This window comes from uncultured Roseobacter sp. (assembly GCF_947495275.1).
Taxonomy (GTDB): Bacteria; Pseudomonadota; Alphaproteobacteria; order Rhodobacterales; family Rhodobacteraceae; genus Roseobacter.
Window position 1 is genome coordinate 56345 of sequence record NZ_CANLYL010000005.1, and the last position, 211827, is coordinate 268171.

The 211827-nt window shown below is 58.0% G+C and carries 201 protein-coding genes and 3 tRNA genes (1 of these 204 running past the window's edge); 117 read left to right on the forward strand and 87 right to left on the reverse strand.

Annotated elements, in window-relative coordinates:
• A protein-coding gene (locus Q0802_RS11280) for an FAD-dependent monooxygenase (protein WP_298917975.1) crosses the window boundary here: on the forward strand, nt 1–770 show its 3' portion. Its footprint begins 379 nt before the window's first position; the window shows 770 of its 1149 coding nt (coding positions 380–1149); its start codon lies off the left edge, out of view; the stop codon is at nt 768–770.
• A gap of 85 nt (nt 771–855) precedes the next feature.
• Here Q0802_RS11280 and Q0802_RS11285 read toward each other — a convergent pair whose 3' ends face one another.
• Together Q0802_RS11285 and rocF are read right to left on the reverse strand one after the other, a co-directional pair.
• Entirely contained in the window at nt 856–1911 is a 1056-nt protein-coding gene (locus tag Q0802_RS11285) for an ornithine cyclodeaminase (RefSeq protein WP_298917977.1), read from the reverse strand.
• 1 nt (nt 1912) lies between these two features.
• Nucleotides 1913–2833, reverse strand: a complete 921-nt coding sequence (rocF, locus tag Q0802_RS11290; protein WP_298917979.1) for an arginase — start codon at nt 2831–2833, stop codon at nt 1913–1915.
• Between the two features lie 111 nt (nt 2834–2944).
• On the opposite strand from rocF, the gene Q0802_RS11295 reads away from it, so the two are divergent.
• Entirely contained in the window at nt 2945–3370 is a 426-nt protein-coding gene (locus Q0802_RS11295) for an Lrp/AsnC family transcriptional regulator (RefSeq protein ID WP_298917981.1), read from the forward strand.
• Here the strand turns inward: Q0802_RS11295 and Q0802_RS11300 are convergent.
• Nucleotides 3348–3830, reverse strand: coding sequence for a disulfide bond formation protein B (locus Q0802_RS11300; RefSeq protein ID WP_298917983.1), 483 nt, complete (start codon nt 3828–3830; stop codon nt 3348–3350). The genes Q0802_RS11295 and Q0802_RS11300 overlap by 23 nt on opposite strands.
• The gene (locus Q0802_RS11305; protein WP_298917985.1) at nt 3827–4405 is read right to left on the reverse strand and encodes a YqaA family protein; all 579 of its coding nucleotides are present in this window, start codon (nt 4403–4405) and stop codon (nt 3827–3829) included. The genes Q0802_RS11300 and Q0802_RS11305 overlap by 4 nt, the downstream gene beginning before the upstream one ends.
• Nucleotides 4406–4533: 128 nt before the next feature.
• Here Q0802_RS11305 and Q0802_RS11310 point away from each other — a divergent pair.
• Nucleotides 4534–4617: transfer RNA gene (locus Q0802_RS11310), tRNA-Leu, on the forward strand.
• Between the two features lie 40 nt (nt 4618–4657).
• Here the strand turns inward: Q0802_RS11310 and Q0802_RS11315 are convergent.
• Together Q0802_RS11315 and Q0802_RS11320 are read right to left on the reverse strand one after the other, a co-directional pair.
• Entirely contained in the window at nt 4658–5278 is a 621-nt protein-coding gene (locus Q0802_RS11315) for a nucleotidyltransferase family protein (RefSeq protein ID WP_298917987.1), read from the reverse strand.
• A gap of 52 nt (nt 5279–5330) precedes the next feature.
• Nucleotides 5331–7748: an FAD-dependent oxidoreductase gene (locus Q0802_RS11320; protein ID WP_298917988.1), complete on the reverse strand. Its 2418-nt coding sequence runs from the start codon at nt 7746–7748 to the stop codon at nt 5331–5333.
• A gap of 247 nt (nt 7749–7995) precedes the next feature.
• Here Q0802_RS11320 and Q0802_RS11325 point away from each other — a divergent pair, with 247 nt between their 5' ends.
• Nucleotides 7996–10416, forward strand: a complete 2421-nt coding sequence (locus tag Q0802_RS11325) for an FAD-dependent oxidoreductase (RefSeq protein WP_298917990.1) — start codon at nt 7996–7998, stop codon at nt 10414–10416.
• Here Q0802_RS11325 and Q0802_RS11330 read toward each other — a convergent pair.
• Together Q0802_RS11330 and Q0802_RS11335 are read right to left on the reverse strand one after the other, a co-directional pair.
• Nucleotides 10405–11985 (reverse strand): ATP-binding protein, encoded by a 1581-nt coding sequence (locus tag Q0802_RS11330; RefSeq protein WP_298917992.1) that lies wholly within the window; start codon nt 11983–11985, stop codon nt 10405–10407. The genes Q0802_RS11325 and Q0802_RS11330 overlap by 12 nt on opposite strands.
• Before the next feature lie 131 nt (nt 11986–12116).
• A complete protein-coding gene (locus tag Q0802_RS11335) occupies nt 12117–13424 on the reverse strand; it encodes an HlyC/CorC family transporter (protein WP_298917994.1) in 1308 nt (435 codons plus the stop codon).
• 74 nt (nt 13425–13498) lie between these two features.
• On the opposite strand from Q0802_RS11335, the gene Q0802_RS11340 reads away from it, so the two are divergent.
• Nucleotides 13499–14314, forward strand: a complete 816-nt coding sequence (locus Q0802_RS11340; RefSeq protein ID WP_298917996.1) for a metallophosphoesterase family protein — start codon at nt 13499–13501, stop codon at nt 14312–14314.
• On the opposite strand, the gene Q0802_RS11345 is transcribed toward Q0802_RS11340, so the two are convergent.
• The 3 genes from Q0802_RS11345 to Q0802_RS11355 are packed head-to-tail and all read right to left on the reverse strand — an operon-like array spanning nt 14251 to nt 16902.
• A complete protein-coding gene (locus Q0802_RS11345; protein WP_298917998.1) occupies nt 14251–15219 on the reverse strand; it encodes a site-specific tyrosine recombinase XerD in 969 nt (322 codons plus the stop codon). The genes Q0802_RS11340 and Q0802_RS11345 overlap by 64 nt on opposite strands.
• On the reverse strand, nt 15219–16763 hold the full coding sequence (locus Q0802_RS11350) for a hypothetical protein (RefSeq protein WP_298917999.1): 1545 nt from the start codon (nt 16761–16763) through the stop codon (nt 15219–15221). The genes Q0802_RS11345 and Q0802_RS11350 overlap by 1 nt, the downstream gene beginning before the upstream one ends.
• The gene (locus Q0802_RS11355) at nt 16753–16902 is read right to left on the reverse strand and encodes a hypothetical protein (protein ID WP_298918001.1); all 150 of its coding nucleotides are present in this window, start codon (nt 16900–16902) and stop codon (nt 16753–16755) included. Before Q0802_RS11355 ends, Q0802_RS11350 begins: the two co-directional genes overlap by 11 nt.
• Before the next feature lie 83 nt (nt 16903–16985).
• On the opposite strand from Q0802_RS11355, the gene Q0802_RS11360 reads away from it, so the two are divergent.
• Nucleotides 16986–17579 (forward strand): shikimate kinase, encoded by a 594-nt coding sequence (locus Q0802_RS11360; protein ID WP_298918003.1) that lies wholly within the window; start codon nt 16986–16988, stop codon nt 17577–17579.
• On the forward strand, nt 17572–18687 hold the full coding sequence (aroB, locus tag Q0802_RS11365; protein ID WP_298918005.1) for a 3-dehydroquinate synthase: 1116 nt from the start codon (nt 17572–17574) through the stop codon (nt 18685–18687). Before Q0802_RS11360 ends, aroB begins: the two co-directional genes overlap by 8 nt.
• Here aroB and Q0802_RS11370 read toward each other — a convergent pair.
• Nucleotides 18684–19127: a GNAT family N-acetyltransferase gene (locus Q0802_RS11370; protein WP_298918007.1), complete on the reverse strand. Its 444-nt coding sequence runs from the start codon at nt 19125–19127 to the stop codon at nt 18684–18686. The genes aroB and Q0802_RS11370 overlap by 4 nt on opposite strands.
• Nucleotides 19111–19605 (reverse strand): single-stranded DNA-binding protein, encoded by a 495-nt coding sequence (gene ssb / locus Q0802_RS11375; protein ID WP_298918010.1) that lies wholly within the window; start codon nt 19603–19605, stop codon nt 19111–19113. The genes Q0802_RS11370 and ssb overlap by 17 nt, the downstream gene beginning before the upstream one ends.
• 247 nt (nt 19606–19852) lie before the next feature.
• Here ssb and Q0802_RS11380 point away from each other — a divergent pair, with 247 nt between their 5' ends.
• From Q0802_RS11380 to Q0802_RS11390, 3 genes are all read left to right on the forward strand, one after another.
• Nucleotides 19853–20404, forward strand: coding sequence for a lytic transglycosylase domain-containing protein (locus Q0802_RS11380; RefSeq protein ID WP_298918455.1), 552 nt, complete (start codon nt 19853–19855; stop codon nt 20402–20404).
• A 144-nt stretch (nt 20405–20548) separates the two neighbouring features.
• Nucleotides 20549–20962, forward strand: a complete 414-nt coding sequence (locus tag Q0802_RS11385) for a hypothetical protein (RefSeq protein WP_298918012.1) — start codon at nt 20549–20551, stop codon at nt 20960–20962.
• Nucleotides 20963–21221: 259 nt separating this feature from the next.
• Complete coding sequence (locus Q0802_RS11390) at nt 21222–21707, forward strand: hypothetical protein (protein WP_298918014.1); 486 nt, start codon at nt 21222–21224, stop codon at nt 21705–21707.
• Between the two features lie 95 nt (nt 21708–21802).
• On the opposite strand, the gene Q0802_RS11395 is transcribed toward Q0802_RS11390, so the two are convergent.
• From Q0802_RS11395 to miaA, 5 genes are all read right to left on the reverse strand, one after another.
• Complete coding sequence (locus tag Q0802_RS11395; protein ID WP_298918017.1) at nt 21803–23893, reverse strand: ABC transporter ATP-binding protein; 2091 nt, start codon at nt 23891–23893, stop codon at nt 21803–21805.
• A gap of 96 nt (nt 23894–23989) precedes the next feature.
• Nucleotides 23990–25207, reverse strand: a complete 1218-nt coding sequence (locus Q0802_RS11400; protein ID WP_298918020.1) for an ABC transporter permease — start codon at nt 25205–25207, stop codon at nt 23990–23992.
• A 12-nt stretch (nt 25208–25219) separates the two neighbouring features.
• Complete coding sequence (locus Q0802_RS11405) at nt 25220–26260, reverse strand: ABC transporter permease (RefSeq protein WP_298918022.1); 1041 nt, start codon at nt 26258–26260, stop codon at nt 25220–25222.
• Nucleotides 26261–26465: 205 nt separating this feature from the next.
• Nucleotides 26466–27272, reverse strand: a complete 807-nt coding sequence (locus Q0802_RS11410; protein ID WP_298918025.1) for an AraC family transcriptional regulator — start codon at nt 27270–27272, stop codon at nt 26466–26468.
• Between the two features lie 88 nt (nt 27273–27360).
• The gene (miaA, locus tag Q0802_RS11415; protein WP_298918028.1) at nt 27361–28260 is read right to left on the reverse strand and encodes a tRNA (adenosine(37)-N6)-dimethylallyltransferase MiaA; all 900 of its coding nucleotides are present in this window, start codon (nt 28258–28260) and stop codon (nt 27361–27363) included.
• A gap of 107 nt (nt 28261–28367) precedes the next feature.
• On the opposite strand from miaA, the gene pyrH reads away from it, so the two are divergent.
• From pyrH to lpxB, 13 genes are all read left to right on the forward strand, one after another.
• Nucleotides 28368–29096, forward strand: coding sequence for a UMP kinase (pyrH, locus tag Q0802_RS11420; protein ID WP_298918031.1), 729 nt, complete (start codon nt 28368–28370; stop codon nt 29094–29096).
• A 126-nt stretch (nt 29097–29222) separates the two neighbouring features.
• Nucleotides 29223–29786, forward strand: coding sequence for a ribosome recycling factor (gene frr, locus Q0802_RS11425; protein ID WP_298918034.1), 564 nt, complete (start codon nt 29223–29225; stop codon nt 29784–29786).
• Between the two features lie 169 nt (nt 29787–29955).
• The gene (locus tag Q0802_RS11430; protein ID WP_298918037.1) at nt 29956–30696 is read left to right on the forward strand and encodes an isoprenyl transferase; all 741 of its coding nucleotides are present in this window, start codon (nt 29956–29958) and stop codon (nt 30694–30696) included.
• A gap of 7 nt (nt 30697–30703) precedes the next feature.
• Nucleotides 30704–31498, forward strand: a complete 795-nt coding sequence (locus tag Q0802_RS11435; RefSeq protein ID WP_298918040.1) for a phosphatidate cytidylyltransferase — start codon at nt 30704–30706, stop codon at nt 31496–31498.
• A gap of 3 nt (nt 31499–31501) precedes the next feature.
• Complete coding sequence (gene dxr, locus Q0802_RS11440; RefSeq protein ID WP_298918043.1) at nt 31502–32674, forward strand: 1-deoxy-D-xylulose-5-phosphate reductoisomerase; 1173 nt, start codon at nt 31502–31504, stop codon at nt 32672–32674.
• A 3-nt stretch (nt 32675–32677) separates the two neighbouring features.
• Entirely contained in the window at nt 32678–34030 is a 1353-nt protein-coding gene (gene rseP, locus Q0802_RS11445) for an RIP metalloprotease RseP (protein WP_298918046.1), read from the forward strand.
• A 106-nt stretch (nt 34031–34136) separates the two neighbouring features.
• Nucleotides 34137–34268, forward strand: a complete 132-nt coding sequence (locus tag Q0802_RS11450; protein ID WP_298918049.1) for a hypothetical protein — start codon at nt 34137–34139, stop codon at nt 34266–34268.
• 154 nt (nt 34269–34422) lie between these two features.
• Nucleotides 34423–36780 (forward strand): outer membrane protein assembly factor BamA, encoded by a 2358-nt coding sequence (gene bamA, locus Q0802_RS11455; RefSeq protein ID WP_298918050.1) that lies wholly within the window; start codon nt 34423–34425, stop codon nt 36778–36780.
• A gap of 5 nt (nt 36781–36785) precedes the next feature.
• A complete protein-coding gene (locus Q0802_RS11460) occupies nt 36786–37346 on the forward strand; it encodes an OmpH family outer membrane protein (RefSeq protein ID WP_298918052.1) in 561 nt (186 codons plus the stop codon).
• A 76-nt stretch (nt 37347–37422) separates the two neighbouring features.
• On the forward strand, nt 37423–37881 hold the full coding sequence (gene fabZ, locus Q0802_RS11465) for a 3-hydroxyacyl-ACP dehydratase FabZ (RefSeq protein WP_298918054.1): 459 nt from the start codon (nt 37423–37425) through the stop codon (nt 37879–37881).
• 6 nt (nt 37882–37887) lie between these two features.
• Nucleotides 37888–38670, forward strand: a complete 783-nt coding sequence (lpxA, locus tag Q0802_RS11470; RefSeq protein WP_298918056.1) for an acyl-ACP--UDP-N-acetylglucosamine O-acyltransferase — start codon at nt 37888–37890, stop codon at nt 38668–38670.
• Nucleotides 38670–39461, forward strand: a complete 792-nt coding sequence (gene lpxI, locus Q0802_RS11475) for a UDP-2,3-diacylglucosamine diphosphatase LpxI (protein ID WP_298918059.1) — start codon at nt 38670–38672, stop codon at nt 39459–39461. Before lpxA ends, lpxI begins: the two co-directional genes overlap by 1 nt.
• A complete protein-coding gene (gene lpxB, locus Q0802_RS11480; RefSeq protein ID WP_298918062.1) occupies nt 39461–40612 on the forward strand; it encodes a lipid-A-disaccharide synthase in 1152 nt (383 codons plus the stop codon). Before lpxI ends, lpxB begins: the two co-directional genes overlap by 1 nt.
• Before the next feature lie 87 nt (nt 40613–40699).
• On the opposite strand, the gene mnmA is transcribed toward lpxB, so the two are convergent.
• Complete coding sequence (gene mnmA / locus Q0802_RS11485) at nt 40700–41842, reverse strand: tRNA 2-thiouridine(34) synthase MnmA (protein ID WP_298918065.1); 1143 nt, start codon at nt 41840–41842, stop codon at nt 40700–40702.
• A 124-nt stretch (nt 41843–41966) separates the two neighbouring features.
• Between mnmA and Q0802_RS11490 the strand changes: the two genes are divergently transcribed.
• From Q0802_RS11490 to Q0802_RS11510, 5 genes are all read left to right on the forward strand, one after another.
• Nucleotides 41967–42245 carry a DUF1153 domain-containing protein gene (locus Q0802_RS11490; protein WP_298918068.1) on the forward strand — a complete coding sequence of 93 codons (279 nt, stop codon included), beginning with the start codon at nt 41967–41969 and terminating at the stop codon, nt 42243–42245.
• Between the two features lie 98 nt (nt 42246–42343).
• Entirely contained in the window at nt 42344–43063 is a 720-nt protein-coding gene (ctrA, locus tag Q0802_RS11495; RefSeq protein WP_298918071.1) for a response regulator transcription factor CtrA, read from the forward strand.
• A 123-nt stretch (nt 43064–43186) separates the two neighbouring features.
• Nucleotides 43187–45307, forward strand: a complete 2121-nt coding sequence (ligA, locus tag Q0802_RS11500; protein ID WP_298918074.1) for an NAD-dependent DNA ligase LigA — start codon at nt 43187–43189, stop codon at nt 45305–45307.
• Complete coding sequence (gene recG, locus Q0802_RS11505) at nt 45304–47394, forward strand: ATP-dependent DNA helicase RecG (protein WP_298918077.1); 2091 nt, start codon at nt 45304–45306, stop codon at nt 47392–47394. The genes ligA and recG overlap by 4 nt, the downstream gene beginning before the upstream one ends.
• Before the next feature lie 96 nt (nt 47395–47490).
• Nucleotides 47491–47619: a hypothetical protein gene (locus Q0802_RS11510; protein ID WP_298918484.1), complete on the forward strand. Its 129-nt coding sequence runs from the start codon at nt 47491–47493 to the stop codon at nt 47617–47619.
• Nucleotides 47620–47830: 211 nt separating this feature from the next.
• Here the strand turns inward: Q0802_RS11510 and Q0802_RS11515 are convergent, their stop codons facing one another.
• Together Q0802_RS11515 and Q0802_RS11520 are read right to left on the reverse strand one after the other, a co-directional pair.
• Nucleotides 47831–49225, reverse strand: coding sequence for a methyl-accepting chemotaxis protein (locus Q0802_RS11515; RefSeq protein ID WP_298918080.1), 1395 nt, complete (start codon nt 49223–49225; stop codon nt 47831–47833).
• Between the two features lie 70 nt (nt 49226–49295).
• A complete protein-coding gene (locus Q0802_RS11520; RefSeq protein ID WP_298918083.1) occupies nt 49296–49748 on the reverse strand; it encodes an iron-sulfur cluster assembly scaffold protein in 453 nt (150 codons plus the stop codon).
• A 77-nt stretch (nt 49749–49825) separates the two neighbouring features.
• Here Q0802_RS11520 and hisI point away from each other — a divergent pair, with 77 nt between their 5' ends.
• Nucleotides 49826–50197 (forward strand): phosphoribosyl-AMP cyclohydrolase, encoded by a 372-nt coding sequence (hisI, locus tag Q0802_RS11525; protein WP_298918086.1) that lies wholly within the window; start codon nt 49826–49828, stop codon nt 50195–50197.
• An 11-nt stretch (nt 50198–50208) separates the two neighbouring features.
• Here hisI and gluQRS read toward each other — a convergent pair whose 3' ends face one another.
• From gluQRS to trmFO, 3 genes are read right to left on the reverse strand one after another with little or no spacing between them, the layout of a single operon-like run.
• The gene (gene gluQRS, locus Q0802_RS11530) at nt 50209–51123 is read right to left on the reverse strand and encodes a tRNA glutamyl-Q(34) synthetase GluQRS (RefSeq protein WP_298918089.1); all 915 of its coding nucleotides are present in this window, start codon (nt 51121–51123) and stop codon (nt 50209–50211) included.
• Entirely contained in the window at nt 51120–51734 is a 615-nt protein-coding gene (locus tag Q0802_RS11535; protein WP_298918092.1) for a methyltransferase domain-containing protein, read from the reverse strand. Before Q0802_RS11535 ends, gluQRS begins: the two co-directional genes overlap by 4 nt.
• Before the next feature lie 22 nt (nt 51735–51756).
• Nucleotides 51757–53112 carry a methylenetetrahydrofolate--tRNA-(uracil(54)-C(5))-methyltransferase (FADH(2)-oxidizing) TrmFO gene (trmFO, locus tag Q0802_RS11540; protein ID WP_298918095.1) on the reverse strand — a complete coding sequence of 452 codons (1356 nt, stop codon included), beginning with the start codon at nt 53110–53112 and terminating at the stop codon, nt 51757–51759.
• A 362-nt stretch (nt 53113–53474) separates the two neighbouring features.
• Here trmFO and Q0802_RS11545 point away from each other — a divergent pair, with 362 nt between their 5' ends.
• Complete coding sequence (locus Q0802_RS11545; RefSeq protein ID WP_298918098.1) at nt 53475–53900, forward strand: PaaI family thioesterase; 426 nt, start codon at nt 53475–53477, stop codon at nt 53898–53900.
• A gap of 21 nt (nt 53901–53921) precedes the next feature.
• Here the strand turns inward: Q0802_RS11545 and Q0802_RS11550 are convergent, their stop codons facing one another.
• Together Q0802_RS11550 and Q0802_RS11555 are read right to left on the reverse strand one after the other, a co-directional pair.
• The gene (locus Q0802_RS11550) at nt 53922–54239 is read right to left on the reverse strand and encodes a muconolactone Delta-isomerase family protein (RefSeq protein ID WP_298918101.1); all 318 of its coding nucleotides are present in this window, start codon (nt 54237–54239) and stop codon (nt 53922–53924) included.
• Between the two features lie 3 nt (nt 54240–54242).
• On the reverse strand, nt 54243–55319 hold the full coding sequence (locus Q0802_RS11555) for an L-dopachrome tautomerase-related protein (RefSeq protein WP_298918105.1): 1077 nt from the start codon (nt 55317–55319) through the stop codon (nt 54243–54245).
• 103 nt (nt 55320–55422) lie between these two features.
• Here Q0802_RS11555 and Q0802_RS11560 point away from each other — a divergent pair, with 103 nt between their 5' ends.
• Entirely contained in the window at nt 55423–56283 is an 861-nt protein-coding gene (locus Q0802_RS11560; protein WP_298918108.1) for a LysR family transcriptional regulator, read from the forward strand.
• Nucleotides 56284–56369: 86 nt separating this feature from the next.
• Here Q0802_RS11560 and Q0802_RS11565 read toward each other — a convergent pair whose 3' ends face one another.
• Nucleotides 56370–56603, reverse strand: coding sequence for a DUF1127 domain-containing protein (locus tag Q0802_RS11565; protein ID WP_298918111.1), 234 nt, complete (start codon nt 56601–56603; stop codon nt 56370–56372).
• 93 nt (nt 56604–56696) lie between these two features.
• Here Q0802_RS11565 and Q0802_RS11570 point away from each other — a divergent pair, with 93 nt between their 5' ends.
• The 4 genes from Q0802_RS11570 (at nt 56697) to Q0802_RS11585 (ending at nt 60550) form a co-directional block, all read left to right on the forward strand.
• Nucleotides 56697–58112 (forward strand): PLP-dependent aminotransferase family protein, encoded by a 1416-nt coding sequence (locus Q0802_RS11570; protein WP_298918114.1) that lies wholly within the window; start codon nt 56697–56699, stop codon nt 58110–58112.
• A 223-nt stretch (nt 58113–58335) separates the two neighbouring features.
• Nucleotides 58336–58797 (forward strand): 50S ribosomal protein L13, encoded by a 462-nt coding sequence (gene rplM / locus Q0802_RS11575; protein WP_298918117.1) that lies wholly within the window; start codon nt 58336–58338, stop codon nt 58795–58797.
• A gap of 2 nt (nt 58798–58799) precedes the next feature.
• Nucleotides 58800–59288, forward strand: a complete 489-nt coding sequence (gene rpsI / locus Q0802_RS11580) for a 30S ribosomal protein S9 (protein WP_298918119.1) — start codon at nt 58800–58802, stop codon at nt 59286–59288.
• A 227-nt stretch (nt 59289–59515) separates the two neighbouring features.
• Complete coding sequence (locus tag Q0802_RS11585) at nt 59516–60550, forward strand: Hint domain-containing protein (protein WP_298918122.1); 1035 nt, start codon at nt 59516–59518, stop codon at nt 60548–60550.
• 10 nt (nt 60551–60560) lie between these two features.
• On the opposite strand, the gene Q0802_RS11590 is transcribed toward Q0802_RS11585, so the two are convergent.
• The 9 genes from Q0802_RS11590 to guaA form a co-directional block, all read right to left on the reverse strand.
• Nucleotides 60561–61178 (reverse strand): TetR/AcrR family transcriptional regulator, encoded by a 618-nt coding sequence (locus Q0802_RS11590; protein ID WP_298918125.1) that lies wholly within the window; start codon nt 61176–61178, stop codon nt 60561–60563.
• The gene (ppk2, locus tag Q0802_RS11595; protein ID WP_298918127.1) at nt 61171–62040 is read right to left on the reverse strand and encodes a polyphosphate kinase 2; all 870 of its coding nucleotides are present in this window, start codon (nt 62038–62040) and stop codon (nt 61171–61173) included. Before ppk2 ends, Q0802_RS11590 begins: the two co-directional genes overlap by 8 nt.
• Before the next feature lie 50 nt (nt 62041–62090).
• Nucleotides 62091–63053, reverse strand: coding sequence for an alpha/beta hydrolase (locus tag Q0802_RS11600; RefSeq protein ID WP_298918130.1), 963 nt, complete (start codon nt 63051–63053; stop codon nt 62091–62093).
• Between the two features lie 4 nt (nt 63054–63057).
• Nucleotides 63058–63975, reverse strand: a complete 918-nt coding sequence (gene metA, locus Q0802_RS11605; RefSeq protein ID WP_298918133.1) for a homoserine O-succinyltransferase — start codon at nt 63973–63975, stop codon at nt 63058–63060.
• 90 nt (nt 63976–64065) lie between these two features.
• Nucleotides 64066–64914 (reverse strand): ATPase, encoded by an 849-nt coding sequence (locus tag Q0802_RS11610; protein ID WP_298918136.1) that lies wholly within the window; start codon nt 64912–64914, stop codon nt 64066–64068.
• Nucleotides 64915–64980: 66 nt separating this feature from the next.
• The gene (locus Q0802_RS11615) at nt 64981–65907 is read right to left on the reverse strand and encodes a DMT family transporter (RefSeq protein WP_298918141.1); all 927 of its coding nucleotides are present in this window, start codon (nt 65905–65907) and stop codon (nt 64981–64983) included.
• A gap of 100 nt (nt 65908–66007) precedes the next feature.
• Entirely contained in the window at nt 66008–67126 is a 1119-nt protein-coding gene (locus Q0802_RS11620; RefSeq protein ID WP_298918143.1) for a hypothetical protein, read from the reverse strand.
• A 133-nt stretch (nt 67127–67259) separates the two neighbouring features.
• Entirely contained in the window at nt 67260–68123 is an 864-nt protein-coding gene (locus Q0802_RS11625) for a DMT family transporter (RefSeq protein WP_298918146.1), read from the reverse strand.
• 46 nt (nt 68124–68169) lie between these two features.
• A complete protein-coding gene (guaA, locus tag Q0802_RS11630; protein WP_298918149.1) occupies nt 68170–69732 on the reverse strand; it encodes a glutamine-hydrolyzing GMP synthase in 1563 nt (520 codons plus the stop codon).
• A gap of 185 nt (nt 69733–69917) precedes the next feature.
• Between guaA and Q0802_RS11635 the strand changes: the two genes are divergently transcribed.
• The gene (locus tag Q0802_RS11635; protein ID WP_298918152.1) at nt 69918–71459 is read left to right on the forward strand and encodes a trimethylamine methyltransferase family protein; all 1542 of its coding nucleotides are present in this window, start codon (nt 69918–69920) and stop codon (nt 71457–71459) included.
• Nucleotides 71460–71467: 8 nt separating this feature from the next.
• Here the strand turns inward: Q0802_RS11635 and Q0802_RS11640 are convergent, their stop codons facing one another.
• Nucleotides 71468–71758 carry a DUF6477 family protein gene (locus tag Q0802_RS11640; protein WP_298918155.1) on the reverse strand — a complete coding sequence of 97 codons (291 nt, stop codon included), beginning with the start codon at nt 71756–71758 and terminating at the stop codon, nt 71468–71470.
• Between the two features lie 353 nt (nt 71759–72111).
• Between Q0802_RS11640 and Q0802_RS11645 the strand changes: the two genes are divergently transcribed.
• The 3 genes from Q0802_RS11645 (at nt 72112) to Q0802_RS11655 (ending at nt 74751) form a co-directional block, all read left to right on the forward strand.
• The gene (locus Q0802_RS11645; RefSeq protein ID WP_298918458.1) at nt 72112–73290 is read left to right on the forward strand and encodes a DUF6456 domain-containing protein; all 1179 of its coding nucleotides are present in this window, start codon (nt 72112–72114) and stop codon (nt 73288–73290) included.
• 205 nt (nt 73291–73495) lie between these two features.
• On the forward strand, nt 73496–74455 hold the full coding sequence (gene lipA, locus Q0802_RS11650) for a lipoyl synthase (RefSeq protein ID WP_298918158.1): 960 nt from the start codon (nt 73496–73498) through the stop codon (nt 74453–74455).
• A gap of 110 nt (nt 74456–74565) precedes the next feature.
• Nucleotides 74566–74751, forward strand: coding sequence for a hypothetical protein (locus Q0802_RS11655; protein WP_298918161.1), 186 nt, complete (start codon nt 74566–74568; stop codon nt 74749–74751).
• Between the two features lie 16 nt (nt 74752–74767).
• On the opposite strand, the gene Q0802_RS11660 is transcribed toward Q0802_RS11655, so the two are convergent.
• The 3 genes from Q0802_RS11660 to hpt form a co-directional block, all read right to left on the reverse strand.
• Nucleotides 74768–75658 (reverse strand): cytochrome c, encoded by an 891-nt coding sequence (locus tag Q0802_RS11660; RefSeq protein WP_298918164.1) that lies wholly within the window; start codon nt 75656–75658, stop codon nt 74768–74770.
• 9 nt (nt 75659–75667) lie between these two features.
• On the reverse strand, nt 75668–76150 hold the full coding sequence (locus Q0802_RS11665) for a cytochrome c (RefSeq protein WP_298918166.1): 483 nt from the start codon (nt 76148–76150) through the stop codon (nt 75668–75670).
• A 157-nt stretch (nt 76151–76307) separates the two neighbouring features.
• Nucleotides 76308–76853: a hypoxanthine phosphoribosyltransferase gene (gene hpt, locus Q0802_RS11670; protein ID WP_298918168.1), complete on the reverse strand. Its 546-nt coding sequence runs from the start codon at nt 76851–76853 to the stop codon at nt 76308–76310.
• A gap of 69 nt (nt 76854–76922) precedes the next feature.
• On the opposite strand from hpt, the gene Q0802_RS11675 reads away from it, so the two are divergent.
• Together Q0802_RS11675 and Q0802_RS11680 are read left to right on the forward strand one after the other, a co-directional pair.
• Nucleotides 76923–77378, forward strand: a complete 456-nt coding sequence (locus Q0802_RS11675) for a type II toxin-antitoxin system RatA family toxin (protein WP_298918171.1) — start codon at nt 76923–76925, stop codon at nt 77376–77378.
• Between the two features lie 28 nt (nt 77379–77406).
• On the forward strand, nt 77407–78699 hold the full coding sequence (locus Q0802_RS11680; protein ID WP_298918174.1) for an MmgE/PrpD family protein: 1293 nt from the start codon (nt 77407–77409) through the stop codon (nt 78697–78699).
• Here the strand turns inward: Q0802_RS11680 and Q0802_RS11685 are convergent.
• Genes Q0802_RS11685 through ispD form a run of 4 tightly spaced genes read right to left on the reverse strand, consistent with a single transcriptional unit; the run spans nt 78688 to nt 80777 of the window.
• Nucleotides 78688–79152, reverse strand: coding sequence for a CinA family protein (locus Q0802_RS11685; RefSeq protein ID WP_298918177.1), 465 nt, complete (start codon nt 79150–79152; stop codon nt 78688–78690). The genes Q0802_RS11680 and Q0802_RS11685 overlap by 12 nt on opposite strands.
• Nucleotides 79149–79646 carry a phosphatidylglycerophosphatase A gene (locus Q0802_RS11690; protein WP_298918179.1) on the reverse strand — a complete coding sequence of 166 codons (498 nt, stop codon included), beginning with the start codon at nt 79644–79646 and terminating at the stop codon, nt 79149–79151. The genes Q0802_RS11685 and Q0802_RS11690 overlap by 4 nt, the downstream gene beginning before the upstream one ends.
• On the reverse strand, nt 79643–80122 hold the full coding sequence (ispF, locus tag Q0802_RS11695; RefSeq protein ID WP_298918182.1) for a 2-C-methyl-D-erythritol 2,4-cyclodiphosphate synthase: 480 nt from the start codon (nt 80120–80122) through the stop codon (nt 79643–79645). Before ispF ends, Q0802_RS11690 begins: the two co-directional genes overlap by 4 nt.
• Nucleotides 80103–80777: a 2-C-methyl-D-erythritol 4-phosphate cytidylyltransferase gene (ispD, locus tag Q0802_RS11700; RefSeq protein WP_298918184.1), complete on the reverse strand. Its 675-nt coding sequence runs from the start codon at nt 80775–80777 to the stop codon at nt 80103–80105. The genes ispF and ispD overlap by 20 nt, the downstream gene beginning before the upstream one ends.
• Nucleotides 80778–80955: 178 nt before the next feature.
• Here ispD and dusB point away from each other — a divergent pair, with 178 nt between their 5' ends.
• The 5 genes from dusB to Q0802_RS11725 all read left to right on the forward strand — a co-directional run bounded on the left by dusB (nt 80956) and on the right by Q0802_RS11725 (nt 88155).
• Nucleotides 80956–81939, forward strand: coding sequence for a tRNA dihydrouridine synthase DusB (gene dusB / locus Q0802_RS11705; RefSeq protein WP_298918186.1), 984 nt, complete (start codon nt 80956–80958; stop codon nt 81937–81939).
• Nucleotides 81936–83003 (forward strand): ATP-binding protein, encoded by a 1068-nt coding sequence (locus Q0802_RS11710; RefSeq protein WP_298918189.1) that lies wholly within the window; start codon nt 81936–81938, stop codon nt 83001–83003. The genes dusB and Q0802_RS11710 overlap by 4 nt, the downstream gene beginning before the upstream one ends.
• 23 nt (nt 83004–83026) lie before the next feature.
• Complete coding sequence (locus Q0802_RS11715) at nt 83027–84391, forward strand: sigma-54 dependent transcriptional regulator (protein WP_298918191.1); 1365 nt, start codon at nt 83027–83029, stop codon at nt 84389–84391.
• A gap of 101 nt (nt 84392–84492) precedes the next feature.
• A complete protein-coding gene (locus Q0802_RS11720; RefSeq protein ID WP_298918194.1) occupies nt 84493–86739 on the forward strand; it encodes a PAS domain-containing sensor histidine kinase in 2247 nt (748 codons plus the stop codon).
• A gap of 3 nt (nt 86740–86742) precedes the next feature.
• Nucleotides 86743–88155 (forward strand): sigma-54 dependent transcriptional regulator, encoded by a 1413-nt coding sequence (locus Q0802_RS11725; protein ID WP_298918197.1) that lies wholly within the window; start codon nt 86743–86745, stop codon nt 88153–88155.
• 4 nt (nt 88156–88159) lie between these two features.
• Here the strand turns inward: Q0802_RS11725 and Q0802_RS11730 are convergent, their stop codons facing one another.
• Together Q0802_RS11730 and Q0802_RS11735 are read right to left on the reverse strand one after the other, a co-directional pair.
• Entirely contained in the window at nt 88160–89155 is a 996-nt protein-coding gene (locus Q0802_RS11730; RefSeq protein ID WP_366523318.1) for a nuclear transport factor 2 family protein, read from the reverse strand.
• Between the two features lie 84 nt (nt 89156–89239).
• Complete coding sequence (locus Q0802_RS11735; protein WP_298918202.1) at nt 89240–89722, reverse strand: hypothetical protein; 483 nt, start codon at nt 89720–89722, stop codon at nt 89240–89242.
• Nucleotides 89723–89825: 103 nt separating this feature from the next.
• On the opposite strand from Q0802_RS11735, the gene trkA reads away from it, so the two are divergent.
• From trkA to hflX, 4 genes are all read left to right on the forward strand, one after another.
• Nucleotides 89826–91202 (forward strand): Trk system potassium transporter TrkA, encoded by a 1377-nt coding sequence (gene trkA / locus Q0802_RS11740; protein ID WP_298918205.1) that lies wholly within the window; start codon nt 89826–89828, stop codon nt 91200–91202.
• A 3-nt stretch (nt 91203–91205) separates the two neighbouring features.
• Entirely contained in the window at nt 91206–92759 is a 1554-nt protein-coding gene (locus tag Q0802_RS11745) for a potassium transporter TrkG (protein ID WP_298918208.1), read from the forward strand.
• Between the two features lie 129 nt (nt 92760–92888).
• Nucleotides 92889–93128: an RNA chaperone Hfq gene (gene hfq, locus Q0802_RS11750; protein WP_007119530.1), complete on the forward strand. Its 240-nt coding sequence runs from the start codon at nt 92889–92891 to the stop codon at nt 93126–93128.
• A complete protein-coding gene (hflX, locus tag Q0802_RS11755; RefSeq protein ID WP_298918211.1) occupies nt 93125–94423 on the forward strand; it encodes a GTPase HflX in 1299 nt (432 codons plus the stop codon). The genes hfq and hflX overlap by 4 nt, the downstream gene beginning before the upstream one ends.
• Nucleotides 94424–94426: 3 nt before the next feature.
• On the opposite strand, the gene Q0802_RS11760 is transcribed toward hflX, so the two are convergent.
• Together Q0802_RS11760 and Q0802_RS11765 are read right to left on the reverse strand one after the other, a co-directional pair.
• The gene (locus Q0802_RS11760) at nt 94427–94990 is read right to left on the reverse strand and encodes a pseudouridine synthase (RefSeq protein WP_298918214.1); all 564 of its coding nucleotides are present in this window, start codon (nt 94988–94990) and stop codon (nt 94427–94429) included.
• A 7-nt stretch (nt 94991–94997) separates the two neighbouring features.
• Nucleotides 94998–97463, reverse strand: a complete 2466-nt coding sequence (locus tag Q0802_RS11765) for a penicillin acylase family protein (protein ID WP_298918217.1) — start codon at nt 97461–97463, stop codon at nt 94998–95000.
• Nucleotides 97464–97565: 102 nt separating this feature from the next.
• On the opposite strand from Q0802_RS11765, the gene Q0802_RS11770 reads away from it, so the two are divergent.
• Entirely contained in the window at nt 97566–98438 is an 873-nt protein-coding gene (locus Q0802_RS11770; protein WP_298918219.1) for an NAD(P)-dependent oxidoreductase, read from the forward strand.
• Between the two features lie 51 nt (nt 98439–98489).
• On the opposite strand, the gene Q0802_RS11775 is transcribed toward Q0802_RS11770, so the two are convergent.
• Complete coding sequence (locus Q0802_RS11775; protein ID WP_298918222.1) at nt 98490–99056, reverse strand: YSC84-related protein; 567 nt, start codon at nt 99054–99056, stop codon at nt 98490–98492.
• 105 nt (nt 99057–99161) lie between these two features.
• Nucleotides 99162–100166: a porphobilinogen synthase gene (hemB, locus tag Q0802_RS11780; protein WP_298918224.1), complete on the reverse strand. Its 1005-nt coding sequence runs from the start codon at nt 100164–100166 to the stop codon at nt 99162–99164.
• 123 nt (nt 100167–100289) lie between these two features.
• Here hemB and Q0802_RS11785 point away from each other — a divergent pair, with 123 nt between their 5' ends.
• Together Q0802_RS11785 and mfd are read left to right on the forward strand one after the other, a co-directional pair.
• Nucleotides 100290–100817, forward strand: coding sequence for a component of SufBCD complex (locus Q0802_RS11785; RefSeq protein WP_298918227.1), 528 nt, complete (start codon nt 100290–100292; stop codon nt 100815–100817).
• Nucleotides 100818–100851: 34 nt separating this feature from the next.
• Complete coding sequence (gene mfd, locus Q0802_RS11790) at nt 100852–104316, forward strand: transcription-repair coupling factor (RefSeq protein WP_298918229.1); 3465 nt, start codon at nt 100852–100854, stop codon at nt 104314–104316.
• Here the strand turns inward: mfd and Q0802_RS11795 are convergent, their stop codons facing one another.
• The 3 genes from Q0802_RS11795 to Q0802_RS11805 all read right to left on the reverse strand — a co-directional run bounded on the left by Q0802_RS11795 (nt 104317) and on the right by Q0802_RS11805 (nt 107809).
• The gene (locus Q0802_RS11795; RefSeq protein ID WP_298918461.1) at nt 104317–105510 is read right to left on the reverse strand and encodes a multidrug effflux MFS transporter; all 1194 of its coding nucleotides are present in this window, start codon (nt 105508–105510) and stop codon (nt 104317–104319) included.
• Nucleotides 105511–105657: 147 nt separating this feature from the next.
• A complete protein-coding gene (locus Q0802_RS11800) occupies nt 105658–106299 on the reverse strand; it encodes a DsbA family oxidoreductase (RefSeq protein ID WP_298918232.1) in 642 nt (213 codons plus the stop codon).
• Nucleotides 106292–107809, reverse strand: coding sequence for a class I adenylate-forming enzyme family protein (locus Q0802_RS11805; RefSeq protein ID WP_298918234.1), 1518 nt, complete (start codon nt 107807–107809; stop codon nt 106292–106294). The genes Q0802_RS11800 and Q0802_RS11805 overlap by 8 nt, the downstream gene beginning before the upstream one ends.
• Before the next feature lie 64 nt (nt 107810–107873).
• Here Q0802_RS11805 and Q0802_RS11810 point away from each other — a divergent pair, with 64 nt between their 5' ends.
• Nucleotides 107874–108494 carry an XRE family transcriptional regulator gene (locus Q0802_RS11810; protein ID WP_298918237.1) on the forward strand — a complete coding sequence of 207 codons (621 nt, stop codon included), beginning with the start codon at nt 107874–107876 and terminating at the stop codon, nt 108492–108494.
• 15 nt (nt 108495–108509) lie between these two features.
• On the opposite strand, the gene Q0802_RS11815 is transcribed toward Q0802_RS11810, so the two are convergent.
• On the reverse strand, nt 108510–110225 hold the full coding sequence (locus tag Q0802_RS11815) for an extracellular solute-binding protein (RefSeq protein WP_298918464.1): 1716 nt from the start codon (nt 110223–110225) through the stop codon (nt 108510–108512).
• A gap of 443 nt (nt 110226–110668) precedes the next feature.
• Here Q0802_RS11815 and Q0802_RS11820 point away from each other — a divergent pair, with 443 nt between their 5' ends.
• Nucleotides 110669–111454 carry a 3-hydroxybutyrate dehydrogenase gene (locus Q0802_RS11820; protein WP_298918242.1) on the forward strand — a complete coding sequence of 262 codons (786 nt, stop codon included), beginning with the start codon at nt 110669–110671 and terminating at the stop codon, nt 111452–111454.
• Between the two features lie 55 nt (nt 111455–111509).
• Complete coding sequence (locus Q0802_RS11825; RefSeq protein WP_298918245.1) at nt 111510–112550, forward strand: patatin-like phospholipase family protein; 1041 nt, start codon at nt 111510–111512, stop codon at nt 112548–112550.
• A gap of 2 nt (nt 112551–112552) precedes the next feature.
• Here Q0802_RS11825 and Q0802_RS11830 read toward each other — a convergent pair whose 3' ends face one another.
• The 4 genes from Q0802_RS11830 to Q0802_RS11845 all read right to left on the reverse strand — a co-directional run bounded on the left by Q0802_RS11830 (nt 112553) and on the right by Q0802_RS11845 (nt 116028).
• Nucleotides 112553–113275 (reverse strand): DUF502 domain-containing protein, encoded by a 723-nt coding sequence (locus Q0802_RS11830; RefSeq protein WP_298918250.1) that lies wholly within the window; start codon nt 113273–113275, stop codon nt 112553–112555.
• A gap of 75 nt (nt 113276–113350) precedes the next feature.
• Entirely contained in the window at nt 113351–114283 is a 933-nt protein-coding gene (locus Q0802_RS11835) for a pseudouridine-5'-phosphate glycosidase (RefSeq protein WP_298918253.1), read from the reverse strand.
• The gene (locus Q0802_RS11840; protein ID WP_298918256.1) at nt 114280–115173 is read right to left on the reverse strand and encodes a PfkB family carbohydrate kinase; all 894 of its coding nucleotides are present in this window, start codon (nt 115171–115173) and stop codon (nt 114280–114282) included. Before Q0802_RS11840 ends, Q0802_RS11835 begins: the two co-directional genes overlap by 4 nt.
• Nucleotides 115174–115221: 48 nt before the next feature.
• A complete protein-coding gene (locus Q0802_RS11845; RefSeq protein WP_298918257.1) occupies nt 115222–116028 on the reverse strand; it encodes a DUF4198 domain-containing protein in 807 nt (268 codons plus the stop codon).
• A 1-nt stretch (nt 116029) separates the two neighbouring features.
• Here Q0802_RS11845 and Q0802_RS11850 point away from each other — a divergent pair, with 1 nt between their 5' ends.
• Nucleotides 116030–117175: a HupE/UreJ family protein gene (locus tag Q0802_RS11850; protein WP_298918258.1), complete on the forward strand. Its 1146-nt coding sequence runs from the start codon at nt 116030–116032 to the stop codon at nt 117173–117175.
• Between the two features lie 4 nt (nt 117176–117179).
• On the opposite strand, the gene Q0802_RS11855 is transcribed toward Q0802_RS11850, so the two are convergent.
• Nucleotides 117180–117800, reverse strand: coding sequence for a thiamine phosphate synthase (locus tag Q0802_RS11855; protein WP_298918259.1), 621 nt, complete (start codon nt 117798–117800; stop codon nt 117180–117182).
• 143 nt (nt 117801–117943) lie between these two features.
• Between Q0802_RS11855 and Q0802_RS11860 the strand changes: the two genes are divergently transcribed.
• From Q0802_RS11860 to Q0802_RS11875, 4 genes are all read left to right on the forward strand, one after another.
• The gene (locus Q0802_RS11860) at nt 117944–118699 is read left to right on the forward strand and encodes an RNA methyltransferase (protein WP_298918260.1); all 756 of its coding nucleotides are present in this window, start codon (nt 117944–117946) and stop codon (nt 118697–118699) included.
• Nucleotides 118700–118762: 63 nt separating this feature from the next.
• Nucleotides 118763–119917: a heme A synthase gene (gene ctaA / locus Q0802_RS11865; RefSeq protein WP_298918261.1), complete on the forward strand. Its 1155-nt coding sequence runs from the start codon at nt 118763–118765 to the stop codon at nt 119915–119917.
• Complete coding sequence (locus Q0802_RS11870) at nt 119914–121389, forward strand: carboxypeptidase M32 (RefSeq protein ID WP_298918262.1); 1476 nt, start codon at nt 119914–119916, stop codon at nt 121387–121389. The genes ctaA and Q0802_RS11870 overlap by 4 nt, the downstream gene beginning before the upstream one ends.
• A gap of 199 nt (nt 121390–121588) precedes the next feature.
• Nucleotides 121589–122845, forward strand: a complete 1257-nt coding sequence (locus Q0802_RS11875) for a DUF2254 domain-containing protein (RefSeq protein WP_298918263.1) — start codon at nt 121589–121591, stop codon at nt 122843–122845.
• A gap of 267 nt (nt 122846–123112) precedes the next feature.
• Here the strand turns inward: Q0802_RS11875 and gyrA are convergent, their stop codons facing one another.
• On the reverse strand, nt 123113–125821 hold the full coding sequence (gene gyrA, locus Q0802_RS11880) for a DNA gyrase subunit A (RefSeq protein ID WP_298918467.1): 2709 nt from the start codon (nt 125819–125821) through the stop codon (nt 123113–123115).
• A 230-nt stretch (nt 125822–126051) separates the two neighbouring features.
• On the opposite strand from gyrA, the gene Q0802_RS11885 reads away from it, so the two are divergent.
• Entirely contained in the window at nt 126052–126321 is a 270-nt protein-coding gene (locus tag Q0802_RS11885) for an usg protein (RefSeq protein ID WP_298918264.1), read from the forward strand.
• Between the two features lie 9 nt (nt 126322–126330).
• Here the strand turns inward: Q0802_RS11885 and Q0802_RS11890 are convergent, their stop codons facing one another.
• On the reverse strand, nt 126331–127278 hold the full coding sequence (locus Q0802_RS11890; protein ID WP_298918265.1) for a radical SAM protein: 948 nt from the start codon (nt 127276–127278) through the stop codon (nt 126331–126333).
• A 173-nt stretch (nt 127279–127451) separates the two neighbouring features.
• Between Q0802_RS11890 and zwf the strand changes: the two genes are divergently transcribed.
• From zwf to pgi, 3 genes are read left to right on the forward strand one after another with little or no spacing between them, the layout of a single operon-like run.
• Complete coding sequence (gene zwf / locus Q0802_RS11895; RefSeq protein WP_298918266.1) at nt 127452–128921, forward strand: glucose-6-phosphate dehydrogenase; 1470 nt, start codon at nt 127452–127454, stop codon at nt 128919–128921.
• On the forward strand, nt 128918–129589 hold the full coding sequence (gene pgl / locus Q0802_RS11900) for a 6-phosphogluconolactonase (protein ID WP_298918267.1): 672 nt from the start codon (nt 128918–128920) through the stop codon (nt 129587–129589). The genes zwf and pgl overlap by 4 nt, the downstream gene beginning before the upstream one ends.
• Nucleotides 129586–131178, forward strand: coding sequence for a glucose-6-phosphate isomerase (gene pgi, locus Q0802_RS11905; RefSeq protein ID WP_298918470.1), 1593 nt, complete (start codon nt 129586–129588; stop codon nt 131176–131178). The genes pgl and pgi overlap by 4 nt, the downstream gene beginning before the upstream one ends.
• A gap of 41 nt (nt 131179–131219) precedes the next feature.
• Here the strand turns inward: pgi and Q0802_RS11910 are convergent, their stop codons facing one another.
• Nucleotides 131220–131702, reverse strand: coding sequence for an acyl-CoA thioesterase (locus tag Q0802_RS11910; RefSeq protein ID WP_298918268.1), 483 nt, complete (start codon nt 131700–131702; stop codon nt 131220–131222).
• Between the two features lie 125 nt (nt 131703–131827).
• On the opposite strand from Q0802_RS11910, the gene Q0802_RS11915 reads away from it, so the two are divergent.
• Entirely contained in the window at nt 131828–133447 is a 1620-nt protein-coding gene (locus Q0802_RS11915) for a long-chain fatty acid--CoA ligase (RefSeq protein WP_298918269.1), read from the forward strand.
• A gap of 118 nt (nt 133448–133565) precedes the next feature.
• Nucleotides 133566–134009 carry a hypothetical protein gene (locus tag Q0802_RS11920; protein WP_298918270.1) on the forward strand — a complete coding sequence of 148 codons (444 nt, stop codon included), beginning with the start codon at nt 133566–133568 and terminating at the stop codon, nt 134007–134009.
• A 17-nt stretch (nt 134010–134026) separates the two neighbouring features.
• Here the strand turns inward: Q0802_RS11920 and Q0802_RS11925 are convergent.
• From Q0802_RS11925 to speB, 4 genes are all read right to left on the reverse strand, one after another.
• Nucleotides 134027–134100, reverse strand: a tRNA-Gly gene (locus Q0802_RS11925).
• Between the two features lie 45 nt (nt 134101–134145).
• On the reverse strand, nt 134146–134997 hold the full coding sequence (locus Q0802_RS11930) for a class I SAM-dependent methyltransferase (RefSeq protein WP_298918271.1): 852 nt from the start codon (nt 134995–134997) through the stop codon (nt 134146–134148).
• Nucleotides 134994–137045, reverse strand: a complete 2052-nt coding sequence (locus Q0802_RS11935; protein WP_298918273.1) for an ASKHA domain-containing protein — start codon at nt 137043–137045, stop codon at nt 134994–134996. Before Q0802_RS11935 ends, Q0802_RS11930 begins: the two co-directional genes overlap by 4 nt.
• A gap of 106 nt (nt 137046–137151) precedes the next feature.
• Complete coding sequence (gene speB / locus Q0802_RS11940) at nt 137152–138123, reverse strand: agmatinase (protein ID WP_298918275.1); 972 nt, start codon at nt 138121–138123, stop codon at nt 137152–137154.
• 158 nt (nt 138124–138281) lie between these two features.
• Here speB and guaB point away from each other — a divergent pair, with 158 nt between their 5' ends.
• The 3 genes from guaB (at nt 138282) to Q0802_RS11955 (ending at nt 143866) form a co-directional block, all read left to right on the forward strand.
• Nucleotides 138282–139730 carry an IMP dehydrogenase gene (gene guaB, locus Q0802_RS11945; protein ID WP_298918473.1) on the forward strand — a complete coding sequence of 483 codons (1449 nt, stop codon included), beginning with the start codon at nt 138282–138284 and terminating at the stop codon, nt 139728–139730.
• A gap of 197 nt (nt 139731–139927) precedes the next feature.
• Nucleotides 139928–141097, forward strand: coding sequence for an RsmB/NOP family class I SAM-dependent RNA methyltransferase (locus tag Q0802_RS11950; RefSeq protein ID WP_298918277.1), 1170 nt, complete (start codon nt 139928–139930; stop codon nt 141095–141097).
• A 552-nt stretch (nt 141098–141649) separates the two neighbouring features.
• Nucleotides 141650–143866, forward strand: a complete 2217-nt coding sequence (locus Q0802_RS11955) for a PAS domain-containing hybrid sensor histidine kinase/response regulator (RefSeq protein ID WP_298918476.1) — start codon at nt 141650–141652, stop codon at nt 143864–143866.
• On the opposite strand, the gene Q0802_RS11960 is transcribed toward Q0802_RS11955, so the two are convergent.
• Nucleotides 143858–144469: a gamma-glutamyl kinase gene (locus Q0802_RS11960; protein ID WP_298918279.1), complete on the reverse strand. Its 612-nt coding sequence runs from the start codon at nt 144467–144469 to the stop codon at nt 143858–143860. The two genes, Q0802_RS11955 and Q0802_RS11960, sit on opposite strands and share 9 nt — an antisense overlap.
• 193 nt (nt 144470–144662) lie before the next feature.
• On the opposite strand from Q0802_RS11960, the gene recA reads away from it, so the two are divergent.
• The 3 genes from recA (at nt 144663) to Q0802_RS11975 (ending at nt 148835) form a co-directional block, all read left to right on the forward strand.
• Nucleotides 144663–145742 carry a recombinase RecA gene (gene recA / locus Q0802_RS11965; protein WP_298918281.1) on the forward strand — a complete coding sequence of 360 codons (1080 nt, stop codon included), beginning with the start codon at nt 144663–144665 and terminating at the stop codon, nt 145740–145742.
• Nucleotides 145743–145885: 143 nt separating this feature from the next.
• Entirely contained in the window at nt 145886–148543 is a 2658-nt protein-coding gene (gene alaS / locus Q0802_RS11970) for an alanine--tRNA ligase (protein WP_298918283.1), read from the forward strand.
• 4 nt (nt 148544–148547) lie between these two features.
• Nucleotides 148548–148835 (forward strand): DUF1330 domain-containing protein, encoded by a 288-nt coding sequence (locus Q0802_RS11975; protein WP_298918285.1) that lies wholly within the window; start codon nt 148548–148550, stop codon nt 148833–148835.
• A gap of 41 nt (nt 148836–148876) precedes the next feature.
• On the opposite strand, the gene typA is transcribed toward Q0802_RS11975, so the two are convergent.
• The 3 genes from typA to Q0802_RS11990 all read right to left on the reverse strand — a co-directional run bounded on the left by typA (nt 148877) and on the right by Q0802_RS11990 (nt 151612).
• Nucleotides 148877–150694, reverse strand: coding sequence for a translational GTPase TypA (gene typA / locus Q0802_RS11980; RefSeq protein WP_298918287.1), 1818 nt, complete (start codon nt 150692–150694; stop codon nt 148877–148879).
• A gap of 108 nt (nt 150695–150802) precedes the next feature.
• Nucleotides 150803–151138, reverse strand: a complete 336-nt coding sequence (locus tag Q0802_RS11985; RefSeq protein ID WP_298918289.1) for an SMR family transporter — start codon at nt 151136–151138, stop codon at nt 150803–150805.
• A 15-nt stretch (nt 151139–151153) separates the two neighbouring features.
• Nucleotides 151154–151612, reverse strand: coding sequence for an Lrp/AsnC family transcriptional regulator (locus tag Q0802_RS11990; RefSeq protein WP_298918291.1), 459 nt, complete (start codon nt 151610–151612; stop codon nt 151154–151156).
• A gap of 110 nt (nt 151613–151722) precedes the next feature.
• Between Q0802_RS11990 and Q0802_RS11995 the strand changes: the two genes are divergently transcribed.
• Together Q0802_RS11995 and Q0802_RS12000 are read left to right on the forward strand one after the other, a co-directional pair.
• Complete coding sequence (locus tag Q0802_RS11995) at nt 151723–151929, forward strand: DUF6356 family protein (RefSeq protein WP_298918293.1); 207 nt, start codon at nt 151723–151725, stop codon at nt 151927–151929.
• Nucleotides 151929–152726: a class II glutamine amidotransferase gene (locus tag Q0802_RS12000; protein ID WP_298918295.1), complete on the forward strand. Its 798-nt coding sequence runs from the start codon at nt 151929–151931 to the stop codon at nt 152724–152726. The genes Q0802_RS11995 and Q0802_RS12000 overlap by 1 nt, the downstream gene beginning before the upstream one ends.
• A 51-nt stretch (nt 152727–152777) precedes the next feature.
• On the opposite strand, the gene Q0802_RS12005 is transcribed toward Q0802_RS12000, so the two are convergent.
• The 4 genes from Q0802_RS12005 to Q0802_RS12020 all read right to left on the reverse strand — a co-directional run bounded on the left by Q0802_RS12005 (nt 152778) and on the right by Q0802_RS12020 (nt 155574).
• Nucleotides 152778–153992, reverse strand: a complete 1215-nt coding sequence (locus Q0802_RS12005; RefSeq protein ID WP_298918297.1) for an NADP-dependent isocitrate dehydrogenase — start codon at nt 153990–153992, stop codon at nt 152778–152780.
• A gap of 112 nt (nt 153993–154104) precedes the next feature.
• Complete coding sequence (locus Q0802_RS12010) at nt 154105–154680, reverse strand: HD family hydrolase (protein ID WP_298918299.1); 576 nt, start codon at nt 154678–154680, stop codon at nt 154105–154107.
• Complete coding sequence (locus Q0802_RS12015) at nt 154677–154916, reverse strand: hypothetical protein (protein WP_298918302.1); 240 nt, start codon at nt 154914–154916, stop codon at nt 154677–154679. Before Q0802_RS12015 ends, Q0802_RS12010 begins: the two co-directional genes overlap by 4 nt.
• A gap of 4 nt (nt 154917–154920) precedes the next feature.
• Nucleotides 154921–155574, reverse strand: a complete 654-nt coding sequence (locus Q0802_RS12020) for an alpha/beta hydrolase (protein WP_298918304.1) — start codon at nt 155572–155574, stop codon at nt 154921–154923.
• Nucleotides 155575–155755: 181 nt separating this feature from the next.
• On the opposite strand from Q0802_RS12020, the gene Q0802_RS12025 reads away from it, so the two are divergent.
• From Q0802_RS12025 to Q0802_RS12070, 10 genes are all read left to right on the forward strand, one after another.
• Nucleotides 155756–156229: an Rrf2 family transcriptional regulator gene (locus Q0802_RS12025; RefSeq protein WP_298918306.1), complete on the forward strand. Its 474-nt coding sequence runs from the start codon at nt 155756–155758 to the stop codon at nt 156227–156229.
• Nucleotides 156230–156268: 39 nt separating this feature from the next.
• Entirely contained in the window at nt 156269–157399 is a 1131-nt protein-coding gene (locus Q0802_RS12030; RefSeq protein ID WP_298918308.1) for a cysteine desulfurase family protein, read from the forward strand.
• A 15-nt stretch (nt 157400–157414) separates the two neighbouring features.
• Nucleotides 157415–158953, forward strand: a complete 1539-nt coding sequence (sufB, locus tag Q0802_RS12035) for a Fe-S cluster assembly protein SufB (RefSeq protein ID WP_298918311.1) — start codon at nt 157415–157417, stop codon at nt 158951–158953.
• Between the two features lie 244 nt (nt 158954–159197).
• Entirely contained in the window at nt 159198–159512 is a 315-nt protein-coding gene (locus Q0802_RS12040; protein ID WP_298918314.1) for a YbjQ family protein, read from the forward strand.
• Between the two features lie 68 nt (nt 159513–159580).
• Complete coding sequence (sufC, locus tag Q0802_RS12045) at nt 159581–160336, forward strand: Fe-S cluster assembly ATPase SufC (protein ID WP_298918317.1); 756 nt, start codon at nt 159581–159583, stop codon at nt 160334–160336.
• The gene (gene sufD / locus Q0802_RS12050) at nt 160336–161616 is read left to right on the forward strand and encodes a Fe-S cluster assembly protein SufD (protein ID WP_298918319.1); all 1281 of its coding nucleotides are present in this window, start codon (nt 160336–160338) and stop codon (nt 161614–161616) included. Before sufC ends, sufD begins: the two co-directional genes overlap by 1 nt.
• Entirely contained in the window at nt 161616–162101 is a 486-nt protein-coding gene (locus tag Q0802_RS12055; protein ID WP_298918322.1) for a YIP1 family protein, read from the forward strand. The genes sufD and Q0802_RS12055 overlap by 1 nt, the downstream gene beginning before the upstream one ends.
• Nucleotides 162098–162691 (forward strand): YIP1 family protein, encoded by a 594-nt coding sequence (locus tag Q0802_RS12060; protein ID WP_298918325.1) that lies wholly within the window; start codon nt 162098–162100, stop codon nt 162689–162691. Before Q0802_RS12055 ends, Q0802_RS12060 begins: the two co-directional genes overlap by 4 nt.
• Complete coding sequence (locus Q0802_RS12065) at nt 162684–163904, forward strand: cysteine desulfurase (protein ID WP_298918328.1); 1221 nt, start codon at nt 162684–162686, stop codon at nt 163902–163904. The genes Q0802_RS12060 and Q0802_RS12065 overlap by 8 nt, the downstream gene beginning before the upstream one ends.
• Nucleotides 163905–163931: 27 nt before the next feature.
• Entirely contained in the window at nt 163932–164411 is a 480-nt protein-coding gene (locus Q0802_RS12070) for a hypothetical protein (RefSeq protein WP_298918331.1), read from the forward strand.
• Nucleotides 164412–164452: 41 nt separating this feature from the next.
• On the opposite strand, the gene Q0802_RS12075 is transcribed toward Q0802_RS12070, so the two are convergent.
• A tRNA-Arg gene (locus Q0802_RS12075) sits at nt 164453–164529 on the reverse strand.
• A 176-nt stretch (nt 164530–164705) separates the two neighbouring features.
• A complete protein-coding gene (locus tag Q0802_RS12080; protein WP_298918334.1) occupies nt 164706–165671 on the reverse strand; it encodes a radical SAM protein in 966 nt (321 codons plus the stop codon).
• A gap of 254 nt (nt 165672–165925) precedes the next feature.
• On the opposite strand from Q0802_RS12080, the gene Q0802_RS12085 reads away from it, so the two are divergent.
• From Q0802_RS12085 to Q0802_RS12105, 5 genes are all read left to right on the forward strand, one after another.
• Nucleotides 165926–167605 carry a hypothetical protein gene (locus Q0802_RS12085; RefSeq protein ID WP_298918337.1) on the forward strand — a complete coding sequence of 560 codons (1680 nt, stop codon included), beginning with the start codon at nt 165926–165928 and terminating at the stop codon, nt 167603–167605.
• Nucleotides 167606–167721: 116 nt separating this feature from the next.
• The gene (locus Q0802_RS12090) at nt 167722–167994 is read left to right on the forward strand and encodes a hypothetical protein (protein WP_298918340.1); all 273 of its coding nucleotides are present in this window, start codon (nt 167722–167724) and stop codon (nt 167992–167994) included.
• A gap of 22 nt (nt 167995–168016) precedes the next feature.
• Complete coding sequence (locus tag Q0802_RS12095) at nt 168017–169072, forward strand: hypothetical protein (RefSeq protein ID WP_298918342.1); 1056 nt, start codon at nt 168017–168019, stop codon at nt 169070–169072.
• Nucleotides 169069–171132 carry a glycosyltransferase gene (locus Q0802_RS12100; protein ID WP_298918345.1) on the forward strand — a complete coding sequence of 688 codons (2064 nt, stop codon included), beginning with the start codon at nt 169069–169071 and terminating at the stop codon, nt 171130–171132. Before Q0802_RS12095 ends, Q0802_RS12100 begins: the two co-directional genes overlap by 4 nt.
• On the forward strand, nt 171129–171563 hold the full coding sequence (locus Q0802_RS12105) for a hypothetical protein (RefSeq protein WP_298918348.1): 435 nt from the start codon (nt 171129–171131) through the stop codon (nt 171561–171563). The genes Q0802_RS12100 and Q0802_RS12105 overlap by 4 nt, the downstream gene beginning before the upstream one ends.
• Nucleotides 171564–171799: 236 nt before the next feature.
• Here Q0802_RS12105 and Q0802_RS12110 read toward each other — a convergent pair whose 3' ends face one another.
• Nucleotides 171800–172369, reverse strand: a complete 570-nt coding sequence (locus tag Q0802_RS12110; protein ID WP_298918351.1) for a DUF882 domain-containing protein — start codon at nt 172367–172369, stop codon at nt 171800–171802.
• Between the two features lie 311 nt (nt 172370–172680).
• Here Q0802_RS12110 and Q0802_RS12115 point away from each other — a divergent pair, with 311 nt between their 5' ends.
• Genes Q0802_RS12115 through Q0802_RS12130 form a run of 4 tightly spaced genes read left to right on the forward strand, consistent with a single transcriptional unit; the run spans nt 172681 to nt 176932 of the window.
• Entirely contained in the window at nt 172681–174294 is a 1614-nt protein-coding gene (locus Q0802_RS12115) for a L,D-transpeptidase family protein (RefSeq protein ID WP_298918354.1), read from the forward strand.
• Between the two features lie 31 nt (nt 174295–174325).
• Nucleotides 174326–175426, forward strand: a complete 1101-nt coding sequence (lpxD, locus tag Q0802_RS12120; protein WP_298918357.1) for a UDP-3-O-(3-hydroxymyristoyl)glucosamine N-acyltransferase — start codon at nt 174326–174328, stop codon at nt 175424–175426.
• Between the two features lie 33 nt (nt 175427–175459).
• On the forward strand, nt 175460–175717 hold the full coding sequence (locus Q0802_RS12125) for an acyl carrier protein (RefSeq protein ID WP_298918359.1): 258 nt from the start codon (nt 175460–175462) through the stop codon (nt 175715–175717).
• Nucleotides 175718–175723: 6 nt separating this feature from the next.
• Nucleotides 175724–176932, forward strand: a complete 1209-nt coding sequence (locus Q0802_RS12130; RefSeq protein WP_298918362.1) for a beta-ketoacyl-[acyl-carrier-protein] synthase family protein — start codon at nt 175724–175726, stop codon at nt 176930–176932.
• 52 nt (nt 176933–176984) lie between these two features.
• On the opposite strand, the gene Q0802_RS12135 is transcribed toward Q0802_RS12130, so the two are convergent.
• Complete coding sequence (locus tag Q0802_RS12135) at nt 176985–177608, reverse strand: invasion associated locus B family protein (protein ID WP_298918365.1); 624 nt, start codon at nt 177606–177608, stop codon at nt 176985–176987.
• A gap of 422 nt (nt 177609–178030) precedes the next feature.
• Here Q0802_RS12135 and Q0802_RS12140 point away from each other — a divergent pair, with 422 nt between their 5' ends.
• Nucleotides 178031–179578, forward strand: coding sequence for a helicase HerA-like domain-containing protein (locus tag Q0802_RS12140; protein ID WP_298918367.1), 1548 nt, complete (start codon nt 178031–178033; stop codon nt 179576–179578).
• Nucleotides 179579–179599: 21 nt separating this feature from the next.
• Here Q0802_RS12140 and Q0802_RS12145 read toward each other — a convergent pair whose 3' ends face one another.
• The 5 genes from Q0802_RS12145 to Q0802_RS12165 form a co-directional block, all read right to left on the reverse strand.
• Nucleotides 179600–180904, reverse strand: a complete 1305-nt coding sequence (locus Q0802_RS12145) for a branched-chain amino acid ABC transporter permease (protein WP_298918372.1) — start codon at nt 180902–180904, stop codon at nt 179600–179602.
• Nucleotides 180901–181911 carry a branched-chain amino acid ABC transporter permease gene (locus Q0802_RS12150; RefSeq protein WP_298918479.1) on the reverse strand — a complete coding sequence of 337 codons (1011 nt, stop codon included), beginning with the start codon at nt 181909–181911 and terminating at the stop codon, nt 180901–180903. The genes Q0802_RS12145 and Q0802_RS12150 overlap by 4 nt, the downstream gene beginning before the upstream one ends.
• Before the next feature lie 421 nt (nt 181912–182332).
• Complete coding sequence (locus Q0802_RS12155; RefSeq protein ID WP_298918375.1) at nt 182333–183157, reverse strand: ABC transporter ATP-binding protein; 825 nt, start codon at nt 183155–183157, stop codon at nt 182333–182335.
• Nucleotides 183154–183936 (reverse strand): ABC transporter ATP-binding protein, encoded by a 783-nt coding sequence (locus tag Q0802_RS12160; protein ID WP_298918378.1) that lies wholly within the window; start codon nt 183934–183936, stop codon nt 183154–183156. Before Q0802_RS12160 ends, Q0802_RS12155 begins: the two co-directional genes overlap by 4 nt.
• Before the next feature lie 94 nt (nt 183937–184030).
• Complete coding sequence (locus Q0802_RS12165) at nt 184031–185221, reverse strand: ABC transporter substrate-binding protein (RefSeq protein WP_298918381.1); 1191 nt, start codon at nt 185219–185221, stop codon at nt 184031–184033.
• Nucleotides 185222–185435: 214 nt separating this feature from the next.
• Between Q0802_RS12165 and Q0802_RS12170 the strand changes: the two genes are divergently transcribed.
• Entirely contained in the window at nt 185436–186476 is a 1041-nt protein-coding gene (locus Q0802_RS12170) for a PQQ-dependent sugar dehydrogenase (protein ID WP_298918384.1), read from the forward strand.
• 3 nt (nt 186477–186479) lie between these two features.
• On the opposite strand, the gene Q0802_RS12175 is transcribed toward Q0802_RS12170, so the two are convergent.
• A complete protein-coding gene (locus Q0802_RS12175) occupies nt 186480–187484 on the reverse strand; it encodes a GlxA family transcriptional regulator (RefSeq protein WP_298918386.1) in 1005 nt (334 codons plus the stop codon).
• Between the two features lie 192 nt (nt 187485–187676).
• On the opposite strand from Q0802_RS12175, the gene Q0802_RS12180 reads away from it, so the two are divergent.
• On the forward strand, nt 187677–189047 hold the full coding sequence (locus Q0802_RS12180; protein ID WP_298918388.1) for a class II 3-deoxy-7-phosphoheptulonate synthase: 1371 nt from the start codon (nt 187677–187679) through the stop codon (nt 189045–189047).
• Nucleotides 189048–189175: 128 nt separating this feature from the next.
• Here Q0802_RS12180 and Q0802_RS12185 read toward each other — a convergent pair whose 3' ends face one another.
• Nucleotides 189176–189862: a PAS domain-containing protein gene (locus tag Q0802_RS12185; protein WP_298918391.1), complete on the reverse strand. Its 687-nt coding sequence runs from the start codon at nt 189860–189862 to the stop codon at nt 189176–189178.
• Between the two features lie 316 nt (nt 189863–190178).
• Between Q0802_RS12185 and Q0802_RS12190 the strand changes: the two genes are divergently transcribed.
• The 11 genes from Q0802_RS12190 to phoB all read left to right on the forward strand — a co-directional run bounded on the left by Q0802_RS12190 (nt 190179) and on the right by phoB (nt 200894).
• Nucleotides 190179–191057, forward strand: coding sequence for a YicC/YloC family endoribonuclease (locus Q0802_RS12190; RefSeq protein WP_298918394.1), 879 nt, complete (start codon nt 190179–190181; stop codon nt 191055–191057).
• A 3-nt stretch (nt 191058–191060) separates the two neighbouring features.
• Nucleotides 191061–191705: a guanylate kinase gene (gmk, locus tag Q0802_RS12195; RefSeq protein ID WP_298918396.1), complete on the forward strand. Its 645-nt coding sequence runs from the start codon at nt 191061–191063 to the stop codon at nt 191703–191705.
• Nucleotides 191702–192229: a gamma carbonic anhydrase family protein gene (locus Q0802_RS12200; RefSeq protein WP_298918398.1), complete on the forward strand. Its 528-nt coding sequence runs from the start codon at nt 191702–191704 to the stop codon at nt 192227–192229. Before gmk ends, Q0802_RS12200 begins: the two co-directional genes overlap by 4 nt.
• 1 nt (nt 192230) lies before the next feature.
• Entirely contained in the window at nt 192231–193418 is a 1188-nt protein-coding gene (locus Q0802_RS12205; RefSeq protein WP_298918401.1) for an aminotransferase class I/II-fold pyridoxal phosphate-dependent enzyme, read from the forward strand.
• Between the two features lie 17 nt (nt 193419–193435).
• Nucleotides 193436–194497, forward strand: a complete 1062-nt coding sequence (locus Q0802_RS12210; protein ID WP_298918404.1) for an ATP-binding protein — start codon at nt 193436–193438, stop codon at nt 194495–194497.
• Nucleotides 194498–194714: 217 nt separating this feature from the next.
• Nucleotides 194715–195755 carry a substrate-binding domain-containing protein gene (locus Q0802_RS12215; RefSeq protein WP_298918407.1) on the forward strand — a complete coding sequence of 347 codons (1041 nt, stop codon included), beginning with the start codon at nt 194715–194717 and terminating at the stop codon, nt 195753–195755.
• Nucleotides 195756–195832: 77 nt separating this feature from the next.
• Entirely contained in the window at nt 195833–197320 is a 1488-nt protein-coding gene (pstC, locus tag Q0802_RS12220; protein ID WP_298918409.1) for a phosphate ABC transporter permease subunit PstC, read from the forward strand.
• Complete coding sequence (pstA, locus tag Q0802_RS12225) at nt 197317–198678, forward strand: phosphate ABC transporter permease PstA (protein WP_298918412.1); 1362 nt, start codon at nt 197317–197319, stop codon at nt 198676–198678. Before pstC ends, pstA begins: the two co-directional genes overlap by 4 nt.
• A gap of 12 nt (nt 198679–198690) precedes the next feature.
• The gene (pstB, locus tag Q0802_RS12230; protein WP_298918415.1) at nt 198691–199488 is read left to right on the forward strand and encodes a phosphate ABC transporter ATP-binding protein PstB; all 798 of its coding nucleotides are present in this window, start codon (nt 198691–198693) and stop codon (nt 199486–199488) included.
• A 4-nt stretch (nt 199489–199492) separates the two neighbouring features.
• Nucleotides 199493–200200 carry a phosphate signaling complex protein PhoU gene (phoU, locus tag Q0802_RS12235; protein WP_298918417.1) on the forward strand — a complete coding sequence of 236 codons (708 nt, stop codon included), beginning with the start codon at nt 199493–199495 and terminating at the stop codon, nt 200198–200200.
• Nucleotides 200201–200204: 4 nt separating this feature from the next.
• Nucleotides 200205–200894, forward strand: a complete 690-nt coding sequence (phoB, locus tag Q0802_RS12240; protein ID WP_298918419.1) for a phosphate regulon transcriptional regulator PhoB — start codon at nt 200205–200207, stop codon at nt 200892–200894.
• A gap of 9 nt (nt 200895–200903) precedes the next feature.
• Here phoB and Q0802_RS12245 read toward each other — a convergent pair whose 3' ends face one another.
• A complete protein-coding gene (locus Q0802_RS12245) occupies nt 200904–201737 on the reverse strand; it encodes a 3-keto-5-aminohexanoate cleavage protein (RefSeq protein WP_298918421.1) in 834 nt (277 codons plus the stop codon).
• A 398-nt stretch (nt 201738–202135) separates the two neighbouring features.
• Between Q0802_RS12245 and Q0802_RS12250 the strand changes: the two genes are divergently transcribed.
• The 9 genes from Q0802_RS12250 to Q0802_RS12290 all read left to right on the forward strand — a co-directional run bounded on the left by Q0802_RS12250 (nt 202136) and on the right by Q0802_RS12290 (nt 211259).
• On the forward strand, nt 202136–203497 hold the full coding sequence (locus Q0802_RS12250) for an MFS transporter (protein WP_366523320.1): 1362 nt from the start codon (nt 202136–202138) through the stop codon (nt 203495–203497).
• 36 nt (nt 203498–203533) lie between these two features.
• The gene (locus tag Q0802_RS12255; protein ID WP_298918426.1) at nt 203534–205006 is read left to right on the forward strand and encodes an NAD(P)/FAD-dependent oxidoreductase; all 1473 of its coding nucleotides are present in this window, start codon (nt 203534–203536) and stop codon (nt 205004–205006) included.
• Complete coding sequence (locus Q0802_RS12260; protein ID WP_298918429.1) at nt 205003–205479, forward strand: hypothetical protein; 477 nt, start codon at nt 205003–205005, stop codon at nt 205477–205479. Before Q0802_RS12255 ends, Q0802_RS12260 begins: the two co-directional genes overlap by 4 nt.
• On the forward strand, nt 205476–206060 hold the full coding sequence (locus Q0802_RS12265) for a peroxidase-related enzyme (RefSeq protein ID WP_298918432.1): 585 nt from the start codon (nt 205476–205478) through the stop codon (nt 206058–206060). Before Q0802_RS12260 ends, Q0802_RS12265 begins: the two co-directional genes overlap by 4 nt.
• Complete coding sequence (locus tag Q0802_RS12270; RefSeq protein ID WP_298918435.1) at nt 206057–207151, forward strand: NAD/NADP octopine/nopaline dehydrogenase family protein; 1095 nt, start codon at nt 206057–206059, stop codon at nt 207149–207151. Before Q0802_RS12265 ends, Q0802_RS12270 begins: the two co-directional genes overlap by 4 nt.
• Nucleotides 207152–207211: 60 nt before the next feature.
• Entirely contained in the window at nt 207212–208318 is a 1107-nt protein-coding gene (locus Q0802_RS12275) for an extracellular solute-binding protein (RefSeq protein WP_298918438.1), read from the forward strand.
• An 84-nt stretch (nt 208319–208402) separates the two neighbouring features.
• Nucleotides 208403–209389 (forward strand): ABC transporter permease, encoded by a 987-nt coding sequence (locus tag Q0802_RS12280; protein WP_298918441.1) that lies wholly within the window; start codon nt 208403–208405, stop codon nt 209387–209389.
• Nucleotides 209386–210177, forward strand: a complete 792-nt coding sequence (locus tag Q0802_RS12285; RefSeq protein ID WP_298918443.1) for an ABC transporter permease — start codon at nt 209386–209388, stop codon at nt 210175–210177. The genes Q0802_RS12280 and Q0802_RS12285 overlap by 4 nt, the downstream gene beginning before the upstream one ends.
• The gene (locus Q0802_RS12290; protein ID WP_298918446.1) at nt 210174–211259 is read left to right on the forward strand and encodes an ABC transporter ATP-binding protein; all 1086 of its coding nucleotides are present in this window, start codon (nt 210174–210176) and stop codon (nt 211257–211259) included. The genes Q0802_RS12285 and Q0802_RS12290 overlap by 4 nt, the downstream gene beginning before the upstream one ends.
• Nucleotides 211260–211641: 382 nt before the next feature.
• On the opposite strand, the gene Q0802_RS12295 is transcribed toward Q0802_RS12290, so the two are convergent.
• A partial coding sequence (locus tag Q0802_RS12295; RefSeq protein ID WP_298918449.1) for a hypothetical protein occupies nt 211642–211827 on the reverse strand: 186 nt, incomplete at its 5' end.

Below are 211827 nucleotides of genomic sequence, written 5' to 3' on the forward strand. Positions count from 1 at the left end.
TTGAAGATGTCATCCCCGGCGATTTGCCGGAGGTGCGATGTATCGACGGGTCTTCGGCAAGGGCGGAGGTCGTGGTCTGCGCCGATGGCATCCATTCGGTGGCGCGCGCGCGGGTATCGCCCGGTGAGAAAGCGCAGTTCACCGGTCAGGTTGCTTGGCGCGCTCTGGTTCCCGCCACCGGCGCTGCGCCCGAAGCTAGGGTGACCATGGGGCCGGGACGGCATCTGGTGAGTTACCCCATCCGCGGTGGCGCCTTTACCAATATCGTTGCTGTTCAGGAAAGGGACACCTGGGCCGATGAGGGCTGGCATCACGAGGATGATCCGAAAAATCTGCGGGCAGCTTTTGCGGATTTTGGAGGGATCGCGGCGCAGGCGCTGGCAGATGTCCGGGATGTTCGGCTCTGGGGATTGTTCCGACATCCCGTCGCCGAGACATGGATGCGCGGGAATGTTGCCCTTTTGGGCGATGCGGCGCATCCTACTTTGCCGTTTCTGGCCCAGGGTGCCAACCTTGCGTTGGAAGATGCATGGGTTCTGGCGCGATGTCTAAAGGAGGGTACGGCCCAAACAGCCTATCAGAGCTTGCGAAAAGCGCGGGTCAGCCGCGTCATCGAAGCGGCCAGCGGAAATGCGTGGAAATATCACCTGAGCGAAGGTATCACGCGCCGTTTTGCGCATCTTGGATTACGGCTGGGCAGTCAGCTGGCTCCGGGCGCGATGATCCGGCAGTTCGACTGGATCTACGGACATGATGTGACCAAGGGATAATTCCTGTTGCCAAGCGGAGCGCGGGCTGTGCCCGCGCGCGCCATTATCGAGTTTTGGGCGTGCCCAAAACCGCGCCTTTCATGCGTCAGCCCTGTGTCGACCTTTGCAACATGCCAAAGAGGTCCCGCGGGTCATCAGGATCGGCCAGCAAATCGAGCGGATGGAAAAGCCGGGTTGTTTCGATCTGGTCGCGCACATAGCGCAAGGCGCTGAAATCCTCGATGGCGAAACCCACCGAATCGAAAAGCGTTATCTGTTTATCCGAAACGCGACCGGCGGCTTGACCGGTCAACACCTGCCAGATTTCGGTCACAGAGTGATCGTCATCCAGTTGCTGAATCTCGCCTTCAATGCGGGTTTGTTCGGGGTATTCGACGAAAATATCTGAGCGATGCAGAATCGCTGGCGCCAATTCGGTCTTGCCCGGGCAATCCCCACCGATTGCGTTGATGTGAACGCCGGCCCCGACCATGTTATCTGTCAGAATGGTTGCATATTGCTTGTCGGCGGTGCAGGTCGTGATGATCTGAGCGCCCATCATCGCGTCTTCGGCGGTGGTGCAGGGTGTCACAGTCAAACCAAGACCAGACAGGTTCGCCGCGCATTTTTCGGTGGCCTGCGCATCAATGTCATAGAGCCGTATCTCCTGAACGCCACAAATGGCCTTCATCGCGAGGCTCTGAAATTCCGACTGCGCGCCATTGCCGATCATCGCCATTGTGGTGGCACCTTTAGGGGCGAGCAGGCGGGCGACGAGGGCAGACGTGGCGGCGGTGCGCATCGCCGTCAGCATTGTCATTTCCGACAAAAGCACCGGATAGCCGCTGGCCACATCGGCAAGCAGGCCGAATGCGGTGACCGTCTGCAACCCCTCCGCCGTGTTCTTGGGATGCCCGTTGACGTATTTGAATCCGTAGACTTCGCCGTCGGAGGTCGGCATCAATTCGATCACACCCTCAGCGGAATGGCTGGCGACGCGCGGTGTCTTGTCGAACAGCTGCCAGCGCTTGAAGTCGGTTTCGATGTAGTTCGCTAGGCCGCGCAGCATTTCCTCTATGCCAATGTGATGAATCAACTGCATCATGTGATCCACGGAAACGAAGGGGACAAGTGCTTTGTCGGATGGGGTCAGTGTTGTCATGTCAGTACGCTCGCGTTGGTCGGTCAAAGACACGGCGGCCAAGTGCAGATGCCGCAAGATCGACCATAACCTGCGCAGTTCGGCCGCGTTCGTCCAGAAAGGGATTGAGTTCTACAAGATCAAGTGAGGTCATCAATCCGCTATCGTGCAGCATTTCCATGACCAGATGCCCTTCGCGAATGGTCGCGCCGCCGGGGACAGTTGTGCCAACGGCGGGAGCGACCGCGGGGTCGAGAAAATCCACGTCCAAAGAGACATGCAACATGCCGTTCACCGCTGCGACACGCTCAAGGAAGGCCGAGAGCGGTTTGCCGATGCCACTTTCGTCGATTTCGCGCATGTCGACGTGCTGTATCGACGTTTGCTGAAGGGCGGCGCGTTCGGCGGAATCGACTGATCGCAGGCCGATGATCGCAATGTTGTCCTGTGGCAGCGGGTTTGCAATTTCGGGAAACCCGTCGAAATCGGACCGGCCTGTCACAAAGCCAAGCGGTGTGCCATGCAGATTGCCGCTGTCCGTGGTTGCGGGCGTATGAAAATCGCTATGGGCATCGAGCCAGAGTACAAAGAGTGGGCGGTTGATGTCATCGGCATGACGCATGGCCCCCAAAACCGTTCCGAGAGACAGCGAGTGATCGCCCCCCAGAAAGATCGGCAGCCCATCCTTCAAGCTCGCCTGTGCGGCGTCGGCGAGCGCTTTGGTCCATCCGATGGTTTCTTCGAGCGCGTGAATTTTGGCATGTCGTTGAGGTGTGAACGGGGTAGGTGCGACGTTGCCGCGATCTTCAACCTGATGCCCAAGATCTGCCAAGGCCTCTGCCAGACCCGCCGTGCGGTAGGCGTCCGGACCCATTAAACAGCCACGCCGACGTTTGCCGCTGTCGACGGGGGCACCAACAAGTATACAGGTGTGATGGGTCATCGGTCTCTCCAGAATATCAGATTTGGGTAAAAGATATCGACCGTTCCGGGATATCGACAAGCGTCCATATTGAGCGTAATGTTGATACATTTATCAATATGGACGCTAAATATGGACGAAATGGACAAAAAGCTGGTGGGCGCGCTCAGACATAATGCCCGGGCATCACTGTCAGAGCTCGCTGCAGTCCTTGGGCTGACCCGTGCGACCGTGCGAACCCGGATGGCCAGGTTGCAGGAACGGGGTGATATCCTGGGCTTCTCCGTCGTGATGAAAGAAGATGGACAGACCGATGCCGTCCGCGGATTGATGATGATTGCGATCGAGGGGCGCGGGACTGACCGGATCATTCGGCACCTTGGCGGTTTGCCGGAAATACGGAAGGTCTATTCCACAAATGGACGCTGGGACGTGATCGTTGAGATCGGTGCGGAGACCCTTGAAAAATTCGACAACGTGTTGACTTACATCCGACGGCTCGAAGGGGTGACGGCGAGCGAGACGAGCCTGCTGCTCAGCACCCGAAAATCTTCTTAGGCGCGGCGCGGCGCAGCGCCATCAGCCAGAGGATCACGAGCGCAAAGGAGATCAGCGCATTCCATCCGGCCATGCTGATCCCCAGTATCTCCCAGGCGATCTCATCGCAGCGCACAAGCGGCGCGGTGAGAATCTGATCCAGCAGTTCGTCGGCTGTTTTGCCGCCAATTGGCCCGGAACTGCAGGTCGTCGGGCCCTGCCACCATCCTTGTTCCACGCCGACGTGAAAGACACCAACGGCACCGGTGGCAAAGACCGATAGAGCCCCGAGCAGGATCAGAAGGCGGCTCTGCAATTTCAGCGCCACCAGCCCGATCAGCAGCGCGATCACATGCGGATACCGCTGCCAGATGCACATCTTGCAGGGCGCCATGCCGCCGATGTGCTGAAACGCAAAAGCGCCCAGAAGAAGGGCTGCGGAACCGGCGGTCGCCAGCATGACGAGGTGCAGTCGGGTCATAGGAACTTCAGGAGCGAGACGCCCCCAACCAGCAAGACAACAAAGAGGGTGAACATCAGGCCAAGGCGCTTTTCGATGAATTCACGGATCGGTGCGCCGAATTTCCACAACAGGAAAGCGACAATGAAAAACCGCAAACCACGCGCCAGAATCGAGGTGGCGACGAAGGTGGTCAGGTTCATGCCTGTAGCCCCGGACATGATGGTGATGACCTTGTAGGGGAACGGGGTCATGCCCGCGATCAGAACAGCCCAGAAGCCTTTGTCATTGAACCGCTCGTCAAAAATTACCTTTGCTTCGGTCTTGCCAAGAGAGGCCAGAATCGGGTCGCCGATGGTGTCCATCGCAAAAGCACCAATGGCATATCCCAGCAAACCGCCCAGCACCGAGGCAACAAGTGCCACAGCGGCGATGCGCCACGCGCGGGAGGGGCGCGCAATGATCATCGGGATCATCAGAACGTCGGGCGGGATGGGGAAAACCGAGCTTTCGATGAAACTGACAAAAGCCAGCACCCACAGCGCCTGCGGGTGATCAGCCTTGCTGAGCGTCCAATCGTAGATCTTGCGAAGCATCTGCTGTCGCTCCTGCGCTATTTCGGCTGTGGAAAACATGGCAAAGACGCAGGGTCAAGGCGGCGGATGATGATTTGGTGCAAAATCCTCTTGCCGGACGGGCAGTGACGCGGTAGATCGCTCTCGTTGCCCAAGTGGCGGAATGGTAGACGCAGGGGATTCAAAATCCCCCGCCGCGAGGCGTGCCGGTTCGAGTCCGGCCTTGGGTACCACACTGTTCTGAACAGTTCTCCGCATGTGGATCGTCCGGCGTCAAACAGGTGCTGCGGATCGCCATTTTGCCCATTCTTCGGGCGTATCTAGATCCATTCTGGCGCGGCTTCCCGGCAACGTGACGAGTTCAACCTGATCCTCAAATTCTGACACAACAGCGCGTGCGCCGTCATCTCCGGTCAAGGTGGCGATTTCGGGGAAGAGCTTTGCGGAAAAAACGATGGGGTGGCCGGGTTTTCCATCTTCGGTAGCGCCACGCCAGATCAGATTATCACTATTTAAATCAACGGCCTGAAGAACGGTATTCAAGTCATCTGGTGTCAGCTCGGGAAGGTCGGCCAGAACGAGCATCGCTGCATCGGTTTTTTCAGGAAGCGCGGCAAAGGCGGTTCTGAGACTGGCGTTCATACCTTCCGCTGCGTCCCGTACGGCGACGCGGTTGACGCCTAATCCATCCAAACATTGGTAGCGCGGATGCGGTGGTGGTGGCAAGGCAACCAGAATCGGGCCGCAAGTGACCATACAAGCCATATTCGCCTGCCGTCGCAGCAGCGGCATACCATCGACGTCTTCCAGAAGCTTGTCGGCACCACGCATACGGCGCGATTGCCCGGCTGCGAGCAGAATTATTGGTAAATCGCTGAGGGCCTGCTCGGTCATGATCTGACGTTACTCTAAACAGCCGTTCAGCAAAAGTGGGGCATTGTCGTGCTTAACTGTCTGCACCTGCCGAGCCTGGTTCGAAAAGGGGTCTCGTGATCACCTTTGCGGGGCGCATTTGGCCCAGAATCTCGATCATGACATCCGGCGCCTTCTCGACCTGATCTGCCGGAAGAAATCCGAAGGCGATAGATTTTTCGGCGTGGTGCGAATAGCCGCCGGATGTGCAGAAACCGACGACTGAACCATCGAGCCAAATGGGTTCGTACCCCTGGACGTCCGCATCTTCGGCGTCAACTTCGAAACTGACCAATCGGCGCGCGGGGCCTTCAGATTTTTCTTTTTCAGCGGCGGCGCGACCAATGAAATTTTCATTTTTGCGGAAGCTGATGAACCGGTCCAATCCGGTCTCCGCCGCCGTGTAGTCCGGCGAGAATTCCGCCATCCAGCTGCCAAAGAACCGATCCAGGCGCAGGGACATCATCGCGCGCATGCCAAAAGGCGTGATGCCATGTGGCTGCCCGACCTGCCAAAGCGTGTTCCAGAGGGCGCGCTGATCCATGGGATCGCAATAAATCTCGTATCCCAGATCGCCTGTGTAGCTGACCTGTTGCACGATACAGTTAGTCATGCCCACGACCAACTGCCTTACGTCGAGAAACCGCATGTCACCGATGTCCGCGCGGGTGGACGCCGCCAGAACGTCGCCTGCGCGTGGCCCAGCAATCTGGAACCCGGTGCGTTTGTCGGAGATATTGTCGATATGCACGCCGTCATCGAGATTTTGCAGGAACCATCGCCAGTGATAGGCTTGAGCCCCGTAAGAGGCCGTAAGTTGGAATTCCGTATCGTGGATGCAGGAAATGGTGAAATCGCCGATGAGTTTGCCTTTGTGTGACAGCATAGGCGTCAGGCTGAGACGCCCGGGGGATGGCACGCGCCCGGCCATGATGCGGTTCAGCCAGTTGCGGGCCTTTGTGCCAGTAACGCGGTATTTGCCGAAATTCTGCACTTCATTGATGCCGATACCTGACCGAACGGCTTTGACTTCGCGCGCGGTGGCTGCAAAGGCGTCTGAGCGGCGGAAAGAGGGTGTTTCATAGCGGGGCTCATCTGCTTGTGCAAAATAATTGGCCACTTCCAGTCCGTATTGCTGCCCCCAGACGGCCCCAAGCCCGGTGAAGATATCATACATTGGTGTCGTCCGGTTGGGCCGCGCGGCAGGCAATTCTTCATTGGGATAAGAGACCGAAAACCGTTTTTGGTAATTCTCGATCACTTTCGGCAATGTATAGCCCGGTGTTATCCAGTCGCCGAAACGCGCCACATCCATGGCCATGGTGTCGCGTTCGGTCTCACCTTCGATCATCCATTGCGCCAGCATCAGGCCAACCCCGCCGCCCTGGCTGAAGCCCGCCATGACGCCGCAGGCCGACCAGTAATTGCGCATGCCCGGCACCGGACCCACCAGCGGATTGCCATCCGGTGCAAAGGTGAAGGGGCCGTGGATCACGTTCTTGACGCCCGCGCGTTCCAGATCGGGGAAGCGTTTGTAGGCAAAATCAATACTGTCCTCGATCTTGTCGAAATCATTGGGCAAAAGGTCCTGACCAAATTCCCAGCTTGTGCCGCCTACGGCCCAGGGGCGGCAGGGCTGCTCATAAAATCCGATGCAAAGGCCGCGGCCTTCCTGACGCAGATAGCTTTCACCAGCCGGGTCCATCACATGGGGGTGCTCGTGACCATCTGCCATCATCTCAACGATGAGCGGGACATCCTCGGTCACCAGATACTGATGCTCCATCGGATGCAGGGGAAAGTAAATCCCGGCCATGGCGCCCACTTCGCGCGCCCAGAGACCCGCCGCATTGACCACATGTTCGGCATGGATGGTGCCCTTGTCGGTGACCACATCCCAACTGCCATCGCGGCGCTGGTTCGTTTCGCGCACCATGCAATGGGTTTCGATTGTAGCCCCGCCCATACGCGCGGCCTTGGCATAGGCATGTGTCGTCCCGGACGGATCAAGATGCCCGTCCAGCGGGTCGTAAAGCGCCCCGATGATGCCGTCGACATTTGTGACCGGCGCGATCTTTTTGATTTCCCCGGGCCCGACAATCTCCGTTTCCAGCCCCATGAAGCGATGTTTGGCGCGTTCGGCCAGCAACATATCAAACCGGTCGCGATTATCCGCGAGGGTCACGCCGCCCACGTGGTGCAGCCCGCAGGACATGCCCGTGATCTCCTCCAGCTCTTTGTAGAGCCGGATGGTATAGCCCTGAAGGGCGGCCATATTGGTGTCGCCATTGAGCGTGTGAAACCCGCCCGCTGCGTGCCAGGTGGAGCCAGAGGTCAGTTCCGAACGTTCCAACAGCATCACATCCGACCACCCCAGCTTTGTGAGGTGATAGAGAACGGAAGCGCCGACAACGCCCCCGCCAATAATGGCAACACGGGTGGTAGTTTGCATATCTGACAGCCTTATCTTGGGTGTTCTGGCCGCAGGTTAGAGCGTCTTTGCCCGTGAGATATCGTGAAACCGACATTTATTGTCGCTGGCTGTTGCCGCCGCCCGGCCCGACCAAGCGGGCGCCACCACGCGCAATTTCAGAACAGATTTGTACCCGCGCGACCGGATATGTCGTGAAAATGCAATCAACAACGATTTGCAGGGCGCAAGTTCGCCCAAGACACAACACATCTCAAGGACCGCATACATGCGCACCCATGCTCAGGCCGTTGTCATCGGAGGTGGCGTCATCGGCTGCTCCATTCTTTACCATCTGACCAAATTGGGGTGGCGCGACGTGGTGTTGCTGGAGCGCGATGAACTGACGTCCGGCTCCACATGGCATGCGGCGGCGAATATTCACGGGCTGCACGACAGCACCAACATCAGCCGCATCCAGCATTACACCATGAACCTCTACAATGGGCTGGAGGCAGAGACCGGGCAAAGCTGCGGTGTGTTTCAACCGGGGTCGCTCTATCTGGCGCAAACGGTTGAACGCGAGCATCAGTTACGTCTGCAGGCCGCCAAGGCCAAGCTATACAATATGAATTTCCATGAGGTCAGCCGGGATGAAGCCGAACGGCTGCATCCGCTGGTCAACTTCGACGGCATCCGCTGCATCATGTGGGAGCCCGATGGCGGAAACGTCGATCCCTCTGGCGTGACCAATGCCTATGCTACCGGCGCACGGCAAAACGGGGCCGAAATCATCCGCTTTTGCCCCGTGATCGGTACGGAACAACAGCCTGATGGCAGTTGGGTCGTGCGCACGCCCAAAGGCGATATCGCAACGGAATGGGTGGTCAATGCGGCGGGTCTCTGGGGGCGGGAAGTTGCGGCACTTGCGGGGATTGAACTGCCCCTGCAACCGACAGAACACCAGTATTTTGTGACCGAAACGATTGCGGAAATTGACGCATTGGACCGGCGTTTGCCCTCTGTGGCTGACAGGGACGGCGAATATTATCTGCGACAGGAAGGCAAGGGCCTGCTGGTCGGCGCTTATGAAAAGGACCTGCGGTTCTGGGCCGAGGACGGTACGCCGCAGGGCTTTGGCCACGAGCTTTTCGCCGATGATCTGGAGCGTATCGAAGACAATATGATGCGTGCGATAGACCGCGTGCCGGTCGTCGGCGAGGCCGGGATCAAGCGGGTCATCAACGGGCCGATGATCTGGTCGCCTGACAGCAATGTGCTTTTTGGTCCGGTGCCGGAGCTGTCCAATTACTTCTGCTGCAATGGCATCATTCCGGGGTTTTCCCAATCGGGGGGCATGGGGCTGCTGGCCGCTGACTGGATTGTCACGGGTGAAACCCGTTATGACATGTTTGCCTGGGATATGGCGCGTTTTGGGGACTGGGCCGACAAGGCTTTCACCAAGGCCCGCGTCGGCGACCAATACGCCAACCGCTTCAAGATACATTTCCCGAATGAAGAGCGTGATGCTGGCCGTCCGATGCGCAAGCGCCCCGCTTATGAGCCTCAGCAAAAACTGGGGGCTGTTTTTGGCCTGAACTATGGCTGGGAGCATCCCTTGTGGTATGCGGACACACCCGGCATGCGCGACACTGACGGATTTACCCGCCAGAACTGGTGGGAACCGGTCGGGCGCGAATGTCGGATGCTGCGCGACAAGGCAGGCATCATCGACATTTCGAACTTTGCCAAATACCGCTGCAAAGGTCCGGGGGCCGAAGACTGGTTGAATGCGGTCTTCGCCAACAGAATGCCTCGCTCGGTCGGACGTTCATGTCTGACGCCTCTTATTGGGAAACGCGGCGGCATTGCCGGCGATTTCACAGTGACCCGCCTGGATGAAGATGATTTCTGGGTCATCGGATCGGGCATGGCGGAGCGCTATCACAAGCGGTTTTTCAAGGCGGTGCCGCTGCCGGAGGGCACCACATTTGAAAGCCACACAGATGTCATGTGCGGGTTTAACGTCGCCGGCCCGAAGTCGCGTGACATGCTGCAACGCCTGACCAACACCTCGCTTGCGACCGAGGATTTCCCCTTCATGACCAGCCGCTGGATTGACCTCTCTGGTGTTCGCGTGCTGGCCTTACGCGTATCCTTCACCGGCGATCTTGGCTGGGAGTTGCATTGCGCGGTAGAAGATCAGGCGCGGCTTTTTGATCTGTTGATTGAAGAAGGCAGGCGCTTTGGTGCCGGTCCGGTTGGCTCACGTGCGCTGATGAGCCTGCGTGTGGAAAAAGGCTACGGCTCCTGGAGCCGTGAGTATTCTCCGGAATACTGGCCGCAGGAAGTGGGGCTCGACCGGTTGTGCAAGCTGGATAAGGATTTCCTGAACAAGCAGGCCGTTCTGGAAACCCTGGCCAAACCTGTCCGCGAAAACCTGGTGTTGTTGGCGCTCGACGCGGCGGAGACGAAGGCGTCCAACGCAGACGCCACGGGCGGTGAGCCGATCTTCAAGGACGGGCAGGGGATCGGGCGGGTAACGTCCGGTGCCTATGGTTTCAGCGTCGGCATGAGCCTTGCGCTGGCATATGTGAAGGGCGCACACCCCGGCGATGTCGTGGACGTCATGGTGCTGGGTCGGCCCCACAAGGCCACCATTCTGCATGAACCACCCTTTGATCCCAAAGGCGCGCGGTTACGTGCCTGAACCGGCCTGTGCATCAATCAACTTGATCATCTTTCCCACCGCGTTTGTCAGCGTTTTGGTGTCGACGGGTTTAACCAACTGTACGTCATTCTGGTTCACACCATTGCCGTGAATGGCCGCCTCGTTGGGGTAGCCGGACACGTAGATCACCCGCAGACCGTCGATGACAGCGCGTGCCTCTGCGGCCAGTGCGGGGCCCTGTAGGGTGCCGGGCATGACAATATCGGTCAGCAGAATGTCAGGCCGATGTCCGTTTTCGATCATCTTGAAAGCGTCGTCGCCCGATTCCGCCTGCGAAATCCGCAGCCCCATGCCGCGCAACTGGCGCACCAGCACCTTGCGGACATCCGGCTCGTCTTCGACCACCAGAATCTTGATGTCATTGCCGTCATCTTCGAAATCAAAATACTCTGGTTTATCTGCCGGGGGTGTGTCAGGCGCTCCAACGGCGGGAAAATACATCTTTACCGTGGTTCCATGCCCAGGCTCGCTATAGATGCGGATGGCACCGGAGGATTGCTTGATGAACCCGAATACCATCGACAGGCCAAGACCAGATCCCTTGCCAACCGGTTTCGTCGTGAAGAAAGGTTCAAAAACCTGTTCCGCGACATCGCGTGTCATGCCGCTGCCGTTGTCAGAAATGGCCAGCATCACATAGCGCCCTGGCTGAATATCCTCGTGGCGGGCCGAGATATATTCATCCGAAATTCGGACATTGCAGGTCTCAACGGTCAGCGTGGCCCCGTTTTCGGGCATGGAATATTGCGCGTTGTTGACGATGTTGATGATCGCGGTGTCGAGCAGGTGACGGTCGATCTCCACCAGCCAAAGGCCCGCGGCCACAACGGTTTCAATGCTTGTGGTCGAAGGCAGAACGCGCCTGAGCATTGAATCCATCTCGCGGATGGCGCGATTGATATTGGTCAGTTTCGGGTTGAGGTTCGCCTTGCGCCCGTAGGTCAGAAGCTGTTGCGTCAGGGCGGCGCCGCGTTCCACCGCGTTCATGGCGTCAGTGAGAAAAATCTCGCGTTCCTCTGAATCGAAATCCAGCTTAATGAATTCGAGGTTTCCCTGCACGACTGTCAGCAGATTGTTGAAATCATGTGCAACGCCTCCCACAAGGCGACCGATGGCATCTGTGCGCTGACTTTGAACCAGTTCTGCCTGCGCGCGCTTGGCTTCGGTGTTGTCGAACATGACGGCAAGGGACCGTTCGAAATTCCCTTCAGCATCGTATTCTGCGATCGCGGATAGAAGCACCGGCAACGGAGAGCCGTCTTTTCGCACAAAGACATATTCGACATTGGCCATACTGCCTTTGCGATAGAATTCGGGCAACACCGTTTGCAGCGCGTATTTTCTGGACTTTTCTGTCAGAAAGTCAGTCGATGGCCTGCCCACCATTTCCTCTGTCTTATAGCCAAGTTTACTGCTCCAGAAGCGGCTCACTTTCAGGAGGATGCCCTTGTCGTCTATAGAGTGCATCAGGATCGGTGCTGCTTCAAAAAGCGGCTCAAATGGATCGTCCCCGGCGTTTTGCCAGAACTGTAAAATATTGTTTGTCATAGCCCCCCGCCGGACGCGACATTGAGCAAATGCTCAAATTGCAGGCAATTAATACCCCAAAAACAGGCTGTTGGCGACAATTTTGCGCATCAGCATTCAAACTGCTGCTGTGCCATGCGGTTTTCCGCAGATCAGAGGGGGCGAATTTTCAACTCGGTGATCCGGTTGCCATCTCTTGCAACCACTTCAAATCGAAATCCGTGGAAAGAGAACACCTGTCCCGATGTCGGGATCATCTGAGCCTCATGAATAACCAAGCCGGCAACCGTATTCGCCTCGTCATCGGGCAGGTTCCAGTCGGTGGCGCGGTTGAGGTCGCGAATGGTCATCGCACCATCAACGGCAAATTGCCCGTCATCCCCGCTGGTCACCGATTGCTCCGCATCAGGGTCGAATTCATCGGTAATTTCCCCAACGATTTCTTCGAGGATGTCTTCAAGAGTGATCAACCCCTGAAGGGAGCCATATTCATCAACCACCAGGGCAAAATGTGTCCGACGGCGCAGGAACTGGCGCATCTGTTCGTCCAGTGTCGAGGTTTCGGGCACAAAATAGGGCTTCATCGCCACATCGGTGATTTTGAAGCTCTTGAGCTTGGCGGCATCCCCGTCAGGACCGCCAATGAGTTTATACATTGCGCGCAGCAGGTCCTTGGCATGGATGACCCCGATCAGGTTTTCGGGATCGTCCCGAAAAACCGGCAAACGCGTATAGTTGGATTTCAAACACTGATCGAGGATATCCTGCGGGCTGTCATCGGCATTGATCATCTCAATGCCCGAGCGGTGCAGCATGATTTCTTCTACAGTTCGGTCGTTGAGATCCAGCGCACCAAGAATACGGTCACGATCTTCCTTTTCAACCACCCCTTCGGAGTGGCCAAGTTGCAGGGCACCTGCAATTTCCTCGCGTACGGCGAGGATATTGCTGTCGGGATCAGTTGTAATGCCGAAAATCCGCAGGACACCGCGCACCAGCAGGCGCACGGCGGCCACGACCGGCGAAAACACCGTCACCACAAGCGAAATAGGGCGGGAGACCAGAGCGGCGGCTGTTTCTGAGTTGGTAATTGCATATGTCTTGGGCAGGACCTCGGCAAAGATCAAGACCAGCAGGGTCATGACAAGCGTCGCCAATGCCACGCCGCTTTCACCAAAAGCGCGGGTGAATATGGCGGTGGCAAGGGATGCCGCCAGAATGTTTACAAGGTTGTTTCCCAAAAGCACGGAGCCAATCAGCCGCTCATTGTCCTCGGTAATCTTCAACGCCCGTTCCGCGCCGCGCGACCCTTTGTCGGCCTGCGCTCTCAACTTGCCACGCGATGCGGCGGTCAGTGCTGTTTCGGACCCTGAGAAAAACCCCGACAGCACCAGCAGAAACAGGATCACGCCACAGGTGAGCCAGAAAGATTGATCAAGCGTTGCAGTCGCCGTTTCCATTTGGAATGATACCTTTGAAAGAGTTTGCCTATGTATGGGCATCGGACCTGCGTCAATCAAGGGAGGAGCGGCAGATGCACCGTGATCTGGGCATAATCAATGGTCCGGTGTTGCTGTTTGGCGGGCCCTATTCCAATCTGCACGCCTTGCAGGCGCTCATCGCGGATGCTGATCGCTTTCAGATCAGGGGCCATCACATGATCTGTACCGGGGATGTGGTAGCCTATTGCGGCGCGCCTGCGCAAACCGTGGATACCATTCGGCAGATGGGGGCTTCGGTTGTTGCGGGAAACTGCGAAAAACAGCTGGCAGAGAACGCACCTGACTGCGGTTGCGGTTTCGACGCGGACAGCGCTTGTGATCTATTGAGCCAAGGGTGGTATCCGTTTGCGAATGCACGCGTGGACCCCAAGGCGCGGCGTTGGATGGGGCATTGCCCGGATATTCTGAGTTTTCGGCATCAGGGCGCGCGGTATGCGGTGATCCATGGCGGTTGGACGGAGATCGCCCGTTTTATCTGGCCGAATAGTTCAAATGCCGTATTCGAAATGGAATGGTGCGCCATCGAAAGCAGCATAGGCGCTGTTGACCACGTGATTGCGGGCCATTGTGGGCTGGCCTTCGTGAAAGAGACACCGCAAGGGCGTTGGATCAACCCCGGTGTGATCGGAATGCCGCCCAATGACGGGCGCCAACAAACCCGATATGGCATTCTTGACGGCGGCGAGGTGCAAATCCATCGCCTCAGCTACGATGCCGAAGCCGCCGCTGCCGCGATGCGCGCGGCGGGGCTTACAGGTGGCTATGAGGCGGCGCTGCTCAGCGGTTACTGGCCGTCCGAGGATATCCTGCCGGTCTCTTTGCGGGGACCGTCCTTGGCCAATGGATGATGGTTGAGGACCAGATCGCTCAGCCGTGCTTCCAGCACATGTGTGTAGATTTCAGTCGTGGCAACATCTGCATGCCCCAAAAGGGTCTGGATCGATCGTAAATCAGCGCCATTGGCCAACAGATGTGTGGCGAAGGCATGGCGCAGCGTATGCGGTGTCACCTTCTCCGGCGAGACACCGGCGGAAACGGCGATCTCCTTGATCAGCAGATAGAACCTGTGACGGGTCAGATGGCCCGCCGCGCTGTGGGACACAAAGAGGTATTTGGAGGCTGGTTTGTTGTCGGAGCGCCGCTCGTCCTCCATCTCGTCCCGGATGCGCAGCCAGTCCCCCAGCGCTTCGCGGGCAGGCGGGGAGAGCGGCACCATGCGTTCTTTGCCCCCCTTGCCGAGGATCAGCAGCATGCGTGGATCGCCGCGCGCAGCACTGGCGGGCAGGCTGACAAGCTCGGAAACGCGCATCCCGGTTGCATATAAAACTTCCATCAAGCAGGTGTTGCGCGCCCGGTCACGCGGCGAGCGGCCATAGCTGCGTGACGCCTCCAGCAAACGGTCCACTTCAGCCTCAGAGAGGGTTTTGGGCAACCGCTTGTCGCGCCCCGGTCCCGATATCTGGATGGCCGGATTGTCTTTGCGCCACCCTTCTTCAAAGGCAAAGCGATAGAGCTGTTTAATGGCTGACAAGCGACGCGCCCGCGTCGCCCGGGACAGACCCTGCGCATCGCAATCCACCAGATAGTTTTCAACGTCGGCCTTTTCGACACCGTCAAAACCCTGCTCGCGCCGGGTGAGCCACGCGTCAAAGTCCTGCAGATCACGCCCGTAAGCCAGAAGCGTGTTCCTTGCGGCCCCCAATTCTGCGGCCTGGGCTTCCAGAAACGCGGATATCCAGTGATCCTGTGCCATTATCCAAACCGATCCAGCAGAAATATTTGCAATGCCGCTCTGCGCATGGTGTCCTCCAGACCAAGCGCGCGCAGCGTACCGAGAGCTTCGGTGAGCGCGAGAGGATCGCCTGACGCGCCGTCCTCCAACAGCACCAAGGACCGCAAGATCGCTTCACCCAGCCGGTCCGTGCGGGCCATCTCAACAAGATCGGAGCGGGCGGCACCAACCGCAAACCCGTCGATGACGGCCTGATGCAGGGGATTGCTGGCCTCAAGCCCGGCTGGATCACCAGTCGCCACGTCGCGCAGAAGTTTCGACGGGGATCGATCGGCCAGATCACCATAGTTTGGGGACAGCAACATGAGGGTTGTCGCGATGTCTGCACTGCGTCCCGTCAACGGCACCTGTGAAAGCGCCTCGGCAAACAATCCTGCAAAGGCCACTTCAAGTTCCGCCTCCTGCATGGCAGCCCATGCGCGGGGCAGCGTTTTGTTGACAGCGCCAGCTGACCGCGTGCGCAGGGCTGTGTCAAATTGCTGTACGGCTTCGACGCGGTCCCAGATGCCGCCCGATGCGGCTGGATCCCGGTCGGAATAAAGGCCAAGCAATCGGTTATCGGGTAGGGCGCCGGTTTTGGCGAGCCGTTCGGCCGCTTCCAGCTGCGCCTTCCATCCGGCAAGATCGCGCAGGTCCGCAACCGCAAAGGCGCGGGGCAGCAGGCGGGTTGGCAGGGGTTCGCCAATCGCTTCGTGCAAGCGAAATAACAGGGGTGTTATCTTGCGTGGGGGCTGCAACGGGGGAAGCCCGTCGAAGAACTCAGGATGCAGAAAGCGATCCAGCGCGGCAACTTCTGGTTTGCTCATGAAGGACAGGGCCTTGCCGGTGTCATACAGCAGCGTTGCCGTCGTCCAGTCACCCTGCCGGGCGCTGCAAAAAATCTGATAGCTCATACCGGGAGAAAGATGTGGTTGGGCGTCCAACGTTCCGCAAGCTGGGCCTTCCTGACCTGAAAGCAGAGCAAGGTCCATATAGGCGGCAAAATGGGCTGCGTCCCGCGTGACGTCGGCCTGCTCGATCAGGGCCAGTGCCGGATCAAGCGCCCCGAACCTTTGCAATGCGGACACCCGGGCCAATGTGAAGACATCTTCCTGTGCGGCGTCCTGACCGGGACCTTGGGCCTCGGTCAGCAAGGCCGTGAACAGCAGGGCCTGTGCTGCTGGCAGCCGAAGCTCGGGCAAGCTGTTCAATTGACGGCTCAGCGCCTGGGGATCGCTTCGCCGCCACAGCGTCTGCGGCAACCCGGTCACGCTCGCAGGGACCAGCCCGATGATCCTGACTGCTTCTTCGTCAAGCGGCATCACCGCCACATCCGGCGCCAGCCCGGACCGGGCAATGGGCGCGATACCCCCATCCGGCATCGCAACCGAGGTAAGTGCGGGCTGATCCGGGTTTTGCTGCACCCAGTCAATGACCGAAAGTGGTTGATCCTGCGCCGCGGCTTGCGTGATCCCAAAGCCGCAGAACACCACCGCGCCCCAATATGCACCGCGTTTAATTGGCATCAAGCGTCACAGGTACGCGGACTTCTGTTTGCGGCGCGGAAAAATCAGCGCCAAAAAAGGGTCCGACATAGGCATATCCCACCAGGCCAATACCACCCAGAATAATGAGAAAGAACAGAAGCTTAAAGATGCGCGACATGGGATTTACTGCCTTGATTGCCTGTCGATTTTTTCCAAACTTATATATGGCCTTTTCAGCAATATCACGTCATTCAGGGAAATATGAGCGAAATTCAGCAATCCGTGGCCGAAGACTCACACAAACAGCGTTACGCCTTGCGAAAAACCGTTGTGATGGTGGGGATGATGGGGGCTGGCAAGACCGCTGTGGGTCGGGCTCTGGCGCAATTGCTGGGAGCGCCCTTTCTCGATTCGGATCAGGAAATCGAGGCGGCTGCCAATATGAGCATCCCCGAGATTTTCGCACGCGATGGCGAGGCGTTCTTCCGGGCCCGCGAAAGTCAGGTTATTTCGAGGTTGATGCGGGGCAAACCGGGTGTTTTATCGACCGGCGGTGGCGCGTTTCTGTCTGATGTCAATCGCGACACGATCTCCAGGCGGGGGGTGGCGGTCTGGCTCGATGCTGATCTGGAACTCTTGTGGTCACGGGTGGCGCACCGTGACACGCGACCGCTTCTGCGTACGGCTGACCCCAAGGCCACGCTGGCAGAACTTTTTGCAAAACGTGTACCGGAATACAGCAAGGCGGATCTGCGGGTGCCCTGCGCGCCGCCGGTCTCTATCGAACTGATGTCAAAACGGGTGGCGGACGTGTTGCTTACCAGACCCGATGTGCTGGAGCGGGTTGATGCGTGAAACCGTCACCGTTGATCTGCCGGGGCGCGCCTATGAGGTGCGGATCGGGACCGGATTGCTGGCGCAGGCCGGTGTGGAGATTGAACCGCTGCTGTCACGGCCAAAAGTGGCCATTCTGACAGATGAGACGGTCGCGGCCCTGCATCTGGCCACGCTGGAGGCCGGACTGGCGCTTCAGGGGATCGAGGCGGATGCCCTTGCGTTACCGGCAGGCGAGGCGACCAAATCCTGGGGCCCGCTGGAGCGAAGCGTTGGCTGGCTACTGGAACAGAAAGTCGAGCGCGGCGATATCGTTGTGGCCTTGGGCGGCGGTGTGATTGGTGATCTGGCCGGATTTGCCGCCGCGATCCTGCGGCGTGGTGTGCGTTTTGTGCAGATACCCACATCTCTTCTGGCGCAGGTTGACAGTTCCGTTGGCGGCAAGACCGGCATCAACGCGGCACAGGGTAAAAACCTGATCGGCGCCTTTCATCAACCCTCGCTGGTTCTTGCGGATACCGATGTTCTGGACACGCTCGCGCCGCGCGATTTCCTCGCTGGATATGGCGAAGTTGTGAAATATGGCCTTCTGGGGGACGCTAGTTTTTTTGAGTGGCTGGAAACACAGGGACCCGCGCTTGCGGCAGGTGACGTGCGTGCGCGGATTGAAGCCGTGCGTCGATCGGTCCAGATGAAAGCCGATATTGTCATGCGGGACGAGACGGAGCAGGGGGATAGGGCGCTTCTGAACCTCGGTCACACCTTCGGCCATGCGCTGGAAGCCGCTACCGGGTATTCGGACCGCCTTTTGCACGGGGAGGGTGTTGCCATCGGTTGCGCGCTTGCTTTCGAGCTTTCGTCGCGAATGGGTCTGTGCTCTCAGGAAGAACCCAGTCGGGTCCGCGCGCATCTAAAGGCCATGGGCATGAAAACGGATATGGCTGACATCCCGGGCGATCTGCCTGATGCGGATGGGCTGCTGGGGCTGATGTCTCAGGACAAAAAGGTCGTACAAGGCACTTTAAGGTTCATTCTTGCGCGCGGGATCGGGCGATCATTCATCACCTCGGATGTGCCGCGCGAGGCGGTGCGGGGTGTCCTGCGGGATGCGCTCGCGAACCGGCTTTAAGAACGGCGCATCACCATGCCGAATTTGTCCTCGCAGCTGAAACCAAGGCTTTCGTAAAACCCGCGCGCGCCGCGTTTTCGTCCGGTCAGCAGCATGATCTTGTAAGCATCCTGCCGCCAGGCCTCATCCACAGCGGCCTGCATCACCCCGCGTCCGAAGCCGCGCATGCGGTAGTCTTGTGTTGTCGCAACGTTTTCGATCAAAGCATAGGGCCGCGCGTCGAAGGTCACATTTGGCAAGATGTGCAAAGTGGCCATGCTGACAATCGCGGCGTTTTCCTCGGCCCCGAAAATGGTGGTCCCGGGATGGGCCATGACCGCCGCAATCCGGTCTGCCCGGGCCGTTTTCGGCCCGGAAGTCAGCTCATTGTACAAAGCCACCAGCGCAGAAGCGTCTTTTGGCGTCAGGGCACGTATCGTGAGCTCAGAACGGGATTTCATCATCCAGATCACGCGATGGCGCCGGGCTGGAACTGCCGCTGCTGCCGCCATAGCTGTCGCCGCCACGGTCATCATAGCCCGCAGACCCGCCACCGCCGCCTCCGAAATTGCCACCGCCGCCGCCATCGCGGCCGTCAAGCATGGTCAGTTCCGAACGGTAGGGGCGCAGAACAACTTCGGTGGAATAGCGGTCCTGTCCGGATTGATCTTGCCACTTGCGCGTTTCCAGCTGGCCTTCGATGTAGACTTTGGAACCCTTGCGCAGATATTGCTCGGCGACACGGGCGAGCGGCTCGGAGAAAATCGCAACGGAATGCCACTCGGTCCGTTCTTTGCGCTCACCGGTGTTGCGGTCTTTCCAGGTCTCGGACGTCGCGATACGCAAGTTGCAGACTTTGCCGCCGTTCTGGAACGAGCGCACTTCGGGATCACGCCCCAGATTGCCGATGAGAATTACCTTGTTTACTGAGCCGGCCATCGCGTCCCCCCGTTGATTTTTTCCAATTGCTCCGATTCTGCCGTTGCCGAATCCAATTGAGCGCAATTTGACTAAACCTATACCGATAGTAGGCGGGTTATAAAATCGTTAAGCGCTCAAAATTGTCATTTGCCCGGGGGCGCTAAAGGCTGGAAAGCAGGTTCAAAATCGGTATAGTCCGCCTCAGATGGGTACGAGAGTTATTATAATGGCCCGGCTGTTGAGCCGAGGCTGTGCATTGGCGGCCATGGTGGCTGTCAGTGCACCTGCCATTGGGCAGACTGTTTCCAGCAAGAGCCGTACCAAGCTTTTTGCCTCGCAGACCCGCATTCTGGATTCGCGCGCAGCGGGCCAATACAACAACTCGGTGCGCTTGAAACCGCCAACCGTGGTCACGCCCAGCAAATGGGCGACGCCCGGTTATACAGGTAAATACAAAGGGAAATTCCTCGATCTCGCACGTGATGCCGCACGCAAACACGGGGTGCCTGAGAACCTGTTTTTGCGTCTGGTGCAGCAGGAATCCAATTGGAACCCTGTTGCAAAGTCTCACAAAGGCGCGCTTGGTCTGGCCCAATTGATGCCGGCGACCGCGCGCAAGCTGCGGGTTGATCCCTTGAATCCGGCCGAGAACCTTGAAGGTGGCGCACGTTACCTCAAAGAGCAGTATCGGACATTCGGGTCCTGGCGTCTGGCACTGGCGGCCTATAACGCGGGGCCGGGGGCCGTTAAAAAATACGGTGGGGTGCCGCCGTACCGCGAGACGCAGAACTACGTGAAGATCATTGGTGGCCAGTAACATCGCTGCCAAAAATCGCTGCCCTGACCGATGCCCAAAGCGCATGACCCTCTAACGAGTTTCACAAACCCTCCCAATGATGGCCATAGTGCCGCCTGATTTGGATAGGATTTTGGTCACACCAGTAAAGATGGGGATGTTTTGATGGCCACTGCAAATTTTCAAGCGCGTCTTGACCGTATTAACAAAGCACACCGCGGGTTCGCGCCCGCGCGCGACAAACTTCCCATTCGCTCCCTGCGATCCCAGCCGATTCCGCGCTCCGTCAAAACGGCGGGCCGCAAGCGCTTTGCGCTTTTCGACCACAGTTTGGCGATGGCGATGGGATCCATGCTGGGCTGTCTGGCGGCGGTTCTGCTGACCGGGTTAACTTCTGAGAATTCACCCTGGGGGCCGGGAACGGAATGGAACGAACTGGTATTTCTGCCAGCCCTTGGTGGTTTGGCGCTGGCACCGGTGCTGATGCTGGCCTCATTGTTTTTGGCCAGCCGCAAGCCGGGTCTGGCGCTCTTTTCGTTGAGTTACCTTACCGGTTTGGTCGTCGCCTTCTCGCTGTGATCCTCATTTCATCTGACAGGGTAGCATGGCACTCGGCGGGAATGCGCCGGGCGTGTAGTTGAGCTGTGAACGCTCATAAGCTCTTGTGTTTAAATAATTAAACTAAAACCTGTAAGTGACGATACTCTGCTTGCCGCTGGGTTGGGCGCGCGAAACCTCAAAAAAAGTCGGAACCGAAAGCGCGCTGCCTCTGTTGGGGCGGCAATGGTGATGCGCAATCTGCACATCGCCGGGTTAGTAAACGAAAGGAGCATGTCACATGTTCAACTCAGTTCGAAAAACCGCCCTTGTTGCTTCCGTCAGCCTGGCCGCCCTTATAGGTGCCCCGGCATATGCCAAAGAAGCTGTGAGCGAAATTGATGTACAGGCCGAGATCGAGGCCCCACAGGACAGCAATGCGCTTGAGCTATATCCGACAATTGCCGACGATTTGGCGCGTGAAATCCTCGAGAGAGTTAAGACCGACACCGACCCTGCCGGGCCGCTACTGACCGTGAAAATCAAACGCGTGAGCCTTGACGGCGATACCATCCTGCCTGACAGCGCTGAATTCAATGAGCTGGAAGGGTTTGTCAGCTATCAGCGGGGCAGCAAGGAAATCACCGAGGTGATCAAGCTCTCCGCATACTCGGATGAGGCCAGCGTCCCAGAGGGTTTCATTGCCGTCGCGCCAAGCGATGAAGATTTTTACAATGTCCTCATCACATCCTTCGCGGATAAAGTTGTGGACCTGCTGCCGGAATAAATTACCGGTATGTCGAAAGGCGTTCATCGCGACGCCCTTTGACCTGTTAACAAGTGACACAGGCCCCCCGGGGGCCTGTGTTTACATTGTGAAACCTATTCTGCCGCGACGCCGATTTCGATCACCGGTTCCATTTCCGCCAGTTTGTCATCGCTCAGATGACATTTGATCTGGTGATTGCCGCCTAAGGAGCGGACAGGCGGTACTTCGGTTTCGCATAAGCCACCGGGCACCTGTGACTTCCACCTGCACCGGGTCTGGAATGGACATCCGGATGGTGGGTTCATCGCTGAGGGAATGTCGCCTTCGAGGACGATATGTTTCTTTTTCACGGATGTATCGGCAATCGGAACCGCCGAGAGCAGCGCTTCGGTATAGGGGTGATAGGGCGGTGAAAATACCTGATCGGTTGTCCCCAGTTCGACCACATGACCGAGATACATCACCATCACCCGGTCGCTGAGGTAGCGCACAATTGACAGATCATGACTGATGAAAAGCAGGGTCGTCTTGTGCTCGCGCTGGATTTCCATCAGCAGATCGGTCACAGCCGCCTGCACAGAGACATCGAGTGCCGAGACCGGTTCATCCGCCACAACGATCCGCGCGTCGCCTGCAAAGGCACGCGCAATCCCGACCCGCTGTTTTTGACCACCGGATAGCTGGCGCGGCATGCGATCCGCAAATTCACGTGGCAGTTTCACCAGATCCAGCAGCCTCAGCATCCGTTGCGTGCGGTCGCGGTCAGAGTCCCCGATCCCGAATATCTCCAGCGCCCGGACAATTTGGCGCCCGACGGTCATTGACGGGTTGAGCGTGTCAAAGGGGTTCTGGAAGACCATTTGCACTTCGGAGACGGTTTTTGTGTCCCGTTCTTCGATGGGCACGTCCTGAATTTCCTTGTTGCCCAGAATGATCTTGCCTTCGGTCGCGGTCTCAAGCCCCATCAAAACCTTGGCAAAAGTGGATTTGCCGCATCCGGATTCGCCGACGATGGCGAGGGTCTCGGATTCTCGCGCCTCAAAACTGAGCGTCTCATTGGCCTTGACGACCTTCTTGTTGCCGCCGCCGAAAATCGCGTTTGCTGCAACCTCATAGTATTTCTTGAGGTTATCCATCTTCAAGACAACGTCGCCGACCTCTCCCTTGGTCTTTGTGTCCGCCAGTTCCAGCGGCGCATCCCAGTCGATCTCCTGAAATTTCACACAACGGCTTTCATGGCGCGCACCTTCGTCGACCTGATGCATCGGGATAAAACCTTGATCACAACGGCCCTCTTCGAAATAGTCGCATCTGGGGCCGAAGTTGCACCCTTTGGGTCGCTCATGGGGCAGAGGAAAATTACCCGGAATGGCCACCAGCGGGCGGGCGTTCTTATCCGCGCCTGGCAGGGGGATCGATCGGAAGAGCGCCTGCGTATAGGGGTGCTGCATCTTGTCGAACACGTCTTCGATGGAGCCGCGCTCAACCGCCTCACCGGAATACATCACGCAGATGCGGTCACAGGTTTCCAGCACCAGCCCGAGGTTGTGGGAAATGAACAGCATCGACGTGCCATATTTCTTGCCCAGGTCCTTCACCAGTTCGACAACGGCTGCCTCGACGGTTACATCGAGCGCGGTTGTGGGCTCATCAAGGATCAGCAGCGAAGGTTCCGACATCAGCGCCATGGCGATCACGATGCGCTGCTGCTGGCCGCCGGAGAGCTGGTGTGGATAGGCGCTGAGGATGCGCTTGGGATCGGGCAGCTTCACATCCGTGACAACCTGTAGCGCACGGTCGTATGCGTCTTTCTCGCTCATGCCCTGATGGATCATCGGAACTTCCATCAATTGCTTGCCGATCTTCATGGCGGGGTTCAGGGAGGCCATCGGCTCCTGATAGATCATCGCGATCTCGGAGCCGCGAATGTCGCGCAGCTCTTCGGCGCTCATTTCTCCCAGATCGCGGCCTTTGAACTTGATCGACCCGCCGACGACGCGACCGTTCTTGCCCAAATCCTGCATCACGCCCAATGCGACCGTGGACTTGCCGCAACCGGATTCGCCCACAAGCCCCACGGCCTCTCCGGGTTTCACATGAACCGAGAAGTCCATGACGGCAGGTATTTCGCGCAGGCGGGTGAAGAACGAAATCGAGAGCTTGTCGATTTCAAGGATTGGACCATCGTAATCCGTCTTAGGCATTCTGTTCTCCTTCAGGAGGGCCGATCAGTCGCGGAAGCTTCTTTTGGCCAAAAATTCGAAGGAAAGCCCGGAGCAGCGCCCCGGGCTTCCCTGTCATCAGTCGCGCAGTGATTCCTCGCGCAGCCCGTCTGCCAGAAGGTTCAGTCCCAGAACCATTGTCAAAAGAGCGACAGCAGGGACAACAGCCGGATGGACAAAGGCCCGCAAAAGCTGCCTGCCTGAGTTGATCGTTGTTCCCCAATCCGGACTTTCCGACGCCAGCCCCAATCCAAAGAAACCCAAGGTCCCCAGAAGGATGGTCGTATAGCCGATGCGCAGGCAAAAATCGACGATCAGTGGGCCGCGCGCGTTGGGCAGGATTTCCCACAGCATGATGTACCATGGTCCTTCGCCGCGGGTTTGCGCGGCGGCCACATAGTCCCGTGTCTTGATGTCCAATGCCAACCCGCGCACGATCCGGAACACGGTGGGCGAGTTCACGAAAACCACCGAGACAAAGACCACAAGAATGCCGGGATCAATGTCAAAGAGATCGACAAATCCGGGCAGCCCGTAGATCTTGTAGGTCGGCGTTGCAACAACGGCCCCGTTGGTCGACACCAGTGACAGGTAGAGCCATCCCAATCCGCCCACGACCCCGATCAGCAGCGGTGTGCGCATCTTTGGCTGGGTATGGTAACGCGAATTCAGCAGGATCGTCGCAAAGACCAGCGGGAAGACAAAGAGAAACAGCGCCATGTAGTTGGGAATGCCGGTCAGGACGATTTCCGGTGTGACGAGCAGATAGAACAGCAAGATCACCGGGAAAGCCAAAATGAGGTTTGCCAGGAACGACAGAAGCGTGTCCAGGCGGCCTCCATAATATCCGGCGGGCAGGCCCAAAGTGATGCCAACCATGAAGGCAAAGAGGGTGGCCAGTGGCGCGATCTGCACGACGATCCATGCGCCTTTTATCACACGGCTGAAGACATCGCGCGCCAGGTTATCCCCGCCCAGCAGGAAATAGGCATATTGGCCTTCATCGGGGCTGCGCAGCGCGGTTCCGGGAGGTTTGTTCTTCATCCCGGAAATCTGGCTGAGCGGATCATGGGTGACGATCATGTCAAGCGGCCCGCCCAGCACCCCGGCAAAGACCCAGAACATGACGAGCCCAAAGCCGATCATGCCGATGGTGCTGTCAAAGAGCTTGCCGTAAAGCCCCAGTTTGCGTTTGAAGGTGATCGACAGGGTGAAGACGACGATCAATGCGATCCAGACGGGCATCAACTGCATAAAGATGCGGAAGAAGATGGCGCCCCAGGTAAGTGGTTCCATGGTCTTGCTCCTTTACGCGATGCGAATGCGTGGGTTGAGGTAAACGTAGCCGATGTCGGATATCAGCTGTGTCACCAGCACCACGATGACCGAGACTACCGAGACCGCCAGCAGCAGCTCGATGTCATTGTTCCCGGCGGCCTGAACCAGCACCCACCCGAAACCCTTGTAGTTGAAGAGCGTCTCCACGATCACGACGCCGTTCAGCAACCAGGGGAATTGCAGCATGATCACCGTGAAAGGCGCGATCAGCGCATTTCGGAGCGCATGTTTCAAGACAATGTTGCTGAAGGAAACGCCTTTCAGTCTGGCCGTCCTGATGTACTGCGCGGTCATCACCTCGGTCATGGAGGCCCGCGTCATGCGCGCGATATAGCCCATGCCATAGAGCGCGATGGTCACTACGGGCAGTGTAAAATTCGCGAAAGTTGCGTCGTCCATGGCGGAGGTGGCGGAGCCATTGAATATTTTCCAACCGGCCGAGGACGCAAAGACCGCGATGAAGATAACGCCAGAGACATATTCCGGTGTTGCCGTCGAGGCGATGGAAAAGGTCGAAAGCGACCTGTCGAGCTTTGAGCCTTCGCGCATGCCCGCCAGAACACCGATCAGCAGCGCCATGGGCACCATCAGCAACATCACAAAGAACATGAGCTTGCCGGTCAGCCCCAATCGTTCGGCGACAATGCCGCCCACTTCGTTCTTGAAGACCGTCGAGAACCCCCAGTCGCCTTGCAGCACGCCGCAAAAGCTCGGACGTTCTTCCTGAGGGGTATCAATGGCAAAGCATTTGCCAGTCACAACCCCGTCTTCTTCGAACGTCCAGCCGGGCAAAACTCCCAGCCATTGTCCGAATTTCACCGGCATCGGCTGCAGATACCCGTTTTTGCCCAGATAGCTTTCCACAGCCTCGTCAGACATGCGAAAATTTCCCTGGGTCTTGGCGAGTTTTTCCAGGTTTGGATAGAGGTTCGTCAGCCAGAAGACGACGAACGTCAGGCAAAGCGCCGTCAATATCATGACGCCCAGACGTCTGAGTATGAATAGTCCCATTGGTGCCCCTGTTGTCAGGCTATGGCGCGTTTTTCGCACCGTTTTCGACGCCCGCTAAGGCGTTCAGGTTATTTTGTGGTCCCATGAGGCATGACTTTGGGGGCCGCGTCAATGTAATCCAGCGCCTAAAAATTGCACGTTTGCGACATCGTGTTGGTCGCAAAACGACCTATGGGTGAAGATGTGGGGATGTCGGCAGAATTGGTCAGGCGACTTGGGATAAACTTGCCGAGGCTTTGCGCAAGGCCGTCGGTGTGGCGTTTGTGTGATGTTGCATGAAACGGGTGAAATAGGCTGCACTGCCAAAGCCGAGGTGGCGGGCGATGTCCTGAGCGGGCACCTTGGTTGTCACCAGCAAACTGCGTGCTTCGTAAAGAATGCGCTCGGTCAAGAGATCCGCTGCCGTCTTGCCGGTTGCGGCTTTGCAAGCGCGGGTAAGATGTGTGGCGGTCACTCCCAGAGCCTGGGCATGATCCGCCATGGTCAGTGTATCTGCGAAATGCGCCGTGACACGGGCGCAATAGGCGGCGCTTAATCTGGCCGCGGCGTTGCGACGGGCGGGCGCGTGTTCTTCGCGCCCCAACTGCCGCTGCACCCAGACAGAAATCAACGTGCCGTAGGCATCCATGGATCGCGCCACCAGAGCGCGCGCGGCCGATTGTTCGCGACCCGCCGCCTCCAGCAGGGTTGTCAGTTCGTTCATCGCCGCGGCATCACGTATTCTCAAAAGCCGCGGCATCTCCGGCATGGTCACATCCGTTCCATCAGGAATGACTAGGGCTTGCCCGATCCCTTGTTTGCCCAGATCCAGCGCGAAAAGCTCCCGAGCCGGCACAATAATCGCGTTATGCGTGCCGATCCCGTGGCGTTTGCCATGCAGCAGCAGGCGTCCCTGGCCTCTGGTGATCCAGATGATCAAATGTTCCGGCCGGTCGTGTGCGAGCGTCAAACGCCATTCCTGACCTTGCGATAACTGTGCCAGAGTCAGAATTTTCAGAGTGTTTTGCACCATGTAACTTCTCCGCGAAGTATCATCGTCAAGCTCGCCTCAGGGTATTTTATTGGGATTTCAGCAAGATGTCAGGGCGCATTAAAGGGTGTCAGCGTGCTTTCGCCGAGGAGAGTTTCTGCCAGTCACCCATCTTGGACCGAAACCAGGTGCGTTGTCTTTTAGCGAATTGGCGGGTGGCAATCACCGCGCGGTCACGGGCTTCTTCCAGCGTGGTCCGGCCTGCCAGATGGTCGATCAATTCAGGCACGCCGATGGCCCGGTGCGCAGGGCGCGAAGGATCATAGGTGGGCAGCACTTTACTCACTTCTTCCAATGCACCTTCCGCCATCATGAGATCAAAGCGTTTCTCAATACGCGCATTCAACCAGTCTTTTGATACATCAAAAACAATTGCCTGGGCCTGATCCAGCGGCAGGGCGGGCGGTTTTGTCGTTGCCTGCCAATCTGCCAGACCCCGACCGGTCGCGCGCAGAACCTCCCAGGCTCTTTGAACCCGTGCGCGATTGGCTGTGTCGATGGTGCCCTTCGTGGCGGCATCGAGATCGGCCAACAGATGTGGGAGGGGGAGGGCATCCGCCTCAGTGCGCACGTGATGCGGAGTTGCGGGAATATCCGCCAACCCGCGCGTCAGCGCAGAGAAATAAAGACCGGTGCCGCCCACGACTATGGGTCGGGTATCGCCTTTGAGCAGCGGTATGACCTCGCGCAGCCAATGCCCGGTGGAATATGACTGTTCCGCATCAATGTGCCCGTAAAGCGCATGCGGGGCCAGGGCCTCTTCGGCGGCGGAAGGCCGGGCAGAGATTACACGCCAGCAGCGATAGACCTGGCTGGCATCGGCGTTCACGATCACGCCACCCTGTTGCGCGGCGATTTCCAAGGCCAGCGCCGATTTCCCCGATGCAGTAGGCCCGGCGATCAGTACCGGGCGTTCCGGTGACAGCCCTGCGATCAGCGATTTTGAGGAGGTGATGACAGCTTGCGCCATTTTCTGAATGATCGCCTCTGGGGTGCATTGAACTTTGGATGCTTTTCCGACATTTTGCGCGCAAACAAAACCCGCAAACAAACCCCCGGGTCTCAGGAGCATTCGCCATGACATCAATCGAGCCTCAGGCCACCTTCAAACGGGTCATGCTGAAAATCTCCGGCGAGGCGCTGATGGGCGATCAGGGATTTGGCCTTAACCCGCCCACGGTGGAGCGGATTGCCCGCGAGGTCCAATCGGTTCATGAGCTTGGGGTGGAGATTTGCATGGTGATCGGCGGTGGCAATATTTTCCGCGGATTGCAGGGCTCCGCACAGGGGATGGAACGCACGACGGCGGACTACATGGGGATGCTCGCTACGGTCATGAACGCGCTGGCGATGCAATCCGCGCTGGAAGGGTTGGGCATTCACACCAGGGTTATATCCGCGATCACCATGAACGAAGTGGCTGAACCCTACATCCGCCGCCGCGCCGTGCGCCACCTTGAAAAGAAACGGGTCTGCATTTTTGCCGCCGGTACGGGAAATCCATATTTCACGACCGATACCGCGGCGACCCTGCGTGCCAATGAAATGTCGTGTGAGGCGATCTTCAAGGGCACCAAGGTTGATGGGGTTTATGACAAGGATCCTGCAAAACACGCGGATGCAAAGCGGTACGAAACAGTCAGCTATGACGATGTGCTGGCCAAGCGGCTGGGGGTGATGGATGCCTCCGCCATCGCGCTGGCGCGCGACAATAACCTGCCGATCATTGTCTTCTCGCTGGATGAGCCCGGTGGTTTTCGCGGCATTCTGGCGGGCGAGGGCACCTATACGCGGGTGCAGGGGTAGCACCAAAACGGTTGTTTCGTTGCAAATGCAACTCCTTCTGGCCTTTCGCCGCAAACCTGATTTATACACGACATCAACAACAACGCGCAGAACTCTGCGCCCGTAAACTTGTGGCAGGACGATACTATGTCTGATGATTTTATGCTCGATACCGATGACCTTGAGCGGCGAATGGATGGGGCAATGGCCAATCTGCGGACCGAATTCGCGTCCTTGCGGACGGGCCGGGCGTCGGCGTCGATGCTGGAGCCGGTGATGGTTGATGCCTATGGATCGATGACACCGATTAATCAGGTCGGCACCGTGAACGTTCCGGAATCGCGGATGGTCACGATCAACGTGTGGGACAAAGGTCTGGTCAGTAAAGTTGAAAAGGCCATTCGAGAAAGTGGGCTGGGGATCAATCCTCAACTCAACGGCACCATTATCATGTTGCCTATTCCTGAATTGAACGAGGAGCGTCGGCGGGAATTGACCAAGGTGGCCGGGCAATACGCCGAGCACGCCCGTGTTTCCATCCGTAATGTGCGCCGCGATGGTATGGATCAGATCAAGAAAGCCAAGGCTGACGGGATGTCCGAGGACGACCAGAAGCTTTGGGAGAGCGAGGTTCAGGATATTACGGACCGTCATATCAAGTCGATCGACGATTTGCTCGAAACGAAACAAGGCGAGATCATGCAGGTTTGACCCTGTGGATGACCGGATTGCCAGAGATTTGGGCGCTTTGGTCACCCTATGGTAACGGCTCTGCCAATATTGATTGATTGCCCAAGGCGTCAGGACCGGCGCAGGAATTGACCTTTGAAAGCCCGAAATGGCAGAGGCCCGGGCCCGTCATCGGTATAAGGAGAACGATATGGCGGGAGCGCCGCAGCCCCAAATGAACATGGTGCCGGGATGCCCTCGCCACGTGGCCATCATCATGGATGGGAACGGCCGTTGGGCAACGCAAAGAGGCCGACCTCGGCTTTTTGGTCACCATGCCGGGGCGCGGCGCGTGCGCGAAATCGTCGAAAGCTGCCCTGAAATCGGCGTCGATTACCTGACGATTTTTGCATTTTCGACGGAAAACTGGAAACGCACGCAGGTAGAAGTTGCAGGGCTGATGAACCTCTTTCGCAGGTACATCATCAAGGAAACCAAAGTGTTGCGGGAATCAGGTGTGCGGGTGCGCTTCATCGGGGACCGGGTGCGTCTTGATGACAAACTGATCCATCTGATGAACGAGTTGGAAGCGGCCACCGAGCACAACAACCAGGTACACCTGACCATTGCGCTGAATTACGGCGGGCGCGATGAAGTGGCGCGCGCCACCAAGCGATTGGCTGCAGATGTCGCAGCGGGACGGTTGCGTCCCGAAGATGTCGATGAAGAAACGCTGCCGCGATATCTCGATACACATGTTTTGCCGGATCCCGATCTGGTGATCCGCACCAGCGGAGAGGCACGTATTTCGAACTTCCTTTTGTGGCAGTCGGCCTATTCGGAATATGAATTCATCGATACGCTCTGGCCCGATTTTACCCGCGAGGAATTCACCCGGCTTTGCACGGCCTACGGTGGGCGCGAACGTCGGTTTGGCGGCGTTTTGCGGTGACGCGCTCATGAGCATCAACAGCGAAAAATGGTCTGATCTCGCGACCCGCATGGGGTCGGGGGCGGCTATGGTCGTTTTGGGTCTGTGGGGTGTTTGGGTCGGAGGTCATGTTTTCCACGTCATGGTGGCCGCGATTTGCGGGCTGATGGTTTGGGAACTTGCGGCGATGATCCGTGCGCCACGAAATGTTGCGTTGCAACTGGGCGGGCTGGCTGGCGCAGCGGCACTTTTGGCGATCTATCTGCCACCCGGCTTTGCTTTGCCTATTCTGCTGGCGTCAGCCTTGGTGGGTTTCGGCCAGCTCAAGGCGTTTCGCACGATCTACATGGTATTCACCGTGATGGTGCTGCTGGCAGGCTACGGCATGATGTCGGTTCGCGATGATATGGGTTTCAACTGGATGCTCTGGCTGGTGTTGGTTGTCGTCGCGACCGACGTGGTTGGATATTTCGCCGGACGTCTGATCGGGGGCCCCAAGTTCTGGCCCCGTGTCAGCCCAAAGAAGACCTGGGCCGGGACGGGATTTGGCTGGATTGGCGCCGCAGCGGTGGGCGCTGCTTTCATGGCCAACACCGGCACCGGCGCGCAGCTGATCGGGGTTTCCATTGCCGTCTCCATGGCCAGCCAGATGGGCGATATCGCCGAAAGCGCGATCAAAAGGCGGGTCGGGGTCAAGGACAGCTCCAACCTCATTCCCGGTCACGGCGGATTGCTGGACCGATTTGATGGCATGCTGGGCGCGTCGGTGTTCCTGCTGATCATTGGCGGGCCGATTTTCGGGTCGCCTCTGGCGCTGAGGTAAAGGATGCGCCGGGTCAACATCTTCGGGGCCACGGGGTCGGTCGGCCAGAACACCATTGATCTGATTTCACGCGCTCCTGAGGATTATGATGTGGTGGCGCTGACCGGTGCCAGCAACATCCGTCAGCTTGCAGCGGATGCCAAACACCTCCGGGCCGATATCGCCATCACAGCGCTTGACCATTTATTGCCCGACCTGCGGGAAGCTTTGCAGGGATCAGACGTGGTCGCGGCTGCGGGTGCGAATGCCATTCAGGAGGCAGCAACACGACCTGTTGATTGGACGATGTCCGCAATCGTTGGTGCCGCGGGGTTGGCACCCGGTCTTGCCGCGCTGCAACAGGGCGGTACCCTGGCGCTTGCCAACAAGGAATCGCTGGTTTGTGCAGGTGCGCTGATGTTGGAAACCGCGAAGGCGCATCAAGCCCGGTTGCTGCCGGTCGACAGTGAGCATTCGGCGGTTTTTCAGGCGCTTGTGGGCGAAGATATTGCGACTGTCGAGCGCATCATCATTACCGCCAGCGGCGGGGCTTTTCGGGACTGGCCCATTGAAGATTTGCCCATGGCGACGTTGGATCAGGCGTCCAGCCATCCCAATTGGGATATGGGTCAGCGGATCACGATTGATTCGGCGTCTATGTTTAACAAAGCGATGGAACTCATTGAAACAAAGGAATACTTTGGCACCTCATCTGAGCAAATCGAGGTTCTGATCCATCCGGAATCGCTGATCCATGCGATGGTGGGATTCACCGACGGTGCCTTGATGGCCCATGTCGGGCCACCCGATATGCGTCACGCGATCGGCTACGCGTTGCATTGGCCGGAACGGCGTCATCTTCCCGTGGACCGGCTGAATCTTGCCAGAATAGCGCAGCTGAGCTTTCGCGCCCCTTGTGAGACGCGCTGGCCCGCCCTGCGCCTGGCCCGGGAGGTCATGGAAACCGGTAAATTGGCAGGTGCGGTGTTCAATGCGGCCAAAGAGACAGCGCTCGACGCCTTCATTGCAGGGCAGATCGGATTTACGCAGATGGCCGAGGTCGTCGAGGACGTTCTGGACACGATGACGACGGCCTCTGGTCATATTGATGCCACCATGACCCTTGATAACGTCGCAGAAGTGGACCATGTGGCACGTCAGACGGCCACACGGGCCCTTCAGAAAAGAGCAGGTTGACCTTTGGATATATTCGCGTTGATCCCGCAGTTTGGCGGGCTGATCTGGACAATCGCCGCTTTTGTGCTGGCGCTTTCCGTGATTGTCGCGATCCATGAATATGGCCATTACATTGTCGGGCGTTGGTCCGGGATCCATGCGGATGTGTTTTCTTTGGGGTTTGGCCCGGTTTTGTGGTCGCGCATGGACAAGCGCGGCACACTCTGGCAGGTGGCGGCTTTGCCCTTCGGCGGCTTTGTGAAGTTTGCCGGTGACGCGAACGCGGCGTCTGGCAAAGACGAGGCTGCGATGGCCGAAGCCGAGGCCGATCCGGAGAGATTGCGCGCAACGATGCATGGCGCACCGCTTTGGGCCCGTGCGGCCACCGTTGCTGCGGGACCGGTGTTCAATTTTGTTCTGTCCATCATTGTGTTCGCCCTCGTTTTGATGTCGAGCGGCGTGTCACGCGATCCACTGACGGTCGGTGAACTGCGGCCTTTGCCGGTCACCGACCGTGGATTGCAGATCGGCGATGAACTGTTGGCTATTGAAGGCGCGCGCATTCCCAGCACCGAAGATTCGGTGGCCTATGCAGATTTCATCGACGCGGTTCCTGAAAAAGCCCGGCTTGATTACACCGTGCGCCGGAATGGCGATGAAAGAACTGTCTCCGGGGTCTATTTGTTGCCGCCCTATGTTTCAGCCGTCAGCCCGCAGAGTGCGGCCATGGGGGCCGGGTTGGAAGCAGGCGATGTGATTGTCGCCGTCGACGGCGCGCCGATATTTGCTTTTAATCAGCTAAAAACCGCTGTTGAAGGCGGCGAGGGTGCGACACTGGCTTTGCGTGTCTGGCGGGATGGGGAAGAGTTGGACGTTTCGCTGACGCCCAAACGCGTGGATGAACCCAGGCCGGAAGGCGGCTTCGCGACACAATGGCGTATCGGCATTGCCGGTGGGCTTGCTTTTGACGCAGCGACCGAGACTCCGGGCTTCGGAGAGGCGGTTTGGGGAGGCGTGCGCCAGACGGGGCGGATCATTGAAGGGTCGCTGTCCGGACTGGGTCACATGATCACTGGCGCGATCAGCACCTGTAATCTGAGCGGGCCCATCGGGATTGCGCAAACTTCGGGGGCCATGGCAAGTCAGGGGGCGCAATCCTTTATCTGGTTCATCGCTGTTCTGAGCACCGCTGTCGGGCTGCTTAATCTTTTTCCGGTGCCCGCTTTGGATGGGGGCCATCTGGTTTTCTACGCATATGAGGCCGTATCCGGTAAACCGCCGAGCGACAGGGCCTTGCGCGTATTGATGACCGCGGGGTTGGCAATGGTGTTGACCCTGATGGTTTTCGCCCTGGGCAATGATCTCTTTTGCCCCTGAAGCAGGCACACTGCTTCCGTGTGAATTGCCCTGATTGTGACACAATTGGACAAATTGGTGCCTCATTCCCTTTGTAAACGTATTTCTGTAAAGACGGAGAAACGCAATGCAAGCGATACATAACGGATACCGTGGCCTTAGCCTGCTGATGGATCTCAACTGGGATCGCGGGCTCTATTTTGCGACAATTGCTCTGGCGCTTGGTGCTGGCGCTTGGATTGGCACCGTTTACGGCTGATCGGGGCCCCTGATGGCCGGTTTCCCAAACCCCGGCAAAACCCTGGCGTTTGCGCTCATATAGTTGTCTTGCAGATTTGGCACACATGGTTTTGACAACACCTGCCAATATCGGTACTCAGTTAAGCATAATTTTCTGAGGATCGGGGCAGGTGATGAATCGGGGCATTTCGGGCGTTCGCTCGTCAAAGCGCGAGCTTTCCACAATAATCAAGACAGGTCTGCGGGCAGCTGGATTTTGTCTGGTTTTATCAGCGGCTTGGGTCGCGCCGACACATCCGGTCATGGCGCAGCAGTTTACGCTTTCCACGATCAATATCGAGGGCAATGCGCGGGTTGGGGATGCCGCCATTCTGACCCGTGCAGGAATCGCGCGGGGTCAGACCCTCAGCGCGGGCGAGTTGAACGCAGCGTTCCAGCGATTGATTGATTCCGGTTTGTTCGAGACCGTGAATTTCGATCCACAGGGAAATACGTTGCGGATCACGGTTGTCGAATTTCCGACGATCAACCGGATCAGTTTTGAAGGCAACCAACGGCTAGATGATGATGCACTTGCCGCTGCGATCAATTCCAATGAACGCCGTGTCTTCAACCCTGCCGAAGCCGAGCGGGATGCGGGTGCGATTGCCGATGCCTATGCCAACGAAGGTCGTCTGGCGGCCAAGGTCACTCCAACGATCATTCGGCGTTCTGACAACCGTGTCGATCTGGTTTTCGAGATTTTCGAAGGCGACAATATCGAGATCGAACGCATCAGCTTTGTTGGCAACCGGGCGTATTCTGACCGCCGTCTGCGCCGGGTGCTGGAGAGCAAGCAAGCCGGGCTGTTCCGTGCGCTGGTGCGCAGGGACACGCTGGTGGCCGACCGCGTTGAATTCGACAAACAGGTTCTGCGGGATTTCTACCTCTCGCGGGGCTATATCGATTTTCGCACCAATTCGACCAACGCGCAGCTGACCGAAGAACGCGATGGTTATTTTCTGGTTTTCAATGTCCAGGAAGGGCAGCGGTTCAAATTTGGTGAAATCACGGTTTCCAGCGACGTGCCGGGTGTTGAGGCCGAGCGCTATCAGGAAATTGCGAAGATCAGACCGGGTGTGGTCTATTCGCCGACACTGGTTGAAAACGATATTGCACGGATGGAACGCCAGGCGCTGCGCGATGGCGTCGACTTTCTGCGCGTGGAGCCCCGGGTTACGCGGGACGACCGCAACCTGGCTTTGAACATCGAATACGTGCTGTCTCGGGGGCCGCGGGTTTTCGTGGAACGCATCGATATCGAGGGCAACACAACCACGCTGGATCAGGTGATCCGCAGGCAGTTCACAAGCGTCGAGGGCGATCCGTTCAACCCACGCGAAATCCGGGAATCGGCGGAGCGTATCCGGGCTTTGGGGTATTTTGAAACGGCCGAGGTCAATGCGCGTGAAGGCTCCTCGCCCGATCAGGTGGTGATTGACGTGGATGTCGAAGAGGCCCCAACCGGGTCGTTCAGTTTCGGCGCATCTTTCTCGAACAATGATGGTATCGGTTTTGCGATCCGTTTTGCCGAGGAGAATTTCCTTGGACGGGGGCAACAGCTGGCCCTGAGCGTGCAAACGGCGGAAGAATCGCGTCGCTACGGCATCAATTTCGTGGAACCGGCTTTCCTGGGGCGCGATCTGGCTTTCGGTTTGCGTCTTGATATCGCGCAGACAGATAGTTCCTTCACAACCTACGACACGGATCGCTTCCTGTTGCAGCCCTCGTTGACCTTCCCGGTCGGCGATAATTCCCGGCTGCAAATCCGCTACACGGCTGAGAATTCGGAAATGCAGGCGCGTGAAACGCCCGCCAATGGTGTTGTGATCGGCAATGAGATCGCGGTGGGTGAACAGTTCAGCAGCGCCATCGGATATGAATTCACCTATGACACCCGGTTCAGCGGATTGGACCCCAATTCCGGCATTCTGTTCCAGTTTTCTCAGGATCTCGCGGGGCTGGGCGGGGACAGCGAATATCTCAAGACAACCGCAAGGCTGGCTGGTGAGACAAAGGTCTTCGGCGAAGAAATCACCCTGCGCGCCTCGCTGGAAGGCGGGGCACTGGCCTGGCAGGGCGGTACCAACCGTGCGGTCGACCGGTTCCTTCTGGATACCAATATCATCCGCGGGTTTGAGCCGGGTGGGATCGGGCCGCGTGATCTGTCGGTCAGCAATGAGGACCCGCTTGGGGGTAACCTCTATGTAGCCGCGCGGTTCGAAGCGGAGTTCCCACTGGGATTGCCGGAAGAATACGGCATCACCGGGGGCATCTTCTATGATGTCGGTAACCTCTGGGATCTCAGCGACGTAAATACCGCCGGCGGCACGATTGTCGGCGAAGGCGGGTCATTCCGTCATGTCATCGGATTTGCCATCCTCTGGAACACGCCGGTTGGCCCCTTGCGCTTCAACTTCACCGACGCGATCAAGAAAGAGGAGTTTGACCGCGATCAGACCTTTGAATTGACGCTGAGCACGACGTTCTGAAGCTCATGCAGCGCCTTGCCTCTTTCCTGATGGTCCTGGCAAGTGCCTGGATGATACTGGGAGCAGGCGATGCGCAGGCCCAACGAATGGGGCCGATACAAAGCCCGATCCTCACCATTGATTCTGATCGTTTGTTTACAGAAAGCGACTACGGCAAGAACACGGTGCGGGATTTCGAGGCGCGTGGCGCCGAACTGGCCGCCGAGAACCGACGTATTGAAGAAGAACTATCCACCGAAGAAAAGGCCCTGACCGATCAGCGCCCGGCCATGGCACCAGCGGATTTCCGCAAGCTTGCGGATGCCTTTGATGAAAAGGTGCAGACAACCCGGCGGGCGCAGGACAGCAAGAACCGCGATCTCAATCAGGCGCTAGAAGAGCGCCGCGTGGTGTTTCTGAATGCCGCAGCTCCGGTGCTTGAACAGTTGATGAGAGAAGCCGGTGCGGCTGTGGTGATGGAGCGTCGGTCCGTTTTTCTCAGTTCGAATGCAATTGATATCACTCAGGAAGCCATTGAGCGGCTCAATGAGGTTCTGGGGAATGGCGCGGATGCCCCGCGCGAGTGAATTTGCGGCGCTTGCCCCTGAGAGGGTGAATTGCTAGGCATGAGGTCAAGCCCTTGAGGACAAAAGGACACCTGACATGACCAGCCCGCAAACCAGCGCCGATATCCAGCTTATCCAACGTATTCTGCCGCACAGGTATCCGTTTCTGCTGGTGGATAAGGTCGTGGATATTGAAGGCACCGCCTCGGCCAGAGGCATCAAGAATGTCACAATGAATGAGCCGCATTTTCAGGGGCATTTCCCGGGTTTGCCGATCATGCCGGGTGTGACGATCATCGAAGCTATGGCGCAGACAGCAGCGGTTATGGTTGGCGTGACCATGGACATGGCTGACAAGGATATGAAGGTCTATTTCATGGCCATCGACAAAGCCAAGTTTCGTCGCAAGGTCGGCCCGGGCGATGTGCTCGAAATGAATATCAGCACCCTGCGCGGCAAACCGGGTGCCAAGGTCTGGCGTTTTGGCGGCGTGGCGTCGGTTGAAGGCGAGATGGCGGCAGAGTGCGAATTCACTGCCATGATGGATCTGGAATAGCCCCGCATGAGCAATGTTCACCCAAGTGCCGTTATAGAGGACGGGGCGCAGATTGATCCCGCTGCAAAGGTTGGTCCGTTCTGCGTCGTGGGACCGCAGGTCTCTTTGGCTGCTGGCGTTCATCTCAAGAGCCATGTTGTTGTGACCGGGCGCACGCAGGTTGGCCAAGACACGGTGATTTTTCCCTTCTCGGTGATCGGGGAAATTCCGCAGGATTTGAAATTCAAGGGCGAAGCGACGCAGCTTGTTATCGGCAAGCGGAACCGCATTCGTGAGCATGTGACGATGAATTCCGGCACCGAAGGGGGTGGCGGTGTGACGCGCATCGGCGATGACGGTCTGTTCATGGCCGGATGCCATATCGCCCATGACGCTGTTATTGGCGACCGTTGCATCATTGTAAATTCGGTCGCCATTGCCGGGCATTGCATTCTGGAGGACGACGTGATCGTCGGGGGCCTTTCGGGCGTGCACCAATTTGTGCGTATTGGCCGGGGCGCGATTATTGGTGCCGTCACCATGGTCACGAATGATGTCATTCCCTACGGGCTGGTGCAGGCGCCGCGGGGCGAATTGGACGGGCTCAATCTGGTGGGCCTGAAGCGGCGCGGTGTTTCGCGCAGTGATATTACGGCCCTCAGGGCAGCCTTTCAGATGCTCGCGCAGGGTGAAGGTACTTTTCATGATCGCGCCCGTCGGTTGCGTGATGAAACCTCCAGCGACTATGTCCGGGAGATTGTCGATTTCATCGTCGCCGACAGCGACCGCCATTTCCTGACGCCGCGCTGATGTTGGCCTTGATCACAGGGCGCGGCGGTTTGCCTGCGCGTGTTGCTGCCTCGCAAGAGACACCACCTTTGGTGTGCGTGATGGATGGGTTTGATCCCGACGATCTGGCAGCGGATTTGCGATTTCGCCTGGAGCAACTGGGGACATTGCTGGCGCAACTCTCCGAACGTGGTGTGAGCGAGGTCTGCTTTTGCGGGGCAATTGAGCGACCGCATTTTGACCCGGCTGCATTGGATGCTGCCACAGCACCTTTGGTGCCTGCGTTGGTCGGGGCGATATCCTCTGGCGATGACGGCGCTTTGCGTGCGGTCATGGGGATATTCGAAACCAGCGGTTTCCAGGTTCGGGCGGCCCATGAGCTGGCACCGGATATCCTGATAGATGAAGGTCTGCACAGTGCTGCCGCGCCAGATGAACAGATGCAGTCCGATGCTGATCGGGGGACCAGTGTTCTGGCCGCACTGGCGCCGCTTGATGTGGGGCAAAGTTGCGTCGTGGGTGCTGGGCAGGTTTGGGGAATCGAAACAATCGGTGGCACTGATCACATGCTGCGCGGCCTGCCTGAAAAGGCAGCGCACGCGCAGGCGATCATGATCAAGACGCGCAAAGCGGGTCAGGATCAGCGTGTAGACATGCCTACTGTCGGCCCCACGACGATAACCGCCCTGGCCGAAGCCGGGCTGGCTGGCCTCGTGGTAGAAGCGGGGGGTGTCATCTTGTTGGAACCCGAAGCCACACGGGCCGCGGCAGATGCCGCTGGCTTGGTGTTTTGGGCCCGCCCGGCGGTCTGATGCGGATTTTCATCATTGCCGGAGAACCCTCTGGCGACAAGTTGGGCGGCGCTTTGATGGCGGGCCTGAAATCGCTTCGGGACGACATTACCTTTGACGGAATTGGCGGGCCGGACATGCAGGCCGAGGGGCTGATCAGCCGTTTTCCCATGTCAGAGTTGAGCGTCATGGGGATTGCCGAGATCTTGCCCAAGTATCGCGCTTTGATGGCGCGGATCAACGAGACCGCCGCCGCCGTGGTCGAGACGCAACCCGATCTTCTTATTACAATTGATAGCCCGGATTTCTCGCTACGTGTCGCGCGCCGCGTCAAGGCATCAAGTTCCGTGCGCACCGTGCATTATGTCGCCCCCACCGTCTGGGCCTGGCGACCCCGGCGCGCGGAGAAAATGGCGAAAGTCATTGATCACGTGCTGGCGCTTTTTCCGTTTGAGCCGCCGTTGATGACCGTCGGTGGCATGACCTGTGACTTCGTGGGTCACCCGGTGGTCGCCGAACCGCTGGCCACAGCAGAGCAAGCGCAGGGTTTTCGAGCGTCGCATGGCATTGGGACTGCCCCGGTTTTACTGGTGTTACCCGGCTCACGGCGCGGCGAAGTGGCACGGCTTGCGGAAATTTTTGGTCAATCCATTGCGCCTGTGCTGGCCGAGGTCCCGGAGCTCAAGGTGGTTGTGCCGGCAGCGGCCCCTGTGGCGGATTTGGTGCTGGAACAGGTCGCAGGCTGGCCTGTTGCGCCGATCGTGCTTGACCCGCGCGGCATGACCCTTGAGGCTGCCGCGGAGCTGAAGCGCGCCGCGTTCAAAGCTGCAGATGTGGCGCTGGCCGCCTCCGGTACGGTGTCTCTGGAGCTTGCTGCGGCGCGGACGCCGATGGTCATCGCCTATAATATGAACTGGCTGACCTTCCGGTTGATCCGGGCGATGGCGCTTGTCGATACGGTGACTCTGGTTAATCTGGTGTCAGAGACCCGCGTTGTTCCGGAGTTTCTGGGCCCGGATTGCCAACCGCACGCCATTGGTCAGGCGCTGCTGGATGTATTGGTAGCGCCTGCAGCACAGCAGGAGGCGATGGCTTTGACAATGGAACGCCTGGGTGAAGGCGAGGAGGCGCCGGGATTGCGCGCGGCGCGTTCGGTTCTGGCGCGCGTTTAGCGGCACTGTTGTCAAAAGGACAGGCTGCGCCTGACACGATATTTGAGACCCTTTCGGGTCGATCCCCGCGGGAATTTACGCGCCTGGCTATCCCTTGTGGATCCAGCCGCCGCCGAAAATACGGCTGCTTTGCGGGTCATAAAAGACGCAGGCCTGTCCGGGAGAGACGCCTTCCTCGGGTGTGATCAGTTCCACCGTGGCTTCGGTATCGTTCAGAGGTCGTATGATCGCATCGGTTGGCGGACGGGTTGAGCGCACCTTGACCGCGACATGCCATTCGGGTTGGGACATCAGGGGCTCGTGGCCCAGCCAGTTGATCTCGCGCACCGGAACTGTCCGTGTGGCAAGCATTTCTTTCGGACCGACCATCACAGATTTGCTTTCCGGGTTCAGCCTGACCACGTAAAGAGGATCGGCCAGCCCGCCAATACCGAGACCCCGCCGCTGACCGATGGTGTAGTTGATGACCCCGTCATGACGCCCCAGCACTCGGCCATCTGCGTGGACAATGTCGCCGGGGTCTGCAGCTTCCGGGCGCAGTTTGCGGATCACAGACGCGTAGTCCCCATTCGGGACAAAGCAGATATCCTGGCTATCGGGTTTGTCCGCGACACTTAGCCCGTATTTCGAAGCAAGCGCGCGCGTATCTGCCTTGGAGGCAAGATGGCCAAGCGGAAAGCGCAGGAAATCAAGCTGTTCTTGAGTTGTGGAAAACAGAAAATAGCTTTGATCACGCGCCGCATCCGCCGCCGAATGCAATTCCGGACCGTGTTGCCCGACCATTCGTTGAATATAGTGGCCCGTAGCCATGCAATCTGCTTCAAGATCCTTGGCGGTTTCGAGGAGGTCCTTGAATTTCACACGTTCGTTGCAGCGGATACAGGGAACCGGCGTTGCGCCGCCCAGATAACTGTCTGCGAATTCGTCGATCACCGCGTCTTTGAAGATGTTCTCATAGTCCAGCACGTAATGCGGAAATCCCATCTTTTCCGCGACGCGGCGCGCATCATGGATGTCCAGACCGGCGCAGCATGCGCCTTTTTTCGCCAATGCAGCCCCGTGATCGTAAAGTTGAAGTGTCACCCCCACGACATCGTAACCTTCTTCGGCTAACATTGCCGCAACAACGGAACTATCCACGCCGCCGGACATGGCAACAACAACCCGTGTTTCGCACGGCGGCTTGGTAAATCCAAGCGAGTTCAGCGGGTGTGTTTGATCAAGTGGCATGGGGCTTCTCCGGGCGTTCTGAGAAAATATAGGAAAATCCTAATTACTCTCAAGAGCGGGCTTCATGGGTCTTTAATGCGATGACGTCAAGATGCCTCCAACTGAGTAAAAACGGGTATGAGTGATGTATCTAAAGAAAGTTGATGGGCCCCGATCGGTGACGTTAGCCGATGGCAGCGTGATGACGCAAGCCGATCTTCCGCCTGCGAATACAAGGCGTTGGGTGGCCTCACGCAAAGCTTCGGTGGTGCGGGGCGTGGCTTATGGGCTTATTTCGCAAAGCGATGCCCTGAAAAGATACCAGATCAGCGAAGATGAATTTCATGAATGGGTCAAGGCGGTGTCTGAGCATGGGGAAGATGCTCTGAAAGCCACAGCACTACAAAAATATAGACAACCTTAAGTTGTTACGCTAAGTTTCTTGCAGACGGTAACGTGTGGTTAACCTTTTTTGTTCACGGTTAATTCCGAGATAAACGTTCACCCGATGCGGAGAAAATCATGCGCGTACTGCTAGTGGAAGACGACCCCACGACCTCAAAAAGCATCGAACTGATGCTGACCCATGCAAATCTGAATGTCTATGCGACTGATCTGGGCGAGGAAGGTATCGATCTTGCCAAGCTGTACGATTACGATCTCATTCTTCTGGATCTCGATTTACCGGATATGAATGGGCATGAAGTGCTACGGCAGCTGCGGTTGTCGCGGATCGAGACACCTATTCTGATCCTTTCCGGGGCGGACGATACCGAGAACAAGATCAAGGGCTTCGGCTTTGGCGCAGACGATTATCTGACAAAGCCTTTCCACCGCGAAGAACTGGTCGCGCGCATCCATGCAATTATCCGCAGATCAAAAGGGCATTCGCAATCGGTCATTGATACAGGTCTGATTTCGGTCAACCTGGATGCCAAGACGGTGAGTGCCGACAATAAAGCCGTTCATTTGACGGGCAAAGAATATCAGATGCTCGAACTTCTTTCACTACGCAAAGGCACCACTCTGACCAAGGAGATGTTCCTGAACCACCTCTATGGCGGCATGGACGAGCCTGAGTTGAAGATTATCGACGTATTCATCTGCAAGCTGCGGAAAAAGCTGAGCAATGCAACCGGTGGCGAAAATTATATCGAGACAGTATGGGGCCGGGGCTACGTGTTGCGTGATCCGGAGCCCAATCAAGTGGACGATCCGCAGCGTCTCGCTGTCGGAGCCTGATAGTCACTCGTGGGTCTGGCGCAGGGGGCTGCGCCGGACCGCTTCCGCTTGACATCTTTATCATCTGGACCTGGCCTTTCGCTAAGCATATCTAAATGATGTGTGGCATTGAAAGGTCGGGTTTTGACAGTTCTCACAGATGTTGACGGTTTGGATGAGGCGGCGGCCGCGGCAGAATTGGCCGATCTGGCAGCTGCATTGGGGCAAGCAAATCACGCGTATCACACAAACGACAGCCCCGACATCACCGATGCTGAATATGACGCCCTCAAGAGGCGCAATGCCGCCATCGAGGCCCGGTTCCCGCATCTAAAGAGAGAAGACAGCCCGTCTGAAAAAGTTGGCGCCCCTGTTGCCGAGGGGTTCGGCAAGGTCACCCATGCGGTGGCTATGCTCTCTCTGTCAAACGCCTTTGACGATACAGATATCAACGAATTTGACGGACGTGTCCGAAAGTACCTGGGGTTGGGATCGGATGTGGCCGTTAACTATACGGCAGAGCCGAAAATTGATGGATTGTCGTTGTCGCTACGTTACGAAAAAGGGAGCCTGGTACAGGCCGCCACACGCGGCGATGGGGCTGTGGGCGAGAATGTCACGGCGAATGCGCTTACCATCGCGGATGTACCTGCCAAATTGGAGCAAGCACCGGAGCTTTTGGAGGTGCGCGGCGAAGTCTATATGTCTCACGCCGATTTTGAAGCATTGAACCGCCGCCAACTTGAAGCTGGTGCAAAAACATTTGCAAATCCACGCAACGCAGCAGCGGGATCGTTGCGGCAGTTGGATTCAGACATCACAAAATCTCGCCCGCTGCGCTTTTTTGCCTATGCATGGGGAGCTTTATCCGACCCTCTGGCGGATACTCAGATGGGCGCGATCGAACGGCTGCGCGCTCTTGGATTCTCGACCAACCCCCTGACCAGCCTTTGCGCAGGCCCCGCGGAACTTGTCGCGCATTATCGCACCATAGAAGAACAGCGCGCTACTTTGGGTTACGACATTGATGGCGTGGTCTACAAGGTGGACGATCTGGCATTGCAGGAACGGCTCGGGTTTCGTTCCACGACACCGAGGTGGGCCATTGCCCATAAGTTCCCGGCAGAACTGGCCTGGACACGACTGGAATCCATCGACATTCAGGTGGGCCGGACCGGCGCACTGTCACCGGTCGCGCGCCTGATGCCCGTGACAGTTGGCGGCGTCACGGTTTCCAACGCCACGCTGCACAATGAAGACTACATTGCGGGCAGGGACAGCAAGGGCCAGACCATTCGGGACGGCAAGGACATTCGCGTAGGCGACTGGGTGCAGGTTTATCGCGCCGGCGATGTCATCCCCAAGGTTGCGGATGTTGATCTCAAAAAAAGGCCATCCGATGCGGCGCCCTACGTGTTCCCTGAAACTTGCCCTGAATGCGACAGTCTGGCCGTTCGCGAGCCAGGTGATGCTGTTAGAAGGTGTACGGGCGGGCTTATTTGCCCTGCGCAGGCCGTTGAGAAATTGAAACATTTCGTCTCACGCGCGGCCTTTGATATCGAGGGGTTGGGGGCCAAGCAAGTTGAACAATTCTATGCGGACACGTGGATAAAGGAACCTGCCGATATTTTCTTCCTGCGCCAGCGGTTCGGTTCTGGTCTCCAGCAACTTAAAAACCGGGAAGGCTGGGGGGAGAAATCGGCCAACAATCTGTTTGATGCCATTGATGAAAAGCGGACGATTTCGCTGTCGCGCCTGATCTTTTCGTTGGGGATTCGGCATGTGGGTGAAGCTGCCTCCAACATGATCGCGCGGCACTATGGTTCTTGGGAGCGTTTTGATGCTGCCATGCAATCGGTTGGCGAAAGCGGCAGCTCCGCATGGGAGGATCTCATCGGTATTGACGGTGTCGGTGACGTCATGGCGCAGTCTCTTACGCAAACATTTACGCAGCAGGCGGAACGCGCGTCAATTGATCGCCTGGTCGCCGAGCTTTCCATTCAACCCGTTGAAAGACCGACAACGGCGGGTAGTCCGGTGGCTGGCAAAACTGTTGTCTTCACGGGGACGCTCGAAAAAATGACGCGGGCTGAGGCCAAGGCGCGCGCCGAACGTCTGGGCGCAAAGGTATCTGGATCAGTTTCGTCCAAAACTGACCTCGTGATCGCCGGGCCGGGTGCTGGATCGAAGGCAAAAAAAGCCGCAGAGCTAGGTATTGACGTGATAGATGAGGATAGCTGGCTTGCCTTGATAGCGCCAAAATGAGCGGGCGGCCGGAAATTCTCTTTCCCTTGTTTGCCGGTTTGCAGACGCTCGAAGGGATCGGTCCAAAGACCGCGCAAAATATGCGGGCTCTGGGTGTTGAAGCGCCGCGCGACCTGCTTTTTACGCTTCCTCAATCCGGCATTGACCGGCGTCGGCGCGACAGTATCGAGGGCGCCATTCTGCCGGGTGTAATAACCGTGTTGGTTACCATTGGCCATCATCACCCTCCCAGAACCAAGGGTGGCGCCTACCGGATTCAGGTCGCCGATCAGCAGGCAACGTTCCAACTGGTTTTTTTCCATGCACGCGGCGATTATTGGCAAAGAACATTGCCGGAAGGCAGTCGCCGTCTGGTTTCGGGAAAGATCGAAGTGTTTGATGGGATCGCACAGATGGTGCACCCCGATCACATCGCGACCGAAGAAGACGCTGCATCGATACCCGATTTTGAGCCAGTATATCCGCTGACCGCAGGGGTGACGCAAAAGGTGATGTACAAGGCGACCGAGAAGTCACTTGCCTTGGTGCCCGCTTTTCCGGAGTGGATTGATCCCGCGCAATTGTCTCGGGCCGGATGGCCGGATTTTACACGCGCAGTAGCTGCCGCGCACAGACCCGCGCGCCAGGATGATTTGCTGATAACGGCGCCAGCCCGCGAAAGATTGGCCTATGATGAACTCATGGCCCATCAACTGACGCTCGCGCTGGCGCGGGCAAGGGCCCGTCGCAAACCGGGACGTGAGACAAGGGGTGATGCTCACTTGCAATCGCGCGTCCTCGCGGCGTTGCCGTATCGTCCAACGAGCGCTCAAGAGCGGGTTATTTCGGAGATCAACGACGATATGGCCTCTGAGGCGCGTATGAATCGTCTGCTGCAGGGGGATGTTGGCGCGGGCAAAACCCTGGTCGCCTTCATGGCCATGTTGCGCGCGGTTGAGGCCGGCGGGCAGGGGGTGTTGATGGCGCCCACCGAAATACTGGCCCGACAACATCATGAAAGCCTGCAACCGCTGGCAGAACAGGCAGGTATTGTTCTGGAGGTCCTAACGGGGCGAGATAAGGGCAAGGAGCGAGAGGTCAAGCTCAAGGCCCTGGCGCAGGGGGATGTGCAAATCCTTGTCGGCACCCATGCGGTTTTTCAGGCCGATGTTGCGTTTTGTGACCTTAGACTGGCAATCGTGGATGAACAGCACCGCTTCGGCGTACGCCAACGGTTGGAGCTGGGCCGCAAGGGACAGGCGGTGGATGTTTTGGTGATGACGGCCACCCCCATCCCACGGTCTTTGTCGCTTGCCCAATACGGCGATATGGATGTCTCGATTCTCGACGAGAAACCGCCCGGTCGGAAACCGATCCAAACCGCGCTCATCAGCACCGAACGTATGGACGAAATTGTTGAAAGGCTCCGTGCCGCAATCTCGTCCGGGCGGCAATGTTATTGGGTTTGTCCTCTGGTCGAAGAGAGCGAGGTCGTGGATCTGACAGCGGCTGAAGCCCGTTTCAAACACCTTCGCGCGACTTTGGGAGAGGATATCGTCAGTCTCGTGCATGGGCAGATGCCCGTTGCGGAGAAAGACGCAGCGATGGCGCGTTTTCAAGCGGGCGAGAGCAAGGTCCTTGTCGCAACGACGGTCATCGAGGTCGGTGTCAACGTCCCCAATGCCACCATCATGGTCATTGAGCGCGCGGAAACATTCGGGTTGGCGCAGCTTCACCAGTTACGTGGGCGGGTGGGGCGCGGCGACGCGGCGTCTACCTGCCTTTTGGTCTATCAGCAGCCACTGTCTGAAAATGGACGACGACGTTTGGAGGTATTGCGTGAAACGGAAGATGGTTTTGCCATCTCTGAAACGGATTTGCGCATGCGCGGCGCCGGTGACTTGATCGGGACGGCGCAGTCGGGTGTGCCGCGTTTCAAGGTGGCCGATCTGGAACGTCAGGCTGGCCTCATGGCCATTGCCCAAAGTGATGCGCGCCTTTTACTGAACGAGGATCCGACGCTAGAGACGGAACGGGGTAGGGCTGCACGCTTGCTCCTGTGGTTGATGCGACAAGAAGAAGCGATCCGTTTGATTTCAGTTGGTTAGCTCCGTAATCCAATTTTGTTCGCAAATGTTCTAATTAAGTTCTTTACAGAGGGTTAAAAAAATGAGAACAAAGGGGCAACAAACGCGGAGGATCACATGTCATTGTTTCTGCAGATCAAAGCGATCGCATCTCGGTCACAACAGACGTTGCTTCAGGATGTTGCTGGTGCAATGGCCCTGTTCGTGATGCTGGTCGTCGGGCTGCATCTTCCGTCGTTTGTCTGATTTCTGCCTGCGATCTCGCGCCGGCGCTTTGCACCAGTATTCTCCCCAATCTGGTCGTTAAGACGAACTCTGCCTGTTCTGGTCTTTTCAGGGTTCAGCCCTGCCGCAAAGCCTCGGGTCCCACGTGAGAGACGCTATACCTGACGCCGCCGTTCTTTCCAGAACGTGCGGCGTTTTTTTTCACGATACCAACGGTGGCTTGTGCAAAGGGTCAGAAAGTATACGCAAGCCGCAGCCCGCCCCAGTGTTTGCCTTGAACAAAGATGGGTGCCGAGAGGTCCTTCATCATTTTGAAATCACCACCGCCCATATCCCGGCGATAGACCTGCAATAGGAAAGGTTCGGTACTGCGCCCCGCCTTCAAGCCGACGCGGTCGTCGAAAATGCGCCTGTTTCGACAATTGGCCATGTTCCAGGTCGGATCGTCGCTCTGTGGATGGGAAAATTTGCGGTTGTGCGTGGGCAGATATCCATTCGTATCAACAGCGGCGCAGAACACCACCTTGGGATCCATTTCCAGAACCGATTCCTGAAGCGGTGGCAATATCTTGTCAAAAACTCTGGTGGATTCGGTCAGAAACTGTTCGGGATTGCTGCCGGGAATGGGTTGGTAAGTTTGATCAAACAGCCGCGATAGCGTGATCTCTCCCGTCTCTACGGCAACTTCAAGCTGCCGCGTCAATTCACGTGCCGCGCCCTGAACGCGCTGGATGAACGGGGTGTCGACAGAGCTGCCACCCAATAATGCGGTCGACTGGACAATGGTTTCGGAGGTGTCGATGAGACACAGGATGCGTTGATGCGTCGTCTCGATCCCGGTTGTGGTGCTTTTGACGGCACGTTCGATCCCGGCAAGCGCCGGTGTAAAATCGTCCATTGCGATCTGTACGCGTTCGGCTTGCTCGGAAATTCGCTTTGCCTGTTTATCGGCCGATGTGATCGACGCCTCCATCCGGGTCAAGGCCGTATCGGTCCCCCCGGCGTTCTCTAGAACATCCGCAGCCTGGGTCGCGATATCTGTTGCCTCTTTGCCCAAATCGGTGATCCAGGCGGTCAGTCGCTCGATGTTGTTGGAAATCTCCACCGCGGCGTCGCGCGTTTTCTGCGACAACTCATTGATGGCATCAGCCACGATCGCAAAACCGCGTCCGGCGTCTCCCGCGCGAGCGGCCTCTATTTTTGCGTTGATCGCCAGTGTGTTAACTTGCGTAGCGATACCCGCAATTTGCTGATTGTTGGATTTTACGTCGCGCAACGTATCACTTACCGTTTCGGTTCGATCTGACAGATTCTGAACCCATCCGGCAACGTTGCGCGTCTTTTCTCCGGTCGTGCGCATCAATGCCGCGGAGGCTTCCACATCACGCGCCGTTTCACCGGTGTTCTGCGCCATGGTCTCCACGGCATTTCTGACGTCGGAGTTTGCCTGACCCATTTCGCTGGCGCGTTCGTCCAGAACCTTCAGGCTCTTGCGCTGCTCCCTTGCATGCTCTTCCACCAGATCAAGGAATCCTGCGATGTCCACGATCTCATACCCAAGGGCGGCCGCAGCTTTGGTTAGTCGGTCCGTGTGAACATCTTCCGTCAACTGTGGCTGAACAGTCATAACGCCCCGCGATAACAATCACCCCGACAATTGCCACGAATTTACTTAAAAATAGCTAATCTTTGGGGAATCAGGCGCAGTCCGCCTGAAGCGCCTGGGTCATGGCTTCGCAGGTCGCTTCGATGCTCAGCATGATGGAGGCGTGGCGGTTCTTGTAATCGCGCGCAGGCTCCAGAACCTCAAACCCTTCGAACGGGGCGGCGGGCAGGGGGCCGTTCTCCTTGAGCATGGCGCGCAATGCTTCCCGCGCAGTCTCCAGCTCTGACAGGTCGCGCCCGATAACCGCACCACCGGTGACGGCGGCGGCTGCCTGACCCAGGGCGCAGGCTTTCACATCCTGGGCAAACGCGCTGACTTTTCCGTTTTCGATGCTCAAATCGATCGTAACAGCCGACCCACAGAGCGGTGAGCGTTTCTTGACCGTCGCCATGGGCGTATCCAAACGGCCCAAATGCGGAATCTCCGCAGCCAACGCCAGAATACGGCCGGAGTAGAGTTTGATGAGGTCGTTGTCACCGGACATGAGGGGCCTTATGGGTTAGGCAAAAGTGTTAACACCTACATAATTGTTGACGCGAAATATGCAAAAGGGTTTTCGCAATGGCTCACGAGACTGTTTCCTTTGATCCGGGCACTTTGACCTACAATGAGGCGGGGCTTGTCCCGGCCATTGCGCAGGATGTGGCAAGTGGCGAGGTGCTGATGTTGGCCTGGATGAACGCCGAGAGCCTTGCGCGCACCCTGGAGACGCGTCGCGTGACCTATTGGAGCCGGTCACGGCAAGCGTTTTGGGTCAAGGGCGAAACCAGCGGCAATGTGCAGGAACTTGTCTCGCTACGGGTTGATTGTGATCGCGATTGCGTTTTGATGCAGGTGAAACAATCGGGGCCTGCCTGCCATACCGGTCGCCGAAGCTGTTTTTACACCGGCGTGGAAACCGGTGATGAAGTGGAACTTATGCGCCCCATGTAATGCAGGCGGGGTCAGGCAGCTGTGATCAGAGGTAAATTCACCATGCGCCTGATATCCTGCGGCGTGGCTCCTTCAGCGCGATATTTAGTCAGCGCGCGGGCGTCATCGCGTTTGGCCAGGCGTTTGCCTGCGTCATCGCGGATCAGTTCGTGATGATGGTAGCGCGGTGTCGGAAGCTTAAGAAGGCTCTGTAAAACCACGTGAATTTCTGTGGCCTCAAACAGATCCCGCCCGCGCACCACATCCGTTATGCCCTGTGCGGTATCGTCCAGAACGACCGACAGATGGTAAGACGTGCCCATATCGCGGCGCGCCAGCACGATGTCACCGATATTCCGGGCGATTTCAGCCGCGAAAAGAGCGATTTCGCCGCGTTGCCCGGTCGGACCTGTGCCGGTTTCCGCGAAACCGAGCCGCATCTGGCCGTCAGGTTGTGACGCTGCCAACGATGACACAGCCCCATCGACTGCCAAGCGCAATGTCCGGTCGCGCGGACGCTCTGTTGACGCGGAATACCGGAAACGGTTTTTCGAACGGCATGTTCCGGGGTAGATCAGCCCATCCGGTCCGGTCGGCAAGGCCCCTTCCTGCGGCGCGCTCAACGCTTCGGTGATGTCACGCCGACTGCAATCGCAGGGATAGAGCAGCCCGCGCGCCCACAACGCGTCCAGCGCATCGGCGTAGACGTCCATCCGGTCCGACTGGCGCATCACCGGTTGCGGCCAGTGCAGCCCCAGCCAGGTCAGATCGTCATGGATTTGCGCCTCCCACTCGGGGCGGGCGCGTGTGCGGTCAATATCTTCGATGCGCAGTAGGAATGTGCCGCCTTCGCGCTGCGCCATATCCCAGGCCAGCATCGCCGAATAAGCGTGACCAAGGTGCAGTGGCCCCGTTGGCGATGGGGCAAACCGGGTCGTGAATGTCACGCCTTTTCAAGCACGTAGACGTTTGAGCCAAGGTCAATGCCGGGCAGGTGAGGACCATGTTCGCGCAGCAAAAGCCGCGCCGCACCGCAATCCAACCATTCGTTGATGCGCGCTTCATTGGTCTTGTCTTCGAGCGCATGATCATTGAGCGACAGCACCAACAGGCCATCTCGTTTCAGCGCATGCAACAGGGTATCCAGCACCGATATCGGGGCGGCACCCGCACCAATAACGCCAATGGCAGCGATTGCGGCATAGGTGCCGGGTTTGAAGGCGAGAGGCGCGTCCGCATCAATCACCGTGAGATCGCGGTAGAGACGTTTTGCTTCCGCCTGCGCCAACATCTCTTCGGAAAGGTCCATGCCGTCGATTGTCTCAAACCCGGCCAGTTTCAATGCAAGCCCGGACAGGCCGGTACCGCAGCCGAAATCCAAAATTGGCGCAGTCTGATCCTTGGCGAATTTTGCCAGGGCTTCTGCGCATCGGGACGGGGTGATATAGCCGTTTTCGGCCACTTCAGCGTCGTAGCTGTCTGACCAGTCATCATAAAGGGCGCGTGTTTGTGCCGCATCGCGGGCGTCGTAAACTTTGTTCAGATATCCTTGGGTCATGCTGCAAGGATACCCTGATCCGTCAGGCGGCGTCCAGTGCAGCATTCCCCAGCCAGTTTTGCCAATCCAACTTGGCCCGGTCGGTATAGGCCTTGTAGCGGTCCTTGCGGCCCCGACGGCCCCCTTTGAGCCCCTCGACCGGTGGAAACAGTCCGAAATTGACATTCATGGGCTGGAAGGTCTTGGCCTCCGCCCCGCCGGCAATATGGGTGATCAGCGCGCCCGTGGCGGTGGTGTCGGGCGGGGTATCAAGATGTGTTCCCAACATCTCATGCGCGGCCAGCCTCCCGGCCAATAGCCCCATGGCAGCGGATTCAACATATCCTTCGACCCCGGTGATCTGACCGGCAAACCGGATGTTGGGCCGCGACCGCAACCGCATCTGCCCGTCCAGCAGCGTCGGTGAATTGAGAAACGTGTTGCGGTGGATGCCGCCCAAACGGGCGAAACTGGCTTGTTCCAGCCCGGGAATGCGTTTGAAAACATCCGTTTGCGCGCCGTATTTCATCTTGGTCTGAAAGCCCACCATATTGTAGAGCGTGCCCAGTTTGTTATCCCGGCGCAATTGCACGACCGCATAGGGCTTCTCGTCAGGGGTATGCGGGTTTGTCAGCCCCACGGGTTTCATCGGGCCAAACCGCAGCGTTTCGCGACCGCGCTCCGCCATCACTTCAATGGGCAGACAGCCATCAAAATAACCTGCGGTTTCGCCTTCGTGGAACTCCGTCTTGTCGGCGGCCAGCAGCGCGTCGATGAAAGCCTCGTACTGGTCTTTGTCCATCGGGCAGTTGAGGTATGCGGTGCGTTCTTCTTCGGTGTCACCCTTGTCATAACGCGACTGCATCCAGGCCTTGGACATGTCGATGCTGTCAAAATAGACGATGGGGGCAATGGCGTCGAAAAACGCCAGCGCTTCGGCCCCGGTCTCCTGCGCAATGGCCTGTCCCAGCGCACCGGAGGTCAGCGGGCCTGTGGCAATGATCCACTGTCCGTCGCCCGGTAATGCAGTGATTTCGCCATAATCCACGCGGATGTTCGGATGCGCCAGCAAGGCATCCGTGACCGATTGCGCGAAAGGGTCGCGGTCCACCGCCAGCGCCCCACCTGCGGGCAGACGGTGCCGGTCCGCCGTTTGCATGATCAACCCGTTGGCCTGACGCATTTCCCAATGCAGCAACCCCACGGCGTTTTGCTCACTGTCGTCCGAGCGGAAGGAATTGGAACAGACCATTTCCCCCAAAAGCCCGGTCTGATGCGCGAAGGTGCCAACCTGCGGGCGCATTTCGTGCAGAACGACGTTGATGCCCATATGTGCGGCCTGCCAGGCAGCTTCCGATCCGGCCATGCCGCCGCCAACGATATGAAGTTCTTGTGTCATGGGCTGTCATCTATGCCAGCGCGCGGGGTCGCACAACCAAAAGCCATGAAATTCGCGGGCAAACTGATTTTTTGGAAGAGGCGTTTTTGGGGTCGCCGCTGCGGGAATGTCGGACCAGCGAGAGACTGGCTTGGAGGGACCTTCCGCTGGCAGCGACCCAAAAATCATCAAGGCGTTTCACCCGTGCCCCGTCTTTGCCATGTTCCTGCCCAAATTGAAATACCGCAGGTAGAAACTCTTCATACCAGAATTGGAAACAATCCAGTGATGCGCATAGAAATGTTCGAACAGCGCGCGCGGTCGCTTGCTCTTGACCAGTAAATCGCCCAACTCTGTGAAAACGCAGCAAGAAGGGGCAGGGAATGGGCATCAAAATGACCGCGGCGGAGCTCAACGCCTTTCTCGATCAGGTTTTTGAGCAGGTGGCCGATGATTTCCTGGTGGAACATGTGGCCCCGGATGAACTGACCGTGCGGTTGCTGGTCAGTGACAAGCACATTCGCCCCGGCGGCACCATTTCGGGCCCGTCGATGTTTTCGCTCGCCGATGTCGGGGCCTATCTGATGACGCTGGCGGTGATCGGCCCGCAGGAACTGGCCGTAACCACCAATTGTTCCATTGATTTCATGCGCAAACCGGCCGCAGGCGTTGATCTGATTGCTCGCGTCCGGTTGCTGAAACTGGGCAGGCAGCTTTCGGTCAGCGATGTGCTGATCTATTCCGAAGGCCAGGGCAAACCCGTGGCCCGTGCCAGCCTGACCTATGCGATCCCGCCGCGTTCCGCATAGAACGCGGCGGCTTGCAGGGTGTCAGGCGCGGCCCAGCCGTTCCCGAACGTCTGCGGCGAAATCCTCGTAGCGGCGCAGGGATTTGACATCAACCTGTACGTGATGCCCCATCCTTTGCATGATCGGCAGATCAAACAGGATGCGGTCGAGGTCATCGGGACTGGCCACATCGACAATGGCCAGCACCTTGCGCTCCCCCACCACTTTCCACAGGTCTTTCACAACCCCGGCGGATTTGGCCCCCAAAGCGGCCTCCGCCTCTTCGGCCCAGACCCCAAGCAGGCCCTGCTGTTGCATGCTGGCGTCATATTCAACGGTGAAATCCAGACGGTAGAGCATCTGTCACCTCCCGCTGATGGCCGACCCGAGGGCGGGAAAACGCATGATGCTAAACTCGCCCTTGGTCGCATCCGCGCCGCCGTTCAGTACCGGAGAGCGGTGCAATTCGTTGATGGTGACATAAACATAGCCGTCCACGCCCATGGCGAACCCGTCCGGCCAGGACATGTTGTCCTGTTGGTAGAGGATCTTGTAGCTGCCGTCGGCCTGCGTGACCCCCACGGCGTCATCGGTGATCGAGGTGATGTAGACATTGCCCGCCGCATCCACGGTCGAGCCGTCAGAGATCGGCTTGTCACCATAGCGCTCGACCCGCGCGGCCAGGTCCGCATCCGACAAGGAGGTATCGAGCAGATCGGTGGTGCGCACCCGGTACATCGCGCTGGCCGTCATCGGGGCGAAATAGACCCATGTGTTGGTCGGATCAATCGTGATCGGATTTGCGCCGATCTTTGCGGGCGCGCCGCCAAGGGTCACCACATTGCCGTCAATCACCATCTCGGTGTCTTCCGGCACGGTGAAGGCGGAGGCCTCCAGTACCCGGCGGGCGCGACCCGTTTCCAGATCCAGAACGATCAGCGCCGTGGTTTCGGCATTGGCCGTGTCGGTGATGTAGATCGCGCCATGTTCGCGGTCCACGGCCAGATCGTTGAGAAAGCTTGTCTCACGCGTTGCCGGTTGACCCAGATAGTAGATACGGTGGAGCTTTTCGGTCCGCGTGTTCCAGCCGATAATGCGCCCGGTCTGACCGGCACCCTGTCCGTCCAGCATCCACAATATGCCATCGCGGTCCGCGCGCAGCCCCAGAACGCCGTTCAGCCCCGGGCCGTCCTCGACAGGTCTGTTCGCCCAATCGGCATTTGGATAGGGCGCGGTGCTGCCATCCGGCAGGACTTCGACAACGCGCAAATCATGGCCGTAAAATTCATGCACGCTCATGAACATGCGCCCATCCGGTCCAATGGCCAGATTGCCCGGCGGGGTGCCTGCGTCAAATGTGGCAAAGGTTTCAATTTCGGCAACGGCTGTGGTGCCGAGCGCTGTGCAGAGCAGGGCTGCGGCGAAAAGTGACTTGGACATATATACCTCCCTCAAGTCGTCAAAACGGTGTGAGCCCCCTTTATCATTCGGGATTTATGCGGATAATCCGGTCAATCCTGAAACCATCGTTAGAAAAATTCGAATGTACGCCATTGAAGACCTGCAAACCTTTATTCAGATCGCCGGGCGCGGCGGCATCACCGCTGCGGCGCGCGCGCAGGGCATTTCGCCCGCCACAGTCAGTCACCGGCTGGCCAAGCTGGAAAAACATCTGGGCGTGACCCTGTTTCATCGCAGCAGCCGCACGGTGTCGCTGAGCGTTGAGGGGCGGGCCTTTCATGACCGGGTGGAACGTATTCTGGATGATCTGGCCAATGCCGAAATGGACATCGGCAGCCATGGCGGCGCGCTCAGAGGGCATCTGCGCGTGACCATGGCCCCGTGGATTCTGGCGCGTTTCATATTGCCCCATCTGCACAGCCTGCGCGCGCGGCACCCAGAACTCTCCTTCGAATTCCTCGCCGTGGACCGCTATGTCAACCTTGTGGAGGAACGGCAGGATTGTGCGATCAGGGTTGGTGTGTTGTCTGACAGCAGTTTCATTTCCAAAAAGCTCACCGACAACCATCGGATCTTATGTGCGGCACCATCTTATCTTGAACGCCACAGCGAGCCCACATCGGTCCATGCGCTTGTCGATCATCACTGCATTTGTTTGCCCTGGCAGACCGATTGGGGGTTGGGAGGGCACATGCCGCGCAATCAGGTGATGGTTTCCAATTCTGACAGCTTGACAGATGCCGCCGCCCACGGCCTGGGCATTGTTGTGAAATCACGTCTGGCTGTCATGCGGGAGCTGGAAGCGGGAGAACTTGTTGAAATTCTGCCTGGCAGCCTGCCTGCGGCCCACGCGCCGATTTCGTCGCTGCGCGCCCCCAACCTGAAGGATTCTCGAAAGGTGGATGCGTTTGTGACCTTTGTATCGCGGTGCTTTGGCCGCTAGGGAGGCGTTCGCAGAGGTTTGGGAGTAAAAAAACGGCCGGGATTAACCCGGCCGTGAGGAAGAGGTCTGGAGCGTACCGGGGAACGTTACGCGCGCCAGAACACCTTGGCAGCCTCAATGCGAGCCTGCCGCGGTGTCACACCCACGTCATCCAGCTGCCAAAGCGTCAGCTGTTGCAGCGCACGTCTCGTGCGGCGCCGTGTGGCCCATTTGGACACGCAGACAGCAAACTCAACCGCGACGATGGCCAGGGTTGGCATCGACTTGACCTCATTCAGATAGGCCATTGTTTCGGGCGAAGGTGTCAGAGCGTGTGCCATGGGAATCTCCTAAATTGTATTGACACAATATAGCATGATAGCTATGCTTTATTGATACGATTAGTAGTACAAAGATGCTAGGAAAATATTGTAATGGGTACAATTTGGCACCCCGAACTGAATTCCGGTGATGGGCCTAAGTACAAAGCGGTCGTCGCTTCCATTCGTAATGGCATTGAGACCGGTACATTGAAGGTGGGAGACAAGCTGCCACCGGTCCGCGAATTGGCCTGGCAGCTCAATATCACGCCCGGAACCGTGGCGCGGGCCTATACAATTCTTACGGATGAGGGGGCGCTTCAGGCTGAGGTTGGACGGGGTACTTTTGTTGCGCGTCCATCCAAGACAGAGATTTCTGACGCGCCGCTCGAAGTCGACGTGATCCCGCATAATGCCGAGGAAGACGGCGATGTCTATAATATCAACCTGTTCTCTCCACATCTTCCTTGCGTTGGTCAGGATAAGCTGGTGCGTCATCTCATGACCAAGGTGGCGCAGGACCCGCCTTCCGGCGTGATGCATTACCCCAGCCGCGATAGCGCCCGTGCGACCCGGCAAGCGGTTGTGAGGTGGTTGGAAGGCACGCCACTTGGTCCATTACGGGAAAAGGACGTTGTTTTATGTCACGGCGGGCAGAACGGGATATCGCTGATCCTGCAGTCCATTCTTGAAGGCCGCAAACCCACGGTGCTGATCGAGGAACTGGCCTATCCGGGCTTTCGCCGCGCCGCGGAGATGTTGCGTGCCGATGTCGTGCCGGTGGCGATGGACGAAGACGGTATCCTGCCCGACGCGCTTGAAGCCGCGGCCAAGGCGCATGACGTTCAGGTCCTGTGCACTTCGCCCGAAGTTCATAACCCGACCGGGGGTTTCACGCCCGTTGCGCGACGCGAGGAGATCGCGCGGGTGGCGCGCCGACATGATTTCCAGATCGTTGAGGATGATTGCTACCGGATGGGGGTCAACCGGGCACCGTCCTACCGGATGCTGGCACCGGGGCGGGGCTGGTATGTTTCTTCTATCGCCAAGACCATCACACCGTCGCTGCGCTTTGGCTTTGCGATCGCGCCGGAAGGGAAATCCACGGTTTTACGGCGCACTGCTGAGCACGGGTTCTTTGGTCTGGCGACGCCCCTCAGTGACATCTGTGCGGACCTATTGGTGCACCCACAGATTGACGACCTCACCGAAGAGACGCGCAAGGCCTTCAACCGCTACGTTCAAAGCGCCGTCAATATCCTTGGAGGGTACGATCTGAGGTGGCGACCGGATGTTCCGTTCTTATGGTTGCGTTTGCCTCTGGGGTGGCGGGCAGGGGCTTTTTGTCAGGCGGCGGAGGCTGAGGGGGTCAAGATCCGCTCTTCGGAGGAATTTGTATGCCGCGAGGCCCGCGCGCCCCATGCGGTGCGCATGGCCGTGAATGCAGGTGTGTCTCTGAAGAGCTTTGAAGCGGCGATGATGCGGCTGCGCGGGCTTCTCGACAGCGCGCCTGAGCAGATCAACGTTTAAGCTGCAGGTGGTCGACCTGACATGATGCAGAGCGATATGGGGGTGTGGATTCCCACCGAAGTCATTGGGGTATTATTATACCTATATTATAATGCGCTGTTTTTCAACAATTATAAGGCGCACATTCGCCTTGACGTGCCCTTTGCGTGCTTTATAACGCCCCAATCGAATTCGGGTGCGCGTGATGTTATCCGCACCCTTCACCTCAAACGGGGAACCGTCCATGAAAACCTTTTCTGCAACACCCGCAGATATCGACAAGAAATGGATCCTGATCGACGCCGAGGGCGTTGTTCTGGGCCGTCTTGCCTCGATCATCGCGCAACGTCTGCGCGGCAAACACAAAGCTTCCTTCACGCCGCACATGGATATGGGCGACAACGTCATTGTCATCAACGCGGATAAGATCCAGCTCACCGGCAAGAAGCGTGAAGAGCATCACTACTGGCACACAGGCCATCCCGGTGGCATCAAATCCCGCACCAAAGAGCAGATCCTGACAGGTGCGCATCCGGAGCGTATTGTGACACTTGCCGTCAAGCGCATGCTGCCCGGCAACCGCCTGAGCCGTCAGATCATGACCAACCTGCGGGTCTATGCAGGCGGCGATCACCCACATGAGGCGCAAAGCCCCGAAGTTCTGGATGTCAAATCCATGAACAGCAAAAATACCCGGAGTGCATGAGCATGGCTGAAGAAATCAACACACTTGAAGATCTGGCCGAAGTTGCTGGCATCGAAGCCACTCCCGAAGTCGTCGAAACGCCGCGTGAGCCGGTACGCGACGATCTGGGGCGGTCTTATGCAACCGGCAAGCGCAAAGACGCGATTGCCCGCGTCTGGATCAAACCCGGTTCTGGCAAAGTGACCGTTAATGGCAAAGAGCAGAACATCTACTTCGCACGCCCTGTGTTGCAGATGATCCTGGCCCAGCCTTTCTCGGTTTCCGGAACAGAAGGTCAGTTTGATGTGGTTGCCACGGTCAAGGGCGGTGGATTGTCCGGTCAGGCCGGTGCGGTCAAGCACGGCATCTCCAAGGCGCTGCAACTTTACGACCCGTCCCTGCGTGGTGCGCTGAAGGCTGCTGGTTTCCTGACCCGCGACAGCCGCGTCGTTGAGCGCAAGAAATACGGTAAAGCCAAAGCGCGTAAGAGCTTCCAGTTCTCCAAGCGCTAAGCTATCACCTTACGTTTTCAAAAGGCCGTTCCTTGGGAGCGGCCTTTTTCGTGCAACAGATAGAGATAAGTTGCGGCGCGTTAACCCCTCACCTGTCTCAGAGGGGTATGCCTGCGTAAAAGGCGTGAATTTCAGCGGGAATCCGCATATCATTCGCCAAAGGGACGTAATCGGGGTCTTTTTCCCCTTTATTTTGGTACGGTTGGCAGGAATTACTCGGTAGTTATATGGTCCTCAGAACATTCATAGCCTTTGACAATGCAAGTCTGATCGTCACTTCGAGCGCCAATGGTGGGCTCGTGGGTAACGGCATAATCAACAATTCCGACACGCCCAATGGCACCGTGTTTGAGTATTCGAGCACATTCGGCACAGAAATCGAACTGGACGATACAGGTGGCGGGGCGGGCAGGTTCAATGACGACCAGCCCAACAATCACATTATTACGGACGGTGGCGGGATCGTTGCCAATGGCACCCCGGTTGAATCAGAGAGCCTGATTATCCTGAGGGCGCTGGATGGCAACGGGAATCCGACCGGTCCGAACATCCAGCTCAATGTTTTCTCTCAAAACGGGGACTTCAGCGATATCTGGGGTTTTGCGACCACCGATCTGCTCCAGGATGGCACATCTTATGTAAAAATCGGCGGCTCGAATTTCGGGACGTCCAATTACAATAATTTTGTAACCTGTTTCGCAGCCGGAACGATGATTGGCACGTCGCAAGGCGAGGTGCGCGTTGAAGACATTGTGCCGGGGCAACTGATCTGGACCCGAGACAACGGTGAAATTCCGGTGCAATGGGTCGGCAGCACCGAGGTGGCCGGGCAGGACGCTTTTGCGCCGGTGGTGTTCGAAGCGGGCGCGATCGGCAATGACCGTCCGCTGACGGTTTCACAACAGCACCGCATCTGGGTCGAAAACCCGATGGCGGAGTTGCTATTCGGCAAGTCCGAGGTCCTTGTCGCGGCAAAGCATCTATGTGGTTTGCCCGGAGTTGCCGTTCAGCCCCAGGACCAGGTGAGCTACACGCATTTCATGTTCGACAGCCATCAGATTGTTCGATCAAACGGGGCGCTGACCGAGAGCTTTTTCCTTGCTGAGAATGCGGTTCGGACATTGGAAGCGGGACCACAGGCAGAACTCCGCGCCCTGTTCGCCGCCGCCGATACCGGAGGATTTGATCGATTTGGGGATACGGCTACAATCACCCTGACGGCACGTGAGGTGGAGGCTTTGAAACCTTACCTGTCTGCCTGACGGATCCCGGTCATTCGTCTGCCGATATCAAGCCCAACCCTCGCAGGTAAATCCCGATCCCGGTTTCTAGTAAATCATCTGCCGGGAACGGAGAGGCACGGCCAGGAGAATTCCGGGCAAAAAGCTCTACAACACCGTGGCTCAGCGCCCAGATATGGGCGGAAAACATCGAGGCAGGAGGGCGCTTGTCTTCGGGAATATGCTGGCTGAGGTCAGTTGCCGCCCGCTCCAAAACACCACTGGCGCGGTTCGCTGCTGCCGCCAGTTCGGGCGTCCGGTTCACTGAGATACCGCTTTCAAACATCGCGATATAATGGCCGGGATATTTGCGCGCGAAGGCCAGATAGGCCCGTCCTGTTGCGGAAAATGCCGCCAAAGCAGAGGGTTGGCCTTTTTCATAGGCGTATTCCATAAGATCGGCAAAAATCTCGTAGCCTTGCAACGCCGCTTCGGCAATCAGATCTTCGCGACCTTCAAAATGTCGATAGACGGCAGCCGGGGTAACTCCGGCTTGTTTGGCCGCCTCTGACAAGGTGAACCCCATCGGACCTTTGGCTTCGATCAATTGCAAAGCCGCTTCGATCAGCGCCTGCCGCAGATTGCCATGGTGATAGCCGCGTTTAGGCATGCCAGATGTCCGGTCCGCCACAAATTGACGGGTCGATCGGACCAATCGCCTTGGCATCCTTGCGCGCGTAATCGAGACCATGCAGCACCGTTCGGATCGCGTTCAGGCGCGCGCGCCGCTTGTCGTCCGACCGCACGACTGTCCAGGGGGCCACGTCACTTTGGCTGCGGGTCAAGGTTTCGCCGATGGCGTCCGAATAGCGATCCCAGCGGTTGAGCCCTTCAACATCAATCCAGCTCAGCTTCCATTGTTTGAGGGGGTCACTTTCGCGTTTCAGCATCCGCCGCAGCTGTTCAGCGCGTCCGACATTGAGCCAGAACTTGAAGAGATGAATACCTTCGTCGGCGATCATGCGTTCAAAGGGGAGCACCTGGGAGAAAAACTGCTCCCGCTGCTCTGGCGTGCAGAACTCGAACACGGATTCAACGACACCCCGATTGTACCAACTGCGATCAAAGAAGACCATCTCGCCAGCGGCGGGCAGATGCGACACATAGCGCTGAAAATACCATTGTGTGGCTTCGGTTTCGGTTGGTTTGGAAAGGGCAACGATGCGGGCACCTCTTGGATTAAGATTGGTGCGGAACCGACTGATTGTGCCCCCTTTTCCGGCACCATCGCGACCTTCGAACACAATCGCGATACGGGCGCCGCTCTCCTTGGACCAGGCTTGCAGTTTAACCAGTTCGATTTGCAGCGCATCGAGCTCTTTTTCGTAGAGCTTTCGCGACATCCGCGTCTCATGGGGATAGTCGCCCGTCAGGATGTCATCCTTATCCGCCTTTTCAATGGCTTGCCGAACGTCCGCTGGCGCGCCGGATTTGAAAAAAGTGCTAATGGCGCCGTCGAATGGCAGGTCCATGAAGGCCTCCGGGTAAGTGCTGTTGCAGTCAATATGGGATGTTAAGGGGCTTAACGCAAACCGGCTTTGACGGCGGCCCGGTCGATCGCATCCGTCACTTCCCCGGGGGCGGCATGATGCGGCATGTGCCCAACGCCTTCCAATCTGATCAGGTTTGCGTCCGGCAGTAAGGCCGCCAATGGTTCGGAATGAATGTGCAGGGGCACGATGGTGTCATCTGTCCCGTGAAGGATTTCAACCGGCAGGTTAAGACCCGAATAACGTTGAGACATATCAACCACATAGGGGCGCAGACTGTTGACCTGCTGGGCATTTGCGCGCTGGGTGCTGCGGCGCAGTGTCATTTCAGGTCCGAAATGGTCCAGATACCCGTCAGGGATGGGTTGGGGTTGGAAGATGGCTTTGACAGCTGTTTCCACCGCCGCTCTGGGCGCGAAGGCGGTGATCAGCGGAATGGCCAACGCGCCTCCGGGCTTTGAGGCATTGACCTGATAGAAAAGCCCCAGATCCCCGGGCCATGGATTTGAGGCTGCCCCCAGCAAGACAAGGGCTGCGGTTTCATCCGGACGCTCCAGCGCCCAGGCGAGTGCTACCGCACCGCCGTAGGAATGCCCAACGACAACGGGCTTTGAGACCCCGACCTGATCAGCGGCAGCCTGCATTAGTTTTGCCTGCAAAGAGGGCGGCTCTGCATAGTTATTCCAGGCCCCGCCATGCTCCGGCGCGGGCCTTTCGCTCCATCCCAATCCTGGACGGTCAAAGGATATGACGCGGTAGCGATCGCTCAAGCGTCCGACCAGATCAAAGGTGAAGTCGCGCAGCGAACCGCTGGCACCATGGATCAATACCACATCCGGCCCGCTGCCTTCGATCCGCACATGTATCGACGTCCCGTCGACATCGACAACCTGGCCGGATGGCGGATAGGCAGCTTCCGCCGCTGTTTCACGCGTTGTCGCCCGCCATTGAACAAGCGCCACCACTCCCAAAATCAGCGCAAGGCTCAGGACCATTCGCTTACGTCCCAATGCGATTCATCTCGAAGGGGGTGCATTGGTAAATCTCGTTGATCCAGTTGCCGTAAAGCAGATGGGCGTGGCTGCGCCACCGATTGAGCGGGGTCTGCGCTGGATCGTCACCCGGATAGTAATTCATCGGTACGTTGATCGGCGTGCCTGCATCCACATCGCGATCATATTCCTGTTTCAGCGTATCGCGATCATATTCAAAGTGATTGAAGATATAAAGCGCACGGTGGCTTGCATCTTCCACCAGACAAGGGCCGACCTGATCGCTACCCAGAAGCGTTTTCAGGCTCCCAGCCTTGTCGATTTCGTCCTGGCGCATCTCTGTCCAGCGCGAAACAGGGATCACGCAATCGTCTGAAAAACCACGCAAATAGGGAGATGCGGGCGCCAGATTACGATGCCGGAAACAGCCAAAGGCCTTGGCCTCCAGCATATGTTTATCGACGCCGTGAAAATGGTTGATCATGGCCATGCCACCCCAGCACACGCCAAAAGTGGATTGCACATTGGTCTGGGTCCAATCCATGATCTGGCGGAGTTCGTCCCAATAGGTGACCTGCTCGAAGGGCAGGTGTTCGATGGGCGCACCGGTGATGATCAGCCCGTCGAATTTCTCGTCTTTGACCTCCTGAAAGGTCCTGTAGAAGCTGGCCATATGGGCGGCTGCGGTATTTTTTGTCCGGTGCTCGGACATCCGGATCAGGCTCAACTCGATCTGCAAAGGTGTCGCGCCGATCAGACGGGCAAACTGATTTTCGGTCTGTATCTTTTTCGGCATCAGGTTCAGTAACCCGATGCGCAGCGGTCGAATATCCTGACGGGCCGCCTGAACCTCGTCAACCACCATCACCCCTTCGCGCGTCAGCACGTCGTAGGCCGGTAGGTCGGAAGGTATCTTGATAGGCATCAGTCTTCTTTCGATAAGGTGTCAAATGAGGGAGATAGCCTCTCGCAACGGGTGCCTCAAGGGGGACGACCTCACAGGTCAGTGTACGGGTTACAGGCAACCGGCAATGAGGTCTTCGAAATCCTGCGGCGATTTGAGGGCGGCGACCTGATCTGCAGTGACTGTTACACCCCAGCGCGACATGGCCTCGTAGCGGGGTTGTCGATGAGCGAGCGCTCGGGCATAGGTGAAACGAATGAAATCATCCGGATCAACATCACCTTCCAGGCATTTGTTTTCCTGTAGGTATTCATCCCATACCTTGGCCAGAAACGCAGGTTGATACGCCATCGGTTTGGGCGCGCGGTCAAATCGGCGGATAAGTTCCTGCGTATGGGCCTCGTCGCCTTTGATCCAGATCAGCAGGCAGTTGCGGGCCAGATCCTGCATCAAGGCGTCCTGATCATCAGCGGCCTCAACCCATTCGCATATGGAACCGCCTGAATCACAGATGAAATGCGGATATCCGTACAGCGCTTCGGCGCGTTCCGAGAAATGCGCGGTATCGTAGAGTGCCGAAATCTCTGCCTGCCGGAATTGCGCCTGCCTGCGTATGTATTCCTGCATGGGCAGGCCGCCGCGATCTTTGGCACCGGGTTTGCCGAGATAGGTGGCGACCGGCGCCAGATTGTCGAAGGTGATGTTGGACCCGATGTAGATACTGTCACTCATCAGCAAATCGCGCAGAAACGGGACTTTCATCGCCTCTGCCTTGGCGTTGTCGGCGATGAATTCGCCCATGTAGCGGGTGCCGATCCGGTAGTCGATGGAATAGTGAAACCAATCGCCGGAGGCGCGAAGCAGGTTTGACATATGTGTCTTGCCCAGACCCGACATACCGTAGACCAGGACGGATTTGCGGGGGGCTGCCCGCCAGTCGGCCGCAGAAGAATATAACATGGGGTCGCGTCCCTGTGAATCGAATGGCGTTCCCCTTGTCCTAGCCGTGGCCAAAGGGGGGGTCAATCAATCCGCAGCAACGGCTTTGCGTTTGCGGAACCTCTGCCACAGGCGTCCATCCAGAATGATCAGGCCGGCGGCCAGCAGCGCAAAGCCCGCGTAGGCATTCGGATTTAGCTGCTCATCAAGGACCAACGCCCCAAGGATGATCGCGACCGGCGCAATTAGGAGCGTTACCAGCATCAGATTGCCGCTGCCCGCAAGGCCCAGAATGTAATAATAAAGCAGATAGGCCCCCGCTGTCGCGATCAGGGCATAATAGGCGACCGCAAGAATAGTGACGGGTTGCAGGTCAAACGAGATGGGGCCATCGACGATCAGGGCCAAAGGCACGGTGAAAATCGAAGAGCCGGTCAGCATGCCAGCCGCCGCAACCTGCGGCGCAAGCCCTGCGAGGGTTTTGCGCGCCCAGACACCGGCCAACGCATAAGAGACTGTGCCCCCCAGAATGGCCAGTTGCGCAATCGACCGCAGATCGAAGTTACGTAGATTTTCCAGACCGATCGCGGTCATCACACCCAAGAAACCCAACCCCACACCGATCATTTTGCGCGGCGAGAGCTTTTCGTCGGCAAAAAACAGGGCCGCAACCAAAACGCCGAAGACCGCGGTTGCGGCGTTCAAAATGGATGTCAGCCCGGTTTCGATATGGAGCTGTCCCCAGGCCATCAGGCTGAAGGGCACGGCGTTGTTCAGCAGACCCATGATCACAAATGCGCCCCAGACATGAAGACCTCTGGGCAGCGGCAGTCGCAAGCTCAAGACCACGGCCCACAGAGCGATCATGGCCCAGAAAGTACGATGGGCAACGGAGGTCAAAGGCGCGATCTCATTCAACGCTACCCGGATGGACAGGAATGAAGCGCCCCAGATCAAAGCCAGCAGAACCAGTGCGGCCCATGCTTTGCCGGTCAGTGTTTTTTGCGGTGTCATGCGGGGAGCCTAGTAGGCGGTTCTCGGGTGAACCACCCGAAACATGCGCAAAGAAAAAGCGCCCGCAAAAATGCGGGCGCCAACTAAACAGGTTCAGACATCAGAACCGGTAACCAACCTTGACGCCAATGGCGATCGCGTCGTTGTCATTGAAGTTCGCAGCTGGCGTGCCGCTGACACCGGTTGTTGTATCACCGATCCGGATATAACGGATACCGGTTGTGATCTCGTAATTGCCCTGCGAATAGATCGCGGCCAGCGAGATGCTCTCCTGTCCGTCAGCAGGTCCGAGGTTGGTAAAGAGATTGCGGGTGTTTTCCTCGTATCCGATAGACGCCGCCACGGACCAGTTGTCGTTCAGGCGCCGCCCGATCCCCAGCGTATAGGTGATCACATCTTCCTGGTAGCTGAGCAGCGACGATCCACCGGTCACGGTTTGATAGAGCGAAGGATCGAGCGCAAAATCGGACCAGTCCACCCAACGCACGCCGCCGAAAAGCAACGTATCGGCTGCCACACCGGTCTGGAATTCCAGATTGAGAGATTGCGGCGTTTCGAATTCCGTCGATGTGGAAAGCGATCCGACACCTACGACATTTTCGACCGTATCAACACTATGTGAGATTTCTGAACTATAGGTCAGCGAGACACGCAGCGCGATTTCCGGTCTTTCATAGGCGACACCGGCGACATAGCCGAGGCCATAATGTACATCCGCTTCGGCAGTATAGAGCAGTGGTGGGCCGACCGGTCGGATGAAGTTCACGGTCGCGTTGGCTTCGACAGATTGCAGACGCAGCCCGCCAAAGACCGAAAAACCTGAATCGTCTTTATAGCGCAGCAACCCCGTAAGAGCCCGGCTGGTAAACTCTGCGTCTGATGTGGAGGCGAAGTATCCGGTTCCCGCTGGGTAATCGACATCCGCTCCGAAAGGCTCGTCTAGGATCAGCGCGTAGGAAAATCTGTCATTGATATCAGCTTTATACGCCGCGCCAAATCGGAAGTAGCTCGGTGCGATATCGCCCGATCCCGTGCCATTTGCAAAGGGCGCACGCGCTTCACCGCTCAGATCCGGTGTCACACTGACGGCGCTGAACTCCAGATAGCGGCCTTCTTCGAAAAGCACATCAATCGACTGGCCCGACCGGTCGATACCACCTGCATGTGCGGCACCGGCCGCCAGACAAAGAGTTGTTACACTTGTTATATACGACTTCATGAAGCTCCTCCCCGGAACGTAAGCCTTGTATGGATTTGCATTTTTGCTTTGAAAGGCTGGGGCAATTAATCACGCAAAACCCCTGCGTCAATCAATGACGCTAGGGAAGATTGCGTTGTGACCTCACGTAAAATCAAGTTTTTGTTTGGGTCTCGGACCAAATATTCAAATAGTTGCCGGTAAAAATCACCAGGGCCCCCACAAAAACCCAAAGATCCAGTGGCTCTGCGTAAAGCAGCATGCCGACAACAGCGATCACCGGCAGGCGGACAAAATCGATGGGCACGACGACAGTTGCAGGCGCAATGGCCAGTGCATTGGTCAGGCAAAAGTGAGCGACAAGACCCGCTGCACCGACAAGAATGACCAAAGGCAAGGCCGCGGCGGATGGGATCGCGATGTCACCGTCATATCCGGCTGCAATGACACCAAAAACCAGTTGCAAGGTTGTGAGGTAGAATAAGATACAGGTGATGCCCTGGGTGCGGGTCAAACGTTTGGTGAGCATGATGGTGAGGGCAAAGAATATTGCGCATGACGCGGCGGTGATAATGCCTGAATTGAGCCCGGCCATGTCGGGCCGCGCCACGATCAGGATGCCGATAAACCCCATGATCCCCGCAAGGGCGCGCATCAGTGTCAGGCGCTCGCCCAAAATGAGAGGTGACAGCAGGATGACCCAAAGCGGCGTGGTGAATTCCAGGGCGATCACCTGTGCCAGCGGGATGACGGTGACCGCATAAAACCAAAGATTCTGTCCGGTGAAATGGGCAAGGTTACGGATGATCTGAACCCGCATATTGCGTATGTTGATCTCGCGCCAAGTGCCAAAGGCGCCGGCCAGCGAGACCACGATCAGCACGCCAAACAGGCTGCGGTACATCATGATCTCGAATGTATCGAGTTCAGAGGACAGCTCCCGCCCGCCCACCGCCATGGAAGAGAAGGACACGATGGCCCCGATCATCCACAAGGCGGCTTTCAGCGTCGGGCTCATAGGGGTCTTCAATTCAGATCTGAGGCATCGCGCGCGCCGGGAAAGCTCACTCCCACTCGATTGTGCCCGGTGGTTTGGAGGTAATGTCGTAGGTGACCCGGTTGATCCCCGGCACTTCATTGATGATGCGGGTGGCCGTTTCGCCGAGGAACTCATGGCTGAACGGGTAGTAATCCGCCGTCATCCCATCGACGGAGGTCACGGCACGCAGGGCGCAGGCAAAATCATAGGTGCGCCCGTCGCCCATGACCCCGACCGTGCGTACCGGCAGGATCGCAACGAAGGCCTGCCAGATGTCATCATAAAGCCCGTGTTTGCGTATCTGGTCGATGTAGACCGCGTCGGCCTCGCGCAGGATGTCGAGTTTTTCGCGGGTGATCTCGCCGGGGCAGCGAATCGCAAGTCCGGGGCCGGGGAAGGGGTGACGCCCGATAAAGCTGTCCGGCAGGCCCAATTCGCGCCCCAGCGCACGGACCTCATCCTTGAAAAGTTCGCGCAGCGGTTCGACCAGTTGCATGTTCATGCGTTCCGGCAGGCCGCCGACGTTGTGGTGTGATTTGATGGTGACCGACGGCCCCCCAGAAAAACTGACCGATTCGATGACATCGGGATAAAGCGTGCCCTGCGCCAGAAAATCCGCGCCGCCGATTTCCTTGGCGTGTTTCTCGAACACCTCGATGAACAGACCACCGATGATCTTGCGTTTGGTTTCGGGATCGCTGACGCCGTCGAGCTTGCCCAGGAACAGATCGGATTCGTCGGCGTGGATCAGGGGCAGGTTGTAATGCTCGCGGAACATGCCCACCACCTGCGCGCTTTCATCTTTGCGCATCAGCCCGTGATCGACGTAGACACAGGTCAACTGATCGCCGATGGCTTCGTGGATCAGCACGGCGGCAACGGAAGAATCCACACCGCCGGAAAGCGCGCAGATCACGCGGCCCGTTCCCACCTGATCACGGATGCGCTGGATCGCCTCTTCGCGGTAGGCGCCCATGGTCCAATCGCCTTTGAACCCAGCAAGTCGTACGAAGTTCTCGTAGAGTTTTGAGCCATTTGGCGTGTGGTGGACTTCGGGGTGGAACTGTACCGCATAAAAATCGCGCGCCGTGTCGCCGGTGATCGCAAAGGGCGCGTTGGGCGAGGTGCCGTAGACTTCGAAACCGGGCGCGATTTCGCTGACGTGATCGCCGTGGCTCATCCAGACCTGTTCGCGCTCCGCCTCGAACCAACCTTCCAGCAAGGCGAGCTTGCGCGCTTCTGGCGTGACATAAGCGCGGCCGAATTCGGCGGTGCCGTGGCCGCGTTCCACCTTGCCACCAAGACACTGCATCATGACCTGTTGGCCGTAACAGATGCCCAGAATCGGAACGCCCAGATCAAAGACACCTTTGGGCGGCATCGGAGCACCTTCGGCAAAAACCGATGATGGCCCCCCCGAGAAGATCACGGCCTTTGGTTTGAATTCCTCCAAAAACGCATCGGATACGGAGTTGAACGGATGGATTTCGCAATAGACATTCAGCTCCCGCAGGCGGCGCGCGATCAACTGCGTTACCTGGCTGCCGAAGTCGATGATGAGAAGGCGGTCATGATCTTGAGTGCTCATGGGTGCTGATTAGGCTTGGGAAGGCAAAGTGGCAAGAGCCGTGGAGAGATTCCAACCAACTAAGCGAGAGCAGGGGCAGGACTTTGCGGTCATGTCGCTTTTTTCCCTGCAAGGCCGCTCTGGGCCAGAGAAGCGTGGGCCGAGTAAGGTAGCACAAACGCAAGCTTTTCACTTCGGAGACAAAAATGGCGGTAGCAGAGCGTAGACGCGGGCGTGGTGGTGGCGGGGCCGCCAGACGTGCGGAGAGAAGTGCAGTCTCTTTCGAGACCGCGCGTTTCATCGAACGCAATATTCCGAATTTCGAAGTTCTGACAGAAGAAGCGTTGGAAATCATCGAAACCAATGCCGAAACGGTGCTGGAAGAGATCGGTGTCAATTTCATCGAGAATCCCGCGGCCTTGGCGCGCTGGCGTGAGGCCGGTGCGGATGTGGATGGCGAACGTGTGCGCATCCCGCGCGGGCTGGCCCGCCAGCTTTGCAAGACCGCGCCGTCAAGCTTCACCCAACATGCGCGCAACCCGGAACGCAGTGTGGTCATTGGCGGCAAGAATCTGGTGCTGGCCCCGGTTTACGGCCCACCTTTCGTGCGCGACGCCATGGGCGGACGCCGGTATGCCACGATGGAGGATTTCCGCAAATTCGTGAAGCTGGGATATATGTCGCGCTGGCTGCACCATTCGGGCGGGACCGTGTGCGAGCCCACAGATGTGCCGGTCAACAAGCGTCATCTGGACATGTTGCATGCCCACATGACGCTGAGTGACAAGCCGTTCATGGGGTCGGTGACCGAGCCGAGCCGCGCTCAGGATTCCGTGGAGATGTGCGAGGTTCTATTCGGCAAGGACTTCGTGCAGGAAAATACCGTGATGACATCGCTCATCAACATCAACTCGCCGATGACTTTCGACGATGTGATGATGGGTGCGCTTGAGGTTTACGCCAAGAACAATCAGGCCTGCATCATTTCGCCCTTTATCGTTGGCGGGGCAATGGCGCCGGTGTCGGTGGCGGGTACGCTGACACAAGTGATGGCCGAGGTTCTGGCCGGCATCGCTTACAGCCAGTTGATCCGGCCCGGTGCCCCGGTAATCATGGGCGCCTTTGTGACGTCCATCGACATGAATTCCGGCGCACCCACATTCGGGACACCCGAAGCGGCCCATATCACCTATGGGGCCGGGCAATTGGCGCGCCGTCTTGGGCTGCCTTACCGGTCGGCGGGGTCTTTCTGCGGCTCCAAACTGCCTGACGCGCAAGCGGCCTATGAGACGTCGAACAGCTTGAACATGGGCCTGCTCGCGGGCGTCAATTTCATGCTGCATTCATGTGGATGGCTCGAAGGGGGTCTTGTGTCTTCTTTCGAAAAATTCGTCATGGATGCCGATCAACTCGGGACTTTGCATCACCTGGCACAGGGTGTGTCAGTGGACTATAACGCCCAGGCCATGGATGCCATTCGCGAGGTTGGACCCGGCGGGCATTATCTGGGATGTGATCACACCCAGAAAAACTTCAAATCGGCATTCTGGAAGTCCGATTTGCTTGACTACAAGCCTTACGAGACCTGGGAAGATGAGGGCGCGCGGGATACGCAGGCCCTGGCATCGCTCAGGGTCGAGAAACTGCTCAGCGATTATCAACAGCCAGGCCTGGACCCGGCCATCGCAACCGCACTGGCAGAGTTCGTCGCGCGTAAGAAATCCGAAGCGCCCGATAGCTTCATGTAGGCTTCGGCTCAGGCCGCTTGTGAGGCGCGCAAGACGCGGGCCTCACCCACCATCGCGATCAGGATATCCACATGGCGGATTAGGCTGTAGCTTGCGTTTCCGCTGGTGCGCTGAACGTTCAGCTCGGCTTCAATCTCCATCAATCGCAACAACGCGGCACCGTGTTTCGGTAAGACACCGTAGCCCAACAGGCGCGGCAAATGAACAGACCGTCGGTAATCTTCCGCGCCGATGCGCGCTGCGCGCATCAGAAGTGGTGGCCGGCGCAGTGCGTGCAGCATTGATAGCAGATCTTGCATATAACGTTCCTTTTGTACGTCTTCCCCAGAGGGCACTTGGCCCCGCCGCTTGAGATATTACACAATCACAGGTGGTGTTGCGTTGGGGCCGCATTCCGCGCGCATGAGGTTTAGGGACTTATTAACACTTTGATGTCGGGGCATAATTTGGCAAGCTGCGAGACAACTCAAAAGGGGAGCCAGTGTTGCGTCAGGCGGTTTGCTGGCGCGCGGTGCCGTAAACACTGTTTATGTTTTGGAGACAATAATTGCCAAATCAAATACTGTTAACGAACGGGTAACCAATACCTCTTTAGGTTGTATTCACTTCTATTGAGACAACCCTAACAGCAATGGACATCGGTACCGACGTTATGAAAGAGCTGGAGATGCTGCCACATCGCTCCCACAACCCTTCGGAAGCCGGTTTGCCTGATTGGGTCCCGGCTGCTGCGCAGGTTTACCTGGCCCATACGGAGGCAGGATTGCCTATTCGGGCTTTGGCCCGGGCGGCAGGCTGCCATGCCTCGACGATATTGCGCCAGATTCGGCGTGTCGAGACCCGTCGGGATGATCCGCTCGTGGATGCGGCTCTTCGTACATTGGGTGCGGCGCATTTTGTTCCCCGTTCAGTAACAGGTAAAACGAACGAAAAGGACTTATCTCCAATGAGTTTCCAAGACCGCATACCTGCGCCATCGGATGATGACGAAACCACCCCGGACGAAGCAACATTGATGGCTGAAGGCACACGTGTCCTGCGCCGTTTGTGTGAAAAGGGCGCTGTTCTGGCCGTTGCGACGGAAATGGAAAAGGCCGTGATCGTTCGGGACGGGGTGAGTGGGCAAGCGACGCGCACCGGCGTCGTGCCGCGCAAGATAGCCGAAGCTCTGGCACTCAAGGAGTGGATTGCGGGCACGCCGAACGGCCGCATTACCAGATATTCGATCACACCGGCAGGCCGGGCCGCGCTGGAGGACATGCTGGACAGTTCCGGCAATGTCGCGGTCAGCGGTTTTGCCGACGCTCAGGCTGATTTTGCAGGCCAAAGGCGTGATTGGGGGGAAAAGACCCTTCCCGATGTGGATACCGGCCGCCCGCGCCGCATGCGCTACAATCTTGCGGAAAGCCCATTGACCGCGCTGGCGCGCCGTCGTGACAAGAATGGCGAGCCTTTCTTAAGCGATGACCTGGTGACAGTTGGCGAGCGTTTGCGGGAAGATTTCGAGCTGGCTCAGATGGGCCCGCGTGTCACCCAGAACTGGGACCAGTTTTTGACAGCCGGTGGACAGACGAATTTCGTGCCTGATAGCGGTGTCAGCGACGGTCCGTCAAATGCGCGCAAGCGCGTGGCGGATGCACTGCAAGATCTGGGGCCGGGGCTTTCAGATGTTGTGCTGCGGTGCTGCTGTTATCTTGAGGGTCTTGAGACTGCCGAGAAGAAACTGGGCTGGTCCGCGCGTTCGGGAAAAATCGTCTTGCGGATCGCGTTGATGCGGCTCAAGCGGCATTATGATGAGACCATTGGGCCGGGTGGTCCTTTGATCGGGTAGGATCGCCGCGCGAATTCCGAAACCAAGATCAGGGAGGGTGCCGATGTGCACCCTCTTTTTTTCCTGCGGCCTTCAATGAGGCGCGTGCCAATTGCAAGGCAGCTATGCAATCGCCGCGAACGGGTACTGTTGAACCTCCCCCAACTCATCGTCTAAACTGATCTGGATAGGGCGTGATGCGCCAAACGGATAAGGAAGACGCTTCATGGCCCCGCGCGACCTGAAAATTCCCGAGCAACGGCATCCGGAAAAAGCGCGTCGCCCTGACAATCCCCAGCCCAAGAAACCGGATTGGATTCGCGTAAAGGCCCCGGGGGGTCAGGGCTATGCTGAAACCGCCCGAATCATGCGGGAAAACAATCTGGTAACGGTTTGCGAAGAGGCAGGGTGCCCCAATGTCGGCGAGTGCTGGTCGCAGGGCCATGCCACGATGATGATCATGGGTGAAGTTTGCACCCGCGCCTGCACCTTCTGCAACATCGCCACCGGCAAACCGCCCGAAGCGCTGGATGCGTTTGAGCCCGGCCGCGTGGCCCATGCCGTTGAAAAACTGGGGCTGAACCACGTGGTGGTGACTTCGGTGGACCGGGATGACGTATCAGACGGGGGTGCTGATCATTTCGCCCAGACGATTCGGGCCATTCGGCACCGCAGCCCGGACACCACAATTGAAATTCTGACGCCGGATTTCATAAAATGTGCACCTGAAGCGCTTGAAGTGGTTGTCGAGGCGCGCCCGGATGTCTTCAATCATAATCTCGAAACGGTGCCGGGCCTCTATCCTGAAGTGCGTCCCGGTGCGCGGTATTTCCATTCCTTGCGCCTGTTGCAGCGGGTCAAGGAACTCGACCCTTCGATGTTTACAAAGTCCGGCATCATGGTCGGGCTGGGGGAAGATCGGCAATCGGTGATTCAGGTCATGGAAGACATGCGTGCAGCCGACATCGATTTCCTGACCATCGGACAGTATCTGCAACCCACACCAAAACATCACAGGGTGGATCGATTCGTGCATCCCGATGAGTTTGCTGCCTATGAAAAAGCGGCTTACGGAAAGGGGTTCCTGATGGTCTCGGCCACCCCCCTGACACGGTCGTCTTATCATGCCGGCGATGACTTCGCGCGATTGCGCGCAGCCCGAAACCGGAAACTTGGGATCGCCTGATCCCTCGTGACGTCACGTAAGGCGGGGAAAGCAAACTTGCCATTCCCATAATTTTTTCGAAAAGAAGCGTGTAATCACACTCTCACTTCCCCTTTTCGAAAGATTTTCCCATGACGGATGTTCATTGGGCTGTTTTTGCCCTTCGCGATTTAAATCAAGCTCTGGATCAGCGTCGCTACGACGTTGCCTCGCACCATATCAATGATGCAATTTACGCAATCATTGCGCGGGATGCGCAAGACAGCCCGGTCAAGCATGGTCTCAGAGAACTTCAGGCCGACGCGCTGAAGGGCTGATCCGGGCCGCGTTGGCTCAGGGTACAGGTGTCACGCGTTTGAGATAGGCGGCGAGGGCGGCACGGTCGGCTTCGGGCAATTGCGCCAGGTTCTCGATCACCTCCACCATCTCGCCGCCAGCGCTGTCGTAATCCGGTGTGAACCCTGTCGTCAGATAGGCAGCAATATCGGTTTCCGACCAGTCCAGAGCAGCCGGCGTGATGTTGGGTATCTTGCCTTTGCCCGAAGGGTTGGGCGCACCGGCCAGCCAGCGGGATCGGTCCAGACCTCCCAGCGCGTTTCGCGGGGTGTGGCATTCGGTGCAATGTCCGAGCCCTTCTGCAAGATACCGTCCGCGTTCTTCGGCTTCTGTCAACGCGCCGACAACCTGATACTCCCTGAGGAAAAACAGAATTTTCCAACCGCCAACCGCGCGTCTGATCGAAAAGGGAAAGCCTACATTATGGGCCAAGCTGGGTGTCGCGTCGGCAGGCAGCGTCTGCATGTAGGCAAAAAGATCTGCAATGTCCTGAGCGGTCATCTTGGCATAAGCGGTGTAGGGGAATGCGGGGAAGTAGTGCTTGCCCTCAGGGGAGACGCCTCGCGTCAAAGCCTGTGCAAATTGCTGCCGGGTCCAGTCGCCGATGCCCGCCGAGCTGTCCGTAGAGATGTTTGGTGCGTAAAACGTGCCAAAATCACTGGGAAAACTGCGCCCGCCCGACAAGGTCAGTTTTGCATCCCCCGTTGCGTCCGGAGCAGCGTGGCAGGACGCACATCCCCCGGCAGCAAAGACCAGGGCACCGGCCTGCGTATCGGTGATGGTGACAGCATCAAAAGCCACTTCTGAGCGGTCGGGCCGGGTCACCAATAGACCGACCAGAACGCCCAATACGGCACAGAAGATCGCGAAACGCAGAAGTGCTTTCATCCAGGCTGCTTAGTTTTTGGGGCCGCGATACGCCTTGTGGCAGGTCCCGCAATTGTCGCCAATGGCCTTCATGGATGCTTGCAAAGAGGCAAGATCGGTACCGGCTGCGGAAACCATTGCCGCCGCTGCTGTTTCCAGCCCCTGTGCCGCCTTGTCAAAGCCTGCGGCATCCGTCCAGATGTCAGGTTTTGCCCGTGTCCCATCGACGGTTCCCTGCACCGAGCCTTCCAGCCAAAGAATGCTGCGGTCGAGCTTTGCAACCGCTGCAAGGTTGGATGCTGCCGCACTGGCCGTCGCACTGTCATATGGCACAGCCCCCTTGGCCATATCTCCCAGAAGGGCGGTGTTAAAGCTGATCAATTTCATTTGAGCCTGCCGAGCGCTGATGGCGGCCTGTAGCGCTTTGTCAGCATGTCCGTCGCCTATCGCCGATCCGGCAATCGCTGTTATTGCAAGGCTGGCTGCAAGAGGCAAAACAAACAACTTCTTCATGTCAATCTCCTGTTGTGGCTGGGATCACGCTAGCACGGGTCCTGGCCGCAACGGTATCACGAATTCGGGAACTTTGCCCGCGGGTCAATTTCCCGGTCCAAGTCATCGCTCAGATGCCGCCCTCAGCAAGTCGGGATGAACCCGTCATGCTTCCGGTCTATTCAGCTTCCGTAAAGCGCACCTTGCCGATGAAGGGCAGGTTGCGGTTACGTTGCGCGAAATCAATGCCATACCCCACGACAAATTCATCGGGTATCTCGAACCCGGTCCAGCTTGCCTTGAAATCGACCTCACGGCGGCTGGGTTTATCCAGAAGGGCGATGGATTTGAGGCGCGCCGGCAGGCGGCTTTCAAGCAGATGTGTGACATGGTTCAACGTGTGGCCGGTATCCACGATATCTTCGACCACCAGAACATCGCGGCCTTCAATGGCACCCCGTAAATCCTTGAGAATACGCACTTCTCTGGAGCTTTCCATACCATCGCCATAGCTTGAAGCCTCCAGAAAGTCGACCTCGATGGGCAGGTCCAACTCGCGCACCAGATCGGCGATAAAAACAAAGCTGCCACGCAACAGCCCCACGACGATCAGCTTGTCGGTACCCTCATATTCCTTCTGAATCTCGCGACAAAGGTCTTCGATCCGGGCGGCGATCGACTTGGCGGAGATCATTTCATCTATGACATAAGGACGCGTGGACATGGGTTAGACCTTGATATTGCAGGGCGGACATAGGACATGGATGGCTAACCTTCACAAGCCGACAAATCAATGCCAACCCACTCTGAAACTCGAACGCTCCCCTATACAGCCCAGCAAATGTACGATCTGGTTGCCGATGTGGGCAGCTACCCGGAATTTTTGCCATGGTGTTCGGCAGCACGTATCAAGTCCGTGACACCGAACGCTGATACGGAGGTCATGGAGGCCGATCTGGTGATCAGTTTCAAAGTCTTCCGCGAACGCTTCACCAGTCGCGTGGTCCTGATGCCCGCCGACCGCAAAATTGACACCGAATATCTCGATGGCCCGTTCAAATACATGAAGTCAAACTGGACCTTCAGGGATGTGGAAGGCGGAAGTGAGGTTAGCTTTTTCGTCGATTTCGCTTTCCGGAACATGATCTTGCAGCGGCTCATTGGTGTTGTTTTCAACGAAGCGATGCAGCGTGTTGTGCGTGCTTTCGAGGCCCGTGCAAAAGATCTCTACGGCGACGACAAGGCATGAAGCCCGGGGGCGAGAGGCAGGGTCTGACATGAACATCACCGACGCACTTGTGGCCTTTTCAACAATTGATGCGGACCCCGAAGCGCGAGACATGATGCGCCTGTCGCTTTTCGATTGGGCGGCATGCGGCATGGCCGGGGCGGCAGAAACTGATTTTGCAGGCTTTTCCCGGCTTGTCCTGCAACAGGGCGGGACGGCGGAAGCGATGACGCTGCTTGGGTCCACGATCCCGGCAGCCGCTGCGGCATTGGTAAACGGCACATTGAGCCATGCGTTGGATTTCGATGACACGCATTTCGCCCATATTGGCCATCCTTCTGTTGTCGTTGTGCCCGCAGCTTTGGCTGTTGCGCAAAAAGAAGGGTTGGGTTTTGAAGCAATGCTGGATGCGGCACTGATCGGTGTCGAGGCGTCGATCCATGTTGGTCTTTGGCTGGGACGGGATCACTATCAGATCGGCTTTCACCAAACCGCAACAGCAGGAGCCTTTGGCGCCACACTCGCCACCGCCCGTCTGCTGGGATTGACCAACTGCGAAACGCGCCATGCGCTGGGTCTTTGCGCCTCGATGGCATCGGGGGTGAAAGCGCAATTCGGCACGGCTGGAAAACCGCTCAATGCAGGTCTTGCGGCGCGCAATGGCGTCGAGGCAGCACTTTGGGCGCATCAGGGCATGACCGCTGCATGGGATGGGCTGGACGGGCCGTCGGGGTTTGGGGACACACATCACGGATCCGCTCAGACAGAGCATCTGGCCACTCTCGGCAACGCGCCCTGGCATATCCTGTCGATCAGCCACAAATTTCACGCCTGCTGTCATGGATTGCATGCGATGCTTGAGGCGATCGCGGGTACCGCGATCTCTCGTGACGACGTAAAGGCCGTTGCGATCACGACGCATCCGCGCTGGATGTCGGTCTGCAACAAGGCGGACCCCACAACAGGCTTGGAGGCGAAATTCAGCTACCGCCATACGGCAGCGATGGCGCTCAGCGGCATTTCCACGTCTCGCCGTGAAATGTTCAGCGATGCAATGGCCAACGACCCGGCGCTTGGGGCACTGCGGCAAAAAATTCTGGTGCATGAGGATGCCGGGCTGTCGGAAATGCAGGCGAAGGTTCAGATCACGCGCCAAAACGGCGAGGTTGCAGAGTTTTCTCACGATCTTGCCGCGCCGATGCGCTTGGCAACGCGCCGGGAAAAACTGCAGATCAAGGCCCGCGATCTGGTGGGTGCAGAGATGGCGGATCAGATATGGGCGGCCATCGCTTCTGATGATTTTGCAGGGCTGTGCCTGATTCTGGGTGGGTCAAAGCGCTGATAACAGCAGGCGCAGCGCGTGATCTCTGGCCGCAAGTCGCACGTTTTTGCGCCCCAATGGGCCAAAGTCCACGGTTTCGGCACGGATGCCTCCGTCTTTGGCCACGGCGAAACAGACCCGGCCTTCGGGTTTGTGTTCCGAGCCCCCGGGCCCGGCGATACCTGTGACCGAGACGCTGATGTCCGCATGGGATTCGGACCGCGCACCGCGTGCCATCTCAATGGCGGTTTGTTCTGATACCGCGCCGAATTCACCAAGCGTTTCCGGGGTGACACCCAGCATTTCGATCTTGGCGCAATTGGCGTAGGTCACAAAACCACGCTCAACCACGGCGGAGGATCCGGGCACATCGGTCAGAGCCGCCGCGACCAGACCACCGGTACAGCTTTCCGCCGTGGCGATCATTTTTTTGGACGCGGCCGCTTTTTCAATGATCTGGGCGGTAAGTGTCACTGCAAGACCCCGTGATAAACCCCGCCGAGCACAAGGACGCCCAGCGCGGCAAAAACGCCGGCAATGACGTCATCTAGCATGACCCCCAGCGCGTCGCCGCGGCGATCGGCCCACCCCACAGGACCGGGTTTGAGAATGTCAAAAAAACGAAAGAGACCAAAGGCTGCGATCCACCCCGGCCAAAAAGCAAGGATGTTGAGGCCCATGGACCAGGCCATATAGGAGAGCGGTAAAATGGCGATCCATTGCCCCACGAGTTCGTCGACAACGATTTCCGATGGGTCGTGGTCATCGCCGCCGCGGGTCATTTGAGCCGTCGCCCACCAGCCTTTCAAAAAAGCGATGATGATGCCAAGGATCAGTAACGGAAACCCGCCCAGAACGTGGAGCAACCAGCCCCATGGCAGGGCTACCAGCGATCCCCAAGTGCCGGGTGCCGGGCGGATGTAGCCAACCCCCAGAACTGTTCCGATCAACGGTGCGAAACGCTTCATGCGGTCACCAATGCCGCAGTTGCAAGGCAGGCGATGCCTTCGCCGCGTCCCGTGAAGCCCAGCTTTTCGGAGGTCGTTGCCTTGACCGAAATGCGTTCGATAGCGACGCCCGTCATTTCAGCCAGAGCCTCCCGCATTGTCTGCGCATGAGGGCCGATTTTCGGCTGCTCGCAAATCAACGTGCAATCAATGTTGGAGATGGCAAACCCGAGGTCGGCAGCCAGTTTCACGGCGTGGCGCAAAAAGATGTCGCTGGCGGCACCTTTCCATTGTGGATCACTTGGCGGGAAGTGCTGCCCGATATCTCCGCGCGCCAAAGCGCCGTAGATGGCGTCAGTGACCGCATGCAGGGCAACATCCGCGTCAGAGTGCCCCTGAAGGCCCCGCTCGTGCGGGATGTTGATGCCGCAGAGGATCACATGATCCCCCGGCCCAAAGGCGTGCACGTCAAATCCGTTACCCAGTCTGATGTCCATGACGCTCTCTCAAAATGCGTTCTGCCCGCCCGAAATCCTCCGGTACGGTGATTTTCAGGTTGTCTTCGCTACCATCGGTGATCACGATCTTCAATCCGGCCTGCCGCGCCAAGGCAACATCGTCTGAACCGCCCTTGGGAAACGCCCGATGCGCGGCAAGGATCGCATCGACATGAAATCCTTGCGGGGTCTGGGCACGATAGAGCGCTTTCCGGTCAACGATATCTGAAACCTGGCCCGCGTCACCGCGCCACAAGGTATCGACAACAGGCACAGCAGGTGCTGCGGCGGGCGCTGTTTTCAAGGCTGCCAGCACGCCGTCGATGATCTTCGCGGTCACGCAAGGTCGCGCGGCATCATGGATCAGGACCTGATCGCAGGCCCCTTCAAGAACTTCCAGACCGGCGCGAACGGATGCGCTGCGGGTAGCGCCTCCGGTAACGACATCTGCGGCGGGCGTTCCGGGCCAGACGTCCTGTTGGACGTCATCGGGATGCAGAACGAGGATGAGCCGGTGAATGCCCGGATGATCGGCAAAAACCTGTAGCGCGTGCTGCGCGCTTGTGCGCCCTGCCAAGGGGCGCCATTGCTTGGGCAGACCGCCGCCCGCGCGGTGACCCCGACCCGCAGCAACGATAATAGCCGCGACCTTCATATGCTTGAATGCCCTGTCATAGAGATGTGTCTATGGCTTTGTCCGCGCGGTGGCAAATGGCGATTGATATGCCTAATAATTAGGCAACATGAATTCAATGCCGTCACGGAAGGGCTGGAAACATTGAGGTAATGCACGGCAATAGATAGCCTACCCCCAGTGCACAAGGATTAAGCAAGTGACAACCGCTGCTCTGCCGTTTGATTTGAAACCGCCCGTTTTGCTGGCGCCCATGGCTGGAATCACCGATCTGCCGTTTCGGTCATTGGTCGCCGGCTTTGGCGCGGGGCTGGTGGTCTCGGAGATGGTCGCCAGTCACGATATGCTGAATGCCCGCCCGGGCAGCCGGGAAAAGGCGGAGCTGGGTTTGGGAGAGGTTGGCACGGCCGTTCAGCTGGCCGGGCGCGAAGCGGCACCGATGGCCGAGGCTGCCCGCATGGTCGAAGGGCAGGGCGCGCAGGTGATCGACATCAACATGGGCTGTCCTGCCAAGAAGGTGACGCAGGGCTATTCCGGCTCGGCGCTGATGCGCACGCCGGATCACGCGCTGACATTGATCGAGGCTGTGGTCAGGGCAGTGAACATTCCGGTCACACTTAAGACGCGATTGGGCTGGGATGACAGCTTGCTGAATGCGCCGGATATCGCGCGCCGGGCCGAGGCCGCCGGTATCCGGATGATCACCATCCACGGGCGTACGCGGTGCCAGTTCTACAAGGGTCAGGCCGATTGGGCCGCCATTCGCAATGTCAAAAACGCCGTGGAAATTCCGGTGATCGCAAATGGGGATATTGTCGATGCCGCATCGGCTGCGCGCGCTCTGGAGCGTTCGGGGGCGGATGGCGTCATGGTCGGGCGCGGCGCGCGGGGCAAACCCTGGTTGCTGGCACAAATCGCCCACGACCTCTTTGGCCACCGAGCGCCGGTGATCCCCAAAGGTCGCGATTTCGCGGATCTTGTGCTGGGGCACTACGAGGCGATGATCCGCTTCTACGGGGAAACCCTTGGTCTGCGGGTCGCCCGAAAACACCTTGGCTGGTACATGGATACCTGTGGCACGCCTGCTGATCAGCGGCGCGCGGTACTGACGGCACCGGACGTGCGATCAACCTCTGCGCTGATTGCTGACGCTTGCACCGCGCCTGACGTGGTGGCTGCATGAATTCGGACAGCTCAATCTGGGCCAGCCTGCCGGTCCCGACCCTGATCATTGGGCCGGACAATCAAATTGTCGACATCAACTCCGCCGCCGAAGGCTTTCTCAACGTTTCCGCGAAATCCGTGCGCGATGTGCCGGTATGGGACCAGGTTGCGGTAAACGATCCGCTGGAGACCGCCTTCGAACGTGCGCGATCCAGCGGCACACCGCTCTTTGTGAATGACGTCGATGTCGGCAGCGGGCAGCGCGCGCCCATGCAATCCGATTTGCAGATTGCACCTTTGAACGGCACCCCGGGGCATATGATCCTGATGATCTCACCGCGAGAACTCGCCGGACGCATGACGCAGAATCATTCGGTGAAATCGGCGGCCAAGTCGGCGATCGGCATGGCTGAAATGCTGGCGCATGAGATAAAGAACCCGCTGGCCGGGATCACCGGGGCGGCGCAACTGCTGAGCATGAACCTTGGCGCGGAGGATCTCGAACTCACCGATCTGATCGTCGAGGAGAGCCGCCGGATCGTCAAACTTCTGGGGCAGGTCGAGCAATTCGGCAACTTGTCCGTGCCGGATTTCCAACCGGTCAACATACACGATGTTCTGGACCGGGCGCGGCGTTCCGCGCTGCTGGGGTTCGGCGCGCACATGAAGATCATCGAGGATTACGATCCCTCTTTGCCGCTGGCCTTCGGCGATCCTGACCAGCTGTTGCAGGTGGTGCTGAACCTGTTGAAAAACGCCTCCGAAGCGTCGGGCGGGGCGGCGGGCACCATCCGCCTGCACAGTTATTTCGAGCATTCTTTCCGTCTGCGCAGGTCGGATGGGTCAGGCAAATCACTGCCCCTGCAAATTGAGATCATCGACGACGGTCCTGGACTGCCTGAAAACATCAAGGGTGATGTTTTTGATCCCTTTGTCTCGGGCCGGGAGAATGGCACCGGCCTTGGGCTGGCGCTTGTCAGCAAGATCATTTCCGATCACGACGGGTGGATTTCTGTCACCTCTGTGCCCGGCAAAACGGTTTTTCGAATTTCACTCTCACGCGCACCGGAAACTGCCGCGTGACGGATACTCAGGAGACGTAAGATATGGATGGCACGGTACTTGTCGCCGATGACGACAGAACGATCCGCACTGTTCTGACCCAGGCCCTGACGCGAGCAGGGTGCAAAGTGCATGCGACATCCAGCCTGACCACCCTGATGCGATGGGTCGGTGAGGGCAAAGGCGATGTGGTGATTTCCGATGTGATGATGCCGGACGGTAATGGACTGGAAATGCTGCCAAAAATCGCCGAGGATCGCCCGGGGCTGCCGGTGATCGTGATCTCTGCGCAAAACACCATCATGACGGCGATTCAAGCTGCGGAGGCGGAAGCCTATGACTACCTGCCCAAGCCCTTTGACCTGCCCGATCTGATGAAACGAACCGCGCGTGCACTGGAGGCGCGACCCCAAAGCCCTGCGGCAAGCTCAAGCTCGGACGGGCGTCCGGATGAGCTGCCTCTGGTCGGGCGCACCGCTGTCATGCAATCGCTCTACAGGGTTGTGGCCCGGGTCATGAACACAGATCTCCCCGTGCTGATCTGGGGCGAGTCTGGCACAGGGAAATCTTTGATTGCCAGGGCCATTCATGATTTCTCTGATCGCCGCAATCTGCCGTTTATCACCGCTGCGGCCGCAGACCTTCTCGACCTCGAAGGTCCGGCCCGTTTGTTGGCGCGGGTCAAAGGGGGCACGCTTTTGATCGAGGAAATCGCTGATTTGCCCGCTGAGTTGCAAGCCAGGCTGGTCCATATGATGGACACACCGGGAGACTATCAGCCGCGTTTTCTCGCAACCAGCCAGACCGATCTGAACGATGCGATGGAGGCGGGGCAGGTCCGCAAGGATCTCTATTACCGGCTCAGTGGCGCGACACTTACCGTACCTGCCCTGCGCGAACGGGTTGATGACATCCCGGTTCTGGCGGAGCATTTCCTCGTGAAAGCCGAGGCTGCAGGCAGCGCTGCGCGACAGCTGTCAGCACAGGCCAGCGAGATTTTTCGCAATTACAGCTGGCCGGGAAACGTGCGGCAGCTTGAAAATGCCGTCCGACGGCTGGGGCTGACCAGCCGCGCCCCGGAAATTTCGGCAAGCGAGGTCGAACAGGTTTTGGGTGCCCAGCCCGACCTCGAACCGATGCGCACGGCTGGCAACACGGAGAAACTCGGCGCGTCGGTTGAGCGTCACCTGAGGCGGTATTTCGACCTTCACGGGAACATGTTGCCGCCCGCCGGGCTCTACACGCGCATCTTGCGGGAAGTCGAAGCGCCGCTGATCGGGATTGCACTTGAGGCGACAGGCGGAAATCAGGCAAAATGCGCCGATTTGCTTGGGATTAACCGAAATACCCTGCGAAAGAAGATCACAAATCTCGATATAGAGGTGACACGCCGCCGCAAATTGATGTAAAACGGCCACACAAAGCGTGGCCATTGGGGGACACCCCTGATCAGGACCACAAAATAGAGCGGTCAGGCGTGAAAGCGCCACATCATTTGTGAGGGCATCGGGTGACTCCCCGTGTAGAAAGGACACTATGGCTGCGGCTCGGGCGTTTGCGCCGGATCAGGCGCGTGCGCAATGCCGCGACATTGGGCCTTGTTCTGCTGGGGCCTTTGCTGACGCTGTCGACATATCTGGTATTGGGGCCGTTGGGTCAGGCGGGAAACACCCCAAGCTTGCGACTGATCCTGCTGGCCGATCTGGTCTACATTCTGGTGGTCGCGGCATTGGTACTGGCGCAGGTCGGTCGGCTGGTGGCTGCCCGTCGGGCCAAGTCCGCCGGATCGCGGCTGCACCTTCGGCTGACCGGGGTTTTTGCGCTGCTTGCGCTGATCCCAACGGTGACGGTTGCTATTTTTGCAGGGCTGACCATCAATGTCGGGCTCGAAGGCTGGTTTTCTGACCGTGTGCGTGAGGTGGTCGGCAATTCGCTGGCCGCGGCTCAGGCCTATGAGGCGGAACAGCGTCTTGATCTTTCCGAAGACGCGCGGGTTCTGGCCAGCAGCATCGATCAGGCCCGCCGTTCCGGTGTTCTGATATCCGACAGCGAACTGCTGAGCGAAGGTCAGCGGCAAATCCAACGTGGGCTTCGTGAGGCCTACCTTATTGATGGGACAAGAGAAATCCGGGCGCGGGGGGATCGCTCCTACCTCTTTGACTATGAGCCACCAACAGAAGCACAGATGCGCGATGCCGATAGCCAGGACGTCGTGATCATCGAGGATTGGGGCAATAATGAGTTCCGTGCGTTGGTGCGATTGTCGGCATTCGTGGACCGTTTTCTTTTCGTTAGCCGGGATGTCGATGGCGAGATTCTGTCGCTGCTTGATGAAACACAGGAAACCGTACGTCTCTACCAGCAACTGGAAAGCGAACGCGGGCGACTGCTCTTTGAGTTCGGTCTGTTGTATCTTGCTTTCGCTCTCATCCTGATCCTCGCGGCAATCTGGTTGGGTCTGTGGTTCGCCGAGCGGCTCTCGGGGCCGGTGGGGCGTCTGACCGGTGCGGCGCAGCAGGTTGGGGCCGGGGATCTGAACGTTCAGGTGCGCGAAGGCGAGGGCGACGATGAAATCGCCATGCTAGGGCGCTATTTCAACCAAATGACACGCCAGCTTAAAGCCCAACGGGACACGCTGGTGGAAAATACCCAGCAGATCGAACGCCGCCGCCGGTTGTTTGATTCGGTTCTGAGTTCCGTCACCTCCGGCGTCGTGGGGCTGGATCCGCAGGGCAGGGTGACATTTGTCAATAAGTCCGCCGAGAGATTGCTGGACTGGCAAGGCGGGCAGGAATCACTGGCCATCAAGGTCGCTGTTCCTGAATTTGGACCGCTTTTCGAAGAAATCGTGCGATCACGCAACGAGGTCGCGCAGGGTGAGGTCAAGGTGTCCAGGCAACGTCGCCTGGAAAATCTGCTGGTGCGCATGGCGACGCGGCGATCTCAGGACGGCACATTGGAGGGCTATGTTGTCGCCTTTGATGATGTGACGGATCTGGTCAGCGCACAGCGCATGGCCGCTTGGGGGGACGTCGCCCGCCGCATCGCCCATGAGATCAAGAACCCGCTCACGCCGATCCAGCTTTCGGCCGAGCGCATCAAACGCAAGTTCTCTCCCAAAGTCGGCGATGAGAGTGAAACACTTGAGCAGATGACTGATGTCATCGTGCGCCAGACCGGAGATTTACGCCGTATCGTGGATGAATTCTCAAAATTTGCCCGCATGCCGGAACCCGAACGTACGGCGCTGAATCTGACTGACCTGGTGCGGGATGCGGTCCTGTTGCAGCAGACCGGTCAGCCGGATGTGTCCATCAGAGCCGATTTGCCGGACAGCGAGATTACCGCGGATCTGGATGCCACGATGATCAGCCAGGCCCTGACAAATCTGATCAAGAACGCCGGGGAAGCCATTGAGTCGCTAAAGGAAAAAGGTGCGCCAGAAGATCATTCACCTCAAATCGACGTGCAGCTTACGGTCGCTGGATCGCGTGCACGGATCTCGATTGCGGACAATGGTATCGGGTTGCCGGAAGACCGGGCGCGCTTGTTTGAACCCTATGTGACAACGCGCAGCGAAGGCACCGGTTTGGGCCTGCCCATCGTCAAGAAGATCATTGAAGAGCACGGCGGCAGCCTCTCTCTCGAAGACGCACCGGTCTTTGAAGGCCAAACCCATTCAGGGGCCATGGCGGTGATTTCGCTGCCCTGTAGCCCTGTCACCACAGACCCGTCCCTCGCCCAGGAAGGAACTTGAGCTATGAGCGATATTCTCATTGTAGATGATGAACGTGACATCCGGGAGTTGATCTCGGACATTCTGAAGGATGAAGGCTACGCCACGCGGCTTGCCGGTAATTCGGACGATGCCATGGCGGCGATTAACGCCGAAGCCCCCGCTCTGATCATTCTCGACATCTGGCTGAAGGACAGCCGCATGGACGGGATCGATATTCTCAAGACCGTGAAACAGGACAATCCGGATGTCCCGGTGGTGATCATTTCCGGCCACGGCAATATCGAAATCGCTGTCGCAGCGATCAAGCAGGGCGCTTATGATTTCATCGAAAAGCCCTTCAATATTGACCAATTGCTTGTGGTCATCCGACGGGCCATGGAAACTTCGCGACTGCGGCGCGAGAACCAAAGCCTGCGGCGGCGCGATGTCACGAAATCGGAAATGATCGGGACATCCGCCTCTTTCCGCACGGTTGTCGGTCAGCTCGACAAGGTGACGAAATCCAACGGTCGGGTGATGCTGACGGGCCCTGCGGGCTGTGGCAAGGAAGTCGCGGCGCGCTACATCCATGCCAATTCAAACCGGGCCTCTGCGCCCTTTGTCACTGTAAATTGTGCTGGTGTGGAACCGGAACGCATGGAAGAAGTGCTGTTTGGCAAGGAGACTCCGGAGCGGGGGGTAGAGCCGGGCCTTCTGGAGGAGGCGCATGGCGGCGTCATCTATTTCGATGAAGTGGCCGATATGCCGATCGGGTCACAATCCAAGATACTCAGGGTGCTGGTAGACCAGCAATTCCAGCGCGTTGGCGGCAATGACAAGGTGCGCGTGGATTTGCGTGTCATTTCCTCGACCAACCGCGATCTGGAGCAGGCGATTGCCGCAGGCACCTTCCGCGAAGAGCTTTATCACCGGCTCAACGTGGTACCGATTGCCGTCCCGTCGCTGGAGGAGCGTCGCGAGGATATCCCGGCGCTGGCAGAACACTTCATTTCCGAGATGAACACGGTTCAGGGCCTGCCGCTGCGCACGCTCAGCGATGACGCCATTGCCTTGATGCAGACAATGGTCTGGCCGGGGAATGTGCGTCAGCTCAAGAACCTGATTGAGCGGGTATTGATCCTCGGGGATGGTACCGGACCCATTGAGGCGCGCGAACTTCCGGGTGTCGATGAAGGCAATAATGACGACAGCCGTGTCGTGCTTTCCGGGGCGCTCGCCACGCTCGCCCTGCGCGAAGCCCGCGAAGCTTTCGAGCGGGAATATCTGCTGACACAGATCAACCGGTTTGGCGGCAATATTTCACGAACGGCGAATTTCGTGGGGATGGAACGGTCGGCCCTGCACCGCAAACTGAAGTCGCTGGGGGTCGTGACATCGGCCAAATCCGGAACGCGCGTTGCCCATGTGGACGAAGAGGCCGATGCGGCGGAATAGCCGGTTACGGCGCAATTTCCGCTAGAATATCAACACCTTGCATCTTCAGGAAATGCAGCATGTCGATGAAAATCCAGTTTTCCGCCAGTTTGTCCCCTGAGCGGCGATAGACATCCACGACGCGCATATCGGCGCGAACATCATTCGCTGGGATGCCCATGAAACCGTTGGTGTTGGTCAGTGTCAGATTGGGCCAGCCGAAGAAACCGCCATAGTGCCCCTCGCTCATGCGGCACAAATGGCCATTGAAAGCCCGCCCCGACAGACCGTTGCGAAACGGCCCCTGATGCTGATCAATGTAGCGATCAATTGTGTAGGTGGCGCCGATTCCGGCGGGCCCCCACCAGATCATGTCATCGGTCCAGTCACTCGCCAGCTCATCATGCGGGGTGGGAGGTTTTTCCGCCGCATTGGCGTGATCAATCGAGCCGATCAATTGATTGATCAGGGCAAGCGTCTTGTCGGTTTCCGTTTGTGGTTGACCGGATGCCACGATCCCGTCGTGGGTCATCGGCCCCGGTTGCACCACATGGACGCCGGTCTGAGCGGCCCGAAGCGGGTTGAGACCCGCCTGCAGCATCAAATGCAACAGATCAACGAACAGCGCCGATCTGGTAATGCGCCCGTTCTCGACCTTGTTGAACTCAGCGTACCGCAGGAATGCCATTTTCCCCGTTGCGGGGATGTTGAGAAAGGGCCTGTCAAAAAGCCCCATGAGATGGCCCATGGAGCAGGTCCAGTGACCCTGGAAACCGTCGATTTCATTCAACCCGGCAAAAAAGATGTCTTCACGCCGTTGCACACGCGAAAAAGCGCTGAGGAAAGGCGCCCAGAACGCCTCTGCAATAGCCGCGGGTCCGCATTGTTCGTGAAAAGGGTGCATCCCGTACCAATGACAGTTTGCAGCATGCGATTGGCCCAGAATGTCAGCGACATTCCCGGCGGTCGCTTGTGTCATCGCGGCATAATGGGATTGCACCACGGATTTTACGGATTGCACTGTGTCTGCGGGGGGATTCGAAATATTCATATGGCGAAGGATTAGAAAGCTCGCGTAGGGGTTTCCAGCCCAAAAGCGACCAACCTATCGTGCTTGGGTCACAATCTGCCAGGTTTTGTCGTTGTTGCGGATCGCACAGCTGCGCGACGACAGTCGCGGCAATACTGCCGTGGCACCCTGAGGGGCGGCGTTCGAGATATTGGCAGGGCAATTGGGCACGGTCACGCGGGCAAATCCCTTTTCAGCCATGCATTGTTGCTCCGCGCGACCCCGCAGGCTGGCATTGACATCGACCGTGTAGACGTCACCGGGAACATAGTAACCGCCCCGGTTGTAGCAATGTCCTTCGGCATTGCAGTACCGTCGCCCGGGAATATATCTGGGCGGATCACGCCGGATCTGATTTGCTACGGGAACGTCCTTCAGAGATTTGATTTCACAAGATAAAAGATCAGACTGCATTCGTGTGACCGCAACACCTTCGCGATGATAGATCGTCAGGGGCGCGCAGCTGACAAGCACAAGCAGGCCCAGCAAAAGGGCAGATCGGATATGGAATTTCCTCATGGGACCAATCTGCCCTGATTTTGCGCGCAGGACAATTGAATTGACCCCCCATGGACCATCTGCCATTCAGAAGACCGCGAAAAGGTCGAAGGACGCAAAGCGCATGAAAGTGATCATCTGTGGCGCCGGGCAGGTTGGGTGGCAAATCGCGCGCCATCTTTCGGGCGAACGCAATGATGTCACGGTTGTAGACAATAATCCCGACCTGGTACGCCGTGCGACAGATACGCTGGACGTGCAGGGGATTGCGGGTTTTGCAAGCTACCCGGACGTGCTGGACAGGGCCGGGGCGCGGGACGCTGAGATGATTATCGCCGCGACCCATTCCGATGAGGTCAATATGGTCACCTGTCAGGTGGCGCATTCGGTCTTCGGGATCAATCGAAAGATCGCCCGCCTGCGCAGTCAATCCTACCTCAACGCGATTTATTCCGATCTTTACCGCCGCAACCACATGCCGATCGACGTGGTGATCAGCCCTGAAAAGGAAGTGGCCGCTGCCGCCCTGCAACGTCTGTCGGCACCTGCTGCATTCGACACGGAAACCTTCATGAACGGCCAGGCGCATCTGATGGGTATTTCCATCGAAGAGGAATGCCCGGTCGTCAACACGCCCCTGCGTCAACTGACCGATCTCTTTTCAACATTGCGGGCCACGGTTGTCGCGGTCCGGCGGGACGGCTCGCTGTTTGCGCCCGACGCCAATGACCAGATTTTCGTCGGCGACGAATGCTACGTCTTCTCTCATGCCAACGATATTCCGCGCACGCTGGAAATTTTTGGCAAGAAAGTCGCAAAGCAGGACCGGGTCGTTCTGGTGGGTGGTGGCAATGTCGGGCTGGCTGTGGCCCAGACGCTCGAAGCGCGCGCCAAGCGCGTCCGGGCCAAGGTGATCGAGAAAAACCGCATCTGCGCAGAAAAGGCCGCCGAAGCGCTGGAACGCACGATTGTACTGAACGGCGATGGTCTGGATGCGGCGCTGCTGGCTGAAGCCGGAATTTCGCGCGCCGACGCGATGCTGGCGATCACTGACGATGACAAAACCAACATGCTGGCCTGCGTGCGCGCCAAAGCCGAAGGCTGCCCCTATACCATCGCATTGATCAATGATCCGACGCTTGTGCCGCTGATGATCCCGCTGGGCATCGACGCCTACATCAACCCGCGCGCCACAACGGTGAGCTCGATCCTGCGGCATATTCGTCACGGACGGGTCCGCGCGGTTTATTCCATTGGCGATGCGGAAGCTGAGGTGATCGAGGCAGAGGTGCTCTCGACCTCTCCTCTGGCGGGCAAACGGATCTCCGAGATCGATTTTCCCGAAGGCGTGCTTGTCGGTGCGGTGCGCAAGGGGGAAGAGGTTATCCGCCCCATGGGCAGCACGCGGATCGACGAAGGTGATGTGATTGCGATCTTTGCGCTGGCGGAGGATGTCCCGGAGGTGGAGCGGCTGATGCAGGTCTCCATCGATTTCTTCTGATCCATGGGACGCGCACTGAACTCCCGCAAACGGCAGGGCGCTTTTCGCCAGCTTCTGGATTTACCACTTTTCCTGCTGATTTTTGGTGTGGCCTCCGTGGCGATGCTGGTCCCTGCGATCCATGGCGGCGCCTCCCGTAATCTTGAAACCGCCCGCATGTTTTTCTATTGCGGATTGCTTGGGATCACGTTTTTCGTCTTTGTGGCCATTGCCCAGGCGGGGCGCAGATCACGGTATGGCGTGCTGGGGTCGCTGTTGTCGCTTTTTGCGACATTTGTTTTTCTCCCGGCGTTTCTGGCAATTCCCTTTTTTGAAAGCCTGAAGACCACGACTTTTCTGAATGCCTATGTGGAGATGGTCAGCGCGTTGACAACCACGGGCGCCACCATGTTCGACGACCCTGAACGGCTCGATAGCACGCTGCATTTGTGGCGGGCACAGGTTGGTTGGATGGGTGGCGCGATCATGTGGATCGCAGCCTCCGCCATTCTGGCGCCGCTCAATCTGGGTGGGTTCGAAGTGACGGCTCAGGCGGAGCCCGGGCAACGCGAAGCGCTGTCCAGCCTGATCGACCGTGCGGACCCGCGCGAACGGCTTCTGCGTGTCGCAACCGCGCTGATGCCGATCTACGTTGGCCTCACGCTGCTTTTGTGGATCTTGCTGATGATCAGTGGCGATACATCGCTGGTGGGCCTGAGCCACGCCATGTCGATCATGGCCACGTCGGGCATTTCACCTGTGGGCGGCGTGGAATTCAGCACATCTGGCATCACCGGCGAGGCCCTGATGCTGCTCTTCATGTTTTTCGCGCTTTCGCGACTGACGTTTTCATCCGACACGGTGACCGCAACGCAAGGTGGCTTGCGCACGGACCCGGAGTTTCGGCTTGGCATCGTGCTCGTTCTTGGCGTGCCCCTGATCCTCTTTATACGCCATTGGCTGGGGGCACTTGATGTTTCAGCCGAGAGCCAGGTGGGGCAGGCAGCCAATGCGCTCTGGGGTTCGGTGTTTACGGTGATGTCATTTCTGACCACAACCGGCTTTGTGAGTTCTGACTGGGCGCAAACCCAGGCATGGTCTGGCCTTGAGACGCCGGGCCTTATTCTGATGGGGTTGGCCTTGATCGGCGGCGGCGTGGCAACAACCGCCGGAGGGGTCAAGCTTTTGCGTGTTTTTGCGCTTTACCTCAACGGGTTGCGCGAAATGGAGCGGCTGGTGCATCCCTCGTCCGTCAGTAGCGCCGGCGGACAAAGCCGCAGGTTGCAGAAGAACGGCGCATTCATTGCGTGGATTTTTTTCATGCTCTTTGCCCTCACTCTGGCTGTCATCACCGTCACACTGGCCTTGCAGGGCGTCTCATTCGAGGACGCGTTGGTTCTGAGCATCGCCGGATTATCCACCACCGGACCTTTGATCACCTTTGCGGCCGATACGCCGATCCAGCTGGTTCAACTGGACCCCTTTGCCAAGGCGGTTTTCTGCGCTGCGATGGTTTTAGGGCGTTTGGAAACGCTTGCGATAATCGCCCTGTTGACGCCGGATTTGTGGCGCGCATAATCATCTGAGATTTTTAGGTCCGTAACGGACTGTTTTTTGGGGTGGAATCTCTCGTGCGCGCGCTTCATAATCGGTGCGAGGGGTGGGCTCGGTCCGCGGGCTCCAGCAAGAAAAAAGGCGAGTGCTAGAATGGCGTCGGACAGACAGAACCTTCAGGATGCGTTCCTGAATCATGTGCGCAAGACAAAAGTTCCTGTGACAATTTTCCTGATCAATGGGGTGAAACTGCAAGGGGTCATCACGTGGTTCGACAATTTCTGTGTGCTGCTGCGTCGCGACGGGCAGTCCCAGCTTGTCTATAAACATGCCATTTCGACCATCATGCCCAGCCAGCCGATCAGCCTTTATGAGGGCGAAGACGCTTCTTGAGCAAAGCGCCATTTCAAATCGAGAATGACGACGCCTCGCGGGTGACCCGCGCGTGGGTCCTGCATCCCGACATCAAATCCGACCCCGAACGTCGCCTCGCTGATCACGCCCTGGCCGAGGCTATGGCTCTTGCGCGCGCCTTGCCCGAGCTGGAGGTTGTCGGTGGCGAGATTGTTCCGCTCAAGACGGTCCGGGCGGGTATGCTCTTTGGGTCCGGCAAGATTGCTCAGATCAAACAGGCGCTCGAAGACCGCGAGATCGAACTGGTTCTGGTTGATGGTCCGGTCAGCCCGGTACAACAGCGCAACCTTGAAAAGGCCTGGGGCGTCAAATTGCTCGACCGCACCGGACTCATTCTGGAGATTTTCAGTGACCGGGCTGCTACCCGTGAGGGTGTGTTACAGGTGGAAATGGCCGCGCTCAGCTATCAGCGCACACGTCTGGTGCGCGCCTGGACCCATCTGGAACGGCAACGGGGTGGCTTGGGATTTGTTGGCGGTCCCGGCGAGACACAGATCGAGGCGGACCGGCGCGCCATTGACGATCAGCTGACCCGGCTGCGTCGGCAGCTTGAAAAGGTTGTGAAAACGCGCGCGTTGCACCGGGCGGCCCGTGCCAAGGTGCCTTACCCGATCGTGGCGCTTGTGGGTTATACCAACGCGGGGAAATCGACCCTGTTCAATCGGCTCACCGGGGCGGAAGTGATGGCCAAGGATATGCTTTTTGCCACGCTCGATCCGACCATGCGCCGGGTGCAATTGCCCGACGGGCCGGAAGTGATCCTGTCCGATACGGTTGGTTTCATTTCCGATCTGCCCACCGAACTGGTCGCGGCTTTCCGGGCCACGCTGGAAGAGGTGCTGGCGGCTGATGTGATCTGCCACGTGCGGGATATCTCGCACCCCGAAACCGAAGAACAGGCGCAGGACGTTGAGCACATCATGACCTCTCTTGGGGTCGAAGAAGATCGCCCGAGTTTCGAGGTCTGGAACAAGCTGGACCTGATGCCGACCGATGCCGCCGACGCGATGCGGGCACGGGCTGACCGCGATGATCGGGTGTTTGCCATCTCGGCTTTGACGGGCGAGGGCATTGATGCGCTGCTGGCTGCGGTGACCGATCAGGTGCAGGGGGCAAAACGTGCGGTCGATCTGTCATTGAGCTTTGCGGAAGGCAAAAAACGGGCATGGCTGTTCGCGCAGGAGCTTGTCGAGAATGAGCGGCAGACCGACGAAGGGTTTGAAATTACCGTGCGCTGGACGGCTCAGCAGGAAGCGCAATACCAGCGGCTTTGAGGGTCACAGGCCGTCGGAACTGGCGTAGCGCCAGGTCCCGGGTGCCAGGTCGTTCAATCGCCATTGGCCGATCTGCACTCTGATCAGGCGCAGGCAGGGCAATCCCACATGAGCCGTCATGCGTCGTACCTGACGGTTGCGACCTTCCCGTATGGTGATCCTTAACCAGGCATCGGGCACTGTCTTGCGAAACCGCACCGGCGGGACGCGCGGCCACAGCGGATCAGGGGTGTCGATCTGCGCGATCTCAGCTGGCTTCGTGGGCCCGTCCTTCAAGATCACCCCGCGCTGCAATTGTGTCAGCGCAAAGGCGTCCGGGGTCCCCTCGACCTGAACCAGATAGGTCTTGGGCATCTTATGTATGGGGTCGGTAATACGCGCCTGCAACCAGCCATTATCAGTCAACAGCATCAGCCCCTCGCTGTCTTTGTCCAGCCGCCCGGCGGGGTAGAAGCCCGGCGCATCGATGAAACCAGACAGCGTCGGGCGCGGTGAGCCTTCTGTCCCTTTGTCGGTGAATTGCGACAGTACGCCGAAAGGTTTGTGAAAGAGAATGACCCGCGTCATGGGTTGGCTACTGCACCGGTTTCAGAACGGTCACGCCAACCGCGGCGGCGCGCGCCAGATCTTCATCCAGCGACATCGGAATATATTCTCCGCGCCGCCAGAGTTGCGCCATGTCATCATAATGCCGCGACAGGAAATGCCCCGACTGCCCGGTTGACGTTATAAAAACCGAACTGTCGGGGTCGGCAAAGTCATAAACCCCGCGGTAAGCCGCGCCGTGCACATTGTGGAAAGGGTCCGGGCCGGAACCTGCCGTCAGACCCCGTTGCAAGGTATTGTCCCCCCCGTTGGTGGATTGCCGGATATTCACGAAATACCGCAAGAGCGGAACCTCCCCTAGAACCGGGTGATCATGTGTGGCCTGATGCGCGTCCCCCCATCGCAGGGATTCCAGTGCCGGTCCCCATGTTTCCTCGACCCAGATCAGCGCGTCATCCAGCGCCAATCGCGCCATGTCGGAACAGGTCTCTACCGGGGCGGATTGGATGACATCGCACCAGATCGACGCGCCATCCACGTCCCGAAACGCGCGTTCAATGAAAAGCGGCTCGACATGGGTCAGCTCGCTGGCCAGCGGGCCAAGCTCATCCTGGATCATCCGCGCCTGAAGACTGCGCAACCAGGCCGCGTAAATCAGCGGTTCGGGCATGTGTTCGTTCATCTCGCCGGACCAGCCGGCCAGAAGTGTCAGCGCGCGTTGCCTCTGGCGCAGGGGCGTGCCCTCTGGGGCCGCCTCGCCGGTGAACCACAATTCCGCCCCGATCAACGGCAGGAGGGACCGGGCGGTAAAGCTGACGGTATCAAGCTGCGCCTCAATGAAACTGTCGCGGGTATGAACCTCACGGGCCTGCATCAGGCGCTGCCAGCGTTGAATGCGCTGCGTATCGCTCCAGTCGAAAGACACATGGTTCGGAAACGGGCGATCCACGGTCTTGTTGTTGGTGTTGCCAAGGATACCGCCGTTCGGCGCGATGAACTCCGGATTTGAGGCGTAGGGCAGGCGCCCCTGCCAGCGGTTGGCCTCGATCCATCCGGGGCTGGGCAAGCGTCCCTGGCTTTGATGGCGCGCGTCCCGGCGGGGCATCGCGCCAATCATCTTCATCGCAATTTCGTCATTGTCCACAAGCATCAGGTTCTGTGCAGGGGCCACAAAGCCTTCGATCGCCTGCAAGCCGTCACGGACCGACTTTGATTTCATCAGCCTGAGGGCCGCCATCATCGTGGTGTCTTTCGGGCTCAGAACCGTCCAGGCCAGAGACGCCACATGACCCTTGGGTGTGATGCTTGCGAGGTTGTAATGGGTTCCCGGCAGAACCGGCCCGTTGTCCGTCCAGCGCAGGGTGATAGTGATGGGCGTGGCATCCTTGATGTTGATGATCGAGCCGCGTGTCTCAAAGCGTTTGAACCCATCCGGTGTGCGGTATTCTTCCGGATTGTCGGGGTTGACCTCTTCGATATAAACATCCTGATCGTCCATACCTGCCGAGGTCAGCCCCCAGCCGAGATCGGCGCTGCGCCCGCTCAGAACCAGGGGCATGCCGGGAATGGTAGCGCCGATGATGCCGCCTGACTGCAATTCAAGTCGCGCCAGATACCAGATGGCCGGGGCTGTGAACCCAAGATGCGGATCATTGGCGAGCAAAGTGCCCCCGGAGGCGGAGCGTGACGGGGCCGCAGCCCAGACGTTTGATGCGCCCGCAAAAGGCTTGCGCTTGAAAGGAGAGAGTGGGTGCGCATCGTGGGGCTGGGTTGCGGCAAATCGGGGCACACCGGGCACCAGTTGCGCATATTCGGGCAGGGCCGCCACACCGCTTCCCGGCGTATCAGGCAGAATGTCCTTGAGACGGTTGGCATTTGGCAGGGCCAGCGAAATACGCGCGCGCAACACCTCGGCGTCCAGATGGCTGGAGAGTTGCAGCCCCATCAGCTTGATGATGGCCAGTGAATCGGCGGGCCGCCACGCCGATACCGGCGCGTTGAAAACGAACATCTCCGGTGCACCGCGCCCCAGTGCGGAAGTATTGATTTCATCCAGCCGCGCGTTCACACCGGTGGCATAGGCGCGCAGGATTTGCAGGGTCTCTTCGTCCTGCACCTCAACCGAGGCGACGGCGCGCGCATAGATATCCAGCCTGCGCAGCAGTTTATCAATGTTGACGGTCGCCGCCCCGAAGACTTCCGACAGCCGACCCTGGGCTGTGCGCCGCAGCATGGTCATCTGCCACAGCCGGTCCTGTGCGTGCGCGTACCCCAGCGCATAGAAGACATCCAGATCCGCCTCGCCGAAGATGTGCGGCACATTGGCATTGTCGCGCACGATCTCGACGGGGGCCGTCAGATAGGGCAGTTCCAGCACCTTGTCATAATCAGGCAGGGACCGCGACGCGAGGTAGTAAACCATCCCGACACCCAGCACGACCAGGGTCACCAGTGCCCCGGCAATTCGCATCAGCCATATGAAGACCCGACCCATCTGCGCCTCGTGATTGTTTCGGGTCGTTTGGTTGACCCTTGGGATTTGACTGTTAGGTAGGACAGAAGCGTAAATCAACACGTAATAGGGAAGGTTAATTTTATGGCCAAGCTGGCATTTTTAGGACTCGGCGTCATGGGAGGCCCGATGGCCGGGCATTTGCAAAAGGCAGGCCACGACGTGACGGTTTACAATCGCACCCAGAGGAAATCCGAAGATTGGGTTGCCGCCCATGGCGGGGCCATGGCCAAAACGCCCCGGGACGCGGCGGAGGGCGCTGAATTCGTCATGGCCTGTGTGGGCAATGACGATGATCTGAGGTCGGTTTGTCTGGGTGAAGATGGTGCCTTTGCCGGGATGGCGTCAGGGGCGGTTTTTGTGGATCACACCACGGTTTCGGCAGCGGTGACGCGGGAGCTTTACGCCGCGACCAATGAAAAACAGGTGAGTTTTGTCGATGCGCCGATCTCGGGTGGGCAGGCCGGTGCTGAGAACGCAGCGCTTTCCATCATGTGTGGCGGCGATGAGGGCGCGTACGACCGCGCATTGCCGGTCATGGAAATCTACTCAAAGATCTGCCGTCGTATCGGCGAGAGCGGCGCAGGTCAGATGACCAAGATGTGCAACCAGATCGCGATTGCGGGCCTGGTACAGGGGCTCAGCGAAGCGTTGCATTTCGCCGAAAAAGCCGGTCTCGATGGGCGCGCGGTGGTTGAGGTGATCAGTCAGGGGGCGGCAGGCAGCTGGCAGATGTCCAACCGCTATGAAACCATGCTGGACGACCATTTCGACCACGGGTTTGCTACCGACTGGATGCGCAAGGATTTGGGGATTTGCCTGTCTACGGCTGATGAAACAGGTGCTAGCCTGCCGGTTACCGCCCTTGTGGATCAGTTCTACAAGGACGTCCAGAAAATGGGCGGCGGGCGCTGGGATACGTCCAGCCTGTTCAAAAGGCTGCAGGCGCTGGGTTAAGCGCCACCTTGAAGAACCTGACGCCCCGACCGCAATCGGGGCGTTTTCCGTTCAGGGAATGATACGCGAATACTTCGTTCCCTGAAGCGTGGCGCCAACCAGCAGGCCCGCGCGGCCAAAAACGGCGGCCAGTACCGGCGACAGGGTTGTGGTCGAATCCGCTTTCAAACCATCCCCCTGATCAGAGATGACATATTCGACATCCCCTCCCACGGCCCAGCCGGGAGAGCGGCGGAAATTTGTCAGCGCCTCTTCGGTCATGAAGAACAGAACGTGGGAATACTGCTGCCCGCCAATCTGAAACCCACCCGAAAGCTGCGTGGTCGAGTAGTAATCCACCGTCACGTCATTGACCCGCAACGCCCCACGCCCGTAAGCGCCGCCAAAGCCGAAACCGGCTTCGGTGACAAGCGGCATGACCAGCATGCCATTGGCCTTGTCAGCGAGGTTCCGTGTGTTGGGGAAACTGCGATACATTTCCTGGAGTGTGGAGTCGACGCGCGCGTCAATGGTTGCGGCCCCCTGGGACCCGATACCGTTGCCGCAGGCTGCTGTAACAGACACGCCTGCCAACGCGCCAAAAGTGAACACTCTGCGTGAGAGTCCTGAAGTTTTCATGCTATCCGCCTGTAATTTGTTGCTCGAATGCCGGTTGATCCGACTTATGCGCGAACATACGCCGATTGCGGGGCGGTGTCACTCAAAAGGTGGCGATTGCGCGGCTTATTGCTGGGCATTCAGCAGGCGCGCGGCGGCCGGGGCGAAGTATGTCAGAATGCCGTCACAGCCTGCGCGCTTGAACGCCATCAGGCTTTCCATCATCACTTTTTCGCCATCGACCCAACCATGTTCCGCTGCGGCCTGGATCATGCTGAACTCGCCGGAGACCTGATAGGCATAGGTCGGCGCGCCAAAGGTGTCTTTCACCCGGCGACAGATATCGAGATAGGGCATCCCGGGTTTGACCATCACCATATCGGCCCCTTCGCGCAGATCCCGCTCGATCAGGCGCAGCGCTTCATCTGAATTGCCCGGATCCATCTGGTAGGTCTTCTTGTCACCGGTCAGTGCGCCCGAGGCGCCCACCGCATCGCGGAACGGACCATAGAAAGCCGAGGCATATTTGGCCGCATAACTCAGGATCATCACGTTTTGATGGCCGGCAGTTTCAAGAGCGGCGCGCATCGCGCCGATGCGCCCATCCATCATGTCGGAGGGGCCAATGATGTCCGCACCTGCCTCCGCCTGCGACAAGGTCATCTTGACCAAGGCCTCAATTGTACGATCGTTGACGATCTCGCCGTTCTCCACAAAGCCGTCATGGCCGTTGATGTTATAGGTATCGAGCGCCACATCCGTCATCACCGCGATCTGGGGCACGGCCGCCTTGATGGCACGGATGGCGCGGTTGGCGTGGTTCTCCGGGTCCCAGGCACCGGCGCAATCCTCGGTACGTTCCTCGATGCTGGTGTAGGGAAAGATGCAGATGGCCGGAATACCCAGGTCCGCCGCCTCTCTGGCGGCCTCGACGATCTTGTCGACCGACCGGCGGAATACCCCGGGCATCGACGGGATCGGTTCTTCGATGCCGTCACCGGCACGCACAAACACCGGCCAGATAAAATCGCTGACACTCAGGCTGTTTTCGCGGGTCAGGGCACGGATTGCGGGGCTTTGACGGGCACGGCGCAAACGGGTGGCAGGAAAGGGGGCTTGGGTCGGGCGCATGGGTGAATTGTCCAGTTTGAGAGACAGATCATGCTTGGCACGGATTTTTCTGCAAGCCAAGGGTAGGAATTGCCGCAAAGCAAGGCTAAGAGGATCAAAACACGTAGCAAAAGCCCTTACCCCTTGAGTTTCTATCAAAGCGTCTTCGAACTGATCGACATGCGATCCTTCTCGAACCTGTGGTTCTGGATCGCACTGGCGGTGCTGTGGTCCACGGCCAGTCACTGGGTGCTCGGCGTGCCCTATGACATGGTGCTGCGCGCGCGGAGGAATGGGGGTCAGGCAGAACAGGATCTCGAAGATCTGGTGCGGATCAACTCCAACCGGTTACTCTATATCGCCAATGTCTCCGGCCTTTGGTTGCTGGGGCTTGGGTGTTTTTTGCTGACGGGTCTGTGCGTTCTGGGATTTTTCTATCGTGTCGAAATTGCGCAGGCGCTCTTTCTGCTGGGCTTCCCGATGTCCATCGTGGGCCTTTTGTCTTTGTCCACCGCGCGCCTGATCTATCAGGAAGAGGCGCGCGGCGAGCTTTTGCGCCAACGTCTCACACGCCATCGCCTTTACGTGCAGATGACTGGCATGGTTTCGATTTTCGTCACGGCGCTTTGGGGGATGTATCAAAATATGAACATCGGACCTCTGGGTGGTTGACACTCGGGCAATCTCCCCCAATTGACAAAAGCCCATGACTGACGTGTCCCATATTACCGTTTCAGGCGTCCCCGAAGGTTTTGATGCACGCTTCCTGTTGTCTGAACTGCAACGGCAGGATGGTCCGATCTTGCACGTCGCCCGGGATGACAAACGCCTTGCAGCACTACGGGCCGCCTTGCGGTTCTTCGCGCCCGATATGCCGGTTGTGGTGTTTCCGGGGTGGGATTGCCTACCCTATGACCGCGTTTCCCCCAATGCCGATATTTCCGCGCGCCGCATGGCCACACTGGCAGCGCTCGCGCACGGGATGCCGGCACAGTTTATCCTTCTGACAACGCTCAATGCCGCAACCCAGCGGGTCCCGGCGCGCGAGACCCTGAAAGGGGCCGCCTTTGCTGCGCGCGTCGGCGATCGCATTGATGAGGCCGCTCTGCGCAATTTTCTTGTGCGCATGGGGTTTGTGCAAAGCCCCACGGTGACGGAGCCCGGAGATTACGCCATTCGCGGTGGCATCATCGACATCTTCCCCCCCGGTGATCTGGGGCCCGTGCGGCTCGATCTCTTTGGCGATGTGCTGGACGGTGCGCGCCGCTTTGACGCGGCAACCCAACGCACCACCGAAAAGCTCGACGTCGTGGAACTGGCGCCGGTGTCAGAAGTGATCCTGGACGAGGCGGCGATCACACGGTTTCGCCAGAACTACCGCATCGAATTTGGCGCGGCGGGCACGGATGATCCGCTCTACGAGGCGATCAGTGCCGGGCGCAAACATCAGGGCGCGGAACACTGGCTGCCCTTCTTTCATGAAACCCTGGAAACCCTCTTTGACTATGTGCCGGGCGCGACCGTTACGTTGGACGATCAGGTGACGCCGACCCGGCTGGCCCGTTGGGACAGCATCGCCGACCAATACGAAACCCGCCGGTTGGCGATGACCAACCGGTCAAAGATGGACAGCGTCTACAAACCGTGCCCGCCGGGAGTGCTTTATCTGGACGACGCCGCCTGGGAAATGACCACCAAAGACCGGCGCGTCCTGCAATTGGCTGCCTTGCCGCAACCGACCGGGTTGGGCGTGATTGATGCGGGCGCGCGCATCGGGCGCAATTTCGCCCCGGAACGCCAGCAGGAATCTTTGAGCCTTTTCGGAGCTTTGGCAGCCCATGTTAAAGCGAAGATGGAAAGCGGCCCGGTCCTGATCGCCAGCTATTCCGAAGGCGCGCGCGAACGCCTGACAGGGTTGATCGAAGATGAAGGGCTGGCCGAGGCGATCCCGGTGCCAAACGCCACGCGCATTGGTAAACGCGGGTTGCATCTGGCCGTCTGGGCGCTTGAACATGGGTTCGAAGCTCCCGGTTTGACGGTGATTTCCGAACAGGACGTGTTGGGGGATCGTTTGATCCGACGGCCCGCGAAAAAGCGCCGCGCAGAGAATTTCCTGACCGAAACTCAATCACTGAGCCCCGGTGATCTGATTGTTCATGTGGATCACGGCATCGGGCGCTACAAGGGGCTGGAGGTGATCACCGCCGCTGGAGCCGCCCATGAGTGCATCTTGCTGGAATATGCCGAAGGGTCAAAGCTTTACCTGCCGGTCGAGAACATCGAGCTGCTGTCAAAATATGGTCATGAAGAAGGGCTGCTCGACCGCCTAGGCGGCGGCGCGTGGCAGGCCAAGAAGGCCCGCCTGAAAGAGCGTATCCGCGAGATTGCTGACAAACTCATTCGTGTGGCCGCAGAACGCGCGTTGCGCAAAGCCCCCGTGCTGGAGCCACCTCCGGGCATGTGGGATGCGTTTTCGGCGCGTTTTCCCTATCAGGAAACCGACGATCAACTCCGCGCCATTGGCGATGTCATAGACGATCTGACCTCCGGCAATCCCATGGACCGTCTGGTCTGCGGTGATGTGGGGTTCGGCAAAACCGAAGTGGCGATGCGTGCCGCGTTTGTGGCGGCCATGTCGGGCGTGCAGGTGGCTGTGATTGCCCCCACGACACTGTTGGCGCGCCAACACTACAAAAGCTTTGCCGAACGCTTCCGCGGTTTTCCGATCAATGTGCGCCAACTCAGCCGCTTTGTCTCGACCAAGGAGGCCAATGCCACCCGCGACGGCATGGCGCGTGGCACCGTCGATATCGTGATCGGCACCCATGCGCTGCTGGCCAAGGGCATCCGGTTCCAGAACCTCGGCCTGCTGGTCATCGACGAAGAACAGCACTTCGGCGTGACCCATAAGGAGCGGCTTAAACAGTTACGCACCGATATCCATGTGCTGACCCTGACCGCCACGCCGATCCCGCGCACCTTGCAGCTTAGCCTGACAGGGGTGCGCGATCTGTCGATCATCGGCACGCCGCCGGTGGACCGCCTGGCCATCCGCACCTATGTCAGCGAGTTTGACACCGTGACGCTGCGCGAGGCGCTGTTGCGCGAGCATTATCGCGGCGGGCAGTCCTTTTACGTGGTCCCGCGCATCTCCGACCTGCCGGAGATCGAGGATTTCCTCGAGGCGCAGCTTCCCGAACTGACCTATGTGGTGGCCCATGGCCAGATGGCGGCAGGCGAGCTTGATGACCGCATGAACGCATTTTACGATGGCAAGTTCGACGTTCTGCTGGCCACCACGATTGTGGAATCCGGGCTCGATATTCCCACCGCCAACACCATGGTGGTGCACCGGGCGGATATGTTCGGTTTGGCGCAGCTTTACCAGATCCGGGGCCGCGTCGGGCGCTCCAAAACCCGTGCTTATGCGTATCTCACCACAAAACCCCGCGCGCGTCTGACGGCCACGGCGGAAAAACGTCTGCGGGTGCTGTCCAGCCTTGATACGCTGGGGGCGGGCTTCACGCTGGCCAGCCAGGATCTGGACATTCGCGGCGCGGGCAATCTGCTGGGCGAAGAGCAATCCGGCCAGATGCGCGACGTGGGCTTCGAGCTTTATCAATCCATGCTGGAAGAGGCGATCGCCAAGATCCGCGCGGGCGAGATGGAAGGTCTGAGCGAGGCTGATGACCAATGGGCGCCGCAGATCAACCTCGGCGTGCCGGTGCTGATCCCGGAAGCCTATGTGCCCGATCTGGACGTGCGTCTGGGGCTTTATCGCCGTCTCAGCAGCCTGACCACAAAGGTTGAGCTTGAAGGTTTTGCCGCCGAACTGATTGACCGCTTTGGCAAATTGCCACGCGAGGTCAACACGCTGATGCTGGTGGTGCGCATCAAGGCCATGTGCAAACGGGCCGGAATTGCCAAGCTCGACGGGGGGCCAAAAGGCGCGACCATCCAGTTTCACAATGACAAGTTTGCCTCGCCAAAAGGGCTGGTGGAATTCATTCAGGACCAGCGCGGCATGGCCAAAGTCAAGGACAACAAGATCGTTGTGCGTCGCGACTGGAAGGCGGATGCCGACAAGATCAAAGGGGCCTTTGCCATCGCGCGTGATCTGGCGGAAAAGGTCGTGGCCGAGAAGAAAGCCAAAAAGGCAAAGGCCAGTTGACTATTCGGCGGGCAACCGCGCCTCGATGCGCCCCATGTAGCGCATCAGCGCAAATGCCAGCAGCGCGAGGGCGAAAATCGCACCGATGAGCGGGCGGACGGTGCCGTCAAAGAGCAAACCGATGGGAGAGGCGATGGCCGCTGCCAGAACCGTCGAGACCGAGCCGATCACACTGGCCGCCATGCCTGCGATATGCCCCATGGGTTCCAGCGCAATCGCGTTGAGATTGCCGATGGTCAAGCCGGCCTGAAAGAACACATAGGCCTGCCAGATGGCAAATATGGCGAAAGTACTGGTGCCATAGGTTTCATTGTGGATCAGCACGGTAGCCGACAGCACGATCTGAACTGCAAGCGCCATGGTAATCAGGCGCCGCATCCCCAGACGCCCGACCAGCATCGCATTGAGAAAACTCGCGATAGCCGACACCAGCGCGATGCCGCCAAACCAGAAATGAAAAGTGTCCTGTTTGTCATAGACATGCTCATAGATGGGCTGGATCAGCATCAGGACGGTGAACAGCATGGCCATGCAAAGGGTTTGAACAAAGATCGACAGGCGGACCACGGGATGGGCAAACATCTCGCGCACCGCCGCCATCAGCAGCCGCGGTTTCAGCGGGCGACGGTTTTCGCGAGCCAGGGTTTCAGGCAGGCGCAATCCCAGCCAAAGCACCGACAGAACGGAGAAAACGATGAAGGCCAGAAAGATGCCGCGCCAACCGTTTGTCATGATGATCACATAGCCGAGCGTCGGGGCAAACCCGGGGACCAGCGTGAAGATCATCATCACGATGGAGACGATCTTGGCCATTTCCCGGCCCGAGAAAAGATCGCGGATCACCGCAATGGAGACGACACGCGGACCCGCGGCGCCGAGGCCCTGAAGGATGCGGGCGGCAAGCACGATTTCAAATGTAGAACTGGCCCAGGCGATGGCAGAAGCGGTGATGTAAAGCGCCGCCCCGCAGACCATCACACGCTTGCGTCCGAAAGCATCCGACAGCGGACCGGTGAAAAACGTGCCAATTCCCATGCCCAGCACAAAAGCCGTCATGATCAGAGGGGCGCGTGTCGGATCTTGCGGTGTGAGTTCATCGGCAATTTCGGGAAGGGCGGGTAGCATCGCATCAATTGAAAACGCAATGGTGGCAAACATCATCGCCATCAGGGCAATAAATTCAACCCGCCCCATGGCGGGCTGTGAAACTGGTTGCGACACAAAAATACTCCCGAGCGAGCATCGCGTAATAATCGACGTTCGGCCCATCCGGTGTAACCCAGAGTTGTAGAGGGGGCAACGCCACATTTTCACACATCCGTGCGTGCGATGCCGCAGAGGTCACGCGGTGGCGGTAAGTTCCGCGATGACTTTATCCCAAAGCTCGGGCGGCTGTGCGCCCGGCACCGCGTGCTTGCCGGCAACGATGAAGGTTGGCACGGAATTCACGCCCATGGATCGGCTGTGCGCGTCGCGCTCTGAGATGTCCTTTTCGTCTGAATCCGATTGCAACAGCTTGCGCACAACGGCGGCATCCATTTCGATGCCATCGGCAATATCGGCCAGAACGTCGTGATCCCCAATATCGCGGGCCTGGACGAAATAGGCCTCAAAGAGGGCTGCAACCGCTGCGGTCTGGCGTCCCTCAATCCCCGCCCAATGGATCAATCGGTGGGCGTCGAGTGTGTTGGGCGTGCGCTTCATGCCTTCGAAATCTATCTTGAGACCGGCGGCCTCGGCATGCTCAACCACGGGCGCATAGGCGCGCACGGCCCCTTCCTTGCCGCCGAATTTGCCTTCGAGATAGGCCCGCCGGTCCATGCCAGCGCGGGGCATGTCGGGATTGAGCTGAAACGGATGCCATTCGATCTGGAACGGATGGCCGGGGTGGCCGGCCAGTGCCTTGTCCAGATGGGTCTTGCCGATGTAGCACCAGGGGCAGATCGGGTCTGACATAATGTCGAGCTTGATAGGATCAGTCATTTTGGGCCTCAAAACCGGCCCGCAATGCACGCCGCAGTATTTTGCCGTTTGGCCCCATGGGCAACTCGGGCAGGTGGATATAGAGACGCGGCTGTTTGTACCGCGCCAGCTTGTCAGACACATAGGTGTGCAAGCGCTGATCGTCCAGTGCATGCGGCGCGGTATAAAACGCGGCGATCACGCGGGTGTCCTGTTTGATCTGCACATCGGTCACCGCAACCGCCCGGATGCCGGGGCAGGTTCCAAGGATTGTTTCCACTTCGATGGGGGAGACCCGGTAGCCGCCCGCATTCATCATATCGTCATTGCGCCCCAGGTAGGTGATCTGCCCCTCCGGTGACATGACACCTTGATCGCCGGTCAGAAACCACTCTCCCTGCATCCTGGCCGCTGTTTCCTCGGGTGCATTGAGGTAGCCCAGCATCAATCCGGGATCCGAACGGTGAATGGCAATGGTGCCTTCCCGACCAACCGCGACTGGTCCCTCGCTGCCTATCAGGGCGACCCGGCGACCCGGTTGCGGGCGTCCCAGTGCGCCGGGGGCTGCGGAACGCCCCGGCGCGCCGGAAATGAAAGTCGAGCATTCGGACATGCCGTAGGCTTCAAAGAGCGGCGCTCCCGAAAGGGCTGTCCAGCGCGCCGCCAGATGGGAGGACAGTTTTTCACCGGCGCTCAGCCCGTGTCGAAGATCAGGGGATTGGATTGGCGTGTCATCCTTGAGCATCTGGCGGTAGACCCCCGGGGCCGCGGCAAAGATCGTGGCGGCATGACGGCGCATCAGGTCCGGTAGCTCCGTGACCGGTGTTCCGGCGGCGGGGATGAGGGCGGTGGCACCAACTGTCCAAGGGTCCATCAAGCCGGTGCCCAATGTATAGGTCCAGTTGAAGGCCCCCGCATGCATCACCCGGTCCTGCGTGGTCAGACCGTACCAGCCGTCAAACATCATGCGTCTTGCCCAGATCGCCCGATGCGCGTGCGCCACAGCACGGGGCTGCCCGGAAGTGCCCGATGTATAGATGATATACCCCAGCCTGTCCGGATCGCCCATGTCCCAAGGCGCAGGCGGCAGGGTGCGGAAGGATCGCAACCGGTCGAGGTCAATTAGCTTTGGATGCTCCGGGCAAGCAATGGCGTCCTCCCGAAGAATTGCGGCGGGGCGCATCTGCGCAACGATGCCAACCACTTCGCTTTCAGTCAGGGCCGCAGAGGTCGGGATCGGCACCAAGCCGACGGCCAGAGCCGCCAGATAGGCGATGGGAAAATCAACCGAGTTTCCGAGCCGCATCAGCAGCCTGTCGCCGGGGGTCAGCCCCTGATCCAGCAAACCTGTGGCCGTTCCCAGAACCGCCGCCAGCAATTGCGCATAGCGCCACCTCTGCGTGCTGTCCTTGCCGACCAGAAGCAGCGCGTCTTTATCAGGGAGGTGCTCGGCGCGCGCCAATACATAGGCTGCCATATTGAAAGGCGCAGGGCAGGGCGGCGCCGCCCCTTCTTCAAAGAGTGATAACATATCAGGGTGCTAGCTTGGCCTCCGCCGCGTTGCAAGCGCTGTCGCGAGGCCTTATAGCTGCGCCATGAGTGCTGACCCCAAAACCCTGATCCAGATCGCCCGACAGGGCGGAAATGACGAAAACGGCGCGCCGGTGGACCTTGGTCAACGCGTGCGCGAGTTGCGAAAGGCCCGGGACTGGACGCTTGAGCAGGCCGCAGGTCAGGCCGGTCTTGCGCGCTCCACCTTGAGCAAGATCGAAAACGGACAGATGTCGCCCACATATGACGCGCTGAAAAAGCTGGCTGTGGGCCTTGAGATTTCCATTCCACAGCTTTTCACGCCGCCTCGGGCCGGGCAGGTCAACGGCCGCCTTGCCGTCACCAAATCCGGGCAGGGGACGGCCCAGGCAACGGTGACTTATGAACACGAGCTTCTGGCTGAAACCCTGACCAAGAAACAAATGCTGCCGTACCGCGCCCGTGTGCGCGCCCGTCGCATGGAAGAATTCGACGGCTGGGTGCGTCACGACGGCGAAGAATTTCTCTACGTACTGACCGGTGTCATTCGCCTTTTCACGGAATTCTACGAACCCATCGAAATGCGCCGTGGCGACAGCGCCTATTACGACGGAACAATGGGCCACAATATCGTGTCGGTCAGCGAAGAGGATGCCAATATTCTCTGGGTGACCTCGCTGACCTGACACACCGCAGGCGGGTCACGACGGATCGTACCACCAGACCTCAGGCATGTAGCTCGGCCCGTCTCCGTAAATGGGCAGGGTGTCGGAGAATTTCATTTCCTTGACGTGGGCAATCCGGCCTTCGGTGAATTGCCAGAACGGAATGACATAGCGCCCGGCGGTCAGCAGCCGGTCAAGAGCGCGCACGGCTGCCACGAATTCATCCTGACCGCGGGCAGAGAGCATCCGGTTGATCATCGCATCAACGGCTGGTGAGGCCACGCCCATCCAGTTGCGCGACCCAGGCTGGTCTGCCGCTTCCGAACCCCAGTAAAACCGTTGCTCATTGCCCGGTGACAGCGACAGCGCGCGCCGATAGGTGGTCATGTCAAAATCAAACGCATTGGTGCGGGCGGTATATTGGGCACTGTCGGTCGTTTCGATTGCGACATTCATTCCCAACCTTTTCAGGGCAGAGACATAAAGATCAGCAATAGCGATATTCTCGCTGCTGTTCTGTGCCAGCAGGATGGTGAAGGACAATATCTCGCCGGAGTCGTTGCGCATCTGACCGTCCTGTGCCGTCCATCCGGCTTCTTCCAGCAGGGACATCGCCCGCCGGATGCCCTTGCGGTTACGGGCGGAGCCGTCGGAGACCGGCAATGCATATCCCTCAAGGGTGCCGGGCGGGATCGTGTCGGCAAAATCCGCCAGCAGATCGGCCACCTGACCCTGTGCTGCACCGGGCATCATCGCGAGGCTGGAATTGGAGAAATATGAGGTGATGCGCGGTTGCGCCCCGCCGGTCAGCGTATCGTTGATGAATTCGAAATTGAACGCCTGAATCATGGCCTCGCGCACGCGCCAGTCATCAAATGGTGGTTTGCGGGTATTCATGACAAAGCCGGTCATACCAGAGGGTTTTTGATGCGGGATTTCCGATTTCACGATCTCACCACGCGAAATTGCCGGAAAATCATACTGGGTGGCCCATTTTTCCGCATTGAACTCGCGCAGCGCTGAAATATCCCCGCCCTTGAAAGCTTCGAAGAGCACGGAAGCATCGCCATAAAAATCCAGCTTGATGCTGTCAAAATTGTGGGTGCCTTTGCGAAACGGCACATCCATCCCCCAATACTCCGGGTTGCGCGTCAATTCTACGAAGCGACCGGCTTCATAGCCGGAAATCACGTAAGGCCCGGTACCCATCGGAAAATCTGCCAACGGTGCATTGGCGAAATCCCTGCCTTCCCATTGCGCGCGGCTGAGAATGGGGCGCATGCCCGCCAGCAGGGCCAATTCCCGATTGTCGGTATTGAAGGTGATGCGCAGGGATCTTGGGCCGGTTTGCTGGATGGCGTCGATCTGGGCCGCGAGGCTGTGGTAGCGTGGGTGGCCCTCGGTGCCAAGAAGTTCATAAGAGAACAGAACATCCTCCATGGTGACCGGCGAGCCGTCCGAGAACATGGCGTTTTCCCGCAGGGTGAATTCCACCCAGGACCGGTCATCGGGGACCTCGACCGATTCGGCCAAAAGACCATAAAGCGTGAAGGGTTCGTCCCAGGACCTGCCCATCAGACTCTCGTGGGTGAAGAAGCGCAATTGCCATGGAACTGTACCTTTGCGCACAAACGGATTGAGGCTGTCGAACCCACCTGTGTTCCCCAAGGTAATGCGACCGCCCTTGGGTGCATCGGCGCGCGCATATGGCAGAGACACAAAATCGGGTGGCAAGGCTGGCGTGCCATACATAGATATCCCGTGCGTTGGCTCGGCACTGGCCTCAGACAGCCAGAGAATCGCTGCGCACACGGCGAAAATCCGCTTGGTGGCGCGGAAATAAACAGTGTTCATTTTGGAGACAATCTCCTGCTGCCCTTGTTTTCTTGGACCTCAGCCTACCGAGGTATTTCCGTCTTATCAAACTTTTAGCTTGGCCTGTGGCGCTAGATTGCTTATAACAAGGTCACTGCTCGATAGGTTTCTTGCCTGTATGAAACCTGCCTCAATAACTTAACGCCTGCCTTGTGCAGGCGTTTTTTTTGTGCCCGTGGAATTTGATGAATTGATCTGCGTGAGGTGGAGTACCTCCGCTTTGTGATCAACCATGGGTTAATTGGGCGTTTTCTTTGCAGTCGCAGCACGTCATTATGCATGCAACGCAGCATGGCTGGCACCGGGAAAAGGAAACACAGATGGCATTTGAAATTTCACTGGCGGGCAAAACCGCCATCATTACGGGGTCGAACTCGGGTATTGGTCTCGGCATTGCCTGGGAACTCGCACGTGCTGGTGCCGATATCGTCCTGAACTCTTTTACCGATAATACAGACGATCACGCGCTGGCGGCGGAGATGGCCAAATCCGCCGGGGTCAAGGTCCAGTACATTCAGGCCGATATGTCCAAAGGCGATCAGTGTCGGCATCTGATCGCGCAGGCGGGGCGTTGTGACATTCTGATCAATAACGCGGGCATTCAGCATGTGGCCCCGATCCCCGATTTTCCGGTCGAAAAATGGGATGCCATCATTGCGATCAATATGTCTTCGGCCTTTCACACCACCGCTGCCGCTTTGCCGATGATGCGCGCGGCTGGCTGGGGGCGTGTGATCAACATCGCTTCGGCCCATGGGCTGACGGCCTCGCCCTTCAAATCCGCCTATATTGCCGCCAAACACGGAGTGGTCGGGTTGACCAAGACAACGGCGCTGGAAACCGCGCAGGAACCTATTACCGCCAATGCTATCTGTCCGGGTTATGTGCTGACACCCATCGTGGAAAAGCAGATCCCCGACACGATGAAGGAATACAACATGTCGCGCGAAGAGGTGATCGAGAAGGTCATGCTCACCCGGCAGCCGTCCAAGCAGTTTGCAACCGTCGAGCAGATGGGTGGCACGGCAACCTTCCTGTGCTCGGATGCGGCGGCCCAGATCACCGGCACCACGATCAGTGTCGATGGTGGCTGGACAGCGCTTTGATCTTTCGGGAACAGGCAACGACATCCACAGTCCGGTAACGGGGAAGGCTGCTATCATGGCACGCAAAAAGCGGATCAATCTGGCCCTGCAGGGTGGCGGCGCGCATGGGGCCTTCACCTGGGGGGTGCTCGACCGGCTGCTGCAGGAGGAAGACATCGAGATTGCCGCAATCTCCGGCACCTCGGCGGGTGCGCTGAACGGGGCGGCCCTCAAGGCGGGGATGATCGAAGGCGGGCGCGACGGCGCGCGCGCGCGGCTCGACTGGCTCTGGCAGGAAGTGGGCGCGCGCCCTGATCTGAATATCCCCGCCTGGATGGTGCCGTTTTCGCTATCGGATTTCAGTCAGGCGCTGGAATATTCCTGGCCGGTGATGACCGCCGATGCGGTCTCGCGGCTGGTTTCTCCTTACGCATACGGCCCGTTTTACAGCAATCCGCTGCGCGCTATCGTCAAACAGTTCAATTTTGATGCTGTCTGTGAAGAAAGCGGCGAGGGGCCTTGCCTTTTCATCTGTGCCACGCGTGTGCGCAACGGCAAGGTGCGCGTCTTCAAGGATAGCGAGATCAGCACCGACGCCATTCTCGGCTCTGCCTGTCTGCCCACAGTATTTCAGGCGGTCGAGGTCGAAGACGCCGAAACCGGTATGAAGGAAGCCTTCTGGGATGGCGGTTACACCGGCAACCCCGCGCTTTTCCCGCTGTTTCACCCGAATTTGCCTGACGACATCCTGATCATCAACATCAACCCGCTGGAACGCACCGAACTGCCACGCTCGGCACAGGCCATTCAGAACCGGATCAACGAGATCAGTTTTAATTCCTCGCTGCTACGCGAATTGCGGGCCATCGAATTTGTGCAGCGGCTGCTGGATCGCGGGACGCTGTCCACGGATCAGAAAAGCCGGGTGCTGGTGCATATGATTGCCGATGACGCGCTGATGAACGAACTATCCGTCGCCACCAAACTGGTGCCCACACCCTTCACGCTGTCGCGTCTGAAAGAGGCGGGTCAGAAGGCCGCCGATGACTTCATCGCGCAGCATAAGAAGGATCTTAACAAGCGCAGTTCGGTCGATCTGGTGGAAATGTTCCAGTAAGCTCAGATCTGCCCGTTTTCAGGCGGCGTGTTCGGGTCTTTGCCGTTGGGATAGACAAGCCCGGCGGAGATCACCAGTTTGGCGGCTTCTTCCACGGTCATGTCCAGCTCGATGATGTCATCGGCAGGAAAAAACAGCAAAAACCCGGAGGTCGGGTTCGGTGTTGTTGGCACAAAAACACTGACCATCGGGCGCGCATCATTGGCACGCGCGGCGATCTCGCCCTTGGTGGTGGTCGAGATGAACCCGATGGCCCAGATGCCACGTCGCGGGTATTCGATCAGACAGGCTTTTTCGAAGGAGCGTTCCGATTGCGCAAAAACCGTCTCCGAAATCTGTTTGATGCCGGAATAGATTGTGCGGACAACGGGGGTGCGTTCCACAAGGCTTTCGCCGTATCTGATCAGTGATCGCCCGATCAGCCCCTTGGCCATCCACCCCACAACGATGGTGAAGACCAGGAAAATGACCACGCCAATGCCGCGCACGTTGATCTGCACGGAAGGATCGAGCCCCAGGTAATCCTGAAGCACCTTGTCGGGCTGGTAGCTGTCGGGCACCAGTGGCAGCACAAAGCCGTCAATCCAACCCACCACCGACCAGATCAGCCAGATGGTCAGACCCACAGGTGCGATCACCACAAGCCCGGTCAGAAACGACGCCCGTAGCCGGGCAAAAAGGCTTCTGCGTGTCAGGGGTGGTTCAGGGTCAAACGGCGTATTCATAAACGTTTCTCAAACTGGTTAACCGTAGTTAGGCGCTTTATTGCCACTTCACAATGGCGTCCGGTTGGTTTCCCTTCAACTTCCCGCACCACGCGAAATACTGGTCAATTCCGTGGCAATTGATGCGGCCAGACGGGCGTTGTTGCGTACCAGCGCGATGTTTGCCGTCAGCGAACGCCCCTCGGTCAGCTCGAATATTCGTTGCAGCAGGTAGGGTGTGACGGCCTTGCCTCTGATCCCATGAGCATCCGCGTCCGATTGCGCCTGTGCAATGATCGGCGCGAGGGTTTCGGCGGCGATCTCGTCAGCCTGTGGAATGGGGTTGGCGACAAGCTGCCCGCCGGGCAATCCCAGCATGCCGCGCATGTGGTGCGCCCGGGCAATCTCACCGGCCTGATCCATGCGCAGCGGAGCTTTCAACGCAGAGGAGGCACTCCAGAACGCCGGGAAATTGTCCTGACCCACGGCGATCACCGGCACCCCTTGGGTTTCCAGCACTTCCAGCGTCTTGTCCACGTCCAGAATAGCCTTCGCGCCCGCGGCCACAACGGTCACTGGGGTTTGCGCCAGTTCCATCAGGTCAGCGGAGATGTCAAAGCTGTCTTCAGCGCCCCGGTGCACGCCGCCGATCCCGCCCGTGGCGAAAACCGCGATGCCAGCGGTATGGGCGGCGATCATGGTGGCTGCGACCGTGGTCGCACCAGTGCCGCCTGTGGCCATGCAGGCGGCAATATCGGCACGCGACAGCTTGGCAACCCCTTTGGCCTGCGCCAGTTCTTCCAACTGCATATCGTCGAGCCCGATGTGCAACGTGCCATCCATCACGGCGATGGTCGCCGGTGTCACCCCTTCAGCGCGGATGTCGTTTTCCACCTGGCGGGCAACCTCAAGATTCTGCGGATAGGGCATGCCATGGGTGATGATGGTGCTTTCCAGCGCGACAACGGGTCTGCCAGCGGCTTTTGCGGCGGCAACCTCGGCAGAGAGGATCAGGGGCAGGGCGGTCATAGGGCGGTTTCTCCGGAAACATAGGTGGCGGCGGCGTGCAGGGCGCGTCTCAGCGCGTCTTCGGGGCTGGACCCTTCGGCATCTGCGGCGATATGGGCGGCCATGAAGGTATCACCGGCCCCGGTGACGCGGGTCACCAGAACCTGCGGCGGGGTCTGAGTGATCAGCCCCTCTGCGCGGCCTTCGGTCGCATCCGATCCACCATCGGTGACCAGAACGCGCGCCGCGCCGCGTTTCAGCAGCCCTTCGGCCGCGTCACGCGAATTGGCGAATTTCTTCTGGCAGAGCAGCCCGGCCTCTTCGAGATTGACATAAAGCGTGCCGCGCCCGGTCTGCACAAAGGGGGCCAGCCTTTCGGCCTTGCCCGGCGAGGCAGGCGCCACGCGCAAATCCGCCTGCGCCAGCAGCGGGCTGCGGGCAATATCGCTCAGCAGTTTCAGGGTCAGATTGCCGTCAAGCGCCACCAGCCCTTCATAGGGTGTTTCCGGTGTCGCCAGCCGCCCATCCGACAGAGGTGCCAGTATCTTGGCACCCGCCGCCTCAAGCGAATGCGCATCGGCAATGGCCGCAATCAGGCCGTTGGCGCCTTCGACGGCCATGTAGATGTCGGTTGGCAGGTCGTCTGAGCGGTAAACCGTGTCGGTGATCATGCCGCGCGCGGCACAGGCACTGATCAACTCATCGCCTTCCGCATCCCGGCCAATGGCGGTCAAAAGCGCCGGGGTGAGGTCAAAGCGCGCAAGTGTCATGGCGATGTTCATGGCCACGCCACCGGGCAGGCGGGTGATCCGCCCGGGCACATCGGATCCCTGCCGCATGGCGCTGGCAGACCGGCCGATGATGTCCCACAGAACCGAGCCGATACACAAAATGTCAGGCGTAGATTTCATAGCCGTCTTGTGACGGGGAAGCGGCGGGGGTTCAAGAGCGGGCCGCGATTATTCCGGCACAGCAAATGTCAGCGCTGCCCAGAGGGTTTCCCACACCGGCGCGTTTTCAGCCGTACCCGCAGCAGCACTGGGACGCAACACCACCGCATCAAGCAGATAGTCATGCCCATCGGCAACTGGCAGTGTCGCAATCCCGGCCTCATCCGTGCGGGTAAGCGACACCGTCACGCTGCCATCTGCGGCCCGGTCAAAAATTTCGACCTGCGCATCCGCGCGCGGCACGCCCTGATAAAACACCTGCACACGCATCTGCCCGTCAAACGCGGGATCATAGGGGTTTGTCAGGGCGACAAATTCCGTGGCCAGCCCAAAGGCGCGGTCCGCTCCGGCCCCAGCACCCACCGCGACCAGTGCCTTGGCATGGCGCGTATAGGTCTCGCGAAACCGTTCTTTCGACCAGCCAGCGGCCTCGTGATCCGCCGCAGCATCCGGAAAATCCTTGTGATCGGCAAATTTCAGAAACTTTTCCCATTCCTTATACGTCAGGTTGGAAGAGGTCGTTTCATGCAGGATCACCAGCAACCCCGCCCCTGGCGCTGTGACCTCCAGCGCAGGTGTGTCGCCGATGCGCCCCTCAACGGGGATCAGCTCATCGCCCGAAACCATGTCAAATCGGGTGAACCGATTGTCAAACCAGGCCAGCGAGGAGCCCTTGAAATTCTGACCATTGCGCAAATGGGCAACAAGTTCCGCACCGGGGGCAACCTGAAACTGCTCCGGTTCAATCCAAAACTCATGGCCAACCGCGGGCTGACCGGTTAGCAGTAGGGCCACGATGAAAAGACGAGAGATCACGATGTTATCCACGTTAAAAACCTTCCTGTTCAAGCTGTTGTTTTTGGCAGTTTTGTCAACCGCTGCTCTATGGCTCGACGCGCCCGCAAGCCGCGCCCATGAATTGCAACCCACGATCGCTGACCTTTCCCTGTCCCCGGACGATCAGATCACGCTGGATTTTCGCATCAATATCGAGGCTTTCCTCTCCGGTGTTGATCTTGATCTTGTGGATAACACCGATGATGACGCGGCCAGCGACGCTTATACACGCTTGCGTGATCTGCCTGCGGATGCGCTCTCCGAGCTTGTGCCGCAACTGATCACACTGTGGAACGCGTCCCCGTTGGCCGAAGCGGATGTGCCCCTGAGTTTCAGCATCGCGCAACTGGAAATTCCCGAAGACGTGGATATCGAACTGTCCCGCATTTCGCTTCTGACCCTGACGGCCCCTCTGCCTGAAGGTGCGCGCGCGGTCACGCTGCATTGGCCCGCCGGGTCAGGGGCGCTGGTGCTGCGCCAGCAGGGGGTCGAGGAACCTTACACCGGCTATCTGGCAGGCGGCGACAGCAGCCCGTCCATCGCCTTTGCCGGGGGCGGGGCGCAAACACTGACGCAGGCGTTTCTGGGCTATATCCCGGTGGGGTTTGACCACATCCTTCCCAAAGGGCTCGATCATATCCTCTTTGTGCTGGGCCTGTTTTTCCTGAGCACGAAGCTGCGCCCGCTGGTCTGGCAGGTCAGCGCCTTCACGCTGGCGCACACGGTTACGCTGGCGCTGGGGGCCCTGGGGTTGGTGACCATCAACGCGTCGGTGGTGGAGCCGCTGATTGCCGCCTCCATCGTCTTTGTCGCTGTCGAAAACATTTTTACTTCCGGCCTCAACCCGTGGCGGCCTGTCATCATCTTTGGCTTCGGACTACTCCATGGGCTGGGGTTTGCATCCGTGCTGGGAGAGTTTGGCCTGCCGGAAGGCCAGTTCATCCCGGCCCTCATCGGGTTCAACATCGGGGTCGAGCTGGGCCAGCTGACCGTGATCGCACTGGCCTTCGCCTGTGTGGGTTGGTTTGCCAAACGGCCCTGGTATCGGGCCCGCATCGCCGTTCCCGCCTCCTGTGTGATCGCGGCGGTTGGGGCCTATTGGTTTGTGGAGCGTGTCTTTTTGTAACGGCTCACGCCATTGCGCTGGTCAGGGCACCCAAGGCTTTGACCGGCGCGTCCGCATCCCAGATTTCCGAGCCGATGCCAAAGAAATCCGTGTGCGGCGCAAGCTGTGCCACCATGTCGGCGGTCAGATCGCCTTCGGCCACCACCGGCACCTCGATCACCTCTGACCACCATTGAAACAGATCCAACGGGGCGAAACTCCCGTCTCCCAGTGCGGAGGCGCGTAAGGGTCCGAAACTCACGTAATCCGCGCCCGCTTCGCCAGCCGTCATGCCATCATGGCGCGAGGTCGCACAATAACTGCCCACAATGGCCTCCGCACCAAGCGCCTTGCGCGTTTCGCGGACCGAACGGGCCGCGTCGGTCAGATGCACGCCGTCCAAGCCCAACCGGTCCGCCAGCACCGAGTGATCGCTGAGCACAAGGGCGATGTCACGGGCATGGGTGACTTCCCGCAAGGCATCTGCTGCGCGTGACAGCCGGTCTTCGTCCTTGGTGGACAGGCTCAGGCGCACACAAGCCACCTCATGTGCATCCAGAACAGAGGCCAGAACGTCGGGAAAGCTGCTCAGTTCGAATTCCGGCGGGGTAATCAAATATAGCTGCGGCTGCTCGGGCATGTCCATGAACGGGATCCTTCCGTGGTCTTTGGCAGAGCAGTAGCGCACCTGCAAACGAATGGAAATGAATATGCCCATGCCGCGGAAAAATTCGCATGGAGGGCGGGCTGCATGTTGCGGGCGCGCAGCACGCAGCTTATGAGGCGGGCATGACAAAACCTGTTGAGCAACCTGATACTCCCGCCTTTGTGCTGGTGCGTCCCCAGATGGGCGAAAACATTGGTGCGGCCGCGCGCGCGATGTGGAATTTCGGCCTCGACCGGATGCGTCTGGTGGCCCCCCGTGACGGCTGGCCGAACCCCGCGGCGACAGCGATGGCGAGCGGGGCGGGGCGGTTGCTGGACGGCGCGCAGCTCAGCCCCGATCTGCCGGATGCGGTGGCCGATTGCTCTTATGTCTTTGCCACCACCGCGCGGGCGCGGGATTTGACCAAGCCGGTCTTCAGCCCCGAAGCAGCCATGCAGATGGCGGCGGAAAAGATCGCGTCCGGGCAGCGGGTCGCCGTCCTTTTTGGCCCGGAGCGGGCCGGGCTTGAAAACGACGATATCGCCCGGGCCAATGCCATCATTTCGGTGCCGGTGAACCCCGAATTTGCCTCGCTCAATCTGGCGCAATGTGTGCTGTTGGTGGGTTATGAGTGGATGCGCGCCGTGGGCGAGGTGATGGATCACACCACCGAAATGGCAGGCACGGACTGGGCCGAAGGGGTGGGGGTGGAACATCTGGCGCAACACTATCAGGACCGGCTGGAAGAGGCCGGGTTTTTCTTTCCCGAACACAAAGCCAACTCCATGCGGACCAATCTGCGCAACATGTGGAGCCGCATGCCGCTGACCCGTGCGGACGTGCAGATGCTGCACGGGGTGATGCGGCAGATGGTCCGCTGGAAAACGCGCGACGACTAGCAACTGGACGCGCCCGGTCAAGCGGCTTAGGTATGCGGCTGAAGTTAAGACAAGGACGATGGAATGAGCCGCAAACGCAAGCTCTTCGAAGAGGTCGGCACCGAGCAGCAAACGCGGCCCGTGGCGCAAACAGGGGTCATTGATCAGGGTCGTGGCGGCGCGCGTGGGGCAATCCGTATCTGGCTGATGATCCTCTTTGCTCTGGTCTTTTTGATGATCGCCGTGGGCGGGCTGACACGGTTGACCGACAGCGGACTCAGCATCACCGAATGGCGCCCGATCACCGGGGCGCTGCCGCCGATGAATGCGGCTGACTGGGAAATGGAATTCGCGAAATATCAGGCGATTGACGAATTTCGGATTCAGAACCAGTGGATGCAACTCGATGATTTCAAAGTGATTTACTGGTGGGAATGGGGTCACCGTCAGCTGGGTCGCGTGGTCGGACTGGTCTGGGCTCTTGGCTTTGCGTGGTTCGCGCTGCGGCGGCAAATTCCGACCGGCTGGCCGCCCAAACTGCTGCTTCTGGGCGCGCTTGGCGGCGCGCAAGGAGCCATCGGCTGGTGGATGGTCGCCTCCGGCGTGACCCAGGGCGAGGGCGTGACAGATGTGGCCAGCTACCGTCTGGCCACCCATCTTGGCTTGGCTTTCGTCATTCTGGGTTTCATCACCTGGTATATTCTGCAACTCGGGCGATCAGGCCGTGATCTGATGCAGGCCCGGCGTGCCAAGGAGGCCAGACAATGGGGGCTGGCTACCGGATTGATGCATTTCGCCTTCCTGCAAATCCTGTTGGGCGCGCTGGTCGCGGGCATCGACGCCGGGCGCAGCTATACCGACTGGCCGCTGATGGGCGGGCAGGTCTTTCCAGCCAGTGCTTTTGTGCTTGACCCGCTGTGGCGCAACTTCTTTGAAAGCCCCGGATTGGTGCAGTTCATCCACCGGGTCAGCGGTTATCTACTGGCGGGTTTTGCCATGGTGGTCTGGCTGCGGGGCCGCAAATCCGCCCATGCCACAACGCGCTTTGCCTTCAATGCCATGATCGCCGCCGTGGCCTTGCAGATCGTGATCGGTATCGCCACGGTGCTCTATGGTGCGCCGGTGCATATCGCACTGCTCCACCAGCTTCTGGCCGTGGTCCTCTGGGTGCTGATCCTACGCGCCCGGTTCCTGAGCGGCTATCCCATTGCCACGTCTTTGAGAGGAAACACCCCATGACTGCATTTGACGCCCTCATGGCGCATGCCCGTGAAACGCAGGCTCTGGTGCAAGTCGCCGGACGTCTGGGCTGGGATCAGGAGACCATGATGCCGCGCGGGGCGGCCCGGCAACGGGGTGAAGAAATGGCCGCGATGGAAAGCGTGCTGCACGCCCGCCGCGTCGATGCGCGGGTGGCGGGCTGGCTGGCGGAACTGGACGGCGCCGATCTGGATGCGCAGGCGCAGGCGCAGCTTCGCCACATCCGGCGCAGCCATGACCGCGCCAGTAAGGTGCCCGCCGATCTGGCCGCCCGCATCGCGCGAGTGACATCCGAAGCGCAGGGCACCTGGGCCGAGGCCCGCGGTGCGGATGATTTTGCTGCCTTTGCCCCCACGCTCGAAGAGGTGATCACCCTGAAACGCGAGGAAGGGCAGGCCCTTGCGAATGGCGGTGACGTCTATGACGCCATGCTGGCCGACTATGAACCCGGCACCACCGGGGCGGAGCTTGAGGCGATGTTTGGCGCGCTGCGTCCTGAGCTTGCCGCGCTGCGGGCGGCCGTGCGCGCGGCCGATGCGCCGCCGAAACTCAGCGGCACCTTTGATGAGGCAGCCCAGATGAAACTGACCCGCAAGCTGGCCAGGACCTTCGGCTATGACATGACCCACGGGCGCGTCGACAAGGCGGTGCATCCTTTCAGTTCCGGCTCCGGGCTCGATGTGCGCATCACCACCCGCACCAGCGCAGAGGATCCGTTCAACTGTTTCTATTCCACAATCCACGAGGTCGGTCACGCCGCCTATGAGCAGAATATCAACCGCGACTATCTGCTGACCCCGCTGGGCGAAGGCGTGTCCATGGGCGTGCATGAAAGCCAGAGCCGCATCTATGAAAACCAGATCGGGCGCAGCCGCGCCTTTACCGGCTGGCTCTATGGCCAGATGCGCGACATGTTCGGTGATTTCGGCATTGCCGATGAAGACGCCTTTTACGCCTGTGTGAATCGTGTGTCGGATGGCTATATCCGGACCGAGGCGGATGAATTGCAGTATAATTTGCACGTGCTGATGCGCTTTGATCTCGAACGCGCGTTGATGGCCGGTGATTTGCAGGTTGCCGATCTCGAAGCCGCCTGGAATGACCGTTTCGAGGCTGATTTCGGCTTTGTCGTGGATAAACCTTCGAACGGCGTATTGCAGGATGTGCACTGGTCGGTCGGTCTTTTCGGCTATTTCCCGACCTACAGCCTGGGCAATGTCTACGCAGGCTGCCTGCACGAAGCCCTGCGCAGCGCCGTGCCGGACCTCGACAGCCATCTGGCGCAGGGTGACACCTCACCGGCCACCGATTGGCTGCGCGAGAACGTGCAAAGCCACGGTGGTCTCTATGAGCCCCGCGACGTCATCGCCCGCGCCCGCGGTGCTGACCCTTCAGAAGCCCCGCTGCTGGCCTATCTGAGAGAAAAATTCACCACCATCTATGGCCTGTAAGCCCACCCTCGGCATTCTCTGCGCGCTCCCGCGATAAAAGGGCCGGGGGCCGCGTATCTTTTGTTCTGTCTTTGAACACAAATTCTGTTTTGAGCCCAGATTACCTGATGCAGCGGCTTCGACGGACGATCACTTTGCGGTAGCTGACCGGCGTCTCGCGCGGTAGAGGTTTTCTTGCGGTGATGGTGATGGAGCGCTTGTGACCCGACTGAAGTGGCTAAAACTCATCTTCCTGCGTTACTATCGGAGTATGGGGTTGCGCGTGCTTCTATACGCGCTTTTGTCTGTTGCAGCGACGCTGGTAAGCCCTTTCGCAAATGCGATTGTCGGCTACGACTTGAATGCTGACATCACCTTCGCATCAGTGACCCCGGTTCTCACTATTCTTGCGAGTTCGATGTTGGCCGTCTCGACGTTCTCGCTCAGCATCATGGTTTCGGCCCACCGGGCGGCAGCAAATACCGCTACGCCGCGAATGCATCGCATTCTACTTGAAGACACGACCACCCAATCAGTTTTGTCGGTCTTCATTGGTGCGTTTGTATACTCTCTTGGCTCGCTCGTCCTGTATCGGCTGGGATTCTATCCTGAAGATGCTGCACTCGTTGTCATGGGAATTACCACGCTTGTCGTGGTTGCCGTGATCTTGTCGCTGTTGCGTTGGATCAACCATCTGACAACGCTGGGCAGTCTTGAAGATAGCCTAAGATCGGCACAGGTTCGTGCGGAAGAAGCGCTACTCGCACACGCGCGCCACCCAAGGTTCGGAGCATCGGAGTTGACCGAGGACACGGTCATGCCCCACGCTACAACGCCATTGTGTGCTCCGCAGTCAGGGTATCTACAGCTAATCGATATGGCCATGCTGCAAAACTGTCTTTCTGACCAAACCACGCTTTATCTGGATGCAAGCCCGGGTCAGCATGTCCTTGTCGGAGACGTCATCGGCCAGGTCGCTGGCACTGTTGATGAAGCTATCTGTCATGAGCTATTGAAAGCCTTCACCTTTGGTAGTTTCAGAACACATGAACAGGACGCGGAGTTCGGTTTGGTCATCATTTCCGAGATCGGGTTGAAGGCCCTCTCACCCGGCCTCAACGACCCCGGTACTGCGATTGAGGCACTTATGATGCTGAAAACGCTGCTGTGGCGATACGCGCTTGAAAAGCCGGAAAGCGACGCACCCACTGCAACGAACGTGATTGCGCGTTTCCCAGGACCGTCCGAATTTGTTGAAGCCTCGTTTGCGCAGATTTCACGTGACTGCGTCGGAAGCTTCGACGTTTTGCTGCGCCTGTTAGAATGCCTCGCGGCTCTCTCCGCCTCGGACAACAATGATCTCGCCAGAGCCGCGCGCGCTCTCGCAGATCGGGCCATTTCGAGGGCAGTGAAAGCCGGGGTGTCGGGGGAGGATCTGGAGCGACTGCGATCTGCCGCACCGAAAACCACTGCTTAGATACATGGGCTATCGAATGTCGTGATTGCCACCATCGGAGCAGGGGCGGCGAATTGCAGCAAAATCCGCACAACAGCCCTTAATGTTTTCTGAGCAATTGGGATCGGGCGCAGAGTTAACCACGCACCTTGTGGCAATCCGGTGCACAGGGTGTGTACGGGGTGTGCATAGGTCGTGCAGGCCGGAAAGGCTTGAATTCAAGGCGTTAACCCGCGATTTGCGGCGCTATGCGGTGCCGGGTCACCGGGCGTTGCGGCAAGCGGTCGTTCAGCCTTCGGTGTCGCCCGCCTCTGGCTCCCCCTGATCGGCGATCCAGGCGACGCTGACGACTTCTTCGCCCTTGCCGGTATCGAAGACCTTGACCCCACCCGCCGAGCGGGAGCGGAAGGAAATGCCTTCGACCGGCACGCGGATCGACTGACCCTTGGAGGTGGCCAGCATGATCTGGTCGTCCATCTCCACCGGGAAGGAAGCGACCAGCGCCCCGCCGCGCATGCCCTTGTCCATGGCCTGCACACCCATACCGCCGCGCCCGCGCACCGGGTAATCGTGGCTGGAACTCAGCTTGCCTGTGCCCTTGGAGGTGAGCGTCAGGATCAGATTTTCCGCAGCCGACATCTCCGCATATCGCTGTTGGCTGATGGTGGCGTTTGCATCGGTGCTTTCGTCATCGGTCATATCGGCGTCATCCGCCAAACCGGCCATCGCGCGGCGCATCTTGAGGTAAGCGGCCCGTTCGTCCGGGCTGGCGTTGAAATGGCGGATCACCGACATCGACACCACCTTGTCGTGACCTGTCAATCTCACACCCCGCACCCCGACGGAACTGCGCGAGTTGAACACACGCACGTCGGAGGAGGGGAAGCGGATCGCGCGGCCCGACGCGGTGACCAGCATCACATCATCGTCGGGTGAGGCGATGCGCGCGTTGATCAGCGTTGTCTGCGCATGCTCGTCCTCGAACTTCATCGCAATCTTGCCGTTGGATTTCACATTTGTGAAGTCTGACAAGGCGTTACGGCGCACGGTTCCGGCAGAGGTTGCAAAGACGATCTGCAATTCCGACCAGTCTTTTTCATCCCGATCGATGGGCAGGATCGCAGCCACAGAGACCCCAGGCGGGATCGGCAGGATGTTGACGATTGCCTTGCCCTTGGACGTGCGTCCGCCCTGCGGCAAGCGCCAGGTCTTGAGCTTGTAGGCCATGCCGTCGGTGGTGAAGAACAACAGCTGCGTGTGCGTATTGGCGACAAAGAGGGTGGTGACCACGTCCTCTTCCTTGGTCTGCATACCCGCCAGGCCCTTGCCGCCGCGGCGCTGACTGCGGAAATCGGCGAGCGGCGTGCGTTTGATATAGCCGCCGGAGGTGACCGTCACGACCATATCTTCGCGCGCGATAAGGTCCTCGTCTTCCATGTCGCCCGACCAGTCGACAATCTCGGTCCGGCGCGGCACCGCAAAAAGGTCGCGCACTTCGCGCAGCTCGTCAGCGATGATGCCCATGATCCTGTCGCGCGATCCCAGAATTTCAAGGTATTCCTTGATCTTACCGGCCAGTTCTTCCAGCTCGTCCGTAACCTCCTTGACGCCAATCTGGGTCAGGCGTTGCAGGCGCAATTCCAGAATGGCGCGGGCCTGGGCCTCGGAGAGGTTATAGGTGCCATCGTCATTCGCGGTATGGGTCGGATCGTCAATCAGCGCGATATAGGGCAGGATGTCCTGCGCCGGCCAGCGCCGTGTCATCAGCTTTTGCCGCGCTTCCGCCGCATCCGCAGAGGCACGGATCGAGGCGACGACCTCGTCGATGTTGGTCACCGCCACGGCCAGACCGCACAGGATATGGCTGCGCTCGCGCGCCTTGCGCAGCAGATACGCGGTGCGGCGCGCGACAACATCTTCGCGGAAGTCTATGAAATACGTCAGGAATTTCCGCAGTGTCAGCTGTTCGGGCCGACCACCATTCAGCGCCAGCATATTGCAGCCGAAATAGGTCTGCATCGGCGTGAACCGGTACAGCTGGTTCATCACCACCTCAGCGGTGGCATCCCGTTTCAGCTCCACAACAACCCGCACCCCGTTCCGGTCGGATTCGTCCTGAACATGGGAGATGCCTTCGATTTTCTTCTCGCGCACCTGCTCAGCGATCTTTTCGATCATGGTGGCCTTGTTCACCTGATAGGGGATCTCGTCCACGATGATCGCCCAACGGTCCTTGCGGACTTCTTCCACGCGCGTTTTGGCGCGGATGATCACGCTACCACGTCCATCAAGATAGGCTTTGCGCGCGCCGGAACGGCCCAGCATGATGCCACCCGTAGGGAAATCCGGCCCCGGCACATATTCGATGAGTTGCTCGGAGGTCAGATCTGGTTCCTCGATCAGCGCGAGCGTGGCGTTAACCACTTCGCCAAGGTTATGTGGTGGAATATTCGTGGCCATCCCAACGGCAATACCGCCCGCGCCATTGACCAGCATGTTGGGAAAACGGGCAGGGAGCACGGTTGGCTCCTGCTGCTTGCCGTCGTAGTTGTCCTGAAAATCGACGGTATCCTTGTCGATATCGGCCAGCAGATAGGCGGCAGGTTTGTCCATGCGCACTTCGGTGTAACGCATAGCCGCCGGGTTATCCCCGTCCATGGAGCCAAAATTGCCTTGCCCGTCCAGCAGCGGCAGCGACATGGAGAAATCCTGCGCCATGCGCACGAGGGCATCATAAATCGCGCTGTCACCATGGGGGTGATACTGGCCCATCACGTCGCCGACGGGACGCGCGGATTTGCGGTAGGATTTGTCATGCGTATTGCCGGTTTCATGCATCGCAAAGAGAATCCGGCGGTGTACGGGCTTCAGGCCGTCGCGCAGGTCGGGAATGGCCCGACTGACAATGACAGACATCGCATAATCGAGGTACGACGTGCGCATCTCATGCTCGATGCTGACCGAAGGCCCGTCATACTCCGGGCGCTCAGGTGTCATTTCATCATCGTTTTCAGGGGGTTGTGGTGTGTCGCTCACGTGGTTTGCCCGATCTTCCCGCTGGCTCTATATCTTGTGGAAGGACACTATCAGAGGGGACATATAAGGTGCAATGCCTGTTCGTTAACAGGATTAGCAGCCGACTGGTTCAAGTGATAACACATTGTTTTCATTGAAAAGTAATTTTGTCATGGCATTCTGGTGCTGTGAAACAGTGAAAAGGTTAAAAAATGCCCGAATCTGAAACAGAACTTATGCTCAAAGGCTATGGGCTGACCACGGCCGAATTCTTTTACCACATTCCGGATTACACCCACGTGCTGAATACTTTCATCTGGCAGGAATATGATCTGGCACCCGACCATCCGAAGCTGTTCGAATTTGTCGAATTCTGGCAGTCAGAGATTGAAGGCCCACTTCATTCCGTGCGGTTTACCCATCGCAAGATGATCAGCCCGGGGGAATGGCGCAACGTGACGGGTGAATTCACCATACATTGAACCGATCGCTCAGGCAGAGCAACTGGCGCCCCCCAGAACGCAGAATTTCGCACAATGAGGATGGTTGAGCGCCACGTCTTTTTCGGCCTCTTCCAGTGTAGCGCCGAGTTCGAATTCCGCGGAATAGGGCAGCAACGTGCAGGCGAGCACAACCGGAGAGGCGTCGCCCTTGCGTTTGACGACCATGCGGGATGAGGAACACATCAATGCATCCGGAGATTTGTTCAGGATGTCCCAACAGCTCGTAGTGATTTCCGGGACTTCGACCGTTTCGTCCATTTCAGGAAAGAGCACGGTCATGGTGGGGTCATGCGCATCAATGTCAAAGCCGTGTTTTTCGAAAAACGCCGCATAACCAGCGCGGCTTTCCACATCGCTTTCGGCCATGATAGAGCGCCCGGCGACCGCCATGCGGATACTGTTGTCCCTAAGCCATTCCATACCCGCCAGTGTTTTCCCGAAGGCTCCGGTACCACGTTCGCAGTCGTGCAAAAGCGGATCATGATGGTCCACGGAGATGCGTAAAGTAAGCTTGCCCGGATGCGCCTCATTCAACGCGACCAGCCCATCGCGCATCTTTGCGCGCATCATCGGTCGCATGGCATTGGTGAGGATCAAAACCTCATATCCACACGCCAGTGCACGCCGCGCCATATCGATCATTTGCGGGTTCATGAAAGGCTCGCCGCCTGTGAAGGCGATTTCTGTAATCGGCCACTTCCTGTCCTCGATCTGGTCCAGGTAGGCCGAGACCTCATCCGCCGTAATATAGACCAGCCGATCATTTGTTGGGCTGCTCTCAATGTAGCAGTTCAGGCAAGTGATATTACACAGGGTCCCGGTGTTGAACCAAAGCGTTTTGGGGGCGGTCAGACCAACGGTCGCGCGCTCTTCACCTTTGGCGGTAATAGCAGGATCTAGAAATTTTCCTGCATTGGCCTGTGAGAGATCTTTCATGGGCGCGTGTGTCCTTCCTGTCAGCTTTCGGTGAATGTGTGCTAGGAGATAGACAAAGGCAAGAAAACATCTTTTGTTCTCTTTGCACGGGTTTGTGAACGGGTTTCAATCTGTTTCTGTTTGCGCTAACAGGAGCGCAAGACGCTCAGACATCTGGATTCAGGATAGACAATATGGTTTCGCGCGTAATTCCCGTCAGCCCCTTTGATCTCGTGATATTCGGCGGCACCGGCGACTTGGCCCGTCGCAAAATTCTGCCGGGGCTTTTCCGGCGCTACTGCGCAGGCCAAATGCCCAAGGACGCACGCATCGTGGGTGCCGCGCGCCGCGATATGGCGGCATCCGACTACGCGGAACTCGCCGCGGAAGCAATTCGCGAATTCGGCGGTGGCAAAGCCTGCGAAGACGGCACGCTGGAGGAATTCCTGACCTGTCTTGACTACGTGACAATTGACGCGCGTGGGGAGAGAGGCTGGAAAGAGCTTCAGGAACGTATGGCCGGCAAGGGCCGTGTGGAGGCGTATTATTTCTCAGTAGCCCCGTCGCTTTTTGGCGATCTGGCCGAGCGCCTGCAGAGCCACGGCATGGCTGATGCGGAGGCGCGGATCGTCGTTGAAAAACCATTTGGGCGCGATCTGGCTTCGGCACAGTCCCTGAACGCAACGCTGGCAAAATATTTCGACGAAAAACAGATATATCGGATTGATCACTACCTGGGCAAAGAAACCGTTCAGAACCTCATGGCGGTGCGCTTTGGCAACATGCTGTTTGAGCCCTTGTGGAACAGTCAGTTTGTTGACCACATTCAGATCACTGTTGCCGAAACCGTGGGTGTGGGCGGACGCGGTGAATATTACGACAAATCCGGTGCTATGCGGGACATGGTGCAGAACCACCTGATGCAACTGCTCTGTCTGATCGCCATGGAACCTCCGGCGCGTTTCTCGCCGGATGCGGTACGTGATGAAAAGCTCAAGGTTATCAGAGCATTGGAACCGGTGGAGCCACACCACATTGTGCGGGGCCAATATGAAGCGGACCCTGACGACCCTGACGAACTCCCTGACTATCGCACGGCGGTGGGCGATCCGCGCTCTCGGACCGAGAGTTTTCTGGCCTTGAAAACCCATATCGCCAACTGGCGGTGGGCGGGCACGCCGTTTTATCTGCGCACCGGCAAACGGCTTTGCGCGCGTTCGTCCGAAATTTCCATTGTTTTCAAGGACACGCCGCATTCGATTTTTGGCGAGGAAGCCGGGCGTCATCGCAATGTCCTGTCGATCCGGTTGCAACCCAATGAGGGCATCACGCTGGGGGTGACAATCAAGGAGCCGGGCCCGGGCGGCATGCGACTGATTGATGTGCCGCTGGACATGACGTTTGCCGATGCTCTGGGTCCGGATGGCGCCGAAAACGTGGATGCCTATGAGCGTTTGATCATGGATGTGATCCGGGGCAATCAGACGCTCTTTATGCGGGGCGACGAGGTGGAAGCCGCCTGGTCTTGGACGGATCCGATCATCGAGGGGTGGACAAATCGGGGCGATGTGCCCAAGCCTTACGACAGCCACGGCGCGGGGCCGGATGCTTCTGCACAGCTGATGCGCCGGGATGACCGGGAATGGCGGGAGATCACACCATGAAATTTGTCGAAAACTCGGATCGTGATATGGCGATCATGAACGTTGCACATGCGCTCACCAGCGATTTGCGCAAATGTCTGTTGCAGCACGAGTTTGCCAGCTTTGCAGTGCCGGGCGGGACAACGCCGGGGCCGGTTTTTGATGCCATGAGTTCGGTGGAAATCGACTGGTCGCGTGTGCATGTCATGCTGACGGATGAGCGCTGGGTGCCAGAGGATCATGCGCGCTCCAACGCCGGTTTGGTGAAGGCCAGATTGCTGACCGGGCACGCCGCAAAAGCGCAGTTCGTCTCTTTCTATCGTGACGGAATGACCGCACAGGAAGCTGCCCCCGAGATTTCCGCGATGCTGACGGATCAAGTCCCGATTTCGGTTTTGCTGCTGGGCATGGGCGCGGATATGCACACGGCATCACTCTTTCCCGGCGCACCGGAACTGGAGGGCGCGATGCACAGGGATGCACCGCTTGTCTGTGCGGTGACACCACACGATCAGCCCGAAGCCCGCATCTCGCTGAGCGGGCCCGCGTTGAATGGTGCGATGGATAAACATCTGCTGATTTTCGGCGATGACAAGCGCGCGGCTTTTGATCGTGCAATGACATTGCCGGCGCTCGAAGCACCAATTGGTGCGGTCATCAAAGGAGGAACGGTTCATTGGGCAGCTTGAAGACACATTGGGACACGCTCCAAACCCGTTTTGATGCCACGCGCGCGAGGTCAATCCTGTCGCTTTTTGACGACAGGCAGCGCGCGGCGTCTTTCAGCGCTCAGCTTGGTGATATGCTCTTTGATTATTCGAAAACCAATATCGATGACGACACGCGCGCAGCTCTCTTTGACCTCGTTGACGCAGCTGACGTTGCCACAAAGCGGGATGCCATGTTTGCGGGTGAGCCCATAAACGACACCGAAGGGCGCGCTGTTTTGCATACGGCTTTGCGTAATCTTGATGGCGGTCCGGTCTTGGTTGATGGTGCGGATGTCATGCCCGGGGTGCGCGATACACTGGCTCGGATGCGGGCCTATGCCGAAGACGTCCGCAGCAGTGACATCACCGATGTTGTCAACATCGGCATAGGCGGCTCTGATCTGGGACCGGCGATGGCCGTGCAGGCGCTGTCGCCCTATCACGATGGCCCGCGCTGTCATTTTGTTTCCAACGTGGATGGCGCGCATATCGCGGATACGCTGCGCGGGCTGGATGCGAAAACCACGCTGGTGATTGTCGCGTCAAAGACCTTTACAACCATCGAAACCATGACAAATGCGCGCACGGCCAAGGCCTGGATGCAAGACCATGGGGGTGATCCCACCGCGCAATTTGCCGCCCTCAGCACGGCGGAAGATAAAACGCGGGATTTCGGCATTCCATCCGAGCGCGTCTTCGGGTTCGAGGACTGGGTCGGCGGGCGGTATTCCATGTGGGGGCCCATAGGCCTGTCGCTCATGATCGCTATCGGTGCCAAGGGGTTTGACGCCTTCTTGCGCGGAGGGCAGGCCATGGACAGCCATTTCCGCCAAGCGGAGTGGTCAGAAAACCTGCCTGTGTTGCTGTCGCTCGTTGGTATTTGGCATGCACAGGTCTGCGGCTATGCCAGCCGCGCCGTTTTGCCCTATGATCAGAGGCTTGCGCGCCTGCCGGACTATTTCCAGCAATTGGAAATGGAATCGAACGGCAAGGGGGTGCAGATGGATGGCGCCCCCGTCGAGGTCGATAGTGGCCCCATTGTCTGGGGTGCTGCGGGGACCAACGGGCAGCACGCATTCTATCAGTTGATCCATCAGGGCACACGGGTGATCCCCTGCGAGTTCATGATTGCAGCCGAAGGTCATGAGCCGGAATTGAAACATCATCATCAACTGCTGATTGCCAATTGCCTGGCGCAATCCGAAGCCCTGATGCGCGGGCGATCCCTTGAAGAGGCCCGCGCGAAAATGCAGGCGGCGGGGTTCGAAGGAAAAGAGCTTGAACGACAAGCCCGCCACAGGGTTTTCAAGGGTAACAGGCCGTCTGTCACCCTGGCCTATCCGACGCTTGATCCGTTTACGCTGGGCCAGATCATCGCGCTCTATGAGCACCGCGTGTTTGTCGAAGGCGTCATTCTGGGCATCAACTCTTTTGATCAATGGGGCGTTGAACTGGGCAAGGAACTGGCGACCTCTTTGCAACCGGTTGTGGAAGGGGAAAAAGAGGCGTCGGGCAAGGACGGTTCAACCGTTGCTCTGGTTGATTTTATTCACAAGCATCAGGCATAGGCGCTGAGAATCGCCGTCTGACCCGATGATCAACGCGCACCTTACTTTTCCTGTGTTGCCCCATCGACGGAGACGAACCTGTCTTTGACAGCATCCGGGATCGGAAACCGGGCGGATGCGTCATGCGTCAGTAAGACGAGTACACAGTTAAAGCTCGCCCGCAGCGTACCTCCCGACCAAAGCGTCTGTGCCAGCGTGAAGGATGTATTGCGAAAGGCGGTACAGCCACATGTCACAACGTAGTCTTCATCCATGCGCATTTCCTGACGGTAATGGATTTCGCCGGACCTGATGACAATCCTGGGGTCAGTGCCGCGGCCCATGTATCGCGAAATGCCCCATTCCTGCGTGTAGCGGATGCGCAGGCGCTCGAACCAATGCATATAAACGGCGTTATTGACGTGATTGAGCACATCGAGTTCGGAGAACCGCACCTGATCGGCCATTGCCAGCGGGGCGGGCGGGGTGATGCCAAGGGCGCGCTGTGCGTCGGCGGACAAGGGTGTGTGGTACTGGAGGCTCATGTCGTGGCCATACGTGTTGCGACCTGCTTTGCCAAGGCTTGCCAGAGCCGGTTTCCCTTGGCACCTTGGCATGACGTATATTTTCTCGAGAATTCTTGCACCTGACCGGTGGATCGGAGACGCCCATGCTTGGCCAGATGATGACAGCGCCCTTGTTGATTTCTTCGCTTGTCGACCACGCCGCACGCTATCACGGCCAAACGGAAATCGTCTCGGTGAACACAGGGGGCGGCACGGAAACGGTCAGTTGGGGCAGCGTCGCCCGGAACGCCAAAGCACTCGCCTCCGCGCTGACCGGTCTGGGGCTCTCGAAGCAAGCCCGGTGCGCCACCATCGCCTGGAACAATCGACGCCACCTTGAGATCTATTTCGGGGTCTCGGGCGGTGGCTTTGTCTGCCACACGATCAACCCACGCCTGTTCCCCGAACAATTGGTCTACATCATCAATCACGCAGAGGATGAGGTGCTGTTCATAGACGCAACTTTCGTGCCTCTGGTGGCGGCAATCCGCGATCAGCTTACCTCGCTGAAACACATCGTTCTGCTGGAGGCGCGCGCAGATGAAGCCGCCAAGACATTGCCTGACATCATCGCCTATGATGATCTGATTGCCAGCGGTGATGACAGATTTGAATGGCCACAATTTGATGAGCTGACAGCGTCCAGCCTGTGCTACACCTCCGGCACTACCGGCAACCCCAAGGGCGTGCTCTTTTCACACCGCTCCACAGTGCTGCATAGTTTCGCCTGTAATCTTGCCGACAGCATCGGGTTTTCGGCGATGGATGTTGTATTGCCGGTGGTGCCGATGTTTCACGTCAATGCCTGGGGCTCCCCTTACGCCTGCGCCATGGTGGGGGCGCGCATGGTTTTACCGGGTCCGGGGCTTGATGGCCCCTCTCTTGTGGCCCTGATTGATCGGCACAAAGTCAACATCGCGCTGGGGGTTCCAACGATCTGGATGGGGCTTCTGGGTGAAGCTGAGAAGGCCGGTAGCTCGCTGGAAAGCCTTAGGAAAACGGTTGTCGGCGGATCCGCTTGTCCACCCTCGATGATCAAAGCGTTTCGAGACCGTTACGGCGTGGAAACCCTTCATGCCTGGGGCATGACGGAGATGTCCCCGATTGGCAGTGTAAACCAACCGCTGGCCAAGCATCTGGACCTGGAACTCGACGCACTGCATCGGCTGCGGGAAAATCAGGGCAGGCCGCCCTGGGGCGTAGAGCTTGCGATTGTCGATGATCAGGGAAACCCATTGCCACATGATGGCAAAACGCAGGGCGAGCTGTTGGTTCGCGGTCATTTCATCCTTGATGCTTATTTCCGCACGTCCAGCGAGGAGACTTTGCAGAATGGTTGGTTCAACACCGGTGACGTGGCCACGTTGGACCCCGACGGCTATCTGACGATCTGTGACCGCTCCAAGGACATCATCAAATCGGGCGGCGAATGGATTAGTTCGGTGGAACTGGAGAACATCGCCATTGCGCATCCGGATTTATCCGATGCTGCTGTCATCGGCGCACGTCATCCCAAATGGGACGAGCGACCCGTGCTGGTCGCCGTGAAAGCCGAAGGTCGAAATCCAACATCCGACGAGCTTCTGACTATTTTTGACGGCAAAATCGCCAAATGGCAGACGCCGGATGCAGTGGTCTTTGTCGATGCCTTGCCTCGCAACGCCACGGGCAAGGTTCTCAAGCGTGACTTGCGGGACACGTTCGCGAACATCTTGATGCAATAAGCCTCTGTTAACGCTTATCCCGCAGACTTGAGCAAGAAAGTGTGCAACCTAAAGGTAACTGATGCGTCTCAGTGCTCTTGTTGCGTGCAGAGCCTCTAACCCTTGCCGGAGTTCCGCCATGAAACTGTCTGCGATGATCCTCGCTGCTCTTCTTCCCACCACAGCACTCGCCGGACCTGATCGCCTGTCGATCTTGCTGGGGTCCGAACATGTAAATTCCACCGAGGATTTTCAGGAATTCAATCCCGGTGTTTTTCTAACCTGGGAGCAGGAGACCTTCGACTATAGCGTGGGTGCGTTTTACAACAGCTACGAAGATGTCTCGGTGATTGCCTCTATCGGGTATGATGTAGAGATTGCGCGGGAATTTGAGGTTGGCGTTTTTGCCGGTGTGGCACTGTACCCGGGCGAAGGAGATCGGTTCAGCCATGCGATTGGTGACCTTGTCCCGCTTGCCGGTTTGCAGGCGCGGTACAGAAACTTTTTCACTCAGCTGATTCCGACCAACGCCGATTCTGTCGATGCCGTGATCACCTTCGGGCTGACGTTCGAGCTGAACTGACGAACCGGGACAGAAGTTGGAGCGGGTAGCGGGAATCGAACCCGCAATGTAAGCTTGGGAAGCTCGCGTGATACCTTTTCACCATACCCGCGCTCGCGTTTTGGATATTGATTTCGCGTCATAGCGTCAAGGACGATCACGCTGCCTTGCAATGCGCCTGGAAAAAATTGATCTCGGCTGGAATGCGCACGCCTTGAGACGACGCAAATGGTTCGAAAGCGGTTTCAAGACGTGCTGCAACGGCCGCGAAATCTCCATCTGTTCCGTTAAAATGCGACAGGGTGCGCGCGGCCGGACCAATGCTAATCGCCAGGGCGGCCACTTCTGCGGGTGTGCCGTGTGGCGTCAGGTACATGTCAACCGTTTCCGCTGCGATCCGCTCAAAACCGGCGTTAGCAAGAATTCGGACCACGACATCCACATTGCGCATGCTGAAAGGCCCTGGAGCGTCAGGATCCACCGGCGGGGGTGATCCGAGGTGAGCCTTTGCTGCCTGTGCTGCGCATGTGAACCACGGGTTGTTCGGAATTTGGCCCCAAGTCGCAAAAGTCACCTTGCCGTTATGTTTTAAGGCATTGTGTATGTTCGCAAAAGCGGCAGTGGGATCAGCAAAGAACATCACGCCGAAACGGGAAACCATCTGATCGAACTTTCCTTGCTCAAAAGGGTGTTCAGCAACATCGGCCATCAGAAAATCGACATTGGCGGCACCGGCGGAACGATCCCGCGCCCGTTCCAGCATCGTTGGGGAAATATCTGCCCCAAGCACGAATCCAGACGGTCCGACCCCTTTTGCGGCATGCAAGGTGCTGGCGCCGGTGCCGCATCCAACATCCAGAACCTTGTCGCCCGGGTGCAGGTCTGCGCGGTCCAGCGTTCCATCCAGAACCGACTGGAAAAGCGCGTCGAGGGCTGCTTGTTGCGCAACCCATTTCAGACCCGCATCCGTTGTCCAGAATTCCGCCTGATCGGAGTTGCCGGCGTTCACGCGCGACGTCTCCTGCGCCGTCCACCGCCCGAGCCATCATTGGCACCGCCGCCTCCGGTGTTGAAAGTGGCCGTCGGCAGGGTGACGATGGAATTGAGGATGGGGAAGGGCTCGACCGCGTTTGGAATGGCGGAGGCGTTGACAAAATGCTCCTGAAACCGCGGCTCGATGGCGGTCTCGACCTTGTGGATTGCCCGCACCGTAGCCTCGATTTCAGCGCGCGCAGCAGTGTTGAGCAAGGCAATGCGCGCGCCTGTCCCGGCGGCATTCCCGGCGGAGGTCACCTTGTTGAGCGGCGCATCCGGGATCATCCCCAGAACCATGGCATGTTTGGGGGAGATATGTGCGCCGAACGCGCCAGCCAGCACGACACGGTCCACATTGTCGACGCCGAATTTATCCATCAGAAGACGTGCACCGGAGTATAGCGCGGCTTTTGCCATCTGGATTTCGCGGATGTCGCGGTTGGTGATGGTGATCAGGGGGCCACCTTGGGCGGTGCCGTCGTAGACGAGGTAGGAGTTTGTGCGCCCGTCCTGAAAGCAACGATCAGAACCCGTCTGCTCCGCTGAGCCAATCAGGCCAGGTGCATCCACGATCCCGTTCAGACGCATCTCGGCCACCATTTCGATGATGCCGGAGCCACAGATACCGGTGACGCCGGTGACAGCGATCATCTCTTCAAAACCCTCTTCATCCGACCACAGATCCGATCCGATGACCTTGAAACGCGGGGCCTTGGTTGCGGGGTCAATCTCTACCCGTTCAATGGCACCGGGGGCAGCCCGTTGGCCGGAGCTGATCTGCGCGCCCTCAAAGGCGGGCCCGGTGGGTGAGGAACAGGCCAGAACCCTATCCTTGTTGCCCAGCAGGATTTCCGCATTGGTGCCCACATCGACCACCAGAACGAGATCGTCGGATTTATCGGGGGCTTCGGACAGGGCCACCGCTGCCGCATCGGCACCCACGTGGCCCGCAATGCAAGGCAGCAGGTAAATGCGGGCGGAGGGGTGAATGTTCAGTTCCAGATCATCCGCCCGCAGACGCAGGGCGTTGTTTGTCGCCAGCGCAAAGGGGGCTTGACCCAGTTCAAAGGGATCGATGCCCAAAAGCAGGTGATGCATGACCGGATTACAGACAAAAACCGCATCGACAATCAGGGTTTTGTCGATGCCTGCTTCGGTTGCGATCTGGGTGAACAATGCGTTCATGCCCTCCCGCACGGCGCGCGTCATTTCCTCGGCACCCTTGGGGTTCATCATGGAATAGGACACGCGGCTCATCAGGTCTTCGCCAAAGCGGATTTGCGGGTTCATCACGCCAGAGGAGGCCAGAACCGTGCCGGTTTGCAGATCACAAAGGTGCGCTGCAATGGTGGTGGAACCGAGATCGACCGCGAGACCGTAAACCGTCCCGTCATAGTACCCGGGCCAGATGTTCATGATGCGGGGTTTGTTCTCCTGATCGCCCAGATGCACGGCAACCGTGACCTTCCAATCGCCCTTGCGCAGGATGGGTTGCATCATTTGCAGAATGTGCAGATCGGCGGTGACGCCGTGAAGGTCCCATTGGTCCTGCAAGGCATCGCGCAACCGCTCCAGATCACCTGAGGGGTCGTGCATGTCCGGCTCGGCCACTTCGATGTAATAGAGCTTGGTGGAGGGATCGAGGATGATTTCACGCGCTTCGGCACGTTTGCGCACCACCTGTTTATGCACCTGGCTTTCGGGGGGCACATCAATGACCACATCGCCCTGCACGGTTGCCTGACAGCCGAGACGGCGGCCCTCTTTCAGCCCGCGTTTGTCCTGATAGCGCTGCTCGACCTTGTTCCAGTCCGACAGAGCATCTTTGGCAACCGTTACGCCGTGTTTGGAGAATTCGCCGTAGCTGGGGGTAATCTGGCATTTCGAACAAATGCCGCGCCCGCCACAGACCGAATCGAGATCGACCCCCAATTGCCGCGCGGCGGTCAGGATCGGCGTGCCCACGGGAAAACGGCCGCGTTTGCCGGAGGGCGTAAACACCACCAAAGGATCAGTCGTCATGGATGAGGTACCTGTATCACTGCGTTACCCGTAGCATAGCGATGATGGCTCGGAGCGAAAGCCAATCCACGTCACATCATGCCGCAGGGGCGGCATGGATGGCGTGCTATCCGCGATATCCGGCATGGAAAATGAACCCAAGTGTGTTCAGCAGAATTTGTGCGGCCAGAATGGATGTGGAGCCAGTCGGATCATAGTCGGGTGCCACCTCGACCAGATCGATACCCACGATCTTATGAGCATTGGCGACCCCCTGAAGCAGTTCCAGCACTTCGTAGTAGAGAAACCCGCCGTGGCTGGGCGTGCCGGTGCCAGGTGCGATCGACGGACAAAACGCATCAATGTCGATGGTGATGTAAATATCCGCGTCCTCGGGCAGGGTGCGCAACAGCCCCTCAATACCCATGTTGCGCGCCTGACGGACGGAGATGATCTGCGAGCCCATCTTGCGGGCATCGGCGTAGCCTTCGCGCGCGGTTGAACTGACATTGCGGATGCCTACTTGCGTCAGACCGGACACATAGCTCTGTTCGGCGGCACGGCGCATCGGGTTGCCGTGCCCGTGGCGCACGCCGTGGCGTTCATCGACGAAATCCAGATGTGCGTCGATTTGCAGAACGTGAATATCGCGCCCCTGATACTCCGGCCCCGAAAAGGCGCAAATGCAGGGAATGTTGATTGAATGATCGCCGCCAATGACAACCGGAAGGGCCCCCGCGGACAGGATCGCGCGCACGCCGCTTTCGATATTGGCATGGCTTTTTTCCGTGTCGGTATGGACGATGTCCGCATCACCGATATCCACGATGCGCACGGTTTCGGGCAGGTAGGTTGCGTCATCTTCGTGATCATAAGCGCCTGCATGTCCGAAGCTGAAAAGTGTCGAGGCTTCGCGCACACCGCGGGGTCCAAACCGCGCCCCGGCCCGCCATTGGGTGCCCGCATCGAAGGGCGCCCCCAGGACAGCGACATCCGCCTTGATGGCGGTCCAGTCCGGCTCATAGGGTCTCTTGCCAAAGGTCGAAATTCCTACAAAAGGCAGATCAAGCCTGCCAGCCTCATACCCGTGTCCGCTCATTGGTCTCTCCGCAAAATCGTGTCGCGGCAGCATTACGCCAGCCGACGGCTTTGGCAACGGTGATCGGGAGGGCTATGCGCCCATTTTGCCCCTTTCCATTTTGGGTGGGCCATGAAATAGGAAACTGCCAAATGAGACACTCCGAAAGCGAGGTTGCTATGGAGATTCGTGAGGCCCTGACCTTTGATGATGTGTTGCTTGTGCCGGGGGCGTCTTCGGTGCTGCCTTCCACAGCGGATACCAGAACGCGTGTCACGCGCGCCATTTCCATGAACATTCCGCTGCTCAGTTCGGCGATGGATACGGTGACCGAAGGGCGGATGGCCATTGCCATGGCGCAAGCGGGTGGTATCGGCGTCGTACACCGAAACCTTAGCATTGATGAACAGGCGCGCGAAATCCGCCGCGTGAAACGTTTTGAGAGCGGCATCGTCTACAACCCGATCACCCTGCGCGCGAACCAGACCTTGGCCGATGCAAAGGCCCTGCAAGATCGCTACAGGGTCACAGGTTTCCCGGTTGTGGATGATCAGGGCCGGGTTGTGGGGATTGTCACCAACCGCGACATGCGCTTTGCCAGCGACGACAAGACGCCGGTTTCGGTGATGATGAGCTCAGACAACCTTGCCATTCTGCACGAACCCGCCGACCGTGAAGAAGCCATCAGCCTGATGAAGGCGCGCCGCATCGAAAAGCTGCTGATCACCGACAAGGATGGCAAGCTCACCGGTTTGCTGACGCTGAAAGACACCGAACAGGCGGTGCTCAATCCGACGGCGTGCAAGGATGCGTTGGGCCGTTTGCGGGTGGCTGCGGCCACAACCGTCGGGGATGCGGGTTTCGAGCGCTCCGAGGCTCTGGTGGACGCAGGGGCCGACATGATCGTGATCGACACGGCACATGGTCATTCCGAAGGGGTGGCCGCCGCCGTGCGCCGCGCCAAAAGCCTGAGCAATGAGGTGCAGATCGTGGCAGGTAATGTCGCCACCGGTGAAGCGACCCGCGCCCTGATCGACGCAGGTGCAGATGCGGTCAAGGTCGGGATCGGGCCGGGCTCGATTTGCACCACGCGCATGGTTGCAGGTGTCGGGGTGCCGCAGCTGACCGCGATCATGGATTGCGCAGCCGCCGCGGGGGAAACGCCGGTCATCGCGGATGGGGGTATCAAGTTTTCCGGTGATTTTGCCAAGGCCATTGCCGCAGGGGCCTCTTGTGCCATGGTGGGCAGCATGATCGCAGGCACGGACGAAAGCCCCGGAGAAGTCATTCTCTATCAGGGCCGCAGTTTCAAAAGCTATCGCGGCATGGGCAGTCTTGGGGCCATGGCCAGCGGGTCAGCGGATCGCTATTTCCAGAAAGATGCCGCCTCCGACAAGCTGGTGCCCGAAGGGATTGAGGGGCAGGTTGCCTACAAGGGAAGTGCGGGCGCGGTCCTGCATCAACTGGTCGGTGGCTTGCGTGCCGCGATGGGCTATACCGGCTGTGCGACCGTGGAGGAGATGCGCACGAACTGTAATTTCGTGAAAATCACCGGGGCGGGTCTCAAGGAAAGCCACGTGCATGATGTGCAGATTACCCGCGAGAGCCCGAATTATCGGGCGGGGTGATAGCGAATTCGCGGGGCGCAGCCCGCATTTTGCGAATATCCGGCCTTGAAATCGGATGTGGGTATTGCTGACTGAGCGGGAAAAGCTTTGCAGAAAATTGGTAAAGCTCAGAGCAGGGCTTGAATTGATGCGTCGAAAAAGCAACGTCGTTGATGGCGGCTCTATGACACGAAACGGATGATGGCGGCACAAGCGTTATGACACCGGCGGCCCGCATAAGCGCGGCAATTCACTTGATGGATCGTATTCAGGCGGGCGAACTGGCGGACCGTGCCTTGGCAGACTGGGGACGCAAGAACCGTTACGCCGGTTCAAAGGACCGGGCTGCGATTGGAGACATTGTCTTTGAGGTACTGCGGAGAAAACAAAGCCTTGCCGCACTTGGTGCAGGCGAGACGGGACAGGCACTCTTGCTCGGCTACGTGCGTGCAAATGGCCAAGATCCTGAAACCGTCTTCGGCGTGGATCGGTACGCACCACCAGAGTTGACGGACGTTGAGCGCGCCTCGGCAGGGTCCGTTGAAGCCCATGACGGCGAAGGTGCCGACTTTCCCGACTGGCTTTGGCCCGATCTGGCGCGTTCTCATGGGGAGCAAGCGCAGGCGATTGCGCAGGCCATGCGAAACCGGGCGCCTGTCCACCTTCGGGTAAACCTTGCAAAATTGAGCCGCGAGAAGGCAATCGCCTCACTTGCCCAAGAGGGAATAGTCGGCGAGCCCCATGCGTTGTCTTTATCGGCCGTAGAGGTCTTGGAAGGATCGCGAAAAATTCGAAACTCAAAGCCCTACCTGAACGGAGAAGTCGAATTGCAGGACGCGTCCTCGCAGGCGGTCGCCGACCTGGTCCCGCTCAAGCAGGGCGAGAGATTACTCGATTTTTGTGCAGGCGCGGGTGGCAAGGTGCTGGCGGTGGCCGGACGCATTGCGGGAGATTTTCTCGCCCATGATGTCGACCCGCGCAGAATGAAAGACCTGCCCGTCAGGGCTTCCCGGGCCGGCGTGTCCGTCAAACAAGTTTCGCTCAAGGATGCGCAACAGGGACCGCAATTCGATACGGTTCTGGTCGACGCCCCCTGCTCGGGCAGCGGTTCGTGGCGTCGCGACCCCCAAGGGAAATGGTTGCTGACACCCGAGAAGCTCGGTCACGTTGTGGACCTGCAAAAGGAAATCCTTGATCAGGCGGCCAAACTAGTCCAGCCACAGGGTCATCTTGTGTATGCGACATGCTCGTTGCTGGAGTGCGAGAACGCATTTCAAATAAAAGAGTTCCTGAGCCGTAGCACCACATTTTCGGTTACGGTCGAGCGACATTTTACGCCTCTGTCGGGTGGTGATGGATTTTACTGTGCTGTCTTGCGCAGAGATTGAAGGCCGATGGCAAACCGATCATTCACCGACACTTTCTGACGGGCAATTACATGTTTTCAAGCGAAGCAGATTGTGGTTCCCGGCTATAGAATGGGCCAATGGATCGTATAGTTTTCAGCGTCGTGGCATTTGACCTTTGATTTTAAGCAGTAGAACGTTTTACGCGTCCACGTATTGCAGCCGAAGCGGCTGGCCTCATCTAATGGTTGGTTTGCGCAACTTGTTGGCTTTTCAAATCGGAAAACGAACACCACATCGCGGGCTTTTTTGAGCGGCTGCCAGTCAGATTTGTAAGTTGCAACACAGGTTTGCGGTAACATTGGCGATGACGGGTGCCATAGAGTACACTTGACGCGAGTTTAATGCTCGGCATACTCAACTTGAACGGGCATTGCCTGACGTGGTTAAGCCAAGATTAACTCATCAGGCGTGTTAATGCTGAAGCGATTCGAAACTTCTGGGAGCTAGATTTTGTCGCGCCACGCGTTGTCTCCATCCAAATTGACCCGTTTTGCAATAGATGCACAGAAGCGTCTGGGCACACTCGTTTTGATGGCCGTTCTGTTGGGTGTGCTGGCATTGGCGTCGCCGGATATCCTGGCGCGCAAGGTGCTTTTTTCGGCATGTTTGTCGCTTCTTGTCTTGAGCTGCATCCTGATGTCGCTTGCGCAGCGTTATAAAAAGAGCAATTCCGCGACTGTTTCATTGCTTGCGGATTTCATTGGAAACGATTCCTCCCCAAGTTTTCTGACAGATCAGGAGGGCGAAATTCTCTCTGCGAATGTCGCCGCCCGAAAACGATTTACAAAAGATATCGAAGATACGATCAGCGGCACTCTGAAAAACACCCTGGCAAACCCCAGCGGGATCGTCTTTCGCCTGCAGACCCGCGCAGAACTCGAAGGATCAGCACGAGAAGATTTGGTGACCCGGAAGGGTCATATTCGCCTTGTCGTCCATCAGGCCGGTTCGGAAAAATTCCTGTGGCGGCTGGATGATGTGCCGCTTGCGGCGCAACAGGCCGAGGGGCCGACGTTGCCGATGATCCTGATCGGGCGGACAGATGCCGTCCTTTACATGAACGAAGCTGCCCGGAAATTGGCCGGTGGCCGGATCAAGACATTGGACCGCCTGTTCAAGCACCTCCCTGTCGTGCCGGGCACGGTATGCGACATCGCCGGCGTCGAGGGGCCGACCCGCGCGCTGGTGAGTGAAGTTGATGCCGGCGCTGGCAGACGCGCGCTCTATTTGTTGCCGCCCGGGTCCGAGCCGATGGTCAAGGACGGTTGGAATGTCTTTCAGGACTTGCCGGTCCCGCTCCTCAAAGTTTGCCCTGATGGACGGGTGCAGTCTTATAACCGTCAGGCGGCTGGACTTATTGGGGTAGCACTCAAGGACGAAGTGCAGCTTTCCGACCTGATGGAGGGTCTGGGCCGCTCCATAACCGATTGGCTGACCGAAACGCTTGCCGGACGGACTGCGCAGAATTCGGAGTTCCTGAGGCTGAAGCGCACTGACAAGGAAGTCTTCGTTCAGGTAACCCTCAATCGTGTGACCGAAGAGGGCAAACCTGCGCTGATCGCGGTGCTCAACGATGCCACCGAGCTGAAGTCGCTGGAAGCCCAGTTCGTGCAAAGTCAGAAGATGCAGGCGATCGGGCAGCTCGCAGGCGGTGTGGCGCATGATTTCAATAATCTGCTCACGGCGATCTCCGGCCATTGCGACTTGCTGTTGCTGCGACATGACCAGGGAGATCCTGATTTCAGCGATCTGGTTCAGATCAACCAGAACGCCAACCGTGCCGCTGCTCTGGTTGGGCAACTCCTCGCATTCTCGCGCAAACAAACACTGCGTCCCGAAACGCTCGACATGCGGGACACACTTTCGGACCTCACGCATCTTCTAAATCGTCTCGTGGGCGAAAAGATCACGCTGACACTCAGCCACGACCCGGTTCTGGATCCGATCCGCGCCGATAAACGTCAGCTTGAGCAGGTCCTGATGAACCTTGTGGTCAATGCCAGAGATGCAATGCCCCAAGGCGGGCAGATCAGAATCGTGACGGAATGCACCGATCTGGAAAAGCCTCTCGAACGGGATCGTGTGAGCGTTCCGCCAGGTCGATACGTTACCGTGCAGGTTTCCGACGACGGTGTGGGAATTCCATCGGACAAGCTGCAAAAGGTGTTTGAGCCGTTCTTCACCACCAAGAGGACCGGCGAGGGAACCGGGCTTGGTCTTTCCACGGCCTATGGCATTATCAAGCAGACTGGCGGCTATATCTTCGTCGACAGCACGGTCGGGACGGGCACTTGTTTCACGCTCTACTTCCCGGTTCTTGAACACCCGGAAACCGCAGCCCCGGCCGAGCGACAGATTGCTGCAAAACCTACCGGAAAACATGGCGACGGCGTGATCCTGTTGGTGGAGGACGAAGCGCCCGTGCGCGCCTTCGCCAGCCGCGCATTGCGCTTGCGGGGATATACAGTACTGGAGGCAGATTCCGCTGAAGCCGCCCTCAAAACCCTTGAAGACGCTTCGCTGAATGTCGATGTCTTTGTGACGGATGTGGTGATGCCCGGTATGGATGGGCCAAGTTGGGTGCGCGAAGCGCTGAAAGAACGGCCCGGCGTGCGGGTGGTGTTTGTCTCGGGTTATGCCGAGGACAGCTTCGGCGAAACACAGATCAAGATTCCCAATTCGGTCTTTCTGCCCAAACCATTTTCCCTCAATGATCTGACGGACACAGTGCATCAGCAACTACACTGACAACCCCTCTGGGCGAACGCTGTCATAGAGTTCAAATTCCGCGGCGCACTTGCGTCTGAGCCTGTCTTCAACCTCCTTGGATAACGACAATGCCATCTCCGGGGAGATATTTTCGCGTCCGATATCCGGCAAAACACCGACGCGATCTTTCAGGAACGCCTGTATGAGAGCTTGGTTTTCATAAGCAAAAAGATATGTCACGAGGGTGCCATTCGCTTGTGGTGCCAGAAAACGGGCCTGGCTGCCCACATCTGCAAAGGGCGGCGGTTTGCCTTTGCTGTACGCCACCACGAATTCGTCAAAACTCACATCGAATGTGGCTTTTGGGTCGCCAAGCATCGAAGGCCGCTGACGATAGCGATACCAGCTTCCCAGCCAGCTGATCGGTTCGCGCACGACGGCCATGACCTGGAGTTCGGTGCCGCAAACTTTTTCATACATTGGTCGAATGAAGCGATTGTAGCGATAGAGAGGTGCGTGTTTGAGCGCGGGTGGGTTGCTGATGACATGATCTGCGATCCCCGAATAAGCTTTTTCATAGGCGGTCGTGCCGGTTTTCGGAACGGACAGAAATACCAGACGCGGTTTGTAAAAGACGAGCACCTGAACCGCTCCCGAAAACAAGTTGATGTATTTAAACTACTCTTTAACGAGTTTCGGAAAGAAATGAATTAGTGAAATTTTGATTGAAATGTTCTCCTTTTGGTCTCATAAGGAACGTAATGAGAACATTACAGGATCCGACACCGGCGCGCATTGCCGAGTTTCGTGAAGTATGACACTAAGGGGAAATAGAATGGCAACGGCAGATTTATTGAGCATGAACAGCAAAAAAACCGCAGACAAACAGAAAGCGCTGGATTCCGCGCTGGCTCAGATTGAACGTCAGTTTGGTAAAGGTTCCATCATGAAGTTGGGGCAGGAAGGGGCTGTTCAGGATATCAAGGCCAGTTCCACCGGTTCTCTGGGGTTGGATATTGCGCTTGGGATCGGCGGGTTGCCCATGGGGCGGATCGTGGAAATCTACGGGCCTGAAAGTTCGGGCAAAACCACTCTGACGCTGCACTGTGTTGCGGAGCAGCAGAAGGCCGGTGGTGTTTGTGCCTTTGTGGATGCCGAGCATGCGCTTGACCCGACCTATGCCAAGAAACTCGGCGTCGATCTTGACGAGCTTCTGATCAGCCAACCCGATACCGGTGAGCAAGCGCTGGAGATTACCGATACGCTGGTCCGATCCGGTGCGGTGAACATGGTGATTGTCGATTCGGTGGCTGCCCTTACACCCAAATCCGAACTTGAAGGCGATATGGGCGACAGCTCCGTCGGAGTTCAGGCCCGCCTGATGAGCCAGGCAATGCGCAAGCTGACAGGCTCCATAAGCCGTTCGAACTGCATGGTGATCTTCATCAACCAGATCCGCATGAAAATCGGCGTCATGTTTGGCTCACCGGAAACCACCACCGGTGGCAATGCGCTCAAGTTCTACTCCTCTGTGCGTCTGGACATTCGCCGCATTGGTGCGCTGAAAGACCGCGATGAGGTGGTGGGCAACCACACCCGCGTGAAGGTTGTCAAAAACAAAGTCGCGGCCCCCTTCAAGCAGGTCGAATTTGATATCATGTATGGCGAAGGCATCTCCAAGATGGGCGAATTGCTCGATCTCGGTGTTGCCGCTGGCGTCGTCGATAAATCCGGGTCCTGGTTCAGCTATGGTGACGAGCGCATCGGGCAGGGCCGCGAGAATGCCAAAGGCTTCCTGCGCGAAAATGTGCAGATGGCGTTGGAGATCGAAGACAAGATACGCGCAGCCCATGGTCTGGACTTCGATATGCCAGCACATGAACGCAAGGAAGATGACGACATTCTCGAAGCGTAACACGCGTTACATAGTCTTCAAAAGCAGGGCGCACCGAAAGGGCTGCGCCCTCTTTGCTTTTTAACGTCTTTGAGACGTGGACAGCCGGGAACGGGGCGGCTATTTGATCAAGACCACAATTCCACGCTCAAAGGCCCCGGTTTATGCAAACCCTGAACGATATCCGCTCCACCTTCCTGTCCTATTTTGACACGCAGGGCCATGCGGTTGTGCCATCGAGCCCGCTGGTGCCGCGCAACGATCCGACCTTGATGTTCGTGAACTCCGGCATGGTGCAGTTCAAAAACCTCTTCACAGGTGTCGAAACCCGCGACTACAAGCGCGCCACGACGGCGCAAAAATGCGTGCGGGCGGGTGGCAAACACAACGATCTGGACAACGTTGGCTATACCGCGCGCCACCATACTTTCTTTGAAATGCTGGGGAATTTCAGCTTCGGCGATTATTTCAAGGATGATGCCATCCCGTTTGCCTGGAACCTGATCACCGGCGAATTCGGCATCCCCAAAGAACGGCTCTATGTCACTGTCTATCACACGGATGACGAAGCGTTTGAGATATGGAAAAAAGTCGGTGTGCCGGAAGAGCGGATCATCCGCATCGCCACGTCCGACAATTTCTGGCAGATGGGCCCCACCGGCCCCTGCGGTCCGTGCACCGAAATCTTCTACGATCACGGCGATCACATCTGGGGCGGTCCTCCGGGCAGTCCGGAAGAAGACGGCGACCGTTTTATCGAAATCTGGAACATCGTTTTCATGCAAAACGAGCAGTTCGAAGATGGCTCGATGATCGATCTGGAAATGCAGTCGATTGACACTGGCATGGGATTGGAACGCATTGGTGCGCTTCTGCAGGGAAGCCATGACAACTATGACACGGATCTCTTCAAATCGCTGATCGAAGCCTCGGCCCATGCTACCGGCGTCGATCCCTACGGCGATCAGAACGTGCATCACCGCGTGATCGCCGATCACTTGCGATCCACGTCCTTCCTGATGGCCGATGGGGTCATGCCATCGAATGACGGGCGCGGCTATGTGCTGCGGCGCATCATGCGGCGGGCCATGCGCCATGCGCATCTTTTGGGTGCAAAAGACCCGTTGATGCATCGCCTGGTGCCGGCGCTGGTTCAGAAAATGGGCGCGGCCTATCCCGAACTTGGTCAGGCGCAATCCATGATCGAACAGACGTTGTTGCAGGAAGAAACCCGGTTCCGTCAGACGCTGGATCGCGGTTTGAAATTGCTCGACGAAGAATTGGCGCGTCTGCCCGAGGAAGCAGATTTGCCGGGTGATGCCGCCTTCAAGCTCTATGATACCTACGGGTTCCCGCTTGATCTCACACAGGATGCGCTGCGCGAGAAGGGGCGGTCGGTCGACACCGACGGTTTCGACGCGGCCATGGCAGAGCAGAAAGCCAAGGCACGTGCCGCGTGGTCGGGCTCCGGCGAAGCCGCGGATGCGACGATCTGGTTTGATGTGGCAGATAAACACGGCACGACCGATTTCCTTGGCTACGACACCGAAGTGGCGGAAGGTCAGATTGTGGCGCTAGTGCAGGACGGCGCGGAAATCGCCAGTGCAGACCCCGGTCAAAACGTGCAGATCGCGCTGAACCAGACGCCTTTTTACGCCGAGAGCGGTGGTCAGGTTGGGGATACAGGTGTCATTCGCACAACCAGTGGCGTGGCCGAGATTTCTGACACGCGAAAATCGGCCGGTGTTTTCATTCATATCGCGATGGTCACCGAAGGGTCAATCACCACCGGTGACGCCGCCGTTCTCGACGTTGATCATTCCAGACGTACCGCCATCCGCGCGAACCATTCGGCCACGCACCTGCTGCACGAAGCCTTGCGCGAAGCTCTGGGCGATCACGTAGCACAGCGCGGATCGCTCAATGCGGAAGACCGGTTGCGGTTTGATTTCAGCCATACACAGGCCTTGAGCTTCGACGAACTGGCCAAAGTGGAAGCGGATGTAAACAGCTATATTCGCCAGAATGCTGCCGTTGAGACCCGGATCATGACGCCCGATGACGCGCGCGCCTTGGGCGCTCAGGCGCTCTTTGGTGAAAAATATGGCGATGAGGTGCGCGTCGTTTCCATGGGGCGCAAGGAGGGTTCCGGCAAAGGGTCTGATGGCAACACCTATTCGCTGGAGCTTTGCGGCGGCACCCATGTGCGCCAGACCGGTGATATCGGCGCATTTGTGACCCTGGGCGACAGCGCCAGCAGTGCAGGCGTACGCCGGATCGAAGCACTGACCGGGGCCGCGGCCCTGTCATATTTACGCGCGCAGGATCATCGACTGGCCGAGGTCGCACTGGATCTCAAAGCGCAGGCGGCGGACGTGCCCGAAAGGGTCCGCAGTCTGATGGAAGAGCGCCGAAACCTGAGCAATGAGGTCGCTCAATTGCGCCGCGAACTGGCAATGGCGGGTGGCGGTGGCACAGATGCACCCGCAGCACAGGACGTCGGCGGGATCGCTTTCATTGCGCAGGTTCTGACGGGCGTGACGGGCAAGGACCTGCCGGCGCTTGTGGATCAGTTCAAGGAAAAACTGGGCAGCGGCGCTGTGCTGTTGATCGCTGATTCCGATGGGAAAGCGGCCGTCGCTGCTGGTGTGACCACGGATTTGACCGAACGCGCCTCAGCAGTTGATATCGTCAAGGCCGCAGTGGCGGAATTGGGCGGCAAGGGCGGCGGCGGACGACCCGATATGGCGCAAGGCGGCGCAAAAGATGCTCAGAACGCCAAAGCCGCCATTGCCGCAGCAGAAAAAGTTTTGAAAGGGTAGGACCATGGGAGCCCTTTGGATCGCACATGTCACGGTGACAGATGACGACGCCTACAGCAAATACGCAGCCCTTGCCACGGAGGCGATTGCAGCGCATGGCGGGACTTTTATCGCACGCGGTGGACGGTTTGTTCAACTCGAAGGGCGCGCGCGCCCTCGCAATGTCGTCGCGCGTTTCCCCGACGTAGAAACAGCTGAAAAATGTTATCGTTCAGATGTTTATCAAGAGGCACTGAGCCACGCGCGCAATGCCAGCGAACGTGAATTGATGATTATCGAAACCAACGAATGAAGGTTCGACCGCTCTAAGAGGGCGGACGATCACCTTGCGTCTTAGCTGGCTCTGGCCATCCGTTTGCGTTCATGCGGGTCAAGGTAGCGCTTGCGCAGACGAATGGCGTTTGGCGTCACTTCGACCAGTTCATCATCGTCGATATAGGCAATCGCCTCCTCCAACGAGAGGTTCATCGGCGTGGTCAGACGCACGGCTTCATCCGTCCCGGAGGCGCGCACATTGGTCAGTTTCTTGCCCTTGAGTGGGTTCACTTCGAGATCGTTTTCGCGGCTGTGCTCCCCGATGATCATGCCAGTGTAGACATTCGCCTGCGCGCCGATCATCATTCTACCGCGCTCTTCGAGGTTCCAGAGCGCATAGGCCACAGATGTCCCATTCTCCATGGAAATCAGCACACCTGCGCGTCGTCCGGGGATCGGCCCTTTGTGCGGCGCCCAGGTATGAAACACCCTGTTCAGAACACCCGTGCCACGGGTATCGGTCAGGAATTCGCCGTGATAGCCAATGAGACCACGTGAAGGAACGTGGGCTACAATCCGCGTTTTGCCAGCACCAGCTGGCTTCATTTCTACCAACTCGCCGCGTCGCGTCCCGGTGATTTTTTCAATGACCGCCCCAGAATATTCATCATCGACGTCGATTGTCGCTTCTTCGATGGGTTCATGCCGTACGCCATCGATCTCCTGAAACAGGACCTGTGGGCGCGAAATGCTCAGTTCAAACCCTTCCCGGCGCATGTTTTCGATCAGAACGCCCATTTGCAATTCGCCACGACCCGCGACTTCGAACGCCTCGCCGCCGGGGGTGTCGCTGATCTTGATTGCAACATTGGATTCCGCTTCCTTCATCAGCCTTTCGCGGATCACACGCGATTGCACCTTCTTGCCATCGCGCCCGGCCAACGGGCTGTCATTAATGCCAAAGGTCACAGTGATGGTGGGCGGATCGATGGGTTGGGCGGGCAGCGCCTCAGTGACTGATGATGCGACGATGCTGTCGGCCACGGTGGCCTTGGACATGCCCGCAAGGCTGACGATATCGCCCGCTTCAGCCAGATCAATCGGTTGCTGCGTCAGTCCGCGGAAGGCCAGAATTTTGGTGACACGGAAATTTTCTATCAGCCCGCCGTCGCGCGACAGGGCCTTGACGGTCTCACCTGCCTTCAAGGTGCCGGATTCGACGCGACCGGTGAGGATACGACCGATGAACGGATCGGCCCCAAGCGTCGTGGCCAGCATGCGAAAAGGCTCATCCCGTTGCGCAATCTGCGCCGGGCTGGGTACGTGGTCTACAATAAGGTCAAAGAGGGCGGAGAGATCAGCGCGCGGGCCGTCCAGTTCCATATCTGCCCAACCGCTGCGCCCGGACGCATACATCGCCGGGAAATCAAGCTGATCATCATCCGCCCCGAGATTGGCGAAAAGATCAAAGCACTCGTCCAACGCGCGATCCGGTTCTGCGTCGGGTTTGTCGACCTTGTTGAGCACCACGATCGGACGCAGGCCAAGCGCCAGCGCTTTTGATGTCACGAATTTGGTTTGCGGCATCGGGCCTTCTGCGGCGTCCACCAGAAGAACGACGCCATCGACCATGGAGAGAATCCGCTCTACTTCGCCGCCGAAATCCGCGTGGCCGGGCGTGTCGACAATGTTGATGCGCGTGCCTTTCCATTCGACCGATGTCGCCTTGGCCAGAATGGTGATGCCGCGCTCCCGCTCCAGATCATTGCTGTCCATGGCGCGTTCAGCGGTGGCCTGATTTTCACGAAAGGTGCCGGATTGTTTGAGCAATTCATCCACGAGCGTCGTTTTACCGTGATCGACGTGAGCAATGATTGCGATGTTACGCAGGTCCATGACGAGAGCCTTTATTGGGAGATCGCGCGCCTGAAGGCGCATGTGTTGGGGGGCGCATACCGCGCCTCCTGTCGGAAAGCTAGGGGAAATCGGACAAGCCGCTGCGGCTTAATGCGTCGCCGTTTTGGAAAAGAGGTGAATGATGAGGATCCCGACGATGATCAATGAAAGCCCCAGGGTTGCAGGCAGGTCCAACCGTTGACCGAAAACAACGAACCCGATGATTGCGATCAAAACAATGCCAAGCCCGGACCAGATCGCGTAGACGATGCCGACAGGCATGAATTTCAGTGCGAGTGCCAGAAGGTAGAACGAAATAGCATAGGCCACGACCACGAGGACCGATGGCCAGAATTTGCTGAACTGCTGGCTGGCTTGCAGGGCGGTTGTGCCGATGGTTTCCGCCGCAATGGCGAGGACGAGGTAGATGTAATGCAACGGCATTGGGGGGCCTTTCGCTCAGAGCGGCAATTGATGCGTGTCTTTGATCTGCTCCATCACGAAACTGGCCGAAACATCCGACAGAGGAACGCGCCGGATCAGCGCCTGATAGAGCCTGTCGTAATCGGCCATATCTGCGACACGGGCGCGGATCAAGTAGTCGAGATCGCCGGTCATTCTGTAAACGCCCAGAATCTCCGGCATGGATTGGGTCGCTTTCTTGAAAGCCTCCAACCAGTCCGGCGCATGGGCGTTGGTGCGGATCATCATGAAGACCATCAAACCAAGCCCCAGTGCGTTTGGATCCAGCAAGGTCACGCGCGCGGAGATCACACCAGCCGCCTCAAGCGCCTTGATCCGGCGCCAGCAGGCATTGCGGCTCAGGTTGACCGCATCACTCAATGCGTCAAGCGACTGGCTTGCGTCCCGTTGCAGAAAGGAGAGGATTCGTCGATCTGTTTCATCAATTTTCAACATATTCGCCAAATTAGAAGGAAAATATCCCCTATACAAACAAAACTTTAAAACGTTTGGGATAACTTCTCATGAGTATCGCGCTAAAACTGCTCAACAAACAGGAGATTCAAATGTTCCAGCGCATCTTTCTTGAACACCCCGCCACGGTTGATGAGACCTTTTTCCAGCACATGCGGTTTGCGATGACATTTGCACTGGCGCTTTTTGCTGCCGCCGGGGCGGCACTCGTGCACGCTTTCATCCCGTGTCTTTTTGAAAAAACCGCCAGCCGGATCATCACCCGGCTCTATGGTCGCATTCACAACCGGGGGCACTGATGTGCAGATGGGCCGCCTATCTGGGCGCGCCGATTTTTCTCTCGGAGATTCTGACAGCACCGGCGCACTCGCTGATCAAGCAGTCCAAGGCAGCTACGGAATGTAAGACCGCCATAAACGCGGATGGTTTTGGCCTGGCCTGGTACGATCAGCGCCCGGAACCCGGTCTCTACCGTGACGTCTATCCCGCCTGGTCCGACCCGAACCTTGCCGCATTGGCTGATCAGGTGAAATCGCCGCTGTTTCTGGCCCATGTCCGCGCCTCCACCGGAACGGCCACGAGCCGGAACAACTGTCACCCTTTCGTGCAGGGGCGCTGGTCCTTCATGCACAACGGGCAGGTCGGCGGTTTCGAAGGATTTCGCAAATCCGCAGACATGCTGATTGCCGACAGGTTTTACTCCGATCGCCGGGGTGCCACTGACAGCGAAGCCATATTCCTGACCGCCTGTGGTCTGGGTCTCGAAGAAAACCCGCGGCTGGCGCTCGAAAAGGCTGTTGGCATGTTGCAGGATCTGGCGGCTCAAAGCGAATTTGACGGCGCATTGATCCGCTGCACAGCAGCCCTGTCGGATGGCGAAACGCTTTACGCGATCCGCTATGCCTCCGATCATCTGGCGCCATCACTCTACTATCAATGGCATGAGGCCCGGCGCGGTTGGGCGGTGGTCTCAGAGCCCTACGAAGAAGATGCCAACGAGTGGCACGCGGTGCCGGCGGGAAGCTTTTGCCGTTTCACAAGGGACACGGTTGAGATATCCAGCTTTGAGCCAAATGTGACGGCGCAGGCCGCCTGAAAACAAAGGGTCGCAATTTGCAGCCCTTTGAATTCGCTGGATTCCGAAAACTCAGCCCACCAAGGCTTTGTTCAGGTTCTCGTCGACCTTCTCCAGAAAACCCATTGTCGTTAACCAGCTCTGATCCGGACCAACAAGCAGGGCCAGATCCTTGGTCATATGCCCGCTTTCCACCGTGTCCACGATGACTTTTTCCAGCGTCTCCGCAAAATTCAGCAGGGGCGCATTGTCATCAAGCTTTGCGCGGTGCTTGAGCCCCCCCGTCCAGGCGTAGATGGATGCGATCGAATTGGTCGAGGTCTGTTCGCCTTTCTGGTGCTGGCGATAGTGGCGGGTCACCGTGCCGTGCGCGGCCTCGGATTCCACGACCTTGCCATCAGGTGTCATCAAAACGGAGGCCATCAGCCCCAGCGAGCCGAACCCCTGTGCGACCGTATCGGACTGCACGTCACCATCGTAGTTCTTGCAGGCCCAGACATATCCCCCCGACCACTTCATTGCCGAGGCCACCATGTCGTCGATCAACCGATGCTCGTACCAGATTCCGGCCTCTTTGAATTTCTCGGCGAATTCCTCGTCAAAAATCTGCTGAAAGAGTTCCAGAAAACGCCCGTCATATTGTTTCAGGATCGTATTCTTGGTGGACAGATATACGGGCCATCCAAGCGTCAGCCCATAATTGAACGAGGCACGGGCAAAATCGATGATGGATTTATCTAGGTTATACATGGCCATGACGACACCGCTGTCGGGGGCATCAAAGACCTCGCGTTCGATCTCGGTGCCGTCGTCACCCACGAATTTCAGGGTCAACTTCCCTTTGCCGGGGAACTTGAAATCGGTGGCACGGTATTGATCGCCGTAAGCATGGCGCCCGACAACAATAGGCTTTGTCCAGCCCGGCACCAGCCGCGGGACGTTTTTGCAGATGATCGGTTGGCGGAAAATGACACCGCCCAGAATATTGCGGATCGTGCCATTGGGCGAGCGCCACATCTGCTTGAGGCCAAATTCTTCCACCCGCGCTTCATCCGGCGTGATGGTCGCGCATTTGACACCAACGCCGTGCTCCTTGATGGCATGGGCGGCATCGATGGTAATCTGATCGTCGGTCTCATCCCGGGATTCGATGCCGAGATCGTAGTATTTCAGGTCCACATCCAGATAGGGCAGGATCAGCTTTTTCTTGATGAAATCCCAGATGATCCGGGTCATTTCGTCGCCATCGAGTTCGACGATGGGGTTGTCCACCTTGATCTTGGTCACGGAGCACTCCTGTTGAGAAAATCGAGTCGGTCTGCGCGCGGTGTAGCGCAGTTTATTCAGATTTTAAAGTCGGCATACAAATGCATACCGTTTGGTATTCAGTTTTCACAGATCAGCTTTTGAAGAACAACCGCAGCTTCGGCAAAAGCCACTCCCAAAGCCCCGGCGCGCCGCGTTTCACAGGGGTTCCGACACGTGTCTCCAGTTGATCAAAACTCACGTTGTAGTCTGTCCATGATCCACCGCCATTCGACAGGTTGCCGATGGGTGTCTGGACGCGGTCAATGGACTTGGCGAAAATCGCATCCGGCGTCTCGGCCGCTTCGAATTCGTCCCAGAGTGCCCGGAAGGACAGCGCCTGATCTTCGGGCAATAAGCCAAATATACGGTCGGCTGCCGCCGCCTCCTTTGCAGCCATGGCAGCGGCGTCGACATCACCGTGAATGGGGTTGTCACCGGCGTCGATCTCAACCAGATCATGCAACAGCAACATCTTGATCACCCGATCGATCTGCACATTTGTGTCGGCCTGATCCGCCAGCACGTAGGCATAGAGCATCACGTGCCAGGAATGTTCTGCAGAGTTTTCAAAGCGGCTGGCGTCGTGAAGGCGCGACGCCCTGAGGATCGATTTCAGTTTGTCTGCCTCTGACAGAAACGCAATCTGACGGTCCAGCCGGTCGCTCATTCTTTCGGAGGTTCCAGGCTGCGCGCCATGTCATCCTTGAGTGTTTTGAGTAACTCGCGGGCCCGTTGCTCTGCGCGCCGCACACGCACCGCGGTCAGATAGGCCTCTTCCATGGTCTGTGAAGAGCCGCCAATTGTATCGGCGACGCGCTGCACAAAGGCATCATCGCCTGTGGCATTGATGATTTTCAGGCTTTCCAAGGCCAATTCGTCGGCGACGTCTTCGACAATTCCCATCAGCTTACCGGGTTGTTTCCGTGAGGCGGCGTTTCACATATGTGGTCGTGCTGTCGATCAGCGTATCGAGATGCGGCTCTTCAAAGAAGTGACCCGCGCCCTCAACCTGTTCATGGGTGATCGTGATGCCTTTTTGCTCGTGCAGCTTTGATACGAGCCCTTCGGTATCATGCGGCGGTGCAACGCGGTCGGCAGTCCCATTGATGATCAGGCCAGATGCGGGGCAGGGGGCCAGAAAAGAAAAGTCATACATGTTGGCGGGTGGTGCTACCGAAATGAACCCGGTGATTTCCGGGCGGCGCATCAGCAGTTGCATCCCAATCCAGGCGCCAAATGAAAACCCGGCGACCCAACAATGCTTGGAGTTGTTGTTCATGGACTGGAGGTAATCGAGAGCAGATGCCGCGTCTGACAGCTCGCCAATGCCTTGATCGTATTCACCCTGAGAGCGCCCGACACCGCGGAAATTGAACCGCAGAACCGTGAAACCCATATTGTAGAACGCGTAATGCATGCGGTGCACGATCACGTGGTTCATGGTGCCCCCGAACTGCGGATGGGGGTGCAATATGATTGCAATCGGTGCGTCCCGCTCTTTTTGCGGGTGATAGCGGCCTTCTAGGCGACCTTCGGGGCCGGGGAAAATGACCTCAGGCATGAGCGTCCCTGTAACAATGTCGGCCAGCGCTGGGTGAACAGAAGTTCGTTCCACGAAGCGCCTTAGAACGGTTCTAATTTACTTGCGCATCTTTATATAGAGTGCGAAAACCGGACTTAGGCATTTAAACGCCCCGCGTCAATCAATTGCGGGCTCTGACATGGATCACGGGGAGCACTACGTGAAGTTATCGACCAAAGGCCGCTACGCCATGGTGGCGCTTTCCGACATTGCCCTGCAACCCGAAGGGCAGCTGGTCACCCTTGGCGATATCGCTGATCGGCAGGCGATTTCGTTGCCCTATCTTGAGCAGCTTTTTGTAAAACTTAGGCGGGCGAATTTGGTGTCGTCGGTGCGCGGACCTGGTGGGGGGTACCGTCTGGCGCAACCCGCTTCCGCCATCCGGGTCGTAGATGTGTTATCCGCCGTTGATGAGACGGTTGACGCCATGCACAAAGGCGCAGGCGCATCGGGTGGCGCGTCTGGCAGCCGGGCGCAATCGCTCACCAATCGCCTCTGGGAAGGGCTCAGCGCCCATGTTTACGTGTTCCTGCACCAGACACGCTTGTCTGACGTGATCGCCAATGAACTCGCGCCTTGTCCGGCGGTTCCGCACCTCTTTGACGTTGTTGACGACCCGAGCCCCGTCTCCTGATCCTCGCCAAACCCATTTATGCAAGTGAACACCTGACCGATGAAACGCGTCTATCTGGACCATAATGCAACAGCACCTTTGCGGCCCGAAGCACGGCAGGCGATGTTGGCCGCAATGGATTTGATCGGCAATCCCTCTTCGGTCCACGCAGAGGGGCGCGCTGCCAAGGGCCTTGTGGAGCAAGCACGCCAGCAGGTTGCCGGTCTTGTGGGCTGCGCGCCTGGCGAGGTCATTTTCACCTCCGGCGCAACCGAGGCCGCTGCTCTGGCAATTCCTGACGGTGCCACGGTGTCCAGTGCTGGTATTGAGCATGACGCGGTTCTGTCCTGGGTTCAGAAAGAGGGTGTTGATCTGAGCCAACTTCTGGATGTCGACGGCAATGGTGTTTTGACCGGACAGGCCAACGGACAGAGCTTTGAGGACGGCATCTGGGATGATGTCGTGGCACTTCAGGCCGCCAACAGCGAAACTGGCGTTCTGCAGGACACATTGAAGCACGCGCAGGCGCTTTGGGCCTTGAAGCGCTCTGTTCTGATCCTGGTGGATGCCGTGCAGGCGCTGGGAAAGACAGATTTCTCCTTTGCGAGATCCGGCGCGGATTTTGTCATGGTATCCGCGCATAAACTTGGGGGGCCGAAAGGCGTCGGCGCCTTGATCGTCAAACACGGGATCGATGTGAAGCCGCGCATCCCGGGAGGCGGTCAGGAAATGGGCCGAAGATCCGGCACCGAAAATATCATCGGAATCGCTGGATTCGGGGCCGCGGCGGCCGCTGCGGCACATGATGTCGCGTCCGGGCGGTGGGAAGAAATCAAAGAACTTAGAAAGATTCTAGAAAACACTCTTGCAGCCAGCGCCAAGACGACTATTTTTGTCGGGAAAGACGCCGATCGTTTGCCGAACACCTCTTGTTTTGCCACGCCGGGCTGGAAAGGCGAAAGCCAGGTGATCCAGATGGATCTCGCGGGTTTTGCCATCAGCGCAGGCTCTGCCTGCTCCAGCGGCAAGGTGCGTGCAAGCAAAGTCTTGCAGGCGATGGGATATGATGACGAGATCGCCAGCAGCGCCATTCGCGTGTCGCTGGGATTGGAAACAACAGCCGAAGATGTTCAGCGCTTTGCTGAAACATGGTTGGCCAAGGAACAGAAATTCCGCGCCCGCATGGCGTGAGACCTGGAGGAAAACATGGCGGCACTGGATCAGACCAGAGCGGATGACGTACAAGTCAAGGACGGCGTCGATCAGGAAACCGTTGATGCTGTCCGTGAGGTCGGTGGCAAGTATAAATATGGCTGGTCCACCGACATTGAAATGGAATATGCGCCCAAGGGCCTATCCGCCGATATCGTCAAGCTGATCTCGGAAAAGAACGAAGAGCCGGAATGGATGCTGGAATGGCGTCTCGCGGCCTACGAACGTTGGCTGGAAAAGAAAGAACCCAAATGGGCGATGGTCGACTACCCGGAGATCGATTTTCAGGACCAGTATTACTACGCGCGCCCGAAATCCATGGAAGTGAAGCCCAAATCGCTGGATGAGGTCGATCCCAAGCTTTTGGAAACCTACAAGAAACTGGGCATTCCGCTCAAGGAGCAGATGATCCTCGCAGGTGTTGAAGGGGCCGAAGACCTGACGGATGCGCCGCGCAAGGTTGCCGTGGATGCGGTCTTTGATTCCGTATCCGTGGGCACAACCTTCCAGGATGAGCTGAAAAAAGCGGGTGTGATCTTCTGCTCGATTTCCGAGGCGATCAAGGACCATCCGGAGTTGGTGAAGAAATATCTCGGGTCGGTCGTGCCGGTTTCTGACAACTATTACGCGACGCTGAATTCGGCGGTCTTCTCGGATGGATCGTTCGTCTACGTCCCGCCGGGCGTGCGCTGCCCGATGGAGCTTTCCACCTATTTCCGCATCAATGCGGAGAACACCGGCCAGTTTGAACGCACGCTGATCATCGCCGACAAGGGCTCTTATGTGTCCTACCTCGAAGGCTGCACCGCGCCGCAGCGTGACATCGCGCAATTGCATGCCGCCGTGGTCGAAATCATCGTCGAGGAAGACGCGGAGGTAAAATATTCCACTGTGCAGAACTGGTATCCCGGCGATGAGAACGGCAAGGGCGGTATTTACAACTTCGTGACCAAACGCGCGGACTGCCGGGGCGACCGGGCCAAGGTGATGTGGACGCAGGTGGAAACCGGCTCTGCCGTGACCTGGAAATACCCCTCCTGCATCCTGCGCGGGGATGACACGCAGGGTGAGTTCTATTCAATCGCCATCGCTAACAACATGCAGCAGGCCGATACCGGCACCAAGATGATCCATCTGGGCAAGCGCACGAAGTCGCGGATCGTGTCCAAGGGCATCTCTGCCGGCAAGGCGCAGAACACCTATCGCGGGCTGGTGTCGATGCACCCCAAGGCCAAGGAATCGCGCAATTATACGCAATGCGACAGCCTGCTGATCGGCGGCGACTGCGGCGCGCATACGGTGCCTTACATAGAGGTCAAGAACAACTCCAGCCGCGTCGAACACGAGGCCACGACCTCCAAGGTGGATGACGATCAACTGTTCTACTGCCGCTCGCGCGGGATGGACGAGGAAGAAGCCGTGGCGCTGGTGGTCAACGGCTTCTGCAAGGACGTGCTGCAGGCCCTGCCGATGGAGTTCGCCATGGAAGCGCAGCAGTTGGTTGCGATTTCGCTGGAAGGCTCGGTGGGCTGATGCCGACCTACGCAGACATTGATAACTGGGTGCGTGAACATCATTGCTTTGCGGCACAACCCTGTTGGATATCAGAGTGCAAGGCGGAGGCCCTTGGGCTGGAGAATCCTCATCTGAACAGGGATGGCTCACCGCGAAAGAAACAAATGAAACAACCACTTTCCAAGGCAAAACGGGACGCAATTCTTAAAGCGTTTTCGGCAATTGGAATTCCGAATGGTAAATCAGACTGAATTGTCATCTCATGATCCTCACCACCACAAACACCGTCGAAGGCCACCCCATCACCGCCTACAAGGGCATTGTCGTGCGCGAGGCGATCATGGGCGCGAATATTGTGCGGGATTTCTTTGCCTCTGTCACGGATGTGATTGGCGGGCGCTCGGGGGCTTATGAGACCAAGCTCAAAGACGCCCGTGACGAGGCGATGGCCGAACTCGAAGACCGCGCGCGGGCCAAAGGGGCCAATGCGGTTGTGGGCATTGATCTGGATTACGAGGTGATCGGGGACAGCATGCTGATGGTTTCTGTCTCTGGCACCGCCGTCACGGTCACCTGAAGAACACAATTTAACATGTTGAAAAAGAACACATCCGCCAAAGCGGAGCCGACAAAAGGACAACCGATATGCTGAGCATCAAGAACCTGCACGTGAAACTTGAAGAAGAGGATAAACAGATCCTCAAAGGCGTCGATCTGGAGGTGGACGCAGGCAAGGTGCACGCCATCATGGGGCCAAACGGCTCGGGTAAATCTACGCTGTCCTATGTGCTTTCGGGCAAGGACGGCTATGAGGTCACCGACGGTGCCGCAATGCTGGAAGGCGAGGATTTGCTCGACATGGACCCCGAAGAACGTGCCGCAGCGGGTCTTTTTCTGGCGTTTCAATACCCTGTGGAAATTCCCGGCGTTGGCAATATGACCTTCCTGCGCACTGCCGTGAATGCACAGCGCAAGGCGCGCGGCGAAGAGGAAATGTCCGCATCCGATTTTCTCAAGGCGGTGCGCGCGCGTGCCAAGGAGCTGAAAATCGACGCAGATATGCTGAAACGCCCGGTCAATGTGGGCTTTTCAGGTGGTGAGAAAAAGCGCAATGAAATCCTGCAGATGGCCATGCTGGAACCCAAAATGTGCATTCTGGATGAAACCGATTCCGGTCTGGATGTGGATGCGATGAAACTGGTGGCCGAAGGCGTGAATGCGCTGCGGTCTGCGGGCCGCGGGTTTCTGGTGATCACGCACTATCAACGGTTGCTCGATCACATCAAGCCCGATGTGGTGCACATCATGGCTGACGGGCGGATCGTGAAATCCGGCGGGCCGGAGCTGGCGCTCGAAGTCGAGAACAATGGCTATGCCGGTATTCTCGAAGAGGTGGCGTAATGGCCCAGGCAGCGCAGAAACTCACCACGCTTGACGCGCGGCTGGCGTCCTTGTCCCAACCTGCGGGCGGATGGCCGGATGGCGCGCGTGCTGATGCACTCAGCCGGTTGCACGCGATGGGCCTGCCGGAGCGGCGCGATGAGTACTGGAAATACACCCGCCCTGACACATTGACCCAGCCCGCAGCGGTCCCGGCGGCCCTTTTCGACAATGATGAAGGGCCGATTTTCGGGCATATGGACCGGATTCAGATCGTTTTTGTCGATGGAGTATTCGATGCGGATGCCTCCAGCGATCTTGTCGCCGAAGGGTTGAGCATTGATCGTCTGGCCGAGGCGCGAGCAGATATTCATTGGGCGCGCGACCTTTACGGCACGCTTGAAGCAAAAGGCCAGTCGCCCGTTGCCCGCCCTCTGGCCGCGTTGAACACCGCCTTTGCGCCAGATGGGGTTTTGATCCATGTGACCGGTCAGGTCTCCAAACCTGTCAGCCTGCAATATCACCACCGGTCCGAGACCTCTGATGCGATGTTGCATCACGTGATCCGTGTCGATGCGGGGGCGGCAATTACGGTATTGGAAAACGGACCGGCCGCGGCGCGGTTTAACAAGGTGATGGAAGTCGACGTTGCGGATGGCGCAGAGTTTCATCATGTGCGCGCTCAGGGGCGCGATCACGAACGTCGCGCCGCAACTCATATGTTTGCACGTCTGGGGGCGGAAAGCGTTTTTAAATCCTTCACGCTGACGGCAAACGGTGTCATGACACGCAACGAATGCGTCATTGAGCTGACGGGTGACGACGCGGTGGCCCATGTTGCCGGTGCCTGTGTCGGTGACGGGGATTTCCACCACGACGACACAGTGTTTGTCACCCATGATGCGGTGGGCTGCGAAAGCCGTCAGGTCTTCAAGAAGGTTTTGCGCAATGGCGCGACCGGGGTTTTTCAGGGTAAAATTCTGGTCAAGAAAGACGCCCAAAAAACAGACGGTTATCAGATCAGCCAGTCTCTTTTACTGGATGATGACAGTCAGTTTCTGGCAAAACCAGAGCTTGAGATATACGCCGATGACGTAGCTTGTTCGCATGGGTCTACATCGGGCGCGATTGATGAGGACGCATTGTTCTATCTCAGATCGCGTGGTGTTCCAGAAGCGACAGCAACGGATTTGCTGACGCTGGCATTCTTGGCCGAAGCGGTGGAGGAAATCGAGAACGAAGCCCTGCGCGATGAGATCAATGATCGCTTGGCTGCCTGGTTGGAACGGCACCGCGGCTAATGGCGGTGACGCGCAATATTTCGGCCACCTACCGCAATCCGGGCCAGGTTTTGCGCGGTCTTTTGGCGATGGGGCAGCGTGAAGATCGCGCGTTGGCCTATCTGATGGCGGGCTGCGTCATCGTTTTTGTCGCTCAGATGCCCAAACTTGCACGCCAGGCGCACCTCGAAGGTCAGGAGCTGAACATGCTGTTGGGGGCGTCGTTGATGGCGTGGGTTTTTATCGCCCCTCTGTTGCTATATTGCCTTGCAGCTCTGTCGCACCTGGTGGCGAAACTCTTCCGCGGCAGGGGCAGCCATTATGGCGCGCGGCTTGCCTTGTTCTGGGCTCTGCTGGCGTCGTCGCCCCTGATGTTGCTGAATGGTTTGGTCGCAGGGTTTATAGGCCCGGGCCTTGAGTTACAGATTGTCGGGCTGGTTTGGTTCGTCATATTCGGCTGGTTTTGGATCGGCGGACTGGTTGCTGCCGAAGGCACGCCAAGATGATCAGCGCGGTCAACTGGCCACAATTGGGCGTGCTCACATTGCGCGATCCAAAAGCGGCCGCCGCTGAGATCATGAGTTGGCAGCTACCACGCCCTGAATTGTGGATGGCGGCCGGGGTCATTGCGATCATCAGCACGATCTTCTCAACTCTTTCCAACATGATCCTGCCACTGCCGGCCCCTTACACCGACCTCTTCCCAAGCCCGTTTACGCTCTTCACGTTCATTGCGGGAGGCTTCGTGTTGACCGTGAACGTGCTGTTTTGGACCGGAAGAGCCTTGGGCGGCACCGGCGAAATGGGCGATCTGCTGGCGTTACTTGTATGGTTGCAGGCCTTGCGCGCTGCGGCACAGTTCTTGCTGTTGATTTGTGTCTTGTTGATACCGGCTCTGTCCGGCTTCCTTCTTCTCTTTATCGGCATTGCGACGCTTTGGGTGTTTCTGAACTTTCTGAGCGTTGGCTTGCAACTAAACTCGCTTGCCAAGGCCGTGCTGGTTCTGCTGGTAAGCATTGTGGCCTTGTCGATGGGCGTTTCACTTCTCTTTTCATTGATCGGCATCAGCGCGATCGGAGTACCTGCAAATGTATGACGTCGAAAAAATTCGCGCGGATTTCCCGATTTTGAGCCGCGAAGTGAACGGCAAGCCACTGGTTTATCTCGACAATGGTGCATCCGCCCAAAAACCCCAGGTAGTGATTGATGCGATCACCAATGCCTATGCCCATGAATATGCGAACGTCCACCGCGGCCTGCATTTTCTATCCAATCTGGCCACGGATAAATACGAAAATGTTCGGGGCATCATTGCGCGGTTTCTCAACGCTTCTTCAGAAGATGAAATCGTGCTGAACTCCGGCACGACCGAAGGCATCAACATGGTGGCTTATGGCTGGGCCATGCCGCGTCTCAAAGCCGGCGACGAGATTGTGCTTAGTGTGATGGAGCACCACGCGAATATCGTCCCTTGGCACTTTTTGCGGGAACGACAAGGCGTTGTATTGAAGTGGGTTGATGTCGACAGCACCGGATATCTGGACCCCCAGGCGGTCATTGATGCCATCGGTCCGAAGACAAAGCTCGTCGCGATCTCCCATCTTTCCAACCTGTTGGGCACTAGAGTCGATGTAAAATCGATCACGCTCGCGGCACATGCGCAAGGTGTTCCCGTTCTTGTCGACGGCTCTCAAGCGGCGGTGCATCAGCCTGTTGATGTGGCCGATATTGGCTGTGATTTCTACGCCATCACCGGGCATAAGCTCTATGGTCCGTCCGGCTCCGGGGCGATTTTCGTCAGATCGGAACGGATGGCGGAAATGCGTCCCTTTATCGGTGGCGGTGATATGATCCGGGAGGTGAGCAAGGACGGCGTGACGTACAATGACGCGCCGATGAAGTTTGAAGCAGGAACCCCGGGCATCGTGCAAACCATCGGGCTTGGCGTCGCGCTGGAATACATGATGGCGCTGGGGATGGAGAGCATCGCAGCTCACGAGGATCAGTTGCGGGACTACACGGTTGAACGACTGGGCGGGCTAAACTGGCTGCAGGTTCAGGGAACGACCGCTGACAAGGCTGCGATATTCAGCTTCACAATGGATGGGGCAGGGCATGCACATGACATCTCCACCATTCTGGACAAAAAAGGCGTCGCCGTTCGGGCAGGTCAACACTGCGTCGGACCCCTGATGGCACATATGGGTATCCCGGCCAGTTGCCGCGCGTCCTTTGGCCTCTACAATACAAAAGCGGAAGTTGACGTGCTCGTGGATGCGCTGGAACTGGCTCACGATCTTTTTGCCTAACTGCCGCACAAGCATTAACCTTCATCCATGAAACTTCGATTCCTCATTTATCTGGGCGCATCTTTTTGTGTGCCTCAGGTTGCCTTTGCAGATGTTCAACCACAGTCCGGCACCTGGGCAGGGCAGGTTGTTTTTGACGGACAAACAGGTTGCCCGGCCCAGGTTGCTGACCAAATGAAGGGCGCGCAACCGGGCTATGCGGGCCAGCAAATTGAATTTCCAGCGCCTTTTGATCCCGTCGCACTGAAAGGTAACGACCCGAAGTTCACGTGGCGCAAGATTTCAACTGATGTCTGGGAAGGCATTTTCAGCGACGTCCAGCAGACCAGCTTTGGCACACTGACCGTGGTCTCAAAGTCGATCATCGTTGTCTTGGCACCGGATAAGATCAATCAGATTGCTGATCTGACGGTTGATTTCCCGCAGAACCTTGCGCAGACCATGGGTATGTCAGGCACGACATGTGTCGTGCGCAGCAACGTCTATCACAAACGTACCGGTCCTTAAGCGACCGGTAAAGCGCTTGAATTGAGGCTGAAAAGCGACAATGGCGCACCCATCAGGATTCGAACCTGAGACCTCCGCCTTCGGAGGGCGGCGCTCTATCCAGCTGAGCTATGGGTGCGTACCGACGTGTCGATCGCGTCTCAGCGCGGTATAACTTGGCTGTCTCGCCCTCGCAACGTCAAAACGGCCAGCTGTGCCATGAAGTTTCAATTGCGGCGCAAGCGGCACATCAGAGGTGCCTTACCAAACCGCGGCCCATTGAATTTTCGGCACCTTGGCAAACAGGACGCAAACCTAGCCAATTCTGGCTTTGGTTGTCAGAATATCAGCAACACATGCACAGGAGGCTTTGGTGCACTGGATGGCTTGATCAGGTAGTGCGACAGCGCTGCCGAGGTGACCTATGCGACCACCGACACCGCAAACCGCGCGCAAAACCTCTCCAGAGCCCTTAATGCGCAGAGATTCCAGACCGATATTGCATTGAAACCCCCGCCAGTTGTTGATGCCCCGCAGAATGAAATCATTTGCGCGCAGGGTATCCTGACCGCCCTCAGGTGTTGATGCCTGCATCGTAGAGCGCGGGGTGATAGAGGTCGAACGGATACTGGTTGGCACCCCCTTGCTAAGCCTGTTGCGCTGATCGGGGGTGTATTCATATAGCTCCGATTCAAAACCAACTCGCAAGGGTTTCAATGTGATCGTTGCCGTCGGTAACGCGGCCCGCAAGGCTTTTGCTTCTTCATAGGTCCGATCAAAGCGGTCAGGGTGCATGGTCACATTGATGTGCACGTTCATCTGATCAACGAGCAGATTTCCCACTTCGACGAAATGGTCCAGAGTTGCAAATTCATTGTGGTAGGTCAAAATGACGCTATCGAGGTTGTCACGAATTTTGTGCCAGAAACGAACGGTTCGAGAAGCATTGCTAATCAGGCTTACCCGGAAGCCCATTGCGGAAGCGGCGCGAAGAAGATCAATGATACGTGGATGCATCGTGGGCTCGCCACCGGTGAATTGCAGCCAGACGTATTTATCCAACCGATCCACATAGTGACCCTTCATTTGGCGATAGAGGTCGAGCACATCATCGGTTTTTTGCCAGCGTATCGACCCATCGTGCAAGTTTTTGGGGCAATAGCTGCAGGCATAGCTGCACGCGTTGCCCAACATCCAATCCACCAGAACCGTGCGCGCATGTTGCGGATTGGAATGGTCAATCCGCACATATGGAGTTGTATTTTGCCGCGTGCCATCCATTCCAGTTTCCCCGATCAGGGTTGCCTGGTGACGGCGACTGTTGACAGTCTAAACCTCACCATGACCTCCAACCTACATCGGGCTGATGATGCAGCCAAAGACTAAATGGATTGCACGCGATCCGCCACACAGGCATGTCGCGCTCCCGTGCGTCTGGGACTTTGCAAAAATGTTCGATTTTGTATAAAATTATAACATATTTCTAAGGATTCGTTTGATCACTAGTTTAATGCAGTCCGGGGGGGGCTGTGAGTATGTCGGATTTTACCGAGCGAGAGGCATTCGAGAATTCGCAGAAATCTGCCTCAAGTGCGGTGCGTGCCGACACTGCGCAAATTCCGTCAGACCTCGAAGAACGGCTTGCCGAAGCGCGCTTGAAACGCCAGAAAATTCTGGCGGCAAAGGGGAAGTCTGATAGCCGGCCCAAGGTGAAGCGCCCGGCATTTCTCGAACCAGAGAAAAGTTCGGAGAGAGCATCGGCCCCGATTACCAAACCCGATCCCAGACGCATGGCAAAAACGCCGGAAGACGTCGCCAGGGCAGATGCCCGGGCAGCAAAGGCCGCAAGATTTGCCCTATTGGAACCTCAGGAGCCTTTAGCGGCCAAACCTCCAGAACCACGGCAATCCTCACGTTTGTCGCTTTCTCGGATCGCTGCTGTCGGCTTTGCCTGCTTTTTTGGACTGGGCTTCGGAATGGTCCTGAGCCTTGGGGCCGTGGTTGGATTGGGGTGGGTATCGGTGACAGATGTCGCGACCCGCCTAGGTGCGACCGATCCGGTCGATACCCGAGCACCTGTTGTTTATGATCAGTCTTATCAGGCACTTAACACGCCGCTTGTGAATGTGTCGGCTTCTCCACCAACGAGATTTATCGAGCTGGCGATCAAGGCTCCAGTTCAAAAAATGTCAGCGCTGGCGGGAATATCGCACCCGGATTTGGCACCCAGAGGCATGCTCTCTCCGGGGCCACGCGTGACGACGTTCGATCAAGCGGCCCCTTTGACCACCAAGCTCGATGCGACACCCGCATTCATTTTGACGTCATTTGAAACACCAACCCGCGCTGGCGTTTCACCCCTGCAAAGCCTGAACCAGCAAGCCAATGTCGACGGCTTGCCCGTCTTGTTTGAAGTGAGCCCGATCAAAGTGCTAAGCGATTTTTCGGACATGATCACACCTTCGCTGAGTGTTTTGCCGGTCGTCGCGCCCGCATCGCAAGGCAGCATACCGGTGGTGCGTTCAGTGCCCAGTTTATTGAGAACCGAACCGGATCAAAACAGCTGGGCTGAACCCGGGCCGATCGCCAAACCTGTCTACTCATTGGCCATTGAGAATTGGACACCAACTGACGGATCGGACACGTCTTCCAGCCTGAAGTTTGCGGGCTTGAACCCTGCGCCCGATCCCGGACCTGCGATCACCGCATTGGCCGCACCCGCGTTCGCCCGCTCATTGCCACTTGTGGAAGGCCCTTTCACCCGCGAGCCGAGTCTGGCGCTGACGTTGGCGGAACAGGGTGCCGACATTCGCAGGGTCGCTCTGGTCACCTATGCGCCAAGAAGCGTCTCTGAACCGGAGTTGAGCCGAAGTCTTGCTGTTTTGGCGGCAACGGGGTTTCCAATTGAAGCGTCCAATCGGGTGAAATTCAAAGTGTCCAAGTCGCATGTCCGTTTTTACAAACGCGCAGACGAGAAAGTTGCGCGCGCCATCGCGCAGGAGATCGGAGGCGAAGCACGGGATTTCTCGCGCAGCAAGACCTCGGCACCATCCGGGCACATTGAAATCTGGTTTGCCGGCACAAGATCCGCCGCGGCAAAACCCAAAACGAAAACGACTTACGCGCAGCGCCAGGCATTTCTCAAAGCACGTTTGAAAGACAGATTGGTGAACAGCCTCAGAAGGGGTGAACATCTCGGCTCGACACGTCCTTGATGACCTGGATGTTTAACGTGGGCCAGGAGCAGGTGCGGTGAGATTGAATTTGCAGATTTGGATTATTGATTTTCGGTCGGAACAAGGATGTGGCGAATAACAGGTTATTAGCGGTCGTGACGGTGCTTCTTCTTGTGGGGTCGACCGGCGATGCTCAAGACAATGTAACCCTGCAAGAATTACAAGCGATTGAGAGTTTGATCGCGGGTAAGGACTGGCGGGCTCTCTATACTTATGTTGTCGCCAACCCCAAGCTGACGGCTGGAAATGATCCTTTGGCCGTGGAACTGAGATCGTTTGTTGACGACGCCAAAAGAGGGTTGCTGAACACTTTCAACGCCGCGCCAAACCCGTCCGCGCCGCCAACCGCGACCCTCAGCATCTATTGAAGCGGAAAGATATTCAGAACCGATGATCACGCGCCCTAAAATCGCATATGTCCTCGACCCAAGGTTTCCCGGGGGAACATCATCCGCGGTTGCAGCGGAGCTGGAATGCGTAAGCCAGACTGCGCGCGTCGAAGTGCATGCTATCTCAACAGCGATGTTTCCCGGTCAGCCGGTCGCGCCTCAACTGGCGTCCGTTCTGAGACGTCTGAACATCCCGCTGATCTGGGATGCCGCGGAAATCAGCGGGGACGCCGTCATTCTGCACAACCCGTCCTGTTTGAAATTTCAGGAAACGCTCGATACGACCATAATCGCAAAGCGACTGGTCGTCGTCGCGCATGAAAATTTCTTGCGCCCCGGAGGCGCTGAGGCCTTCGATGTCGCCAGATGTCTTGATCTGATTGCCCGCTGTTCGGTTACTCTGGAACGCAGCATCGCCCCAATATCGCCCTGGAATCGCAAAACCGTCGAACAGTGGCTCTTGGCCAATCCAAACCACGATATCTGGTCTGTTCTGGACTGGGACTGGTTCAATATCTGCGCATTTGATCGGCATCCACCGACCGCTTTTCCAACGGACCGGCGGGGCCGCCATTCCCGCGCCGGTTTCGAAAAGTTCCCACAACGTGACGTGATGAATTTGTGTTTCCCGCAAACGGCCAAGCAGAATACCATTCTGGGCGCAGATAATTTTCTGGGTGAACCCAATACACCGACATATTGGACGCTCTATCCATTCGGTGGCGTGTCGCTCGCGCATTTTTTCGAACAGATCGATTTCTTTGTCTATTTTACTGCTGCCACCTGGCGGGAAAGTTTCGGGAGGGTTTTGGCCGAGGCTGTTGCTGCGGGCAAGATTGCGATTTCAGACGTCGATACCGCTGCCTCCTTTGACGGGGCGGTCATCGGGGCCAGCCCAGCAGATGTAACGGCAATTGTGAAAGGTTACCTCACTGATCCGGATCGCTATCAAGATGATGTGCTTGCGGGACAAAAAAAGCTTGAGCAGTTTTCGTCGCAAGCGTTTCGGCGTGCCTTTGACGCGTTCCTGATGCCGCAAACAGAGGTTTCAACATGATCCTGCTATGCAGCGGGGAGGTTTCCGCCAAGCACTTTGACGCGCTGCTGATGTTTGCGGCTCTGCTGGAGAGCTGTGGGCATAATGTGACCATTGATGCCCGATACATGCCCGAAGACGTGCTAAAGCCGCAAAAATATGAGGCGGTGCCTTTTCTTGTTGATCCCGAAGACATCGGCGCTGACACGATCCTTGTGATCGGAGCGGAGGCGATCTCGCGGGAAAGCCAAGTGATTTTGCGCAGCCTCAATCTTGGCCCCGATGCCTCGATCCGGGCGATCGGTTGTTTCGCGGATTATCAGGGCGAAATCAATGCTCGCAACAAGATTGCCGACGCCACCGGCCGCGATCCGACGTTGCATAATTTGAATGGATCACGAACACCGGCGTTATTGGAAGGGGCGTGTACGCCATTGGTCACGCGCATTGCTGCGGAACCCGAACAAAGCGCCGGGAAACTTTCAAGGGTTCTGGTCTATGTTCCCTGCGATGATTTGGAGGATCAAAACGCGCTTAACGCACTTGCCGCAACAAGCTTTAGCCCGACACTTGAACTGCATGTGCTGACCAACGCCAAGGGCAAAGATTTGATCAGACGATCCCGACATGCCGAACTTTCGGTTTTCGGATATAGTGAACTTCCGCCCGCAGACATCGTGAACTTTGTAGATGTCATCGCCTTTTTTGGGACAAATGTGCCGGGTGAACGCATGGCCGCGCTGACCATGGCCGCAATGGGTGCTGGCAAAGTCGTCATTGATTGCACAACGTCTTCAGGTTTCGCGAATACCGGGGCACCCGTTATCAAAGGGCCGGAGGACATATCTGTGTTCTCCTCATATCTTCATGAAGTGGTGACCCGGAACAGATTGGAAATTGGTCACCGGACCCTGCAAAGCACTTGGCTGAAGCAATTTGATTTGACCGTTTTGGAACGTGATCTTGAGATCACGGCGACATCGGAAGTGTCCACGCCAAGGCCCTCCCAGATCATCTTTTTCCCGACAAACGGCAACGGCTTGGGTCATGCGCAGCGATGTGCGCTCATTGCTGAGGCGATGCCAAACGAACTGAACCGTCGTTTTGCGGCATTTCCAAGCTGTATAGACATGTTGGAAAATCGTGGCTTTGAATGTGTCCCGATGATCTCGCGCAGTGCGCATCACACCGATGAATATGCCGCTGACCTGGTGAACTCCCTGAGGCTGCGCAATCTGCTTCGAGCGGGTGATCGTCTTGTTTTCGATGGCGGCTATGTATTTGATTCTGTGTACCGAACCATCCTGTCCCGCCAATTGTCAGCGGTCTGGATACGTCGTGGGCTCTGGCGCCCCGGACAGATCAATCCGACTGCTTTAGAACGCGAACGCGCCTTTTCACAAATCATCGTCCCGCAAGAGGCTTTTGCGGAATTGAACGCTGATTACTCGACCTGCCCACGGGTGGAGAAGGTTGGGCCAATCGTTCGTCAGACGACCATGACCAATGAGGACCGACAAAATCTGCGCGATCGGCTAAGCGTGGAATTCGATCAGACGGTTGATACCTTGGCGGTGACCATGTTGGGCGGAGGCGTGGCATCGGATCGAACGTCACAAACACAGTTGTTATGCAGCCTGTTCGAACAGCGACCGAACTGTTTGCATTTGATCGTGGCATGGCCAAACGCAAGAATTTCGAGCGGATTATACGGCTGGAAAAACAGTCACGTTGTCCAGACGTCTCAGACGCTCGCACTTTGTCAGGCAGCAGATCTCACCGTTTCCGCCGTTGGGTACAATTCGTTTCACGAGTTGCTCTATGCCCAGGTGCCCGCCATCCTGATCCCACAGTCAGCGCCCTATCTGGATGATCAGGAACGACGCGCGCGCGCTGCCGCTGACAGAGGATTGGCGGCATTGGTCGCGGAAACAGATTTGTTGACATTGGAACGGGAGGTTTTTGCATTTCTGGAGGGGGATAAAGCAGAAAATCTGCGCAAGGCGCTTGGCGACGAGGTGCTCCCAGCACTCGGTAACCAGGCAGCCGCAAAATTGATCGCGCAGGGAGGTGGCCAATGACTCTATGCGAAGAATATCAAGCGCTTCTGACCAATCTGTCGCCGCAAGCGCCTTTGGCTTTGGATCCTTTGATTTTTGATCCCACCGATCGCGCAGAACCCGCCGCCAACGGCGATCCGGGATTTCCGGCCAGCTACAAGCTGTGGAGTTTGTTGGAGGAACGGCATTCGTGTATCGGTATTCGGCTTCGCGAACAGCTGGCAAATCCGCATGTCGTTGCGGCACGGCTGGCGGCGATGGCCGTAGAACGTCAGATCATCCCGATCTTCTTGACCTACATCAGCACGTCTGAATTTCAGCGGTTTGGATTTCGGATCGAGCATGTCGCTGGATGCAACGATATTCAGCGCGAAGCGAGCGAAGAGCAGATCTGGCGGTTCTGGAATCTGGCAATGGTCATCGAGGCAAAGGATATCGAGAAGCTGGGATGATGATTTGGGTCAGATTTCGTGACGGGTGGCATAAAGCCGCTGAATACGAACGTAAAAGTTACGAAACGATTACAGAAGGTAGGAATTGCGAGTTGTCACACCACAGTTGAGACATGGATCAATCCGTAAGCGAAAAACCCAATCGGCGCTGCGGCGATGAAATCCAGACAATTCGACAAAAAAAAATGCGGCTCCAATGCCGCATCTTTGCCCGTCAATGATCGATAGATCTCTGATTAACGACCCCAGGTTCGCACCACACCACAGTCCATATGGACGAAATTCGACCTCGAGTATTTACCAACACCGCCACCCCGGCAGGCTTGAGCTGCACGAGCAATTTGTCCAACCGATCTGGTAGACAGGCGCAGGTCTGCGGCTTGGCCCTTCATGTGCAGCGAATTCTTGGCAACAGAGCGACTGCGCGACCGCAGCATCGCGTTGGTTTGCGGGCTGCGATAGCCCGACAGCAACATGTAGGGTTCATTGACATCAAGAAGGTTGTGAGCCGCCGACATAATGTCAATCGTCCGCAAATCCATGGACTTCACACCATCGGTGCGCCAATCCCTCATGAAGTGGTTGATTTCTTTTATGGATTCCTTGATGTACTTGCCTTCGACCCAGTAGATCATGTCGATGCGCTCGCCTGTTCGCCCGGAGTACATTCGTATGCGCCTGATGTCGCCACCACCGCGCAGAAATCCTGCTGCATTTGCAAATGTTGGTGCTGCCGTAATTGTCGTTGCTGCGAATGCACCCAGTAGCGCACGCCGGGTCATACCCGTTGAGCTGTCGATCGTCATGTGGTCATTGCCCCGTATTCTGCCTTTACCCGTGATGTTACACGAGGGTGTCATCTCTTCCCCAGATGCAACATTGGTATGTCATAGCGCCGATTGTTAACCAAGTCCTGAAAGTCAGAACGCCTATTTTGGTCCAATTTTAGGCAAAATCCCGCCAATTCTGTGCATGCCCCGAAAAACGGACTTGCTGCGATGCATGCATGCATCACGTTCAGTTTTCCTTGACCGATTTACCAATTGTTATTGGACATCGCGCGGCTGGACCGGCAAAAAACCAAGACTTTTTGTTTATTTGCTGAGTGGGGATCCATATGCCGTCTTTGGTACTGCGCCATCGCACCCTTGCCATATTTCTAGCAAGCCTTCTACTTGTCGTCTCATCATTGTCGATACCAACGCCCGTCCGGGCACAGGTCACCGCTTTCAAACAGGCCGTTGCCGAGGCTGCCGCGCGGGACAAAGACATTGCCGCATTCTATCAATCCAATGGCTATGAGGGTATTTGGACCGGCAAGGGCCGTGACCGTAATCGCCGCTCCGCGCTCATACAGGCGCTGAAATCCGCGGGCAACCACGGGCTGCCAGCTGCAAAGTACGACGTTGAAGGTCTTCAGGCGAAGATGAAGGCGGCGCGCACGCCCCGTGATCTGGGATTGCTGGAAGTGGAAATCAGCAGAGTGTTTTTGCAATACGCGCGGGACATCCAAACCGGCGTGCTGATCCCCAGCCGTATCGACAAAGCAATTGTACGCAAAGTGCCCTACAGGGATCGCACCTCATATCTCGTCAACTTCAAGAAGTCCTCACCAAAGGGTTTCTTTCGTGCGCTGGCGCCGAAAACCACGGAATATACCGCGCTGATGAAAGAAAAGCTGCGTCTTGAACGATTGCTTGCAAAGGGAGGCTGGGGCCCTCAGGTGCCTTCCAAGACCTTGAAACCCGGCGCCTCCGGAAATGCTGTGATCGCCCTGCGTGATCGCCTGGTACGGATGGGATATCTCAAGCGCAACGCGGGCAAGACCTACGATGCCAATATGACCAAGGCCGTACAGCAATTTCAGCGGGCTCACGGACTGGCACAGGACGGCGTCGCAGGGCCCGGCACGATGACAGAGATCAATACCTCGGTACAAACCCGCCTACAGTCCGTGATCGTTGCCATGGAGCGTGAACGCTGGCTCAATCAGGACCGCGGGCGTCGTCACGTCGAAGTCAACTTGACGGATTTCACGGCAAAGATCATCGACAACGGGAAGGTCACCTTCGAAACCCGCTCGGTCATTGGTGCGCGGAAGTCTGATCGTCAATCGCCCGAGTTTTCTGATGTCATGGAATTTATGGTCATCAATCCCAGCTGGTATGTGCCTCGATCCATCGTGACCAAAGAATATCTGCCTGAGTTGCAGAAAGACCCGAATGCGGTGAACCATATTGAAATTACCGACAGCAAGGGGCGTCGGGTTGACCGCTCGGCTGTAGATTTCACTCAGTTCACGGAGCGGACTTTCCCCTTTGCCATGCGTCAGCCGCCAAGCCGGGGCAACGCTTTGGGACTTGTGAAATTCATGTTCCCAAATCCGCATAACATCTATCTGCACGACACGCCTGCGAAAAACCTCTTTGGCCGCGAAACCCGCGCTTACAGCCACGGCTGTATTCGACTGGCCGATCCGTTTGACTTTGCCTACGCGCTGCTGTCCAAGCAGACAAATGATCCCAAGGGCTTGTTTCAGGCGAAATTGGCCACAGGCACGGAACAACAGGTGAACCTCAAGCAACCTGTGCCCGTTCACATCATCTATCGCACCGCCTTTGTGGACAACAAGGGCCGCACGCAATTCCGTCGGGACATCTATGGTCGTGACGCCAGGATTTGGAAAGCCTTGGCCAAAGCGGGGGTAGCAATGCGGGCCGTTCAAGGTTAAATCATGCCCCTGATGATAGAGGGCAAAAGACATGAAAACCGTCGGTCATAGCGTCAAAGACATCGCTGCTGCAATTGGTGCTGATGCCCACGGGGACACGTCTTTGCGTGTTGAACACGCGGCGGAACCCGGATCGGCTGGTCCCAATGACATCGCAATGGCGACAAATGCGTCCTATGCGGAAACACTCGCTGATGGCGATGCCAAGGTAGCACTGCTCTGGGATGGCGCTGACTGGCAAGCCCTAGGCCTGAAGGCTGCGATTATTCCCAGACGGCCGCGCTACGCCATGTCTGGCCTTACGAGGTTGCTGGATCGCGGGCAGGGCTACGGGGCCGGAATTCACCCAAGTGCGGTGGTCGATCCTTCGGCAGAGCTGGGTGAAGGGGTGAGCGTTGGGCCGCTCGCAGTAATCTCGGCTGGTGCGAAGATCGGAGCTGGCAGCATTATCGGTCCACAATGTTTTATCGGCTGGGACGTCGAGATGGGCGCGGACGCTTTTCTGCGCGAACATGTGTCAATCGGCGCGCGCGTGAAAATCGGGGATCGCTTTATGGCGCAGCCTGGTGCGCGTATCGGCGGCGATGGGTTTTCCTATACTACGCCAGAGCCTTCGTCAGTAGAAACCGCCCGCGCTACCCTGGGTGATCAGCGCGACTCCAAAGGGCAGGCCTGGGCACGCATCCACAGTCTGGGGGCGGTCACGCTTGGTGATGATGTGGAAGTTGGCTCCAACTGCACCATCGATTGTGGCACCATTCGCGACACGAAGATCGGCAACCGCACCAAGATCGACAACCTCGTTCAGGTTGGCCACAACTGCGTCATTGGCGACGATTGCCTCTTGTGCGGGCATGTCGGGTTGGCAGGGTCGGTAAAGGTCGGCAATAATGTCGTTCTGGGCGGACAGGTAGGGGTCAGCGACAATATCTTTATCGGTGATGGCGTGATCGCAGGCGGCGGTAGTAAACTGCTGTCCAATGTCCCGGCGGGACGCACAGTGCTGGGGTATCCGGCGGTGAAGATGGACACTCACATTGAAACCTACAAGATTCAGAGGCGACTGCCCCGGCTCGTCCGTGATATTGCTGCCTTGCAGAAAGCGGTTTTCAAATCGGATGCAAAGGACTAAATCCTAGGCGAGCAGCGTGAAAGGAATAGGCACGTGAGCACCAAGGACAAAGTCATCGCCATCATTGCGGAACAGGCTGTGCTTGATCCCGCCGAGGTCACGCCGAGCAGCACTTTGGAAGATCTTGGAATAGACAGTCTGGGTCTGGTCGAAAGTATTTTCTCCATTGAGGAAGAATTCGACATCAGCGTGCCCTTTAACGCGAATGACCCGCAATCGTCCGATTTTGACATATCAACCGTGGCCTCCATCATCGCGGGTATCGAGCGTCTCCAAAAAGAACAGGGTTAGTCGCCCATGAAACGTGTGGTCATTACCGGTGCTGGCACGATCAACGCGCTTGGTCACGATGTGAAATCAACCATGGCGGCCATGCAGGCGGGGACCTGCGGCATCGGTGCATTGGAGCTGCGTGACGTCGAACGCCTGTCGATCCAGATCGGCGGGCAGGTGCGGGGTTTTGAAGCAGAAGGGCGCTACAACCGCCAGCAGATGTCCCTTTACGACCGGTTTACGCAATTCACCCTGGCGGCCGCGAAAGAGGCCATTGATCAATCCGGTCTCAGCTTCAGCGGCGATCTTGCCGCCAAATCCGGCGTGGTTCTGGGCACCGCCGGGGGAGGGGTCAGCACCTGGGACGACAACTATCGCTCGGTTTACGAGGATGGCAAAAACCGGGTGCATCCGTTTGTCGTACCCAAATTAATGAACAACGCCGCCGCCTCGCATGTCAGCATGGAGCACAATCTGAAAGGGCCGTCCTTCACCGTCTCAACCGCTTGCGCGTCGTCAAATCACGCCATGGCGCAGGCTTTCAGCATGGTCCGTTCTGGCATGTCACCTGCGATGATCACGGGAGGGTCGGAAAGCATGTTGTGCTTTGGCGGCGTCAAAGCCTGGGAAGGTTTGCGCGTCATGAGCCGTGATGCCTGCAGGCCCTTTTCGGCCAATCGCAACGGTATGGTGCAGGGCGAAGGCGCGGGCGTTTTTGTTTTTGAAGAATATGAACACGCCCGTGCGCGCGGCGCCGACATGCTATGTGAAGTCTCGGGCTTTGCCATGTCATCTGACGCCAGCGATATCGTCATGCCTTCAAAAAGCGGGGCAGCCCGGGCAATGGCCGGGGCCCTTGCAGATGCCGGGATCAACCGCGACGAGGTCGGCTACATCAACGCGCATGGCACGGGCACCGCTGCCAACGATAAGACTGAATGCGCGGCCGTCGCCGATGTTTTCGGACCGCATGCGGACAAGCTGATGATCAGTTCAACGAAATCCATGCATGGCCATCTGATCGGCGGCACCGGTGCTGTGGAACTTCTCGCCTGTATCATGGCGCTGCGTAACGGTGTGATTGCACCCACAATCGGTTACGAAGAACCTGATCCTGAATGCGCGCTTGATGTGGTGCCAAATGAAGCCCGTAAAGCAAAGGTCAAAGTGGCCCTGTCCAATGCCTTTGCGTTTGGTGGCATGAACGCTGTGCTGGCCCTGCGCGCCATTTGACAAAAAACCGCGCCCCGAAAGGCGCGGCTGCGTTCACGATCAGGGTTTTCCGTTATTGCTGGATCACCGAAACCTTTTCAAAGCCCGCCGTAAACCCCTTGAGGGAGAGGACGATATCGACCTTCTGATCGGGTGCCACGATCGGAACAATCGTCAAGGTTGCCTCAACGCCTTTTTTGAAGCTCTCGACATCCTCTTCGGTCAATCCGATCCGCGCGTAGCAACCGATGTTGTTGCAAAAGGCGAAAGGATATCTTTTTGTCGGTTTTTCATCAATCTTGATCGCCAGTTGCTGACCAAGGGAGGTTTCAAGCGGCACGATCACGGTTGCACCCGCCTTGGCCTGACCGCCTTCCGGCAACCGGAAAAGGGTGAATTCGGAAATGGGTGCCCCTTCACCATCCGCCAGCAATTGATACATCTGGCAAGGGTCGTCGCCACTCTCAACCTTTACGCAGCGCAGGCTCCAGTCGTCGAATTTTTCGGTCACATAGGTCTCGCCAACCTTCGGACCTTCCGGTTCCACTTCGCCCAGGCTCAATTCATTTTCGATGCCTGGGGCTTCAGCCGGTTGCTCTTCTGTCTCGTCGGATTGGGCAAAGGCAAAAGATGACGCCGCGACCAAGGGCAAAGCCACCACAAAACTGTGCGTCAATATAGAAGTATACTTGGGCATGTTCGCTCCGATTTTATTGCTTTTTCAGGGTGTACCATGCCCGTAAATGGGTGTCAGTCCCGAGATCGGCAAAACCGCTCCAGAACGTTAAAATATTTGGCATATTCTCAAAAAGAAAAAGGGATGCTCACCGCATCCCCTTCCCAATTAGTCTTCTCCCCGTCGGACTGGCCGACTTATTGCAGGGAAGCTACGAAACGACGCAGTTGACGTCAACCTAAAACACCGAAGATTTATCCACTTGCTGATCAAATTTATGTTGAGAGTAAAAAAAGGCCGTACCGAAAACGGCACGGCCAGTCTGACAGGGAGGATGCCCAGACCGGAAAGGACAAATCCGGCGGCTGAGCGATTTGACTATGACGTGCAAAGGTTAACATCGTATGCTCGGCAAATGAGTTTGTGATTAAAGGAAGACTTGCGTGACATCAGACATCTTTATTGGCGGCGGCGGGCCGGATTATGGCGTGAAACAGCACCTGAGTTTGGGTTACGCAAACCGCCATGGGCTGGTCGCCGGGGCCACCGGAACCGGCAAGACCGTGACCCTGCAAATCCTTGCGGAAGGATTTTCCAAGGCAGGCGTGCCGGTGTTTTTGTCCGATGTGAAGGGCGATCTGTCGGGCCTTGCCAAGGCGGGCACCGAGACACACAAGCTGCATGGACCTTTTACCGAACGTGCCACACAGATCGGGTTCACCGATTACATCTACGAGGCCTTTCCGGTCACTTTCTGGGACCTTCTTGGGGAACAGGGTCATCCCGTGCGCACCACCGTTTCCGAAATGGGCCCGCTGTTGCTGGCACGACTGTTGGAACTGACTGAAGCGCAGGAAGGTATTCTCAACATCGCTTTTCGACTGGCCGATGAAGAAGGGCTGCCGCTGCTTGATCTGAAGGATCTGCAATCCCTGCTGGTCTGGATCGGGGAAAATGCCAAGGCGCTTTCCCTGCGTTATGGTAATGTCTCCTCAGCCTCCATCGGGGCCATTCAGCGGCGGTTGCTGGTTCTGGAAAACCAGGGGGGCACCGGCCTTTTTGGCGAACCGGCGCTGGCATTGTCGGACCTGATGCGACAGGACGCGCAAGGGCGCGGCGAGATCAATATTCTGGCGGCGGATAAATTGATGGCCTCACCTGGGCTTTATGCGACGTTTCTGCTGTGGCTGCTGTCGGAGCTATTCGAGGAACTGCCCGAAGTGGGGGACCCCGACAAACCCAAGCTGGTCTTCTTTTTCGATGAGGCCCATCTGCTCTTTGACGATGCCCCCAAGGCACTGGTGGACAAGGTAGAACAGGTGGCGCGGTTGATCCGTTCCAAGGGCGTGGGGGTCTATTTCATCACGCAAAATCCCGCAGATGTGCCGGATGATATTCTGGGTCAGCTGGGCAATCGTATTCAGCACGCCCTGCGCGCTTTTACGGCCAAGGATCGCAAGGAGTTGCGCATGGCGGCCGAAACCTACCGTGAAAACCCGGCATTCAACACCGAAGAAGCCATTCGCGAGGTGGGTGTGGGCGAAGCGGTCACTTCGATGCTGCAACGCAAGGGCGTGCCGGGCATTGTCGAACGGACCTTGATCCGCCCGCCCTCGTCGCAACTGGGCCCGATCAGCAAGAAGGAGCGGGCAGAGGTGATGGCGGCCTCTGATATGTCCGGGAAATACGACGCGCCCGTGGACCGCAGCTCGGCTTACGAAATCCTGAAAAAACGCGCGGAGGATGCTGCAGCAGAGGCGGCAAAGGCCGAAGAAGAAGCCGAGGAAGGATCGCCGCAATTGCGCGAATTCAACGCCGCACGCCGCTACACGGGCGGGCGCGTGGCGCGCTCTACGTCCCGGCGTGGTAAGACACGGCAATCCCAGAGCCTTGGCGGCGCGGTGGCCGCAGCCGTCATCAAGGAGTTGCAAGGCACAACAGGGCGTCGCATCGTGCGGGGCATTCTGGGCGGATTGTTCAAGGGTCGGTAAGGGCGCCCGACAGGATCAGGGTCATTTCTCCGGGATTAGCCCGCGCGGACTGAACCGCAGGACCAGCAGCAGCAGCACCCCGATGGTTAGCAGGCGCATATGTGCCGCTGAGGCGATCAGATGTGCCTTCAGGGCGCTGCCATCTGCCAGACCGGCGGTGATCCATTCCATCACTTCCAGCCCGATAGATTCGCCCTTGTCCCACATCAGGTAGATCAGCATGCCGCCCAAAACGGCGCCAAGGTTGTTGCCGGAGCCGCCGACAATCACCATGACCCAGATCAGAAAGGTAAACCGCAGCGGTTGATAGGTGCCGGGCGTGAGTTGACCGTCGAGCGTGGTCAGCATGGCCCCTGCGATACCGCAAATCGCCGATCCCAGCACAAAGACCTGAAGATGGCGCGCCGTCACGTCCTTGCCCATGGCCTCGGCGGCTACCTCATTGTCGCGGATCGCCCGCATCATCCGGCCCCAGGGGCTATTGAGCGCCATCTGCGCCATCCACAACAGCAACACCAGCACAAAGGCGAACAGCCCACAATAGAGCAGTTTTACATAGATGGTGGAGGCCGTCACCGCGTCAAAGCCGAAACCGGCGGCACGTTCGACAAAGCCAGTATTGTTCTGCAAGTCGATCTCATAAGGAACCGGACGGGGCACACCCACCACGTTTTTCACGCCGCGCGACAGCCAGTCTTCGTTCTTGAGAATGGCGATGATGATCTCTGCAATGCCCAAAGTGGCAATGGCCAGATAGTCAGAGCGCAGCCCCAATGCGGTTTTCCCGATAATCCAGGCGGCACCTGCGGCGAGCAGCCCGCCCACCGGCCAGGCGATGATCACCGGCAGGCCCAGACCACCTAGATATCCGGTCAGTGCGGGCTCAATCGCCTCAACCGCTTCGACCGACGGGTCGAAAAGACCCCGGTAGATCATGAACCCCGCGACGAGGATCGCCAGAACCACAAGGCTGCGCATCCACCCCTTTGCCATACGTCCGGCGACGACAATCGCGATGACAATGGTGGCCGCACCCATCAGCAAGGCGCCGATAATGCCAAAGCCACCCGCCTGCCAGGCGCCCGGTGTCGCGGGCATGCCGACCAACACCGCAGCCAGACCGCCCAGGGCAACAAACCCCATGATGCCGACGTTAAAGAGGCCCGCAAACCCCCATTGCAGGTTCACGCCAAGCGCCATGATCGCGGAAATCAGCCCCATGTTCAGCACGAAAAGTGCAGCATTCCAGCCCTGGAAATGGGCGATCACCGGGATCATCGCGAAGACGGCTGCGAAAAGGAGAGTGTTTTTCATGGCCGAGGTCATACTGCTTTCCCCGCAAAAAGGCCGGTGGGTTTGACCAGCAGGACAATCAGTAGAATGACGAAGCTCACTGCCAGTTTGTAATCTGTCGACATCAGTTGCACCAGCGTGTCAGGCGCCATGCTTTCGGGCAGCACATAGGTTGCGACTTTCTTCCAGGCATAGGTCACCGTGACTTCAGAAAACGCGATGACGAAGCCGCCCGCAATGGCCCCCAGCGGATTGCCAAGCCCGCCCACGATGGCGCTGGCAAAGATCGGCAGCAGCAGCTGGAAATAGGTGAAGGGTTTGAAGCTCTTGTCGAGCCCGTAAAGCACGCCCGCGATGGTCGCCAGACCCGCCACGATCAACCAGGTGATCATCACAACCCGTTCGGGGTTGATGCCCGACAGTAGCGCCAGATCCTCATTGTCGGAATAGGCCCGCATGGATTTGCCGGTGCGCGTGCGGTTGAGAAACCAGAAGAGCAGGGCCACCACGATCACGGCTGTGATGATGGTGATCCCTTGGGTGGTTTTGAAGGCCAGACCTTCACGCAAACCGGTCATCTCCTTGAAGGTGCGCGCGGATATGATGAAACGTTCGCCGTCCAGAAACCGCTGATCATCCGGCCCAATGATGAACCGCACCAACCCGTTGAGGATGAAGGTCACGCCGAGTGATACGATCACGAAAATCACCGGTTTGGCCTTTTGCGCCCGGTAGAACCGATAGACGATCCGGTCCGTGGTGAGCACCAGCGCCATACAACCCAGGATTCCGAAGGGCAGGGCAAGCAGGGCCGTTGGAAGCGGGCCGAGCGATAGGCCCCAGCTTTGGAAAAGCCAGGTCACCAGAACCGTGACCATGGCACCAAAGGCCATGGTGTCGCCATGGGCAAAGTTCGAAAACCTTAAGATGCCGTAGATCAGCGTCACCCCTAACGCGCCAAGCGCCAGCTGCGCGCCATAGGACATCGCCGGGATGATCACGAAATTCGAGAGCGCCACGATGGCGTTGAGGAGGTCCATCATCCGATCTCCAAAGAAACGCATGGTCCCGTTAGAACGACCAATGATGGCTCAGACAACCCTCTTTCGGCTTGGGTCGTCGGGACCATCATGGTGAACCATCCGTTGTCGTACAAAATGAAACTATTCAGCGGAGCGTATGGGCGGCTTCCAACGGCGACACCTCGGACCCTAGAAAGCCCCGCTTGCGGCAGAGCGTTAAATGTTTTTACTTCCAAGCGTAACATCTCTTTGAAGGTGAACCTCGAACCGTCTTCGCTCCACGAAAGATGCCACTTTTCCTCTATATGCCTGCAATTCGCGGCGGTCCCAACCACTGCACAGTAATTCACAGCTTCGCAGGTAAAACCATTCTCTTCACCGGCTTCCGCAGCCGAGACTAAAAAGCTGACGGAAAACAATACTGAGATACCCCGCATCCTCACCCCCCCAAAAACGACTTGCGCACTTCGGGGTCGTTCAGCAATTCCTTGCCCGTCCCCGTATACGCATTCCGCCCCTGCACCAGAACATAACCCTTGTCGGCGATCTCCAGTGCCTGCCGCGCGTTTTGCTCCACCATCAGGATGGGGATACCGGTGCGCGCCACCTCGATGATGCGGTCGAAAAGCTCGTCCATGACGATGGGCGACACCCCGGCGGTCGGTTCGTCCAGCATCAGCACTTTGGGTTGCGTCATCAGCGCCCGGCCCACGGCGACCTGCTGGCGTTGCCCGCCTGACAACTCACCCGCTGCCTGCAACCGCTTTTCCTTCAAAATCGGGAACAGGTCGTAAATCTGTGCCATGGTACCGGAGATATCATCGGTGCGAATGAACGCACCCATCTCAAGGTTTTCCTCGACGGTCATCGAGGTGAAGATGTTCGAGGTCTGCGGCACGAAGCCCATGCCCCTGGCCACCCGGTCCTGCGGCGACAGTTGGGTGATGTCCTCGCCATCGAGCTTCACATGGCCCTCGCGCAGGTTCAGCATGCCAAAGACCGCCTTCATGCCGGTGGATTTACCCGCCCCGTTGGGTCCGACGATCACGGCGATTTCACCGCGATCCACCGCGATGGTGCAGTCGTGCAGAATATCCGGCCCGGCCCCATAGCCGCCAGTCATGTTTTCACCGATCAAAAAAGGACCGCCCACCGCCGGGTAGGCCTTGCCGCCCGGTTTTACAGGTGTGGCCGTACCCATACCTTTGGGATTGCCCAGAGACAGGTCCTTGTTGCCGCGGTCGCTATAGGGATCGCTGCTCATGCGCCGACTTTCTCTTTATTCTTCAAGCCGGTGCCCAGATAGGCTTCGATCACCTGCTCGTTGGCTTTGATCTCATCCAGCGTTCCCTGCGCCAGCACCTTGCCTTCGGCCATGCAGATCACCGGATCACACAAGCGTCCAATGAAATCCATGTCATGTTCGATCACCACGAAAGTATAGCCGCGTTCCTGATTAAGCCGGATGATCGCGTCACCGATGGTGTTGAGAAGGGTCCGGTTCACGCCCGCGCCGACCTCGTCAAGGAAGACGATCTTGGCGTCCACCATCATAGTACGGCCCAATTCGAGCAGCTTTTTCTGACCGCCGGAGATCTGGCCCGCCTTGTGATCGGCCAGATGTTCCACGGTCAGGAACTCCAGCACTTCGTCCGCTTTGGCGCGCAGGGCGCGTTCTTCATCCGCGATGCGTTTGCGCCCGAACCATGTGTTCCAGAGTGTTTCTCCCGACTGCGCACCGGGCACCATCATCAGGTTTTCGCGGCATGTCATGGAGGCAAATTCATGAGCGATCTGGAAAGTTCGCAGCAGCCCCTTGTGAAAGAGCGTATGCGGGGGCAGCCCCGTGATATCTTCACCCGCCATGGTCACTTTGCCCGATGTGGGTTGAAGTACGCCCGCTATCACATTGAAAAGGGTTGTTTTTCCAGCGCCATTGGGGCCGATCAAACCGGTAATAGATCCCTGTTCGATTTCCAGAGAGGCGCCATCAACAGCGTGAAAGCCGCCGAAGTGTTTGTGAAGGTCGTCCACGACGATCATGTGTTTTCCCCGTCAGCGCGTCTTTGCGGCGCTTTAGATGTTGGAACAGCCCGGAACACGAGGCTCCGGGCTGCTCAGTGGTCAATTGGGCAAATTACTTGAACCCAATGGTCTCGTTTTTACCCTCTTTCACTTCGATCATGCGGTATGTGCCGGCAGATTCGCCGGGGCCGATCAGTTCAACCGCTGATGCGCCGACATAGTCCACATCACCACCGCTGCGGATAATGTCGAAGGCTTTGCCCAATTCGCCGGGGTAGATTTTCTCTCCCGGTGCGTTGGCCACTTCGAGGATTTTGGAGCCGTAATCCGCAGGATCAGTGCTGTCGGCCGCTTGCATGGCCAGCATGAAGAGCGCCGCTGCATCATAGCTTTCAGGCGTGTAGGGCGACGTTGCATCAAAAGCGTCACCCGCAAGTGCCACCAGCTTTTCGATCCCTTCACCACCGGAGCCCGCGATTTGCCCATATGAGCCGTTCAGCGCCGGACCCACGTTCTCGGGCAGGCTGTCACCGATCATGCCGCCGGGCAGACCGAATGTATCCCACGCGCCGGTGTCCAATGCCGCATTGATGATGCCCAGGCCACCCTGATCGAGGTAGCCCGCAACCACCAGCAAATCGCCACCGGCAGAGGCCAGCGCGCCAATTTCAGCAGAATAGTCGGCCTTGCCGTCTTCATGTGCCGCGACGATGGTCACTTCACCACCAGCCGCCTTGAAGTTGCTTTCAATCGCATCCGCGAGACCTTTGCCGTAATCGTTGTTGGTGTAGGTCAAGGCGATGGATTTCACGCCACGCTCTTGCAGGATTTCCGCCATCACCTGACCTTCACGCGCGTCAGACGGTGCGGTGCGGAAGAACAGATCATTGTCTTCAACCGTGCTGAGCCCGGGTGACGTGGCGGAGGGCGAAATCATCACCATACCGTTCGGAATGGCCACGTTTTGCAGGATCGCGCCGGTCACGCCGGAACAGTCGCCACCGATCAGGCCGTTGATCCCTTCGGCAACCAGACGTTCGCCGTTTGAAGTGCTCAGACCGTTGTCGATGCACCCGGTATCGGCACGGATCGGCGTAACTTTGGCCGCATCCAGCAGTTTGCCGCTTTCGGTGGCTTCGGTCATCGCCAGCTCGGCGCCAGCAGCCATCGGGCCGGTCAGTGATTCAATCGGTCCCGTGAAACCGATGAGAATGCCCAGTTTTACTTCCTTTGCATGACCACCCGCCAGCGCGGAGGTCGCCACAAGTGCTGCGGCCGTGGTGGCCAAAAGCATCTTTTTCATTGTTATCTCCCATATTGGAACTTGACGTTCGGGGGGCAGATTAGGCGTCAGCTCTTCAAATGAAAAGCACTTTTGAACCGCGCCGCTGTGCTCACGGCTCTGTCACACAAAAATGAGCGTGAAATACCCGTTATCCGATCTATTTTACCTTCAGGAGAGAGGTGAAACGATGCGTTTAGCGATAACATTCTTTTTTCTTATCATAACGATACGAATGATCACGCCTGCGGCAGCTGAGGTGCAGATCACGCGCATGATCTCCGGACTGGATCAACCCTGGGGGATCGCTTTGCTGCCGGATGCATCGGTGCTGATCACTGAAAAAGAGGGCCGGCTGCTGCATGTGCGTGGTGGAAAGGTTCATGAAATCGGCGGTCTCCCCAAGGTCACAGACCGGGGCCAGGGGGGATTGCTGGACATCACTTTGCCGCGCGATTTCGAGACCAGTCGCGAGGTTTTCCTCACCTACTCCAAGCCTCAACGTAGCGGGTCGGGGACAGCGCTTGCCATCGCGCGCTTGCCAGAAAACGCCAGCCAGCTGGTGGACTTACGCGATATTTTTGTCATGGCCCCGGGCTCTTCGGGCGGTCGGCATTTTGGCAGCCGGGTTGTCGAGGCAAATGATGGAACGTTGTATCTGACCATTGGCGATCGCGGCAACCGTCCTGCCGCGCAGGATCGATCGGTTCACAACGGCTCCATCGTGCGGGTCAACAGAGATGGATCGGTGCCCTCGGACAATCCATTCGTCGGACAGCCCAGTGTTTTGCCGGAAATCTGGTCTTTCGGACACCGCAATCCGCAAGGGGCAGGCCTTGATGCGCAAGGTCGGCTCTGGACGTCGGAACATGGGGCAAGAGGAGGTGATGAAGTGAACTTCATCCGGAAAGGGGCCAATTTCGGATGGCCAGTCATCTCCTACGGGCGGCACTATTCGGGGGCGAAAATCGGTGAAGGGACGCGCAAGCCGGGTCTGGAGCAGCCCGCCCATTACTGGGATCCGTCAATCGCACCGTCCGGGCTGCTTGTCTATCAGGGCGCGATGTTTCCCGAGTGGCGTAGCGACATTTTCGTGGGGTCGCTCAAGTTCGACTACATTGCCAGATTAGAAGTCAACGGCACGCAGGCGGCGGAAGTGGCGCAGATCAAAACACAGGCAACGGACCGAGTGCGCGACGTGATTGAAGCCCCTGATGGCAGCATATGGTTTGTTTCTGTCGGAAACGGCGCGGTTTATCGCATGTCCAGAGGCTAAGGGTCAGATCGACAGGCGCGCGGCATGGCTGCCGCGTTCGCGATAGGGCGTCGTGTCATAATGCGAACGGTAGCATTTTGAAAAATGGCTGGGCGACGCGAACCCGCAGGCCAGTGCCACATTGATCACGCTCATATCGGTCTGCATCAACAGGTTGCGCGCCTTTTGCAGACGCAGCTCCATATAGTAGCGCTTGGGCGAGCGGTTGAGATAGCGCCGAAAGAGGCGCTCCAGCTGACGCGTGCTCATGCCCACATTCTTGGCCAGAATAGAGGGGCTTATGGGTTCTTCGATGTTGCCTTCCATCATCTGGATGACCTTGCTGAGCTTGGGATGACGCACACCGATGCGCGTGGGCACGCTGAGACGCTGGGTATCCTGATCGGTGCGTATGGAGGCATAGATCAACTGATCCGCGACCATATTGGCAAGCTCTTCGCCTTGTTGGTCCGCAATCAGTTTCAGCATCAGGTCGATGGAGGATGTCCCGCCCGCAGTTGTCAGCCGATTGCCATCCACGACAAATACCGATTTCGTCAGATCCACTTCGGGAAATTCCTCCGCGAAGCTGTCCTGATTTTCCCAGTGAATGGTGGCGCGCTTGCCATCGAGCAATCCGGCCTTGGCCAATGTATGTGCCGCCGTGCAAAGCCCCCCCACCAGCAACCCCTTTCGGGCTTCACGACGTATCCAGCCCAGGACCTTCTTGGTGGTCGCGGCCTGAACATCAATGCCGCCGCAAATCATCACGGTGTCATCACGGTTCAAATCGACAAGATCGCTGTCGAGCTTGAACCCGCTGCCAGCCGAACAATGCACGATATCGCCGCCTTCGCCGACGATACGCCATTCGTAGAGGGTCTTGTTCGCCATGCGATTGGCAATTCTGAGGCTTTCAACGGCAGCCGAAAAACATAGCAGCGTAAAGTTATCGAGCAGCACGAAAACGAAGCGCTTGGGCTTATCTGCGGGCGGGTCATTCCGCGTGGCTGATTGCATCTGGGACATGGCCGACTCTTGATCTTATATTTCGATGCGCGACCGGTCAGGGCATGGCGCGAATAAAGTCACTTGGTCACGGTCGGAATGCGACGTCAAGAGGACGAATTTGTGATATGGTCTCTCCCCGCAGGCTTTTGTATAGAGAGCGCTGTGATGTGAGCGCTCGCAGGACTGCGAGCCCAACCCGGAGTTGAAAAGATGAGCGAATGGACAAAATCAAGCTGGCGCGCCAAACCGCGGATCCAGATGCCGGATTATCCGGATCAGGCCGCATTGGAAGCAGTTGAGGCCCAGCTTGCCCGTTTTCCGCTTCTGGTTTTTGCCGGGGAGGCCCGGCGTCTGAAAGAGCGTCTTGGCGCTGCTGGCCGGGGCGAGGCCTTTTTGCTGCAGGGCGGTGATTGCGCCGAGAGCTTTGACCAGTTCAGTTCCGACGCGATCCGCGACACGTTCAAAGTGATGTTGCAGATGGCGATTGTGCTGACCCATGGAGCCAAGGTGCCGGTGATCAAGGTTGGTCGCATGGCGGGTCAATTCGCCAAACCACGCTCCGCGCCAACCGAGACAGTGGATGGTGTTGAACTGCCGAGCTACCGTGGCGACATCATCAACGAGCTGGATTTCACCGCGAAAGCCCGCATCCCTGATCCTGAAAAGATGCTGCGCGCCTATACGCAGGCCGCCGCGACGCTGAACCTGATCCGCGCATTTTCGACGGGTGGTTATGCCGATGTGCATCAGGTGCATGCCTGGACGCTTGGCTTTACCGAAAGCGAAAAGGTCGAACGCTACCGCGAGATCGCCAACCGCATTTCCGACACGCTGGATTTCATGTCGGCAGCGGGCGTCACGCCGGATACTGCGCATACCTTGCAGACGGTTGAATTCTACACCAGCCACGAATCGCTGTTGCTGGAGTACGAAGAAGCGCTGACCCGCGTGGACAGCACCACCGGCAAATGGCTGGCGGGATCGGGCCACATGATCTGGATCGGCGATCGCACACGTCAACCGGATGGCGCACATGTGGAATTCGCAAGTGGTGTTCAGAACCCGATTGGCCTGAAGGCAGGGCCGTCCATGACGTCGGACGACCTCAAGGCGCTGATGGCGAAACTGAACCCGAACAACGAGGAAGGGCGTTTGACACTGATCGCGCGCTTCGGTGCGGGTTCAGTTGGAGAACACCTGCCACGCCTGATCAAGGCTGTGGGCGAAGAGGGGGCCAAGGTGACCTGGGTTTGTGATGCGATGCATGGCAATACGATCAAGTCATCAACCGGCTACAAAACCCGCCCATTTGATTCCGTGCTGCGTGAAGTGCGCGAATTCTTTGGTGTGCATGCCGCGGAAGGCACCGTGCCGGGCGGTGTGCATTTCGAGATGACCGGGCAAGACGTGACCGAATGCACCGGTGGTGTACGCGCCGTCAGCGATGAAGACCTGTCAGATCGCTATCACACAGCCTGCGACCCGCGTCTGAATGCAAGCCAGTCTCTGGAACTTGCTTTCCTCGTGGCGGATGAATTGTCAAACCGGCGCGGCACGCATCGCGATAAAGCGGCCGGTTGACCGTCAGGATTGCAGGCAAAGCCCGTCTCCGCTGAGAGATGGGCTTTTTCTGTTTAGGCTTGCAAAAATAAACCGCCCGCACTTTCTGTGCGGACGGCTTTCCTGATCAAAGGAAATCGTTTTAAATTTTAGTCATCGGACTTTACAAGGCGCAGGTATGGCGCGTCCTTGCGCGGTGTCTCGCTCCGGAATGGCACCGATTGTTCGTTGAACCCGGCTTGCAGTTTTTGCGCCTCAGGCGAGAGCGTTGGTTTCTTGCCCGGCTCAACCGCGGGCTGAGACCGTTTGATGACCGGCGCTTCGGTGCCGCTTACGATCGGCCGAAGCGCCGATTGCGTGACATCAAAACGTCGCGGGCTCCGTCCCATTTCCCCCACAGACACCAGGGCGCCCAAAATACGGCTGACATCCCCAAGGTCGCTCTTGAGCGGCATCAAAATCATCCGCGCGTCGAGAGGGGGAAGACCGGCACCTTTTGCGGAATGAAGCTGCAAAGAGCAGGTCGCTGGCGTTTCGAAAACCTCTTCAAGAATATCGCTTATCTGGCGACGTGATCCCGGCGTAATAAAGGACGTCAGTGGCATGCCGCGCACCTCCATCCCCATCAAATCGCTCAGGTGGCTGCCAGCAATGCGCAGCCGGGCAATACCTGGTGCAATTCTTTCGACAATAAAAGAATACTCCAGCGCCTGTTCGATACCACGTGGATCAATTTCCGCGCGATTTGGCATCAGACGGCTGCCGCGAAGCGCCTCCCAATAAGCTTCAACCTGAGCGAGAGGTGCAAATCCGGTATTAGAAATATGTTGCGTCATTGAAAGTACATTGTGCGTTTTTTGCCCACCGTTGTCCATCGTCCGCCCTCTTTCCTCGCTGGAGCGCCAAAGCGCCCTTCAAATTCATTACTAAGACACTGATCGCCGTATTTCGATCCGGTGCCAACTGGTTACTGAAACTTTAATAGCAACAATTTTCTAAAAACGGTGGCATATCTTTACATTTGGTTAATTGAACGGCGGTGAGATGTCATTCTGGCGGTTCACTGCCGAGGGGTTGCCCTGCCACAGGAAAACGCCATAAGGCTGGTGTCGAAATCTGCTCCAAGGGGATGCGCAACCCATGATCCGATCCATGACTGGTTTTGCCTCAGCCACTGGCGGTATCCCGCCACATTCCTGGGCTTGGGAGCTGCGCGCTGTCAACGGCAAGGGCCTGGATCTGCGACTGAGAGTTCCGGACTGGATCGATGGTTTGGAGGCGGGCTTGCGCCGCTTGTTGTCAGCGGCCGTCGCGCGCGGCAATGTCACCTTGTCATTGAGGTTGTCGCGGGACGAACAAGCAGGCCTGATGCAAATCAATGACGCCCAGCTCACGACCGTTCTGGACGCCATGGCCGTTATCGAGAACCGCGCCATGGAAGCTGGCGTCTCTCTTGCCCCATCGACATCGGCTGACATCGTCGCCTTGCGCGGCGTGTTGGAGCAGAGCACCAGCGAAGATGATGCTGAACCATTGGCCCGGGCCCTGCTGGCCGAAGCTGAGGGGCTGATACAGAATTTTAATGCGATGCGCGACAGCGAGGGCGCCGCGTTGCAAGCGGTGCTGCAAAGTCAATTGGAAGAAGTGGCCCGTCTTACCAAAGAGGCCGCAACGCTTGCGGATGCGCGCGGCGCAACCATGGCAGAGACCTTGAAACGCAATTTGTCCAGAGTGCTGGAAAACACCGAAGGTGTCGATGCAGACCGGGTGGCGCAGGAGCTTGCCCTGATCGCGGTAAAGACGGATGTCACGGAAGAAATCGACAGGCTGAGCGCCCATGTCGATGCGGCACGAGACCTGATCGGGCAGGACGGGCCTGTGGGACGCAAGCTGGATTTCCTGATGCAGGAGTTCAACCGTGAAGCCAACACCCTTTGCGCCAAGGCACAAAGCACCGAATTGACGCGGTGTGGTCTGGCATTGAAAGCTGTCATCGACCAGATGCGCGAACAGGTGCAAAATGTGGAGTAACTCATGATCGCGACACGCAGGGGCCTCCTGATCATTCTCAGCTCGCCCTCGGGTGCTGGCAAATCGACGCTGGCCCGCCGGTTGCGCGATTGGGATCCGGAAATCGAGTTTTCAGTCTCTGCGACCACGCGCAAGCCACGCCCGGGTGAAGAAGACGGGCGCGAATATTATTTCGTCGACGAGGCGCGTTTCAAGTCGCAGGTCGCCAATGAGGGCATGCTGGAGCACGCGCATGTTTTCGGTAATTTCTATGGCTCGCCCCGCGCGCCGGTTCAGGCCGCGATTTCCGAAGGGCGTGATGTGCTCTTTGACATTGACTGGCAGGGCGCGCAGCAAATTACCAATTCCGCGCTCGGCGCGCATACTTTATCTATTTTCCTGCTGCCGCCGTCGATCAAGGAATTGCGACACCGCCTGGAAAAACGCGGTCAGGACGATGCGGCCACCATCGCGCGGCGGATGGAGAAAAGCTGGGACGAGATCAGCCATTGGGGGGCTTATGACTTTGTGTTGGTCAACGACGATCTCGATGCGACCGAAGCCCAGTTGAAAACCATCATCTCCGCAACCCGGCTACGCCGCAGCCAGATTCCTGGGCTGACGGACCATGTACGCCACCTGCAATCTGAGTTCGAGGATCTGCCATGACCATCTACGCCCTAGGCGCGCACACGCCGCAATTGCACGCAGACACATGGGTTGCCCCGGATGCCAATCTGATCGGCAAGGTGGTGCTGGAAGAAGGCGCGTCCGTGTGGTTCGGCACGACCATTCGTGCCGATCACGAGGAAATTCGTGTGGGCCGTGGATCAAATGTACAGGAAAACTGCGTCTTTCACATTGACGCAGGCTATCCGCTGACAATTGGGCAGGACTGCACCATCGGGCACAAAGTGATGCTGCACGGCTGCACGATTGGCAATAACAGCCTGATTGGCATGGGAGCCACTGTGCTGAACGGCGCAAAGATCGGAAATAACTGTCTGATTGGCGCGGGCGCGCTGATCACTGAAGGTAAGGACATTCCCGACGGCAGTCTGGTTATGGGTGTGCCGGGGCGGGTCGTTCGCGAATTGGATGCCGACGCCATTGCCGGGCTTGCGGCCTCTGCTGCGCATTACCGCGAGAACATGCGGCACTTTCGAAATGAACTGCGTTTGGTAAAGACTTAATATGAAAAATGAAAAAGGCTCTTTGGTGCGCCCTGACGGGCTGCCGGAAAGCGCCAGCCGCCCGGTTGTCACCCCGCTCAGCGCCTCCGTGGTCTACGCCTCGGACACGCCCGATATGCTGGACCAGCAATATGAGGGCGCTTTGCACGGCTACACCTACGCGCGCGAAGGGCACCCAAATGCCGATGTCGTGGGCCTGCGGCTCGACCGGATGGAAAAGGCCCCGCATCCCGGCGTTGTCACCGCTTCCGGCATGGCGGCTGTTTCCGCGGTGCTGCTGGGACTGACCAAATCCGGCGATCATGTCATTGGCGGCAACCAGCTATACGGGCGCTCCCTGCGGATGATGAGTGAGGATTTGCCGCGGCTGGGCATTGCCACCTCAATGGTCGATCCCGGGGACATTGCCGCGATGCGTGCCGCTCTGCGCCCTGAAACCCGTCTTATCCTGATCGAGGCGGTCTCCAACCCCACCTTGCGGGTCGCCGATCTTGAAGGGCTCGCAGCGCTGGCGAAGGAAACCGGCGTGTTGCTGGTCGTTGACAATACCTTCACCACACCGCGCGCAATTAAACCTTTTGAGTGGGGTGCGGATATCGTGATCCATTCGATCACCAAACTTCTCGCCGGTCACTCGGACGTCATGTTGGGCTATGTCGCGGCACGCGACCTGGCGCTCAACGACAGATTGCGGGTGTTCACCGTCACAGCGGGTATGAACCCAAGCCCCTTCGACTGCTGGCTTGCGGAGCGGGGCCTGCTGTCCTTTGATCTGCGGTTTGATCGGGCGCAATCAACGGCATCAAAACTGGCCGATCATCTGGCCGGTTTGCCGGGCGTCAAACGGGTGATTTATCCCGGACGCAAGGATCACCCCGACCACGCGCTTGCTAATGCCCTGCTGGCCGGTCAATTCTGCAACATGGTGAGTTTTGAGCTTGATGGCGACAGATCAACGGCCAATGCTTTTACCCGTGCGGCTGACGGCCTGAGCTTCGCGCCCACATTGGGGGACGTGGGCACCACCATCTCTCATCCGGCCTCCTCATCGCACCGCGCGCTGACAGCGGAAAAACGCGCCGAACTGGGCATGTCGGAAGGGTTTTTCCGCGTCTCTGTCGGGCTGGAGGCGCCCGACGTGCTCTGCCGCGTCTTCGAAGAGGCCATTGCCGCCGCTCTGGGAGCCTGACAGGAGATCGACCGGGCATGAACCGCATTCTCGAAGACCTCCTGATGGCGATGCCGCTGCCCGCGCTGGTCATCGATGAAGCGGAACGGATTGTGGCGGCCAACTCGGAAGCCTGCACCCTGATCGGGCAGGGTATTGTCGGGCGCAACTATGTGACCATGCTCCGACAGCCCGCGCTGCTTGACACGATTGAAACCGTCCTGCGTGACAACCGTCCTCGTGTCTCCCAATACCTGGCAAATGATGGCGTTCAGGACACAACCTTCAAAGTGACGCTGCGGGTGATGCCGGAACTGCGCGCGATGATGCTTTGCTTCATTGATGTGACCCATCTGGAACAGGCCGGTCAAATGCGCCGCGATTTTGTCGCCAATGTCAGTCATGAGCTGCGCACACCGCTGACTGCGTTGATGGGGTTTATCGAGACCCTGCGCGGCCCCGCGCGTGATGATCCTGAAGCCCGCGACCGGTTCCTGAGCATCATGGAAGACGAAGCGGGGCGTATGAACCGTCTTGTGGGCGATCTGCTTTCGCTCAGTCGGGTTGAGGGTGACGAACGCGTACGCCCGCGTGATCAGGTCAACCTGACCGATATCATTTCCTCGGTCCTGCGCACGTTGAAACCCTTGGCGGACGAAGCGGAGGTTTCGCTGGAAGCCGATCTGGGGGAGCGTGCAATTGAATTGACCGGCGATGCGGATCAGCTCATGCAGGTTTTCACCAACCTGATTGAAAATGCGATAAAATACGGCGCATCCGGCAAGCGCATTATTGTCCGTATATCTCAAGCTGACCGGGATTCTGCGCTGCGCGCGCCCGGGGTGCGTATTCAGGTCATCGATTTTGGCCCCGGTATTGATGCCATTCACCTGCCAAGGTTGACCGAGCGTTTCTACCGCGCGGACAGCCATCGCAGCCGGGCCTTGGGTGGCACCGGGTTGGGTCTGGCCATCGTCAAACACATAATCAACCGTCACCGAGGGCGACTGCGTGTGGAAAGCACATTGGGGCAGGGGGCTCAATTCACGGTCGTACTGCCTTTGCCAGGTGGCCCATCACCGGTGAACAACATCGACTGAAATCCGAATCTGCAAAGAAATCCGGGCATTTGACTTGCGCAGAGCTGGCGAAATTATCCAAATTTTTCTTTACGTTATGGGGTTTTCTCAAAAACCTGACCCGCTGTCATAAAAGCGTTACGAAACTGTCACAAAAGCATTGTGTGAGCGCCGTACCACTCGGCTCAAGATCGCCACGGGGGTGATCAGATTCGAAATGAAAATGACAGGAGATATCATGTCGTTCGTAAAACTCACCACATCCGCGTTGGCCATCGCGGCCCTTTCCGCATCCGCTGCTGCCGCGCGGGATCAGGTGCAGGTTGCCGGCTCGTCCACCGTGCTGCCCTACGCCTCCATTGTTGCTGAAGCTTTTGGTGAAAATTTTGACTTCCCGACGCCGGTTGTTGAATCTGGTGGGTCTTCTGCCGGCCTCAAACGGTTCTGCGAAGGTGTTGGCGAGAACACGATCGACGTCGCCAACGCATCACGTAAAATCAAGGAAAGTGAAGTTGCCGTCTGCGCCGAAAACGGTGTGACAGAGATCATCGAAGTGCGCATTGGCTATGACGGCATCGTTTTTGCCTCCGATATTGCGGGCAATACCTTCGAATTCACGCCAACGGACTGGTTCCTCGCATTGTCCGATACCGTGCTCGTGGATGGCGAAATGGTTGCGAACCCGCACACGACCTGGGATCAGGTGAACGCAGCCTTCCCGAACCAGCCCATCCAGGCGTTCGTGCCGGGAACCAAACACGGGACGCGTGAAGTTTTCGAAGACAAGGTGATCCTCGCGGGTTGCGAAGCGACCGGTGCCTTTGACGTGCTCAAGGAGGCCAATGGCGATGACAAGAAAGCCGCCGAAAAAGCCTGCATTGCGCTGCGTACAGATGGCAAATCGGTTGATATCGACGGTGACTACACAGAGACGCTCGCGCGGATTGAAAGCAACAAGGACGGCATCGGCGTCTTTGGTCTGGCGTTTTACGAGAACAACACCGACAAGCTGCAGGTGGCAACAATGGGTGGCGTGGTACCATCCACCGAGAGCATCGCAACCGGCGATTATCCGGTCTCGCGTCCGCTGTTTTTCTACATCAAGAAAGCCCATATCGGTGTCATCCCGGGCCTGAAGGATTACGCTGAATTTTTCGTGGCGGACGAGATCGCCGGTCCAGACGGTCCGTTGTCCGAATACGGCCTTGTTGCGGATCCCAAGCTGGAAGAGACGCAATCTGCTGTGGCCGACGAAGCCGTCCTGGGCGGTAACTCCTAAGACGTAAGACAATCCCCGGGGATGGCGCGCGCTGTCCCCGGGGTTCTGCTGAAGACTGATCACTTGGGGTAGGCCAGATGGCGCTAGGTTTGACCGGATATGTTGTGTTTGCCGTGCTGCTGCTGACGGTCGGGGTGTTCTTCATGGCCCGTGGCAAAGCAAGATCATCAGTTGGCGGGGATGTCAGGGTGCTGCACTCGCTGCCGAGCTATTACGGCTACAATGCGGCGATGTTTACCGCCGTGCCGGCTTTGGGTGTCATGCTGATCTGGATGCTGGCGCAACCGATGATGATCGAAAATGCCGTCTTCAAGCTTATTCCTGACCGGATCATCGAAGAGGGCTCATCCCGCGGGCTGGTCATGAGTGACGTGCGCCGGGTGGCTGAAGGCCTCGATGTGGCCGTCGCTCAAGGTGCATTGACCTCGGATGAGGCCGCGTCCATTCGCTCCGACTCTACCGACATTCGCAGCTTGCTGGGCGAAGTCGGCGTCGCGTTGGGGTCAACCGTTGATTCAGAAGTTCTTTTTGCTGCGCAAGAATACAGAAATCAATCGGCAGGCGGGCTTTTCTGGATGTCCGTTATCGTCATGGGTCTTGCCATTGTCGGTGGCTCCATTTCCATATCCGTTACCCGGGCAGAGTTCAGAGCGCGCAATGTGGTTGAGCGCGGTGCACTGGTGCTGCTCATTCTTGCGGCCTCCCTCGCCATCCTGACAACGGTCGGTATCGTTCTGTCGATGCTCTTTGAGAGCATAAACTTCTTTCGGCTGCATTCCTGGACCGATTTCTTTTTTGGCAGCAGCTGGGCACCGAACTTTCGGGGGGATAGCGATCTGTCGATCCTGCCGCTGCTCTGGGGCACGCTCTACATTTCGCTGATCGCTTTGCTGGTTGCCGTCCCCATCGGTCTTTTTGCGGCGATCTACCTGTCGGAATATGCCAGCCCCAAGGTGCGCGCGGCGGCCAAACCGCTGCTGGAAATCCTCGCAGGCATCCCGACCATCGTCTACGGTCTCTTTGCGCTCCTGACGGTTGGACCCGCCCTGGTTCGTATTTTCGGGCGCGGAGATGACGGTCTTTTGGGTGTTGAATGGATGAGCGGGGCGACAGCCGTTCTGACCGCAGGTCTGGTCATGGGGATCATGTTGATCCCCTTTGTCTCCTCTTTGAGTGATGACATCATCAACGCTGTCCCTCAGTCCCTCCGGGATGGCTCCTTTGGTCTCGGCGCTACACACTCCGAAACGATCCGTCAGGTTGTACTGCCCGCTGCCCTGCCGGGGATCGTCGGGGCGGTACTGCTGGCTGCCAGCCGCGCGATTGGCGAGACAATGATCGTTGTTCTGGGTGCCGGGGCCATTGCGAAATTTTCACTCAACCCGCTTGAAGCCATGACCACGATCACAACCCGGATCGTCAGCCAATTGACAGGGGATACCGATTTTGCGAGCCCCGAAACACTTGTTGCCTTCGCTCTTGGCCTCACGCTTTTCGTGCTGACGCTGGGGCTGAATGTGCTGGCCCTCTACATCGTGCGTAAATACCGGGAGCAATACGAATGACTGATGCAACAACGCCATCCGCCCCCGGCATAACACCCGTGTCAGGCAAGGGATCTTTGCTGGTGCAGGACGCCCGGACCCGCAAGCGCAATGCTGCAGAGGCGCGGTTCAAAGCCTATGGCATCGCCGCGATCACCGTTGGTATGCTGATGCTGCTGATCCTGGTCTTTAACATCCTCACGCGCGGCGTCGGGGCGTTTCAACAGACCTTCGTGACCCTTGAAGTCCAATTGCTTGAAGAAAAGCTCGACAAAAAAGGCAACCGCAATATCGAAGATCTCAAGAAGGTCTCGACCTTTGGCTATGCGCCATTGTTGCGCGGAGCCTTTGAAACCGAGATCGCCCGGATGGGCATCGAAACCGACCTGAAACCCAAGGCCATGGCTGGCCTCCTGTCGGCGGGTGCACCAGCGCAACTGCGAAACCTGGTGCTTTCTGATCCAGATGTGATCGGGACCGTCCAGCAGTTTGAATTCCTCGCCTCCAGTCGCGTGGACGGCTACCTCAAGGGGCGTGTCAGCCGCGACAGCATCGCTAACGACAAGAATATCAGTGCTGAGCAGCTTGATCTTGTTGATCATCTGGTCACAGCCGGTGCCATAAAGAAGCGGTTCAATCTCGATTTCATCACCGGCGCGGACAGTTCTGACGCGCGGCCCGAAGCGGCGGGCATGGGCGTGTCCATGCTGGGCTCTTTCTTCATGATGCTGGTTGTTTTGGTGCTGGCCTTGCCCATCGGCGTTGCGGCATCCATCTATCTGGAAGAATTCGCGCCCAAGAACTGGCTGACCGACATCATCGAGGTCAATATCTCCAACCTCGCGGCGGTACCTTCCATCGTTTTCGGTATTCTCGGGCTCGCGGTCTTCATCAATTACATGCATCTGCCCACATCGGCCCCGCTCGTGGGCGGGCTGGTGCTGACCCTGATGACACTGCCGACCATCATCATTTCCACGCGGGCCTCACTGAAAGCGGTGCCACCGTCAATTCGTGACGCGGCACTTGGGGTAGGGGCTTCGAAAATGCAATCGGTATTCCATCATGTGCTGCCGCTCGCCGCCCCCGGCATCCTGACCGGCACGATCATCGGTCTGGCGCAGGCTCTGGGCGAAACAGCACCCCTGTTGTTGATCGGCATGGTTGGCTTCATCGCCTCCAATCCGCCCGACAGCATCGCAAGTGGTCTGTTGGACCCAAACTCGGCCATGCCCGCCCAAATTTATGAATGGGCCAAACGCGCCGATCCGGCCTTTTATGAACGCGCCTGGGGCGGCATTATCATCCTGTTGCTGTTCCTGATCACCATGAACACCATTGCCGTGATCCTGCGCCGCCGCTTTGAGCGTCGCTGGTAGGGAGATGCCGATATGAACGATATGAGAATACTGGAGAGAGATGTGGAGACCAACGCCATTAAGATTGCCGCCAAGGGCGTTCAGGTCTTTTACGGTGACACCCATGCCATCAAGGATGTGGATGTCGATATTCAGGACAAGACGGTCACGGCATTTATCGGGCCGTCCGGTTGCGGGAAGTCCACTTTTCTGCGCTGTATCAACAGGATGAACGATACAATTGATGTGGCGCGTGTGCAGGGCGACATCCGCATCGACGGTGAGGACATCTATGACCGCAAAGTGGACCCGGTGCAGTTGCGCGCCAAGGTTGGCATGGTGTTTCAAAAACCGAACCCGTTTCCGAAATCCATTTATGATAATGTGGCCTATGGTCCGCGCATCCACGGGCTGGCACGCAACAAATCCGAACTCGATGACATTGTGGAACGCGCTTTGCGCAATGCCGCCATCTGGAATGAGGTCAAGGACCGGTTGAATGCGCCGGGCACCGGTCTTTCAGGGGGGCAACAACAACGCCTGTGCATCGCGCGGGCCGTAGCGACGGAGCCTGAGGTTCTGTTGATGGATGAGCCTTGCTCCGCACTTGATCCCATTGCCACGGCGCAGGTCGAGGAATTGATTGACGAGCTGCGCCAGAATTATTCGGTCGTGATCGTCACGCACTCGATGCAGCAAGCCGCCCGCGTCAGCCAGAAGACAGCCTTCTTTCACCTGGGCAGCCTTGTGGAATACGGCGAGACAGGGCAAATATTCACCAACCCCGAAGACCCGCGTACTGAGAGCTACATCACCGGACGGATTGGATAATATCATGCAAGATCAACATATTGCCTCCGCCTTTGACCGTGATCTGGAAGCGATCCAGGCGCAGATCATGAAAATGGGTGGACTGGTGGAAGCCGCCATCCGGGAGGGCTCGCTGTCGCTGGACACCCGCGATGAGGAACTTGCAGAAAAGGTCCGCAAGGCTGATCGTGTCATTGATAATCTCGAAGAGATGATCAACGAAGAGGCTGCCCGTGTCATTGCCCTGCGCGCGCCGACGGCCCGTGATCTGCGGCTGATCCTCAGCGTGATCAAGATCAGCGCCAACCTCGAACGCATTGGGGATTATGCGAAAAACATGGCCAAGCGCACCGGGGTGCTGTCGCAGATGGCACCTGTGGACGACAGTACCGGTGCCTTGCGCCGGATGGCCCGGGAAGTGGAAAAAATGCTGAAAGATGCGCTTGATGCCTATGTGCAGCGCGATGCGGAGTTGGCCATGGATGTGATCAACCACGACCGCGATGTCGACCAGATGTATAACGCTCTTTTCCGCGAATTCCTGACCTTCATGATGGAAGACCCGCGCAACATAACCGCCTGTATGCATTTGCATTTCATCGCAAAAAACATTGAACGTATGGGCGATCATGTCACCTCTATTGCCGAGCAGGTTGTCTATCTCGTGACCGGTGAACATCCCGAGGACGACCGCCCGAAAGCCGATAAAACATCTTTGGTTGCTGAAGGATAAGCCCATGTCTGCCGATCAGCCCCGTGTTCTGGTTGTCGAAGATGAACCTGCCCAACGTGAAGTTCTGGCCTATAATCTGGAGGCCGAAGGCTTTGCGGTGAGCCGTGCTGAAAATGGCGAAGAAGCCCTGATGCTGGTCGATGAAACCGCGCCGGACGTTATCGTGCTGGACTGGATGATGCCGAATCTGTCGGGCATCGAAGTATGCCGCCGCCTCAAGATCAGATCCGAAACCCGCGGCATCCCGATCATTATGCTGTCCGCCCGATCCGAAGAGGTTGATCGCGTGCGTGGGTTGGAAACGGGTGCCGATGATTATGTCATCAAACCCTATTCCGTCATTGAATTGATGGCGCGTGTGCGCAGTCAGTTGCGGCGGGTGCGCCCGGCGGCCACAGGCGAAAGATTGGAATATGAAGACATCGTGTTGGATTCCACCAGCCACCGCGTCAACCGCGGCGATAGTGAGTTGAAACTGGGGCCGACGGAATTTCGCCTGCTGTCGACATTCATGGAAAAGCCGGGGCGCGTGTTTTCGCGCGAACAGCTTCTGGACAGGGTCTGGGGGCGTGACATTTACGTGGATACCCGCACTGTTGACGTCCATATCGGGCGCCTGCGCAAGGCGCTCACGCAACACGGCGGCTCTGACCCGTTGCGGACAGTCAGGGGCGCGGGATACGCATTGGGGTAGGGGCCTCTGTCAGGCAGCAGGGCGCAGGTGCAAAATCTCGCGCGCCTGCGCACTGGTGGCCACCGGGCGCTCGTATTTCTCGCAAAGCTCTGCCGCCCGTCGGATGAGTGCAGCATTCGAAGGGGCCAGTCTGTCCCGGTCGAGCCTGACGTTATCTTCAAGCCCGGCGCGCGTATGCCCACCAGCGGCAATTGCCCATTCGTTGACCTCAATCTGTGCAGGACCGATCCCGGCAGCACACCAGGCCGCATCGGGCGCGCGCGCCTTCATTGTCTCGACATAGAAATCAAAAACGGTCTTGTCGGCGGGCATCGCGTTTTTGACGCCCATCACGAATTGAACATAGAGCCGACCATAGAGCTTCCCCGCGTCATGTAGCCTAATCGCATGCAGAATATGGGACAGATCGAAGGCTTCGATTTCCGGGGTCACCTCATAGGTGCGCATTTCGCCGGACAACCATGCCACCAGGTCGGGCGGGTTTTCATAAACCCGCGTGGGAAAGTTGTTGGAGCCGACCGAGAGAGACGCCATGTCCGGACGCAAGGGTAGCATCCCCCCGCGCTCCTGACCTGCGCCAGACCGCCCCCCGGTCGAGAACTGAATGATCATTCCGGGGCAATGTTTCTCGACACCTTCTTTCAGCGCCGCAAATTTCTCCGGGTCAGATGAGGGCGTCTCATCCACGTTGCGCACATGCGCATGGCAGATCGCGGCACCGGCCTCAAAGGCTTCATGCGTACTCTCGATCTGCTCGCTGACGCTGATCGGCACCGCCGGATTTGCTGACTTGGTCGGTACGCTGCCGGTGATGGCAACACAGAGGATACAAGGATCAGACATTTGCAATCGCCATCTTCTTTGGCCTTTTGATCAAAGCTGCAACAGGTTTTTCATCAAAGGCCAAACAGAAATCCGTGAAGCCTTGAGAGGGTTGTACATCCAAGTGGGGAGGTTGTCACACTCTCTTGGCCAAACGTCAAAAGAAGCACGGTGATCCCAGCCACCCAAGAATTGGCTGTCCAAAGTACCGCGACTGCTTGGTTGCCCATGGGCGGGTGCCGAATACGATCCGAAGACCCCATCCAAGGAAATCTCCAGGACCGGGGTGATCCCCCTGAGGGGTGCAAAGACAAATGCGACTATCGCAGCGGTGGACAATCCGGCACCGAACACGACAAGATAAGAGGATTGCCATGGGGAACCCGCAACCGCGCGCTTTTCCCCAAGGCCAGAGGCCCATGGAGGAAAAGGACCAACGTGCCGTGACCAGCCCCATTGCGAATAGGACGTTCCGCTGGCTGTTTGCCGCCCAAATCTGGTCGCTCATTGGGGTCGGCCTGCTCACGGTCGCGTTGTCGCTCGCAGCCTACCGGATCGGTGGCGCGGAGGCAGGTGGTCAGGTGCTTGGGATGCTGTTGGCGCTCAAGATGGTCGCCTATGTCCTGCTGGCGCCTCTGGCGGAGGCACTGCTTTCACGGCAGCCCAGAAAACGCGCCTTGGTTTTGCTTGATCTGGGGAGGATGCTGTTGCTGGTGCCCATGATCTATGTCACCGAAACCTGGCAGATCGCAGGGTTGGCGTTTGCGTTTTTCGTTCTGGCGGCAGGTTTCACACCGCTGTTTCAGTCAATCATTCCCGATGTTCTTCCCGAGGAAGAAACCTATACCAAGGCGCTGGCCTGGTCTCGCGTTGCCTATACGCTGGAGGCAGTACTGAGCCCGGTCATCGCGGCGGCGTTGCTGAACCTGGCCAGTGGCGAGATGCTTTTCCTCGCGGCGGCAGTATCATTTCTTGGGTCTGTCGTGGCCCTGTTGATCACCAATCTCCCAGGCCGGAAAACCACCGATCGTAAAGGACCGTTCCTGCAAAGGGCCAGCCTGGGTTTGCAAATCTACCGCCGGACGCCGCGTTTGCGGGGTTTGTTCCTCGTCAATCTGGCGCTTTCGCTGGCGATGGCCTGGGTTCTGGTCAATTCGGTCGTTTATGCTGGCGCAAGGCTGGGGGACGCCGAACACTACTTCCCGATCCTGATGGCATTTTACGGGCTTGGTGCAGGTATCGGGGCTGTCCTTGTTCCGCGGTTGCTGAAACGGGGTAGCGAACGGTCGGTCATGTTGGCAGGGGCCTACGGCTTTGCCCTCGCCGGTGCCGGTTTTGCATTCTTGCCACCTATGCCGTTGCCGGGACTGGCCTTGGTCTGGCTCATCTTTGGTGCCACGTCGTCGCTGGTCCTGACCCCCGGCGGGTTGGTCATCACGCGATCCGCTGTCAGCGAAGACCGGGCCGCTGTATTTGCCGCCCAGTTTTCATTGAGCCACGCAGGCTGGTTACTGGCCTATCCGCTGGCAGGCTGGTTGGGTGGTCTGGTCTCGCTGGAGATGTCACTGCTGATCTTATGCGGGGCCGGTGCCGTTGTCGCGACGGTTGGCATGTCAATCTGGCCTGCGAATGATCCGCTGTCGCGCGGCCACTCCCATCCCGATCTGCCCCGCGACCATCCACATCTGATGCGTATCCCCGCAAACGGCTCGCAGCAGCGCCATGTTCATGACTTCTACATTGACGAATTGCATCCCAGGTGGACGCAAGAGACCGTGTGATGTCAGCAAGAAATGCAACTTTCAGAGGACCAGGATATGAGTAACGACGATCTTTCGCCCATAGATGCCACGGGCCTGCCCGTGCTGGAGGCGCGGCTGAAAGAGGATCTCGCGTTTCTGTGCTATCCGGGAAAGGACTGGGTGCCGCCACGTGATGGGGTTTCAGATGTGGTGATTATTGGGGGCGGCATGTGCGGCACGCTCGCCTGGTTTGCACTGGCCACCGGTGGCATGAAGAATGTGCGTGTGCTGGATCGGGCGCCAAAGGGTCGGGAAGGACCCTGGCTCAGCTATGCGCGCATGGAGACCCTAAGATCGCCCAAGGCTTTGACCGGCCCCGCCTTCGGCCATGGCGCTTTGACGTTCCAGGCCTGGTATCGCGCCCAGTTCGGAGCAAAGAGCTGGCAGGACCTCGACAAGATTCCGCGGACCATGTGGATGGAGTATCTGAGCTGGTATCGCGATGTCCTGGATGTGCCGGTAGAGAACAGCGTTTCGGTTGATCATGTCGAACCTCAGGGTGATCTTTTGCGGTTGAGCGTTTCGGGGGTCACACATGAAACCATTCTCACCCGCAAGCTGGTCTTCGCCACCGGGCGCGATGGCACCGGCGGCCCGAATATTCCCGCCTTCATCGACGACCTGCCAAGACACCTCTGGGCCCATAGTGCTGACGACATCGACTTTTCAGACCTGAGAGGCAAGCGTGTTGCGGTCATTGGCGTTGGGGCTTCGGCTGTGGACAACGCCGCAGAAGCGCTGGAACATGGGGCCGCGGAGGTGCGCCATCTGATACGGCGAAAGGACATGCCGACAATCAACAAGATGATGGGCATTGGCAGTTTCGGTTTCACGGCGGGGTTCGCCGAGATGGACGACGCATGGCGCTGGCGGTTCATGCAATACAGCTTTGCCACGCAGACGCCATCGCCGCGTGGCTCCACGCTGCGGGTCAGCCGCCACCCCAACGCGTTTTTCCACTTTGGCAAAGAAACCACGCGCATTACCCAAAAGCAGGATAGCGCGGTCATATCCTTTGCAGATGGCACGTCTTACGACGCTGATTTCGTGATCCTTGGCACCGGGTTTGTGATCGACCCCATGGCGCGGACCGAATTTGGCGACACGGCGGGCGAAATCCAGCTTTGGCAAGATGTCTACACCCCACCCGCAGGCGAGGAATCTACCGATCTCGGGCGCTTTCCCTATCTGAATTCCGACTTCACGTTCCGTGAAAAGACACCTGGCACCGCCCCCTGGCTAAAGCACGTCTATTGCTTCAACTACGGTGCCTCGGCCAGCCTTGGCAAAGTCAGTGGCGATATTCCCGGCATCAGCGATGGAGCGGCATGGCTGTCACGCGCCATCGCCGCATCGCTTTATTCGGAAGACATCGAAATGCACTGGAAGGGCATGCAGGACTACGACAAACCCGAACTTCTGGGCGACGAATGGGAAGCCACCGAGCTTGAGACCGGCGCGCAAAAGCGGGAAGGTCAAGTGGCATGACACAATTTGAGACGACAGTTCTGAGCAAAGTGGGCCTACTGCCGCAAGGCAGTCTGGCCGACGCCGTGGCGGGCAGGCGGAATATCTTCGGGATGAGCCAGTCTGCGGAAGAGGCGGTGTTGCGGCCGAAAGACTATGGCGCTTTTGCACACGACCTGCGGGCGGCGTTTGCAGCACGCGCCGCGCGTCAGGCCGGGCAGGGCGCTTTGGCGGATCACTATGCCGCCGACGCAGGAGACAAGGTGCCACTTGCTGATCCGGACAATAGCGAGGCAGATCTGGAACACATCCTGAGCTTCGTCGACAAGGTTGCCAACAGGACGCGCGACATCGTGGCAGAAGACGTTGAGGAATTGCAGGCGGCAGGGGTTTCGGACGCCGATATCGTCCGCTTGTGTGAACTTGTCGCTTTTCTGGCCTATCAGTGCCGCGTGATTGCGGGCATTCGCCTGATGCAAGGCACGACGCCATGAGTCATGTCATCCATAAATTCACCCGCAACGTGCCCGACTGGCAACCCCGTGTGACACCGGTCAAACTGGAGGAGGCGACACCCGAGCAGCGCGCGGCATTGCAGGTCACGCCCTCAAACACCAAAGTGTCCGACTATGTCCTGACCCTTGCTCATGATGTGGAAAGCCTTGCGGTCCGCTCGCCGCTTTTTAACGCAATCATGTATGATCCGGGTGGTCTGTCCCGCGCGGAGCGTGAGCTTGGCGCGCTTGGCGCATCCATGGTCAATCGCTGCATTTATTGCGCGGCGGTCCATGCGGATCGTCATGCCAAACTGGAAAAGGGTACAACCGTCACCGACGAGCTGTTTGCAAAGGGCGAAAACGCTGACCTGAATGACAGAGACCGCGCGATCTTTGAGTTTGCCCGCAAATCTGCGGAAGCACCGGCTGCGGCCGGACCCAAGGAGATGGCAGCGTTGCGCAATGCGGGCCTTTCAGATGCGGAAATCCTCGATCTGATCCTTTCTTCAGCTCTCTTTGGTTGGGCCAACCGGTTGATGCATGTTTTGGGGGACCCTGTCCGAAAGGCACCCGCGTGAGCACCCCCTTACGCATAGGGATCGCGGGCGCGGGCGCTGTCGCCCTTGGCACTGCGGCGTTGCTGCACAAGCAAGGTCACCAGCCGATGCTATGGTCACCCTCAGGCGCGGGAACTGCCGCGCTGGAAACCGCGCCACTTTGCGCCACCGGGGCCATTGAAGCGGAGTTCTCCCCGTCCATCGCACGATCTGTCCGGCAACTGGCCGAAGAAAACGAGGTATTGGTGATCGCCCTGCCGGCTTACGGGCACAAATCGGTGATGGACGCATTGACCCCTCATATCCGGGAGGGGCAGCAGATCGTCATCTCGTCTCATGCATCACTTGGGGCGATCTACCTGATGCAGCAGCTTGCGGCGCGTGGCGTGCAGGCCCCCATCACGGCCTGGGGTACCACAGTTGTGACGGGGCGGCGGCAAAGCGGAACAGATGTGCAGGTCAACACCGTGCGCGCGCGCGTCGATATGTGCACCGTTCCCGACAGCGATACGGACCATGCGCTCAGCCTTTGTCAGGCGGTTTTTGGCGACCGCTTCCAACAGCGCGACGGCCTGCTGGCAATCTCGCTTTCCAACCTCAACCCGCAGAACCACCTCGGGATCGCCCTGGGCAACATTACCCGAATGGAACGCGGTGAGGTCTGGAGCCAGGGTCAGAATGTGACGCCAAAGATTGGGCGTTTGCTGGAACAGCTTGATCTGGAACGGCTGAGCATCGCCAAGGCGCTCGGCCTCGATGTAAAGACGATTTTTGATCACTTCCATCTGAGTTTTCATGTGCCCGTGGCGTCGATCTCGGAAATGAACCAGACCATGCATGCGCGGGGTAACGGCGGCACCGGCCCGGCTACCGCCGACAGCCGCTATGTTACCGAAGACGTGCCTTACGGCCTGCAACTGACGGCCGTGCTGGGGCGGTTGACCGGCCAGCCTGCCAGGTTGCACGAAGCCGGGATCGAGATATTCTCGGCCATGTATGGTCGTGATTTTACTACAGAGAATGAAATCCTGAATGCGCTGGAGCTGGATCGCTTCAGCCTTGACGACCTGCAGCAGGCCGCCCGTACCGGTCTGTTGCACAGGGTATCCTGAGTGATGCCCAAATCAAAATGATACGGAAAAGGACTTTAAACCAACGAGGAGACACCCGATATGACCAAACTTATTCTCAACCGACGCCGCTTCCTGGGGACCGCCGCCGTGACCGGTGCAGCACTTGCAAGCCCGGTTTACCTGCGCCAAGCCAGGGCCGCTGGTGGCGAAGTGAACATCTGGACCTACAACGACTTTGTCCCGCAGGCCTTCAAGGAGCAGTTTGAGGCCGAGACCGGGATCAAGGTCAATGTGCGGCTTGTCGATGATCAGGGCAAACAGTTCAATTTGCTGGCCGCCGAAGCACCAAATCCAACGGTGGATATCATGACCGTCGCCGGCCACCGTTTTTTGCAGTTCATCGACAGCGATCTGCTGGCACCGCTGGACACCAGCCGCCTGAGCAACTGGGGGAACATCAACCCGACTTTCTCGGAAAGCGACTGGTCGACCATCAATGGCAATAAGTGGGGCGCGCCCATTCTGTCGGGTATGGAGGTTCTGTCTTATAACACCGACATGGTCAGCGCCGAAGAGGCCGAAAGCTGGGACGTTCTGTTCTCGGAAAAATACAAGGGCCAAACCGCTTATATCATTCAGGATATGATGTCGATTGTCATGCTGAAGCTGGGCTATGACGGCAATATGGTCGCCTATATGGACGACCCCGAAAAAGCGGCTGCCATCGTCGAAGAGGCCAAGCAGTTTCTCATCGATCATAAACCACTGGTGCGCAAGTACTATGACAGCGGTGCTGAAGTGCAGCAAATGTTCGTCAATCAGGACATTGCCCTCGGTCACAGCTGGAACGGACCGGCGGCGGCATTGATCAATGACGGCTTCCCGCTGGCGATGTCGATCCCGAAAGAGGGCTCTTACGGTTTCGTTTATACCTACAACATCGCCAACAACGCGCCCAACGTCGACAATGCCTATACCTTCCTTGATGCCATTCTGGCCTCGCCGGAAATTGGCGCGTCGATGACCAAGGCGTCTGGCTTCATCTCGACCTACAAGGATGCGTCGAACTATCTGACGGATCTCGAAAAGGCCTCGACCTCTTTCCCAGAAGAACAACTGGCCAACCTCCAGTTCTTCCGCGCCGAGGCAAATGAGATGAAATACAGTCTTGTCGATCCCGCCGTGGAAGCGGTCAAGGCGGCCTGATCAAGGTTTTGACACGGAACATGTCCTTGCCCGCCCAAATGGCGGGCAAGGACGCAATGCCCGGCTGATTTTAGGAAATCTCGCATGAGTAATGATGCTACGACACGCCGCGAAGGCGCTGGCGTTGCCCCGGAACACTCGGACCGCACCTTTTGGGGGTGGTTGTGTGTCTGGGCGCCCTATACCGCGCTGATGAAGCTGGTCACAGCGTCGCCCCGGCGACAGTTCATCATTCTTGCCGCTTTTCCCATTCTCTGGGTTTTGACCCAACACCTTGGGCCGATGCTGCAAATGCTGCGCGTCAGCCTGACCGATGCCTACCCTGTGGCACCCGGCGTCGAACAGCATTTCACCTTTGACAACTATGCGCGGTTCTTTGGCGAGCAAATATTCTGGCAACCATTTTTCCGCACCCTGATCTTTGCGGGTGTCCTCACGTTCTGCACCCTGATCCTGACCTTCCCCGTGGCCTATTTTCTCGCGCGCCATGTCAGCCGCAAGAACCAGATGCTGATGCTCTTGCTGCTGTTGATCCCGTTTTGGGTAGGCGAGATCGTCCGCACCTATGCCATCATGATCCTTCTGGGCAATACCGGGGCCGTGAACCTTGTGCTCAAATGGTTTGGGCTGATCGACCGCCCAATTCCGTTCATGTACACAAGCTTTTCGATGGGCGTGGGTATCGTCTATCTGACCGCTCTCTATATGCTCCTGCCACTTTACTCTGCGCTCGAAAAACTGCCCAAAAGCTATGGCGAAGCCGCCGCAGATCTCGGGGCAGGGGCATGGACCCGGTTCCGCCGGATCACACTGCCCCTGACGCTGGAGGGAATTTCCTCCGGCTGCACGTTGGTCTTCCTGATTTCGACAGGGTTTTATGCCACACCGGTTCTTCTCGGAGGGCCCTCCACCACGGTCTTTGCAGAAACCATCGCTGGCTTCTTTCATGTCGCGGGCGACGAGTGGCCCACGGGTGCAGCCTTCGCCACGATCATGTTTGTCACCGCGATGTTGCTGACCGGCGCGTTCCAGAAACTGATGCACACCTTGCGCAAGGGGGACACCAAATGACACGCGGTAACCGCATTCTGCTGTCCTGCATCTATTGGGCCTTCGTCCTCTATGTCTTCGTGCCTTTGCTGCTGATGATCCTGATGGGTTTCAAAGACAGCAAGTTCATCGGGTTCCCGATCAAGTCGTGGACACTGGATTGGTATCTAGGCGTTTTTTCTGACGCAGAAGTTGTATCGACCCTGACTTATTCCGTCGTGATCGCGGTCCTCTCGACCCTGATATCTGTGGTTGTCGGCACCTGGATTGCGGTGCTGCTTGAGGGGCGCAAGTTTCTTGGGCGCGCGGCCATCTTCGGATTGACCATCCTGCCAGCACTTGTGCCGGGTATTATTTCAGCCATCGCCTTTCGAATCTATGCCCGCCTCTTGGGGATTGAACCGGGCATGGGTGCCATCATCTGGGCGCATGCGGTGCACAACGTCCCCTTTGTCGCCCTTGTCGTCATGGCCCGTCTGTCGACGCTGCCCAAAAGCCAGATCGAAGCAGCACGCGATCTGGGTGCCGATCCGATCATTGCCTTTTTACGGATTACCTTGCCCTATCTGATCCCCGCCGTTCTGGGGGCCAGCATCTTCTGCCTGCTTTTGAGCTTTGATGATTTTGTCCGGTCATTCTTCCTGGGCGGGTACGAACCAACGCTGCCTGTTCTGATCTTCGCAAAGCTGCGGTCGGGAATGTCCCCGGAAATCAATGCAATTGCGACCGTGGCGCTGGTGCTGACAGCCGCCATCGGTATCTGGGCTGAACGTTTCACCCGCCGTACCAACAAGGATGCAAAGCCATGACCGACACCAATTCACTCGTTCGTATCGAGGGTGTTTCCAAACATTTCGGCGACACGGTGGCGCTCGACGATCTGACATTGGATATCGCCCGCGGAGAGTTCGTGACCTTCCTCGGCCCATCGGGGTGCGGCAAATCCACGACGTTGCGTATCCTGGGGGGGTTTGAGCGTCCAACCACAGGTCGGGTTCTTCTGGATGGCGAGGATGTGACCCTCCAGCCGCCCGAAAAACGACATGTGAATATGGTGTTTCAGGATTATGCCCTGTTCCCACATATGACGGTCCGCCAGAATATATCCTTCGGTCTGGAATTGCAGGGTATGGGAAAATCCGCGATCCGCAAACGCTCCGACGAGATCATGGAATTTCTCGAACTCGAAGCTTTTGGTGGTCGCTACCCAGGACAGTTATCGGGAGGCCAGCGCCAACGGGTGGCGCTGGCCCGGGCACTGGCCCCGGATCCCGCTCTTTTGTTGCTGGATGAACCCTTGGGCGCGCTCGATGCAAAGTTGCGCGGGCAGGTCCAGCTGGAACTGAAATCCATCCAGCGCCGCACCAACAAGACCTTCTTTTTCGTGACCCACGATCAGGAAGAAGCGCTAACGATGTCTGACCGTATCGTCGTAATGAACCACGGGCGGGTTGAACAGGACGGCACGCCTGAAGAGCTGTATTTCCACCCGGCGTCCCGTTTCGTGGCCGAATTTGTCGGTGAGACCAACCTTTTGTCTGGCAAAATGCGGGGCAGGGACGGTGACCGGATCGTGATGGATTGGTTTGGGCAGAACCTGACTGGGCTCGCTCCGGGACATGGCGCGGTTGGTGGGGATGATATTACGGCCTCCATAAGACTTGAGAAACTTGCGCTTTCCAGCGAACGCCCCGCCGCTGAGAACACGGTGCAGGGCAGGGTGGTGGGCAAGACTTTTCTGGGAAGCCGTATGGCCGTGGATTTGGCGTTGGGTGAGACCGAGGGTGCAATCCTGCGCGCGTTTGTCGATGCCGAGACTGGCGGCGCTTTCGGATCAGACCTTATTTGGATTGGTTGGAACAGCAAGGACATGGCTGTCTTACGGGACTGATGTGCAGAAAGCTTCCGAATATCAGTGGCCAAGAATTGGGCTGTCCGGCAACTCGCGCTCTCAACCAGCGATCGTCGCCCAGGGAATATCAAATTTGGTACCGATCAAAAGTAACAACAGCCAACGGCCTATTCCGCTCAGGGTGCCAAAACCATGACAAACCTTGCCACTCAAGCTTGTCGCTTGTGGCGTTGGCAGGTTCCTTCACCCGGCGCGTGTTAAAACGCACCGGCTTCATATGCAAACAGTTAACCAGGTCGTCGTGTCGGGACAGGCGGACGCGATTTACAGAATCTAGGCAGAACTTTTGGCAAGCAAGAAGCGAAAGGGCGTTCATCTAAGGAATCAACTGTTGCAACCAAGTAGAAAAGCCTTGCGGAGACTATTCGTCTGAACTGTCGTAGATGTCGAAATCGATTGTTAGGCCTCGCTCAGCAAGCCTTTGCAACGTCTCGTTCGATAGGCTGATACCTTCATTGCCTTCTCTTTTGCGTGTGAGCGATACCAGAACCGCGACTCCTGTTCTTTCTGAGGTTAGGGGGATCGTCGCATCTCTTCCATCATCTTT

Excerpts from the sequence above, each read along its gene's own strand:
- Q0802_RS11285 (WP_298917977.1), bottom strand. The coding sequence starts at position 1,911 with ATGACAACACTGACCCCATCCGACAAAGCACTTGTCCCCTTCGTTTCC.
- rocF (WP_298917979.1), bottom strand. The coding sequence starts at position 2,833 with ATGACCCATCACACCTGTATACTTGTTGGTGCCCCCGTCGACAGCGGC.
- Q0802_RS11295 (WP_298917981.1), top strand. The coding sequence starts at position 2,945 with ATGGACGAAATGGACAAAAAGCTGGTGGGCGCGCTCAGACATAATGCC.
- Q0802_RS11300 (WP_298917983.1), bottom strand. The coding sequence starts at position 3,830 with ATGACCCGACTGCACCTCGTCATGCTGGCGACCGCCGGTTCCGCAGCC.
- Q0802_RS11305 (WP_298917985.1), bottom strand. The coding sequence starts at position 4,405 with ATGCTTCGCAAGATCTACGATTGGACGCTCAGCAAGGCTGATCACCCG.
- Q0802_RS11315 (WP_298917987.1), bottom strand. The coding sequence starts at position 5,278 with ATGACCGAGCAGGCCCTCAGCGATTTACCAATAATTCTGCTCGCAGCC.
- Q0802_RS11320 (WP_298917988.1), bottom strand. The coding sequence starts at position 7,748 with ATGCAAACTACCACCCGTGTTGCCATTATTGGCGGGGGCGTTGTCGGC.
- Q0802_RS11325 (WP_298917990.1), top strand. The coding sequence starts at position 7,996 with ATGCGCACCCATGCTCAGGCCGTTGTCATCGGAGGTGGCGTCATCGGC.
- Q0802_RS11330 (WP_298917992.1), bottom strand. The coding sequence starts at position 11,985 with ATGACAAACAATATTTTACAGTTCTGGCAAAACGCCGGGGACGATCCA.
- Q0802_RS11335 (WP_298917994.1), bottom strand. The coding sequence starts at position 13,424 with ATGGAAACGGCGACTGCAACGCTTGATCAATCTTTCTGGCTCACCTGT.
- Q0802_RS11340 (WP_298917996.1), top strand. The coding sequence starts at position 13,499 with ATGCACCGTGATCTGGGCATAATCAATGGTCCGGTGTTGCTGTTTGGC.
- Q0802_RS11345 (WP_298917998.1), bottom strand. The coding sequence starts at position 15,219 with ATGGCACAGGATCACTGGATATCCGCGTTTCTGGAAGCCCAGGCCGCA.
- Q0802_RS11350 (WP_298917999.1), bottom strand. The coding sequence starts at position 16,763 with ATGCCAATTAAACGCGGTGCATATTGGGGCGCGGTGGTGTTCTGCGGC.
- Q0802_RS11355 (WP_298918001.1), bottom strand. The coding sequence starts at position 16,902 with ATGTCGCGCATCTTTAAGCTTCTGTTCTTTCTCATTATTCTGGGTGGT.
- Q0802_RS11360 (WP_298918003.1), top strand. The coding sequence starts at position 16,986 with ATGAGCGAAATTCAGCAATCCGTGGCCGAAGACTCACACAAACAGCGT.
- aroB (WP_298918005.1), top strand. The coding sequence starts at position 17,572 with ATGCGTGAAACCGTCACCGTTGATCTGCCGGGGCGCGCCTATGAGGTG.
- Q0802_RS11370 (WP_298918007.1), bottom strand. The coding sequence starts at position 19,127 with ATGAAATCCCGTTCTGAGCTCACGATACGTGCCCTGACGCCAAAAGAC.
- ssb (WP_298918010.1), bottom strand. The coding sequence starts at position 19,605 with ATGGCCGGCTCAGTAAACAAGGTAATTCTCATCGGCAATCTGGGGCGT.
- Q0802_RS11380 (WP_298918455.1), top strand. The coding sequence starts at position 19,853 with ATGGTGGCTGTCAGTGCACCTGCCATTGGGCAGACTGTTTCCAGCAAG.
- Q0802_RS11385 (WP_298918012.1), top strand. The coding sequence starts at position 20,549 with ATGGCCACTGCAAATTTTCAAGCGCGTCTTGACCGTATTAACAAAGCA.
- Q0802_RS11390 (WP_298918014.1), top strand. The coding sequence starts at position 21,222 with ATGTTCAACTCAGTTCGAAAAACCGCCCTTGTTGCTTCCGTCAGCCTG.
- Q0802_RS11395 (WP_298918017.1), bottom strand. The coding sequence starts at position 23,893 with ATGCCTAAGACGGATTACGATGGTCCAATCCTTGAAATCGACAAGCTC.
- Q0802_RS11400 (WP_298918020.1), bottom strand. The coding sequence starts at position 25,207 with ATGGAACCACTTACCTGGGGCGCCATCTTCTTCCGCATCTTTATGCAG.
- Q0802_RS11405 (WP_298918022.1), bottom strand. The coding sequence starts at position 26,260 with ATGGGACTATTCATACTCAGACGTCTGGGCGTCATGATATTGACGGCG.
- Q0802_RS11410 (WP_298918025.1), bottom strand. The coding sequence starts at position 27,272 with ATGGTGCAAAACACTCTGAAAATTCTGACTCTGGCACAGTTATCGCAA.
- miaA (WP_298918028.1), bottom strand. The coding sequence starts at position 28,260 with ATGGCGCAAGCTGTCATCACCTCCTCAAAATCGCTGATCGCAGGGCTG.
- pyrH (WP_298918031.1), top strand. The coding sequence starts at position 28,368 with ATGACATCAATCGAGCCTCAGGCCACCTTCAAACGGGTCATGCTGAAA.
- frr (WP_298918034.1), top strand. The coding sequence starts at position 29,223 with ATGTCTGATGATTTTATGCTCGATACCGATGACCTTGAGCGGCGAATG.
- Q0802_RS11430 (WP_298918037.1), top strand. The coding sequence starts at position 29,956 with ATGGCGGGAGCGCCGCAGCCCCAAATGAACATGGTGCCGGGATGCCCT.
- Q0802_RS11435 (WP_298918040.1), top strand. The coding sequence starts at position 30,704 with ATGAGCATCAACAGCGAAAAATGGTCTGATCTCGCGACCCGCATGGGG.
- dxr (WP_298918043.1), top strand. The coding sequence starts at position 31,502 with ATGCGCCGGGTCAACATCTTCGGGGCCACGGGGTCGGTCGGCCAGAAC.
- Q0802_RS11450 (WP_298918049.1), top strand. The coding sequence starts at position 34,137 with ATGCAAGCGATACATAACGGATACCGTGGCCTTAGCCTGCTGATGGAT.
- bamA (WP_298918050.1), top strand. The coding sequence starts at position 34,423 with ATGAATCGGGGCATTTCGGGCGTTCGCTCGTCAAAGCGCGAGCTTTCC.
- Q0802_RS11460 (WP_298918052.1), top strand. The coding sequence starts at position 36,786 with ATGCAGCGCCTTGCCTCTTTCCTGATGGTCCTGGCAAGTGCCTGGATG.
- fabZ (WP_298918054.1), top strand. The coding sequence starts at position 37,423 with ATGACCAGCCCGCAAACCAGCGCCGATATCCAGCTTATCCAACGTATT.
- lpxA (WP_298918056.1), top strand. The coding sequence starts at position 37,888 with ATGAGCAATGTTCACCCAAGTGCCGTTATAGAGGACGGGGCGCAGATT.
- lpxI (WP_298918059.1), top strand. The coding sequence starts at position 38,670 with ATGTTGGCCTTGATCACAGGGCGCGGCGGTTTGCCTGCGCGTGTTGCT.
- lpxB (WP_298918062.1), top strand. The coding sequence starts at position 39,461 with ATGCGGATTTTCATCATTGCCGGAGAACCCTCTGGCGACAAGTTGGGC.
- mnmA (WP_298918065.1), bottom strand. The coding sequence starts at position 41,842 with ATGCCACTTGATCAAACACACCCGCTGAACTCGCTTGGATTTACCAAG.
- Q0802_RS11490 (WP_298918068.1), top strand. The coding sequence starts at position 41,967 with ATGTATCTAAAGAAAGTTGATGGGCCCCGATCGGTGACGTTAGCCGAT.
- ctrA (WP_298918071.1), top strand. The coding sequence starts at position 42,344 with ATGCGCGTACTGCTAGTGGAAGACGACCCCACGACCTCAAAAAGCATC.
- recG (WP_298918077.1), top strand. The coding sequence starts at position 45,304 with ATGAGCGGGCGGCCGGAAATTCTCTTTCCCTTGTTTGCCGGTTTGCAG.
- Q0802_RS11510 (WP_298918484.1), top strand. The coding sequence starts at position 47,491 with ATGTCATTGTTTCTGCAGATCAAAGCGATCGCATCTCGGTCACAACAG.
- Q0802_RS11515 (WP_298918080.1), bottom strand. The coding sequence starts at position 49,225 with ATGACTGTTCAGCCACAGTTGACGGAAGATGTTCACACGGACCGACTA.
- Q0802_RS11520 (WP_298918083.1), bottom strand. The coding sequence starts at position 49,748 with ATGTCCGGTGACAACGACCTCATCAAACTCTACTCCGGCCGTATTCTG.
- hisI (WP_298918086.1), top strand. The coding sequence starts at position 49,826 with ATGGCTCACGAGACTGTTTCCTTTGATCCGGGCACTTTGACCTACAAT.
- Q0802_RS11535 (WP_298918092.1), bottom strand. The coding sequence starts at position 51,734 with ATGACCCAAGGATATCTGAACAAAGTTTACGACGCCCGCGATGCGGCA.
- trmFO (WP_298918095.1), bottom strand. The coding sequence starts at position 53,112 with ATGACACAAGAACTTCATATCGTTGGCGGCGGCATGGCCGGATCGGAA.
- Q0802_RS11545 (WP_298918098.1), top strand. The coding sequence starts at position 53,475 with ATGGGCATCAAAATGACCGCGGCGGAGCTCAACGCCTTTCTCGATCAG.
- Q0802_RS11550 (WP_298918101.1), bottom strand. The coding sequence starts at position 54,239 with ATGCTCTACCGTCTGGATTTCACCGTTGAATATGACGCCAGCATGCAA.
- Q0802_RS11555 (WP_298918105.1), bottom strand. The coding sequence starts at position 55,319 with ATGTCCAAGTCACTTTTCGCCGCAGCCCTGCTCTGCACAGCGCTCGGC.
- Q0802_RS11560 (WP_298918108.1), top strand. The coding sequence starts at position 55,423 with ATGTACGCCATTGAAGACCTGCAAACCTTTATTCAGATCGCCGGGCGC.
- Q0802_RS11565 (WP_298918111.1), bottom strand. The coding sequence starts at position 56,603 with ATGGCACACGCTCTGACACCTTCGCCCGAAACAATGGCCTATCTGAAT.
- Q0802_RS11570 (WP_298918114.1), top strand. The coding sequence starts at position 56,697 with ATGGGTACAATTTGGCACCCCGAACTGAATTCCGGTGATGGGCCTAAG.
- rplM (WP_298918117.1), top strand. The coding sequence starts at position 58,336 with ATGAAAACCTTTTCTGCAACACCCGCAGATATCGACAAGAAATGGATC.
- rpsI (WP_298918119.1), top strand. The coding sequence starts at position 58,800 with ATGGCTGAAGAAATCAACACACTTGAAGATCTGGCCGAAGTTGCTGGC.
- Q0802_RS11585 (WP_298918122.1), top strand. The coding sequence starts at position 59,516 with ATGGTCCTCAGAACATTCATAGCCTTTGACAATGCAAGTCTGATCGTC.
- Q0802_RS11590 (WP_298918125.1), bottom strand. The coding sequence starts at position 61,178 with ATGCCTAAACGCGGCTATCACCATGGCAATCTGCGGCAGGCGCTGATC.
- ppk2 (WP_298918127.1), bottom strand. The coding sequence starts at position 62,040 with ATGGACCTGCCATTCGACGGCGCCATTAGCACTTTTTTCAAATCCGGC.
- Q0802_RS11600 (WP_298918130.1), bottom strand. The coding sequence starts at position 63,053 with ATGGTCCTGAGCCTTGCGCTGATTTTGGGAGTGGTGGCGCTTGTTCAA.
- metA (WP_298918133.1), bottom strand. The coding sequence starts at position 63,975 with ATGCCTATCAAGATACCTTCCGACCTACCGGCCTACGACGTGCTGACG.
- Q0802_RS11610 (WP_298918136.1), bottom strand. The coding sequence starts at position 64,914 with ATGTTATATTCTTCTGCGGCCGACTGGCGGGCAGCCCCCCGCAAATCC.
- Q0802_RS11615 (WP_298918141.1), bottom strand. The coding sequence starts at position 65,907 with ATGACACCGCAAAAAACACTGACCGGCAAAGCATGGGCCGCACTGGTT.
- Q0802_RS11620 (WP_298918143.1), bottom strand. The coding sequence starts at position 67,126 with ATGAAGTCGTATATAACAAGTGTAACAACTCTTTGTCTGGCGGCCGGT.
- Q0802_RS11625 (WP_298918146.1), bottom strand. The coding sequence starts at position 68,123 with ATGAGCCCGACGCTGAAAGCCGCCTTGTGGATGATCGGGGCCATCGTG.
- guaA (WP_298918149.1), bottom strand. The coding sequence starts at position 69,732 with ATGAGCACTCAAGATCATGACCGCCTTCTCATCATCGACTTCGGCAGC.
- Q0802_RS11635 (WP_298918152.1), top strand. The coding sequence starts at position 69,918 with ATGGCGGTAGCAGAGCGTAGACGCGGGCGTGGTGGTGGCGGGGCCGCC.
- Q0802_RS11640 (WP_298918155.1), bottom strand. The coding sequence starts at position 71,758 with ATGCAAGATCTGCTATCAATGCTGCACGCACTGCGCCGGCCACCACTT.
- Q0802_RS11645 (WP_298918458.1), top strand. The coding sequence starts at position 72,112 with ATGAAAGAGCTGGAGATGCTGCCACATCGCTCCCACAACCCTTCGGAA.
- lipA (WP_298918158.1), top strand. The coding sequence starts at position 73,496 with ATGGCCCCGCGCGACCTGAAAATTCCCGAGCAACGGCATCCGGAAAAA.
- Q0802_RS11655 (WP_298918161.1), top strand. The coding sequence starts at position 74,566 with ATGACGGATGTTCATTGGGCTGTTTTTGCCCTTCGCGATTTAAATCAA.
- Q0802_RS11660 (WP_298918164.1), bottom strand. The coding sequence starts at position 75,658 with ATGAAAGCACTTCTGCGTTTCGCGATCTTCTGTGCCGTATTGGGCGTT.
- Q0802_RS11665 (WP_298918166.1), bottom strand. The coding sequence starts at position 76,150 with ATGAAGAAGTTGTTTGTTTTGCCTCTTGCAGCCAGCCTTGCAATAACA.
- hpt (WP_298918168.1), bottom strand. The coding sequence starts at position 76,853 with ATGTCCACGCGTCCTTATGTCATAGATGAAATGATCTCCGCCAAGTCG.
- Q0802_RS11675 (WP_298918171.1), top strand. The coding sequence starts at position 76,923 with ATGCCAACCCACTCTGAAACTCGAACGCTCCCCTATACAGCCCAGCAA.
- Q0802_RS11680 (WP_298918174.1), top strand. The coding sequence starts at position 77,407 with ATGAACATCACCGACGCACTTGTGGCCTTTTCAACAATTGATGCGGAC.
- Q0802_RS11690 (WP_298918179.1), bottom strand. The coding sequence starts at position 79,646 with ATGAAGCGTTTCGCACCGTTGATCGGAACAGTTCTGGGGGTTGGCTAC.
- ispF (WP_298918182.1), bottom strand. The coding sequence starts at position 80,122 with ATGGACATCAGACTGGGTAACGGATTTGACGTGCACGCCTTTGGGCCG.
- ispD (WP_298918184.1), bottom strand. The coding sequence starts at position 80,777 with ATGAAGGTCGCGGCTATTATCGTTGCTGCGGGTCGGGGTCACCGCGCG.
- Q0802_RS11710 (WP_298918189.1), top strand. The coding sequence starts at position 81,936 with ATGAATTCGGACAGCTCAATCTGGGCCAGCCTGCCGGTCCCGACCCTG.
- Q0802_RS11715 (WP_298918191.1), top strand. The coding sequence starts at position 83,027 with ATGGATGGCACGGTACTTGTCGCCGATGACGACAGAACGATCCGCACT.
- Q0802_RS11725 (WP_298918197.1), top strand. The coding sequence starts at position 86,743 with ATGAGCGATATTCTCATTGTAGATGATGAACGTGACATCCGGGAGTTG.
- Q0802_RS11735 (WP_298918202.1), bottom strand. The coding sequence starts at position 89,722 with ATGAGGAAATTCCATATCCGATCTGCCCTTTTGCTGGGCCTGCTTGTG.
- trkA (WP_298918205.1), top strand. The coding sequence starts at position 89,826 with ATGAAAGTGATCATCTGTGGCGCCGGGCAGGTTGGGTGGCAAATCGCG.
- Q0802_RS11745 (WP_298918208.1), top strand. The coding sequence starts at position 91,206 with ATGGGACGCGCACTGAACTCCCGCAAACGGCAGGGCGCTTTTCGCCAG.
- hfq (WP_007119530.1), top strand. The coding sequence starts at position 92,889 with ATGGCGTCGGACAGACAGAACCTTCAGGATGCGTTCCTGAATCATGTG.
- Q0802_RS11760 (WP_298918214.1), bottom strand. The coding sequence starts at position 94,990 with ATGACGCGGGTCATTCTCTTTCACAAACCTTTCGGCGTACTGTCGCAA.
- Q0802_RS11765 (WP_298918217.1), bottom strand. The coding sequence starts at position 97,463 with ATGGGTCGGGTCTTCATATGGCTGATGCGAATTGCCGGGGCACTGGTG.
- Q0802_RS11770 (WP_298918219.1), top strand. The coding sequence starts at position 97,566 with ATGGCCAAGCTGGCATTTTTAGGACTCGGCGTCATGGGAGGCCCGATG.
- Q0802_RS11775 (WP_298918222.1), bottom strand. The coding sequence starts at position 99,056 with ATGAAAACTTCAGGACTCTCACGCAGAGTGTTCACTTTTGGCGCGTTG.
- hemB (WP_298918224.1), bottom strand. The coding sequence starts at position 100,166 with ATGCGCCCGACCCAAGCCCCCTTTCCTGCCACCCGTTTGCGCCGTGCC.
- mfd (WP_298918229.1), top strand. The coding sequence starts at position 100,852 with ATGACTGACGTGTCCCATATTACCGTTTCAGGCGTCCCCGAAGGTTTT.
- Q0802_RS11795 (WP_298918461.1), bottom strand. The coding sequence starts at position 105,510 with ATGGGGCGGGTTGAATTTATTGCCCTGATGGCGATGATGTTTGCCACC.
- Q0802_RS11800 (WP_298918232.1), bottom strand. The coding sequence starts at position 106,299 with ATGACTGATCCTATCAAGCTCGACATTATGTCAGACCCGATCTGCCCC.
- Q0802_RS11805 (WP_298918234.1), bottom strand. The coding sequence starts at position 107,809 with ATGTTATCACTCTTTGAAGAAGGGGCGGCGCCGCCCTGCCCTGCGCCT.
- Q0802_RS11810 (WP_298918237.1), top strand. The coding sequence starts at position 107,874 with ATGAGTGCTGACCCCAAAACCCTGATCCAGATCGCCCGACAGGGCGGA.
- Q0802_RS11815 (WP_298918464.1), bottom strand. The coding sequence starts at position 110,225 with ATGTATGGCACGCCAGCCTTGCCACCCGATTTTGTGTCTCTGCCATAT.
- Q0802_RS11820 (WP_298918242.1), top strand. The coding sequence starts at position 110,669 with ATGGCATTTGAAATTTCACTGGCGGGCAAAACCGCCATCATTACGGGG.
- Q0802_RS11825 (WP_298918245.1), top strand. The coding sequence starts at position 111,510 with ATGGCACGCAAAAAGCGGATCAATCTGGCCCTGCAGGGTGGCGGCGCG.
- Q0802_RS11830 (WP_298918250.1), bottom strand. The coding sequence starts at position 113,275 with ATGAATACGCCGTTTGACCCTGAACCACCCCTGACACGCAGAAGCCTT.
- Q0802_RS11835 (WP_298918253.1), bottom strand. The coding sequence starts at position 114,283 with ATGACCGCCCTGCCCCTGATCCTCTCTGCCGAGGTTGCCGCCGCAAAA.
- Q0802_RS11840 (WP_298918256.1), bottom strand. The coding sequence starts at position 115,173 with ATGAAATCTACGCCTGACATTTTGTGTATCGGCTCGGTTCTGTGGGAC.
- Q0802_RS11850 (WP_298918258.1), top strand. The coding sequence starts at position 116,030 with ATGTTATCCACGTTAAAAACCTTCCTGTTCAAGCTGTTGTTTTTGGCA.
- Q0802_RS11855 (WP_298918259.1), bottom strand. The coding sequence starts at position 117,800 with ATGGACATGCCCGAGCAGCCGCAGCTATATTTGATTACCCCGCCGGAA.
- Q0802_RS11860 (WP_298918260.1), top strand. The coding sequence starts at position 117,944 with ATGACAAAACCTGTTGAGCAACCTGATACTCCCGCCTTTGTGCTGGTG.
- ctaA (WP_298918261.1), top strand. The coding sequence starts at position 118,763 with ATGAGCCGCAAACGCAAGCTCTTCGAAGAGGTCGGCACCGAGCAGCAA.
- Q0802_RS11870 (WP_298918262.1), top strand. The coding sequence starts at position 119,914 with ATGACTGCATTTGACGCCCTCATGGCGCATGCCCGTGAAACGCAGGCT.
- gyrA (WP_298918467.1), bottom strand. The coding sequence starts at position 125,821 with ATGACACCTGAGCGCCCGGAGTATGACGGGCCTTCGGTCAGCATCGAG.
- Q0802_RS11885 (WP_298918264.1), top strand. The coding sequence starts at position 126,052 with ATGCCCGAATCTGAAACAGAACTTATGCTCAAAGGCTATGGGCTGACC.
- Q0802_RS11890 (WP_298918265.1), bottom strand. The coding sequence starts at position 127,278 with ATGAAAGATCTCTCACAGGCCAATGCAGGAAAATTTCTAGATCCTGCT.
- zwf (WP_298918266.1), top strand. The coding sequence starts at position 127,452 with ATGGTTTCGCGCGTAATTCCCGTCAGCCCCTTTGATCTCGTGATATTC.
- pgl (WP_298918267.1), top strand. The coding sequence starts at position 128,918 with ATGAAATTTGTCGAAAACTCGGATCGTGATATGGCGATCATGAACGTT.
- Q0802_RS11910 (WP_298918268.1), bottom strand. The coding sequence starts at position 131,702 with ATGAGCCTCCAGTACCACACACCCTTGTCCGCCGACGCACAGCGCGCC.
- Q0802_RS11915 (WP_298918269.1), top strand. The coding sequence starts at position 131,828 with ATGCTTGGCCAGATGATGACAGCGCCCTTGTTGATTTCTTCGCTTGTC.
- Q0802_RS11920 (WP_298918270.1), top strand. The coding sequence starts at position 133,566 with ATGAAACTGTCTGCGATGATCCTCGCTGCTCTTCTTCCCACCACAGCA.
- Q0802_RS11935 (WP_298918273.1), bottom strand. The coding sequence starts at position 137,045 with ATGACGACTGATCCTTTGGTGGTGTTTACGCCCTCCGGCAAACGCGGC.
- speB (WP_298918275.1), bottom strand. The coding sequence starts at position 138,123 with ATGAGCGGACACGGGTATGAGGCTGGCAGGCTTGATCTGCCTTTTGTA.
- guaB (WP_298918473.1), top strand. The coding sequence starts at position 138,282 with ATGGAGATTCGTGAGGCCCTGACCTTTGATGATGTGTTGCTTGTGCCG.
- Q0802_RS11950 (WP_298918277.1), top strand. The coding sequence starts at position 139,928 with ATGACACCGGCGGCCCGCATAAGCGCGGCAATTCACTTGATGGATCGT.
- Q0802_RS11955 (WP_298918476.1), top strand. The coding sequence starts at position 141,650 with ATGGCCGTTCTGTTGGGTGTGCTGGCATTGGCGTCGCCGGATATCCTG.
- recA (WP_298918281.1), top strand. The coding sequence starts at position 144,663 with ATGGCAACGGCAGATTTATTGAGCATGAACAGCAAAAAAACCGCAGAC.
- alaS (WP_298918283.1), top strand. The coding sequence starts at position 145,886 with ATGCAAACCCTGAACGATATCCGCTCCACCTTCCTGTCCTATTTTGAC.
- Q0802_RS11975 (WP_298918285.1), top strand. The coding sequence starts at position 148,548 with ATGGGAGCCCTTTGGATCGCACATGTCACGGTGACAGATGACGACGCC.
- typA (WP_298918287.1), bottom strand. The coding sequence starts at position 150,694 with ATGGACCTGCGTAACATCGCAATCATTGCTCACGTCGATCACGGTAAA.
- Q0802_RS11985 (WP_298918289.1), bottom strand. The coding sequence starts at position 151,138 with ATGCCGTTGCATTACATCTACCTCGTCCTCGCCATTGCGGCGGAAACC.
- Q0802_RS11990 (WP_298918291.1), bottom strand. The coding sequence starts at position 151,612 with ATGTTGAAAATTGATGAAACAGATCGACGAATCCTCTCCTTTCTGCAA.
- Q0802_RS11995 (WP_298918293.1), top strand. The coding sequence starts at position 151,723 with ATGTTCCAGCGCATCTTTCTTGAACACCCCGCCACGGTTGATGAGACC.
- Q0802_RS12000 (WP_298918295.1), top strand. The coding sequence starts at position 151,929 with ATGTGCAGATGGGCCGCCTATCTGGGCGCGCCGATTTTTCTCTCGGAG.
- Q0802_RS12010 (WP_298918299.1), bottom strand. The coding sequence starts at position 154,680 with ATGAGCGACCGGCTGGACCGTCAGATTGCGTTTCTGTCAGAGGCAGAC.
- Q0802_RS12015 (WP_298918302.1), bottom strand. The coding sequence starts at position 154,916 with ATGGGAATTGTCGAAGACGTCGCCGACGAATTGGCCTTGGAAAGCCTG.
- Q0802_RS12020 (WP_298918304.1), bottom strand. The coding sequence starts at position 155,574 with ATGCCTGAGGTCATTTTCCCCGGCCCCGAAGGTCGCCTAGAAGGCCGC.
- Q0802_RS12030 (WP_298918308.1), top strand. The coding sequence starts at position 156,269 with ATGAAACGCGTCTATCTGGACCATAATGCAACAGCACCTTTGCGGCCC.
- sufB (WP_298918311.1), top strand. The coding sequence starts at position 157,415 with ATGGCGGCACTGGATCAGACCAGAGCGGATGACGTACAAGTCAAGGAC.
- Q0802_RS12040 (WP_298918314.1), top strand. The coding sequence starts at position 159,198 with ATGATCCTCACCACCACAAACACCGTCGAAGGCCACCCCATCACCGCC.
- sufC (WP_298918317.1), top strand. The coding sequence starts at position 159,581 with ATGCTGAGCATCAAGAACCTGCACGTGAAACTTGAAGAAGAGGATAAA.
- sufD (WP_298918319.1), top strand. The coding sequence starts at position 160,336 with ATGGCCCAGGCAGCGCAGAAACTCACCACGCTTGACGCGCGGCTGGCG.
- Q0802_RS12055 (WP_298918322.1), top strand. The coding sequence starts at position 161,616 with ATGGCGGTGACGCGCAATATTTCGGCCACCTACCGCAATCCGGGCCAG.
- Q0802_RS12060 (WP_298918325.1), top strand. The coding sequence starts at position 162,098 with ATGATCAGCGCGGTCAACTGGCCACAATTGGGCGTGCTCACATTGCGC.
- Q0802_RS12065 (WP_298918328.1), top strand. The coding sequence starts at position 162,684 with ATGTATGACGTCGAAAAAATTCGCGCGGATTTCCCGATTTTGAGCCGC.
- Q0802_RS12070 (WP_298918331.1), top strand. The coding sequence starts at position 163,932 with ATGAAACTTCGATTCCTCATTTATCTGGGCGCATCTTTTTGTGTGCCT.
- Q0802_RS12080 (WP_298918334.1), bottom strand. The coding sequence starts at position 165,671 with ATGGATGGCACGCGGCAAAATACAACTCCATATGTGCGGATTGACCAT.
- Q0802_RS12085 (WP_298918337.1), top strand. The coding sequence starts at position 165,926 with ATGTCGGATTTTACCGAGCGAGAGGCATTCGAGAATTCGCAGAAATCT.
- Q0802_RS12095 (WP_298918342.1), top strand. The coding sequence starts at position 168,017 with ATGATCACGCGCCCTAAAATCGCATATGTCCTCGACCCAAGGTTTCCC.
- Q0802_RS12100 (WP_298918345.1), top strand. The coding sequence starts at position 169,069 with ATGATCCTGCTATGCAGCGGGGAGGTTTCCGCCAAGCACTTTGACGCG.
- Q0802_RS12105 (WP_298918348.1), top strand. The coding sequence starts at position 171,129 with ATGACTCTATGCGAAGAATATCAAGCGCTTCTGACCAATCTGTCGCCG.
- Q0802_RS12110 (WP_298918351.1), bottom strand. The coding sequence starts at position 172,369 with ATGACGATCGACAGCTCAACGGGTATGACCCGGCGTGCGCTACTGGGT.
- Q0802_RS12115 (WP_298918354.1), top strand. The coding sequence starts at position 172,681 with ATGCCGTCTTTGGTACTGCGCCATCGCACCCTTGCCATATTTCTAGCA.
- lpxD (WP_298918357.1), top strand. The coding sequence starts at position 174,326 with ATGAAAACCGTCGGTCATAGCGTCAAAGACATCGCTGCTGCAATTGGT.
- Q0802_RS12130 (WP_298918362.1), top strand. The coding sequence starts at position 175,724 with ATGAAACGTGTGGTCATTACCGGTGCTGGCACGATCAACGCGCTTGGT.
- Q0802_RS12135 (WP_298918365.1), bottom strand. The coding sequence starts at position 177,608 with ATGCCCAAGTATACTTCTATATTGACGCACAGTTTTGTGGTGGCTTTG.
- Q0802_RS12145 (WP_298918372.1), bottom strand. The coding sequence starts at position 180,904 with ATGACCTCGGCCATGAAAAACACTCTCCTTTTCGCAGCCGTCTTCGCG.
- Q0802_RS12150 (WP_298918479.1), bottom strand. The coding sequence starts at position 181,911 with ATGGACCTCCTCAACGCCATCGTGGCGCTCTCGAATTTCGTGATCATC.
- Q0802_RS12155 (WP_298918375.1), bottom strand. The coding sequence starts at position 183,157 with ATGAGCAGCGATCCCTATAGCGACCGCGGCAACAAGGACCTGTCTCTG.
- Q0802_RS12160 (WP_298918378.1), bottom strand. The coding sequence starts at position 183,936 with ATGATCGTCGTGGACGACCTTCACAAACACTTCGGCGGCTTTCACGCT.
- Q0802_RS12165 (WP_298918381.1), bottom strand. The coding sequence starts at position 185,221 with ATGAAAAAGATGCTTTTGGCCACCACGGCCGCAGCACTTGTGGCGACC.
- Q0802_RS12170 (WP_298918384.1), top strand. The coding sequence starts at position 185,436 with ATGATCACGCCTGCGGCAGCTGAGGTGCAGATCACGCGCATGATCTCC.
- Q0802_RS12175 (WP_298918386.1), bottom strand. The coding sequence starts at position 187,484 with ATGTCCCAGATGCAATCAGCCACGCGGAATGACCCGCCCGCAGATAAG.
- Q0802_RS12180 (WP_298918388.1), top strand. The coding sequence starts at position 187,677 with ATGAGCGAATGGACAAAATCAAGCTGGCGCGCCAAACCGCGGATCCAG.
- Q0802_RS12185 (WP_298918391.1), bottom strand. The coding sequence starts at position 189,862 with ATGACGCAACATATTTCTAATACCGGATTTGCACCTCTCGCTCAGGTT.
- Q0802_RS12190 (WP_298918394.1), top strand. The coding sequence starts at position 190,179 with ATGACTGGTTTTGCCTCAGCCACTGGCGGTATCCCGCCACATTCCTGG.
- gmk (WP_298918396.1), top strand. The coding sequence starts at position 191,061 with ATGATCGCGACACGCAGGGGCCTCCTGATCATTCTCAGCTCGCCCTCG.
- Q0802_RS12200 (WP_298918398.1), top strand. The coding sequence starts at position 191,702 with ATGACCATCTACGCCCTAGGCGCGCACACGCCGCAATTGCACGCAGAC.
- Q0802_RS12205 (WP_298918401.1), top strand. The coding sequence starts at position 192,231 with ATGAAAAATGAAAAAGGCTCTTTGGTGCGCCCTGACGGGCTGCCGGAA.
- Q0802_RS12210 (WP_298918404.1), top strand. The coding sequence starts at position 193,436 with ATGAACCGCATTCTCGAAGACCTCCTGATGGCGATGCCGCTGCCCGCG.
- Q0802_RS12215 (WP_298918407.1), top strand. The coding sequence starts at position 194,715 with ATGTCGTTCGTAAAACTCACCACATCCGCGTTGGCCATCGCGGCCCTT.
- pstC (WP_298918409.1), top strand. The coding sequence starts at position 195,833 with ATGGCGCTAGGTTTGACCGGATATGTTGTGTTTGCCGTGCTGCTGCTG.
- pstA (WP_298918412.1), top strand. The coding sequence starts at position 197,317 with ATGACTGATGCAACAACGCCATCCGCCCCCGGCATAACACCCGTGTCA.
- pstB (WP_298918415.1), top strand. The coding sequence starts at position 198,691 with ATGAACGATATGAGAATACTGGAGAGAGATGTGGAGACCAACGCCATT.
- phoU (WP_298918417.1), top strand. The coding sequence starts at position 199,493 with ATGCAAGATCAACATATTGCCTCCGCCTTTGACCGTGATCTGGAAGCG.
- phoB (WP_298918419.1), top strand. The coding sequence starts at position 200,205 with ATGTCTGCCGATCAGCCCCGTGTTCTGGTTGTCGAAGATGAACCTGCC.
- Q0802_RS12245 (WP_298918421.1), bottom strand. The coding sequence starts at position 201,737 with ATGTCTGATCCTTGTATCCTCTGTGTTGCCATCACCGGCAGCGTACCG.
- Q0802_RS12250 (WP_366523320.1), top strand. The coding sequence starts at position 202,136 with ATGGAGGAAAAGGACCAACGTGCCGTGACCAGCCCCATTGCGAATAGG.
- Q0802_RS12255 (WP_298918426.1), top strand. The coding sequence starts at position 203,534 with ATGAGTAACGACGATCTTTCGCCCATAGATGCCACGGGCCTGCCCGTG.
- Q0802_RS12260 (WP_298918429.1), top strand. The coding sequence starts at position 205,003 with ATGACACAATTTGAGACGACAGTTCTGAGCAAAGTGGGCCTACTGCCG.
- Q0802_RS12265 (WP_298918432.1), top strand. The coding sequence starts at position 205,476 with ATGAGTCATGTCATCCATAAATTCACCCGCAACGTGCCCGACTGGCAA.
- Q0802_RS12275 (WP_298918438.1), top strand. The coding sequence starts at position 207,212 with ATGACCAAACTTATTCTCAACCGACGCCGCTTCCTGGGGACCGCCGCC.
- Q0802_RS12280 (WP_298918441.1), top strand. The coding sequence starts at position 208,403 with ATGAGTAATGATGCTACGACACGCCGCGAAGGCGCTGGCGTTGCCCCG.
- Q0802_RS12285 (WP_298918443.1), top strand. The coding sequence starts at position 209,386 with ATGACACGCGGTAACCGCATTCTGCTGTCCTGCATCTATTGGGCCTTC.
- Q0802_RS12290 (WP_298918446.1), top strand. The coding sequence starts at position 210,174 with ATGACCGACACCAATTCACTCGTTCGTATCGAGGGTGTTTCCAAACAT.